This is a genomic window from Micromonospora globbae, from assembly GCF_003610785.1.
Lineage (GTDB): Bacteria > Actinomycetota > Actinomycetes > Mycobacteriales > Micromonosporaceae > Micromonospora > Micromonospora globbae.
Map to the genome: position 1 here is coordinate 1 of NZ_RAQQ01000008.1, position 228,787 is coordinate 228,787.

Here is a 228,787-nt window from a genome sequence, read left to right on the forward strand (position 1 = left end):
CCGCCCTCATCTGCCTTGCCCGACGCCGCTGCGACGTCCTATTCGCCATGCTCCGCCACAAGACCCCCTACCAACCACGCCCGACGGCCCCCGTCGCTGCTTGACGAAACCCATAGGGACACCCCCCCGTGCTCCCCAACGGTAAGGTCACGACCACTTGACCCGGTGTCGCAATCCCCGTACCGTCACGCTCCGTAGCGAATCGCTGGGAGAACCCCCGCAGCACTGGGAGTGTCCGAATGCCCTCTGAATACGCCAAGTCCCTGGGCGCCCGCCTGCGCTCGATCCGCCAGCAGCAGGGGCTGTCCCTGCAGGGGGTGGAGGAGAAGTCGAACGGGCGGTGGAAGGCCGTGGTGGTCGGCTCGTACGAGCGCGGCGACCGCGCCGTCACGGTGTCCCGCCTGGCCGAACTGGCCGACTTCTACCGCGTTCCCGTCTCGGAGCTGCTGCCCGACGGCAGTGGGGTGCGTCACGAGCCCACCAGCAAGATCGTCCTGGACCTGGAGCGGCTCTACGACGAGGCCTCCGAGGACCTGGCCTACGTCGCCCGGTACGCCCGCGCCATCCAGCAGCAGCGGGGCGACTACAACGGCCGGGTGCTGTCGATCCGCGCCGACGACCTGCGCGCCCTCGCGATCGTGTACGACGCCTCGCCGTCGGGTCTGATCGAGCGGCTCACCGAGCACGGCGTGCTCGTCGCCGACCCGCGGGCGTTCTTCGCCTCCTGAGGCCGAGTAGCCCGAGGAACCCGACCGAAGGGCCCGTGCCGTATGGCACGGGCCCTTCGTCGTAGGCGCCACCCGTCGCCAGCCCCGCCGGACCGCACCGTCGGCGCGCCCGGATCGCGCCAACAACATGGATGTGGTGGCCTCCCGGCACCCGGGAGGCCACCACATCATGGATCGAGTGTGATCTTCCGCGCCCGGCACGGCGCGGCGCGGGAACCCGTCAGCGGGTGGCGTACTCGGCGATCCGACCCAGCACCCCGTTGAGGAAGCGCGGCGAGTCGTCGGTCGACATCTGCCGGGCCAGCTCCACGGCCTCGCTGATCGCCACGGCGTCGTCGATCTCGTCGACGTAGAGCAACTCGTAGACGGCGATCCGGGCGAGGTTGCGGTCGACCGTGGGCATCCGGTCGAGCGTCCAGCCCTCGGCGTAGCTGGCGATCAGCTCGTCGATCCGGTCGAGGTGCGCGGCCACCCCCTCGACCAGCCCCACCGCGTAGCCCAGGTGCTCCGGGTGGGGCCGCTCGATCCGCTCCAGGTAGCCGGCCAGCACCTCGACGGGCGGACGGTCACGCAGGTCGGCCTCGAACAGCACGTCGAGCGCCCGCTTGCGCGCCTTGCGGCGCGCCGGCATCTGCTGCTTGGGACCCTCGGCCATCAGGCGCGGCCGAGGTAACGGCCGTCCCGGGTGTCGACCTTGATCTTCTCGCCGGTGGTGATGAACAGCGGCACCTGGACCGTCGCCCCGGTCTCGACGGTGGCCGGCTTGTTGCCCCCGGTGGAGCGGTCGCCCTGCAGGCCGGGCTCGGTGTACGTGACCTCGAGCACCACGCTGGTCGGCAGCTCGACGTAGAGCGGCACGCTCTCGTGCGTGGCGACGATCACCTCGGCCTCGGGAAGCAGGTAGTTGGCCGCCTCGCCGACCGTGCCGCCGGGGACGGTGATCTGGTCGTACGTCTCCAGGTCCATGAAGACGTAGTCCTCGCCGTCGGCGTAGAGGTACTGCATCGTGCGCTTGTCGACGGTCGCGGTGTCGACCTTGGTGCCCGCGTTGAAGGTCTTGTCGACCACCTTGCCGGAGAGCACGTTCTTCAGCGTGGTACGCACGAACGCACCACCCTTGCCGGGCTTGACGTGCTGGAACTCGACGACGGACCAGAGCTCCCCGTCGAGGTTGAGTACCAGGCCGTTCTTCAGGTCGTTGGTGGTGGCCATTTCCTGCCTTGATCATGAATTGGCGGACAGACCTGGAAAGTCTACAAGCTGCGCCCTCCCCCGCCGTGCGCCGACCGCCACCGCCCGCCGCCGACCGCCACCGCCGCGACCGCCACTCGCCCATCGCCGTCCCGCGTCGCCGACCGGGGCCCAGCCCGTCGGCCCGTACGCGCCGACCGCGCTCAGCCGGCGCGCGCGGCGAGGTGGTGCAGCGCGAGGCGGTAGCCGTCGACGCCGAGCCCGGCGATCACCCCGGTCGCCACCGCCGAGACCACCGAGTGGTGCCGGAACTCCTCCCGGGCGTGGATGTTGGAGATGTGCACCTCGACCAGCGGGCCGCGCAGCATCGCGCAGGCGTCCCGCACCGCGTACGAGTAGTGCGACCAGGCGGCCGGGTTGAGCACGACGGCGGCGCCCTCGTCGGCGGCGGCGTGCAGCCAGCCCAGCAGCTCGTGCTCGGCGTCGGTCTGCCGCACGGTGACGTCGAGCCCCAGCTCCCGCCCGGTCGACTCGCAGAGCGCCACCAGGTCCGCGTAGGTGGTCGCGCCGTACACGTCCGGTTCGCGGGTGCCCAGCCGGCCCAGGTTCGGCCCGTTCAGCACGTACACCTTCACGCCTGCGCCACCTCCCGGTAGGCCGCGTGCAGCAGCTCCTCGTCGGGGCCCTCCAGGATCGCGGGGCGGGCCAACCCGTCGAGCACCACGAACCGCAGCCGGCTGCCCCGGGCCTTCTTGTCGACCCGCATGGCGTCGAGCAGCCGCGGCCACGCGTCGGCGCGGTAGCCGGTGGGCAGCCCGAGCGCCGCGAGCACGCTGCGGTGCCGGCGGGCCGTCGGCTCGTCCAGCCGGCCGGCGAGTCGCCCCAGCGTGCCGGCGAACACCAGGCCGACCGCCACGGCGTGCCCGTGCCGCCAGCGGTACTCCTCCACCCTCTCGATGGCGTGCGCGAGCGTGTGCCCGTAGTTGAGGACCTCGCGCACCCCGGACTCGCGCAGGTCGCCGGAGACCACGTCGGCCTTCACCCGGATCGCCCGTTCGATCAGCTCGCGCGCCACGGGCCCGGTCGGGTCGGTGGCCGCCACCGGGTCCGCCTCGACGAGGTCCAGGATCGCCGGGTCGGCGATGAAGCCGCACTTGACGACCTCGGCCATCCCGGCGGCCAGCTCGGCCGCCGGCAGGCTGTCGAGCGTGGCGAGGTCGGCGAGCACCCCCACGGGCGGGTGGAAGGCACCCACGAGGTTCTTGCCGGCGGCGGTGTTGATGCCGGTCTTGCCGCCCACCGCGGCGTCGACCATGCCGAGCAGCGAGGTGGCCACCGGCACCCAGCGCACCCCGCGCAGCCAGCACGCGGCCACGAACCCGGCCAGGTCGGTGACCGCGCCGCCGCCCACGCCGACCACCGCGTCGGAGCGGGTGAAGCCGGCCGCGCCGAGGCGGTCCCAGCAGGCGGCCGCCACGTCGATGTGCTTGCCCGCCTCCGCGTCCGGCACCTCCACCGGCAGCGGGGTCGTGCCGGCGGCCCGCAGCCGTTCGCCGAGCGCGTCCGCCAGCTCCTTCAGCGGCGGAGCGTGCAGCAGCGCCACCCGGGTGGCGCCGGGCAGCAGGCCGGGCAGCGTGTCGAGCAGGTCGCGTCCCACCAGCACGTCGTACGGCCGCTCGCCGCCGACCGGGATCCGGGTCACCTCGTCCATCGCCGGCAGCCTAGTCCAGCGGGGCCGGTGCGGGCGGCGTCGTCCACCTGGTGGGTACCGGCGGTCAGCCCTTCAGCAGGGCGGCGATCTCGGCGGCGATCTCCTCCGGCGTGCGCCCGTCGGTCGCCACGGTCGCGGTGGCCACCTCCGCGTAGAGGGGCCGGCGCTGGTCCATGAGCTGCTTGAGCGTGGCCCGCGGATTGATCGCCAGCAGCGGCCGGCCCGCTCCCAGGCCGACCCGCTTCACCGCGTCCGACAGCTCGACGGACAGGTGCACCACGGTGTGCCCGACCAGGGCCGCGCGGGTCTCCTCGGCGAGCACGGCGCCGCCGCCGAGGGCGAGCACCCCCGGGCAGCCGGCGAGCGCGGCGGCCACGGCGGCCCGTTCGAGCGTACGGAAGTGCGCCTCGCCCTCGTCGATGAAGATCTCCGGGATCGGCTTGCCGGCCATCTGCTCGATGTCGGCGTCCGTGTCCCGGAACTCCACGCCGAGCGCCTCGGCGAGCGCCCGGCCGACCGTCGTCTTGCCCGAGCCGGGGGCTCCGACCAGCACGCACACCGGCCTGCTGCGGTCCGGGGCGCTCACCGGATCACCAGCGCGTCCAGGTAGCCGGCGAGGTTGCGGCGGATCTCGGCGACGGAGTCGCCGCCGAACTTCTCCATGGTCGCCTCCGCCAGCACGAGGGCGACCATCGCCTCGGCCACCACGGCGGCGGCGGGGACCGCGCAGACGTCCGAGCGCTGGTTGATGGCGGTGGCCGGCTCGCCGGTGGTGACGTCGACGGTGGCCAGGGCGCGGTTCAGCGACGAGATCGGTTTCATGGCGGCCCGCACCCGCAGCGGCTCGCCCGTGGTGATGCCGCCCTCCAGCCCGCCGGCCCGGTCGGTGACCCGCCGGACGCCGGTGGCCGAGGGGATGATCTCGTCGTGCGCCGCGGAGCCCCGCGAGCGGGCCTGCTGCCAGCCGTCGCCGATCTCGACGCCCTTGATGGCCTGGATGGACATGAGCGCGGCGGCCAGCCGGGCGTCGAGCTTGCGGTCCCACTGCACGTGGCTGCCCAGGCCCGGCGGCACCCCGTACGCCAGCACCTCGACCACTCCCCCGAGGGTGTCGGCGGCCTTCTTCGCCGCGTCGACCTCGGCGACCATCCGCGCGCTGGCCTCCGGGTCGAGGCACCGCAGCGGGTCGGCGTCGATCCGCGCGGCGTCCTCCGGGCGGGGCCGCAGCCCCGGCTTGGCCGCGACGGATCCCAGCTCCACCACGTGCGAGACGATCTCGACGCCGAGGGTCTGCCGCACGAGCGCCTTGGCCACCGTGCCGACGGCGACGCGGGCGGCGGTCTCCCGGGCGCTGGCGCGCTCCAGGATCGGCCGGGCGTCGGTGTGGCCGTACTTCTGCATGCCGGCGAGGTCGGCGTGGCCGGGCCGGGGACGGGTCAGCGGCGCGTTGCGGGCCTGCCCGGCCAGCTCCGCCGGGTCGACCGGGTCGGCGGCCATCACGGTGCGCCACTTGGGCCACTCGGAGTTGCCCACCCGGATGGCGACAGGACTGCCGATGGTGACCCCGTGCCGCAGGCCGCCGATGATCTCGATCTCGTCCTGCTCGAACGACATCCGCGCGCCACGGCCGTAGCCCAGCCGGCGGCGGGCCAGCTCGGCGGAGATGTCGCCGGTGGTCACCTCGACTCCGGCGGGAACCCCCTCGAGCATCGCGACGAGGGCGGGTCCGTGCGATTCCCCTGCGGTCAACCAGCGCAACACAGCGGCAAGTCTGTCACGCCCGGTGGCCGTGCCGGTGCGGTGCCCGCCCCGTCCCGCCCTGCGGACGTGCGGCGGCCGGTCAGGGCCGGCGGACCGCGATCAACGACTTGGTCAGGCCGAGCAGGCGCTCGCCGCGGATGGTGGCGTCCGGGAAGAGGTACCGCAGCTCGGCCCGGCCGATCAGTTCCGTGGTCAGCACCTGCCGCATGGCCGCCTCGTACGACTTGCCCGGCGTGTACGCCAGCGGCCACCTGCGCGCCACGAACACGCGCGCGGGCACCGGCAGGAACTGCATGCCGGGCGCCACCCAGTGCGGCTCGACCGGGAAGTACCGGTACGGCGTCTGCACCCAGTACGCGGGCGCCAACGCCCGGACCGCGTCGGCCATCCGCCGGCGGCGCTCGTGGCCGCCCACGTGCTCCAGCACGCTGTTGCTGAACACGAGGTCGTAGCGGCGGCGGAGGATCCCGGCGGGCAGCTCGCAGGCGTCCGCGTGGTCCGCCTCCGCCCAGGGTGGCAGCTCGGCGGGCAGGGGCTCCAGGTTGACGACGTGCACGTGCGCCGGGCGCACCGGCGCCCGCGACCAGCTCTCCACCCGGCCGCCGAGGTCGAGCACGGTCATGTCGGCGAGCGCGGGGAACGTGTCGGCCAGCCAGGCGGCGCGGCGCGCCCGCCGCCGCGCGCCCAGCGACGTCGGCGAGTCCACGAGGCGGAACCGGAGCGCGTGCAGGGTCATCTCACATCCTCATCGATCGGTCGGGCTCAGATCCCCCGGCCCCGCCGGTGCAGGGTGCGCAGCACGGCGTCGGCCCGCACCACCCGCCCGGCGACCGCCAGCGCCAGGTAGGCGCGGGGCTCCCGGGGGTTGCGCCGCAGCGTGCGACGGGCCCACCGCAGCGCCCCGCGCCGGTCCCCGCAGGCGGCCCGGGCGAACGCGATCTGCCCGGCCACCCGCGCCTCCCCCGCCGGCTGCCCGGCGAACTCGGGGTAGCGGCTCAGCAACCACTGCAACGCCGCCGAGATGGTGTCCCACCGCTGCGCGAAGTAGGACCGCTTGTGCCAGCGCACCAGCACGTACGGCGTGGGCAGGTTGACCAGCGGCGCGCTGCGCGCGGCCCGGAGCAGGAACTCGTAGTCCTCGGCGTAGCTGCCCGGGATCTCCTCGTCGACCAGCCCGAACCCGTCGCGCACCGCCGCCGCGCGGATGAGGAACGTCGACGGGTGCAGTTCGGTCATCCGGTCGCGCAGCAGGTCGGCCAGCGTGACCCGGGTCGCGCCGAGGACCCGGTCGACGGTGCGCCCGTCGTAGCTGACCCGGATGCCGCAGCTCGCGAACTCGGCGTCCGGCGCGGCGGCGAGCGCCGCGACCTGCGCGGCGAGCTTGCCGGGCAGCCACTCGTCGTCGTCGTCGCAGAACGCGATCAGGTCGCCCTCGGCGGCCAGGGTGCCCGAGTTGCGCGCCCCGGCGAGCCCCGGGGTCCGCTCGTTGCGGATCACCCGGACCCGCCGGTCGGGACGCGACAGCTCGGCGAGGGAGTGGTCCGGTTCCGACTGGTCGTGGACGACCACCACCTCGACGGCGCCGGGGTGGTCCTGGTCGAGGATGGCCCGTACGGCGGCGCGGAGCAGCTCCGGCCGGTCCCGGGTGGGCACCACGACGCTCACCGTGGGCGCCGCGCTCACCGGTGACCCCCCGCGTCACGCACCGGCCGGCCCCAGATCCGCCACCAGGCCCGCCGCCGGGCCGCCGTGGCGACGAGATCGTCGACGATCTGCCCGACCCGGGCCACCGCCGCCCGTTGCGCGTCGTGACCCCGCGCGTCCGCGGCCACGGCGAAGCGGGCGGGGTCGGCGAGCCCGGTGGCGAGCGATCGGCGCAGCTCCTCCCGGGACTCGCACAGGGCCACCATGCCGGCCGCGCCGAGCCGGCGGGCGAAGAGCTGCTGGTGGTCGTCGACGTGCTCGCCCCGGGACGGGTCGCGCGGGACCACGATCGGGAGGTGGCCGTGCCGCCGCGCCTCCAGGATCGTCGCCGGGCCGCCGTGGCACACCACCAGGTCGGCGTCGGCCATCGCGGCCTGGAGCGCGTCGTGCCCGAGGAAGGGCACCGCGCCGGGCACCGCGGGAGCCCGGGTGTGTCCGTGTTGGACGGTGAGGCCCACCCGGTCGCCGGTCTCGACGTGCCACTCCTCCAACCAGCCGAGCAGGCGGTCGAAGGGGTGCCGGTCGGTGCCGACGGCGACCAGCAGCTGGAGCCGGGCGGCCTCGGCACGGTCGCGCTGCCGGGGCACCCGTCCCGGATCCGGCCGGCCGACCGGGTGGGGCCCGTGGGGCGCGGAGCGGGCCGGCGCCGTGCCGGCGCTCGCCTCCCCGTTCACAGCAGCGTCCCCACGACGGTCGCCTCCGGGTAGTGGCGCCGCTGCTCGTCCCACTGCACGAGCATGGCCGAGAGGAACGGCCGGCAGAGCCGGGCGGACAGCGTCGGGGTGTCGATGCGGTCGTACACCTCGATGTAGACGGTCGGGATGCGACGCAGCCGGGCGAGGACGACGAACGGCACGGCGACGCCGGCGCCCGTGGTGACCACGGCGGCGACCCGCCGGCGGCGCAGCACCCGGAAGGCGAGCACCGTGTTGCGCAGCAGGTTCGGCAGGTTGCGGGTCGTCGGGTGGTGGGCCGGGGTCACGTCCTCGCCGTCGAGCAGCGACAGGGCCTCCGGTGTGTCGAAGGTGACCCAGCACCGGTGCCACTTCTCGAACCAGGGCCGCAGTGCCAGCAGTTGGGCCAGGTGGCCGCCGCTGGATCCGACCAGCAGCAGGACGGGAGGCCCGCCGTCCTCGATGTTCGCGTCCACGCGACTCCCCACACGTCGTCACACCGGGCGTTTGCCGGGACGTACCCCCGTCGTCACGAGCAGCAATTCTTCCGTCACTCTTCGGCGCGGGTCAACGCCTCTCGGCGTGCCGATTCGCCGGGATCAGCCAATGTGTCGTTTCTCGATCACATCGAGCAGTACGGGATGCAGGGCGGGGTTCCAACCGGCCCCGGCGTCGGCCAGCCGCCAGGTGCGCAGCCACATCTCCACCAGGTACGCGTCGGCCACCGCCCGGCGCTGCGCCGATCCCAGCCCGATCCGGTCGCCGTACCGGTCGAGCTGGGCGTCGACCTGCGCCGCGGCGGCCGCGGCCGGCTCGCCACGCAGCACGAGGGCCCGCTGGAACGCGTCGTGCGCCAGGTCGAACCCGACCGGGACGTCCCGTCCACTGTGCTCCCAGTCCCAGGCCACCAGCCCGCCGTCGTGCCGGCCGAGGTTCCACGGCACCCAGTCGCCGTGCCAGTGGCCGAACTCGACCGCCGTGGGACCGTGCCGCCGCTCGAGGGCGGCCACCGCGGCGACGGCCCGCCCGCGCACGCCGGTGGCGTCCGCCCGGGCCGCCTCGGCGGCCAGCCGGGCGAGGAACGGCGAGCCGGCCAGCGGCCGGGGCGGTGCCGGCGGGCGGCCCCGCCGCGCCACCGCGAGCAGCGCCGCGATCCGGGGCGGGTCGCTCGTCGGCACCCCCCGGACCCGGGGCGGCAGCGGCTCCACCACGGCGATCCGCTGCCCCGCCCAGTCCACCTCGGCCAACAGCCGGGGCGTCGCCGGATGGTCAGGCACCCCGGCCAGCCCCGCGAGGGCGCGCAGCGCCGCGGCCTCGACGGTGACCAGCGGCCGGGTGGCGCAGTTCCAGCCGATCTTCGCGTACCCGCGGGGCCGGCCGTCGGCGGTGAAGAGCTGGAGGGTCGGCTTGTGGTTCGGGTCCGGTGGCCGCACCCCGCAGCCGGCGTGCAGCGGCCCGCCGCCCAGCGCCTCGGCGAGCCGCGCGGTGAGCAGCAGCTCCGCCGCCGGGACGCCGGCCGGCACCGAGACGGTGAGCGTGGGGAACACTCGGCCGGCGGCCCCGATCCGGGACAGCCCGCCGAGCGCGGCCCGCACCGCGCGGACGGTCGGCGGCCGGAGCGCGTTGTAGGCCAGCAGCGACGCCGCGGTGGCCCGGTGCGCGCCCAGCGGCAGCAGGAACCGGGCCCGGGAGACCGACGGGACGACCGCGTACCGGGCCGCCACCCGGTGACCGGCCGGCGCCGCGCCGCCGACGGTCACCGCGACCCGGTCGTCGCCGAAGAGCGCCCGGGTCACCCAGCCGAGCCCGTCGGTACGGGAGCGCGGGTCACGCGACGCGGCAGCCGTCACGACACCCGGTCCGGCCAGTCGAGGTCCACGCCGAGCCGCCCCCGCAGCGCCTCGTTGAACGGCCGGTAGTACGCGGTCAGCTCGGCCCGCAGGGTCGGCTCCAGCGGCGCGGACCGGCGGTCGTTGTAGACCCGGAAGTCGGGCAGGTCGAACGGGGGCAGCCCGAGGAACTCCAGCGTCCGGCGGTAGGCCGCCCGGGCGTCGCGGTAGAGGTCCTCGCTGGGCAGGAAGAGGAAGCGGCTGCGGTCGAACCGCTCCAGCCACGGCTCCAGGTGCTCCAGGTAGCGGCCCCGGGCCCGGTAGCTGTACCAGTCGTACCGCTGGCTGTGGTACTCCGGCTCGGCGATCAGCCGGTCCCGCTCCCCCGCCGTCCGCGCCTCCTCGGCGGCCAGCGCCGCGGCGAAGTCCAGCGGCTCGACGCCGTGCGTACGCCGCTCCTTCCAGTGCGAGTACGCCCGTTCCACGGGGTCGCGCAGCAGCACGACGAGCCGCACCGACGGCATGAGCGCGGCGACCCGCTGCGCCGCCAGCGGGTGGAACATGTACAGCGGGGCGGCCTCGCCGACGCGCACCGGCCCGCCGAACCGGCTCTCCAACGCCGCCCGCTGCCGGACCGTCGGGAAGTGCGACCGGTACCACGCCTCGCCCCGCCGCCAGTTCTCCTCGAAGTAGTGCGTGGCCTTGGTGTTCCACGCCGGGAAGAGGCGGGGCACGAGCGGGTGCTGGATGAGGTAGTTCCACAGCGAGGTGGTGCCGCCCCGCTTGGTGCCGATGATGAGGAAGTCCGGCAGCGGCCGCCGGTCGCTGGTGCGCACCCCGTAGTCCACGAGCGACTCCCGCACCCGGCTGGTCACCTGGGTCGGCACGAACTGCTTCACGCGGTCCCGCATGGACGGCACCGGATCTCACCTGCCCTTCGTCGCGAGGGCCGGGGCGGCGTCCGCCGACGCCCCGTCCCGCCCGCGGATCTGACTCACGGTTGCCCGGACGCGCTGACGCACCCCGGGCAGCGCGGACGCGCCGAGGCAGCCGGCCGCCAGGACGGCGAGCGCCACCACGAGGCCGGGGATGCCCCGCCCTGCGGTGAGCAGCCCGGCCAGCGCGGCGACCCCGACGGCCGCGAGCGTCCCGGCGGCGGCGCGCCGCAGCGCCCCGTCGACCAACGGCTCGCCGACCACCGCCCGGGCGCAGGCGAAGGCGAGGAGGTTCTCCGTGGCGATGCCGGCCGCCCACGCCAGCGCCGCGCCGGTCACGCCGTGCCCGGGGATCAGCCACAGGCCCAGCGCGACGGTGACCAGCAGGCCGGCCAGCGTGGCCGCCAGGTGCAGCCCGCTGCGCCCGCCCATCAGCAGCAGGCTCTGCACGTTGCCCACGCCGGTGTTGACGAGCATGGCCAGCGCGAGCACCGTCATCGCCGTGGCGCCCGCGGCGAACTCGGGGCCGAAGAGCTGCAGAAACGCCGGCCCGAACACGGCCAGCAGCAGGTAGACCGGCCAGGACAGCACGAGCGCCCAGGCGGTGAGGCGCCGGTGCACCGCCGCCGCGGCCCCGCGCTCGCCGCGGCCCAGCAGCCGGGACAGCTGCGGCGAGACCGCCACCCGCAGCCCGTGCAGGGCGAGCTGCCCGGCGAGGATGTAGCGACCGACCGCCCCGAACACGCCGGCGTCGGCCTGCCCGGCCAGCACCGACGTGAGCAGCACGCCCACCCACACGACGCTGGCGTCGATGGCCGCGGAACCGGCCCGGGGCAGCGCGAACCGCCAGAACGCCGACCAGTCGGCGCGCACGGTGCGTACCGGCGTGTCCCGGCCGAGACCGAGCGGCCCGGCCACCAGCGCCACGCAGACGAGGACGGCGCAGGCCGCCGGCAGCAGCCAGCCGACCACGCCCGCCAGCACGCTGCCGCCGGCCAGGGCCACCGCGCCGACCAGCGCCGGACGGGCGGCCGGCAGCAGGACGGACTGCACGGCGACGTACGCGCGCATCGGGCGGACGCAGCGCAGCACGGCGAACAGGAGCGTCATCGCCACCACGAGCGGCACCGCGGCGAAGCTCACCGCGAGCAGGGCCGGGCCGTCGGCGCCGGGGTCGTCCAGCAGGCGCGGCGCCAGCGAGTCGGCGACGACGATCCCGGCGGTCCCGACGGCGGCGGCCACGGCCAGCGGCGGGAAGAGGGCCACCGGCAGCACCCGGGCGAGGTCTCCCTCGCTGCCCCCACGGCGCCGGGGAAGCGCCCAGATCAGACCGGTCTCCGCGCCCAGGGTGCAGAGGGCGGCGGTCATGGTGACCACGCCGACGGCGGCGAAGAACGCGCCGGCGCCGGCGGTGCCGTAGCCGCGGGTGATGACCACCACCAGCAGGAAGCCGAAGAGGCCGTTGCAGGCCGCGCCGAGCAGACCGGCGACGCCGCTGCGGGTGCTGTGCCGCGCCTCCGCCGTGCCCTCGGCCGGCGGCCGGGTCACCGTCATGCCGGCACCGCCCCCAGACGTCCGGTGCGGGGCGGCGCGGGGGCGGTCTCCCGTTCGGTGAGCGCCACCGCGAAGGCGACCGCGAAGAAGGCGACGGCCAGGTTCGGACTGGCCATGCCGTAGAACGGGATCTGCACCAGGCAGATGACGGGCACCACGGCCAGCCACTGCCCGGCCGCCGAGCGGGCCCGGCGACAGCGGACGGCGGCCACGACGAACCACGCCACGAAGCAGAGCAGCGCGGGGATCCCGTGGCTGAACAGGACCATCCAGAGTTGCCCCTGGGTGCCGACCGGGGCCTGCGCGGAGACGGTGTCCGCGTTGACCGGCGCGCCGTAGCCGAGCCACGGCGAGTCCCCGATGCGGCGCAGCACCTCCGCGTAGAGGGAGGCCCGATCACTGTTGGTGTCCGTGGTCCGCACCCGGTCGCCGATCAGCTCGGCCACCGGGATGAACAGCGCGGCGAGGCCGCCGATGACGAGCACGCCGACGACGGACGCGCCGACCCGCACGTTCCCCCGCAGCGCCGCCCGGACGCCGAGCACCGCGAGCCCCACGCCGAGGCTCGCGAACATCACCCGGTTGAGGGTGAGGAACGCGGGCGCCAGCGACAGCGGCAGGGACGCCAGCAGCACCCAGCGCAGGGCGCCGCGCCCGCGCAGCATCGTGTACGCGACCACGCACGGCAGGGTGATGGCGTACGCGCTGCCGTAGTTGTTGGTGTACGGGAACGGCGCCGCCGGCCGGAAGATCGGGTCGAGGGACCGTTGGCTGTACTCCGTCGTCGCGACGTGGACCAGGTCCTGCACGTAGGAGTCGGCGACCACACCGGCGGGCAGGAACAGCTCCGTCGGCGTGGTGAGCGCGAGCCGCGGCGCCAGCAGTCCCAGCCAGCCCAGCGCGACCAGTCCGAGCCAGAACGCGCACAGCGGCACGAGCACCGCCGCGGGATCGGCGCGTTCGCGGGCGAGGGCGTACACGTAGACGCCGACGACGATCGCGGTGACGTAGAAGCCCAGCCGCAGACCGAACGCCGGCACCGATCCGGACGACGTGAGCCGGGTGGCGCTGACCACGACCAGCGCCAGGAACAGCAGCCAGAGCCCGGTGGCCGGTGGCAGCGGCACCCGGCCGCGGACCACGAGCAGCGCGAACAGCAGCGCGCCGAGGAGCGACCAGCCGAGGTAGAACGCGCCCGCCAGCCACCAGAGCGGCACGAGGCCGAACATCACCGCCAGCGGCCACAGCGGCAGCAGCGGCGGCCGGTGCGGGACCGGCTCGGGCGGCCGGGGCGGGCGCTCCCCGGCCGGGTCGCAGGTGGCCGGGGCGCGGGTGGCGGGCACCGTCAGCCCCAGCCGTTGTGGGTCAGCACGAAGCCCAGCGGTGTGACGCCGGCCGTGCGGAGCCGGTCCACGAGCCGCCGCAGATCGCTCTGCCGGGTCCGGTCCCGCTCCACCACGACCACGGCGGTGCCCTGGCGGGCGATGACGACGCCGCGCGGGTCGGATTCCGCCGGCGGTGCGTTGTAGAGCACCAGGCCGTGGTCGGCGCCCTGCCGCCAGCTGCCGAACCGGACGCTGCCGAGGCCGACCACCACGGCCTCGACGCTCACCACCCGGCCGTTGCGACCGTCGCGCGCGGTCCCGAGCCGGGACAGGGTGAGTGTCGGGTCCACCTCCACCGAGGGGGCGGCGCCGGGCGGGCGCGGGGACGGCCGCCGTGACGTCACGGGCTCGGCCGTCGGGCCGCCGAGCACCGTCGCGCCCGACGGGCGTGGCCTCGGCACGGCGGGTCGGCTCCGGTCGACGACGGTGGGCACCCGCACCTCGTCGGCGAGCACGGCCGCCCGCAGCCGCTCGACGCGGCCGCTGTCGTCGGCCACGAACACCTCCCGCCCCTCGACGGCGAGCGCCGTCGCGAGGCCCGCCGCGAGCAGGGTCGGGTCCTCCCGGGCGGCGAGCAGGGTCACCCGGGCGGGCTGCCGGACGCGCTCGGCGATCGCCATGGCCACGTAGCGCAGGTCGGCCTCGACGGCCCGGTGCCCGCCGCGGGACCACTGGTGCCGGACGGTGCCCAGCAGCGGCAACCCGCTCACCTCGCGGCCGTCCGCCACCGACCGGACCCGGCGGTCCACCGACTCCCACGCGTACGCGAGCACCACCCCGATCAGCGCCCCACCGAGGAGGCCGGCGAACAGGTAGAGGGGGCGCTTCCCGCCGGAGGAGACCAGGGCGCGCTCGGCCGTCCGCGTGACCCAGCCGGGGTTCACGTCGACCGCGGCGATCTCCGTACGCGCCGAGTTGAGCTGGGTGAGCTGGCTGTTGACCCCGGCGAGTTCGGCGACCGCGGCGTCGAGGGCACCGTCGCGGGCGCCGGCGATCCGCCGCTGCAACGCGCCCTGCTGCGCCGTGACCCTGCCGATGCTGTCGTCGTACGAGCGCAGCATCTCCGCCCGCTGCTTCTCGTACATGCCGCGGCGTACGTCCAGGTAGGTCTGTGCCGCCAGGTTGACGCTCCGGACGGCCTGGTCGGCGGAGCGGGCGCGGTAGGCGAACCGCAGGATTTGCCCGCCGGTCGGCACCTCGACCGTGAGCGCGTCCCGCACGTCGCGCTGGTCGCCGCCGTTCGCGTCGGCCAGCCTCCGCACCACCTCCGTCCCGGTGGCGATGCCGCTCTCCACGTTCATGTTCACCGCCCGGTCGGCGGCCGCGCCGCTGGGTGTGAACGCGTCGGTGACGACCGGCCGCACGGCCACCACCGCGTTGGCGGTGACCATGCGCGGCGCCACCAGCACGTAGCCGACCGCGGCGAGCAGGCCCACCCCGGCCGCCGCGGCGATCAGGCGGAGCCGGTGCAGCGGGACGCGGAGCAGGTCGGCCAGGGTGACCGTGCGCGCCGGGGGGCCGCCGGAGGCGTCGGCGGGCCGGCCGTCGGATGCGTCAGTCATGGAGGATCCACCGTCTGTCGTCGATGTCTGCGACCAGGAGCACACTACCGAGGGGTGGTCACGGACGGTGAGACCGTCACTGCACGGAGAAGAACATCCGGGGGGTGGACCAGGTCAGGGCGGCGGTCGCGGGCGCGAGCGTCGTGGCGGCCGCCCCGTTCACCGCCGGCGCGCCCGCCGGGTCGAACGGCACGCTGCGCAGCGCGCCGTCGGTGGCCCCGTAGACGATCCGGCCTCCGACCCAGGCCATGCCCCGCACGGACGACCACGTCATGCCCGTGGTGGGCAGGGTGAACTCGGTGGCGCCGAGGTAGTTGCCGTCGACCTCGAAGTAGCGGTAGTAGAGGGCGTTGGCGCCGGCGCGGGTGTAGTACAGGCGGCCGTCCAGGAAGAACGCGCCGGTCATCGCCGCCGGGTTGAACCAGTCGTTGTAGCCGGACGACTCCCACGGCACGCCGATGGCGCCACCGTTGAACATCGAGATGTCGAGGCGGCTGCCGGTGGGCGTGCCGGGGACGAGGTGCGACCAGTAGATGCGGTCGCTCACCCGCCAGGTCGCTCCGGCCCCGGTGTAGGTGGGCTGGCTGACCGTGGTCGGCGCGCCGAGCGCCGCCCCGTCGAACGGCACCTTCGCGAGCTGCCCCTCGGCCGTGCCGAGGTAGAGGTGGCCGGTGGTCGCGGTCGGCGGGTTCTTGGGCGTGATGGTCCGCCCGCCGGCGAGCGGGAACATGCCGAGCCGGCCGTGGTACTCGCGGCCCATGCCGTCGGAGTTGTGCCCGAAGTAGAGGCCGTCGCTGCCCCGCCAGAGCACCGGCACCTGCGAACCCCAGGTGCTGGTGCCGGGAGGCATGGTGTCGCTGCCGCGACGTCCGGGGTTCCAGTTGACCGGCAGGCCGGTGGCGGGGGTGACGGCCGCGATGCCGAGGCGGTCGATCGCGCCGGGCCCGGCCGCGTCGCTCGCGTTCGGGTTGTTCAGCCAGCGGAAGTGCCCACCGAGGTAGATGATGTTGTCGGCCACCTCCACCGAGGTGATGGTGTCGTTGCCGGTGAAGTTCACCCAGGTGCCCAGCTGCCCGGCGCCCCGGGCGCCGGTCTCGAACCGGACCAGGGCGTCGCAGTACGCAGCGGGCCAGCCCGCGCCGCCGTTGGTGCCCACCACGAACCAGCTGCCGTCCGGGCCGAACTCCACGTCCTGCACGTAGTGGACGAACGTGGCGGGCGAGGCGCAGGGCGCCACGAACTTCTCGGTGCTCCAGTCGAGCACGGTCGGGGTGCCGGTCACGTCGACGAGCGCCATCTGGTTGCGCGGCAGGCCGTCCACGGAGGTGAAGTTGCCGCCGACGGCCAGGGTGCGGCCGTCGGGCGTGAGGTCGATGGTCCAGGCGTACGACCCGGTGCCGTGCCGGCCGACGGTGGCGTCGACGGTGAACGTCGGGTCGACGGCGCCGGTGGTGGCGTCGAGCCGGCCGAGCCCGGAGTGCGCGGCGCCGTTGAGCCAGTTGAAGGCCCCCGCCACGTAGAGCCAGTTGCCGTACAGGGCCATGTCGCGGATCATCCCGCCGTCGGAGCGGCCGACCCAGCCGGCGACGGTGGCCCCGGTGCCCGGGTGCAGTGCCACCAGGTTCTTGCGGGACACGCCGTTGACGTTCTTGAAGGCGCCGCCGACGATGAGCGTCCCGCCCGGGCCGGCGACCAGCGAGTTGACCGCACCGTCCAGCGCCGGGAGGAAGGTCGTGGAGATGGCCCCGGTGCGCCGGTCGTACGCGAAGAGGTAGGGCCGGGCGATCCACGCGGAAGCGGCGGTCTGTCGGATCTGCGTGAAGCTGCCGCCGACGAAGACCGTGTCCCCGATCTGCGCGAAGGCGCGCGTCTCCCCGTCCCTCGCGTGCGGCGTGGTGTCGGCCGGGTCCGCCGACACGAGGGTCCCGGGCTGCGGGGCGGGGACCGCGGCCGCGGCGGACGTCGCCGGCACGGTCAGCACCGCGGCGACGGTGGCCAGTGCGACCACCCCCGCCCGGATGCGAAGTCGTCCGGCGGGCCGCCGGGCGGACGGGAGTTCGGGCACGCTGCGCCTCCAAGGTGGATCCAGACCTCGCGTAGCGTGCCCCGTCGACCACGGTCCGCGATATCCGCCGATTGGCCGATCGACGAACGGAAGTCGGATGTCCGACTCTTCCGACGATCACGGACAGGCGACCACGGACCGGCGACCACGGACCGGCGACCACGGGCCGGCGGTCAGCGGCTCCCCGGCGTCGGCTGCCTCAGGTGGTCGTCCCGACCGGCGCGGATGAACCCGGCCAGCGCGGAGGCGTCGTGGTTCATCGTCATGTCGCAGGTCGCGGTGGTGGTCGTCATGCCGGCGGAGTTGAAGTAGACGGCGGCCTTGATCTTCGGGTGGGCCTTGAGGGCGGCCGGGAACTCCTCGAACCACCGCCGCTTGGCCGTGGGGTCCGCGGCGTCGACGTTGGTCCCGAACTCCGCGAGCATCCGCGGCTTGCCGGCCCCGATGCCGTGCTCGTCGAGCCAGCGGTAGAACGGGCCGATGGTCTCGCTCGGGCTCTTCCACACCCGGCTGCCGTTGCAGGCGTGGAAGTTGTACGGGTCGTAGGCCACCCAGTCGACGTACCGGTCGCCGGGGTACAGCCCGGCGTACCGGTCGTAGTGGCCGGACCAGCCCATCATCGTCCAGACCCAGACCGCGTTGTCCGCCCCGGCCGCGGCGAAGCGGTCGTGGACGTACCGCCAGGCGCGGACGAAGTCGGCGTCGCTGCCCTTGGCCGGCTCGTCCTCCGGCTCGTGGTCGAAGCCGAGGAACACGGGAACACCGGTGTCGCGGATCCGGGCCGCGACCGCGTCGATCGTCGCGTCGTACCGTCCGCCGTAGACGTCGGCCCAGGTCAGCACCGTGCCGCTGGAGAAGATGCGGGACTCCCACGCGAAGAAGAGCAGGCGACCCTCGCGCATCTGCCGGCGCTCGTACACGTCGGGGAAGGCCCCGTTGCTGCCGGTGTTGGAGAAGTCGTGGTAGCGGTGGACGATGTCGAACCGCCGCCCCACCTGCGCCTCCACGTCGTCGACGGCGCGGCCGTGGTCCCAGCCGATCGCCGCGCTGGCCGGCGCGTACATGCCCCACCAGGCGCCGCAGGAGGGGACGAGTTTCGCCGACACCTCGCCGCAGCCGGTCGGGCCGGCGGGCGGGCTCTGCGCGGGCCGTGGCGCGGCCGTGGTCGCCTCGACGGTGGGGGACGGTTCCAGCGCGGACCGTGCCGGGGCGGCGCTGGGCGACGGTGGCACGGCGGGGCGGGTCGTGGCCGCGGGCGACGGCGGGTCCCCCACGTCGTAGGTGACGAGCAGTCGAGGACGCAGGTCCGGGTCGCGGTTCTCCGTGGACGCCCAGTAGATCCGGGTCTCCAGGCCGGTCTGCGCCAGCGACACGGTGACCGTGCCGTTCCCCGTGACCAGGCCGGAGACGTCCCACTCGTTGAAGCCGGGCCGGACACCGGTCACGCGGTCCAGGGCGGGGCCCGGTGGCGCCGGGGCCGGGCGGGCCGCGGCGGCGTCGACCGGGGACGCGTGGGCGGTCACCGTGGCCGCGAACGCCCCCCAGGCGTACACCCGGAGAGTGGCGCGGACGTTGACGGCGGTGGCGGGCAGCGTGGTCACCGCGAACCGGATCACGGCGTCGCGGCCGCCCCGGGGGTTGCCGTCGCACCGGGCGGGGCAGGTGGCGAGGGTGGTCCGGACGGCGTTGTCCCCGTCCTCGGGCACGGTGGTGGCCGTGGTGTCCGCGACGGCCCGGATCGACACGTCGTCCGCGGCCACCAGCGGCAGCATCGTCGCCACGACGCCGGCGACCACCGCCGCGGCCAGTACGCCGAGCGCGGCGACCCGGCGCCGGCCGGCGCCGGTCCGGGGACGTCGGTGCAGTCCACGCCTGACCACGGGCAACTCCCTGTGTCCGCTGCGTCTACGCAGAGCAGCGTAACCACCTTCGCGGCGTGTCGCGGAGAGGGCACGGGCCGCCTAAGCGCGTCTTGAACCCCGGCTAAGGGAGCCCACAGTGGCCCGTCCCGGACGGCCGGGCGGTCAGCCCCGGCGGGCGGCGGCGAGCGCGGCGGCCATCGCGTCGCGCGGCGCCGGCACGCCGGTGAACTGCGCGAACTGGCCGAGCGCCTGGGCCAGCAGCAGGTCCAGCCCGGAGACGATCCGGCAGCCCGCGGCCGCCGCGGCGGTCGCCAGCGGCGTCGGCCACGGGTCGTAGAGCGCGTCGAAGAGCACCGTCTCCGGCCGCCAGGTCACGGCGTCGGCGAGCGGGTCGGCGGCCCCCTTCGGCACGGTCGAGACGACCACGTCGGCGTCGAGGTGCGCGGCGGCGTCCGCCCAGTCGGCGCCTCTCACCGGCACACCGACCGCGTCGGCCACGGGGCGCAGCCCGTCGACGGCGGCGGCCCGGCGGGCCACCACGGTCACCGTACGGGCGTCGAGGCGGGCCGCGGCGGCCAGCGCCGCCCGGGCGGTACCGCCGGCGCCGAGGACGGTCACCCTCGCGCCGGGCCGCACCCCCGCCCCGGCGAGCACCTCCACCATCCCGGTCACGTCGGTGTTGTCGGCGTACCACGAGCCGTCCGGCCGGCGTACCAGCGTGTTCGCCGCACCGACCGCGACCGCGACCGGCGAGGCGGCGTCGGCCACCGCGAGCGCCGCCTCCTTGCCGGGCATGGTCACCGACAGCCCGGCCCACTCCGGGCCCAGGCCGGCGACCAGCCCCGGCAGCTCCGACTCCGCGCACTCGATCCGGGTGTACGACCACCCGGCCAGCCCCGCCGCCGCGTAGCCGGCGTTGTGGATCACCGGGGAGAGGGAGTGCGCGATCGGCTTGCCGACCACCGCCGCCCGCCGTGGCCGCGTCATCAGATGATCCCGGCCTCCCGGGCCTTGGCCTCGTTGCGCTGGTGCTGCTCGTACGTCTCGGCGAAGGCGGAGTGCCCCTCCTTGTCGATCGCCACGAAGAACAGCCACTTGCCGGGCGGCGGGTCCATGGCCCCCGCCATGGCCTCCTTGCCCGGGTTGTTGATCGGGGTGGGCGGCAGACCGCGCAGCTTGCGGTTGTACGGGTTCTTCGGGTCGTCGAGTTCGGCGTCGGTCATGTCCTTGGACGCCTTGGTCGGCTTCCCGATCAGCTCCAGGTAGTAGTTGACCGTGACGTCCATCTCCAGACAGCCGCACGGGAACTCGCCGTACACCCGGTTGTAGGCCACCCGGGCGACCTTGCCGAGGTCGTCCTTGTTGCCGGCCTCGGCCTGCGCGAGCGACGCGACGACCAGCGCCTCGTACGGGGTGATGCCGCCGCGCTCCTTCTGCACCCGGTCGGCGAACTCCATCTGCCCCGTGACGGTGAGGAAGTTCTCCACCATGAGCTTGAGGATGCTCTCGGCCGTGGCCTTCGGCGGGATCTCGTAGGTGTCCGGGTAGAGGAAGCCCTCGATCGACGGCTTGACCTTCTTGCCGTCGCTGCGCTTGAACCACCAGTCCGGCACGCCGAGCCCGATGGGGTCCTTCGCGGCGGTCTCGAACTCCTTGACCGGGATCTTCGTCTTCTCCGAGAGCAGCTTGTACACGTTCTTGGCCGTGCGGCCCTCGGGGATGGTGACGCCGTTGACGATCCGGTTCTTCAGGTCGAGCAGCGCGTTGACCGCGTGCGCCCCGCTCATCTGCTTGCGCAGCTTGTAGGTGCCGGGCTGGATGTTCCGGCTGCGGGAGTTGTCCGCGGCCGCCTCGACGAACGCCTTGGCGCTCTTCACGACCCCGGCGGCGTAGAGGGTGTCCGCCATGTCGGCGATCAGCGCGCCCTGCTTGATCTCGACCGTGACCTCGACGGTCCCGGCGCCCTCGTAGTCGGGGGTGACGAAGTAGTTCTGGATCCGGTCGAAGCCGTAGAACGCGCCCCCGCCGATGCCGCCGAGCAGGACCAGGGCGAGCAGCAACGCGAGGACCGTCCGGCCCCGGCCGCCGCCCTTGCCGTTGCGTTTGCGGACGTAGCTGCGCCGGTGCCGCCCCTTCTCCCCCCGATCCGCCTCATCGAAGCCCAGGTCGAGATCGTCGATCATTACGTCCGCCTCCGCTGCGCGTCCAGCCAGCTCTGCAGGATCTCCACCGCGGCGGCCTGGTCGACCACCGCGCGTTGGCGTTTTCCTCGGACACCACGTTCGGCCAGCCTACGAGAAGCCACGACCGTCGACATCCTCTCGTCGGTAAGCGTTACCGGCACCGGCGCTATCACATCGGCCAGTCGCTCAGCGTACGCCTTCACCTGCACCGCCGCCGGTCCGTGACGACCGGCGAGGTCGACCGGGAGCCCCACGACGACCTCCACCGCCTCGTGCTCGGCGACCAGGGCGGCGAGCTCTGCCAGGTCGCTGGGGACCGCGTCCGGCGCCGCCGTGCGGTCGCGGGCGAGCGTCACCAGCGGGGTGGCCAGCACCCCGTGCGGATCGGAGCGGGCGACGCCCACCCGGACCTGCCCGACGTCCACGCCGAGGCGGACACCCCGCGACGGTCCGGTCACCGGACGTCCCGGGCGAGACGGGCCAGGGCGGACCGGGTGGTCCGCCCTGGTCGCAGATGACCGCGCATCACGCCTCGGCGATCGCCTTCTCGACGGTCACGAGCAGGTTCGGCGCCTCCGCGGCCGGCAGGCCGCCGCCCTGGGCCAGGTCGGGGCTGCCACCGCCCCGCCCGGAGAAGGCCGCCTTCACCAGATCCGAGGCGGCCAGGCCCCGGGAGCGGGCCGCCTGGTTCACGGCGACCACCAGCGACGCCTTGCCGTTGTTGCGGGCCGCCACGGCCACCACCGCCGGCCGCGCCGGGTCCATCTTGCCGCGGATCTCCTGGGCGAGGGTCCGCACGTCGTTGCCGGCCGCGCCCTCGGGCGCCTCGGTGCCGACGTACGCGACCCCGCGCACGTCCCGGGCCTGGGCCGCGAGCGCCCCGGCCCCGCCCAGCACCAGCTGGGCCCGCAGCTTCTCCAACTCCTTCTCGGCGTCGCGCAGCTGGGTGACGGTCTGCTCCACCCGGTCGGCCACCTGGTCGGACGGCACCCGGTAGAGCTCCGCGAGGCGGGAGACCAGCAGGTGCTCGCGGGCCAGGAAGTTGAACGCGTCCATCCCGACCAGCGCCTCGACCCGGCGTACGCCCGAGCCGATGGACGACTCGGAGAGGATCTTCACGAGACCCAGCTGCGCGGACCGGGCCACGTGGGTGCCGCCGCACAGCTCGCGGGCGTAGTCACCGACCTCGACGACCCGCACCTGCTCGCCATACTTCTCGCCGAACAGCGCCATCGCCCCGATCCGGCGCGCCTCCTCCAGCGAGGTGATGAAGGCGTGCACCTCCAGGTCGGCCAGGAGCACCTCGTTGACCTGCTGCTCCACGTCACGCAGGACGCTCGGCGCCACTCCGGTCGGGGTGTTGAAGTCGAAGCGCAGCCGGCCCGGCGCGTTCAGCGACCCGGCCTGCGTGGCCGACTCGCCGAGGAAGTTGCGCATGGTCTGGTGCACCAGGTGCGTGGCCGTGTGCGAGCGGGAGATGGCCCGCCGCCGGCTCGTGTCGATCTCGGCGAAGCCGGTCTCGCCGGGGCGCACCTCGCCCCGGACCACCCGCGCACGGTGCACGATGAGGCCGGGCACCGGCTGCTGGACGTCGAACACCTCCAGCTGGCCGCCGCCCACGGTGATGAGCCCCTGGTCGGGCTGCTGACCGCCGCCCTCCGCGTAGAACGGGGTGGTGTCGAGCACCAGCTCGACCGTCTCCCCCTCGACCGCGCCGCCCAGCGGGCCGGCCGCGCCGAGCAGCGCCCGGATCCGCGACTCGCGGGACACCTCGCTGTAGCCGGTGAACTCCACCGGGCCGCCCGCGTCGAGCACCGCCCGGTACGCGGACAGGTCCGTGTGCCCCGTCTTGCGCGCCTGCGCGTCCGCCTTCGCCCGGGCCCGCTGGTCGGCCATCAGCCGGCGGAAGCCCTCCGCGTCCACCTGGAGGCCCTGCTCGGCCGCGATCTCCAGGGTGAGGTCGATCGGGAAGCCGTACGTGTCGTGCAGCTGGAACGCCTTCTCGCCGGAGAGCGAGCTGCCCCCGGCGGTGCGGGTCTCGGCGATCGCCGCGTCGAGGATCGTGGTGCCCGCCCGCAGCGTGGACAGGAACGCGTCCTCCTCGGCGTACGCGTAGTCGGCGATCCGGTCGAAGTCGGCGGCCAGCTCCGGGTAGGACGGCGCCATGCAGTCCCGGGCCACCGGCAGCAGCTCGGGCAGCGCCCGGTCCTGCCAGCCGAGCAGCCGCACGGCGCGGATCGCGCGGCGCATGATGCGGCGCAGCACGTAGCCGCGCCCCTCGTTCGACGGGGTCACCCCGTCGCCGATGAGCATGAGCGCGGTGCGCACGTGGTCGGCCACGACCCGCAGCCGCACGTCGTCCGGGTGCGACTCGCTCGCGACGTGGCTCGGGTTGGCGCCGTACCGCTTGCCGGTCAGCTCGGCCGCCCGGTCCAGGATCGGCCGGACCTCGTCGATCTCGTAGAGGTTGTCGACGCCCTGCAGGATCGAGGCCATCCGCTCCAGGCCCATGCCGGTGTCGATGTTCTTCGCCGGCAGCTCGCCGAGGATCGGGTAGTCCTCCTTCGTGGTGCCCGGACCCCGCTCGTACTGCATGAAGACGAGGTTCCAGAACTCCATGTAGCGGTCCTCGTCGACCGCCGGGCCGCCCTCGCGCCCGTACTCCGGGCCGCGGTCGTAGAAGAGCTCCGAGCAGGGGCCGCACGGGCCGGGGATGCCCATCGACCAGAAGTTGTCCGCCTTGCCGCGGCGCACGATCCGCTCGGCCGGCACCCCCACCGAGCGCCAGATCTCGAAGGCCTCGTCGTCGTCGAGGTAGACCGTCGGCCAGATCCGCTCCGGGTCGAGGCCGAAACCTCCCTCGGACTGCGGCTTGGTGACCAGGTCCCAGGCGAGCGGGATCGCCCCGGCCTTGAAGTAGTCACCGAAGGAGAAGTTGCCGTTCATCTGGAAGAACGTGCCGTGCCGGCTGGTCTTGCCGACCTCGTCGATGTCCGGGGTGCGGATGCACTTCTGGACGCTGACCGCCCGCTTGTACGGCGGGGTCTGCTGACCCAGGAAGTACGGGACGAACTGCACCATGCCGGCGTTGACGAACAGCAGGTTCGGGTCGCTGATGGCGGGCAGCGGAGCGGACGGCACCACGGCATGGCCGTTGGCCTCGAAATGCGCGAGGTAGCGCCGCTTGATCTCCGCCGTCTTCATCGCTGGTGTTCCTCCGGAAAGATCTCTCGGTCGCCGATCCGCGGATCCTCCCGCAGGTCGGCGAACTGGTCGTCGAACGCCTCGCCCTGGGCGAACGCCTGGTGGATCTCCTGCTCGCGTTCGGCCATCCCGACCCGGACGTCCTCCACGAAGCTACGCAGCGACTCGACCAGACCGCCAGCAGATTGCGACAACGTGCTCGCGATGCCGGCCGGCGTGTACGACTGCGCCGTGCGGGTGGCCTTGCGGACCACCACGACACCGACGGCCAGCCCCACACCCAGCCAGAACAAGCGTCTCATGTTCCTCTGCACCTCCTGGTCGCGGCCGGCGGGTCAGCGGTCGCGGCGACGGGCGGCCCGCCGCTGCTGCTTCATGGCGTCGCGCACCTCACGCTCGGTCTCGGCGTGCCGGCGCGCCGCGGCCGCCCGGCGTACGCCGTAGCCGAACGCCGCCACCTTGACCAGCGGGTTCGCCGCCGCGGCCGAGACCACGGCGACGAGGTTGGCGACGTTGGCCGTGACGTTCTGGGCGTGACCGGTCATCGTGTCGACCTTCGCCAGCTGGAGGTTGACGCCGTCGAGGGAGGTCTGCACCTGCTCCAGCGTGGTGTTGACGTTCTTCACGGTGGTGTTCACGTCACCGAGCAGCGGACCCGTCCGGTCGTTCAGGTCGTTGATCATCCGGGTGGTGGCGTCCACGGTGTGCCGCAGCCGCAGGATGGGCAGGGTCAGGATCAACACCAGCATCGCGAACGCGATCGCCGCGATCAGCGCCGCGATCTCCAAAATGCCCACGCCTGTCCTCCTCAAGCAACCTTCAACCGAACCGGACGTTCCCGCCACCGCGCGACCGTCGTACCCACACCGCCGCTCGACGACCGTCACCGGTCAACGGGAGCAGGCGGGCCTGCCAGCCCCAGACCCTACCGTCCGTGATGGAAATCGGCTCACGACGGTGACGGTGTCGGGTCGCCCAGCGGGTCACCGGTCAGTGACGACAACGGATCGCCGGTGAGTGACGGATCAGTGCTGGGCAGTGGCCGGGTCCGCTCGTCGTCGATCGCGTTGCGGACCTTCACCGACACCAACGAGCCGGTGCACGTCCCCGCAGCGGCCGACGGATCGGGCGACGGCACGATGGCCGGTTCACCGTCGACCGGCGGCGGCACGCAGGCCGGCTCGCGTACCCACAGGTCGAGCGTCAGCTCGTCCTTGCGCCAGCAGGTGTAGCTGCCCTTCTGCTCCTCCTCCGGGCACCTCGCGACCTTCCACGACCGCCACCCGTCCTGTCGCAGCGCGTCCTGGAACACCTTCGCGGTCTCCTCCGGCGGCCGCTCCGACGTGATGGTGCGCTCGCGCAGCCGGCACTCGACGAGGCACCAGCGGCTGCCGCTGACGTCGTCGACGATCTTCACCTCCGCCCAGGCCGGCACCTCCAGCGCGTCGAGGGAGTCGAAGACCGGGTCGCGGCTGAGCGTACGGAAGCCGAAGTAGAGCGGGACGGCGCCGAGCAGGAGCAGGCTGACGAGCGCCAGCACGCCCATCCGCAGCCGGCGGCGCTCGCGCATCTGCCGGCGCAGCTCGGAGCGGGCACCCCGCAGGCCACCGGCGGAGGCGGCGGCCTTCCCGTCACTCCCGTCGCCCTCGTCGGCGGCCCGGCGCAGCGGCGGCGCCTCCGGCGGTTCGTGCGCCGGCGCGTCCGGTGCGGCCGGTGGTGCGACGGCAGCGGCGGCCCGGGCGACCACCGGCGGCTCCGCGGTGGGGATCGGCGACACACCGGACGGTTCGGGGCGGCCCGCGTCCCGCTGCGGCGGCAGCGCGCGGCCGGCGATCCGGTCCTCGGCGGGCGGGCGGGCGACGGCGCGTGCCGCCGCGACGGGGCCGGTCGGGGGCGGTCCGGCCACGGGCCGGCCCGGCTCGTCGGGTGCGGGCGGGCGGCCCACGCCGTCCGGGCCCCGCTCGGTGTCGGGGCGGGCCGCACCTCGGACCGGCGCGTCCGGCCGGGCGGCGCCCCGGGCGGGGCCGTCGACACCGGGCCGGGCCGCACCACGCGCGGGACCGGCCGGGATATCCGGGACGGGTCCGGTGCCGGGCTCGGCCGGCGGGCGGGCGGCGCCACGCGCCGGACCGGCCGGAACCTCCGGGCCGGGGCCCGTCACGGGATCCGCCGGCGGGCGGGCCGCACCACGCGCCGGACCGGCCGGAACCTCCGGGCCGGGGCCCGTCACGGGATCCGCTGACGGACGGGCCGCGCCACGCGCCGGACCGGCCGGAACCTCCGGGCCGGGGCCCGTCACGGGATCCGCCGGCGGGCGGGCCGCACCACGCGCCGGACCGGCCGGAACCTCCGGGCCGGGGCCCGTCACGGGATCCGCCGCCGGGCGGGCCGCACCACGCGCCGGACCGGCCGGCCCTGGGCGGACCGTCGGGTCGGGGCCGGGGCGGGCCGCGCCGCGCACCGGGCCGTCCGGCGAGGTGGGGCGGCGCGGCGCGCCGGTGGGATGGCCGCCGGTGGGGTCGGCCAGCCCGTGGTCGGGGACGGCGTGCGGGTCGTCGAGCGGCCGGTGCGGCCCCACGGGCCCGTGCCGGCCGGCCCGCTCGTCGCGGCCCGGCTCGGGGGCACCGTGGCGAGCGCCGGTCGGCGCCTCGGGCGCGGCGCGGCGTGGACCGGTCGTCTCTCCGGTCGGCTCCGGCCCGGCGGCGCGGGCGCCCCGGCGTCCCGTCGACCGCGGCGCGGCCTGCTCGGGAGCGGGTGGGACGAGCCCCGGGGCCGGACGCCGCCCGGTCGACCGGTTCGGCGGCGGCGCCGGCGTCTCCCTGTCCCGGTCGACGATCGGCAGTTTGGGGTCGGTGTGCGGCAGCCGGCCCGCCTGCCGCAGCCAGTCGGCCGGGCGCTCGGGTCGCTCGCCGCGGGACGCGCCACCCGCGTCGGTACGCCGGTGCGGGCCGGGCTCCGCCTCCTCCGCCGCCCGGCGGCGGCCCGGGACGGAACCCGCACCGTCCGGGATCGCGGGTGGAGCCTCCGCGCCGACGTGGCGGTGGGCCGCGGTGTCCTGCTCGTCCGGGGCCGCCCGTCGGCGGCGTCCACCGCCCGTGCCCCGGTCGGTCGTCTGGTCTGGCGAGGCCGGCACCGGCGGGGCGTTGCCGCTCGCCGGCACCGGCACGTCCGGCTCCGGTGCGCGTCGGCGCCCGCCCGCGGACGGGGTCGGGTCGGTGGCGCCGGGCAGAGCCGGATCGGCCGGCCCGCGCCGGCGCGGGTTCGCCCGGCGTCCCGGCTCGGCGGCCGGGTCGGGTCGCGGTGCGCCGGCGGGCGGCAGACCGGCCGGCGGCCGGTCCGGTCCGGCGATCGGCGCGCCGGGGACGGTCGGGTCGACCGGCTGCTCCTCACGCCCACGGCCGGTGGCTCGGGCGCGACCGCCGGGCCGGCCGCCGGGCGCGTCGGTGGGCGGGGTCGGTGCCGGCCCGGCACGCCGGCCGGTCGCCTCCGGCCCGGGCGGCGGCATCGGAGGTACCCCGGCGCCGGGCGCACGGGGGTGGTCGACCGGGGCGCCCGAGGTGGGCGGCGTGCCGTACGGGCCGGCGCGGTGGGGGCCCTCCGGGTCACCGCCGGCCGGCCGGGGGCCCGAGCGGGGCCGTGGACCGGCCGGGCCGCCGGAGGTCGGCCGGGCGCCGGGGACTGGACCGGCTGGCGCACCGGAGATCGGCGGGGCACCGGGCGGCACGGCGCCGGGGACCGGACCGGCCGGAGCACCGGAGGTCGGCCGGGCGCCGCGCGGCACCGGGCCGGCCGGGCCACCGGAGGTCGGCCGGGCACCGGGCGGCACGGCACCGGGAACCGGACCGGCCGGAGCACCCGAGGTCGGCCGGGCACCGGGCGGCACGGCACCGGGAACCGGACCGGCCGGAGCACCCGAGGTCGGCCGGGCCCCGCGCGGAACGGCCGCCGCGCCGGAGACCGGCGGCGCCGGCGGACCCGCGGGACCACCCGAGGTCGGCCGGGCGCCGGGCGGGGCCGTGTGCGGATCCACCGGGCCCGAGGGGGCCGGGCGGGGGCCCGGGGCCGGCGCGGCGGCGCGCCGGCCGGGAGCGGCCGGGGGCACGCCCGGGGCGGCCGGGGGCACGCCGGCAGCCGGTGGTCGCGGCTCCGGGCGGCGGCCCGCCGGGGGCGGCTCGGGCGCACCGGGCCACGGCCCCTCGACCGGGCGCGAGCGGGGCGGGTTCTCCGGGCCGGGGCGCACCGGAGGCGCGGCGGGCGGCAGCCCGGGGCCACCGGGGTGCGGCGGCGCGTCCGGGGCCGGCCGGGAGGCAGGCGTCGGGGCGCCGTGCGGCGCCGGTGGCGCGACGGGGTCCGGCGAGTCGGGCCCCAGTTCGACGCGCTGCTGCTTGGCGGTCCGCAGGTCGTCGATCCAGCCGAACTCCTCGCCGCCGGCCACGTCCTCCGGCTCGGCCTCCGCCCGGCCCCGACCCCAACGGCGGCCCTTGGCGCGGGGATCGCGCCGCTCGTCCGGGCCGTCCTCCGGTCGCTCACCACGCGATCTCACTGATGACCCTCTCCGGCGGCGTCCCTGCCGCCCTCCTCCGTCGCGCCGGCGTCACGCGAGCCCGCCGGTCGACCGCCGTTGCCCGCTGCCGGCCCCCGCCCCGCCGAGGCCATCGAGGGCTCACGCGCGACCCGCGTCCCGTCGGCCGGCGGGTCGTTCCGTGTCCGCGGCGCCTCGTCCGACCCTGTCGACGCCATCCCCTCGGCGGTCGGCGGACGGCTCGCCGCCGTCTCGGCCTCCTGCGGTCGGGTCGCCGGGGCGGGCAGGCCGCGCACGATCCGGCGCAGCAGGGGCAGCCGGGCGGCCACCGACCGCTCCGCGCCGTGCTGGGTGGGCTGGTAGTAGTCGGCACCCACCAGGTCGTCGGGCACGTACTGCTGGGTGACCACACCGCGCTGGTCGTCGTGGGGATAGCGGTACCCGGCCCCGTGGCCGAGCCCCCGCGCACCGGAGTAGTGGGCGTCGCGCAACGCGCGCGGCACGGGACCGCCGCGCCCGGCCCGCACGTCGGCGATCGCCGCCCCGATCGCGGTGGTCGCCGAGTTCGACTTGGGTGCCGTCGCCAGGTGGATCACCGCCTGGGCGAGGTTGAGCTGGGCCTCGGGCAGTCCCACGTACTCCACGGCGTGCGCCGCGGCGGTCGCCACGCTCAGCGCGCTCGGGTCGGCCATGCCGACGTCCTCGCTCGCGAAGATCACCAGCCGGCGGGCGATGAACCGGGCGTCCTCCCCGGCCACGAGCATCCGCGCCAGCCAGTGCAGCGCGGCGTCCACGTCCGAGCCGCGCATGCTCTTGATGAACGCGCTGACCACGTCGTAGTGCGCGTCGCCGTCGCGGTCGTAGCGCACCGCGGCCACGTCCACGGCCTGCTCGGCGGTGCTCAGGTCGATGCGCCCGGCGCCCAGCGCGGTGGCCGACGCCGCGGCGGCCTCCAGCGCGGTCAGCGCCTTGCGGACGTCGCCGGCGGCCAGCCGGACGAGGTGGTCCTCGGCGGCCGGGTCCAGGGTGAGGGCTCCGCCGAGACCCCGCTCGTCGGCGACCGCGCGGCGCAGCAGGCCGCGGACCGCCTCGTCGTCCAGCGGCTGGAGGGTGAGCAGCACGCACCGCGACAGCAGCGGCGAGATGACCGAGAAGTACGGGTTCTCCGTGGTGGCCGCCAGCAGGGTGACCGTGCGGTCCTCGACGGCGGCGAGCAGCGAGTCCTGCTGGGTCTTGCTGAACCGGTGCACCTCGTCGATGAAGAGCACCGTCTGCGGGCCGCCGCTGCGGCGCTGCCGGCGGGCCGTCTCGATCACCGCCCGGACGTCCTTGACGCCGGCGGAGAGGGCGGACATGGCGACGAACCGGCGGTCGGTGGCCCGGGCGACCAGGTGGGCGATGGTGGTCTTGCCGCTGCCCGGCGGCCCCCAGAGGATGACCGACAGGGGCGCCCCGCCGTCGACGAGCTGCCGCAGCGGCGCCCCCGGGGCGAGGAGGTGGTCCTGCCCCACCAGCTCGTCGAGGCTCGTGGGGCGCATCCGGACGGGCAGGGGCGAATCCGGCCCCACCGCCGTGAAGCCGTCGGCGCCGCCGGAACCCGCGGGGGCGCTGGGCGCCCCGGCGGGTTCGCCGAGGGTGAAGAGGGCGTCGGACTCCATCACGAGAACAGTACCGGGCCGGGCTCGCGGCGCCGGAATCGCGCCACGGCCCGACCCGTCGATGATCGGTTCCGGTCAGCCCCGCCCGGGGCGACGGCCGTAGTACCAGCGGCCGCGACCGCTGCCGCCCGGTCCCCGGCCGACCCCGGCCAGGTAGAGCGCGAGCGGCAGGAGGCCGATGAGCACGAGGGTGTTCCAGTTGAACAGGTCCGGTGCGCCGAAGTTGGTGTTCATCAGGTCGAGCAGCAGGGCGAAGCCGAAGACGATCGCCGCGAGGATGGCGAGCATGGTGGTCCTCCGGTGGGGGTGGCCAGTAGGTCGCCCGGGATGTACCCGATCGGTCCGATCGTCAATCTCCACGGTGGACGCCGAGGGCCGACCGGAGCACCCGCACGCGCGGCTCCTAGGCTGACGGCATGATCATCGCCGACCAGGTTCTGCACGGTCGGGACGCCGTCCTGGCCGCCACCGGCCGCCACCCGTACGCCCTGCACTCGCTGTGGCGCGACAGCGAGCCGCGCGCCTACCGGCGCGACGGCGCCGTGGTGTGGCTGTTGCCCCCGGGGCAGGGGCCGGCCGCGGCGGCGATCGGCGCCGCCGGACCCGCGCTGGAGGTCTGCGCGTCGCTGGTCGCCGACGGGGTGCTCACGTCCGGCGACCGGCTGAACCTGCCCCGGTTCGCGCCCGAGGAGGCGGCGGGCCGGCTGGCCGTCGCCGACCGCGCGGACTGGTACTTCCTCTGGACCACGACCCCGCCGCCCCGGCAGCCGGGCGAGGAGCGGGTGGTACGGCTCGGCGAGGCCGACCATCCGGCGCTCAGCGCGCTGATCGACGAGGCTTTCCCGACCACCACCTCCCGTCCCGGTGACCCGGGGATCGTCGACTGGTACGGCATCCGCGACGGGGACCGGCTGGTGGCCTGCGGGGCGGACCGCAGCCGGGGTGACGTCGGCTTCCTCGCCGGCCTGGCCGTCGCGCCGGCCGAGCGCGGGCGCGGCCTGGGCGCGGCGCTCACCGCCGGGATGGCCCGGGCGCTGTCCGCCCGCCACGGGCACGTCGCGCTCGGCGTCTACCCCACGAACGTCGGCGCGATCCGCCTCTACCGGCGGCTCGGCTTCACGAACACGCTGCACCGCACGTCCGTACGCCTCGCCTGAGCGCGCACGCGGGGCCCCTGCTCCGCCCGGAGCAGGGGCCCCGCCGCGCCTCGGTCCGGCTGCCTCAGCCGGCCGGCCCGCTCGGCTGCGCCGCCCCGGTCGGCAGCCCCACCTCCGGCCCGGTCGGCTGCGCCGCCTCGGTCGGCCTTCCCGCCTCCGGCCCGGTCGGCAGGGCCGCCCCCGTCGGCCCCGCCGGCTCCGCGACGGTGGGCTCCGATGTGGCCGCGGCGGGTCCGTCCGGCGCCACTGCGGCACGCCGGTCCGCCCGCCACGCGGGCAGGTAGAGCGGCGCGGCGAGGGCGAGCACCACCGCGCCGACCAGCATGGCGGCGGTGACGCTGACCGCCTCGGCCAGTGCGGTGAGGCCCACGGCGCCGATGGCGAACCCGGGCTGGCCCATCATCGAGTTGAGCGAGATGACGCTGGTGCGGTAGGGGCCGTCGACCTGCCGGTGCAGGAGCCCCATGTGCAGCGGGTTGGACGCCCCGTGCACGGTGTAGCAGGCGAGGTAGGCGACCAGCACGCCGACCGGGCCCGCGAACAGTCCCATGCCGACCACGGTGACTCCCTGGAGGACGCGCATCAGCGCGGCGCTCGGCGCGGCGCCGAGCCGGCGCAGCAGCAGCGGGGTGAGCGCGGCGCCCGCCGCCTGGGCCAGCCACGCCGCCGAACTCGCGGGCCCGAGCAGCGACGCCGCCCGCTCCGCGCCGCCGACCACCTCGGACAGGCGGATCGGCAGCAGGGACTCGAAGGTCACCATGCCGAAGCCCCAGAACAGCTCGACGGCCACCAGCGCGAGCAGCACCCGGGACCGGCGCAGCAGCCCGACGGCCTGCCCGACCATCCGGGGCGCCTCGACGACGGACGTCCGCAGCGCGCCGCGGCCCCGGGCGGGACGGACCTCGGACAGCAGCAGGAGCAGTGCCACGAGCGCCACCGCCTGGAGCGCCACGGCCACCAGGACCGGCACGGTGAGCGCGCTGACCGGCCCGATCGGACCGAGCGCCACCAGCCCGCCGCCGATCAGCGCGCCGGCGCCGATGGCCACGCCGATGACGGTGCCCGCGTACCCGAGGCCCGCCTCGTACTTCGCGTCCGGGTCGGCGGCGAGGGTCGCGTCGACGTACCAGGACTCCAGGGGACCGCTGTCGAGCGCCCGGAAGACGCCCTGCAGGGCCCAGACCACGAAGAAGAGCGCGAACGAGTCGGCCACGCTGAACAGCAGCAGCGAGGCCAGGTTGACGATCCAGGCCACCACCAGGACCGGCCGCCGGCCGAGGGCGTCGGCGAACCCGCCCGTCGGCAGTTCGAGGGCCAGGACGACGAGGCCCTGGGCCACGGACACCAGGCCGATCTGCGACAGCGAGAGGCCGCGCTCCTGCATCAGCAGGATCATGACGGGGACCATGAGACCGGTGGGCAGCCAGCGCAGCCCGTGCAGCACGAGGAACCGGCGCCGGACCTGGCGTACGGACAGGGTGCTCATCGCTTCTCCTCCACCCGCGGGAACGCGGCCACGAAGACGTGGACGCTCTGGACGTCCGGCTCGTCGGACACCGGCTCGTGGCGGTACCGCATGAGCACCTGCCACAGCTCGTCGTTGAGCGCCCGCAGCCTCGCCGGCCCGAGGGTGAGCACCATGTCGCTCATGCCGGCGGCTTCACGCCACTCGGCCGAGTGGCCGGTGGCGACGGTCATCCACCGCTCGGCGCCCTCGACCATCAGCCGCACCTGCTCGGTCTGGATCCACTCCACCGCCGCCCGGGCGTCCGGGTCGTCGTCGAAGTCGGTGGGCTCGAAGTTGCTGATGTCGTGCGCCGCCCGCCACCACCGCTGGCGGCCGGTGCCGAGGTCGGGATCCTCGGCGACCAGCCCCACCTCGGCGAGCTGCCGCAGGTGGTAGCTGGTCGCCCCGGTGTTGGTGTCGAGCTTCTCGGCGAGCATGGTCGCCGTGGCGGGCCCGTCGACCCGCAACGTGCCGAGCAGCCGCATGCGCAGCGGATGGGCGAGGGCGCGCACCTGCCGGGCGTCGAGATGGACCTCGCGCGGGGCGGGTTCGCGGGTGTCGGGAGCGTCATGCATGCATGCACAATATCTGTGCACATAAACTGTGCACAAGAGTTGTGCATAAAGTTTGTGCATCCGTGGCCGGCGTGGATGGCGCGGGATCCTGGATCTGGCGGCCTCGGCGGCAGTGGGAGGCCCGCGCACCCCGGAGCGCGCGCGGTCGTCCGGTCTGCGCCAGGGCCGGCGGTCAGGCGGCGAGGAGTTCGCGGACGCCGCGCAACCGCGTCCGCAGCAGGCCGGCGGCGCGGGTCACGTCGAGGCGTACGTCGGTGGGGCGCAGCAGGCCCGACGCGGCGCTGGTGGTCGTCTTCACGGCGCCCGGGTCGAGCCCCTCCCGGCGGGCCACCAGCAGGCCGATGTCGGCGCGGCTGACCGGGTCGGGACCGGCCACGTTGAGCGGGCCGGCGTAGTCGCTGGCGATGAGTTCGCGTACGGCGGCGGCGAGGTCGGTCACGTCGATCGGGCAGCGGATCTCGTCGGTGAACAGGGCGGCCCGCCCGGCGAGGGCGTCCCGGCAGAGCTGGATCTGCTTGCTGCCCTCTCCGAGGATCAGCGAGGTGCGCACCAGCACGGCGCCGGGGTCGACGGCCCGCACGGCCGTCTCGGCGGCCGCCTTCGCGGCACCGTACGGGTAGACCGGCGTCGGCGGCTCGTCGTCGGCGTACGGCTCGGGGCGTCCGGCGTGCAGCGCGTCGCTGGAGATGTGCACCAGCCGCGCCCCCACCTCGGCGGCGGCGTACGCGACGTGGGCGGCCCCGTCGGCGGTCACCGCCCAGTCCCCGTACCGGTAGGGGGTGCCGACGACCGCGGTGGGCCGCACCCGCGTGACCAGCTCGCGCACGGCGGCGCGGTCGGTGACGTCGAGCCGGTACGCCTCGACGCCGGGCACCCCGACGGCGCCCGAGTGGTACGTCCCGACGACCCGCTCCCCGGCCGCGACGGCCTGCCGGCACACCTCGCCGCCGAGGAACCCGCTGGCCCCCACCACGAGAATCGTCACGCCGCCCTCCGGTCACGACCGCCGCGAGCCCCGCGCCCGACGCCGTCGATCACGAGGTTAGCGGGCGGCCCGCCCGGGCGGCGCCTCGCCAACCTCGTGATCGACGCAGCGACACGGCACCACGACGCGACGGGAGCGGTCAGGTCGGGTCGGCGACCGGGGCGACCGGACCGGCCGTGCCCGTGTGCGGCGCCGCCTGCGGCTTCGGCTTCGCGTCGATGCCCGCCTCCGCGCGCTGCTGCGCGGTGATCGGCGTCGGCGCGCCGGTCAGCGGGTCGAAGCCGCCCCGCGTCTTCGGGAAGGCGATCACCTCGCGGATCGAGTCCGCCCCGGCGAGGAGCATGCAGACCCGGTCCCACCCGAAGGCGATGCCGCCGTGCGGCGGCGGGCCGTACTTGAACGCCTCCAGCAGGAACCCGAACTTGTCCTGCGCCTCCTCCGGCGTGATGCCGAGCAGGTCGAAGACCCGCCGCTGCACGTCACCCCGGTGGATACGGATCGAACCGCCGCCGATCTCGTTGCCGTTGCAGACGATGTCGTACGCGTAGGCGAGGGCCCGGTCCGGCGCCTCCTCGAACCGGTCCACCCACTCGGCGTTCGGGGAGGTGAACGGGTGGTGCACCGCCGTCCAGCCGCCCTCGTCGTCGCGCTCGAACATCGGCGCGTCGACCACCCAGCAGAACGCCCACGCGTTCTCGTCGACCAGCCCGGCCCGCTTGGCGATCTCCACACGGGCCGCGCCGAGCAGCTCCTGGGCCTCGCGGGTGTTCGTGCTCGCCGCGAAGAAGATGGCGTCGCCCGGGTTGGCGCCGACCGCGTCGGCGAGGCCGGCCAGGTGCGCCTCGGAGAGGTTCTTCGCCACGGGACCGCGCGGCTGGCCGGTCTCGGCGTCGAGCACCACGTACGCGAGCCCGCGCGCGCCGCGCGCCTTCGCCCAGTCCTGCCAGCCGTCCAGCTCCTTACGGGTCTGGCTGGCGCCGCCGGGCATGACGACCGCGCCCACGTACCCGCCCGCGTCGATGGCGCCGGCGAAGACCCGGAACTCGGTGCCGCGCAGGTAGTCGGTCAGCTCGGTCAGCTCGACGCCGTAGCGCAGGTCCGGCTTGTCGGAGCCGTACCGGGCCATCGCGTCGTGCCAGGTGATCCGCGGGATCGGCCGGGGGATCTCGTACCCGGCCAGGTCCGACCAGAGCTCCGACACGATCGCCTCGCCGAGGTCGATCACGTCGTCCTCGGTGACGAAGGACATCTCGATGTCGAGCTGGGTGAACTCCGGCTGCCGGTCGGCGCGGAAGTCCTCGTCCCGGTAGCAGCGGGCGAGCTGGTAGTAGCGCTCCATGCCGCCGACCATGAGCAGCTGCTTGAACAGCTGCGGCGACTGCGGCAGGGCGTACCAGCTGCCGGGCTGCAGGCGCACCGGCACCAGGAAGTCGCGGGCGCCCTCGGGCGTCGAGCGGGTCAGGGTCGGCGTCTCGATCTCCAGGAAGTCCCGCTCGTGCAGCACCTTCCGGGCCAGCTGGTTGGCCCGCGAACGCAGCCGCATGGCCTTCGCCGGCCCGCCGCGGCGCAGGTCCAGGTAGCGGTAGCGCAGGCGTACGTCGTCGCCGGCCTCCACCTGGTCGTCCACCGGCAGCGGCAGCGGCGCGGCCTCGGACAGCACCTCCAGCTCGGTGGCCGTGACCTCGACCTCGCCGGTGGGCAGGTCCGGGTTCTCGTTGCCCTCGGGGCGGCGGGTCACCTCGCCGGTGACCTTCACGCAGAACTCGTTGCGCAGCGCGTGGGCGTCCTCCTCGCGGAACACGACCTGGACCACGCCGGAGCCGTCGCGCAGGTCGACGAAGATGACGCCGCCGTGGTCACGCCGGCGGGCGACCCAGCCGGCGAGAGTCACCGTGGTGCCGGCGTCCGTCGCGCGCAGGCTGCCGGCGTCATGGGTACGGATCACGACTCGCGTCTCCTCATCTGCGGTACACGTCTGCTCCCCCGCATTCTGTCAGCCGCCCGGCGGGGACGGCCGGGGGGTGAGGAAGGCGCACGCGAGCGGGCCGCCGGAGGCGCTCCGGCGGCCCGCTCGTGGGTACGGATCAGAAGATGCTCACGCCGTAGGCGCTCAGCGCCTCGGTCACCGGCTGGAAGTAGGTGGTGCCGCCGGTGCGGCAGTTGCCGCTGCCGCCGGAGGTCAGGCCCAGGGCGGTGCTGCCGCTGAACAGGGAGCCGCCGCTGTCGCCGGGCTCGGCGCAGACCGTGGTGCGGATGAGGCCGGTGACGGTGCCCTCGGCGTAGTTGACCGTGGCGTTGAGCGCGGTCACCGAACCGCTGCGCAGGCCCGTGGTGCTGCCGGAGCGCTGCACGGACTGGCCGACGTACGCGTTGCCGGCGCCCGTGATGTCGCGGTAGCTGCCGTTGTAGAGGTAGACGTTGCCGGCCGCGTTGGCGGAGTTGCTGTGCCGGACGATGCCGTAGTCGTTGCCCGGGAAGCTGGACCCGGCGCGGGTGCCGAGCAGGTTCGTCTGGCTGGAGTTCGAGTACCAGCTCGAGGAGATGTTGGTGCAGTGCCCGGCGGTCAGGAAGTAGTAGGTGCTGCCGCTGCGGACGTTGAAGCCGAGCGAGCAGCGGCCGCCACCACCGGCGTAGATCGCCTGGCCACCGGAGATGCGGGTGCTCAGCACGCCGGCCTCGGACTCGATCCGCACGGCGCCGTTGGCCCGGGCCGCGGCCGCCTTGACCCGCTCCAGCTTGGCGCCGGTCACGGTGCTGTCGACGGAGACGACGACCTGGTTGGTGACCGGGTCGGTCCACCAGGCGGTGCCCGGGATGGTGACGCTGCGCTCCAGGTCGGCGGTGACCCGGGCCAGCTCGGCCGCGCCGCGCTGGACGATCTTGGGGGTCGCGCCGGCGGCACGGACCTGACGGGCGGCGGCCTCGTCGGTCACGGTCACGACCATCTTGCCGCTGGCGTCGGCGTACGCGCCGGCGGAGCGGTCGCCGAGCCGCTCGGAGAGGGTGGCGGCGGCGTCGGGGGAGGCGGCGGGGGCGGCCTGCGCCGGAGCGCCGATGAGCGAACCGGCGATCAGGGTTCCGGCCACGGCGACGGTGGCGGCGCGGCGGAGTGAGGACCTCGTGGGTCGCATGTAACAACCTCCAGGGAGGGGGCGACGGCCCGCACCAGGGGCGGCGGGGCCCGGGTACGCCCGGCCGAACTGGGGGAGTCGGCCGAACTCACTGAAGTATTCACATACATAAGATCCTAAGCAAGACTCCGCTTCGCCCTTTTCGCCCCGGCGACGGCGGTCACCGGCCGGAAACATTGTGGACACAGATGGCCGTCTATACCATCTGCTCACCGCACCTCTCCCCCACGGCAACCGCGACCCGGAGGCCACCATGTCCCCCATCCGGCACCTGCTCGCCCCGCTCGCCGCACTGACCGCCCTCACCCTGCTTCCCGCCGCCCCCGCCGTCGCCGACCCCGGCCCGCCGCCGAACGCGATGGCCAGCCTCGGCGACTCGATCACGCGCGGCTTCAACGCCTGCGGCTGGTACGTCGACTGCACCTCACGGTCGTTCAGCACCGGCGACAACTCCGCCGTCAACAGCCACTACCTGCGCATCCGCGCCGTCAACCCCGCCATCGGCGGCAACAACCACAACGACGCCCGCTCCGGCGCGAAGTCCGCCGACATGTACGGGCAGGCCGGCACCGCCGTCAGCCAGGGCGTCGGCTACGTGACCATGCTGATCGGCGCCAACGACGCCTGCACCAGCTCGGAGTCGAGCATGACCCCGGTGAGCACCTTCCGCGCGAACATCGACGCCGCGCTGAACCGGCTCCGGACCGGGCTGCCCGACGCCAAGGTACTGGTACTCAGCATCCCGGACGTCCACCGGCTCTGGTCGGTCGGCAAGGACAGCGCGAGCGCCCGCACCGCATGGTCGCTCTTCGGCATCTGCCAGTCGTTGCTGGCCAACCCGACCTCCACCGCCCAGGCCGACGTGGACCGCCGCAACCGCGTACGCCAGCGGGTCGTCGACTACAACACCCAGCTCGCCCAGGCGTGCGCCGCGTACGGGCCGAACTGCGACTTCGACGACAACGCCGTGTTCGGCTACCCGTTCACCCTGAACCAGCTCTCCGGCTGGGACTACTTCCACCCGAACGCCACCGGCCAGCAGGTGCTGGCAAACGTCTCGTACGCCGCCGGCTTCGGCTGGTGACCCGGCCCGGCGGGGCGGGCGTCTGAGCTCCGCCCCGCCGGCGCGGGGCGGGCGTGTCGGCCCGGTCCCGCCGGCCGACGACGATCGTCCCGCCGGCGCGGAGCGGGCGTGTCGGCCCGGTCCCGCCGGGCCAACGATCGCCCCTTGGCGTGGTCAGTCGACGCGGCGGCGGGCACCCGGGCCCGGCCGGGGCACCACGTCGCGCGGTGACGCCACCCGGTGCCCACGGTCGCAGTGCAGCTCGACGCGGACCTCGGCGCCGCAGTCCCGGTGCCCGACGCTCACCGGCGAGCCGTCCGGGTCGGCGAGGTAGCGGTCCCCCCAGCCCAGCACCGCCACGAGCACCGGCCAGAGGTCGAGGCCCTTCTCGGTCAGCCGGTACTCGTGCCGCACCCGGCTGCCCGGCTCCCGGTACGGCTCGCGGCGCAGCACCCCCTGCGCCACGAGCGACGCGAGCCGGTTGGTGAGGACCTGGCGCGGGATCCCGGTGCGTACGCGCATGTCGTCGAAGCGACGGATGCCGTTGAACACCTCGCGGAGCACCACGAGGGTCCACTTCTCGCCGAGGATCTCCATGGCCCGGGCGATGGTGCAGTTCTCCACCGACCAGTCCAGTGCCGTGGGTCTCATGGCCACCAGGCTAGGTCTCGTTGACAGACTCAGCAACGCGCTGCCAGGCTGAGTCCATGACGCAGACGCAGGACCCGACCCGCAGCCGCACGTTCTCCTGGTCCGACCCGACCGAGAACGCCGCACAACTCGGCCGGCGCAGTGGCCTGGAGCTGATCCGCGCGATGATCGCCGGGGAGCTCGCCGCGCCGCCGGTGATGCACCTGCTCGACATGTCCCGGATGACGGCGGACGAGGGTCGCGTCACCGTCGAGCTGGTGCCCCGGGAGTTCCACTACAACCCGCTCGGCACCGTCCACGGTGGCGTCATCTCCACGCTGCTGGACACCGCCGCGGGCTGCGCCGTGCACTCCACGCTGCCGGTGGGCGTCGGCTACACCTCGCTCGACCTGAACGTGAAGTTCCTCCGCCCGGTCACCGTCGACTCCGGCACCCTGCGCTGCGAGGGGACGGTGCTCCAGCGCGGCCGCCGTACGGCGCTGGCCGAGGCCCGCCTCACCGACGCGCGCGACCGCCTGGTCGCCCACGCCACAAGCAGCTGCCTCCTCTTCCCCATCCCCCCAGAGTCCTGACCCGCCCCGCCCCCGCCCCGCCCCGCCCCCCACCCCCGCGATCTTGCACTTTCGGCCCCTGTCTCGCGGCATATGCCCCGTTCGTCGGGGCACAAAGTGCAAGATCGCGGGGAGGGACGGGGGGTCAGCTCACGACGGGGTGTAGGTCCGTCGCGGGCGGGGTCCACGTCTCGGGGGTTGCCGGGGCCTGGTCGCCGGAGCGGATGTCCTTGACCTCGTCGGCCGCGCCGTCCGCACCCGGGAACCAGACGTACGGGATGCCCCGCCGCTCGGCGTACCGGATCTGCTTGCCGAACTTCGCGGCGCTCGGCGACACCTCCGTGGGGATCCCACGCCGGCGCAGCGCGTCCGCCACCCCGTTGCTGACCGCCCGCTGCTCCTCGTTGGTCACCGCCACGACGACGCAGGTCGGCACGTCCCGCGAGATCGACAGCCCGCCGGTGCCGAAGAGCAGACCGAGCAACCGGGTCACCCCGATCGAGATGCCCACCCCCGGGAACCGGACCGAGCCCGCGCTGGCCAGGTTGTCGTACCGGCCGCCGGAGCAGATCGAGCCGTACCGCTCGTAGCCGCGCAGCTGGGTCTCGTAGACCGTCCCCGTGTAGTAGTCCAGACCGCGCGCGATCCGCAGGTCGGCCACGCAGAGCCCGGGCGAGTGCGCGGCGGCGGTCTCCACGACCCGCACCAACTCCTCGATCCCCTCGTCCAGCAGCGGGTCGCTCACGCCCAGGGCGCGCACGGCGTCGGCGAACGAGGCGTCCGGGGCGGAGATCTCGGCGAGCGCCAGGCACGCCTTGGCCTGCGCCTCGCTCGCCCCGGCGGTCTGGGCGAGCAGCTCGGCCACCTTCGTCGGGCCGATCTTGTCGAGCTTGTCGACCGCGCGCAGGGCCGCCTCGGGGTCGCTGAGCCCGATGCCCCGGTAGAAGCCCTCGCAGATCTTTCGGTTGTTGACCTGGATCCGGACCTCGGGGATCGGCAGCGAGCGCAACGCGTCACCGATCACCAGCGGCATCTCCGCCTCGTGGTGCGCGGCGAGCGTGTCCCGGTCCACGATGTCGATGTCGGCCTGGACGAACTCGCGGTAACGGCCCTCCTGCGGCCGCTCCCCGCGCCACACCTTCTGGATCTGGTAGCGGCGGAACGGGAACTGCAGCCGGCCGGCGTTCTCCAGCACGTACCGGGCGAACGGCACGGTCAGGTCGAAGTGCAGGCCGAGCGCGTCGTCGCCGGCCGGCTCGTGCTCGTCGGCGTGCAGCCGCCGGATCACGTAGACCTCCTTGGAGGTCTCCCCCTTGCGCAGCAGCTGGTCCAGCGGCTCCACGGCGCGGGTCTCCAGCGGGGCGAAGCCGTACAGCTCGAAGGTGGCGCGGATGCGGTCGAGCACGAACTGCTCGATCATCCGCTGCGGCGGCGTCCACTCCGGAAAGCCGGAAATGGGCGTGGGCTTGCTCATGACGTACTCCTCGGGCGCCGCGCGGACCGCGCGGCGAGGTCGTGGGTCGCGGTCGTCACAGACCGCGGGTCGGTACGGCCGGGCTCGCGTCGCCGGACTCCGCCACCTCGATGAGGTACGGGTTGGTCGCGCGCTCACGGCCGATCGTGGTCGTGGGGCCGTGGCCGGGCAGGACGACGGTGTCGTCGGCCAGCGGGAGGATCTTGCCCCGCAGGCTGGCCAGCATGTCCCGCATGCTGCCGCCCGGCAGGTCGGTGCGTCCGATCGAGCCCGCGAAGAGCACGTCCCCGGAGAGGCAGATCTCGTCGGCCTCCCAGGGCGAGCCCGCGCCGGGCATCCGGAACAGCACCGACCCGCCGGTATGGCCCGGCGCGTGGTCGACGGTGATCTCCAGCCCGGCCAGCGTGAGGGTCGCGCCGTCGACGAGCTCGGCCACGTCCTCCGGCTCGGTGTACGGCAGCCGCCCGCCGAACAGCGCCGTGAGGTCGGCGGACAGCCCCTTGGCCGGGTCGGCCAGCATCTCCCGGTCGCCCGGGTGGATGTACGCCGTGATCCCCCGCGCCCCGCAGACCGGCGCCACCGAGAAGGTGTGGTCGAGGTGGCCGTGGGTGAGCAGGACGGCGGCCGGGTGCAGGCGGTGCTCGGCGAGCACGGCGTCGAGCCGGTCGAGCACGCCGATGCCGGGGTCGACGATCAGGCACTGTTCCCCCGGCGCCGGCGCCACCACGTAGCAGTTGGAGCCGAAGGCGTCGGCGGGAAAGCCGGCCACGAGCACGTCCGCTCCCCTTCCGTCGAGCTGCGGTGCGTCCCCCAGCAGCCTAACCGGCGCCGCGCGTCCCGTTCTGCGGACCATCCGTCCCGCGGTCCCCACGGGGCCCAGTGACGCGCTCCGATCGGGGGTGGCCGGACCTCGTACACCACATTCACAGCGTGTGGCCGTACACTCTGGCGGGCGTGTGGCGTGGCGCACTGGCCCGCACGGGCGCGAAGCGCCCCGCGACGCCGGTGACGACCAGGGTAGAGGAAGGGGAGCACGGGTGGCTTCCAGCAGGGACCGGCAGCGCAAACTCGCGCGGGCGAAGCTCGACCGGCAGATGGCCCGGCGGGCGGCCCGGGTCAGGCGCCGGCGGCAGATCCAGGCCGGCGTGGGCGTCGCCGTGGTGCTCGCGCTGATCGTGGTCGGGTCGGCCTGGGCGCTCGGCGCCTTCGACTCGGAGCCCGCGGAGGACACGGCCGCCGAGGACGTCTGCCTCTGGACCCCGCAGAACGCCTCCGCCAACACCAACCTCAAGGACGTGGGCACCCCGCCCACCACGGGGCTGCCGACCGACGGCACCCGGACGATGACCGTGACCACCAACCAGGGTGGGCCGATCACGGCCTCGCTCGACCTGGCCGCCGCCCCGTGCGCCGGGGCGAGCATCGCCCACCTGGCGAGCCGGTCGTTCTACGACAACACCAAGTGCCACGAGATCACGGCGGAGGGCGCGCTGCGCTGCGGCGACCCGAGCGGCACCGGCCTGGGCGGGCCGACGTACTCGTTCTACGACGAGAACGTGCCCGACGCCCCGGACCCGAGCCCGTCCCCCAGCCCGACCGGCAAGCGCCCGCCGGCGTACCCGAAGGGCACGGTCGCGATGATCGCCAACCCGCCGGGCGCCAACGGCAGCCAGTTCCTGCTCTTCTTCAAGGACTACGACCCGCCGCAGCCGACCTACCCGGTCATCGGGACCGTGACCGGCGGCCTGGACGTCCTGGAGAAGATCGGCACCCTGCCGACCGTGGACAATGGGTCGGGAGCCAAGGTCAAGCCCCAGACCGACGTGGTGATCCAGAGCCTCACGGTCGGCGAGCCGACCACCGGCGCGCCGGCCCCGACGCCGAGCGGCTCGGGCACCCCGTCGGGCGCCCCCTCGGCCAGCCCGAACGCCGGCTGACCCGACCATGGCACCCAGCGGCCCAGACAGACAGCCCCAGGAGGATCCAGGCGTGACGTCCACCAGAGAGCGGCAGCGCGCGGCGGCACGTGCCCGGCTCGAGAAGGAGATGGCCGAGCGCGCGGCCCGGGCCCGCAAGCGCCGGCAGACCCAGGCGATCGTCGGGGCGAGTCTCGCCCTCCTGCTCGTGGTGGCCGGCACCATCTGGCTCGCCACCAGCCTGGGCGGTGACGACGACACCACCGGCACCGACGCCGCGGCGCCGGGCATGTCCCAGTGCGCCTACGTGGAGATCCCCTCCGACCAGCGGATCAAGGAGATCAAGGACGTCGGGCTGCCGGCCAACCAGCAGTCGAACACCGGCACCCAGACGATGACGATCGACACCAACCTGGGGCAGATCACCGCGCACATCGACCGTTCCGAGGTGCCGTGCACGGCGGGCAGCTTCACCCACCTGGCCGAGAAGAACTTCTTCGACAACACCAAGTGCCACCGGCTGGTCACCGAAGGCATCAAGGTGCTCCAGTGCGGTGACCCGAGCGCGACCGGCAAGGGCTGGCGGGAGACCGACGGCACCGGCGGCCCGAGCTACCGGATGGCCGAGGAGAACCTGCCGACCGACAAGCGGCCCCCGTACCCGGAGGGCGTGATCGCCATGGCCAACTCGGGGCAGCCGGGCAGCACGGGCAGCCAGTTCTTCATCGTCTACGGCGACTCGCCGCTGGACCCGAACTACACGGTGCTCGGCACGATCACCGGCGGCCTGGACATCGTCAAGGACGTGGCCAAGGCCGGCGACGACGGGGCCTTCGCGCAGCAGGCCGGTGGCGGCCACCCGAAGAAGGAGATCGTCATCAACAAGCTGACGATGAGCGCTCCGCAGGGCGGCTGAGCCTCCCACGCACCACGTGAAGGCGCCCGCCGGCCCCCTGGACCGACGGGCGCCTTCACGTAAACCCCCCGGAAGTACCCCAGAACCGGAACCCCCTGGCCCCGTGGCCCCATGGGCTCCCCGCGATCTTGCACTTTGCGCCCCGGCAAAAGGGGCACATCTACCCAAGCCAGGGGCCAGAACTGCAAGATCGACGAGGCCGTAGCTCGCACGCGCGCGCGGGGGCACGCGCCCGCGACCCACAGACCTCCGCGATCTTGCACTTTGTGCCCCGACGAAAGGGGCATTTCCGCCCAAGCCAGGGGCCAGAAGTGCAAGATCGGCGGGGCTGTAGCGCGCTCGGGCACGCCTTCGTGGGGGCACTCGTGCCGGCACACCCCGGGCGCGGGGAGTGTCAGGCGCCGGAGGTCACTCGGTAGGCGTCGAAGACGCCGTCCACCTTGCGGACCGCGGCCAGCAGGTGGCCGAGGTGCTTCGGGTCGGCCATCTCGAAGCTGAACCGGCTCACCGCCACCCGGTCCCGGGTGGTGGTGACCGTGGCGGAGAGGATGTTGACCCGCTCGTCGGAGAGCACCCGGGTCACGTCGGCCAGCAGCTTGTGCCGGTCGAGCGCCTCGACCTGGATGGCCACGAGGAACGTCGAGGCGGACGTGAGCTTCCAGCTCACCTCGACCACCCGCTCGCTCTGCGCCTTCAGGTCCTCGGCGTTGGCGCAGTCGTCCCGGTGCACGCTCACCCCGCCGGAGCGGGTGACGAAGCCGAAGACCGCGTCCGGCGGGACCGGCGTGCAGCAGCGCGCCAGCTTGATCCAGACGTCGCTGACGCCGCGGACCACCACACCGGGATCGTGGCTGCTGGCCCGGCTGCGCGGCGGCCGGGTGGCGACGGCGGTCTCGGCGATGTCCTCCGCCGCGCCCTCCTCGCCGCCGTACGACGCCATGAGCTTCTGCACCACGGACTGCGCGCTGACCTGGCTGTCGCCGACCGCCGCGTAGAGCGAGGCGACGTCGGCGAGGTGCAGGTCCCGGGCGATCGCCATGAGCGCGTCGGAGGTGAGCATCCGCTGCAGCGGCATGCCCTGCTTGCGCATCGCCTTGACGATCGCGTCCTTGCCGGCCTCGATCGCCTCCTCGCGCCGCTCCTTGTTGAAGTACTGGCGGATCTTCGTACGGGCCCGCGGGCTCTTCACGAAGCCGAGCCAGTCCTGCGTGGGGCCGGCCGTGTCGGACTTCGACGTGAAGATCTCGATCACGTCGCCGTTGGACAGCGTCGACTCCAGGGGCACCAGCTTGCCGTTGACCCGCGCCCCGATGCACTTGTGCCCGACCTCGGTGTGCACCGCGTACGCGAAGTCCACCGGCGTCGACCCGGTCGGCAGCGGGATGACGTCACCCTTCGGGGTGAAGACGTACACCTCCTGGCTGGACAGGTCGAAGCGCAGCGCGTCGAGGAACTCGCTCGGGTCCGCCGCCTCCCGCTGCCAGTCCAGCAGCTGCCGCAGCCACGTCATCTCGTCGATGTGCGCGGGCGGGCCGACGATCTGGGCGCCCTTCTGCTCCTTGTACTTCCAGTGCGCGGCGATGCCGAACTCGGCCGTGCGGTGCATCGCGTACGTGCGGATCTGCATCTCCACCGGCTTGCCGGTGGGCCCGATGACCGTCGTGTGCAACGACTGGTACATGTTGAACTTGGGCATGGCGATGTAGTCCTTGAACCGCCCCGGCACCGGCTGCCAGTTCGCGTGGATCACGCCCAGCGCCGCGTAGCAGTCGCGCACCGTGTCGACCAGGATCCGCACCCCGACCAGGTCGTAGATGTCGTTGAAGTCGCGCCCCCGCACGATCATCTTCTGGTAGATCGAGTAGAGGTGCTTCGGCCGGCCGGTCACCTCGGCCTTGATCTTGGCGGCCTTCAGGTCCGTGCCGACCTTCTGGGTGACCTGGCGCAGCAGCGCCTCGCGCTGCGGCTGGTGCTCCCCGATGAGCCGGTTGATCTCCTCGTACCGCTTCGGGAACAGCGTCCCGAACGCCAGGTCCTCCAGCTCCCACTTGATCGTGTTCATACCGAGCCGGTGGGCCAGCGGAGCGAGGATCTCCAGCGTCTCCTTCGCCTTCTGCTCCTGCTTCGGCCGGGGCAGGAAGGTCAGGGTCCGCATGTTGTGCAGCCGGTCGGCGAGCTTGATGACCAGCACCCGCGGGTCCTTGGCCATGGCCACCACCATCTTGCGGATGGTCTCGGCCTTGGCCGCGTCGCCCAGCTTCACCTTGTCGAGCTTGGTGACCCCGTCGACGAGCAACGCCACCTCGCCGCCGAAGTCGGCGCGCATCTGGTCGAGCGTGTACTCCGTGTCCTCGATCGTGTCGTGCAGCAGCGCCGCGACCAGCGTGGTGGTGTCCATCCCGAGATTGGCCAGGATGGTCGCCACCGCGAGCGGGTGCGTGATGTACGGGTCGCCGGACTTGCGGTACTGCCCGGAGTGCCACCGCGCCGCCGTGTCGAACGCGCGCTGGAGCAGCCGCGCGTCGGCCTTCGGGTGGTTCTCCCGGTGCAGGGCGATGAGCGGTTCGAGCACCTCGCTCACCTGGGAGGTCTGCCAGGGCGCGTTGAAGCGGGCCAGACGTGCCCGCACCCGCCGCCCGGTGGGCGCGCTCGCGAGCGCGAACCCGGCGCTCGGCGCCGGCTCCCCCGCGCCGTCGCGCAGCGGGACCACGACGTCGGCGGTGGGACGGGTCGGGTGGGACCGGGCGCCGTCGGCGGTGCCGGCCGTGCCGTTGCCAGAGCCCTTCACCCGGGCCGTCGCGCCGCCGTTCCGGTCGGTCACCGAGCCGTTCGCGTCGCCTGTCGGGTGCACCGTGCCCTCCACCGGAGGGACGACATCGTGGGACACCGGCCTCCTCACCGCTCGCCGGAATCACGCCGACCGTCCGGTCGGCCTGGTCTCGCGCCGCCGCCGGACGGCTCACCGTCGGCGTCAGCAAAGGGCAATGCTACCCGCACGGACGGTGCCCTGCCGCTCCGCCGGACGGACCGGGCCGGGTCCGTCCGACGGTCGCCGGTGTCAAACGGTCAGCAGGGCATGGACCGGACGGGGCGCGAGCCGCTGCCGGCCGCCCAGGAAGCTCAGCTCCAGCAGCACCGTGAAGCCGGCGATCGTGCCGCCGGCCCGCTCGACGAGGTCCAGGGTGGCCGCCGCGGTGCCGCCGGTGGCGAGCACGTCGTCGACCACGAGCACCCGGTGGCCGGCGGTGAACGCGTCCTGGTGCACCTCCAGCGTCGCCTCGCCGTACTCCAGCTCGTAGGACGCCGCGTAGGCGGCGCGGGGCAGCTTGCCCGCCTTGCGGACCGGCACGACGCCGACCCCGGCGGCGTACGCGATCGCGGCCGCCACCACGAAGCCGCGCGCCTCGATGCCGACCACGGTGTCGAACGTGTCCCGCCCGTGGTACGCGACGATGCCGTCGATCACCTCGCGGAACGCCTCGCCGTCGGCGAAGAGCGGCATCAGGTCCTTGAACACCACCCCGGGCTTGGGGAAGTCGGGCACGTCCAGCACCCGGCTGGCCACCAGGCGGGCCGTGGCCTCGCCGCTGTCACCGCGCACCTCGGCGCTGTGGGTCTCCGTCACGGCAGCTCCCGTCTCCCTTCCGACGACGACGGCGTCCTGCGTGCTGCTCGCACAGCATGCAGGACGCCGTCAGGTCGTCTCCGACCGGGTCGGCCCCGGTCGACCGTCAGCGGCGCTTCCCGCCCGGCCGGTTCCCACCGCCGCCCGGACGCCCACCCCGGGTGCCGGTCGGCCGCTTGCCCGTGGGACGCGCGCCCACCTTCGGGGCGGCGCCGGCCAGCGCGGCGGCCTCCACGTCGGCGGGTTCGCGGCCGGCGGCCGGACGCGGGGTGCCCTTCGGGCTCAGCTCGCCACGGGCGATGGCGCCGCGCCGGGCCAGGACGCGCTTGGTGTGCGCCTGGATCCGCGGCTCGTAGTCCTTGAGCAGGGAGAGCACCGGCGTGGCGAAGAAGACCGACGAGCAGACCGCCACGAGCATGCCGACGAAGAGCACCAGGCCCAGGTCCTGCAGGGTGACGGCGCCGAGCGGGACGCCGATGAAGAGCAAACCACCGACCGGCAGCAGCGCCACGAGGCTCGTGTTGATCGACCGCATGAGGGTCTGGTTGATGGCCAGGTTCGCGGCCTCGCCGTACGTCTGGTTGTTGTTCGCCGTGATGCCCCGGGTGTTCTCCTGGACCTTGTCGAACACCACGACGACGTCGTAGAGGGCGAAGCCCAGGATGGTGAGGAACCCGATGATCGTCGACGGCGTGACCTCGAACCCGACCAGCGAGTAGACGCCCGCCGTGAGGACGAGGTTGAGCAGCAGCGAGGAGACCGCGCCGACCGCCATCCGCCACTCGAACCGGATGATCAGGTAGAGCATCACCAGCGCGATGAAGATGACCAGACCGAGCAGTGCGCGCTCGGTGTACTGGCCGCCCCAGGCCGCGCTGACCTGGTTCGCGCTGATCTGGTCCTCGTCGAGGTTGAACTCCTGGGCCAGCGCGGCCTTCACGGCGTTCGCCTGGTCGGAGGTGAGCACGGCGGTGCGGAACTCGTAGAACTCGCCGCCGGCGCCGCCGACCCGCTGGGCCGACTCCACGGCGGCCCCGCCGGCCTCGTCACCGAGGATCGTGTTGACCCGGTCCTCGGTCTGGTTCAGCGTGCCGACGCTGGCCGGCACCTGGAACGAGTTGCCGCCCTCGAACTCGATGCCGAGGGTGAAGCCCCGGAAGGCGAAGCTCAGCACCGCGACGAGCACGAGCAGGCCGGCCACCGAGAACCAGAGCTTGCGCTTGCCGATGATGTTGAGACCGGCCTCGCCCCGGTAGAGGCGGGTGGCCAGACCGCTGCGGGCCATGTCAGGCCTCCTTCACACGGGACGGGCGGGTGGTGGCCTGCTCGGTCTCGGCCGAGTGCAGGATGCGGCCGAGGCCGCTGACCCGCGGCGAGAGGAACGCGCGCGTCCGCGCGAACATCGTCATGATCGGGTGCCGGAAGAGGAACACCACGACCAGGTCGAGCACCGTGGCGAGGCCGAGGGCGAAGGCGAAGCCCTTCACCGTGCCGACCGACACGATGTAGAGCACCACGGCCGCGAGGATCGAGATCGCGTTGGCCGAGATGATCGTACGGCGGGCACGCGCCCAGGCCCGCGGAACCGCGCTACGCGGGCTGCGGCCCTCCCGGATCTCGTCCTTCAACCGCTCGAAGTAGATGACGAACGAGTCGGCGGCCACACCGAGCGAGACGATGAAGCCCGCGATACCGGCGAGCGTCAGCGTGAACCCGATGGTCCGCCCGAGCACCACGAGCGCGCCGAAGACCAGCAGCGCGGAGAGCAGCAGGCTCAGGAAGATCACCGAGCCGAGCAGGCGGTAGTAGAAGAACGCGTAGATGATGACCAGCAGCATGCCGATGCCGGCCGCGAGCAGACCGGCCCGCAGGTGGCTGGCGCCCAGGGTGGCGGAGACGTTCTGCTGCTCCTGCGCCTCGAAGGTCGCCGGCAGCGCGCCGTAGCGGAGCTGGCTGGCCAGCGTGCTGGCGTCCTTCTGGGTGAAGCTGCCGGTGATCTGCGAGTCGCCGGTGAGGACGCCCTGGATCTCCGGCGAGGAGATGATCTCGTTGTCGAGCACGACGGCCACGCGGCACTTGCCGTCCGGGCCGAGGGCGGCGGCCTCGCAGGCGTTGCCGTCGTTGTTGAACGACTCGCGGGTCAGGTCGGTCCACTTCTTCTGGCCGTCGCCGGTGAAGTTCAGGCTGACCACCCAGCTGTTGGTCGTGTCGAGCACCGCGCTGGCGTCGTCGACGTCGGTGCCCAGCACCTTCGCCTTGTCGAGCAGGTACTTCGCGGCGCCACCCTCACAGGCCACGACCTGCTGGTTGGGGTCCGAGATCGAGGCCGGCGGCCGGTCGTCGAGCTGGGCGCAGCTGATCGTCGGCACGTTGAACTGCATGGTCGCCGGCAGGACGGCGACCTCCTGCGGGCTCAGCGTGCTGAACGGCTTGAGCTTCTCGGCCGTCGCCGGGTCGGAGAGATCCGCGGGAGCCTGCAGGCCGCTGGCGGCCGTCCAGGCGGCCGCCCCCACCTTCTGCTCGACGGCCTTGCGCTGCTCCTCGATGCTCGCGGGCACCGGCGCCTCGCTGGCGCTCGCCGAGGGCGAGGCGGACGCGCTCGCCGACGCGGACGGGCTCGGGGTGGCGCTGGCGCTGGCGCTCGGCGCCGGCGCCATGCCGCCCTGCCCGCCGGACGGGGAGGCGGTGGCCTTCGCGGAGGCGCTGGCGCTCGGCGAGGCGGTGGCGCTCGGCGACGCGCTGCCCGACGGGGCCGGGCTCGCGCTGGCCGACGGCGTCGGCGCCGGCGCGGGCACCGCACCGCTGCCGTCGGCGGCCTTGAGCACCTTGCGGAAGCGCAGCTCGGCCGGGCTGCCCACGTCGGTCAGGTCCCGGTTCTCACCGGGCAGGGAGATCACGATGTTCCGGTTGCCCTCGGTGACCACCTCGGCCTCGGCCACACCGAACGCGTTGACCCGGTTCTCGATGATCTGGCGGGCCTCTTCGAGGTTCTCCGCCGTCGGGGCCTGGCCGTTGACGGTGTTCTTCGCCTCGAGCGTCAGCCGCGTGCCGCCGATCAGGTCCAGGCCGAGCCGGGGCTCGAGCCGGTCCTTGAAGCTGCCGCTGGCGCCGCCAGAGAAGAACACCAGAAGGTAGAGGACGACGAAGATGCCCGCCAGCACGGCCAACTGCCGTCCGGGGCGCATCTGTCCCTGAGGTGGTGCCACGGCTGTCCTGTCTCCCTGTAACGGTCGCGCCGCCGCCCCCGCGGCGACGGTGTCGGCCGGGGTCGCCGGCCGACGGGTCCACCCGGGCCCGACGCGGGACGCGGCACCGCGCTCCCGCGGACGGCACGGGTGCGCCGACCGGTCACGGAGGTGTGCCGACGCCCGGCGTCGACCCGACTATCCAGTTGTTGCGTCGCGCCCGCTGTCCCGCGCGGGCCCGGCGCGTCCGCTGCCCCGCCCCGGCGGACGACCGTCGGGGTGGGCGGCGGGTCACTCCTTGACGGTGTCCGCGTCCTCGTTCGCCGGGGTGGCCGGAAGCTCGGCCCGGGTGACCACCCGGGCGATGGCCGGCCGTGCGTACCGGGTCTGCACGCCGGGGGCGACCTCGAGCAGGACGGTTTCGTCGTCCACGCCGGTGACCGTGCCGTAGAGCCCGCCGATCGTGACCACCTCGTCGCCCGGGGAGAGCGCGGCCTGCATGGCCTCGGCCTCCCGGCGACGCTTCTGCTGCGGGCGGATCATCATGAAGTACATGACACCGAAGAGCAGCACGATCATCAGGATCGGCGTCAGACTGCCGGCCCCGCCTGCCGATTGTGCGTAATGCACGCTGTTAGACCTTCCCATTGGCCCCACACCGGGCGCGGGCGCGCCGGAGCGGAGGCGGATTCTCACGTCCTGTACAGACCGCGGCGAGTCTAATCCCTGCACCTGGGAACGCCGAATGCGGCGCAGATCACGTTCGGATCACGGCTCATCGGGCGCGGTCGAGAACAGATCGGGCGCGGAAGGGTTATCGGCACCAAATGTACCATTCGGGGGCGTACGGCCGAGGTGCCGCCAGGCGGCTTCGGTCGCCACCCGCCCCCGGGGCGTACGGGCCAGCAGCCCGGCCCGGACCAGGAACGGCTCGCACACCTCCTCCACCGTGTCCGGCTGCTCCCCCACGGCCACGGCGAGCGTGGACAGGCCGACCGGGCCGCCCCGGAACGAGTCGACCAGCGCCGTGAGCACGGCCCGGTCCAGCCGGTCGAGGCCGAGCGCGTCCACGTCGTACACCGTGAGAGCCGCCCGGGCGGTCTCCCGGGTGACCACGCCGTCGGCCCGGACCTCGGCGAAGTCGCGGACCCGGCGCAGCAGCCGGTTGGCGATCCGTGGGGTGCCCCGGGACCGGCCGGCGATCTCCGCGGCGCCGTCGTCGGTGATCGGCACACCGAGGATCCGCGCCGAACGGTGCAGCAACGCCTCGAGATCCTGCGGCGAGTAGAAGTCGAGGTGGGCCACGAAACCGAACCGGTCCCGCATCGGGCCGGTCAGCAGGCCGGACCGGGTGGTCGCGCCCACCAGGGTGAACGGCTCCACGTCGAGCGGGATCGCCGTGGCGCCCGGGCCCTTGCCGACCACCACGTCGACGCGGAAGTCCTCCATGGCGCTGTAGAGGAGTTCCTCCGCCGGCCGGGCGATCCGGTGGATCTCGTCGATGAACAGGACGTCGCCCTCGGCGAGGCTGGTCAGGATGGCGGCCAGGTCACCGGACCGCTCGATGGCCGGGCCGCTGGTCACGCGGATGCCCGAGCCCAGCTCGGCGGCGACGATGTTGGCGAGGCTGGTCTTGCCCAGCCCGGGCGGGCCCGACAGGAGGATGTGGTCGGGCGGGCTGCCGCGCCGCATCGCGCCCTTCAGCAGCAGGTCGAGCTGGTCGCGGACCCGGTCCTGCGCGATGAAGTCGGCCAGCCGCTTCGGGCGCACGCTGGCCTCGGCGTCCCGGTCCTCCTCGTTGACGTACGCCGAGACGAGGCCGTCGCCGGTCATCGGGTGCGGCCCAGCAGCCGGATGGCCTGCTTGAGCAGCACCGGCACGGGCGGGGTCGGCCCGTCGACGGTCTCGGCGACCGCCGCCACGGCCTGGTCGGCCTGCGCGGCCGTCCACCCGAGCCCGACGAGCGCCTGGCGCACCTGGTCGGGCCAGGAGCCGCCGGTGACACCGGCCGCGCCGTCGGCGCCCACCGGCACCGGGCCGATCCGGTCGCGCAGCTCCAGCACCAGACGCTCGGCGCCCTTCTTGCCGATGCCGGGCACCCGGGTCAGCGCGGCCGTGTCGGCGTTGGCGATGGCCTTGCGCACCGCGTCGGGCGTGTGCACGGCCAGCACCGCCTGCGCCAGCCGCGGCCCCACCCCGCTGGCGGTCTGCAGCAGCTCGAACAGCTGCTTGGCGTCGTCGTCGGCGAACCCGTAGAGGGTGAGCGAATCCTCCCGGACGACCAGGCTGGTGGCCAGCCGGGCCGGCTGGCCGACCCGCAGCTCGGCCAGGGTGGACGGCGCGCAGTGCACCGCCAGGCCCACCCCGCCGACCTCGATGACGGCCTGGTCGGGACCGGTCGCCGTCACCACGCCACGCACACTGGCGATCATCTGACTCCTCCTCGTCGGGCCCGGTCGGCCGCGGCGGCGAGCTTCGAACGCGTACCGCCGCGCCAGATGTGGCAGATGGCCAGGGCCAGCGCGTCCGCGGCGTCGGCCGGCCGGGGCGGCTCGGGGAGCCGCAGCAGCCGGGTGACCATGGCCGTCATCTGCGCCTTGTCGGCCTGACCCGAGCCGGTCACGGCCGCCTTCACCTCGCTCGGCGTGTACGTCTGCACGGGCAGCCCGGCGCGCGCCCCGGCGAGCACGGCGATCCCGCTGGCCTGGGCGGTGCCCATCACGGTGCGGACGTTGTGCTGGCTGAACACACGCTCCACCGCCACGCTCTCCGGCCGGTGCTCGGCCACCAGCTCGGTCAGCGAGCGGTCCAGGTGCAGCAGGCGGACCGGCAGCTCGTCGGCCGGGTCGGTGTAGACCACGTAGTACGCGACCAGGGTGCAGGCACGGCCGGGCACACCCTCGACCACGCCGACCCCACACCGGGTCAGCCCGGGGTCGATGCCGAGCACGCGCACGCCGCCTCCTCCCCCAACCGTCGGCAGTACGTGTGTTCGACACCCTACCGATGCCCGGTGACACCCTCCCCACGGGACACGCCGGGACGCCTCCGTCCACCGACATCGCCTCCCGCCGGCGGACCGGCCCGACGAAGTGCCGTGCTCCCACACACCCTGGGGGTCGAGTATGTGTCACCGCCCCATGTGCGCCCGGCCACACAGCTCGTAACTTTGTGCGCCATGACGGCAGAACCCGTGGCGGTCCCCCACGTCGTGAACGTCGACCTCACCGGTCGGACCGCCCTGGTCACCGGGGGTGGCGGTGGCATCGGCCGGGCCTGCGCCCTGCGGCTGGCGGCGGCCGGAGCGGCCGTCCTCGTGGTGGACCGCAACGTCGAGGCGGCCAAGGCGGTGGCCGCCGAGACCGGCGGCCGGGCCGAGGGCGTCGACCTGGCCGACGCCGAGGCGGTGGACCGGATCGACACGGACGTGGACATCGTGGTGAACAACGCCGGGTTGCAGCACGTCGCCGCGGTGCCGGACTTCCCCGCCGAACGGTTCGCCTACCTGCACCGGGTCATGGTGGAGGCGCCGTTCCTGATCATCCGGCGGGCACTGCCGCACATGTACGCCCGCGGCTGGGGCCGGATCGTCAACATCTCCTCGGTGCACGGGCTGCGCGCCTCGCCGTACAAGTCCGCGTACGTCTCCGCCAAGCACGCCCTCGAAGGGCTGTCGAAGGTGGTCGCGATGGAGGGCGCCGCCCACGGTGTCACCGCCAACTGCATCAACCCGGCGTACGTGCGCACCGCCCTCGTGGAGAGCCAGATCGCCGACCAGGCGGCGACCCACGGCATCGCGGAGTCCGAGGTCGTCGAGAAGATCATGCTGGCCCGCGCGGCCATCAAGCGGCTGATCGAGCCGGAGGAGGTCGCCGAGCTGATGGCGTACCTCTGCTCCCCGCCGGCGGACTTCATCACCGGCGCGTCGATCGCCCTCGACGGGGGCTGGACGGCGAGCTAGTGGCCCCGCGCACAATGGGCGTCGTGTCCTCGCCGGTGGAGTTCCTCGAACTGCTCGCCCGGGAGGCGGCCGCGGTCGAGTTCGAGGGACCGCTCGTCGCCGCCCGCGCCGCCGGCCTCCCCGCCGACCAGCTCGCCGAGCTGGAACAGGCGAAGACGGTGGCGCTGCGGGTCCGCGCGCTGCTGGAACGCCGGCGCCGCCGGGAGATCGAGCTGTCCGGGCTGTACGACACGGCCAGCGACCTGGCGGGCCTGCGCGACCTGGACGACGTGCTGCGGGCCATCGTGCACCGGGCGCGGAACCTGCTCGGCGCCGACGTGGCGTACATGACCCTCAACGACGACGAGCGCGGCGACACGTACATGCGCGTCACCGACGGCTCCGTCTCCGCCCGCTTCCAACGGCTGCGGCTGCCGATGGGCGCCGGGCTCGGCGGGCTCGTGGCCCAGTCCGGCGCGCCGTACGTGACGGCGAACTACGCCGAGGACGAGCGCTTCCACCACACCGGTGAGATCGACGCGGGCGTACGCGAGGAGGGGCTCGTCGCCATCCTCGGGGTGCCGCTGCGGCTCGGCTCCACGTCGATCGGCGTCCTCTACGCGGCCAACCGCTCCGCGCGGCCGTTCGCCCGGGAGGAGGTGGCCCTGCTGGTCTCGCTGGCCGCCCACGCGGCGGTGGCGATCGACACGGCGCGGCTGCTCACGGAGACCCGCTCGGCGCTGGCCGAGCTGTCGGCCGCCAACACCACGATCCGCGCCCACAGCAGCTCGGTGGAGCGGGCGGCGTCCGCCCACGACCGGATGACCGCCCTGGTGCTGCGGGGCGGCGGGGTGGAGGACGTGGCCGCCGCGGTGACCGACGTGCTCGGCGGGGCGCTGCTCGCGCTGGACGCCGAGGGGCGGTTGCTGGCCCGCGTCGGCGAGATAGAGGAGCCGGACCGGGCGGACATCGTCGAGGCGGTGGCCGCGTCCCGCACCGAGGGGCGCAGCGTGCGGCGGGGGTCGCTCTGGTACGCGGCCGTCGTGGCCGGCGCGGAGAACCTGGGCGCGCTGGTGCTGCGCCCCGACGAGGAGCTGGTTGACGCCGACCAGCGGATCCTGGAGCGGGCCGCCCTGGTGACGGCGCTGCTGCTGCTGTTCCGCCGTACGGTCGCCGAGGCCGAAGGGAGGGTACGCGGCGAGCTGCTCGACGACCTCATCGCCCGGCCGCTGCGCGACGCCGACGCCCTGCGCAGCCGCGCCCGCCGTCTCGGCGTGGACCTCGACGCACCGCACGTGCTCGTGGCGGTCGGCGACGACGCGATCGCCGCGACCGGCTCGGCCCGGCAGCGGGTGCTCTCCTGGGCCACCACGTACGCCTCGACCCGCGGCGGGCTCGCCGCGGCCCGCGACGGCCGCGTGGTGCTCATGCTCCCCGGCCAGGACGCCGGCGCCAGCGCCCGCGCGGTGGCCCGGGACCTGTCCCGGGTGACCGGCCGGCCGGTGACCGCCGGGGCGAGCGGCCCGTCGACCGGGCCCGCGTCGCTGGCGGTGGCGTTCCACGAGGCGAACCGCTGCCTCACGGCGCTCGGCGCGCTCGGCCGGGCCGGCGAGGGCGCCAGCACGGCCGAGCTGGGCTTCGTCGGGCTGCTGCTCGGCGCGGTCGGCGACGGCGGCGACCGGGACGTGGAGCGGTTCCTCACCACCACCGTCGGACCGGTGATCGACTACGACGCGCGGCGCGGTACCGCGCTGGTCCGGACGCTGGAGGCCTACTTCGGTGTGGGCGGCAGCCTGGCCCGCGCCGCCGAGCAGCTGCACGTCCACGTGAACACCGTGACGCAGCGGCTGGAGCGGGTCGGGCAGCTGCTCGGTGCCGACTGGCAGAAGCCCGAGCGGGCGCTGGAGGTACAGCTCGCGCTGCGCCTGCACCGCCTGCGCTCCCCCGCCCGCTGAGGGCCGCGACGGGCCGTCGCCGGGGCCCGCTGAGGGCCGCGAAGGGCCGTCGCCGGGCTCGCCGCCGCCCCGCCGGGTCAGCCGGACGCGGTCGGTCAGCGGGCTCGGATGCCCTCCAGGACCGCGTCGACCACTCGCTCCGGCAGCACCGTGTCGTCCAGTTCGGGATGCCAGCGCAGCACCCGCTGGATCAGCATCGGGCCGGTCAGCAACGCGAGGGCCAGCTCGATGTCGAGGTCGGCGCGAAGCTCGCCGGTGCGTACACCCCGGTGCAGCACCTCCCGCAGCCGCGCCCGCCGGGGCTCGATGACGCCCTGGTAGAGCTCGTAGCGGTCCCGCGTGCGGTTCACCTCGGGCAGCAGGCAGGGCATGATCTTCTCGGCGCGCGGGTCGGCGTTGCGGCCCACCGTGCCGAGGAGCAGCACCAGGTCGTCGCGGACGGAGCGGCCGGCCGGCTCCGGTGGGACGCCCTTGAGGATGCTCAGGGCGTCCCGCAGGAGGGCGTCCTTGCCCGGCCAGCGGCGGTAGATCGTCGCCTTGCCCACGCCGGCGCGGCTGGCGATCGCCTCGATCGAGAGCGCCTCGACGGTGGTGCCCTCGGCGAGCAGGTCGAGGGTGGCATCGATGATCGCCTCGTCGGCGCGGGTGCTCCGCGGCCGACCGGGCGACCGCGGAGCATCGGCGTGGGACGTCATGTCGGACATTGTCGCCGAACCTAAGCGGTGCCGGCCAACTCCGGCTCGGCCGTCGTGACCTCCCGCACCGAGGTGGTCGCCCGTCCCGGCAGCCAGCGCAGCGCCACGACGATGCCGAGCGCAGCGACCAGCGCGGACAGCGCCGCGGCCCAGTGCATGGCGGTGACGAAGGAGTCGTTGGCCGCCGCGAGCAGCTTCGGCGCCGCCGGCCCGAGCTGGCCGGCCACGGCGTACGCGCCGGAGATGGACTCGTTCGCCGTGTCCCGCGCTCCCGCCGGCAGGCCGGTCAGGGCCGACCCGACGTCGGAGCGGTAGACGGCCGAGAGCACCGAGCCGAGCACCGCCACGCCCAGCGCGCCCCCGACCTGCCGGATCGTGTTGCTGACCGCCGAGCCGACGCCGGCCTTCTCCCGGGGCAGCGCCGACATGATCGACTCCGTGGCCGGCGGCATGATGTTGGCCATGCCCACGCCCTGGATGAAGTAGAAGACCAGCACGATCCAGATCGGAGTCTGCGCGTCGACGAACGCGAACGCGCCGAGCGAGACCACGGTCAACGCCAGCCCGACCGCCGCCACCGCCTTGCCGCCGTACCGCCGGACCATCGCCGCGCTGCGCGGCGCGAAGATCAGCTGGGCGCCGGCGAACGGCAGGAAGAGCAGACCGGTCTCCAGCGGGCTGTAGCCGCGGACCAGTTGCAGGTAGAAGGAGCTGAAGAACAGCACGCCCATCGCCGCGAAGAAGATCAGGCCGACGATGGCCACCGGCGCGGCGAACTGCGGCACCTTGAACAGCCGGACGTCCAGCGACGGGTGGTCGCTGCGCCGCTCGACCGCCACGAACCAGGCCAGCACCGCCAGGCCGCCCACGATCGCCGCCCACACCACCGGGCGACCGAAACCGTGCTCGCCGCCGTCGATGATGCCGTACGTCAACGCGACGAGGCCGACCACCGACAGCACCACGCCGAACACGTCGACACGGCCCGGGTTCGGGTCCCGCGACTCGGGCACCAGCAGGGCCACCAGGATCACGCCGAGCGCGACGACCGGCACGTTGATGAGGAAGACCGAACCCCACCAGTAGCGCTCCAGCAGCGCACCACCGAGGACCGGGCCGATCGCCACGGCCAGGCCCACGGCGCCGGCCCAGACGCCGATCGCGCGCCCCCGCTCGCGCGGGTCGAAGACGTTCGAGATGATCGAGAGCGTCACCGGCATGATCGCCGCGCCGCCGATGCCCATGAGGGCGCGGGCGCCGATCAGCTGGGCCGGGCTCTGGGCGTACGCCGACAGCAGCGACGACAGGCCGAACAGCACGAGGCCGATCAGCAGGAACCGCTTGCGCCCGGCACGGTCGCCCAGCACGCCGAAGGTGAAGAGCAGTCCGGCGAAGACCAGGGTGTACGAGTTGATCGCCCACTCCAGCTCGCCCTGGCTGGCGCCCAGCCCGTGCACCGGGTCGGCGAGCGTCCGCAGCGCGACGTTCAGGATCGTGTTGTCGAGGACGACCACGAGGAGGCTGATCACCAGCACTCCCAGGATCGCCCACCTCCTCGGGTGGCCCGTGTTGTCGCGGATCTCCATGTCCGTCATTCCCCCCGGTTCCCCGACCGTGAAATACGATACGGGTCAGACTCGAAACTGCGGTCAGCCTACGACCGCGATTAACGATACGGAACAGGTCCGTATCGTTTGTGTCCGCCGTCACGCCTCCGCCCGGGGGAGGCAGCAGCCACGGCCGAACGGGCGCCATGGGCTTTCGCGGGTCCACGGGGGTCGCGATGGCGCGAATCACGGTCGCCCCCCGCCCCGGTGATCATGAAGTTATTGCCCTCGTCGACGGCGTGTCGCGGCAATAACTTCATGATCGACGGGGCTGGTGGACAGGGCCGTGTGGGCGGGGGCTGGCCGAAGACCGCGCGGAACGCGCGGAACGCGCGGAACGCGCCTGCGGGCGGCCGGGTGATGTCGTAGACGACTCAGCTCTGAAGGAGCCGGCCAGCGCCAACGGACCTCGCAGGCGACCGATCGCCTGGTGTCCGGTTCTGAGTGGTTTGCGGTGTCAGCCGGTGGCCCTCTGGGTGGTTTGGGGTGTGGTCGGTGGCACCCTGGGGCCGGAATCGTGGGCGGGCCGGGGTCGTTGAACACCCCTGACGGCCGAGGCAGCAGGCCCCCGGCCCCGGTGGCCCGCCGGCACAGGTGAGGTCCCGGGAATGATGGCCGGCCGCCGGCCGTTGAACACCGATCCACGGCCCCGGTAGGGCGTCGCGTCACCCGGCCTCGCGCCGGGAATGACGACCGGCCCCGGGTCGTTGGACACGGACCCGGCCCGGTGCGGCACCCCCGCCCACCACGCGCCGCGGAACCCCGAGACTTTCCCCCCTTCGAGCACCCCCGTGTGCTCGTCCCCCGAGATCCACGCCCCGATCCCCCGAACGGGCGTGGACCTTCACCCCCGAGGAGCTTTCATCATGAACACGATCCTGCGTAAGAGCGTGCTCGGTATCGCTGGTCTGGCGTTCGCCGGTGGCGTGGTCGGTGGCCCGATCGCGGCCCACACCAGCGGCCACCACGCGGTCGACGCGCGGCCGGTGGCGGTCGTGCAGGCGGACAAGCCGGGCGTGGACACGGCGAAGCTGATCCCGCACGGCACCCAGGGTGCGCAGTCGCGTATCGAGCTGAACGACGAGCAGGTCGCGAACGTCAAGGCGATCATCGCGGCGACGAAGAAGTCCGGTATGGACGAGCGGGCGGCGGTCATCGCGATCGCGACGAGCCTGCAGGAGTCGAAGCTGGAGAACCTGGGCCACCTGGGTGACGCCAACGACCACGACTCGCTGGGCCTGTTCCAGCAGCGCCCGAGTTCGGGTTGGGGTACGCCGGAGCAGATCACCGATCCGGAGTACTCGACGATGGCGTTCCTGAAGGGTCTGAAGCAGGTCGACGGCTGGCAGGACATGCCGCTGACCGACGCCGCGCAGACGGTGCAGGTGTCGGCCTACCCGGACGCCTACGCCCAGTGGGAGCAGCAGGCCGCCGACCTGGTCGCCCAGTACTGGAACAGCTGACAACGACACGATGGCCGGCACCCCTCGGGGTGCCGGCCATCGTCGTGTCCACCGACCGCCGCCAACCTCACCGTTTCCGGGACGTCCACCAGCGTCGGGCCAGCGCCTCGGCGCTGCCCCAGATGCCACGCCGGAACAGCAGCACGACGAGGACGAAGATCCCGCCGGTGACCAGGCCGATCGCCTCGAAGTTCGAGAACGACAGCCAGTCCTCCAGGCGTACGACGAGGGCCGCGCCGAGCACCCCGCCCCAGAGCGTGCCGATCCCGCCGAGCACCACGACGACGACGGCCTTGCCGGACGTGGTCCAGTGCAGCACGTCGAGGGAGACGAAGCGGTGCCCCACGGCGAACAGCCCGCCGCCGAGCCCGGCGATGAACCCGGACAGCACGAACGCGGTGAGCTTGTAGCGGTGGACCGGGTAGCCGAGCGCCCGGGCCCGCGCCGGGTTGTCGCGGATGCCGACGAGCACCCGCCCGAACGGCGAGTGCACGATCCGCCAGGCGGCGGCGAGGCCGAGCAGCACGATCGGCAGCATCGCGTAGTAGAAGTAGTAGTCGTCGGAGAGGTCCAGGCCGAAGAGGGACCGCGGCACGCCCTGCAGGCCGTTCTCGCCGCGGGTGACCGAGCGCCACTCGTTGGCCACGTAGTAGACCATCTGCGCGAACGCCAGCGTGACCATGGCGAAGTAGATGCCGGTGCGCTTCACGGCCAGGTAGCCGATCGGCACGGCGAGCACCGCGGCGGCGAGCGCCCCGGCCAGGACGGCCGCCGGGAACGGCAGGCCGGCGTGGATCGCGACGAGCCCGGTGACGTACGCCGAGGCGCCCCAGAAGGCGGCGTGGCCGAAGGACATCAGCCCGGTGAAGCCGAGCAGCAGGTCCACGGCGACGGCGAAGAGCGCCCAGCAGAGGATGTCCACGGCCACCGCCGGGTAGAGCCCGTTGGGCAGCCAGAGCGCGGCGATCAGGCCGGCGGCGAGCAGCGCGTACCGGACCCAGCCGGGCGCGCGGGCCACGGTGAGCAGGCCGGACGGCGGTGCCGGGCGGGTGGCGTCGGCCGGGGTGTCGACGGTGCTGGTCATGCCGGTGCCTCCTCACGGCCGAAGAGCCCGGCCGGGCGCCAGAGCAGCACGACGGCCATCACGACGAACACGACGGTCTGGGACACGATCGGAAAGTCCGAGAGGTACGCCTCGCCCCAGGCCTGCACGAGGCCGATGCCGAACCCGGCGGCCACCGAGCCGAAGATCGAGCCGAGCCCGCCGATGACGACCACCGCGAACACCACGATGATGAGGTCGGCGCCCATGAGCGGGTTGACGGCGCGCATGGGGGCGGCCAGCACCCCGGCCAGGCCGGCCAGGCCGATGCCGAAGCCGAAGACCGGGGTGACCCAGCGGCCCACGTTGATGCCGAACGCCCGGGTGAGTTCGGGCCGCTCGGTGGCGGCCCGCACCACCATGCCGAGCCGGGTGTGGCTGAGCAGCCACCACACCGCGACGCAGACCAGCACGGCGAAGCCGAGGATGAAGACCCGGTACGTCGGGAAGTCGAACAGCCCGAGGTTCACCGAGCCGCCGAGGGCCGACGGGGTGGCGTACGGGCTGGACTGGACGCCGTACCGCAGCTTCACGAGGTCCTGGAGGATGAGCGTCAGCCCGAACGTGAGCAGGAAGTTGTAGAGCGGGTCGAGCCGGGTGAGCCGGTGGATGAACGCCCGTTCCAGCGCCATGCCGAGCAGCCCCAGGCCGACCGGCACGATGACCAGCGCCGCCCAGAACGGCACGCCCGCCTCGGTGAGCAGGACGTACGCGCCGAACGCGCCGAGCATGTAGAAGGCGCCGTGGGCGAAGTTGACCACCCGCAGCATGCCGAAGATGACGGCGAGCCCGAGGGCGAGCAGGGCGTAGAACGCCCCGCTCACCAACCCGTTGAACGTGTTCTGCAGGAAGCCTGTCACAGCGTGCAGTCCGGGGACGGGGCGGCGAACGCCTCCGCCGCCGGGATGGTCTCGAGCACCTTCACGTAGTCCCACGGCTCGGTGACCTCGGACTGCGGCTTCACCTGGGCGAGGTACGCGTCGTGGATGACCCGGTGGTCCTCGGCGCGGATCTTGCCGTTGCGCAGGAAGACGTCGTTGACCTCCTTGCCCTCCAGTCCCTTGACGATCGTGTCCGCGTCGTCGGTGCCGGCGGCCTGCACGGCCTCCAGGTACTGCAGGGCGGCCGAGTAGTTGGCCGCGTGCGCGAACGACGGCCGGGTGCCGGTCTCGGACTGGAAGCGGTCGGCGAACGCCCGGTTCTGCTCGTCGAAGTTCCAGTACCACGCGTCGGTGTAGGTCGTGCCGGCCAGCGCGGCGGGGGTGAGCGAGTGGATGTCGGTGATGAACATGAGGCCGACGGCGAGGCCGACGCCCTTGTCCCGCAGCTTGAACTCGTTGTACTGCTTCACCACGTTCACCAGCTCGGCGCCGGCCTGCATGGTGCCGAGCACGTCCGGCTTCGGGTTCAGCGTGGGGGCCTTGAGCAGGAACGTGGAGAAGTCGCCGCTGGTGTTGGGGAACGGCGCCCCGTCCTTGCCGACGACCTTCCCGCCGGCGGCCGTGATGGCCGCGGAGAAGCTCTTCTCCATGTCCTGGCCGAAGGCGTAGTTCGGGTACAGGATGTACCAGTTCTTCCCCACCTGCTCGGTGGTCACCGTGCCCGTGCCGTTGGCCAGCATGTACGTGTCGTACGCGTAGTGGAACGTGTACTTGTTGCAGCTCTTGCCGGTCAGGTCGGTGGTGGCGGCGCCGATGTTGAAGTAGAGCTTCTTCTTCTCCTTGGCCACGTCGGCCACCTTGAGCGCCGCCGACGAGGTGGGCACGTCGAGGATGAGGTCGACGCCCTTGCGGTCGTACATCTCGGCGGCCTTGGTGTTGGCGATGTCGGGCTTGTTCTGGTGGTCGGCGGTCTCCACGGTGATGTTCTTCGTCACCGCCCTGTCGCCGTACTTCGCCTTGAAGTCGGCCACGGCCATCTCCACGGCCGTGACCGAGTTCCGGCCGGACAGCTCGGAGTACGCCCCGGACTGGTCGTTGAGCACGCCCAGCACGATCTTGTCGCCGGTCAGCTTCTGGTCCCCGCCCGACTGGGGCCCGCCGCCACCGCAGCCGGCGGCGAACACCACCACGGCCGACGCCGCGGCCACACCCACGGTCCTACGCATGCCATTCCCTCCATCCGCGCACCGTCGCGCGGTCAGCAGCCGTCATCAGATCCCGAGGTACGACAGCAGTTCGCGCTCCCGGGAGCGCACCTCGGAGTTGTCCATCGCCTCCACGACGCGTCCCTCGGCCAGCAGGTAGTGCCGGTCGGCGACGCCGGTGGCGAAGTGCAGGTTCTGTTCGACCAGCAGCACGGTGACCCCGTGCCGCTTGGCCTCGTGCAGCAGGTCGGCGACCTGCTGCACGAGCAGTGGGGAGAGCCCCTCGGTCGGTTCGTCGCAGAGCAGCAGCCGGGCGCCCATGCGCAGCACCCGCGCCAGGGCGAGCATCTGCTGCTCACCGCCGGACAGGGTGGTGGCCGGCGAGTCGCGCCGGGCGTACAGGGCGGGGAACGCCTCGTACACCCGCTCCAGCGACCACGGGTCGGGCCCGACGGTCGGCGGCAGCGTGAGGTTCTCGGCGACGCTCAGCGTCGCGTAGCTGCCCCGGTCGTCGGGCACCCAGCCGAGCCCGAGCCGGGCCCGGCGGTGCGCCGGCAGCCGGCCGATGTCCCGCCCGTCCAGCTCCACCGTGCCGCGCTGGCCGGCGTGCAGCCCCATGACGCACCGCAGGAGGGTGGACTTGCCGGCGCCGTTGCGGCCGACCAGGGTGACGACCTCGCCGGCGGCGACGTCGAGGCTGACGTCCCGCAGCACCTGCGCCTCCCCGTACCAGGCGGACAGGCTGTCAACGCGCAGCATCGGCGGCTCCCAGGTAGGCGGTGATCACGCGCTCGTCCGCGCGGACCTCGTCGTACGGGCCCTCGACGAGGACCTTGCCGGCCTGGAGCACGGTGACGGTGTCGGCGAGGCGGCCGACGACGCTCATGTTGTGCTCGACCATGACGACGGTGCGGCCCTGACGTACGCGGGCGATGAGTTCGACGGTGCGGTCGACGTCCTCCAGGCCCATGCCGGCGGTCGGCTCGTCGAGCAGCAGCACCTTCGGGTCCAGGGCGAGCGCGATGGCGAGTTCGAGGGCCCGCTTGCGTCCGTACGCCAGCGCCTCGGAGGGGGCGTGGGCGAGGTCGGCGAGCCCGACCATGTCGAGCAGCTCGGCCGCGCGGTCGTGGTAGCGGCGCATCAGCTTCGCCGAGCGCCAGAACCGCCAGCCCAGCCCGCTCGGCGACTGCAACGCCAACTCGACGTGCTCCTGCGCCGTGAGCTGCGGGAAGAGGCTGGTGATCTGGAAGGAGCGGGCGACGCCGAGGCGGGCCACCCGCTCCGGCGGCAGCCCGGTGACGTCCCGCCCGGCCAGCTCGATCCGCCCACCGGTGGGCCGCAGGAAGCCGGTGAGCAGGTTGAACAGCGTGGTCTTGCCGGCGCCGTTGGGGCCCACGAGCGCGTGGACGCTCTCCGGCGCGACGTCGAGGTCGACGCCGTCCACCGCCCGGAAGCCCCGGAAGTCGCGGGTCAGCCCGCGAGCCGACAGGAGCGCTTGCCCGGCCATCGCCATGTCCTCCGCCGTCTGAAGGCGACGACCGGATGGGTGACCGTGGTCACATGGCCGTCGCGTTCAGGAAACGTACGGCGGGGCCGGCGAGTCGAGCCATGTCGATGCCCCACGCATTCCCATGCATCGAAGCGTGATCCCGCACCACACCCTGCGGGGCGGGACGCCCACCGCGGGCCTCCGCCCGGGTGGGCCATCCACATCGATGAGTCGCCTCCGCGGGTGCGGCACGCACGCGGCGGGCCCGCTCAGCTCGTCAGCGCGTCCAGGGCGAGGTCGACGTCCTCCTGCGTGGAGTAGAGGTGGAACGAGGCGCGCACCCGACCGGCCCGCACCGCGGCCCGCACGCCCGCCCGTTCCACCTTCTCCTGCGCGCCGGGCACCTCGACGGTCACGATGGCGCTCTCCCCCGGCGGCTGGCCGAGCCCGGTGAGGAGCCGGTTGGCCAGCGCCACGTCGTGGTCGCGGATGGCCGGCAGGCCCACGTCGAGGAGCACGTCGAGCGCGGGCGCCATGCCGACCCAGCAGAACCAGGCCGGCGAGATGTCGAAACGGCGGGCCTCGTCGGCCAGCCGCAGCGGCGGGCCGTAGTAGGAGGCGTGCGGGTCGCGGCCCGCGTACCAGCCGGCGGCGTCCGGGCGCAGCCGCTCCCGAAGCTCGGGGGCCAGGTAGGCCAGCGCCGCGCCACGCGGACCCATCAACCACTTGTACGCCGAGACGACCACCGCGTCGGCAAGGGAGGCGTCGAACGGCAGCCAGCCGGCGGCCTGGGTGGCGTCCACCACGACCAGCGCGCCGTGCGCCCGGGCCGCGGCCACGACCTCGTCGTACGGGGCGAGTGCGCCGTCGGCGGACTGCACGAGGCTGAACGCGACCAGGTCGGTGCCGGCGTCGATGGCGTCGACGAGGCGCGCGAGCGGCACGGTGCGCACGCGCACGCCGCGCCCGGCCTGCGCCAGCCACGGGAAGAGGTTGGAGGTGAACTCCTAGCCCAAATTAAGGGCCAAAACCAATGGGAAGGAGTTGCCATGAAAGAAGAGGACCAGGAAAACAGGACATGTCTTGAAGTAGCTCTAGAACGGCTAGAAGAACGTTCTATCAAAGACTCTACCTACAAGAGTTACCTAAAGACTCTCCGGATTCTGGACCTAGAAGACTTTCCCTACAAAAAGTTGACCGCCCGGATTCTTAACCAACGGCTGTCCCGCGTGCTGACTGACAGCACCAGAAGGAAGCACGCAATCAACCTGCGTGCCGCGCTCGGAGTCAAAATCCCGGTAGCGAAAGCTCGGCAGAAAGAGTACGACCTGCCGAGCGTGCAAGAACTTCATCAGACCTTCGAAGATTCGGTTTACAGGATTCATGCCTTCACCATGCTGTATGCGGGTGCGAGGATCAGTGAAGCCCTGGTCAAGCAACCATGCAAGGGCAACGTGATTACCTTTGACCGACAAAGAGCCGATAAGACGTATGAGGTCATATCCCCGAAAACCTCTGGTCCGGTAGTTGTTCCCTCCTGGTTTGCGGCTGAATATGCCGCCACCCCAGCCAAGGATTTTGAGAAGGGACATCCGACAGTCTATAAGGGTATCCGGCGTAGGACTCTCAAAATGCTAGGCGTAGAAATGAATCCTCACCAACTACGCCACCGGTTCGCAATGGCGTTGGTGGAAATGGGAGCATCCCCGAGAGTCCTGCAAGCTCAAATGAGACACCATCACGTCAACGTGTCCCTTCAGTATTACGTGAGCCACAGGCAGCAGGACATCTCAGGCTTCATGGAAAGGATGGGGAACTGATGGCCCGGCATCATGTCGTCAGAATCAACCGTCCCATGTTGGAAGCCCTAAAGAAACTCATCCGGTCCAACGTCTGCCCGGTCTGCAATATCCGGTTGTACGAACACTCTTCGGTAACTCTCGACAGCAACGGCAAAGTTGTCGGATGCAGCATCCAGGAAGGGAACTAGTCCCGTGGCCATCAAGTGCAACACTCACAACCAGACCATTACCGGCTACGAGGTACGTACTCAGTTCACCGAAATCAACGGTCGGATGATGCGGGTTGTCGAGTCATACGTCTTTGACTGTGGCTGCCTCTTCGATGCCGCCAGCATCGATGCTGAAACGGTTGTAGGCCAGGACGTGACGAACGATGGTACGTATCTGGTGGAACTCACCATCCGGGATATGACCGGAGAGCCCATCATGTCATGGGTGGAGAGTCGATATGCTACCAACGTGTATTAGCGTTTAGCTCCATGAGAAGGCCCGGCATAGTTCCGGGCCTTTCTCTTTGCCTAGGTCACGATAGAAAGACTTTGCCCATAAACAGGGGTTTGGTGCCTGGGACACTCTCCCGGCTTTTTTTGTGGCTTCTCACACTAAGAGAAAGCCCGGACGGTTATGTCCGGGCAATCCCTTCTCCCTGGGATCGTCGCAGGAACACCCAAAGGGACCCTTCCCAAAGAGAAAATCTATTCGTCAGGCATCTTGCCGGTAATGAAGTAACCGACACCTTGCCGACCTTCTACGATGCCAGCAACCATCAAATGCTCTAGAGCACGGCGAACCGTACCGGTAGAACAATCGAACTGTTCCGTTAGCTCAGGCAGGGAAGGCAGCTTGTCACCGGCTTTCAGTTGACCGGTTTTCACGCTCTGCCGTATTGAGTTGATGATTACCCGGTAAGCGGGTACGTAGCCGGTCATAGCCCGATTAGATCACTCCTATTCCTATCCCTGTCCGCTATGTCGGTTCTGCTGACACTGCTCACTCTGTCAACACTGCTACTAGAGTGTGCCCCGTCAGGCACAGCACCACACGGGAGGGTGATCTTGTGAGGCACAGGCAGCCAGAGCAACCAGGGAGGCTCGCACGCCTCCTACAGAGGCTCAGGAAGCGGTCTGAGAGGCCCGTAGAGATGCTAGGGCCGGCAACCTGCTACCCGGCTAGGGCAGGAGCGTGGGTCAGTGTCGAGCACGCCAGGAGGCAGACACAGCACCAGGAGGCAGACCAGACCGTGATCCTGGATCGGCCCTTGTTCACACGGGCCGGCGCGTGGAGAGCTTCACACGCTCTGCGGAACAGGGGAGCGAACTACCGATGACCGATGACAGGTCGTACTCCACAGACGACATTCCCCTAGTCGTTGTAGCCAATCCTCCAAAGACATTCCTTCTTCACCATGAGGGAGAAACCCTGGGATGGTTGTTCGTCATGGAATCAGGGACGGTAGCCGTCCGGTCGGATGGGGCGGAAATTTTCCGCTGTGACTCCCTAGACGATTTCCAGAGGATCGCTCCAATGATCGGAGCGGATATCGCACAGGTAGTCTCCCTCTAGAGACAAAAAAAGACCCTCTCTCCGAGAACCTGAGGATTTGAACCTGGGATAAGCCCGGAATCCTTTGGAACTTAGAGAGAGGGTCTTTTTTGTTTACCTTCTAACGCTAGGAGAAGCGTTGGTTAGCAAGCCTGCGGCTTTAGAAACCGCTACGCGGTTTAGCAGACTCGAAGAGTCTTAGAAGCCCAGAGGGCTTAGCAAGCCTACGGCTTAGCTAGCTGCGGTTCCCTCGTTAAGAACGAGAGCGAACGGACTACGAGCACTAGTGGTGTTTAGCTGCGTCTGAGGGTTAGCGATTGCGAATCCAACACGCATAACAACACGCATGATCTTAGAGTCCTGCTGCATTGCGTTAAACACAACATTTCCAGACTCATCCGAGATAACCGCGTCGGTGTGGATAGTCGCGGTGATGTCCTGGCGGACACCAAACAGAGCCTTATCCCAGTCACCAGCAATTACCGACACGTCGTTATTCCATGCACCGTTACGGCTTTCAACAGCCGGTAGGTTGTAGATGGTCTCCGCAGGCATCCCATCGGTTCCCGCTAGCTGCTGGAATACCGGAGAGCCGTTCAGGTCACGCTGTCCTAGAAGTTCCCAACGTAGGCCAGGACGAACGGCAAAGCCTGAGACGCTGAAACCGTCAGAAGAAACAAGCTTTGCAGCGTTAGCGATATCCACGCCGTAATCCGGCGCATCAGAAGCCGGACGGTCAACATAGTTTCCGGCTGCAACGGCCGACCCATAAACAGAATCGGTCCATGAAGCGGGAGCGTTTAGACCCCATAGCGCGGCATCATCCAGCTTGCGACCAAAAGCTTCGGCAATGAGAGTCTTACACTCAGACCAAATTGGCACTCCCGAGTCATCAATAAACTCATCGGGAACAACAACGAGGGTTGCCATTGCCTCAGCAACCAGCGTGGTGTCGCCAAACTTGACGGTAGTATGGCCCTTAAGGCCCGTGTCACCGTTAACCCAGTACGCGGTCGGAAGACCTGAGATAACCGGCTGACGGTAGCTCTTGCTTCCCATGTTGATACGCCTTGCAAGGCGTGCCACTACGGAAGTGTTGGCGGTCGCCTTAACTACGTCTGACGCTACCTGCTCCGGTAGCTCGATTGCCTCGTTTTCACTACGAGAAATAATCTGTGAATCGTTTAGATATGCCATTACATATCTCCATTCTTTGAGAAATCGAATAAACACAAAACACGGGCACGTATAACCCGCGCCGATTTCTCACCAGGAGATTTCTCTACGGCGATTCTTCAAGAATCAGAGAGAACATGTTTTTGCCCTAGGACTCCCAGGAAACCGGAGGATCAGAAGGGTTGTTAGGAGTCCCGTATCGGGGGCATAAAAAAGGCAGGTTCCAGACCTGCCGTATCCCTCTCGACGGTAAGGAGAGGGAAGTCTAATTAATGGAAATAAGGGATTTCCATTCCAAATCATCAGGGTCAAGAAAAACGTCATCAGTTTCCGCGACTTGCACGCTCGAAACACCATCGAGCAGACCAGCCGCTCTGGCTCTCTTTAGCTGAGACTGGAGCGTGTCTACGTAAGAGTTTTCGTCAGCGATGAGGACCATGCTTACGAGAATCCCGGAATCAGCGTCACGAAAGGCTACGTATTTCATTAGTCATCCTCCATGAGTGCCTCGTAGTTCACGGGAGAGATAGCAGCCTCAGGGGTAGAAGGTTCCTGAGACTCAACAAACTTAATACGTCGTACCAGACGGTCAAAGTACGTTGCGCCGTAGCTGGCTTCACACTTTCTGATCTCTGCGTGAATAGCGACCTTGGATGACGGTTTAACGTCAGGGGACCAGAAAAGACCTACCAAAACCGCCACATTCTGAAGATGGAACCAGTCTGAAGGCTCAAGGATTGCGGCGATTTCTGAGCGTCGCCACATGTCATACCAGTCTCTAGCCTGCTGGTTCCATTCCTGGCAATCCGGTAGCTCAGGACCAACCATAGTCCCGTCTCTACGAGCTAAGAACGTGGTTTCAAATGCCGGCTTTCTGTGTGCATTGCCGGTGTCTTTTGCAGGTCTGGTCAGAGCCATATGGTTTCACCTCCTTTTTGTTGTGCATATTTATGCAGGAATCCCGTATGGGGCTGAATATCAAAAAACTTTCTAGACCGGGGGCATGGGGAATTCCAGCCCCTGTACCGGTCTACCCCAAATGATCATCGGGTATACCCCCTACCCCCTTCAAGATCACTGCATAATTATGCATTCGTACATTCAGGCAAGATCATCCATCGATCGCACGCATAAACAAATCCTTCTGAATCAGATCAGCACCAAAGAAGGTGCAACGATGGATGACGAAAGAATGCAACGAAAGAATAAGCACAGACAGACAGGCAAGAAATCCTGTGCATGTAAATCCATGATGGTTGTCTGTGCTACATGTCTGCTAATTCCTGCTGAGATAGTGTCAGACAGCCTAGAACCGCAAAGGGTGGACAGAGGTACCAACACGCTGTGATCTTGGCTCAGCGCGGCTCTGAGGCCGTTTGCTGTGGCAGGCTGCGTCCTGGTGGAGTCGGGACACCAGGAGGGCTGGGGGGTGCCTCCCTTTAGCTAATGATGTATGTTTTATACGACGAAATGTTGATCTGTCTTGCATAGGCTTTGTAGACGTCTAGAGACAGACCGACAAATCTGGATTCTGTCATCTTGACCGCAGCGCGGTTGGCGAGGTCTAAAAGCTGGCAGTATGCCCATTCCCATTCCGGAATGCCTGACTGCAATTCTGCCGGCAGGCGAGGATCAACAGCCGTTGGGTTGGCATCGAAACTCTGGGAAAGCCAGATGGCCTCGCAACCATCTTCGGTATAGACATACCGGTACATGGTCCCCTTGACATTATCGGTGTGCCCAATCTCAACAATTGTGTTTCCGAGATCGACAAGGTAAAGCACCTGATATCTCTCGTCTCTTTCCGAGAATAGAGACAGGTCTACTCGCTCTCTCATGGTGTTGTCTCCTTGGGGGTGTCGGATCAGACCGACTCAAGATGAGTCGTATTTAAGTAAAAGGGAGCGTCAGCGAAATAGCCCCATAACTCCGACGCTCCCAGCTAGATGCGACCGGTCACGGTCGGCTTAGGAAGGGTAATGGGAAAAGTCTGAGAAACGGAAAGGGGCCGGCCATGGAAAGAACCGGCCCTATCCCTGATCTTCTTGCAGGATTGGCAACACCAGACGACACGGAAAGGATGCATGGCCCAGCAGGCTCGAAGAGCCTTAGAAGCCCAGAGGGCTTAGTTACCATCCCCATCCGTTGGGCACTACTCCAACGGAAGGCATTAATCCGTGGGATGTATCAACCCGACGGAAAATTGGGAAGGGCAATCTGAGACTGCCCTTGAAACAAGAGAACATCGAAGATGGATATTGGTAGCTTCTCTTAAAACCCTGCCATTCGGCAGGGAAGCCCATAGGGTCTGCCATTCGGCAGGGAAGACTATGTTTTTGATGGGCTAGGAAGCAGGGCCGGCAACCAATCCGGCCCGCCTCATGAACTAGCCAACGAACAGAAAGCACGGGAACCAACCATGCCTCTACCTATATAAGACTCGACTATCGGCCGTTTCCGGCCGGTACGGCAAAGAAAGTTCAAACTTTTTTCCAGCCGTCGCACACGCGGTGTGCTCCTAGTACCGGTCAAAGATTTGGGGACAACCCAGGGGAAGCAGGGCTTCCCTATACCGGTCAAGAATGAGGGACGATACGGAACGGGCGTAGCCCTGAAGTATCGGTCAAGAATGAAAGACCTAGACCCCTGCGAAATCCTGACAAGGATTGAGCATAATTATCTAGCAATTCTTATCTTAGATAATCGTCCAGGGTGGGGGGTTGGGAATGCCGCTACCCCAACCCCCCGACAATACGAAGGGGGTTTTGAGTGCATCAGGAAATCCATCATCACTCTATTATTAATATCCTAGAACCGAAATAGGAGAGATGTAACCCGATGGGTTAGTCAAGCTCTCCCGCCATGCGGCGGATAGCTGGGATTGATACGTAATCCTCATAGGTACGGCAACCGCAATTCGTGGTTGCCTTGCCATAGTATATTAGCTTCATTTCGCGGGCGAAAATCTGCCCGCAACGGCACTTGAAGAGCCCAACACGGTTTGTTCCTGATGAGGAACCATTCTTGTGCTTCTTCGAAAATTCAAGCACAAAGATTGCATCATCAAACCTGGTTCCCGGCGTCGGCCGGGGCAGGATTCTTCTAGTTCTAGTTTCGGTATTAGTAGACATGGGTTTACTCCTATAGCCAAGAATCGAAGGGAACACGGCAGAACAATAAAGCCGTGTTCCATCCCCTCCCCTGTAAGGGAGGATTACCGGCGAAACCATTAGTGAAGCCGGTAGGAAGAGGCAGGCGTGTAGCCTGCATAACGTAAGTTAGCCTGCGCCGTGGGGCGCACTTTCCCCTAAAAGGATCTAGGTATTCTTACCGGCAGGAATGGATGGGAATGCCGGTAAGAAAAAGTAGGTAGATAGACCCTGCGCCACCGGGCGCACTATTAACCATAACTATTAACCATAACTATCTATCATCTTTATACCGTAATTTAAGCTATGGATTAAGTTAGTTACCTCGCCCGTAAGGCGAGGGATTAAGGAAGGTCGGGGTTTCAATAACCACCCCTCCCTTCCTTCGCCGAATATCTGCACAGCCGGAGGGCTGTGCCTATCAGAGTACTAATGGGGATGGTGATGATATCGACCGTAGGGAGATATATAGGAAGGGGGTCATCATCATCAACATCATCAACTCTACTCAGAGTCTTTCCTGTACCACTTGCCGTTACCGGCGTAGTGAACCCCATAGCCACCATCACCAAGTCGCTGTCTGATGGTTACTTCAGTCTGGTCAAGGTTTAGAGCTGTCTTCACCATCCGAGCAACCTCAGACTTGTTAGAAACTCCCTGACCATTAGCTAGAACCCAATCCCTTACCATGTCTCTAGTCGCTTCAAAATCCCTCTTCTTCTTCTCGGATTTCTTCTCATCCTTCTTCTCAGGCTTACCGGCAACCGGCTTCTCAGCCGGAGTAAACCCGTAATCTCGGTTGCTCCAATATTCCCAGTCCGTATGCCCCTGTCCCTTGCCAGTAAAGGCGAGGGTTTCTAGGTCTTTGCCACAACGCCACACATGCACGCTCCAACGTGTTCTGGCCGTGAGAGCGAAGCTAGCTGCCGGAGTCTTACCCTTCTCGCCACCAGGTGCGAACTTATCGGAGGAATGCGCAACAACGATTACCGGAATGCCGTAAAGGGTGAAGGGTCTAACAGCAGCATTCCACCAATCATTTACATCTTGAGTGTAGTTAGGATTTCCTTCAATAAGAGAAATGAAGTTGTCTAACACGACTAGATTACAGCCGTCAGAAATAACCCTGTCAGCAACGACCTGCCACTGTTCCGGGGTAAACGGCATACCAGGGTAGGTGAGTACGCTTGTATGGTGCTTTGATTCCAAGCCCATCGCTGCCATATCCCTGACTACTTCTCGTTCCGCTCCACCATCCGAGAGGATGAAACTTACCCGCCATTCCCTGTCGTGGTGGATTGGCTGTCCCATGAATTCGGAATCACCAGACACAAGAGCCTTAACCATCCCGCAAACCCAAACACTCTTACCGTGTTTCGGCTGTCCGTAGACAACCGTAGAAACGTTGTGGAGGATTCCGGGGATGATGAATGGTGGCTTCTGTAGATCCTCGCCATATTCATTCACCAAATCTGCCAGACTTCTAGGTCTGAAGAATTCAAGATCAGTCATGCGCGTAAACCTCATTCCATGCGGCACCAACTCTCAGCCGGTGATATGAACCTTTGACGGTTCCTTTTCCGTTGTAGGTAACACATGGTTCACCGGGACCAGCCTTGCAAGTTGGGCACGTTGCTTTGCCTGCCGGCTTTGGTCGTAGTGGTGGCTCACCCCAGCTAACCGCCTCTGGCGGATTAACCATCCGAACAATTTCATGGCTCCTCTTACAACCGGAACCACAACCCAGCTTGTTTAGCCGATCCTGAGTGATCGTGGCCCTTACGTAATCGTCATGCAGAGAAATCTCAACCTTCCCAGCACCAGGAAAGCCCCTGGGGACAGGACAGCTAAAAAGCGCGTACGGCCCTTCCCCGTAAATCCGGAGAATCTTACGGCCCTTCATGCACTTCATAAGCTCCAGGTACGTCTGATGCACCTTCTCGCACCGGTGATTCTTGTAGAACTTCATGAGTAGTCCTTCTCCTTAGATGATGATTTCATATCCGATAACTTCATCAGCCATGATCGTTAGTAGGGGGAAATAGACTTCTTCGCCGTCTTGAACAATGGATTCAAACTCGTAACATGGAACGCCCATCTCGGCAGTAAGCCTCGACTTTTCGTTCTGGACTACTTCCACCCGAACGCCACCCCTTAGGTGGATGGCAGAAACCTTGCCTAGATAGTCAGCTGAGATGATCATTAAAACTTCTCCTTCGATTTTTGGGTAAAAAGATCCCTGGGATTCCTGTGTTCCTTGTGTGTAAAGCCCTGAAATGTCGCTACCCCTCCTGGGATACCTCCTGGGGCACGTTCGGCCGTGTACGGCGATCTGAGGCTGGTTTCTGAGGCTGCGTACGCGGGCCAGCTAGCGCGCGGTCATACCTGCAACTTAGGCACACGCTAAAGTCACGTTCGGTCTTACTGCTGTCTGTATAGCCGTACTGGTAGACGTGAAGCGTCAACCCACACTCAGGGCACGTCCTGTAAGTGTTATCAAACTTTTCAGCCATTCTCTATCACCTCCAATTCACTCTAGGAATATTGTCCTCTAAGTGAGATGTCACCTGTGGAGGGTAAAAAGAAAGGCTTAGGGCAAAGAAGGGCCACCCAATCGGGCAGCCCTTCCGGCTATTTTGCTATTCGGTTAGAATGTGTCTGCTGGTCTGTGCTCAAACCATTCCAGCGCTACAGCGCCGGCCAGGCACCCACGGATCAACCCTATCGAGGTAAACCGGCAGGCTCCATAGCCTGTGACCTGCGGTCTTGCTAGATCAACTTGTCTTCATACTGTGTGGCACACAGCATCTAGGGGTACCTGCGAGTCTTTTCGGGAGTTGTCATCAAAGAAGGAGTAGTGATCTTAGGGTTATCTATCTTCCCTGTTCAGAGCCTATATCTTGGGCTCTGGTAGTCTTCTAGGGGAAGGAGTTGCCTCTGATCTTTCGGCCTGCGCCAGCCACGGGAAGAGGTTGGAGGTGAACTCGACCTCGGGTACCACGACCGTCGCGCCGGACGGAAGCGCCGCGGCCACCGGCGCGAGAAGCTGCGACGCGGTGCTGCCGATCGCCACGTCCGCCACGGGCACGCCGCCGACCAGCCGGGCGAACGCGGCGCGGCATCGGTTTGTCGACTCGTCCCAGCCCTCCCACGAGGTCCGGCCGACCCGCCAGTCGGCCAGGGCGTCCTGCAACGCCGTCCAGGCCGGTTCGGGCGGCAGCCCGTAGCTCGCGGTGTTCAACCAGCCGGGTTCCGGCTGCCACAGCTTCTGCGCCTCGATCAGCTCCACGTCTCGACGCTAACGCCGAGGTCCGCCCCGGCTGGACTGCCAATCGGGTTCTGGCGGCCTTCCCCTCACCGGCGGCCCGCGCCGCGGTCCTCGCGTCACCCGGGCGGTCAGGAGCCGACGTGCTCCGCGGCGCGGATGGCGGCGGCGACGCCGTCGAGGATCACGTCGAGGCCGAACTCGAAGTCGGCCAGCTCCGGGTCGCTGGGCGGCGGCGCCTCGAACAGCCCGGAGGCGAAGAGCGCGGCCGCCTCGGGGAAGCGTTCGGCGTCGACGAGGCCGGCGAGGGCCCGGCCGTACGCCTGCTCCACCTGGGGCTGTTCGAGGCCGCTTCCCCGGCGCCCTTCGGCCATGTCGAGGCTGAGTTGGGAGGAGCTGCGCACGTAGCCGGAGAGCAGGGTCATGATGCCGACCTTCTGCCCCCAGTCGAGCCCGGTGCCGCGCAGCGCGCACAGGCAGGCGTCCATCCAGCTCACGGCGTTGGGCCCGCTCGGCGGGCCGCTGATCGGCACGTGCGGCAGCCAGGTGTGTCGGGCGTGCCGGGCGCGGATGCCGTACGCCCACTGGCGCAGGCCGGCGCGCCACTGCGCGGGGCCGGCGGGAACGTCCGGGGCGGGGCCGGTGGCGGCGTCGCCCATGAGCACGAGCAGCTCCTCCTTGGAGCCGACGTGCCGATAGAGCGACATCGTCGTGTAGCCCAGCTCCTTGGCCACCTTGGCCAGCGTCACGCCGGCCAGCCCATCGCGGTCGGCCAGCTCCACGGCGGCGCGGACGACCTGCTCGACGTCCAGTTCGGCGGGCCGGCCGAGCCGGGACTCGGTCGGCAGTCGCCACAACCGGGCGAGCCCGACCGGAACCTTGTCGTCCATGATCGACCTCCGCCTCCGCGCCCGATGCGGATCCCATTCTGCCCAGCGCCCCTGCGCTGCCACGCCCCGGCAGGCTTTTGTTTACGCCATATAGTTTATGCCGTATGGTTAGCGCCTCGCGCCAACGAGGGGGAGGAACCATGACGATCGACGTGACGACGCCCGCCGGGCCGGGAGCGGTGGCACCGGTCTCCGGTGGGCGACGCATCCTCGCGCCCGACCTGGCCCGGGGCGCCATGCTGCTGCTCATCGCGCTGGCCAACGCCGCGGGGGTGTTCCTGGCCTCCGTACCCGGGGTGGATCCGACACCGCACGGCCTCGAACGGCTCTGGAACGTCCTGCTCGTCCTCTTCGTGCACGCCCGCGCCCTGCCGCTGTTCGCGATGATGGTCGGCTACGGGCTCGTCCAGTTCGCCCGCCACCAGGACGAGGCGGGCCGCCCACCGCGGACCGTCCGCACGCTGCTGCTCCGCCGCAACGCCTGGTTGTTCCTCTTCGGCCTGGCACACGGCCTGCTGCTGTACTCCGGCGACGTCCTGGGCGCGTACGGCCTCATCGGGATCGTGTTCACCCTCGTCCTGCTGCGCAGGGGCGACCGCGTCCACCGCCTCGCGCCCGCCTACCTGGTCCTCGCCGCAGCCTTCGTGCTCGTGCTCGGCGCGCTGGTGGTCCGCGGCCTGGCGGGCGGGACCGGCGACCCCGTCGGGGTGCCGACCGGCGACTTCCCGTCGGTGACGGAGACCAGTTACCTCGCGTCACTCGCGGCCCGTGCCGCCGAGTGGCCGGCGACCGTGCTCACCATGTTGCCGATGATCCTCTGGATCTGGATCGGCGCCTGGGCCGCCCGCCGCCGGCTGCTCGACGAGCCGGCGGCACACCACCGGCTGCTGCGCCGCGCCGCCCTGGTCGGCCTCACCGTGGCCGTCCTCGGTGGCCTGCCGATGGGCCTGCTCGCCGGTGGGTTCCTCCACGTCGACGCCGACACCGCGGGGTACGTGAAGCTGCTGTACGAGTCGGCCGGCCTGTTCGGCGGCATCGGCTACGCGGCACTCTTCGGCCTGCTCGCCCTCCGGGTGTCGGCGTGGCCGGCCGGGAGCCGACGGCACCTGCCGATCACGGCGCTCGCCGCCCTGGGCCGGCGCTCGCTCAGCGGCTACCTGGTGCAGTCCGTCGCCTGGCTGGTGCTGGCGTCCCCGTTCGCCCTCGCGCTCGGCGACCGGCTGGGCAGCCCCCTCTTCGTGGCCGCCGGCTGCGCCGTGCTCGTCTGGCTGGGCACGCTCGTCGGCGCGTACCTGATGCACGTCCGCGGCCGGCGCGGGCCCGCCGAGGTGCTGCTCCGGCGGCTGGCGTACGGAAGACGCTAGCCGCGTGACGATCGCGCTCGAACATGGATGTCGTGGCCTCCGTGCGACCCGGAGGCCACGACATCATGGATCGAGCGCGATCTCGGCCGCGCCGCGGCCGGCTCAGCTCACGTTCGCCGGGCCGAGCACGCTCTTCAGGTCGGCCATGAGCGCCGTGGTGGCGGCCACCCGGAACGGGCCCAGGCGCAGCGTGGTGGTCTTGCTGCCGTTGAGCAGTTTGACGTGCACCTCGGCGTCGCCGGGGTGCAGCACGAGGGTCTCCTTGAGCCGCTCGACCAGCGGCGGGGTGCACCGGGTCACCGGGATGGTGAGCGTCACCGGCTTGTTCGCGGCGCTGGCGCTGATGTCCGGCATCGACATGTCCATCGCCATGATCCGCGGCGTGTCGTCCCGGCGGTCCACCCGCCCCTTGACCACCACGATGGCGTCCTCGGCGATGTACTGCCCGATCACCTCGTACGTGTTGGGGAAGAACAGCGTCTCCACCCCGCCGGCGAGGTCCTCCAGGGTGGCCGACGCCCAGGCGCGGCCCTGCTTGGTGACCCGCCGCTGCACGCCGGAGAGGATCCCGGCGACGGTGACCACTGTCCCGTCCGGCACACCGCCCTCCTCCGCGAGCGCCGCGATGCTGGTGTCCGCGGCCGCGTTGAGGATGTGCTCCAGGCCGAACAGCGGGTGGTCGGAGACGTAGAGGCCGAGCATCTCCCGTTCGAACGCCAGCTTGTCGCGCTTGTCCCACTCGCTCTCGCCGATGACCGGCATGACGGTGCTGCTGGCCGTGGCCTCCACGTCGCCGAAACCGGCCCCGAACAGGTCGTACTGGCCGGTGGCCTCCTTGCGCTTGACGTCGGCGTACGCGTCGATGGCGTCGGCGTGCACCTGGAGCAGCCCCTTGCGGGTGTGCCCGAGCGAGTCGAACGCGCCGGCCTTGATGAGCGATTCGATGGTCTTCTTGTTGCAGACCACCGCGTCCACCTTCGACAGGAAGTCGTAGAAGTCGGTGTACTCGCCCTTCTCCTCCCGGCAGCGCATGATGGCCGCGACGACGTTCGCGCCGACGTTGCGGATGGCGGCCAGGCCGAAGCGGATGTCCCGGCCCACCGGGGTGAACGGCCCGGCGGAGGTGTTCACGTCCGGCGGCAGCACCTGGATGCCCATCCGGCGGCACTCCGACAGGTAGAGCGCCATCTTGTCCTTGTCGTCGCCGACCGAGGTGAGCAGCGCCGCCATGTACTCGGCCGGGTAGTTGGCCTTGAGGTACGCGGTCCAGTACGACACGAGGCCGTAGCCGGCGGTGTGCGCCTTGTTGAAGGCGTAGTCGGCGAACGGGACGAGGATGTCCCAGAGCGTCTGGATGGCCTCGTCGGAGTAGCCGTTGCGGCGCATGCCGTCGCGGAACGGCACGAACTCCTTGTCGAGGACCTCCTTCTTCTTCTTGCCCATCGCCCGGCGCAGCAGGTCGGCCTGGCCGAGGCTGTAGCCGGCGAGTTTCTGCGCGGCGCGCTGCACCTGCTCCTGGTAGACGATCAGGCCGTACGTCGGGCCGAGGATCTCCTCGAGCGGCTCGGCCAGCTCCGGGTGGATCGGGGTGATCTCCTGGAGGCCGTTCTTGCGCAGGGCGTAGTTCGTGTGCGAGTTCGCGCCCATCGGGCCGGGCCGGTAGAGCGCGAGGACCGCGGAGATGTCCTCGAAGTTGTCCGGCTTCATGAGCCGCAGCAGCGAGCGCATCGGCCCGCCGTCGAGCTGGAACACGCCGAGGGTGTCGCCCCGGGCCAGCAGCTCGTACGTCGGTTTGTCGTCGAGCGGGAGCTGGAGCAGGTCGACGGTGCGCCCGTGGTTGCTCTCGATGTTCTTCAGCGCGTCGTCGATGATCGTGAGGTTGCGCAGGCCGAGGAAGTCCATCTTCAGCAGCCCGAGCGACTCGCACGTCGGGTAGTCGAACTGCGTGATGATGGCCCCGTCGGCGTCGCGGCGCATGAGCGGGATGTGCTCGATGATCGGCTCGGCGGACATGATCACGCCGGCGGCGTGCACGCCGGTCTGCCGGATCAGGCCCTCGATGCCGCGGGCGGTGTCGATGACCTTCTTGACGTCCGGGTCGGACTCGTACAGGCCCCGGATCTCGCCGGCCTCGGCGTAACGCGGGTGCTTCGGGTCGAAGATGCCCGACAGCGGGATGTCCTTGCCCATCACCGCGGGCGGCATCGCCTTGGTGATCCGGTCGCCCACCGCGTACGGGTAGCCGAGCACCCGGGCCGAGTCCTTGATCGCGGCCTTCGCCTTGATCGTGCCGAACGTCGCGATCTGGGCGACCTTGTCCTCGCCCCACTTCTCGGTGACGTACTTGATGACCTCGCCGCGCCGACGCTCGTCGAAGTCGATGTCGACGTCCGGCATCGAGACGCGCTCGGGGTTCAGGAACCGCTCGAAGATCAGGCCGTGCGGCAGCGGGTCCAGGTCGGTGATGCCCAGGGCGTACGCCACGAGCGAGCCGGCGGCCGAGCCACGGCCCGGGCCCACGGCGATGCCCTGGCTCTTGGCCCACTGGATGAAGTCGGCGACCACGAGGAAGTACGACGGGAAGCCCATCTGGATGATGACGCCCAGCTCGTACTCGGCCTGCTTGAGGTGGGTCTCGGGGATCCCGTTCGGGAAGCGGCGCTGCAGGCCCTTGAAGGTCTCCTTGCGGAACCAGGACTCCTCGGTCTCCCCCTCCGGCACCGGGAAGCGCGGCATGAGGTTGCGGAACTCGAACATGCCGGCCGGGTCGACCTTCTCGGCCACCAGCAGCGTGTTGCGGCAGCCCTCCAGCCACACGTCGGACGAGTCGACGGCGCGCATCTCGTCGGCCGACTTGATGTAGTAGCCGCTGCCGTCGAACTTGAACCGGTTGGGGTCGGCCACGTTCGCCGCGGTCTGCACGCAGAGCAGCACGTCGTGCGCCTCGGCCTGCGACTCGTGCGTGTAGTGGGAGTCGTTCGTGACCACCGGCGGGATGTCGAGCTTCCGGCCGATCTCCAGCAGCTCCTGGCGGACCCGGCGCTCGATGTCGATGCCGTGGTCCATGATCTCCAGGAAGTAGTTCTCCTTGCCGAAGATGTCCTGGAACTTCGCGGCGGCCTTGAGCGCCTCGTCGTACTGGCCGAGGCGCAGCCGGGTCTGCACCTCGCCCGACGGGCAGCCGGTGGTCGCCATGAGCCCGTCGGCGTGCTCGGCGAGCAGCTCCGCGTCCATGCGCGGCCACTTGACGAAGAAGCCCTCGGTGTACGACCGGGTGGTGAGCTTGAACAGGTTGTGCAGGCCGACCTTGTTGCGGGCCCAGATCGTCATGTGGGTGTAGCCACCGCTACCGGAGACGTCGTCGCTCTTCTGCTCGGGCCGACCCCACCGCACCCGCTGCTTGTGGAAGCGCGACTCCGGCGCAACGTACGCCTCGATGCCGAGGATGGGCTTGACCCCGGCGGCCGTCGCCTGCTTGTAGAAGTCGTTGGCGCCGTGCATGTTGCCGTGGTCGGTCATCGCCACCGCCGGCATCCCCTGGCGGCTGACCTCGGCGAACAGGTCCTTGAGGCGGGCCGCTCCGTCGAGCATCGAGTACTCGGTGTGTACGTGCAGATGCGCGAACGAATCGCCCATGCGTGGCGCCCCCCAGCTATGGATCTTGCACGGTCGGAGCCGACCGGACCCCACCCTACCGAGGTCAACTCCGCGGCTCCACCGTCCGCGCCGAGGGTGGTCCGCGTCTCGTCCGGCGCCACCGCCGGGCCGCCCCCACATCATTGTCGCCAGCACGACGATATGGGGCTGGACATTAGTGTGTGGCACACAGTATGGTGTGACGCATGGTCAGCGACGAGACCCTCCGGACCCACCTCCAGGAGCTACGACGCGGCACGGTCGTGGTGGCGAGCCTGATCGCCCTGCGCCGTCCCGACTACGGCTACGCACTGCTGCAACGGCTCACCGGCCACGGCTTCCCGGTGGACGCCAACACGCTCTACCCGCTGCTGCGCCGCCTGGAGGAACAGGGGCTGCTGACCAGCGAGTGGAACACCGAGGAGAGCCGGCCGCGCAAGTTCTACCGGACCAGCGACGAGGGCGAGAGCGTGCTCCAGCGGCTCCTCGACGACCTGGCCGACGTCCAGACCTCTCTCACCGGCCTGATCGAAGGAGTGGAGCGATGAGCTCTCTGACCGACCGTTACCTTGCCGCCACCCTGCGGGCCGTGCCGGCCGCACGCCGCGAGGAGATCGCCACCGAGCTGCGCGGCTCGATCGAGGACATGATCGACGGCCGCCGCGCGGAGGGGCGCGACCCCGCGACCGCCGAGCGCGAGGTCCTCACCGAGCTGGGCAACCCGGCGCAGCTCGCCGCCCGCTACGCCGACCGGCGCCTCCAGCTCATCGGACCCACCTACTACCTGGCCTGGGAACGGCTCATGAAGCTGCTGCTCAGCTTCGTGCCGGCCACGGTCGGCATCGTCGTCGGCGTCCTGGAGGCCACCGACGGGGAGAACCCGGGTGGCGCGATCGGTGAGGGCATCGCCACCGGCCTCCAGACCGCCATCCACATCGCCTTCTGGGTCACCCTCGTCTTCGCGGTGCTCGAACGGACCAACACCAGCCTGAACCTCCCGGCCTGGACGGTCGACCAGCTCCCCGAGGACCACGTCAACCGGCAGATCACCCTGGTCGACGCCGCCGCCGCCATCGGCTGGCTGGTGCTGGTCATCGCGTACCTGCCGTTGCAGCACTTCCGCTCGTTCGTGCCCACCGACGACGGCGGCAACCTGCCGCTCCTCGACCCGGCGCTGTGGAGCTTCTGGCTGCCGTTCCTGATGGCCGTCCTGGCGGTGAACGTGGGCCTGGAGGTCGCCAAGTACCGGGCCGGGCGGTGGACGTGGCCGCTGGTCGCGGCCAACATCGTGGTGGACCTCGCGTTCGCGGTGCCGGTGGTGTGGTTGATGTGGACCGACCGCCTGCTCAACCCGGCCTTCGTGAACCGCTGGGAATGGCTCGGCCGTGAGGAGAACCTGAACACGATCGCCACGATCGTGATCGCCGGCACGGTCCTGGTCGTGCTCTGGGACATCGCCGACAGCGCGATCAAGGCGTACCGCAACCGGCACTGACCGCACCAGCGCCGCGGCCCGGCACCCCCTGGGGGTGCCGGGCCGCGGCCTGTGCAGGCGTCGGCCTCAGCGGCTCACCACGGTCTCCCGCTCCACGTGGGACAGCTTCTCCGGGTTGCGGACGGCGTAGAGCCCGGTGACGAGGCCGTCGTCGACGCGCACCGCCACGACGGTGTCGACCTCGCCGTGGACCCGGAGGATCAGCGCCGGGTGCCCGTTGACGTGCGCCGGGTGCAGCGACGCCCCGTCCGGTACCCGGGGCAGCCCGGCCGTGAGCAGGCGGGCCACCTTGTCGGCCCCCACGATCGGGCGCAGGACGGCCTGCTTGACGCCGCCGCCGTCACCCACGAGGACGACGTCCGGCGCGAGGATGTCCAGCAGGCTCTGCAGGTCACCCGTTTCGACGGCGCGCTGGAACGCCTCCAGCGCGCCCCGGGTCTGTTCCGCGGAGACCGTCCCGCGGGGCCGGCGCGCCGCGACGTGCGCCCGCGCCCGGTGGGCGATCTGGCGGACCGCCGCCGGGCTCTTGTCGACGGCGCCGGCGATCTCGTCGTAGTCCAGGTCGAACACCTCGCGCAGCACGAACACCGCCCGCTCGGTCGGCGTGAGCGTCTCCAGCACCAGCAGCATCGCCATCGAGACGCTGTCGGCCAACTCGACGTCCTCGGCCACGTCCGGCGTGGTCAACAGCGGCTCGGGCAACCAGGACCCCACGTAGGACTCCCTGCGGCGGCGCAGCGCCCGCAGCCGGATCAGCGCCTGCCGGGTCGTGATCCGCACCAGGTACGCCCGCCGGTCCCGCACCCCGTCGAGATCGACGCCCACCCACCGCAGCCAGGTCTCCTGGAGGACGTCCTCGGCGTCGGCGGCCGAGCCGAGCATCTCGTACGCGACGGTGAACAGCAGGTTGCGGTGGGCCAGGAACACCTCGGTGGCCGTGTCCGCCCGCTCCTCACGCGGCCCGGCGGTGTCCACTGATCGCTCGTCCATGGCCGGCTCCCGCCCTTCCCCGTCGACTCTGCCACCCACACGATGCCGCTCCCCGCCCCCGTGTGACAGCCGGCGACCGTGGCGTGGACCACACCGCAACGCCGTCACGGGGACCGGGGCGCCGGCATCTCCATGCCGACGGGCAGCCGCGCGGACCCCCGCGCGGACGGCCCCGGTAATCGAAGGAGACCCCGTGAACCTCACGCTGCACACCGCGCTGTGGATCGTCACCGGCCTGCTCGCCGCCGTCCTGCTGGTGAGCACCTCGAAGATGTTCGTGCCCCGGGAGAGGATCGCGTCGGTGGGCCACGCCGGCGAATGGGTCCTGGACTTCAGCCCCGGCGCCCTCCGGGTCATCGGCACCCTGGAACTCCTGGCGGCGGCCGGTCTCGTCCTGCCCGCCGTGCTCGACATCGCGCCGGTGCTGGTGCCCGTGACCGCCACCTGTGTGGCGGCGCTGTTCGTCGGCGCGGCCACCATGCGGCTGCGCCGGGGCGAGCGGGCCACGATCGTGCCCGACCTGGTCTACCTCGCCCTCGCCGTCTTCGTGGCCTGGGGCCGCTTCGGCCCCGAGCCGTTCACCGGCTGACCCGGGCGCGCCCGCAGGAGCGCGCGGCCGGAGCCCACGGGCTACCGGTCGGGCTACCGGTCGCCGCGCCGACGCAGCGCGCCGCTGGTGGCCGCGGCGAGGAAGCCGGTCCAGGCCGCGGGGCCGAAGGCCAGCACCGGCCCACCACGGTCCTTGCTGTCGCGTACGGCGACCACGCCGGCCAGGTTCGTGGCGACCTCGACGCAGGTGGACCCGCCGTTGCTGCTACGGGTGGACGTGCGCCACACGGCGCCGGTCAGGTCCACGACCGCGCCACCTCCTGGATCAGCTCTCGGGATGCCCGCCGGGGCAGCGCCTCGCCCCGCACCCGCTCCCATGCCCGTTGAAGGCTATCAACGTCATCGGGCCGATCCGTGACATGCGCTCGCAGTTGGTTGTCAAGATGGGCGATTTCGCTCCCATCCGTCGTGCGAGCCAGGATGAACGGTCCGGCAAGGCCAGGGTGCATGCCCGCGTCGGCGGGCACCACATGAATATCGACCTGCGGGAGATCGGCCAGTTCCAAAAGCCGGGCGAACTGCTCGGCCATCACCGCCGGGCTGCCGATCCGGCGACGCAGGGCCGCCTCGTCGACGACGAACACGGCCTCGGGCGGCGACTCCCGGGTCAGCACGGCCTGGCGGGACAGCCGCGACGTCACCCGCTGCTCCACCTCCGCGTCGCGCAGCATTCCGCCGCCGGTCAGCACCGCCCGCGCGTACGCCTCGGTCTGGAGCAGGCCGGGGATCAGCGACGGCTCGAACCAGCGGATCAGCGTCGCCTCCGCCTCGACGGAGATCCACTCCCGCAGCCACGGCGGCGCGGCGTCGACGCGGACGAGCGCGAGCAGCCGTTCGAAGAAGCCACCGGACTCCAGGGCGGCGTCCACCCGGCCCACGAAGTCCTGCGACGGGGTCCGGTGGCCGATCTCCACCATGCCGATGAGCGAGGACGAGTAGTTGATCCGCTGCGCCAGCTCCTCCTGGCTGAGCCCGCGGTCCCGGCGGGCCCGGCGCAGCTCGCCGCCCAGGAACTCCAGCGTCGACAGCGGCGCGTCGCCCATCACACCTCCACCACGGTTCCACCGGCGTCCGCCACCGGACCCCACCGGAGCGCGCCGCGACGGCACCACCGGATGGTGACCCGTCGATGCCTCCCGACGGTAGTCGCCCGGCCAGCAGAGTGTGAGCAGGCGCGACGAGGAGGAGGCCGGGATGGGCGGTCAGGTGGGGTGCGTACCCCGGAGGGCGCGGTGACCGGGACGCGCCGGCACGTGGCCGCGCGGCCGGCCTGGCGCTGCCGGGTCTGCGCCGCGCCGTGGCCGTGCCAGCCGGCGAAGCTGGCGCTGCGCGTCGAGTACGCCCACGACCCGGTCGGGTTGTCGGTCTACCTGTGCGTGCTGCTGCACGAGGCCGCCGGCGACTGGCTCCGGCTGCGTCCCCAGCCGCCCGACCCGGCGGAACTGTTCGCGCGTTTCGTGGCCTGGACACGGCCGGTCGGGGCGGACGCCGAGCGCGGCCGGGTGGACCGGCTGCTCGACCGGGCGGCCACCGCCGCTCCCCCACCTCGGTCCCGCGGCGTACGCCCTGGCCGGGCACCCGGACACCGACGGCCCGCGGGGTGAGAGTCTTTGTCAGGTGACCACCACGACCGGCGACCAGTGGCGCCGCCCCGGGCCGACCCCGGAGCAGCGCCGCCTCGACCTGTACGGCGGGCTGGCAGTGACGGTGCTGGCCCTGTTCAGCCTCACCCTGACCCGCAGCACCGGCGCGTTCCTGCTCGGGCCGCCGCCGTCGGGGCCGGAGCAGGTCTTCTGGACCGTCGCGGGGACGCTGCCACTGATCTGGCGGCGCCGCTGGCCGGCCGTCACGGCGCTGGTCGTGTCGGCCGTCTTCATCGCCGCCCAGGCCCGGTCCGCACCGGAGACGCAGCTCTCCTCCTGGGCCCTGTTCGCGGCGCTCTACACCCTCGGCGCGTGGGGTCCGAACCGCCGGCTGGCGCGCCGGCTGCGCGTGGGGATCATCGTGACGATGTTCGCCTGGCTGGGCGTCTACTACGCGGTCACGGTCGGCAGCATCCCGCCGGACGCGTTCGCCCGCGCGGTCGGCCCCGTGCCGCCGGTGCTGGCCGCCATCGTGAGCGGGGTGCTGATCAACGGGCTGTACTTCGGCGTCGCGTACTTCTTCGGCGAGACCGCGTGGCTCGCGGCCCGGCGCCAGCACGAGTTGGTGGAGCGGGCCGAGGAGCTGCGCCGGTCGCAGGCCGAGGCCCGCGGGCGGGCCGTGATCGGCGAACGCGTCCGCATCGCCCGCGAGCTGCACGACGTGGTGGCCCACCACGTGTCGGTGATGGGAGTCCAGGCGTCGGCCGCGCGGCGGGTCTTCGACAAGGACGCCACGAAGGCCCGGGCCGCGTTGACCGCCATCGAGGAGACCGCCCGCACCGCCGTCGACGAGCTGCGGCGGATGCTCGGCGTGCTGCGCGCCGGCGAGGGCACCCCGGAGCCCGTCGCGCCGCCCGCCGGCGTCGACCAGGTGGCCGCGGTGGTGGAACGGGCCCGCGACGCCGGGCTGCGCGCGACCCTCGGGGTGTACGGCGATCCGGTGCCGCTGCCGGAGTCGGTGTCCCAGGCGGTGCACCGGGTCGTCCAGGAGGCGGTCACCAACGTGATCAAGCACGCCAGCGGGGCCACGGTGCTCGACGTGCGGCTCCGGTACCTGGCCAAGGAGGTGGAGGTGGACGTGACCGACGACGGACGGCCGACCCGCCCGCCCAACCCGGACGGGCTGGGCCTGGTGGGGATGCGCGAGCGGGTCGCCACGCACGGCGGCACCCTGGAGGCCGGCCCCCGCACGGGCGGCGGCTGGCGGGTGCGCGCCCGCTTCCCGCTGGCGGTCGCCGTGGCGGAGGCGGCGTGAGCGCCCCTGACGCCCGCGGCCCGATCGCCGGCGGGACTCCCGGCGTGGACCGGCCCGTGCGGGTGCTGCTCGCCGACGACCAGCATCTGGTGCGCACCGGGTTCCGCGTCATCCTCGAGGTGGAGGACGACATCGAGGTGGTGGGCGAGGCGGCCGACGGCGAACGGGCGGTCGGCATGACCCGGGCGCTGCGCCCGGACGTCGTGCTCATGGACGTGGAGATGCCCGGGATGGACGGCCTGGAGGCCACCCGCCGGATCACCGCTCCCGACTCGGCCGACGGCACGGCCGTGCTCATCCTCACCACCTTCGACCGGGACGACTACCTGTTCGCCGCGCTGCGCGCGGGAGCCAGCGGCTTCCTGCTCAAGAACGGCACCCCCGAGGCCCTCGTGGAGGCGATCCGGGTGGTGGCCCGCGGCGACGGGCTGCTCGCCCCGGAACTCACCCGGCGGGTGATCGCCACGTTCGCCCGGCCCGGCGGCGAGACCGGCCCCGGCCTTTCGGTGGGCGAGGCCGCGCTCGCCGAGCTGACCCCTCGCGAGCGGGAGGTCCTGGTCCTGCTCGCCCGTGGCGCCAGCAACGCGGAGATCGCCGACGAGCTGCACCTGGGCGAGGCGACGGTGAAGACGCACGTGAGCCGGGTGCTCGCCAAGCTGGACCTGCGCGACCGGGTGCAGGCGGTGGTGTTCGCGTACGAGCACGGGGTGGTCCGCCCCGGCGGCTGACCCCGTGCCGGCCCCTCGGCGGCCGACCACGTGCCGGCCTCGCCCGGCGGCTGACCACCCTCCCGCCGGCCTCCCCCGCCGGACGGACCGTGGTCTCCGTCCGGCGGCGGACGGCAGGCGCGGGCGCGGCTTCTAGCGTGGTCGCCGTGACCAGTGTGCTCCGCCTGGACGGCGTCGACCGCAGCTTCGGCGACCGTCAGGCGCTCAAGAACGTGTCGTTCGAGGTGGCGGCCGGCCGGATGACCGGCTTCGTCGGCGGCAACGGCGCCGGCAAGACCACCACCATGCGGATCATCCTCGGCGTGCTCGCCGCGGACGCCGGCCAGGTGACCTGGCAGGGTGCGCCGGTGAGCCGGGAGGCCCGCCGCCGCTTCGGCTACATGCCCGAGGAACGCGGCCTCTACCCGAAGATGAGCGTGCGCGAGCAGGTGGTCCACCTGGGCCGGCTGCACGGCATGACGGCCGAGGCCGCCCGGCGGTCCACCGACGCGCTGCTGGAACGGGTCGGGCTCACCGAGCGCGCCGACGACCTGCTGGAGACGCTGTCGCTGGGCAACCAGCAGCGCGCCCAGATCGCCGCGGCGCTCGTCCACGACCCCGAGGTGCTGGTGCTCGACGAGCCGTTCTCCGGCCTCGACCCGCTGGCCGTGGACACCGTCGTCGGCGTGCTGCGGGAGCGGGCCGCCGCCGGCGTCCCGGTGCTCTTCTCCAGCCACCAGCTCGACGTCGTGGAGCGGCTCTGCGACGACCTGGTGATCATCGCGGGCGGGATGATCCGCGCCGCGGGCAGCCGGGAGCAGCTGCGCCGCACGTACACCTCGCCCCGCTTCGAGCTGGTGGTGGACACCGACGCCGGGTGGCTGCGCGACGAGCCCGGGGTGACCCTCGTCGACCTCGACGGCGCCCGCGCCGTCTTCGACCTCGCGCCCGGCGCCGACGAGCAGCCCGTGCTGCGGGCGGCGCTGGCCCGCGGGCCGGTACGCGCGTTCCGCCCGGTCACCCCCTCCCTCACCGAGATCTTCCGAGAGGTCGCCCAGTGAACACCGTGCAGGCCACGCGCCTGGTCGCCGCCCGGGAGATCCGGGTCAAGCTGCGCGACCGGACCTTCCTGTTCAGCACCCTGCTCTTCCTGCTGATCGCCGCGGCGGCGACCGTCCTGCCACCGCTGCTGTCCGGCGGACCGTCGTCCGTGGCCGTCACGGCGCAGGCCGCCGGCCCGCTGCGGGACGCCGGCCTCGAGGTGCGGACGGTGCCCGACGACCGGGCCGCCGAGCAGGCCGTCCGCGACGGGGAGGTGGACGCCGCGGTCGTCTCCGGCCCCACCGTCCTCGCCCTGGACGAGGCCCCGGACGACGTGGTGAACGCCCTGAGCACCCAACCCCCGGTGCGCCTGCTCGACCCGGACGCCGTGGACCCCGTGGCCGCGTTCCTGGTGCCGTTCGTCTTCGCGTTCATCTTCTTCATCACCTCGCAGGTGTTCGGCGTCCAGATCGCGCAGAGCATCGTCGAGGAGAAGCAGACCCGCATCGTCGAGATCCTGGTGGCCGCGGTGCCCGTCCGGGCGCTGCTGGCCGGCAAGCTGGTCGCCGGCACGGTGCTGGCCCTCGGTCAGATCGCCCTGGTCGCCCTGGTGGCGGTCGCCGGCATGGCCTTCTCCGACGCCGGGGGCCTGCTCCCGCTGCTCGGGCCGGCGATCGGCTGGTTCATCCCGTTCTTCCTGCTGGGCTTCGTGCTCGTGGCGGCCATGTGGGCGGCGGCCGGGGCGCTCGTGAACCGGCAGGAGGACATCGCCGGTGTCTCCACGCCGGTGCAGCTCGCCGTGATGCTGCCGTTCTTCGCGGTCGTCTTCCTCAACGACAACGCCACGGCCATGCGGTTCCTGTCCTACCTGCCGTTCTCCTCGCCGACCGCGATGCCGCTGCGGCTGTTCACCGGTGACGCGGCCGTCTGGGAGCCGGTGCTGGCGCTCGTCCTGCTGCTCGTCGCGGCCGCCGCGTTCCTGCTGGCCGGCGCGCGGGTGTACGAGGGCGCGCTGTTGCGCACCAACGGCCGCACCTCGATCCGGGCGGCGTGGCGGTCCCGGGAGACGGTCGGCTGAGCGCCGTGGCGACCGGTCGGCGCGGCGGAGGCTGAGCGCCGTGCCGACCGGTGGGCGTGCCGCGGGTGGCGCCCGGCTGCCCCCTCGGTGGCCGCGGACGGCGACGTGGCGGTGTCCCGCTTCGGGACACCGCCACGTCGGTTGTCAGAACCTTCCGCCGGTCAGCACGGGACGCTGTCCCAGCCGGCCGGCAGCCGCAGCACCCGGGCTCAGCCGACCGCCGCCATGATCTCGTCGGACACGTCGAAGTTCGCGTAGACGTTCTGCACGTCGTCGCAGTCCTCGAGCACGTCGATGAGCTTGAAGATCTTGCGAGCGCCCTCCTCGTCCAGCGGGACGTTGACGCTCGGGATCAGCGAGGACTCGGCCGACTCGTACTCGATGCCGGCGTCCTGGAGCGCGGTGCGCACCGCGATGAGGTCGCCCGGCTCGGAGACCACCTCGAACGCCTCACCGAGGTCGTTGACCTCCTCGGCGCCGGCGTCCAGGACCGCCATCATCACGTCGTCCTCAGTCGTGCCCGCCTTCGGGACGATCACCACGCCCTTTCGGGAGAAGAGGTACGACACCGAGCCGGCGTCGGCGAACGAGCCGCCGTTGCGGGTGAGCGCCGTCCGCACCTCGGTGGCCGCCCGGTTGCGGTTGTCGGTCAGGCACTCGATGAGCAGGGCCACGCCGTTCGGGCCGTAGCCCTCGTACATGATCGTCTGGTAGTCGGCGCCGCCGGCCTCCAGGCCGGAGCCGCGCTTGACCGCGCGCTCGATGTTGTCGTTGGGGACCGAGTTCTTCTTCGCCTTCTGGATGGCGTCGTAGAGCGTCGGGTTACCCGCCGGGTCACCGCCGCCGGTCCGCGCCGCCACCTCGACGTTCTTGATCAGCTTGGCGAACATCTTGCCGCGCTTGGCGTCGATGACGGCCTTCTTGTGCTTGGTGGTCGCCCACTTTGAGTGGCCGGACATCTGCTACCTCCGTCTGTCGTTCCACGCCTGCGTCGACTGCCACGCCGATCAAATGCCACTCCGATCCGGCGGCCGGTCGGCTCCCGCGGGAAACGCCACGCGGGCGGTTGGCGCTGCCGAACCGCGGCAATCCTACCGAGCCCGTGCCCGCGCGTGTCACACCCGGTCACCGCCGGGGACGTCGCCGGGGCCTGCGGGCGTACCCGCAGACACAACGCCCGGGAACCGGATTCCATGCCCGGCCCGGCGGCCCGGACGCGGTGACGGCGGGCGACGCGGACGCCCGCGCGGGCGGCACGGCGGCCGCGGAAGCCCAGGTCAGGCGGCCCGCACCAGGTCCACGAAGTAGCGGTGCAGCCGCCGGTCGCCGGTCAGCTCCGGGTGGAACGAGGTGGCCAGCAGGTTGCCCTGGCGCACCGCCACGATCCGCCCGGCCGCCGGGCCCTCGTCGACGCGGCCGAGCACCTCGACGCCGTCACCCACCCGCTCGACCCAGGGCGCCCGGATGAAGACCGCGTGGAACGGGTCGCCGTCGACGCCGCTGATCCGCACCGGCGCCTCGAACGAGTCGACCTGCCGGCCGAAGGCGTTGCGGCGGACGGTCATGGCGATCCCGTCGAACCCGCGCTGGTCCGGCCGGCCGTCCAGCACCTCGGTGGCCAGCATGATCATGCCGGCGCAGGAGCCGTAGACGGGCATCCCTCCGGCGATCCGCTTGTCGATCGGCTCGCGCAGGTCGAAGACGTCCACCAGCTTGCTGATCGTGGTCGACTCGCCGCCGGGGATCACCAGCCCGTCGACGGCGTCCAACTCCTGCCGGCGGCGGACCGGTCGCGCCTGCGCTCCCGCGGCGGCCAGCGCCGCGACGTGCTCGCGTACGTCGCCCTGGAGGGCGAGCACACCGATGACGGGTGCCTCGCTCATCGCACCGCTCCTTCCCACATCCACCCGTTGGAAGGGGCCCCCTCCCCGACCGGACACGTCGAAGAGGGGGCCCCTGGTCGCCGTTACCAGCCGCGCTCGGCCAGGCGGTGCGGCTGCGGGATCTCGTCGACGTTGATGCCGACCATCGCCTCGCCGAGGCCACGGGAGACCTTGGCCAGCACGTCGGGGTCGTCGTGGAAGGTCGTCGCCTTGACGATCGCGGCGGCGCGCTGGGCCGGGTTGCCGGACTTGAAGATGCCGGAGCCCACGAAGACACCCTCGGCGCCGAGCTGCATCATCATGGCGGCGTCGGCCGGGGTGGCGATGCCGCCGGCGGTGAAGAGCACCACGGGCAGCTTGCCGGTCTCGGCGACCTCCTTGACCAGCTCGTACGGCGCCTGGAGCTCCTTGGCCGCGACGTACAGCTCGTCGGCGGGCAGCGACTGGAGCCGGCGGATCTCCTGCCGGATCTTGCGCATGTGGGTGGTGGCGTTGGAGACGTCACCGGTGCCGGCCTCGCCCTTGGAGCGGATCATCGCGGCGCCCTCGGTGATCCGGCGCAGCGCCTCGCCCAGGTTGGTCGCGCCGCACACGAACGGGACGGTGAACGCCCACTTGTCGATGTGGTTGGCGTAGTCGGCGGGGGTCAGCACCTCGGACTCGTCGATGTAGTCGACGCCGAGGGCCTGGAGGATCTGCGCCTCCACGAAGTGGCCGATGCGGGCCTTGGCCATCACCGGGATGGAGACCGCGTTGATGATGCCCTCGATCATGTCGGGGTCGCTCATCCGGGCCACGCCGCCCTGGGCGCGGATGTCCGCGGGCACCCGCTCCAGCGCCATCACCGCGACGGCTCCCGCGTCTTCGGCGATCTTGGCCTGCTCGGCGTTGACCACGTCCATGATCACGCCGCCCTTGAGCATCTCCGCCATGCCGCGCTTCACTCGGGCGGTGCCGACGACGGGGCTGGTGCTGGTGTTCTCAGAGGTGGTGTCGGGCACGGGTTATCGCTCCTCGGACGTGCTCGGGGGGTGACAGCGGAAATGCTACGCCCGGGTCAACGCCGCTCCGACAGCCAATCAGACCCACGGTGGCCTGCACTGTGTCCGGTGTCACCGCCGCCCCTCCCCCCGCGATCTTGCACTTTCGGCCCCACGTTTGACCGTTATGCCCGGTATGTCGGGGCACAAAGTGCAAGATCGCGGGGAGGGTGGGGGTCAGGCCGTGGGGACGTCGGCGGGCACCGTCAGCGTCGGGTCGTCGATGTCGAAGTAGCGCGGCCACTCCCGGCCGCGCCCCATCCGCAACAGGCGTACGAGCGGGCGGCCCCGCGCCGCCCGGGCGTCACGGACGAGATCCGTGTGCACCTGCCGGGCCAGCGCGAGGCGGCGGCTCGCCGCGATGACGGCCTCGCAGTCCGGGTCGGCCGGGTCGAGCTGCACGGCCCGCAACTGGCGGGTCAGGTCGTTCTCGGCGGCCTCCCGCTCGTCCGGGTGGGCGTCGAGCGCGATCCGCGCCGCCGCGTACAGCTCCACGCCGTAGCGCCGCTCCGCCAGCACCGCGGCCGCCGCCGCCCGGCGCAGCAGGTGGGCGTCGAGCGCCCGCGCCGCCAGCTCCGCCCGGTCGTGCAGCCGCTCGACCCGTCCCGCGGTCCAGACGAGGTACGCCGACAGCAGCCCGACGGCCACGACCGCGCCCACCGCCCACCACATGCCCGGCATCGTAGTGCTGCTCCGTTCCCGTCCCGCCGGGCCGGGCCGGCGGCGGGGGATCCGGTCACCCACTCGCCTGGCGCGGTCCGGTCAGCCCAGCCCGACCCACTCCTCGTCGATGACCCGCCCGTCGGTGGCCTCGATCGCCGCCGCGTACACCTCCAGCACCCGCCGGGCCACCACGGGCCAGTCGAAGGTCGCCACCACCTGGTCGCCGCACGCGGTCAACTCCGCCCGCGCGCCCGGGTCGTCGAGCAGTTCGGCGAGCGCGTCCCGCAGCGCCGCCGGGTTCCCGGTCGGGAACAGCCGACCGGCGCGGCCGCCGTCGAGCACCCGGCGGAACGCGTCGAGGTCACTGGCGACCACCGTCGTACCGGCCGCCAGCGCCTCGGTGAGGATCATCCCGAAGGACTCCCCGCCTGTGTTCGGCGCCACGTAGAGGTGCACGCTGCGCAGCATCCGGGCCTTGTCCTCCTCGGACACCAACCCGAGGAACGTGACCCGGTCGTGCAGCGACGCCGGGAACTGGTCGTACAGGTCGTCGCGGTCCCCCGGACCGGCCACCAGCAGCCGCAGCCCGGGACGGCGCGGCGCCAGCTCGACGAACGCGTCGCGCAGCACCGGGAAGCCCTTGCGCGGCTCGGTGAACCGGCCGAGGAAGCCGAGCGCGCCCCCGGTGCCCGGACCGCACTCCCCCGGCCACCCCGGCAGCGGCTCGGCGTCGGCGAACTTGGCGACCGCCACACCGTTCGGGATCTCCACGGCGCCCCCGTCGAGGTGCTCCACCTGCACCTTCCGGGCCAGCGCGCTGACCGCGATGCGGGCCGTGATGCGTTCCAGCACGATCTGGAGCACGCCCTGGGCGGCCGCCAGCGCCCGGGACCGGGTGATCGCGGTGTGGAACGTCGCCACCACCGGCCCCCGGGCGGAGAGGACGGCGAGCAGCGACAGACTCAGCGTCAGCGGCTCGTGCACGTGCAGGACGTCGAACTCGCCGCGGGTGATCCACCGCCGCACCCGGGCCGTGGAGACCGGCCCGAACGCGATCCGCGCCACCGAGCCGTTGTACGGCAGCGGCACGGCCCGGCCCGCCGGCACCACGTACGGCGGCAGGGGCGAGTCCTCGTCGGCCGGCGCGAGCACGCTGACCTCGTGACCGAGCGCGATCAGCGCCTCGGCGAGGTCCATGACGTGGTTCTGCACCCCGCCCGGGACGTCGAAGGAGTACGGGCACACGATGCCGATCCGCACGTCATCGCCCTCTGTCCACGACTGCCGGGCTCCGCTGGTCGAGCCACATCCGTTGCAGCATGTGCCAGTCCTCCGGGTGCCGCGCGATGCCCGCGGCCAACTCGTCGGCGACGCGCTGGGTCAGCGTACGGACGCGCTGGTCGAGCGGCCCCTCCTCGGGGCCGGGCACCGGCAGCGGGCCCTCGATCGAGGCGCACGCCACGGTCGGCTCGTACCAGAGGGAGGCCACGTAGAGCGGCGCCCCGGTACGCAGCGCCAGCAGGGCCGGGCCGGCCGGCATCCGCGTACGGGCGCCGAAGAAGTCCACCTCGACGCCCCGGGCGGAGAGGTCCCGGTCGGCCAGCAGCGGCACCACCGCCCCGGCGCGCAGCCGGTCGACGAGCACGTCGAACGCGGGCCGCTCGCCGCCCTGGGTGGGCAGGATCTCCATGCCGAGGCGCTGCCGGAAGGCGAGGAAACGTTCGTAGACGCCCTCCGGCTTGAGTCGCTCGGCGACCGTGGTGATCGGCCAGCCGTTCGCGGCCACCCAGGCGCCGGCGGCGTCCCAGTTGCCCGCGTGCGGCAGGGCGATCACCACGCCCCGGCCGGCGGCCACGGCGGAGGAGAGCAGCTCCTCCTGGTCGAGCCGGAACGTGGCGAGGATCTGCTCGCGGCTCAGCGCGGGCAGCCGGAACGCCTCCATCCAGTACCGGGCGTACGAGCGCAGGCCGCGGCGGACCAGTTCGTCCAGCTCGGCCTCGGGCATCCCCGGCCCGACGACCCGGCGCAGGTTGGCGCGCAGCCGGGCCGTACCCCCACCGCCTCCCCGGCGGTGGACCCGGTCGGCGCCCGCCCGGAACGCGGCGGCGACCAGCGGGCGCGGCAGTGCGCGCACCAACCGCCAGCCGGCCACGTAGCCGAGCTCGGTGAGGTTCACCCGTTTCCACCCGCTGCCGGCAGCTTCTGCGCCTGCCGGTGGACGTGCACCATGCGCTGCCCGACCGTGAAGATCGACACGGCGGCGAGCAACCAGAGCGCGATCTGCAGCGCCGGGTCGACCCCCAGGCCGGTGAGCAGGCCACCGACCCCGACGATCAGCAGCCGCTCGGTGCGTTCGGCGACGCCCACGTTGGCGGTCATGCCGAGTCCCTCGGCGCGGGCCTTCACGTAGGAGACCAGGCCGCCGGCGGCCAGGCAGACCAGCGCGGCGGCCACGCCAGCGTGGTCACCCTGGGTGGCCAGCCAGTACGCGACCGCGCCGAAGACGGCGCTGTCGGCGATCCGGTCCATGCTCGAGTCGAGGAACGCGCCGAACCGGGTCGAGCCGCCGCTCATCCGGGCCATCGTGCCGTCGAGCAGGTCGGTGAGCGCGAAGACCGTGACGATCAGCGCGCCGGCCACGAGGTGGCCGCGGGCGCCGAAGCCCAGGGCGCCGACGAGCACGCCGACGGTCCCGGTCACGGTGACCGCGTTGGGGGTGACGCCCGCACGGAGCAGGCCGCGTGCGACGGGCTCGACGACGCGGGTCATCCCCGCTCGGGCCGACACTTGGAAGATCTTCGCCATGGCGGTCCCACGATAACGGTCCACCCAGGTGCGGCGATACGGCCGGTCGACCGGGCTGGCGCGGAGGAGGCTTGTGCCCGTCGGGCAACCGGTGTGAGATCGGGTCAGGAAGGTGACCCAGGTCACCCATCCGCCCGTCCGAGTCCCGCTGTGCAGCAGACCACCGGAGGATATCGCCGCGCACCCGCCCCGGGCCGCTGTCCCGTCACGCGCGGCGGTCGCCACCACCACCGGCTGAGGGAGGTGCGCCCCATGGCGCAGAAGAGTCAGGAGAAGGGGGTCACCGGCGGCGCGCCGGTGGTGACCGAGCCCGGCAGGGTCCGCAACGTCGTGCTCGTGGGGCACTCCGGAGCGGGCAAGACCACACTGGTCGAGGCGCTGCTCGCGGCCACCGGCACGATCGGGCGCGCCGGCGCCGTCACCGACGGCACCACCGTCTGCGACCACGACCCCGCCGCCGTACGCCAGCAGCGGTCGGTGAGTCTGGCCTGCGCGCCGCTGCTGCACGCCGGCGTCAAGGTGAACCTCCTGGACACGCCCGGCTACGCCGACTTCGTCGGCGAGCTGCGCGCCGGGCTGCGCGCCGCCGACGCGGCGCTCTTCGTCGTGTCCGCCGTCGACGGGATGGACGCGGCCACCGCCGCGCTGTGGGAGGAGTGCGCCGCCGTGGACATGCCCCGCGCGGTCGCCGTCTCCCGGCTGGACCACCCCCGGGCCGACTTCGACGAGGCCGTGGCGCTCTGCCAGCGCGTGTTCGGCGACAACGTGCTCCCGCTCTACCTGCCGATGCTCGGTGACGACGGTGTGTCGACCGTCGGTCTGCTCGGCCTCATCACCCGCCGCGTCTTCGACTACACGGGCGGGCTGCCCGCCCAGGTGCGGGAGCCGGACCCGGAGCACCTGCCCGCGATCGTGGAGTCCCGCAACGAGCTGATCGAGGGGATCATCGCCGAGAGCGAGGACGAGTCGTTGATGGACCGCTACCTCGAAGGCGAGGAGATCGGCACCGACGTGCTGATCGACGACCTGGAGAAGGCGGTCGCCCGGGGCCACTTCTACCCCGTGGTGCCGGTGTGCGCGGAGACCGGCGTCGGGCTGGACGCGCTGCTGGAGGTGCTCACCTCCGCCTTCCCGTCCCCCCTGGAGCACGACCTGCCGGCCGTGACCGGGGTCGACGGGACGCCGCGCCCGCCGCTGGCCTGTGACCCGGACGGGCCGCTGGTCGCCGAGGTCGTCAAGACCACCATCGACCGGCACGTGGGGCGGGTCTCCCTGGTCCGGGTCTTCTCCGGCACGCTGCGGCCGGAGCAGACGGTCCACGTCTCCGGGCACGGCCTGGCCGAACGCGGGCACCCCGACCACGACGCCGACGAGCGGGTGGGGCACATCTACACCCCGCTCGGCGCCGCCCTGCGCGAGGTGTCGGCCTGCGTCGCCGGTGACATCTGCGCGATCACGAAGTCCGGCAGCGCGGAGACCGGCGACACGATCTCCGCCAAGGACGAGCCGTTGCTCGTCGCGCCCTGGGAGATGCCCGAGCCGCTGCTGCCGGTGGCGATCGTGGCGCGGAGCCGGTCGGACGAGGACGCCCTCGCCCGCAACCTGGCCCGGCTGGTGGCCGGCGACCCGACCCTGCGGCTGGAGCGCAACGCGGAGACCCACCAGTTGGTGCTCTGGTGCATGGGCGAGGCGCACGCCGACGTGGTGCTGGACCGGCTGCGCGCCGGCGGCGTCGACCTGGACACCGAGCCGGTGCGGGTGGCCCTGCGGGAGACGTTCACCACCTCGGCGAAGGGGCACGGCCGGCACGTGAAGCAGTCCGGCGGCCACGGCCAGTACGCCGTCTGCGACATCGAGGTCGAGCCGCTGCCCCGGGGCGCCGGCTTCGAGTTCGTGGACCGGGTGGTCGGCGGCGCGGTGCCGCACAACTACATCCCGTCGGTCGAGAAGGGCGTCCGGGCCCAGATGGAGCGGGGCCTGGTGGCCGGCTACCCGGTGGTGGACCTGCGGGTGACGCTCTTCGACGGCAAGGCGCACAGCGTGGACTCCTCCGACGCGGCGTTCCAGACCGCCGGGGCACTCGCCCTGCGGGACGCGGCCGAGAAGGGGCAGCCGACGCTGCTGGAGCCGATCGACGAGGTGACGATCCGGGTGCCGGACCCGTCGGTGGGCGCCGTGATGGGTGACCTCTCCGGCCGGCGGGGGCGGGTGCTCGGCACCGAGCCGGACCCGGACGGCGAGGGACGCACCCTCGTCCGCGCCGAGGTGCCCGCCACCGAACTGCTCCGCTACGCGGTGGAGCTGCGCTCGATGACCTCCGGCACCGGCACGTTCCGCCGCAGCTTCGTCCGGTACGACCCCATGCCGCCGCACCTGGCCGACCAGGTCCGCAAGGAGCACCCCACCACCTGACCGCCGCCCGGGCCGCTCCCCGCCCCGTCCAGGTGGCGGGTCAGGGATGCGTGGCGGGGGCGGCCGGACTGGGGAAGCGGGGGTGGTCGGCGTCGCGCAGGGCGGCGCTGCGCAACGCGGCGAGCTGGCGCTCCACCTCGGCGAACTGGTCCGGGGCGAGCGGGCCGCGCTCCAGCGCGGCGGCGTTCTCCTCCACCTGCGCCACCGTGCGGCAGCCCGGGATCGGGACCGTCCGGCCGCTGCGCGCCCAGATCCAGCCGAGCGCGCCCTGCGCCAGCGTGCGCCCGTCGGCGGTCAGCGCGTCCCGCACGGCGGCCACCCGGCGCAGCCACTCCGGCGCCGGCCGCCCGCCCCGGAACCACTCCAACCAGCCGGGAGCCAGCCCGCGCACGTCGTCGCGGGGCAGCGTGGAGGCGGCCGTGTACTTGCCGGTGAGCAGCCCCATCCCGAGCGGCCCCCGGTTGACGCTGGCCAGGTCGTACTTGTCGCAGACGGCGAGCAGGTCGGGGGCGTCGCGGAGCACCGACAGGGCGTGCTGCACGGCGGTCGCGCCGGGGGCGGCCTGCCCGAACGCCTCGGCCCGGTCGGTGCGGTCGGTGCTCCAGCCGTACGCCCGGACGAGCCCCTCGGCCACGAGATCCTCCAGGGTGCCGACGAGCGCCTCGGCCCGGGGCACCGGCAGGTCGGCCAGGTGCAGCTGGTACAGGTCGATGCGGTCGGTGCCGAGCCGGCGCAGCGAGGCGACGACCGCCCGGCGCAGGTACGCGGGCGAGGCGTCCTCACCGGTGGCCTGCCGCGTCGCCTCGTCGAAGGTGTAGCCCCACTTGGTGGCGATCACCGCCTCGTCCCGCCGGCCCGCGAGCGCCCGCCCGAGGACGCGCTCGCCGTGCCCCGCGCCGTACGTGTCGGCGGTGTCGAAGAGGGTGACGCCGAGGTCGAGGGCGCGACGGATGGCCCGCACCGACTCCTCGTCGTCGACGGCGCCCCAGCCGAGGGGCTGGTCGCCCTCCGCCCACGGGCCGCCGATGGCCCAGCAGCCCATGCCGAGGGCGCTGACCGCGATGCCGCTGCGCCCCAACGTCCGTGTCATGTCCGCCACCCGCCGATCGTGCCACCTCGGGACCGGCACGACAGCCCGTCGCCACACCGCGCCACCCGCCGCGCGCGTAGGGCATGGTCGGCGCAGGCGGCGGGCGCGGGGCATCGGCGACGGGCCGGCGGCGCCCGCCCCCGGCCGGCCGCGTGACGTGGGTCAGGACGGCCAGGCGCGCGCGAGCAGCTCGCGGGTGTCGGCGAGCAGCTGCGGGAGGACCTTGGTCCGTCCGATGACCGGCATGAAGTTCGCGTCGCCGCCCCAGCGGGGCACCACGTGCTGGTGCAGGTGCGCGGCGATGCCGGCGCCGGCCACCCCGCCCTGGTTCATGCCGAGGTTGAAGCCGTGCGCGCTGCTGACCGCGCGGACGACCCGCATCGCGGTCTGCGTGAACGCCGCCAGCTCGACCGTCTCTGCCTCGTCCAGCTCGGTGTAGTCGGCCACGTGCCGGTACGGGCAGACCAGCAGATGGCCGGGGTTGTACGGGTACAGGTTGAGCACGGCGTAGACGTGCCTGCCGCGCGCCACGACGAGACTCTCCTCCGGCGGTGCCTGCGGCGCCCGGCAGAACGGGCAGCCGGTGGGCTTCTCGTAGCCCTCGGCCGGGCGCTCCTCGCCCGAGATGTAGGTCATCCGGTGCGGCGTCCAGAGCCGCTCCAGGCCGTCGGCCAATCCGTCGCTGTCCGTGTGCCGTTCCGCCCCAGTCACACCGGCGATCCTACGGACCGCCGACGGCCGCCGGCGGCTGCCACCCGGCGTACGTCCCGCGACCGGAATGTCGGCTGTGCAGGAACGCGGGAAATGGAAGTTGTTGACGACTCGATGCCCACGACTGAAACTTCCATTCATTCATGCACTTCCATGTACCGATGGAGGCTTTCCTGTGATCCGACGAATCGGCACGATCCTCGCGGCCCTCGCGCTGACCGCCGTCAGCACGGTGCTCGGTGTCACCGTCACCGCCGGCGCCGCCCACGCCGACGGCTGCTACACGTGGGGGCGCACCCTGTCGGAAGGGATGTCGGGCGAGGACGTCCGGCAGTTGCAGATCCGCGTGGCCGGCTACCCGGGCTACGGCGCCGTGCTCACCATCGACGGGGCGTACGGGCCGGCCACCCGGGCGGCCGTGGCGCGCTTCCAGCAGGCGTACGGCCTGGCGGCCGACGGCATCGCCGGCCCGCAGACCTTCAACCGGATCTACGCGTTGCAGGACGACGACTGCACACCGGTCAACTTCAGCTACGCCGAACTCAACGACTGCAACAGCGACTGGTCCGGCGGCGCGGTGTCGGCCAGCACCGCCCGGTACAACGCCCGGGTGGCCATGTGGAAGCTCCAGGCCATGCGCCACGCCCTGGGTGACCAGCAGATCGTCGTGACGAGCGCGTTCCGCAGCTACGCCTGCAACAGCGCGGTCGGCGGGTCGTCGACGAGCCGGCACCTCTACGGCGACGCCGTCGACCTGGGGGCCGGCCCGCACTCACTGTGCCGGCTCGCCCAGCAGGCCCGGTACCACGGCTTCAACGAGATCCTCGGCCCCGGCTACCCCGACCACAACGACCACACCCACGTCGCGCACAAGTCGACCCGGACCTGGTCCGCGCCGAACTGCGGCATCTGACCCCGCCGGGCGCTCGAACGCGGATGTGGTGGCCTCCCCGCCCTCGGGAGGCCACCACACCGTGGATCGTGCACGGTCAGGAGCGGTACGCCGGCGGGGCGCCGCTCACATCTGGGCCGACGGGCCGGTGTTCGTGCGGGACTTCACCACGTCGAGGACGTGGTTCACCGCCTCCGGGATCGGCACCCCGTTGCGCTGCGACCCGTCCCGGTAGCGGAACGACACCGTGCCGGCCGCCACGTCGTCGTCGCCGGCGATCACCATGAACGGGATCTTCTGCTGCTGCGCCGTACGGATCTTCTTCTGCATCCGGTCGTCGCCCGCGTCGACCTGGGCGCGGATCCCCTCGGCGCGCAGGGCCGCCACGAAGCCGTGCAGGTAGTCGGTGTGGTCGTCCCGGATCGGGATGCCGACCACCTGCACGGGCGCCAGCCAGGCCGGGAAGGCGCCCGCGTAGTGCTCGGTGAGCACGCCGAAGAACCGCTCGATCGAGCCGAACAGCGCCCGGTGGATCATCACCGGCTGCTGCCGGGTGCCGTCGGCGGCCTGGTACTCCAGCCCGAACCGCGCCGGCTGGTTGAAGTCGACCTGGATGGTGGACATCTGCCACGTCCGGCCGATGGCGTCCTTGGCCTGCACGGAGATCTTCGGACCGTAGAAGGCCGCGCCGCCCGGGTCCGGCACCAGTTCGAGGCCGGACTGCTCGGCCGCGACGCGCAGCGCCTCGGTGGCCTCGGCCCAGTCCTCGTCGCTGCCGATGAACTTTGGCGAGTCGTCCCGGGTGGACAGCTCCAGGTAGAAGTCGTCGAGGCCGTAGTCGCGCAGCAGGTCGAGCACGAAGGTCAGCAGCGCGCTCAGCTCGCCGGGCATCTGCTCCCGGGTGCAGTAGATGTGCGAGTCGTCCTGGGTCAGCCCGCGCACCCGGGTGAGGCCGTGCACCACACCGGACTTCTCGTACCGGTAGACCGTGCCGAACTCGAACAGCCGCAGCGGCAGCTCCCGGTACGACCGCCCGCGCGCCTTGAAGATCAGGTTGTGCATCGGGCAGTTCATGGCCTTGAGGTAGTAGTCCGCGCCCTCCAGCTGCATGGGCGGGAACATGGTGTCCGCGTAGTACGGCAGGTGGCCGGACGTCTCGAAGAGGTGCGCCTTGGTGATGTGCGGGGTGTTGACGAACTCGTAGCCCGCGTCCTCGTGCCGGCGGCGCGAGTAGTTCTCCATCTCCCGGCGGATGATGCCGCCCTTGGGGTGGAAGACGGCGAGACCGGAGCCGATCTCGTCGGGGAAGCTGAACAGGTCGAGGTCGGCGCCGAGCTTGCGGTGGTCGCGCCGGGCGGCCTCCTCCAGCAGCTTCAGGTACGCCTTGAGTTCGTCCCGCGTCGGCCAGGCGGTGCCGTACACCCGCTGGAGCTGCGGGTTCTTCTCCGATCCCCGCCAGTACGCCGCGGCGGACCGCATGAGCTTGAACGCCCCGATGAGCCGGGTGTTCGGCAGGTGCGGCCCCCGGCACAGGTCCGACCAGCAGACCTTGTCCTCGTTCGCCGCGAGGTTGTCGTAGATCGTCAGCTCGCCGCCGCCGACCTCCATCACCTCGGAGGAGTCCAGCCCCTCCCCCTTGATGTCGATCAGCTCCAGCTTGAACGGCTCGGCGGCCAGTTCCGCGCGCGCCTCGTCGAGGTTCGCGAACCGGCGCCGCCGGAACCGCTGGCCCGACTTGACGATCTCCTGCATCCGCTTCTCGAGCCGCGCCAGGTCGTCCGGCTGGAACGGCTTGTCGACGGCGAAGTCGTAGTAGAAGCCGTTCTCGATCGGCGGGCCGATGCCGAGCTTCGCCTCCGGGAAGACGTCCTGCACGGCCTGGGCGAGCACGTGGGCGGTCGAGTGGCGCAGCACGTTCAGCCCGTCCGGCGAGTCGATGCTGACCGGCTCGACCTCGGTGTCGGTGGCCGGCCGCCAGTCCAGGTCGTGCAACTGCCCCTCGGGGTCGCGGACCACGACGATCGCCTTCGGGCCGGTCATGGGCAGCTCCGCCGCGGCCACCGCGTCGGCCGCCGTCGTCCCGGCGGCGACGACGACGGGGTCGGCCACGGCGGGGGTACGGGGTGCGGACACGGTGACTCCTCGAAAGCAGACGGCACAGACCGGGCCGGTACGGCCCTCGCCGATGCTATCGGTCCGCCGTCGCACCCCGACCGCCGACGCCTCAAGCCGCGCGCGTGTGCCCTCGCCGACCGGCTCTCCCGACACGCGCCCGCCCGCGTTGAACCTTTCGCCGCCGGCGGCCGAACTACCGGGTGTGGCCGACTTCCGGTGTCGGCCGCCCAGGACACGGATGGGGACGCGACATGGCGACGACCCGAGGCGACCGTCGACGCGCGGCCGGGGCGGCGGCAACCCTGCTCGCCGTCGCGGTGCTCGGCTGGCCGGGCACCGCGTACGCGGCGCAGGTGACGACCACACCGAGCCAGGCCCGGCAGGGTGACGCCGTACGGCTGGAGTTCGTGGTGCCCGAGGAGCGCACCGGCACCCGGACCCGGCAGGTCGAGGTCCGGCTGCCCGCGGACACGCCGATCGCCGAGGTGTACCCCATGTCGGTGCCCGGCTGGGCGCCCCGCATCACCTCCCGCACGCTGGACGAGCCGGTGGCCGGCCTCCACGCGGGCGGGGTGAGCACGGTCACCACGGCGGTGACGTGGATCCGGGTGGGCGAGGCGGGCGCCGGCCCGGCCCGGCTGCCGCTGTCCATGGGGCCGCTGCCCCGCACCGGGCGGCTCACCTTCCCGGTGATCCAGACGTACGCCGACGGCACCGTGGTGCGCTGGGCCGACACGGACGGCGCCCACCGGGCACCGGTGCTCACGCTGCTCCCCGCCGACCCGGGCGGCGGCGCCGGGCACGCCGGCCACGGCGCGCCGGCCGGGGTGAACGGCAGCGGGCCGGACGGCGCGGGCGCGGCCGGCGGCAGCGGGCCGGGCGGCGGCAGAGCGCCGGGCGGCGCGGACGGCAGCGGGCCGGGCGGCGCGGGCACGGCCGCGCGACCCGATGACGGCGGCGGGGCGGTCGGCCGGACGGACCTGCTGCTCGCCACGGGCCTGCTCGCCGGGCTGGCCGGTGGCGCGGCGATCGGCTGGCTCGCCAGCCGGTGGCGCCGCCGCTCCTCGGTCGACGGGGCGGCGAGCACCGGATGGCGCCTGCCGAGCACCGACGGGTGACGGTCAGGGGAGCCACGTGGGGAGAGGCTCGCGCGCGGCGAGCCAGTCCCCCGGCACGCCCCCGGGGTCGCCCACACCGCCGTACGCGGCCACCACGCCGCCCGCGATCGCGGCGGTGGTGTCCACGTCCCCGCCCGCCTCGACGCAGGCCCCGACGGCAGCCGGGTAGTCGTCGAGGTGCGTGGCGGCGACCCAGAGGGTGAAGCCCACCGTGTCCTGCGCGGTGACCCGGGAGCCGTTGCCCAGCGCCGCCACCACCTGCGGCAGCGGCCGGCCGAGCAGGTCGGCGGCGCGGCGTACCCGGCGGTGGACCTCGGTGGCCGGGTCGAGCGCGGCGGCGACCCCGGCGAGCAGCCGGTCCGGCGCCGGACGGTACCCGTCCAACCGGCCCCGCGCGGCCAGCGCGGCGGCGACCGCCACGGCCACCGCTCCGGCGATCCCCTCCGGGTGGGCGTGCGTCACCTCGGCCGAGGCGCGGGCGTGCGCCGCGGCGCGCGTCGTGGAGTCGGCGAAGTACGCCCCGACCGGCCCCACCCGCATGGCCGCCCCGTTGCCGCAGGAGCCCTGCCCGTCGAACGCCGACGCGGCGGCCACCGGCCAGGGCGTGCCGGCGCGGATCAGCCGCAGGATGGTCACGGCTCCCGGGCCGTACCCACGGCGGGCTTCGGCCCGCTCGGCGAAGGCGAGTGCCAGCCGGTCCCGGTCGATCCCGCCCGACTCGACCAGTTCCGCGAGGACCGAGCAGGCCATCTCGGTGTCGTCGGTCCACTCCCACGGCGCGGGCGGGAGGCGTCCGGCCGCCAGGTCGGCGGCCGGGCGGCCCGGTACGAGGAACTGCGCGCCGAGGGCGTCGCCGACCGACAGGCCGGCGAGGCAGTCCCGGGCGAGCGCCGCGCGCGCGTCGGGAAAGAGCGTGAAGGACATCGTTGCCCAGCTTGCCGGGTTCGCCGGTACGCCGCAACGCGATCAACTTGCCACCACGAGTACCGTCTTGGCGTGGCCACCGTCCTCCTGGTCGAAGACGATCACGTCGTACGCGGCGCGATGCTGCGGTCCCTCGCCGACCGGGGGCACGCGGTGCACGCCGTCGGCACGGCGCTGGACGCGCTGCGCCGGGTCGCCGCCGAGACACCCGACCTCGTGGTGCTCGATCTCGGCCTGCCCGACCTGGACGGCTCGGACGCCCTGCGGATGCTGCGCGGCATCACCGACGTACCGATCATCATCGCGACCGCCCGCGACGACGAGCAGTCGGTGGTCCGGCTGCTGCGCGCCGGCGCCGACGACTACATGGTCAAACCGTTCACGGGGGCACACCTCGACGCCCGGATCACCACCGTGCTGCGACGGGTCGGCCGGGCCAGCCGTACGGTCCAGCCCGCCGTGCACGTCGTCGGCGGGCTGCGGGTGGACGTCGGCGAGCGCACCGCCCACCTCGACGGCGTGCCGCTGGCGCTGACCCGCAAGGAATTCGACCTGCTGGCGTATCTCGCCGCACGTCCCGGGCGGGTAGTGTCCCGCCGGGAGCTCTTGGAGGAGGTATGGCGGCAGCCGTCGGTCGGCGAGGACCAGACCATCGACGTTCACCTCTACTGGCTCCGTCGCAAGATGGGCGAGTCCGCGGCGAAGCCGCGCTACCTGCGCACCGTGCGGGGGGTCGGCTTCCGGCTGGTGGCGCCGGACTGAGGAGCACGCTGGCCCTGCTCACGGCCGGCTGCTGCGCCGTCGTGGCGCTGGCGTTCCTCGTCCCGCTCGCCCTCGTCCTCGGCGACCGGGCCCGGGACGAGGCGATCGCGGACGCGGCCCGGCGCAGCGCGCTCGTCACCGGGGCGCTCGCCGTCAGCACCGATCCGAAGGTGATCGAGCGGGCGGTGGCCGCCAGCGGGGGCGACCCGGCCACCCGTCCGGTCGTGCACGGCCTCGGCGACGGCACCGCCACCGGCCGTGCCGGCGCGGCCGACCTCGACCAGGCCCGCGCGGAGCGGCGTTCCCTCGTCGTCGACGTGGCCGGCGGCGCGGCCCGGCTCGACCCGGTGGTGCTCGGCGACCGGGTCGCCGTGGTCGAGGTCTTCGTGCCCGACGCCGCCCTGGGCGGCGGGAGCCGGTGGCTGCTCCTCGCGGGGGTCGCCGTCGTCCTCGTCGGCGCGGCGGTCCTGGTGGTCGACCGGGTCGCCACCCGCACGGTGGACGCCACCCGCGGCCTCGTCCACGGGGCTCTCGCGATCGGCGACGGGGACCTGGGCGCCCGGGTGGAGCCGAGCGGCCCGCGCGAGCTGGCCGAGGCCGGGCACGCGTTCAACCGGATGGCGGAGCGTCTCGTCGCCGCCCGCGCCGACGAGCGGGAACTCGTGGCCGACCTGTCGCACCGGCTGCGTACGCCGCTGACCGCGCTCCGCCTCGACGCGGAGGCGCTGGATCCGGACGACACCAGCATGGGGACGTTCAGCGAGGCCGAGCTGGACCGCCGGCGCGGGATCCGGCGCATCCGGCAGGCGATCGCCACCCTCGAGGGCGAGGTCGACGTCCTCATCAAGACCACCCGCAAGGCGGTCACCCACGACACCGGGCCGGCGATGTGCGACGTCAGCGAGGTGGTGCGGGACCGGATGGTGTTCTGGTCGGCGCTCGCCGGTGACCAGAACCGGCCGCACCGGGTCATCGGCGCGCACCTGCGCATCCCGGCGCCCGTGCCGCGCGCCGAACTGGCCGCCGCCCTGGACGCGGTCATCGGCAACGTCTTCCGGTACACCCCCCAGGGCACGGCGTTCGAGGTGGCCGTCTCCCGCCGCGACGGGTACGTGGCGATCCGCATCGACGACGCCGGCCCGGGCATCGCGAACCCCGACCGGGCGCTGCGCCGGGGCGCGAGCGACCAGGGCTCGACCGGGCTCGGCCTGGACATCGCCAAGCGGGTGGCGTTGCAGGCCAACGGCTCGGTGAGCATCGACCGGGCCCAGCTCGGCGGGGCCAGCGTGGTCATGCTGCTCGCCGACCCGGAGGCGACGCCCCGGCCGGTCAACCGGTTCGGGCTGGTCGGCCGGATGGCGCGCGAGGCCCGCGAGCAGAAGGGCGCCGGCCGCCGCTGGCCCCGGCAGCGCAACGGACGCTGACGCCGCCTGGCTGTGGCGGGACGCAAGTCTTCCTTAGATCCGGCTTAACGGCGGCGCCGGGCGGCTCGGCGGCTGACAGGATTCGGACACGAACCCATCAGTTCCACCGGCCAGCGCCCCGCGCACCCACCGACCGGTGGAGCACGTGCGCGCGGCGGGAGAACGGTCCCCCCACACCTGCTCCCGCCGCGCGCCCGTATCTCTTCCGCGCCTCAGGTCCGCCGCCGGGGCGGACACCGCCCGGCGGCCTGGCACCCGTCAGCCGCGGCCCGGCACCCGTCAGCCGCGGCCCGGCACCTGCTCCTCAGCGGGCGGTGGCCAGGTAGGCGTCGATCTCCGCGGTGATGCGCTGCTTGTCGGCCGGGGCCAGGAACGAGGCCGTCACCGCGTCCCGGGCCAGCCCGACGACGCCCTCCGGCCCGAGGTCGAGCAGGCGGGCGGCCACCGCGTACTCGTCGTTGAGGGTGGTGCCGAACATCGGCGGGTCGTCGGAGTTGACGGTGACGAGCAGGCCCGCCTCGACCAGGCGCGGCAGCGGGTGCTCGTCGAGGCTGGCGACGGCGCGGGTGCGGACGTTCGAGGTGGGGCACACCTCCATGGCGATGCGCCGCTCGGCCAGGTACGCCAGCAGCTCCGGGTCCTGCGCCGCGGCGATGCCGTGCCCGATCCGCTCGGCGCCCAGGTCGCGCAGCGCGTCCCAGATGGTCTCCGGGCCGGTGGTCTCCCCGGCGTGCGGCACGGAGCGCAGCCCGGCGGCGCGGGCCTGGTCGAAGTACGGCTTGAACTGCGGCCGGCGCACGCCGATCTCCGGCCCGCCCAGCCCGAAGCTGACCAGGCCGTCGGGGTGCTGCTCCAGCGCGATGCGCAGTGTCTCCTCCGCGGACGCGAGGCCCGCCTCGCCCGGGATGTCGAAGCACCAGCGCAGCTCGATGCCGAAGTCGGCCTCGGCGCGCTTGCGGGCGTCCTCGATCGCCTCGCAGAACGCGGGCGCCGGGATGCCCCGCCGGACGTGCGAGTACGGGGTGATGGTCAGCTCGGCGTACCGCACCTGCTGGCGGGCCAGCTCCCGGGCCACCTCGTGGGTGAGGAGCCAGACGTCCTCCTGGTCGCGGATCAGGTCGACCACGCTCAGGTAGACCTCGATGAAGTGGGCGAAGTCGCGGAACTCGAAGTAGTCGACCAGCGCGGCCGGGTCGGCCGGCACGGGGGTACGCCCCTCGTGGCGGGCGGCCAGCTCGGCGACGATCCGGGGGGAGGCGGAGCCCACGTGGTGGACGTGCAGCTCCACCTTGGGCAGGCCGGCGATGAAGGTGGGCAGGTCGGTCACAGGTTCTCCTCGGCACGGGCGCCGGTGCGGGCGACCACGAAGACACGGCGGAACGGGAAGGAGACCTGCCCCAGGTGGGCCGGGTACGCCTGCCCGAGGCGTACCTCCAGTTCGGCGCGGAAGTCGGCCCAGCGCGCGGCGTCGAGGGCCGCGCGGACCGGCCGCAACGCGGTCCCCTCCATCCAGGTGAGCACGGGGTGCGCGGCGGCGGCGCGGACCGGGAGCAGGTGCACGTAGGTAGTCTCCCAGGCGTCCACCGTGCACCCGGCACCGGTCAGGAGCGCCGCGTAGTCGGCCGGATCGTCGACCGGGGCCTCCCGCAGCAGGGGCAGCAGCTCCGCCCGCCAGGCCGGACGCGCGGCGACCTCGCGCAGCGCGCGGTGCGAGGGCGCGTCGAAGTTGCCCGGCACCTGCACGGCGAGCCAGGCGCCGGCCGGCAGCTCGGTGGCCCAGCGCCGCAGCAGCTCCCGGTGCCCCGGCACCCACTGGAGCACGGCGTTGGTCACCACCACGTCGACGTCCGGATCGGGCCGCCAGTCGCGGACGTCGCCCACCCGGAACTCGACGGGCGCGTCCAGCGCGACGGCCCGTTCGATCATCTCCGGTGACGAGTCGAGCCCGATCACGCGGCTGTCCGGCCACCGCGCGGCCAGGCTCGCGGTGAGTTGTCCGGGGCCGCAGCCGAGGTCGACCACCGTGCGGGGCCGGTCGGCCGGAACGCGGGCGAGCAGGTCGTGGAACGGACGTGACCGCTCGTCGTCGTAGCGCAGGTACGTTGCCGGATCCCACATGGCGTCGCCTCCCAAACCGTACGTACGTCTTGTTTACCGTACGGGGCCGTGCCCGGCCCGGCAACCCGGTCACTAGGCTCGACGGCATGGAGCAGCGCACCTTCCCCCGGCTCGGCCGGACCGTCGGCGTCGTCGGCCTCGGCGCCTGGCAGCTCGGCGCCGACTGGGGCACGGTCACCGAGGACGACGCGATGGCGATCCTCGCGGCGGCCGTCGACGCCGGAGTCACGTTCCTCGACACCGCCGACGTGTACGGCGACGGCCGCAGCGAGCAGCTGATCGGCCGGTTCCTGCGCTCCCGACCGAACGCCGGACTCACCGTGGCCACCAAGATGGGCCGCCGCGTCGCGCAGCGGCCGGAGGCGTACACCCTCGCGCACTTCCGGGAGTGGACCGACCGCTCCCGGGCCAACCTCGGGGTGGACACCCTGGACCTGGTGCAGCTGCACTGCCCGCCCACGGCCGTCTTCGCCGACGACGCGGTCTTCGACGCGCTGGACACGCTCGTCGCCGAGGAGGCCATCGCCGGCTACGGGGTGAGCGTCGAGACCTGCGACCAGGCCCTCACCGCGATCGCCCGCCCCGGCGTGGCGAGCGTGCAGATCATCCTCAACGCCCTGCGGCACAAGCCCCTCGACCGGGTGCTGCCCGCCGCCTCCGCCGCCGGGGTGGGCATCATCGCCCGGGTGCCGCTGGCCAGCGGCCTCCTCTCCGGGCGGTACGACGAGCACACCACGTTCGCCCCGGACGACCACCGCACGTTCAACCGCCACGGCGAGGCGTTCGACGTCGGCGAGACGTTCTCCGGCGTCGACTTCGCGCTCGGGCTGGCCGCCGTACGCCGGCTGGCGCCGCTGGTCGGACCGGACAGCACGATGGCGCAGTTCGCGCTGCGCTGGGTGCTGGACCAGCCGGGGGTCACCGTCGTCATCCCCGGCGCCCGCACCACCGAGCAGGCACGCCGCAACGTGGCGGCCGCGGAACTGCCGCCGCTCACCGACGAGCAGCTCGCCGGTGTCCGGACCGTCTACGACGAACTGATCCGCCCGCAGGTGCACGACCGGTGGTGACCCGCCCGCGTCCGGTCCTCGCACCGGGACTTTCGTCCAGGGATGCTGAAGACCCGGCACGCCGGGAAGGGGGTACGCCATGAGGGGCTGGTTCCTGCTCACGCTCGGCCTGCTGGCGGTCGTGATCGGTGCCGTCTGGACGGTGCAGGGCCTGGGATACGTGGAGGGCAGCGTGATGACCGGCGGGCGGATCTGGGTGGTGATCGGCCCGGTGGTGGCGCTGGCCGGTCTCGTGGCGATCGGGATCGGCCTGCGCGCGCGCCGCCGGCGCCCCTGACCCTCGGCGCTCACCCGACCTGCGGCGCGCGTCCGGCCGGCCCTGCCGGAACGGCCGTGGACGGCCGCGGAACGGCCCTGGCGGCCGCGGAACGGCGCTGGCGGCCGCGGAAACGGAAAACCCCGCGTCCCGGGCGGGACGCGGGGTTCCACTGTCGATCCGAGGGCGGATCAGCCCACTGGCCGGCGGGCGCCGGCCGGTACTGCTCAGATGGGGCGGACCTGCTCAGCCTGCGGGCCCTTCTGGCCCTGAGCGATCTCGAACTCCACCCGCTGGTTCTCCTCCAGAGTGCGGTAGCCGCTCGTCTGGATGGCCGAGAAGTGGACGAACACGTCAGCACCCCCGCCGTCGACGGTGATGAAGCCGAAGCCCTTGTCAGCGTTGAACCACTTCACGGTTCCCTGCGCCATGTGTATCTCCTTCTAAAACTGGCGGCCGAGCACGCCGTGCGGCCGGTTGGCCGTTTTCGAGCAGCGGCGCCTGAGGCGGCCCCCGGTGAAGGAGACTTCTCTCAACCCACGCCATCTCTCAACAGCGGGGATCAGCAAACCACGTACGCAAAAACTCTGCACAGTCTACCCGACGAAATTCTCCGACATGTGACCTGACGGATGCCCGAGATCCGCTGGGTGGGCGCTTACCGCCGTGCGAAAGGCCCCCTCCCCGTCGATACGGAGAGGGGGCCTCGCACGCCGCCAGCGGTCACTCCGGCCACCGGCCGGTGAGCCGCCGTACGCCCATCGCGCCGCCGCGGTCGACCGCCGCGCGCACGACCGCGAAGATGGCGCCCTGCAACGCCGCGGCCGCGAGGATCTCGCCCCAGTGGCGGTCCTCGTCGGTGGCGCTCGGCGCCTCGCCGTCGCCCGCGGTGACCTTCCAGACCTGCCGGAAGATCATCCCCGCGACCGTGCCGGCGGCGATACCGAGCAGCACGCCCACCGGTTTGTAGGCCGCCTTGCCGATGCCCCTGCTCACCTACGCCTCCCTCGGAGGACCAGCAGCACGACGACGGTGGCCACCGCGCCGGCCGCGACGACCGCCCACGGCGCCGGGTTGCGCCGTACCTGTTCGCCCTTGCGTTGTGCCTGTGTGCGGGCGTCCCCGGCGGTGCGGGCCGCCTGCCCCCGCATCCGGGCCACGGTCTGCCCGGCCCGCTCCCGCATCCGCTGCCGCGCCTGGTCGGCCGACTCCTTCAGCCGGGCCTTGACGTCGGCCTTGGCGGCCAGCGCCTCCATCGTCTCGCCCAGTTCGACCCGGGTCCGCCGGATCTCCTCGCGCAGCGCCTCGGTGTCGACGCGCCCGTTGCCCGTCATGACCGTCCCCTGTCCTTCACGGCGGCGGAGAGGACGTCCATGTCCGCCCGTACGCTGCGGACCGTCGCCGCCGGTACCGGCGGGACCGCGCGGCTGACCTGCTGCTTGCCGATCAGGGCCAGGATCCCGGCGAGCAGGAACAGGCCGACCGCGATGATCAGCGCGGCGGCCCAGGCCGGCAGCACCAGGTCCAGCAGCAGCACGGCGGTGACGACGAGGGCCCCGAGGCCGTAGAACGCCAGCGCCCCGCCGCCGCCGAACAGGCCGATGCCGATGCCGGCGTGCTTGCCCTTCTGGGTCAACTCCGCCCGGGCCAGCGCCAGCTCGTCCCGCACCAGGCGGGAGATCTGCTCGGTGGCCCGCTGCACCAGCTCGGCGGTGGAGGGCTCGCTCCCGTTGCGGGATGTGCGGGCGTTCGCCAGGTCAGCCATGCTGTCCTCCTTTCATCATCACCGCGCTGTATGCCCGGAGTCGCCGCTCGCCAATCCTGCGCGGGGGGCCGCCGGACCGCGACGACACGTCCGGCAGCACGTCCCCCGCAACGGCCGGGTCAAACCTCCCGGATCGGGCGACTCCTCGCAGCGGACGCCGCACGTACGCCCCGACACAGAGAACGCCGCGCCCCACGGGCAGGACGCGGCCCGACCCACGTGATCATGAGGTTGGCGGGGACGAACCGGGCAACCCGCCCCGTCAACCTCATGATCGACGCGGAGGATTCGGGGGTGGGAACACCGGCCGGGGCGGGTACGTTGTGCGGGGTGCCGGTGTGTCCAGTGTCCCCGGGCCTCACCTACAAACGCCTTCGCGGAATACCGTTCGGCTGGAGCCGCGTCGCGCCACTCGCCGAGAGGCGACCTGCACACCGGCACTCCACACGCCGCCCCCGACCACCACGGTCGGGGGCGGCGTCGTCTGCACGTCCGATCCGGCGCCGCGCGGGGCAGCCGGGACGCGGCCGGTCAGCGGCGGGACTCGGCCGGCTCGTCGGGGCCGACGAACGCCTCGCTGCGCGCGTCGCCGTCGTCGCTGCCGCCGAAGAGCCGCGCGTCGTCGGGCACGTCCCCCTCGGCCAGCCGGCGCTCGGGCCGGCGCGGCCGCACCCACTGCCAGGGCAGGTCGCTGCGCGCGTCGCCCAGCTCGGTGCGCACCCGGGGCATCGAGGTGGGGTGCCGGTCCCGCACCCAGGCGACCAGGTGTTCGCGTACGAGGCAGCGCAGGTCCCACAGGCTGCCGGCGTCGGCGGCGCTGACCAGCGCGCGGATGCGCACCGTGCCGCCGGTCGCGTCGGTCACCTGGAGCACGCAGACGCGGCCGTCCCACAGGTCGGTGCTCTCCACCAGTCGGCGCAGCTCCTCCCGCATGGCCTGCACCGGGACCGCCCAGTCCACGTCGAACTCGGCGGTGCCGAGCACCGCGGCCTCGGTGCGGGTCCAGTTCTGGAACGGTGTGCTGGTGAAGTACGACGTCGGGAGGATCAGCCGGCGGTCGTCCCAGATCTGCACCACCACGTAGCTGAGGGTCAACTCCTCGATCCGGCCCCACTCACCCTCGACGACCACCACGTCGTCGAGCCGCACCGCGTCGCTGAAGGCGAGCTGGAGCCCCGCGAAGACGTTGCCGAGCAGGCTCTGCGCCGCCAGCGCGGCGACCACACCGACGACACCGGCGCTGGTCAGCACGCCGGCGCCGATACCGCGCACGCTCGGGAAGGTCATCAGCATCACGCCGAGCGTGAGGATCACGATCACCGCGATCGTCACCCGGCGCAGCATGACCACCTGGGTCCGCACCCGCCGGGCGTGCCGGTTGTCGGGCACGTCGACCCGGAACCGGGCCAGCGCCGTGTCCTCGACCACCACGAGCAGCGCGGCGACCAGCCAGGCGGCGCTGGCGATGACGGCGAGCACGAGCAGGTGCAGCAGCGCCTGCCGCCACCCCGTCCCGACGGCGTAGCCGGTGGTGAAGCGGACGGCGAACTGGACCGCCAGCACCGTGGCGGCCACCTGGAACGGGCGGTGGGCGTGGTCGGTGAGCTCGGTCATGAACCGCGACCGGTGGCCCAGCCGTCGGGTCACCCGGTGCACCACCGCCGCGACGAACAGGGCGGTCGCCGCCGCGACGAGCACGACGGCGACCGTCTCGAGGTAGTTCTGCACGTGGTTCTCCCTCGGTCTCGGGCACGACGGATGTCCGGTACCGATGGTGCCGCGCCGCCGGCGGTGTCAGACGCGGCGGTAGCGGGACTGGAGGAAGCAGAAGACGCCGAAGGCGGCGATGCCGAGGGCCACGAGGGTCAGCAGGAGGCCGCCGTAGGACTGCTCCCGCAGCGTGTGCAGCGCGGCGTCCAGCCCGCGGGCCTTCTCCGGGTCGTACGTCACCGCGGCCACGATCACCAGCACGCCGGCGATGGCGTACGCCACGCCCTTGGCGGCGTAGCCCGCTACGCCGAGCCGGCGGGCCAGCCGGCGGGTGCGGTGGCTCATCTCCCCGAGCCTGAGGTGCTTCTCGAAGCGCTTGACCAGCCCGTACACCACGAGGCCGACGCCGATCGCGGCGAGCACCAGCCCGGCGAGGCCGACGAGCCACCGGCCGCCGGAGGACTCCATCGCCCGCCCGGTGAGGGCCTCCTGCTGGTCCGCGCTGTGGGACCCCGCGTCGGAGAAGACCTTGTACGCGGTCCACGCGAAGTAGAGGTAGACGACGGTGCGCCCGAGCGAGGCGAGGCGCTCCCACGTCCGTTCCCGGCCGCGTTCGGCGCGGTGCCCGGCGGCCGCCTCCAGCGCCTGCCAGATCGCCATGGCCAGCAGACCGACGCCCGTGGCGACGACGAGGACCTTGCCGAGCGGCTGGGCGGCCAGCGTACGCAGCGCCCCGGACTGGTCGCCGTCGTCGGCGGAGCGCCCGAACGCGATCTGCAGCGCCAGCCAGGCGAACAGCAGATGGACGAGCCCGTAGCCGATGAAGCCGGCCCGGGTGAGGACTTCCAGCCACCGGCTGTCTGCCGTACGGGAGGCGGTGGCTTCGGCGGTACGGGTCAGTGACATGGTGGCCACAATCTCCGCCCGCGCTGATCGTCAAACCTGACCGCCGCCTCCCGTGGCGGATCAGCTGCCGCCGCCCTGCGACACCCGGATCTTGATCTCCTGGTCGGTGACGCTGTCGAGCGTCACGGCGAAGCCGGCCACCTCGGCGGCCTGCTGGCCGGTGAGCAGCGTGACCTGCTCGCCGGCGACCTCGACGGTCACCTGCTCGTCCTGCACACCGACGAGCTTCGCCTCGACGCCGAGGATGCTGGCGCTCGCGTCGACGCCGCGCTGGAAGGTGATCGTGCAGGAGCCGGCGATGCTGCAGTCGGTGTCGGCGCCCTCGGAACTGCAGCCGGCCAGCAGGGCGACGCCGAGCGCCAGGCCGGCCAGCACGCCGGCGGCGCGACGGGTGGGGGTCAGCGGGAAGGTACCGGGTCGCTTCGTCACCCCGCCAAGGGTACGGCCCGCCCGCCAGGGGGCCCGGCGACGGCGCGGGCTAGGGTCGGCGGCATGCCGTTCGACGTCCACCGGATCCGTGCCGCCTACCCCGCCCTGGCCGAGGGTTTCGTCCACTTCGACGGTGCCGGAGGCACCCAGACCGCCGCGGCCGTGATCGACGCGGTGGCCGGGGCGATGCGCACCGCGGTCAGCAACCGCAGCAGCGCGTACCGGCCCGGTCAGCGGGCGCTGGAGCTGGTGGCGGACGCCCGGGCGGCGGTCGCCGACCTGGTCGGCGGCGATCCGGCGGGCGTGGTGCTCGGTCCGAGTGCCACGGCCCTTCTCTACACGCTGGCGCGCACGCTCGGCGCCGGCTGGCGGCCCGGCGACGAGGTGGTCCTCTCCCGGCTCGACCACGACGCGAACGTACGCCCGTGGGTGCAGGCCGCCGAGGCGGCCGGCGCGACGGTGCGCTGGGCCGAGTTCGACCGGGACACCGGTGAGCTGCCCGTCGACCAGTACGCCGACCTGGTCACCGAGCGGACCCGGCTGGTGGCGGTCACCGCCGGCAGCAACGCGATCGGCACCGCCCCCGACGTGGCGGCCATCGCCAAGATCGCCCACGCGGCCGGCGCGCTGGTGTGCGTGGACGGGGTGCACGCCGTGCCACACGCGCCGACGGACCTGGCCACGCTCGGCGCGGACGTGCTCGTGACCAGCGCGTACAAGTGGTCCGGGCCGCACCTCGCGGCCATGGTGGGCGACCCGCGGCGGTGGGCGACGCTGCGCCCGGCGAAGTTGATCCCCTCCTCGGACGCGGTGCCGGAACGCTTCGAGTACGGCACGCCGAGCTTCCCGCTGCTCGCCGGCGTGGCCGCGGCCGTCGACCACCTCGCCGGGCTGGACCCGGCGGCCACCGGCGACCGGCGCGCCCGCGTGCGGGCGGGACTGGCGGCCGCCCAGGCGCACGAGGAGGCGCTGCTGGACCGGCTGCTCGCCGGGCTCGCCGCGCTGCCCGGCGTCACCGTCTACGGCCTCCCGGCGCGGCGCTGGCCGACGGTCTCCTTCCGGGTCGCCGGGCTGTCCCCGGCGCAGACCCAGGCGGCCCTGGGCGCGGCCGGGTTCTGCCTCTCGGCCGGCGACTACTACGCCTACGAGTACTTCACGGCCATGGGGCTGCGGGACAGCGGGGGCGCGGTGCGGGCCAGCGTCTACCACTACAACACGGCCGACGAGGTGGACCGGTTGCTCGCCGAACTCGACCGGCTGGCCACCGCCGGGGGGACAATGGCCGGGTGAGCAGCCTGGTCGAGGACAACCCGGCCGAGCGCCGGTTCGAGATCCTGGTCGACGACGCGCTGGCGGGGTTCACCGCGTACGAGGCCCGGGGCGAGGTGCTGGTCTTCACGCGCACCGAGGTGGACCCCCGGTTCCAGGGCAAGGGCGTCGGCACGGCGCTCGTACGCGGCACGCTGGACCAGGTGCGGGAGCGGGGCGGCGCGGTGGTGCCGCAGTGCCGGTTCATGTCCGCCTTCATCGACCGCCACCCGGAGTACGCCGCCCTGGTCGTCGACGAGCCCTGACGCGGGCCCGCCCACCGGAGCCCGATCGCCGGGGAGCCCGACCGCCGACGGCCGCTCGGAGGACGGCCGCTCAGCCGACGGCCGCTAGCCGACGGCCGCTCAGCCGGCGAGCAGTTCGGCCGCGGCGCGCCCGGCGGCCCGCGTGGCGCCGTGGGTGGCGACGTGCACGGCGCCGGTGACCAGCTCCGGCACCCCGAGTTCCACGACCACCGCGTCCGGGCGCGCGGCCAGCGCCCGGGTCACGGCCGACCGCATCCACGGGTGGCGGTGCAGGTCGCGGACGACGAGCACCACGGGCCGGCCGTCGGCGCCGGCCGTCGGGTCGACCGGGACGTCGTCCTCGGCGTACCGGCGGGTGGCGGTGCCGGGCAGCATCTCGGCGAGCGGCGCGCCGACGCCCCAGGGGGTCTCCGCCCCGATCGCGATGTTGCGCGGCGGCTCGAACTCCACCACGTACGCGGGCACGGTCAGCGGCAGCGCGGCGGCGCCGCCGGGCGCCGCGGTGACCCGCAGCGCGCGCCGGGCGGCGGCCAGCCCGACCTCCGACGCGTCGGCCGGCAGGCCCCGCCGGGCGGGACCCCCGGACCGGGCGGCGACCGTCCACTCGGCCAGCTGCCCGACCCGCTTGGCGGCCTCGGCGAGCCGCTCCTCCGGCAGCTCGCCGGAGACGACCGCGGCCACGATGGCGTCCCGCAGCTCGCGGGCGTCCTCCTCGCCGGCCCGCTCCCCGCCGATGCAGATGGCGTCCGCGCCGGCCGCGAGGGCACGGACCGCCGCGCCGGCGAACCCGTACCGGTCGGCCACCGCCCGCATCTCCACCGCGTCCGTGACGACCACGCCGGAGAAGCCCAGCTCGTCGCGGAGCAGCCCGCCGAGGATCCGGGAGCTCAGCGTGGCGGGCAGCTCCGGGTCCAGCGCCGGCACCAGCAGGTGCCCGGTCATCACGGCCTGGGCGCCGGCGGCCACCGCGGCGCGGAACGGCGCCAGCTCGACGCTGTCCAGCCGGTCCCGGTCGCCGGTGATCAGCGGCAGGTCGTGGTGGGAGTCGACCCGGGTGTCCCCGTGGCCGGGGAAGTGCTTGGCGCAGGCGGCCACACCGCCGGCCTGGAGCCCGCGGACCCACGCGGCGGTGTGCCGGGCCACCAGCGCCGGGTCGGCGCCGAAGGCGCGTACGCCGATGACCGGGTTGGCGGGGTTGGAGTTCACGTCGGCGTCCGGGGCGTAGTCGAGGGTGACGCCGAGGCTCGCGAGATCCGCCCCCAGGTCACGCGCGACCCGCTCGGTCAGCTCCGGGTCGTCCACGGCGCCGAGGGCGAAGTTGCCCGGGCGGGAGCTGCCACGGCGCGACTCGATGCGGGTGACGTCCCCGGCCTCCTCGTCGATCGCCACGATGACGTCGGGACGCTCCGCGCGCAGCGCGGCGGTGAGCGCCGCGACCTGCGCGTGGTCGACCACGTTGCGGGCGAACAGCACCACCGACCCGAGGCCCTCGCCGAGCCAGCGGCAGACCCACGGCGGTGGGGTGACGCCGACGAAGCCGGGTTGCAGGACGGCGGCCGCGAGCGCGGCCAACGGACCGCCCGGTGCCCTCATGCCGACGCCCCCCGTCGCCCGGCGACGGCCCGGATCGCACCGTGCCCGAAGGTTCGCTCGCTCATGCGGCCCCCGTACCCCCACTTCCCCACCGTCCGGCGGCCCGCCCCGGCGGGCGGTGCTGCCATGGTCACACCCGGGCGATCAAATCGTCAAGAAACCTTACAGTTGCCGGGCGGGACGGCGGTCGGCAGAGTGCGGGCATGGATCCCACGCTGCTGGCCGACGCGACGAGCCCGGCCGACGTCCCCGGCGTACGCCTGCTCGGGGTGGTGGTAGGCGGCCTTCTGCTGCTCGCGGCCATCCGGGCGATGTTCCGCCGGCGCTGACGCCGGTCGCCGCCGGCGCGGGTCGGCGGCGGTTGCCGCCACCCGTGCCGGGGTAGGTGCTCCCTCGTTGACCCGGTGACGTCACGAGGGGGCACCATGAAGATCGGATACTTCCTGTCCACTGAGGAGTACAGCCCGGCCGAGCTGCTGGAGCAGGCGCGCGGCGCGGAGCGGGCCGGCTTCCAGGCGCTGTGGATCTCCGACCACTACCACCCCTGGGTGGACGCCCAGGGCCAGAGTCCCTTCGTCTGGTCGGTCATCGGCGCGCTCAGCCAGGTCTGCCGGCTGCCCGTGACCACCGCCGTCACCTGCCCGACCGTCCGGATCCACCCGGCGGTCGTCGCCCAGGCGGCGGCGACCAGCGCGGTGCTGCACTCCGGGCGGTTCGTGCTCGGCGTCGGCAGCGGCGAGGCGCTCAACGAGCACATCCTGGGCGACGCCTGGCCACAGGCCGACGTGCGGCTGCAGATGCTGGAGGAGGCCATCGAGGTGATGCGCGAGCTGTGGCGGGGCGGCTTCGTCAACCACTACGGCCGGCACTACACCGTCGAGCACGCCCGCGTCTACACGCTCCCCGACACCCCGCCGCCGGTCTACGTCTCCGGCTTCGGACCCAAGGCGGTGGACCTGGCCGCCCGCCTCGGCGACGGCTACATCAGCACGATGCCGGACGCCGACCTGGTCCGCCGGTTCCGCGAGGGTGGCGGCGGCGACAAGCCCTGCCAGGCCGGCTTCAAGGCGGCGTACGCGGACACGGAGGAGGAGGGCATGCGGATCGCGTACGAGAAGTGGCCGAACTCCGGCGTCCCCGGCGAGCTGTCCCAGGTGCTCCCCTCGCCCCGGCACTTCGAGCAGGCGGCGCAGCTCGTCAAGCCGGAGATGATGAAGGAGTCCTTCGTCTGCGGCAACAGCGCCGAGGCGCACGTGGAGATGATCGAGCAGTACGCGAAGGCCGGCTTCGACGAGGTCTACGTGGCCAACACCGGCCCCCACTACCAGGGCCTGTTCGACCTCTACGAGCGCGAGATCCTGCCCCGCTTCCGCTGACGTCGACGGGCCGGGCGCGGGGACGGCCGGCGGGTGTGTCCGGGACCGCCCCGCACCCGGTCCCGGGGCGGGTTTCGCCGGTGATCAGCTCGGGTACGTCCGGCCCTCGATGACACTCACCCGGCAGTCGACGACCCTGCGCCGCGCGGCCCGCAGCCTCTTCGGCTGGACCACGCTGCGGCCCCACCAACTGGCCGCCATGCGCGCCGTCATGAAGCGGCGCGACGCCCTCGTGGTGCTCCCCACCGGAGCCGGCAAGTCGGCGATCTACCAGATCCCCGCCAGCCTGATCCCCGGCCCGACCGTGGTGGTCTCCCCGCTGCTCGCCCTCCAGCAGGACCAGATCGCGGCGCTCAACGAGCGGCAGCGGCCGGAGCTGCGGGCGGTTCGCATCAGCTCCCACGAGAGCCCGGCGCAGCAGAGCGAGGCGATCGAGGAGATCCGCGCCGGCCGGGCGGAGTTCCTCTTCATCACGCCCGAGCAGCTCAGCAACCCGGAGCGGATGGCCGAGGTCCGGGCGCTGAAGCCGGCGCTCGTGGCGGTCGACGAGGCGCACTGCATCTCGGCGTGGGGCCACGACTTCCGCCCCGACTACCTGGCGCTCGGCCACCTCGTCGAGGAGATCGGCCGCCCACCCGTGGTGGCGCTGACCGCCACCGCCTCCCCGCCGGTCCGCGAGGACATCGTGTCGCGGTTGCGGCTGCGCGACCCCGAGGTGGTGGTCTCCGGGCTGGACCGGCCGAACCTCTTCCTGGAGGTCGCCCACTGCCCCACCGAGGACTACCGGTGGCGGCGACTGGTGGCGCTCCTGCGCTCCGACGAGCGGCCGGGCATCGTCTACGTGCCGACCCGCCGCGCGGCCGAGGACCTCGCCGCCCGCCTCACCGACGCCGGCTTCCCGTCCCGGTACTACCACGGCGGCATGCCGGCCGGGGCGCGCGGCGAGCTGCACGAGGCGTTCCTCGCCGACCAGGTGCCGATCATGGTCGCGACGTCCGCGTTCGGCATGGGCATCGACAAACCGAACATCGCGTGGGTGGTGCACATGGCGCTACCCGACTCGCCCGACAGCTACTTCCAGGAGATCGGCCGCGCCGGACGCGACGGCCAGCCCGCGCGGGTGCTGCTGCTCTGGCAGGCCGAGGACGTCGGCCTGCGGCGCTTCTTCACCGCCGGACTGCCGGACACCACCGAGCTGCGCGATCTCGCCGCGCTGCTGCGCGCGAGGGCCCGCAGCCGCAAGGAACTCCGCGAGCTGACCGGCCTCGGACCGCGCAAGCTCGGGCAGTACCTGTCGCTGCTGGAGCAGGTCGGCGCCGCGGAGCCGCGGTCGAAGGGGCGCGTCGGCTCGCCCCGCTACGCACCGACCCCGGTGGACGCCGCCGCGGCGGCCCTCGCCGAGGCGGAACGCCAGCAGACCGTCACCCGCTCCCGCACCGACATGATGCGCGCCTTCGCCGAGACGACCGGCTGCCGCGGGCAGGCCCTGCTGGCGTACTTCGGCGAGCAGATGACCGCGGTCTGCGGGCACTGCGACAACTGCCACGCGGGCACCAGCACCCCCGACGACGGCGCGATCGGGCCGTTCCCGGTGCACAGCCAGGTCCGCCACCCCGAGTGGGGGCCAGGTCTGGTGCTCAGCTACGACGAGGACCGGATGACGGTTCTCTTCGACGAGGTGGGGTACAAGACGCTGTCCGTACGCGTGGTGTCCGAACAGGAGTTGTTGACGCTGGACTAGCCTGATCCGGGCGCCGCGCGCCCACGACTTCGCACGAGCAGGACAGGCGGAAGGGACGTTGCCGTGATCGAACAGCCGGCGTACACCGGGTTCGGGTTCTCCGACGAGGAGTGGGGACTGCTGGTCGGGCTGCCGCAGTCGGTGCTGACCGCGGCGAGCGCCGCCGAGTCGGACGGCACGCGGCGCACCATGGCGGAGAACGCCGCCGGCCTGGAGACCATCGCGGCCGGCCGGGAGTCGGCGAGCCCGCTGGTCGCCGCCGTGGCCGGCGAGATCGTCACGCGGGTGGGCGACCCCGAGGCCGGGGAGGAGATGCCGGTCATCTCCCCCACCGACCCGCAGGCGCTCATCGGCGACGTGCTCAACCGGGCGCGGGAGGCCGCCGCCCTGCTCGCCGCCCGCGTCGACGAGGGCGAGGCCGGCGCGTACCGGCACTGGCTCGTGGAGATCGCCGAGCAGGTGGTCGGCGCGGCCTCCAGCGGCGGTGTGCTGGGGCTCGGCGGTGAGGTGGTCAGCGACTCCGAGCGCCGCTTCCGCGACCGCCTGGCCCAAGTCCTGAACGACTAACCCTCCCCTCCCCGTCCCCGCGCTCCCTGTCCCCTCCCCCCGCGATCTTGCACTTTCGGCCCGTGAGATGCGGCTTGTGTCCCTTTCGCCCGGGCACAAAGTGCAAGATCGCGGGGGAGGGTGGGCGGGGTCAGCGCGCGGGGGTGGGGGTTGGGGTTGGGGTTGGGGTGGGACTTGGGGTGGGGGTGCGTACTCCGCGTAGCGTGGCCACGGTGAGCACGGCGGCGAGCAGCATCAGCGCCCCGGCACCGGCCGCGGCCAGGTGCAGCCCGTCGGTGAACGCCGTCGTGGCGGCCTGCCGTACGGCGGCGGCCGCGTCGGCGGGCAGGTTCGCGGCGACCGCCACGGCGCCCCCCAGCGTCTCCCGCGCGGCGTCCGCGGCGTCGGCCGGCAGCCCGGCCGGAATACCATCGACCACCTCCCGCCGGTAGACGGCGCCGCCCACGCTGCCCAGCACCGCCATTCCGAGCGCACCGCCGAGTTCGCTGCTCGACTCGGTGAGCGCCGAGGCGACGCCGGCCCGCTCCGGCGGCGCGGCGCCGAGCACCAGCTCGGTGACCAGTGACATCACCACCACCAGGCCGGCCGCGTAGACGCTCGCGCCGACCAGCAGCGTGGCCAGTCCGTCCGTGACCGGCACCCGGGTCAGCACCACGAACCCGGCGGCCGCGACGACGAAGCCGGCCCCGATGAGGTACGCCCGGTCGATCCGCCGGGCCAGCGCCGCCGCGACCGGCGCGACCCCGCCCACGAGCACAGACGGCACGAGGCTCCACAGTGCCGCGCGCAGCGGGCTGAAGCCGAGCACCGACTGGAGGTGCTGGGTGGTGAAGATGGCGAAGCCGACCATCGCGAACATCGCGACCAGGTTGACCCCGAGCGCCGCGCCGACCGCCCGGCGGCGGACCAGCGCGAGGTCGACCATGGGGTACGCGAGCCGGCGCTGCCGCCGGACGAAGAACACCGCGACGAGCAGCCCGGCGGCGACGGCCGACGCGGGCACGGCCGACCAGCCCTCGCGGGCCAGTTCCTTGATGCCGTAGATCACCGGCAGCAGCGCGGCCAGTGAGAGCACCGAGCTGAGCAGGTCGAACCGGCCGGCCCGCGGGTTGCGGAACTCCGGCACCAGCAGCGGCGCCAGCAGGAGCAGCAGCACCATGGCCGGCAGGTTGATCAGGAAGATCGACCCCCACCAGAAGTGCTCGAGCAGGATGCCGCTGAGCACGGGGCCGATGGCGATGCCCCCGGTCAGCGCGGCGGTCCAGATGGCGATGGCGGTGCCGCGCTGCTTCTCGTCGTGGAACATGTTGCGGACCAGCGCCAGCGTGGAGGGCATCAGGGTGGCGCCGCCGACGCCGAGCACCGCCCGGGCGGCGATCAGCGTGCCGGCGCTGTCGGCGTACGCGGCGAGCACCGAGGCCGCGCCGAACGCCACCGCACCGGCGAGCAGCAGCCGGCGGCGGCCGATCCGGTCGCCGAGGGCACCCATGGTGATGAGCAGCCCGGCGAGGACGAAGCCGTAGATGTCGAAGATCCAGAGCTGCTCGGTGCTGGTCGGGCGCAGTTCGGCGCTCAGGAACGGGACGGCGAAGTAGAGCACCGAGACGTCCATGGAGACCAGGAGCAGCGGCAGCATCAGCACGCCGAAGCCGATCCACTCACGGCGTCCGGCGCGAGGTGTCGAGGGCATGGGAGACTCCTTCTGCGTATGTCATACGCGCTTCTGCGTAGACCATACGCAGAACTAGGATGGGCCGGCAAGGAGGAGCCGTGGAGCCGACAGCAGACGAGCCGACAATCCCCCCGGCCATCGCCGAGGCCTGGGGGCTGCGCGGACGCGCGCCCAAGGGGCCGCGACCGGGGCTCACCCTGGGCGGGATCGTCGCCGCCGCGGTGGCGCTCGCCGACGCCGAAGGGTTGCCGGCCGTGTCGATGAGCCGGGTGGCCAAGGAACTGGGCGCGGCCACCATGGCCCTCTACCGGTACGTCGGCGCCAAGGAGGAACTGCTGACGCTGATGGTCGACGCCGCGTACGGCGAACCACCCGCCCCGGCCGGATCCGGCCCGGACTGGCGGGTCGGGCTGTCGCGGTGGGCCTGGGCCGAACGCGAGGCCCTGCGCCGGCACCCCTGGATCGTCCGCGTCCCCATCGGCAGCCCGCCGCTCACGCCGCACCAGCTCGGTTGGCTGGACGCGGGGCTGCGCTGCCTGGACGGCACCGGCCTCACCGAGCCCGAGAAGATGTCGGTGATGCTGCTGCTCACCAGCTACGTGCGCAACGAGGCCCTGCTCACCGCCCAACTGCTCGACGCCGCACAGGCCGCCGGCCGCGAACCCGGCGCCGTCATGCCGGCGTACGCCCGGCTGGTCGCCCGACTGGCCGACCCGGCCCGCTTCCCGGCGCTGCACGCGGTGCTCGCCTCCGGCGCGCTCGATTCGGACGACGACCCGGACGACGAGTTCACCTTCGGCCTCGACCGGCTGCTGGACGGCGTCGAGACGCTGGTGCGCGCCCGGACGGCGGGGTGACGGTGGCGGGTCTGCGGGTCGAGACCGTGGACACCACGGTGGTGCCACCGGCCGACCGGTTCCCACTCTGGCTGGAGATGGCCGGGCGGGTGTCCGCGCCGGTCGCCTTCACGAGCGACCACGCCGACGACTTCCGGGGGCACGCCCGCATGGTCGACCTGGGCGGCATCGCGCTCACCCGGTTCCGCTACCAGTCGCTGGTCGGGCAGCGCACCCCGCGCCTGATCCGCCAGGCGGACCCCGAGGTCTACCAGATCGCGCTGGCCACGAGCGGCACGTGCGCTATCAGTGCCCGCCGCCGCGACACGGCCCTGCCGGTCGGCGACTTCACGCTGGTCGACTGGGGCCGGCCGCACGACCTGGAACACCTGGGCGACAACGCCCGGGACGTCCCCGCCGCCTCCGCGACCGCCGTCATCCCCCGGGCGCGGCTGCCGCTGAGCCCCGACAAGGTCGACCGCCTCACGGCCGCCCGGCTGTCCGGATCGGAGGGTCCGGGCGCCCTGCTGGCGCAGCACCTGCACCGGATCACCCGGCATCCCGAGGAGTTCCGCGACAGCGACGTGCCCTACCTGGCGGACGTCACGATCAGCCTGGTCTCCGCACTGCTCGCGCGCCACCTCGACGCCGAGGACGCGCTGCCGGTGGACGTCCGCGAGCGGACCCTGCTCGCCCGGATCAGCGACTTCATCGACCGGCACCTCGACGACCCGGCGTTGAGCCCGCAGGCCGTCGCGGACGCCCACCACGTGTCCCTCCGGACGCTGCACCGGCTCTTCCAGACCGAGGAGCAGACCGTGGCCGCGACGATCCGCCGGCGACGCCTGGAACGGTGCCGCCGCGACCTGGCCGATCCGCTGCTGCGGCACCGGCCCGTCCACCTCGTCGCCCGTCGCTGGGGCTTCACCGACAAGGCCCACTTCAGTCGCGCGTTCCGGTCGGCGTACGGGATGAGCCCGCAGGCGTACCGGGCCCGCTCCGGCTCCGGCCCGACCGGCTGACCGGCGCACCCGGCACCGGACGTCAACCGGTTGGCGCGCACGGTCAACTCCGGGTCGGCAGACTGTCCGCGACGCGGTCGCCGTCCCCCGACCCGTGCGGGGAACCGGCCGCCATCGGGGGCCGTGCGCGGCGCCCGCCGCCGACGCGGCGGGCGGCCGCCGGGCTCGACGTCCGGCGCTCCGGCTCCGCCACTTCCCCCAGGACGGTGGCGGGGCCGGTCAGGCCTCCTCGAGCAGTTCCAGCACGGCCCGTTCGGCCTTCTCCCGCGGGGTGTCCCCGTCGACCGGCACCACCACGCCGTCGTGGTAGAGGTCGACCACCCGGGGGTCCACGTAGGACGTGCGCGCCACGGTCGGCGTGTTCCCCAGCAGTTCGGCGACCTCGCGCATCACGGCGGCCACCGCCCGTTTCCGGGCCGTGGCCGACCGGGCGGGCCCCACGGCGGCCAGCTCGACGGCGGCCCGCACGGTGGCGTGCCAGGTGCGAAAGTCCTTCGCGGTCATCTCCCCGCCGCTGGCGTCGCGCAGGTACTCGTTGACCTCGTCGGCGCGCACGTCCCGCCAGTCCCGGCCGTCCCAGTAGCCGAACAGCCGCTCGGCCCGGCGGCGGCGCCGGCGCAGGTTGAGCAGCACCCGGCACAGCTCGGGGTCCTCGATCCGGCGCACCTGCTCGATGCCGCCCTTGGCGGGGAACTCGAACACCACGCAGCCGCCGCGGGAGCGGGCGTGCTCGGGGCGCAGCGTGGACACCCCGAACGTCGGGTCGTCGCCGGCCGCGTACTGGTCGCTGCCGACCCGGAACATGCCCATGTCCAGCAGCCGGGCGACCGTGGCGAGCACCCGGTCCCGGTTCAGCCCGCGCCCGCCGAGGTCCGCGCCGACCCGCTCGCGCAGGGCCGGCAACCGCCGGGCCACCTCCAGCACGTGGTCGAACTTCGCCTCGTCGCGCTTCTCCCGCCACACCGGGTGGTAGAGGTACTGCTTGCGGCCGGCCGCGTCGATCCCGGTGGCCTGGATGTGCCCGTTCGGGTACGGGCAGATCCACACGTCCCGCCACGCGGGCGGGATGACCAGCGCGCGGAGGCGGTCCAGTTCGTCCGGGTCGCGCACCGGTTCGCCGGCCGGGTCCAGGAAGAGCCAGCCCTTGCCACGCCGGCGACGCCGGTATCCCGGCCTGCCCGGATCGCTACGCCGCAACCGCACCGGAGTCCCGCACCACCCGTTCCACCTCGTCCACGGCCGCCGACACCTCGTCGACACCGAGAGCGGTCAATGACGGGTGGCTTCCTACCCCGTCCCAGCTGGGCCAATCCCTGTTCCCGGCCCAGATCACACGGTGCCGGGGCCGGTCCGGCGGCGGCCCCCAGCGGGCCGGGGACACCGGGCCGAACAGCACGACCGACGGCCTCCCGTAGCCGGTCGCCAGGTGGGCCACGCCCGTGTCCCCGCTCACCACCACCCGGGCGTACGCCACGAGCGCCGCCAGCTCGGCGAGGCCCGTCCGGCCGGCCCACACGGCCTCGGGGGGCAGGCCGGCGGCGGAGGCCACCCCGCCCGCCAGCTCCCGCTCGTCGGCGGAGCCGGTCAGCACCACCCGGTGTCCCCGCGCGGCGAGCCGGCGCGCCAGCACGGCGAACCGGTCGGCCGGCCAGCGCTTCGCGGCGATCTTCGACCCCGGGTGCAGGACGGTGGCCCCGGTCGGCACCCCGGTCGCCGCCGGCCGGCCCAGCGCCAGGTCGGTTCGGTCGGCGGGGATCCCGTACCACGCCAGCAGGCGGCACCAGCGGTCCACCTCGTGCTCGTCGGCGTCCCAGTCCGGCCCGTCGGTGAACCCGGCGTCCGGACTGGCGAAGGCGAGCAGCCGCCCCGGCCCGGTGGCCGCGAGCGCCCGGTGCGACTGCGGGCCGCGCCCGTGCAGGTTCACCGCGAGCCGCGGCGGCGGGTGGGGCCACCGGATCCGGCCCGGATCCGGGGTGTCCACCAGCAGGTCGACCCCGCCCACCAGGTCGACCAGCGGCGCGAGCCAGGCCGGCGCGGCGAGCGCGAGCCGCCGGTCGGGGTGGGCGGCCCGCAGCGCGCGCAGCGCGGGCACGGCGGTGGCCAGGTCGCCGACACCGAGCGCCCGCAGCACGAGGATCACGGGTACGACGACTCCTGCTCGGCGCAGACCACCATCTCCCGTACGGCGCAGCCGGGCGGCTGGGACAGCGCGTACATGACGGCCGCCGCCGTGTCGGCCGGGTCGTTGAGCACCGCGTCCGCCCCGGGGCGGTAGCGCTCGTCCCGTTCGTCGAAGAACGCCGTCCGCATGCCGCCGGGGATGAGCAGGGTCACGCCCACCGTGCCGGCGAGTTCGGCGGCGAGGGCCCGGGTGAAGCCGACCACCCCGAACTTCGCGGCGCAGTACGCGGTGGCGTCGCTCACGGCCTTGACGCCGAGCGTGGACGCCACGGTGACGATCGTGCCCCGGGACGCCTCCAGGTAGGGCAGCGCGGCCCGGATCACCGCGGCCGTGGCGAGCAGGTCGACGGCGACGATCCGCTCCCAGGTGTCCGCCGGCACGTCCGCCAGCCGCCCCGGGACGTCCATCCCGGCCGCCGTCACCACCGCGTCCAGGCCGCCGGAGCGCTCGGCGAGCTGCCGTGTGGCGTCCTCGGCGGCCCGGGTGTCGGCCAGGTCGCACTCCACCCACGGCACCCCGTCGCCGGGGGCCCGCCGGTCGATCACGAGCGGCCGGCCGCCGGAGCGGGCCACCGCGGCGACCACGGCCGCGCCCAGCCCGCTCGACCCGCCCGTCACCAGGACGGCGGATCCGCTCGGCACGCCGGCGGTCATCGGATCCGCTCCACGTCCGGCGCCGACGCGCCGACGGGACCGTCGCCGGGCGCCCGCGCGGCCTCGCAGCACGCCCCGGAGAGCTGGCCGCCGGACCGCGCGGCGGCGATCATGTCCGTCGTCGAGCGGCCGTCGAGGTACGGCACCACCACGGTGTGCCCGCCCCACCGCCGCAGGATCTCCGCCTCGGGCAGGGCCGAGGCGTCCCCGGCGCCGGTGGCGTAGTCGCCGCCCTTCACCCAGATGTCCGGGCGCAGCCAGGTCAGCGCCGCGTGCGGCGTCGGCTCGTCGAAGATCATCACCGCGTCCACGCAGCTCAGCGCCGCCAGCAGCCGGCTGCGGTCGCCCTGCGGGACCACCGGGCGGTCCGGCCCCTTCAGCCCGGCCACGCTGGCGTCGGAGTTCAGGCAGACGATGAGGCAGTCGCCCAGCTTCCGGGCCGCCTGCAACGTCGCCACGTGACCGGCGTGCAGCAGGTCGAAGCAGCCGCCGGTGGCCACCACCGTGCCGCCGGCCGCGCGCACCTGGGCGAGCACCGACGCCACGGCGGCCACGCCGACCCGCTCGCCGCCGGGCGCGGCCACCGCGCTCACCTCCGGCCGCGCCGGAGGCGGCAGCACGCTCGCCACTCCCCCGCCCGCCACGTACGCCGACGCCTCGGCCACCGCCTCCTGCACCGCCTCGGAGACCAGCGCGCCCCGGGCCAGGGCGAGGCTCGCGGTGGCCGCGAACCGGTCACCGGCGCCACAGGTGTCCCCCTCGGCGGTGGCCGGTGACGGCACCACCAGCGGTGTCGACCCGGCGTGGCAGAGCAGCGCCCCGTCGCCGCCGAGGGTCACGGCCACCGCGCCGGCCCGCCACCGCCGGCGCAGCCCCTGGGCGCCCCGCGACGCGGTGGCCAGCCGGGTCGCGCCCGGCAGCGCCGGCACCAGCTCGCGGACCTCGGACTCGTTGGGCGTGGCCAGATGCACGCCGGGAACGGCAGCCGGACCGCGTGGGTGCGGGTCCCACACCACCGGCGCCCGGGTCGCGGCGAGCGCCGCCCGCAGCGCCGACTTCCGGGCCACACCGCGGCCGTAGTCGCTGACGAGGACGGCGGACGCGTTCGCGATCATCCGGAGCATCGCCTCGGTCGGTTCGCCGGGCTCCCCGGGCGGGCCGCCGCGGTCGTGCCGCAGCAGGACGCGTCCGCGGGCCCGCAGCCGGATCTTCTCCGGCGTGGCCCCGGCCAGCGGCAGCGCGTACACCTGCACGCCGGCGGCGGCGAGCAGGGCGCTCAGCCGCGCGCCCCCGGCGTCGTCCGCGAGCGCCGTCACCAGCACCACCTCGGCGCCCTGTGCGGCGGCGAAGACGGCGGCCAGGCCGGCGCCGCCGGGGCGGTCGACGTACTCGGTCTCGTCGAGCACCGGCACCGGAGAGTCCGGACAGAGCCGGTTGACCACCCCCTCCACGTCCCGGTCGAGCAGGGTGTCACCGACCACCACCACGGGTCCCGTCACGCTTCCCCTCCTCATCCTCGGGCCTGCACCTGTTTCCCGCTGTCGCCGTCGAGTACCACCTCCACCCCGGCGTGCACACCGTCGGAGCGGAGCGGCTCCGACACGTCCGCCGACGCGGCCAGCGCGGCCGGCAGCGCCCGGTCGACGTACTCGCAGAGCACGTGCGCCGAGACGAGGTGCAGTTCCTGCACCACCTGGCTGTCCGGCGAGGCGATGGCGAGCGCCTCGTGGCAGGCGTCGGCGAGGGGGTTGGGTGCGGGGCCGGTGAAGGCCCAGCAGCGCAGGCCGGTGTCGTGGGCGGCCTGGGCGGCGGTGAGGAGGTTGGGGCTGGTGCCGCTGGTGGACAGGAGCAGGAGGATGTCGCCGGGTCGGCCGTGGGCGCGGACCTGGCGGGCGAAGACGTGGTCGTAGTCGTAGTCGTTGGCGATGGCGGTGAGGGCGGAGGTTTCGGCGTGCAGGGCGATGGCGGACAGGGGTTGGCGGTCGTCGCGGAGTTTGCCGACGAGTTCGGCGGTGAGGTGTTGGGCTTCGGCGGCGCTGCCGCCGTTGCCGGCGACGAGCAGCCGACCACCGGCCGCCAGCCGCCTCGCGAGGGTCTCACCCCACCGGGCGAGCAGGTGCTCGCACTCCCGGTACGGCAGCAGGGCCGCGGCCAGGTTCGCCAGGTGCGCGTCGAGCAGCCCCGCCATCAGGCCACCACCCGCGTCGGCCGGCGCGCCGCGGTCACCTCGCCGTAGACCTCCACCAGCCGCTCCGCGGTCGCCGCCCAGGAGTACCGCAGCCGGGCCCGTTCCTGCGCCGCCGTGGCGTACGCGAAACGGCGGATCCGGTCGTCGAGCAGGCCCTGGATCGCGGCGCCGAGCGCCCGCGGGTCCCGGGCCGGGACCAGGTCGCCGGTCACACCGTCGACGACCGTGTCCTTGATCCCGCCGACCGCGGTGCCGATCACCGGCACGCCGCAGGCCATCGCCTCCAGCGGGGTCAGCCCGAACGGTTCGTACCAGGGGGCCGCCACCAGGACGTCCGCGGACCGGTACCAGCGGCCCATCTCCTCGCGCGGCACCGCGCCGACCAGGCGGACCCGGTCGGCCACCCCGCACGTCCTCGCGAGCGCCCGCAGCCGCTGGGCGTACGGGTCGGTCTCCAGCAGTCCGGCGGGCGGGCCGCCCACCACCACGCACTCGGCGTCGGGCACCAGCGCCATCGCCCGGATCACCGTCTGGAAGCCCTTGCGTTCCACCAGCCGGCCGACGGTCAGGACGCGCGCCCGCCCGGGCTCGCGGTCGGCGGCCGGCCCGAGCGGGGCGAAGGTGCTGAGGTTGACCCCGGAGGGGACCACGGTCATCCGGGACCGGGGCACACCCATCCGGACCAGCTCGCCGACCTCGTCCTGGCACTGCGCGATCACGCGGTCCACGGACCGGCCCAGCTCCCGCTCGTACGCCACCCGGCGGGCCGGGCTGGTGTCCTGCACGCCCTGGTACCGCCGCTTCACCGTGCCGAGCGCGTGGTACGTCTGCACCACGGGGATCCCGGTCTGCCGGCTCGCGGCGAGCGCGGCGAGGCCGCTCATCCAGAAGTGCGCGTGGACCACCTCGGGCACCCAGTCCCCGCCCCGCCACCGCTCGACGAGCCAGCGGCTGAACTCCTTCATGTGCGGTAGCAGCGCGTCCTTCGCCACCGGCTCCGCCGGCCCGGCCGGCACGTGCACCACGTCGTACCCGTCCGGGCTGCGCACGGTGACCGGCAGGTCCACGGCGTCGCGCCGGGTGTAGACCCGTACGTCGTGGCCGGCGGCCGCGAGGGCGGCGGAGAGCTCCGCGACATGCGTGTTCTGGCCGCCGGCGTCCTCACCGCCGAGGATGGCGAGCGGGCTGGCGTGCTCCGAGATCATCGCGATGCGCATACTTCCTCCTCCAGCAGCCGGTCCCAGTCGGCGAGGAAACGGTCGAGGCCGTACCGGTCACGGGCGGCCGTCCGGGCCACCGCGCCGGCCTGCCGCGCGAGTTCCGGTTCGGCGATGAACCGCTCGGCGGCGTCCAACAGGGTCTGCGTCCGGGTGGCGAGGGCGCCCGCCCCCGGCGGTACGGCCATCACCGCCTCGGTGGTGGCGAGCGCGACGACCGGCATGCCGATCGCCATGGCCTCGATGAGGCTGAGGCCGAGGGAGGTCCAGCGGCACAGGTGCAGGTACGCCCGCCGCCGGGCCAGTTCCTCGTGCATGCGGGCCTGCGGCACGTCGTCGTGGCTGACCACCCGTTCGGGCGGGAGCCCGAGCGCGTCGGCGAGGCCGGCCACCTTCATCCCGAAGACGTCCAGCGGGGCGATTTCGGCGAACCGGGGCAGCAGGTCGGTGCCGGTGACACGCCAGCGGCGTACCGGCTCGTTGATGACCACGGCGAGCCGGTCCAGTTCGCCGCTGTAGTCGACCCGGGGTGGCACGATGCCGTGGTCGACGACGGTGGTGCGGGTCGATCCGGTGTCCCAGAACAGCTGGTTGAAGCCGGTGACGTGGGCGATGAGCAGGTCGTCGCGGTCGGCCATGGGGTGGCGGCTGTTGGGGACGTTGCCGTCCTTGGGGGTGTTGTGTTCGACGTAGATGGCGGGCAGGTCGTGGCCGGGTCGGCGGCGTAGCCACTGTTGGGCGAGGTCGAGTTCTTCGGGGCGTTGGAGGATGACGAGGTCGACGTCGGTGTGGGGGAGCTGGTCGGGGGTGATTTCGGTGACGGTGTCGGGCCAGGGGTAGGTGCGGGCGCGGCCGAGGCCGTAGGGGCCGCGGTCGGGGGTGACGGGGACGAGGTAGTGGTGTCGGCCGTGGACGAACGCGGTGGTCCAGGAGCCGTGCACGTGCCACAGCAGGATGTTCATCGGGCGCTCCCGCCCGAGGCGGTCACCGCCACGCCCGCCGTGGCCCGGTCCGGGGTCACGCCCAGCAGGCGCAACGCCGCGACCACGTCGGCGGGCTGGATGCCGGCGAGGCAGGGGTGGCCGGGGACGGGGCAGGTGGCGGCGCGGGTGTCGCGGCAGGGGGCGGTGGGGTCGCCGAGGCGGACGGTGGGGACGCGGTAGGGGGCCCACTGGCCGAACGGGACGGTGGGGGCGAAGAGGCTCACCACGGGGGTGCCGACGGCGGCGGCCAGGTGCGCGGGCCCCGTGTTGCCCACCACCACGGCCGCCGCGTCCGCGATCACCCCGGCCAGTTCCGCCAACCCGGTACGACCCCCCAGGTCCACGCCGCCGGCACCGGCCACGGCGGCGGTCAGCTCCCGCTCCGCCGGTGTGCCGGTCACCACGACCCGGTGCCCGGCGTCGACGAGTGCCCGTCCGATGCCGACCGCCACCTCCGGGGGGCAGGCACGGCTGGGCACCGACGAGCCGGGGTGCAGCACCACGTAGCCCGGCGGCCCGACCGGCGACGGCGGCACCGCCTCGGGTCGCAGGTGGAGGGTGGGCTCCTCGTCGGCGGGCAGCCCGTACCCGGCGGCCGCCGCCAGGGACAGGGCCCGCTCCGGCTCCGGCACACCCGGGGGCACCCGGTGCCGCACGTCCAGCAGGCTGCCCGGGTAGTCGTCGCTGATCGCCGCGACCCGCGGCACACCCGCCATGCGCAGCAGCAACGCCATCGGCAACGGCGACTGATGGAACGAGGTGAAGATGACCGCCTCGTCCGCACCCACCGCCGCCAACCGCCCGACGAGGCCGCGCATGTCAGCCGGATCCACAGGCGCCGGAACAGGATCGATCCACGGCAACGGATGCTCGATCACCTCATCCACACCCGGCAACAGATCAGCCGCCGCCCGCCCCCGCGGACCACACACCAACACCACCCGATCCGCACCCGCCGCGACCGCCCGGACCGCCGGACCCGTCACCAACACATCCCCCACCGAATCCGCACGCACCACCACCACCGTGCCCCGCCCACCACCCGACGACACCGGCCACGGCGCCACCGCAGCCGGCGTCACCGCCGCCTGCCGCCGCAAAATCTCCTCCACCGCCGCAGGCAGATCCACCGCCGTCCACGCAGCGGCCGCCACCTCCTCCGCCCGCGTCACCACCGTCGGCACCAACACCCCCGCCGCACCCGCCGCCGCAGCCGCCACGACATCCCGACCGATGTCACCCACCACCACACACCGGGCCGGCACCGTCCCCAAATCCGCCGCCGCCGCCCACACCAACCCCGGCGCCGGCTTACGACACCCACACCCATCCGCATCCTCGTGCGGACACACCCGCCACGTACCGAACGGCCCCAACAACTGCTCAACCCGCGCATGCACCGCCGCCATCTGCGACCCGCTGAACAAACCCCGCGCCACACCCGACTGGTTCGTCACCACCCCCAGCCGCAACCCCGCCGCCCGCAACCGATCCAACGCCGCCCGCACCCCCGGCAACGGCCGCACCTTCTCCGGATCACCGTTGAACGGCACGTCCTCCACCAACGTCCCGTCCCGATCCAGCAACACCGCGTCGAACAGGACCGGCCCGGCCGCGGCCCGGTCAGCACCGGAACAAGCCCCGGCTGACCTGCGCTGATCCGGCTCCACCTGGTCCTGTCGCACGGGCGGCGGGTTCCCGGCCCCCAGGGGAGTAAACGTCGTCCTCGGCGCGGCGACAGCGCCCACGCACGCCACGGCCGTCGCACGGCCGCCCGCGCAGGCCTTACCCGTCGCCCCGGAGAAGCTAACCCGCCCGGCCCGTTAGCCCCGCTCGCGGCCCGGGTATGGGGACCCAGTGGCGATTGTGGAGAAAGTGATCGACGCTCCCCCGCAGCGGGTCTTCGACGTGCTCGCCGACGGCTGGACGTACAGCGACTGGGTCGTCGGGACGGCGCACGTGCGGGACGTGGACGAGAACTGGCCCCAGGTCGGCAGCCAACTCCACCACCGGGCCGGGCCGTGGCCGTTCTCGTTGCAGGACGCCTCCACCGTGCTGCTCTGCGAGCCACCGCACCGGCTCGTCCTGCGGGCCGGCCTCTGGCCGGCCGGTGAGGCGATCGTGACGTTCACCCTCGATCCGGTGGACGGGGACGCCACCCGGGTGCGCATCGGCGAGGAGTTCGCGGCCGGCCCGCTGCGCTGGGTCCGCAACAAGCTCAACGACCTGGTACTGCACCTGCGCAACCGGGAGACCCTCAACCGGCTCTCCGACATCGCCACCCGCCAGAAGGACCAGCGATGACGCAGAGCGTGGTCGTCACCGGGGCGAGCGCGGGCGTGGGCCGCGCCGTCGCCCGCGCGTACGCCGCGCGGGGCGCCCGGGTCGCGCTGCTCGCCCGCGGCGAGGCCGGGCTGGCCGCCGCCGAACGGGACTGCCGCGAGCGGGGCGCCGCCGACGTGCGCACCTACCGGCTCGACGTGGCCGACGCCGCTGCCGTGCAGCACGCCGCGGACGACGTGGTGGCGCACTGGGGCGCGCTCGACGTCTGGGTGAACAACGCCATGGTCTCGGTCTTCGCCCCGACCTGGGAGGTCACCCCCGCCGAGTTCCGGCGCGTCACGGAGGTGAACTACCTGGGCACCGTGCACGGCACGCTCGCGGCGCTGCGTCACATGCGCGCGAGCGGGCGGGGCGCGATCGTGCAGGTCGGCTCGGCGCTGGCGTACCGGGGCATCCCGCTGCAGGCCGCGTACTGCGCGACCAAGCACGCCATCCAGGGCTTCAACGACTCGCTGCGCGCCGAACTGCTGCACGACTGTCCGGCCGTGCGGCTGTCCATGGTGCAGCTGCCCGCCGTGAACACCCCGCAGTTCTCCTGGGTGCGCACCCGGCTGCCGCGGCACCCGCAGCCGGTGCCGCCGATCTTCACGCCCGAGCTGGCGGCCCGCGCCATCCTCTGGGCGGCCGACCGCGGGGTCCGGGAGCTGAACGTCGGCGGTCCCACCTGGCGGGCCCGTCTCGGTGACATGCTCGTGCCCGGTCTGCTGGACCGGAAACTGGCCCGGGACGGGTACGGCAGCCAGCAGACCGGCACCCGGGTGGACCCGTCACGCTGGCGGGACAACCTCGACCGCCCACGGGACGACGAGCGGGACCACGGCGCGGACGGGGTCTTCACCGACCAGGCGCGGAACCGGTCGGCGGCGCTGTGGGTGGGCACCCACAAGCGGGCGGTCTCCGGCCTCGCCCTCGCCGGGCTCGCCCTGGCCCTCGCCGGCGCGGCCGCCCGGCGCCTCTGACCCGACACGGACAGCGGACAGGCACGTCGGCGCAACCCTCCGATCGGAGGAGCCTTTATGCCACCGATACGTCAACTGGCTACCCTCTGAGAGACTCCATGTCCGCAAACCGAGGATGTCCGTCATGATCGAACCCGTGCAGTTGCCCGCGCCGTGGCGGGACGCACGCCTGACCGTCGTGGTGCCTACCTACAACGAGGCGGGGAACCTGCCGGTCCTGGTCGAGCGGCTCCTCGCCCTGCCGCTGCCGGGCCTGCGCGTGCTCGTCGCCGACGACAACTCGCCCGACGGCACCGGTGAGGTGGCGGACAAGCTGGCCATCGAGCACCCCGACCGGATCGAGGTGGTGCACCGGCCGGGCAAGGAGGGTCTCGGCCGGGCGTACGTGGACGGGATGGGACGGGCCCTGGACGGGGGCGCCGACTACGTGGCGCAGATGGACGCCGACCTCTCGCACCCGCCGGAGGCGCTGCCGGGCATGCTCGGGGCGCTCCTGTCGACGCAGGCCGGCGTGGTGATCGGCTCCCGGTACGTGCCCGGTGGCGAACTCGACGAGAACTGGCCACTGTACCGGCGCGCGCTCAGCGGCTGGGCGAACCTCTACGTGCACACCCTGCTGCGCGTCCGCATCCGCGACCTCACGGCCGGCTTCAAGATCTGGCGGGCCGACGCGCTGCGCGACATCGGCCTCGAGCGGGTGCAGTCCAACGGCTACAGCTTCCAGGTCGAGATGCACTACCTCGCCACGAAGCTCGGGCACACCATCCTGGAGGTGCCGATCCGCTTCGAGGAACGCCGCGAGGGCGCCTCGAAGATGACGACCGCCACCAAGATCGAGAGCGCGCTCATGCCGTTCAAGCTGCGCAGCAAGCACCGCAACATCACCCGCTGAGCCCGGCCGTCGTCCGGCGCCCCCAGTCGGACGCGGCCCAGCCGGGCTTCCGCCGCCGCACGCCACCCCACGCCGCCGCACGCCACCCCACGCCGCCGCACGCCACCCCACGCCGCCGCACGCCGGAGCCGCCGGCCGGCGGGGACGTGCCGGCGGCGCGGGTCAGCGGTACACGGCGCGCTGGGCCGCGCCCACGGCGGCCGCGTACACGCCGCCGGTGAACGCGCGGTCGCGGGCCAGCGCGGCGCGGGCCGCGTTCGCGCCGGGCGCGCCGTGCACTCCCCCGCCGGGATGCGCGGACGCGCTGGCCAGGTACAGCCGGTCCACCGGCGTGTCCGCCCGACCGAGGCCGGGAATCGGGCGCAGGAAGAGCTGCTGGTACGCCGCCGACGTGCCGCCGCCCACCGCGCCACCGACCAGGTTCGCGTCGCCCTTCTCCAGCTCGACCGGGCCGGCCACGTGCCGGCCGACGATGAGGCCGCGGAAGCCCGGCGCGGCCTCCTCCAGCACCCGTTCCATCCGCTCGACGTGCTGGGCGATCTCGTCCGCCCGCCAGTCCCGCCGGAACGGCAGGTGGGTGTACGACCAGAGGGACTCGGTGCCGGGCGGCGAGTGGCTCGGATCGGCGACGGTCATCTGCCCCACCAGCAGGAACGGGTCCTCCGGCAGCTCGCCGCGGGCCAGCGCGGCCGAGTAGCTGGTGAGCCCGTTCAGGTCGGCGCGCAGGTGCACCGTGCCGGCGGTGGCGAGGGCCCGGTTCGTCCACGGGACGGGCGCGGAGAGCGCCCAGTCGACCTTGAGCGTCGAGCCGTCCCAGCGGAAGTGCGCCAGGTCCTCCACGAGGCGGGGTGGCAGTGCCGCCGGGCCGACCAGGTCGAGGTAGAGCGCCGGGGCCGGCACGTCGGCGAGCACGGCACGACGGGCCCGCCACAGCGCGCCGCCCACGGTGCGGACCCCCATGGCCCGGCCCCGCGCGGTCAGCACCCGGTCCACACGCGCGCCGTAGAGGATCCGGCCGCCCCGCTCGGTGAGCCGGGCCACCAGCGCGTCGGTGATCCGTTGCGAGCCGCCCTCCGGCACCGGCCACCCGACCTGCTGGCCGAGCATGGTCAGCAGCCAGCCGTACACCCCGGAGCCGGCCTCCTCCGGGGACAGGTCGGTGTGCAGGGCGCAGCCCGCCAGCAGCGCGGGCCCGCCCTCGCCGTCGAAGAGTTCGTCGGTGAGCTTGCGGACGGGCACCACCAGCCGCCGGGCCAGCCGCAGCGCGCCGGAGATCCGCATCCGGCGGAGCAGGGTGAGGCCGCCGCGTACCGGCGGGAACGGAGAGGTGATCGTCTCCAGCATCGGCTCGGCGACCTCGGTCCAGTCGCCGTACGCCGTCAGCCAGCGTTTGCCGTCGCCGGGCGCGAACGCGTCCAGCGACGCGGCCGTGACCTCGGGATCCCGGTTGAGCACGGCGGCGCGGCCGTCGGGCAGCAGGTGGGCCAGCACGTCGGGGGCGTGGCGCCAGGTGAGCCCGTACCGGCCGAGGTCGAGCCGGCGCAGCACCGGCGAGGCGTACGCCAGGGGGTAGAACGAGCTGTAGAGGTCGCTCAGGTAGCCGGGTGCCGTGACCTCGGCGGAGCGGACGGCGCCGCCGGGCGTGGCGCTCGCCTCCAGCACCACCACCTCCCAGCCGGCGTCCGCGAGCATGTTGGCGGCCACCAGACCGTTGTGGCCGGCCCCGACGACGACGGCGTCCGCGCTCTCCGCGCCGGTGGGAGTCATCCGATCCGCCTACCCGGCGTCGAACCGGGCGAAACGCGTTTGCGCCGCCGGGGCCGGGGCATCCACCGGCACATGTACACGGTTGCGCAGCTGATAGGTGGGGTCTGGGGCGCTGGCGGCGAGGAGGGCGAGCTGGTCGTGCACGACCCGGCGGACGGCTCTCCGGTCAGCTCGGCGCCGGTGGCGACGGCCGACGTGGTCGGCAAGGCGGTGGAGGCGGCCCGGGAGGTCGAGGCGGAGTGGGCCGGTACGGCGCCCGCGGAACGGGCGGCGGCGCTGCACCGCGCCGCCGACGCCGTCGAGGCCGTCACGGACGAGCTGGCCGCGGCGGTCACCGCCGAGATGGGCAAGCCGCTGGCGGACGCGCGCGGCGGCGTGGAGGCGGGCATCGGCACGCTGCGACAGTACGCCGAACTCGGTCCGGTGCGGGGCGGGCGGACCCTGCACGGCGGCCACCACGCGCTCGACTTCATGGTGCCGCAGCCCCGGGGCGTCGTCGCCGCGATCACCCCCTGGAACGACCCGGTGGCGGTCTCCTGCGGCCTGCTGGGCGCGGCGCTCGTCACCGGCAACGTGGTGGTCTACAAGCCGAGCGAGCGGACGCCGGCCGCCGGCTGGCTGCTGGCGCGGGCGCTGGACAGCGCCCTGCCGCCGGGCGTCCTCTCGCTGGTCACCGGCGGCGCGGAGACCGGGGCGGCACTCGCCGCTCAGCCGGTGGACGTGGTGGCGCACGTGGGCTCGACGGCGACCGGCCGGGCGATCGCCGCCTCGGCGGCCCGCACCGGCGCCAAGGTGCTGCTGGAGAACGGCGGAAGCGACCCGCTGATCGTCGACGCCGACGTCGACCCGATCTGGGCCGCCCGCGAGGCCGCGACGGGCGCCTTCGCCAACGCCGGCCAGATCTGCGTGGCGGTCGAGCGCATCTACGTCCACCGGGACGTCGCCGACGACTTCGTGGCGGCGTTGGTGAAGCGCGCCAGCGAGCTGCGGATGGGGCCGGGGCGGGACCCGGCGACCGAACTCGGCCCGCTGGTCGACCGGCGGCACCGGGACCACGTGCACGGCCAGGTCACGGCCGCCGTGGCCCAGGGCGCGCGGATCCTCACCGGCGGCACGCTGCCGGACGGGCCGGGCGCGTTCTACCCGGCCACGGTCGTGGCCGACTGCCGCCACGACATGCCGCTGGTGCGCGACGAGACGTTCGGGCCGGTCGCCCCGGTGGTGGTGGTCGACTCCTTCAGCGAGGCGCTGCGGTGCGCCGCCGACTCCCCGTACGGGCTGGCCGCCACCGTGCTCACCGGGTCGATGAGCCACGCCCACCGGGCCTGGCGGGAACTGCCGGTCGGCACCGTGAAGGTGAACGCGGTCTTCGGGGGCGCGCCGGGCGGCGCCGCCCACCCGCGCCGCGGCAGCGGCCAGGGCTTCGGGTACGGCCCGGAGCTGCTCGACGAGTTCACCGCCACGAAGGCCGTGCACATCGAGGCGCCGGGGCGCGGGCACTGGTGACGCGCAAGGGTGGCCGTCCCGTGGGACGGCCACCCTTTCCGACGGTCAGCGGCTCCGCGCCTTGGCGGTCTGCCGGTTGTTGGCCTTCTGGATGGCCTTGACCAGTTCCGGCTTGTTCATCCGGGACCGGCCGGGGACGTCCAGCTTGCGGGCGACCTTCATGAGGTGGTCCTTGGTCGCGTTCGCGTCCACCCCGCCGGCGGTCGGCGCGCGCCGCGCCGGCCCACCCCCGGCCGCCTGCCGGTCGCTGGGGCCCTTGCGGCCCTTCGGCTCCCAGTGGTCGCCGACCTTCTCGAACTGGTTCTTCACCGCGGCGAAGGCGGTTCGGTGCGCCCGCTCCCCCTCGCCGTACGTCTCCACCGCCGAGTCGTGCGTCTTCTCCCAGGTGCGCTGGGCCTTCGCCGGGGAGCGCCGCAGCGTGCTGGGCAGTACCTCGCGCCCGGGCATCTCGTCCTCCTCCGCGTCGATGGGTCTGCTTGGTCTGCATTGACCGTTCCCGCTGGCGAGGGGGCGCAAACCGGGGGCGCGCCACCGGCGGGCCGTCCGTTCGCCGGACCGGCCGGCGCGGTCGTACGACGGAACGCCCCTCGCCGGCGGAACCGGTCGTTTGCCGCCACCGGCCGCGGGGTACCGGCCGGGCCAACGAAGCGGACGGACGCCGCGACAGCCGGGCACAGGGGGCGGGACATGGCGACGACGGAACCCGGCGTGGCGCTCGACGGTCGGCGCGGGCTGCGCCTGCCCCGCCGGATCCGGCAGCTGAGCTGGCGGACCTGGCGGGGCGTGCTGGTGCGCAGCGCCCGCAACTTCGTCCGGGACAACTGCGCCGACTGGGCCGCCGCGCTCACCTACTACGGGGTGCTGGCGCTCTTCCCGTCCGCCATCGTGGTCGTCTCCCTGGTCGGGCTGGTCTCCGACGGCGAGCGGACCGTGGACACCGTGCTGGACCTGTTCCGGCAGGTGGGCGCCGGCTCGGTCGTCGCGAACGAGGGGTTCGTCGGCGCGGTGCGGGAGGTGGTCGAGCAGGAGAGCTCGGCGAAGGTGCTGTTGAGCTTCGGTCTGCTCGGCGCGCTGTGGTCGGCCTCCGGGTACATCGGCGCGTTCACCCGCGCCTCCAACGCGATCTACGGCGTGCGGGAGGGGCGGCCGTTCTGGAAGCTGCGGCCGTTGCAGATCGGGCTCGCCGGGCTCTCCCTGCTGCTCCTCGCCGTGGTCGCCACGGGGCTGATCGTCAGCGGCCCGGTCGCCGACGCCGTCGGTGACCTGGTGGGCGCGGGCGGTGTGGCCCGTACGGTGTGGCGCGTGTTCCGGTGGCCGGTGCTCGCCCTGATCATGATGGCGCTGTTGTCGCTGCTGTTCTGGATCGCCCCGAACGTGCGCCAACCCCGTTTCCGCTGGCTCACCCCCGGGGGCGCGGTGGCGCTCGCCGCCTGGGTGGTGGCCTCCTTCGGGTTCGGCCTGTACGTGGCCAACTTCGGCTCGTACGACGCCACGTACGGCAGCCTCGGGGCCGTCATCGCCTTCCTGGTCTGGCTCTACCTGTCCAACTCGGCACTCATGTTCGGCGTGCAGATCAACGCCGAACTGCAGCGTGGCCGGCGCCTGCAGGCCGGTGCGCCGGCGACCGAGGAGCCCGTGCTGCCGCCCCGGGCCCCGGCCGGTTCGTGACCGCCTGCCGGTTTGACGCCGGTGCCTCCGGGTAGCGCAGAAGGCATGGAGCGTGGCAACAGCAAGCACGGACCGAGGCTGGACGAACAGCTGAGCCAGGAGGTCCACGGCCTCGTGCAGGGGCCCGGGACCGGCGGCTCACGGGTCGACGAGGCCCGGGTGCCCGAACCCGCGGGCGAGGACCAGCCGGAGGCGACCACGGCGCCGGCCGGCGAGCTGCGGACCGGCGCCCCCAAGGGGATGAGTTCCCAGGACGTCGAGCAGCGGAGCCGGCTCGGGCGGTTCATCACGATGAGCGCGCTGCCGGGTGACCGGGAGACGTTGATCGCCAACGCCCGGGACAACGACGCGCCGGACGACATCATCGCCGCGCTGCAGACGCTGCCCGACGGCACCCGGTACCAGACCGTCTCCGAGGTCTGGGCCGCGCTCGGCAACAAGAACGAGACGACTCGCTGGTGAGTCGGGGCGATCCCGACCGGTCACCGGCGAAGACGAGGAGGATGCCCTGATGAGTGGCGTTACCGAACACGTGGACGTGGCCGTCCCGGTGCGGACCGCGTACGACCAGTGGACCCAGTTCGAGGAGTTCCCGAACTTCATGGAGGGCGTGCAGGAGGTCCGGCAGCTGTCGGACACGATGACCCACTGGACGGTCGAGATCGCCGGGGTGAAGCGCGAGTTCGACGCCGAGATCACCGAGCAGCTGCCCGACGAGCGGGTCGCCTGGCGGTCCACCGGCGGCACCCAGCAGGCCGGCGTGGTGACCTTCCACCGCCTGGACCCGGACCACACCCGCGTCACCCTCCAGCTCGAGTTCGAGCCGCAGGGCGTGGTCGAGCAGGCCGGCGACAAGCTGGGCATCGTGGACCGGCGCGCCAAGGGCGACCTGGAGCGCTTCAAGACGTTCATCGAGCGGCGCGGCCAGGAGACCGGTGCCTGGCGCGGCAAGGTGGACCGCCCCCAGCCGTGACATCCCCCGCGACGACGCTTCCGATGGCCGCCGGCAGGACCGGCGGCCATCGTCGTGCGCGCCGCCGCGGGCGTACGCGCCGGCGGCGTGCCGCTGTTTGCGATCACCACGCCCGGGTACCGCGAAGGTATGAGCGACGAGAAGAAGGTGTGGCGGGACGAGGAACGGACTCCGCTGGAGGAACTGGACCGTGCCGTCGCCCGGTCCACCCTCGACGGGCAGGCCGACGACGTCACCGCCAACGACGCCGGCGAGGAGGCGGCGTTCGGCCACGGGCCGGAGGCCGCGGACCGGGGCGGCCAGGCCGCCGGCGCCGGGCGGGAGCCGACCGACCGGGACCGGGCGTACCGCCCGTCGACGACCGGACGCACCGGCCCGGACACCCTCTAGAGCCGCCGCCCCTCGTGGGCGGTGGTGGCCGTCAGGCGCCGGTCCGGGCCCCCTGGACCGGCCGGCGGGTGGCCGCCGCGTGCAGGGCGATCAGCGCGACGGCGAGGACCAGGAGCGCCGGCCCCAGCGCCTCCACCGAGGTGTGCGAGATGAGGACCCCGATCCCGGACGGGACCAGCGCCGCACCCAGCGACGACGTGCCGATCTGCAGGCCGATGGTCCGGTCCGCGTGCGCCGCGCCGACCCGCTCGACGGTGGTGAGCGTCAGCAGCGGGAACACCGGTGCGGCGGCGAAGCCGACCACCACGATCCCCACCACCGCCACCCAGGCGGGCGCCGGGACGGCGATCAACGCGGCGCCGGCCGCCATGCCGAGCAGGCTGGCACGCAGCACCCGGGGCGCCCCCCACCGCTCGGCCACCACCCCCTGCACGACGCGCCCCACGAAGAGGCTCCCCCAGTAGGCCGAGACCCCGAGGCCGGCGACCGCCGCGGCGAGCCCTCGCCCCTCGGTGAGCAGCAGGAACGCCCAGAGGCCCGTGGCCACCTCGACGGCCACGTACACGGCGAAGGCGAGCATCCCCAGCCAGACGGCCGGCAGGCGCAGCGTCTCCCGCACCGGGACCGGCCGGGCCACCGGCGCGGCGGGCTCGACGGCGACCCCCACGGCGGCGGCCGGCGCGGCGGGTTCGACCGCCGGCCCGGCACCGTCCGCGGCGGCCGCGGACCCGGCAGCCGAGGGACCGACGCCGGCGGCCGGGCCCGAGGTCGCGGGATCGGCGGACGGGTCGACGACCGCGGGCGCGGCCTCCGGGCCGACCGGTGTCCGCTCCCGCCAGGCCCGTGCGCTGAGCGCGAACGCGGTGGCCAGCGCGAGCTGGGCGGCCGCCACGATCCCGTACCCCCAGCGCCAGCCCAGACCGGCGCCCAGCACGCCCGTCATGATGAGGGGGCCGATGGCCACGCCGAGGCCGAAGAACGCGTGCATCCAGTTCATGTGCCGCGGTCCGAACGCGCCGGCCGCGTACGCGTTGAGCCCGGAGTCGATCGCCCCGGAGCCGAGCCCGAGCACCAGCGCGGCGCCGACCACCACGGTCAGCCCGGGGCTCGTCCCGTACCCGGTCAGCGCGAGCGCGGCCAGCAGGGTGCTGCCGGCCAGTAGCCAGCCGACGCCGAGCCGGGCGAGCGTGAAGCCGGCTAGCACGCTCGAGGTCAGGTAGCCGGCCGTGCCGGCGGCGAGCACCAGGCCGACCGCCTCGGTCGGTACGCCGAAGTCGGCGCGGATCGACGGCCAGCCCACGCCGATCAGGCCGTCGGGCAGGCCGAGGCTGACGAAGGCGAGGTAGGCCAGCAGGAGCAGGGCGGCCCGGGGCCGAGCGGGGGTGGTCGACACGGAGCACCATCCTCCGCCCTCCCCCGCCGGTGGACCGGGGCGGGTCCCCCGTTACGACAGAAAGTGGCGTCCGGACGGTCCGGAAAACGGACGCTCCGCACAGAATCGGCCGAACGGGGGACGGCAATCGGCCCGTGTCGCGTAAGACTTTCGGGATGCAACAAGGCTCCGGCATCCTCACCACGCGTCAGCGTCGCCTGGCCTGGCTCGGCTTCGTGCTGGCCGCCCTCCAGGCGCCCGTCTCCGCCTGGCTCGTCTCCGATGACTCGTGGCTGTTCAGCCTCTGCGTCGCGTTGATGGTGGCCACGTTGATCATCGCCGACGACGCCGCCCGGCGGCGGCCGGCCGAGGCCCGCTCCGGCGACTAGTACGTGACGCCGGGGCGCGCCTCGTGTCCTGGGAGGCCCCGGGTACGCCGCCGCTCCTTCATCTCCGCCTCGTAGAGGTGCCGCCGGCCGCCGACCAGCCGTTCGCGTGCGTCACGGTCCACGTCACGGAAGAGCGCGTAGTAGCCGTCGTCGAAGTCCTCGACGATCTGGAACGTCCAGCGCCCGGCGATGACGTTGCGCCCCAGCAGCTCGGTGGCGATCCGCTCGGCGATGTCCGGGTGCCCGGCGGCGCGGAACATCTCGACCGCGTCGTCCAGCATCAGGTCGGCGTGCCCGACCAGTTGGTGCAGCGAGTAGAGGTGGCCGCGTACGCGCTCCACGCACTCCAGCGCCTCGCTGAGCTTGCCCAGCGCCGCCACGGTCTCGTCGCTGACCCCCGGCGGCCGGCGGTGCCGGTCGTCGGGCCCGTCCTGCTGCGCCATCGCACCCCTCCCTGCTGCCGCACCGGTGGCCGACCCCACACCGTCCGCGCGGCCGAGGCCGGCCGCGGAACGGGATGGCTAGCCTCCTTCCCCATGCGTGTGCCGTTCAACCGGGTCACCTCCGCCGTCGACTCGGCGCGGTCCACCCTCACCGCCCTCGCCGACGCCCTCGGCGCCGACGGGCTCGCCGCCGCGGCCCGGTGCCCCGGTCTGCTCGCCACCGTCGACCAGCACGCCGCCGCCGTACGGGACAGCCTCGAGGCCGACGACCGGCCGCTGACGCCGGCCGCCCTCGCCGGCTACGTCGAGGGCGTCAGCGCGGCGGCGCGCGACCACGGCTGGACGCCGCCGACCGGCCCGGTCGACTGGTCCGACCCCGACTGGCTGCTCACCCGGCTGCTCGCGGTGCACGCGCTGGCCCAGGACCTCGACGGCGCCGGGCACCCCGCCGACGCGGCCTGACCTCCGACGGCCCCGGGCACCCGCGACGCGCGCCCACCTCGGCCCCACGCCCTGCGCGACGCCGGCCGCTGCGTACCACAGCGGCGGGGCGGGTCACGTCACCGCCCGTACCACCGCGTCTCGTCCCCCACCTCGCGCGTCTCGTCGCCCACCGCGCCCGTCTCGTCGGCCACCGCGCCCGCCCGGTAGATCCGCCCGCCGGGCGCGGCGGACCCCCGCGCCGCCTGCGTCCCCTCGGTCGGCTCGGCCATCTGCCGCTCGACGTCGGCGCGCCCCGCCGCGGCGGCCCGCCTCCGCTCCCGCACCGCCCGGGACTCCGCGGCCGCGCGGTCGAGCCAGCGGTCCCAGCGGGCCTGCATCGGCTTCACGAGGCCACCGCCCACCCCGACGACGAGGATCCCCGACACCGTGGCGAGGAACGCGATCAGCACCGGGGTGGTGACCGTGGTCGCGATGCCCACCTGGTTGAGCGCCGCGATCACCCCCAGCGCGATCACGAAGACGGCCGTCAGGTCGGCCAGCACCCGCCCGTACGACAGGCCACCCAGGGCGCCGCGCACCAGGTCACGGACGGCGTTGGCGATAGCCGCGGCCACCACCACGATGACGATCGCCACGAACGCCCGGGGCAGCCACGCCACCACTCCCCGGATCAGGTCGCTGATTGGGTTCGGTCCCCAGACGCCGAACGCGAACTGCAACGTGAACAGCAGCACCGCGTAGTACGCGAGCTTCGCGAGGATGTCGCTCGCGTCGTACCGGGTGCGTTCGAGGGCGCGCCGCAGACCGCCCCGCTCCACCGCCCGGTCGAAGCCCACCCGTTCCAGCACGGTGTCCACGATCTTCAGGACGACCCGGGCCACGAGCCAGCCCACCACCAGGATCACCACGAACGCCACGGCCTTCGGGACGAACAGGAGCACCTCCCGCCACGCGTCCGACACGGCGTCGCCGATGTCGGCCTGCCGCAACGCGACGTTTCCCCCCATGACGGCCCTCCTGTCACGCGCCTCGCGCCGGGGGCTTACCCGGTCGCCGCGGCGGCACGCGGGCGGATGCGGGGATTTCCCGACACGCGCCGGGCATGATCGGAAACAGCGTTCGGGTCGTCCGGTTAGGCTGCGGGCATGCCAGGAACGGTCGGGCGCATCCCCACGCCGCCGGCGCCGGTGTCCGCGGCAGCCGCCCGGACCGACGCGGCGGCCACCGTCCTCGGCCACGACTGGGCCGGCACGTCCCTGGGCCCCCGGACGGCGTGGGACCCGGCCGTACGCGCGGTCGTCGACCTCATCCTCGCCTCGCCCGTGCCGATGGCCCTCGCGTACGGGGACGAGCTGGTCCTGCTCTACAACGACGCGTACGCCGACCTGATCGGGGACAAGCACCCCGCGGCGATCGGCCGCCCGGCCGCCGAGGTGTTCCCGGAACTGTGGCACCTGCCGGGCGTCGGCGACGTCATGGAACGCATCTACCGCGACGGCGGGACCTTCCTGGAGAAGGAGAGCAGCCTCCCGCTGGGCCGGGGCCACGGCGGGGTGGTCGAGCAGGCCGTCTTCACCCGCGGCTGCTCCCCCGTACGCGACAGCACCGGACGGATCGTCGGCGTGCTCACCGTGGCGGCCGAGACCACCCACGTCACCCAGCAGTTGCAGAGCGTCAGCGAGGTGGCGGCGGCCCTCGCCGGCACGCTCACCCTCGACGACGTGGCCCGGGTCACGCTGCGGTACGCGATCACCACCTTCGACGCCGACCGGGTCGCCTTCGCCGTCGACGAGGGCGGCGGAGGCTGGCGGATGGTCCGCCGGGTCCGGGGCGAGCTGATGGACGAGGCCGACGAGCGGCTCCCTCCGCTGTGGCGGCGGGTCGCCGCGGACTGGCCCGACCCCCTCGTGGAGGCGGCCCGCGCGGGCACCCCGTCGATCACCTCGAACGGTCAGCCGCTGCGCGACGCGGCCACCGACCGCCACGACCAGAAGATCGTCTCGCTGATCGCCGTGCCGCTGCGGGCCACGGTCGTCCGCGGTGGCCTGTCCATCGGCCACCAGGCCCCCCGCCTGTGGTCCGCCGCGGAGCGCGCGCTGCTGGCCGCGTCCGCCGAGCTGATCGGGCAGGCGGCCGAGCGGGCACGCCGGTTCGAGACCCAGCACGGCACCGCCCAGCTGCTGCAGCGCAGCATGCTGCCCGAGCACCTGCCGAACCTCCCCCGGCTGCGCATCGCCGCGCGCTACGACCCGGGGGTGGACGGCAACGCGGCCGGCGGGGACTTCTACGACGCGTTCCTGCTGCCCACCGGGCAGCTCGGCGTCGTCCTCGGCGACGTCGCCGGGCACGACGTGCAGGCGGCCGCGCGGATGGGGCAGGTACGCGCGGCGCTGCGCGCGCTCGCGCTGGCCGATCCGCGCCCGGACTCCGTGCTCACCGGTCTGGATCGGCTGGTCACCAGTCTCGGCGCCGAGGCCGGCACGTACGAGCTGTTCGTCACCGTGGTCTTCGGCGTCGTCGACGCCGAGCGGCGGGAACTCACCCTGGCCAGCGCGGGGCACCCCCCGCCGCTGATCCGTCGCTGCGCCCCCGACGACCGCCCGCACGCCGAGTACGTCGACCTGCCCGCCGGCGCGCCCCTCGGGCTCGGCGCCCGGCCGACCGTCACGACCGTCGCGTTCGCCCCGGGCGACACGCTGCTGCTGTTCAGCGACGGCGTCGTGGAACGGCGACGGCAGAGCCTGGGCGCCGGGCTCGACGTGCTCGCCGACGCGGTCGCCGCCGCCGGCAGCGGGGACCCTCGGGCGCTGTGCGCCGTGGCGAGCGGGGCCGTCGCCGGAGCCACGGAGGACGACGTGGCCGTCCTCGCCGTGGAGCACGCGCTGCGGCCGAGCCGGTCGGCGAGCATGGAGGTGCCCGCCGAGCCGACCGCGCCGAGCCGGGTCCGGCACTGGATGAGCGCCCAGCTCGGCGAGTGGCAGGTGCCGGAGTCCGTCATCGGCTCCGCCGTGCTGTGCACCAGCGAGCTGACGACCAACGCGTTGCTGCACGCCGGCACGGCCGCCCGCGTGGACATCGACCTCAGCGCCGAGCGGCTGCTGGTCTCGGTGGCCGACTCGGGCACGCGCGGCACCGTCACCCGGGCGCAGACCGACACGTTGAGCAGCCGGGGCCGTGGGCTGGGGCTGATCGAGGAACTCAGCGACGCGTGGGGCACGGACCCGACGGTGCGTGGCTCGACCGTGTGGTTCGAGATCCTCCTCCCCACCGAGTGAACCGCGCCGCCGGTGGCGTCAGCCCGCCGCGCCGCGGGTAGGAGGACGGCCATGCCTACCGACAACCCCGCCGGCGCGCTCTTCGACGTCGACGGCACCCTCGTCGACACCACCTACCTGCACACCGTGAGCTGGTGGGAGGCCCTGCGCCAGAACGACCAGCCGGTGCCCATGGCCACCGTCCACCGTGCCATCGGCATGGGGTCGGACAAGCTGCTCGACCACCTGCTCGGCCCCGAGCGCGACCGCGCCGCCGACAGCCGGCTGCGCGACGCGCACGACACGCTGTACGCCGAGTACTGGGAGCGGCTCACCCCGCTGCCCGGCGCGGCGGACCTGCTGCGCGCCTGCGCCGAGCGGGGCCTGCGGGTGGTGCTCGCCACCTCGGCCGCCGAGCACGAGGTGGCCGCGCTGCGCCGGGCCCTCGACGCCGACGACGTCATCGCCGCGGTCACCTCCTCGGCGGACGCGGAGCAGAGCAAGCCGGCGCCGGACATCCTCGTCGCCGCGCTCGACCAGTCCGGGCTGCCCGCCGAGCGGGTCGTCTTCGTCGGCGACTCGGTCTGGGACGTGGCCGCCGCCGGCAAGCTGGACATCCCCTGCGTCGGGCTGACCTGCGGCGGCACCAGCCGCGGGGAGCTGGCCGGGGCGGGCGCGGTGGCCGTGTACGACGACCCGGCCGCGCTGCTGGCGTCCCTCGACGAGTCGCCGCTGACCCGACGCCGGTGAGCACACCACTTTCCGGCCTTCCGGGCGCATAGCCGGCACCCCGGCGGGGCACAGTCCGTCACCACCGACCCGTACGGCGCGGGTGCGGCCGGGAGGTGGTGCGGTGGAACCGATGGACGTGGCGTTCGCGCTGGTGGGCGTCGGCGCGCTGCTCGCCGGCATCCTTCCCCGGGTGCTGGAGCGCCAGCCGCTCTCCATGCCGATCGCCTTCCTCGGCCTGGGCATGGCGGTGTTCCTGCTGCCGACCGGGCTGCCGGTTCCCGACCCGCTCGCCCATCCGGAGGTGGCCACCCACCTCACCGAGATCGGGGTGATCGTCGCCCTCATGGGCGCCGGACTCAAGATCGACCGACCGTTGAGCTGGTCCCGCTGGTCGTCCACCTGGCGGCTGCTCGCCGTCGCGATGCCGCTCTGCATCGCCGCCGTGGCGCTGCTCGGCTGGTGGTGGGCCGGACTGGTGCCGGCGACCGCTCTCCTGCTCGGCAGCGCGCTCGCCCCGACCGACCCCGTCCTCGCCTCCGACGTGCAGGTCGGCGAACCCACCGACGTGGAGGACTCCGAGGACGAGGTCCGGTTCGCCCTCACGTCCGAGGCCGGGCTGAACGACGGGCTGGCCTTCCCCTTCGTGTACGCGGCGATCGCCGTCGCCACGACGAGCCTCGCCCCCGGGGACTGGCTGGGCCGGTGGTTCGCCGTGGACGTGCTGTGGAAGATCGGCATCGGCGTCGGCGGCGGGCTGCTCGTGGGGTGGCTGCTCGGCAAGCTCTTCTTCCGCGCGCCCCGCCACCTGCGGCTGGCCCGGCACGCCGAGGGCTTCCTCGCGCTGGCCGCCACGTTCCTCGCGTACGGGTTGGTCGAGGTGGCCGGTGGGTACGGCTTCCTGGCCGTCTTCGTGGCCGCCCGGGCGATCCGCGCCGCCGAGCGGACCCACGAGTTCCACTCGGTGCTGCACGACTTCGCCGAGCAGGTCGAGCGGCTGCTGACCGTCCTGCTGCTGCTGCTCTTCGGCGGCGCCGTGGTGGGCGGCCTGCTGGCCCCGCTCACCTGGCCGGCCGCGGCCGTGGGGCTCGCGCTCGTCTTCGTGCTCCGACCCCTGATCGGCTGGCTGTCGCTGCGCGGGTCACCCGGCCGCCCCGCCGAACACTGGGTGATCGCGTTCTTCGGCATCCGCGGGGTCGGCTCGCTCTTCTACCTCGCGTACGCCACCACGAAGGCCGACTTCCCGCAGGCCGAGCTGGTCTGGGCCACCGTCGGGCTCGTGGTGATCGTCTCGGTGGTGGTGCACGGCGTCGCCGCGACCCCGGTGATGCGGCTGCTCGACCGTGCCGGGGAACGCACCGGCGAGCGCGCGCCCGCGCGGGCCGGCGCACCGGCGGCCAGCGGCGCGGGCACCTGAGTCGTACGCGCATGGACCGGCCACGCCAGGGGTATTGGTACGCCTGTTCGAAGGAGGGTGAGATCATGACGGACCGCAACAGCGACCCGGCGGACCCGCGGGGTGCGATCAAGGATCCCGACGAGTGGGTGACCGGTGAGGAGCCGCCGACCGCCGCGCAGGAGTCCTACCTCGCCACGCTGGCCCGCGAGGCGGACGCCGAGGTGCCCGAGGGGCTGACGAAGGCGGAGGCGTCCAAGCGGATCGACGAACTCCAGGAGGAGACGGGCCGCGGCCGGTGACGGCACGACCGGGTCGGGTCAGCGCGGCGGAAGGCGGTGCAGCTCGACCCGGTCCAGTGCCCCGGCCGTGACCCGGGCGGTCAGGTACGTGGCGTACGGCTGGGACCGCCGGTCCGTGGGCGAGCCGGGGTTGAGCAGCCGGAGCCCGCCCGGGGCGACGCTGTCCCACGGGATGTGGGAGTGCCCGAAGACCAGCAGATCGGTGTCGGGGAAGCGGGCGGCGCACCGCTCCTCCCGCCGCGTCCGCGGCCCGGTCTCGTGCACCACGGCGACCCGCAGCCCGTCCAGTTCGACCCGAGCGATCTCGGGCAGCCGGGCCCGCAGGGCCGGCCCGTCGTTGTTGCCGTACACCCCGACGAGCCGGCGCGAGCGGGCCTCCATGGCGTCCAGCAGCGACTCGTCGACCCAGTCCCCCGCGTGCAGCACCACGTCCGCCTCCTCGATGGCGGTCCACAGCGGCGCGGGGAGGTCCCGCGCCCGCTTCGGCACGTGGGTGTCGGCGGTGATCACCAGGCGCATCCACCCATTCTCCCCGCCGGGGGACGGCCCGCGACCCGGCACGGTCCGCGCGTCGCGGCGCACGCCCCGCCGGCGCTGTGCACGCCCCTGGGTGACGGCGCCCGCCGCGGTCGCGACGCGGCGTTACCGGCGGGCGGGGGCGGGAAATGAGTCAGCCGACGAGGGAGGAACTCATGACCAGTGCTACGGGACCGTCCGCCGGCTGGCGACCCGGCATGCCCGGCGGTGACCTGCTTCCGTCCGGCCCCGCGGGACGCCCCACGACGCCCGGTGACGGGCAGGGCCCCCAGACGGGCCCGCCGACCGTGACGATCGGCTCGTATCCGGACTACCCGTCCGCGCAGCGGGTCATCGACTACCTGGCGGACAACCGGTTCCCGGTCGAGCACACCGCCATCGTCGGGACGAACCTCACCCTGGTGGAGACCGTGCTCGGCCGCATGACCACCGCCCGGGCGGCGTTGATCGGCGCCGGTACGGGCGCCTGGTTCGGGCTCTTCATCGGCCTGCTCTTCGGCATCTTCACGGTCGGCAACTGGCTCGCCGTGATCATCGTGGGCCTGGTGGTCGGCGCCATCTGGGGCGCGGTCTTCGGCGCCGTGGCGCACGCCATGACCGGCGGGCAGCGTGACTTCACGTCCGCCAGCTCGTTGCGGGCCGGCCAGTACGCGGTCATCGTCGACGCGAACCTCGCCGACCAGGCGCGGCAGCTGCTCGGCCGGCTGAACCTCTCCACGTCCGCCCCGGACGTCCGCTGACGGCCACGTCGCGGCACCCCGGCGCGCCACGCCGGGGTGCCGCCGTGCGCGATCAGGTACCGCTGCCGTCCGGCCGGGTGTACGCCAGTTCGCCGGCGCGCAGCGCCACCTCGACCCGGTTCTCCTGCGGAGCGAGCGGGCAGGCCCAGCGGTCGTCGTAGGCGCAGGACGGGTTGTAGAGGTAGTTGGCGTCCAGCCGCACCCGGTCACCGGCCAGCACGGTCAGACCGCGCCCGTGCGTGCCCTTCACCGTGTCGGTGAGGTAGCGGCCGCCGCCGTAGCTCTCCCGCCCGCAGGTGGCGTCGCGCAACGGCACGAAGAGTCCGCCCCCGTACGCGGCGATCCACCAGAGCGTGAGCGGCCCCCACGGAGTGTCCGCCACGGCGACCCGCCGGTAGCGGATGACGCCGTCCGGACCGCCGGTGTCGATGTCGAGTTCCCCGTGGGCCGGGCGCAGCGGCGCCTCGACGACGGCCGACGGGTTCGGCGGGTGGTAACGCAGCCCGGTGAAGGCCGCCCGGTCCCGGGACGGGATGGGGCTCTGCGGGTGGCCGGCGAAGAGGCGGTCGCGCTCGGCCCGGAAACCGGCCAGGTCGAGGTCGGACAGGTAGAGCCGGGCGGTCCGTTCCCGCCAGTCGAGCAGGTCGAGGTCGTCCACCCGGCGAGCCTAGCGCCCGCCTCCTTCAAACCTGCACCACCTCTCGGCTGCACGGCTTGACGAGGCGGACCACACACGGATCGGCGGGGTTGTTGAATTTTGAAAGAGTGCTACCGTTGCGGGCGTGACCGAGGGTCTGGACACCGCTCGCCTCGCCGCCTGGCGCGCGTACGTCGAATCCAGCCAGCTGCTGCTCACGCAGCTGGAGGAGGAACTGCGCGACGCCAGCGGGCTGAGCTTCGCCGACTACCACGTGCTCGTCCTGCTGTCCGAGGTGCCGGGGCAGCGGCTACGCATGGGTGAGCTGGCCAACCGCCTGGTCTTCTCCCCCAGCCGGCTGACGTACCAGATCTCCTCGATGCAGCGCCGAGGTCTGGTCACCCGGCAGGCATGCCCGGAGGACCGGCGCGGCAGCGAGGCCGTGCTCACCGCCGCCGGGCTGCTGGCCCTGCGCGAGGCCGCGCCGCACCACCTCGCGTCGGTGCGCGCGCACCTCATGGACGACCTCGACGACGACGAGGTCGCCTGCCTCACCCGGGTCTTCGAGCGCCTCGGCCGCCGCCTGCGGGCGGCACGGGACGCCTCCACCGCCAACGCCTCACGTTAGGAGCCTCCCGATGCCCGCCATCACCGTCGACGACGTGCTCGTCCTGCCGCGCCTGCCGCGGCTTCCCGAGTCCACCACCTTCCGGCCGGTGCGCCGGGTCACCACCGCGCCCAGCGGCTACGAGGGCGAGGGCTTCCCGGTGCGTCGCGCCTTCGCCGGGGTGCCGCTGAGCCAGCTGGACCCGTTCATCCACCTCGACCAGATGGGCGAGGTCGACTACGCGCCGGGCGAGCCGAAGGGCACCTCCTGGCACCCCCACCGGGGCTTCGAGACCGTCACGTACATGATCGACGGGATCATCGACCACCAGGACTCGACCGGTGGCGGCGGCACCATCACCGACGGCGACACGCAGTGGATGACGGCCGGCAGCGGCCTGCTGCACATCGAGGCCCCGCCGGAGCACCTGGTGGTCAGCGGCGGGCTGTTCCACGGCCTGCAGCTGTGGGTCAACCTGCCGCGGGCGGCGAAGATGAACCCGCCCCGCTACCAGGACATCCGGGGTCGGGAGGCGGCGCTGCTCACCACCCCGGACGGCGGGGCGCTGATCCGCGTGATCGCCGGCTCCGTCGCCGGCCACCGGGGTCCGGGTTCCACCCACACCCCGATCACCATCGCGCACGTCACCGTCCAACCCGGAGCGCAGGTCGACATCCCCTGGCAGCCGGAGTTCAACGCCCTCGCGTACGTCCTGAGCGGTCGCGGCACGGTCGGCACCGACCGGCGGCCGCTGCACCTCGGGCAGCTCGCGGTGCACGGTCCGGGCGACGCGCTGCGCTTCACGGCGGACGCCAGCCAGGATTCGCACACCCCGGCGCTGGACCTCTACCTCATGGGAGGGCAGCCGATCCGCGAGCCGGTCGCGCACTACGGTCCGTTCGTCATGAACACCCGGGACGAGCTGATCCAGGCGTTCGAGGACTACCAGGCCGGCCGGCTGGGAGTCGTCCCGGCCGAGCGGCTGCCGCACACGGGCGGCGAGGGCACCCGGCCCTGAGTCCCGTCGTGCGGGTGGTGGGCGCGCACGCCTGCCACCCGCGCGGCGCGGGTCGGTGGTGCGGCTCAGGAGACGGCGAAGATCCCGGCGACCCCGAGGATCACCATGACCAACACCGCCACCAGCGCACCCCGTTCACCCTCCACCGCCGTCTCGTGATGCTGGGTCAGTGGATTGGTCGTCTCGCGGGGCATGGTCTGGTCCTCCCGGGTGTCGCGCGGCGGATACGGGCCGGCCGTGTCACCGGATGACGGCCGGCACTCACCCCACGGCGGGGGTCCTGCCGTGGGGACGGAGCCGGCTTCGGAGAGACCCGGTGCCGGGGTCTGGCACCGCGGCCGAACGCGCCGGCCCGGTCACACGGTTACCCGTCTGGACGGGCGGAAACCTGGTCCGGCCGGTGATTACCGGAAAGCGCGACGCGCTCCTACCCGGGTGTGCCCGCCGGCGCGGGCCCAGCGGACCCGACCGGCATGCGCCGGGTACCTGCCGGCACGGTGGGCCGGCAGGCACAGACGTCAGGCTCCTACCGGCGGACGGGCTCCACGAGCCGGCCGGCGCGCCGGGAGGCGGTGGCGAGTGCGACCCGGGCGCCCTGGCGTCCCGTCTCCTGGGGGTGCACGGTGAGGCCGCCCGGTGAGGCGAAGGAGGCGCGGGGCGCGTAGTAGCCGCAGACGATGGTGAGCGGGTTGGCCGGGCGCAGCGCGTACACCGGGTGGTCGGGTTCCAGGAACTCCACCGACTCGATCTCGAACGGCGTCACCGGCTCCGCCACGTACGCGTAGACGCAGCTGACCAGGTCGCCGTGGCACCGGCTGAGGTAGCGGTGGTGGCCGCTGCGGACGGCGTGCCCGGTCTCCCCCACGTGGCACCGGACCCGGACGACCGGCACGCCGTCCAGCTCGGTCTCGGCCACGAGCACGCCGCCGCGCACCTCGACGCTGGTCCGGCCGGGGTACGCGGGGGCGCCGCAGGCGCGGGACTGCGCGAGCATCCGTTCGTTGGAGGTGACGTGGTGGGTCCACCAGGCGCCCGCCCCGCCCGGGGTGGCGGCCCCGTCCAGCGCCACGGCGAGGTGGGTGAGGTCGTGCGCGCCGAGGCCCGAGGTCTGGGTCTCGTCGTCGACGACGCGCTGGTGGAGGACCACCGTCCGGTCCGGGTGGGGGCGCAGCCCGGCCGGCAGCATCGCGGCGACCGACGCCGGGTCCGCCGGCAGCCAGCCGATGTACAGCGCGCGACTGTTCAGGACGAGCTGGGGAGCGGCGAGGTCGACCACGGCGCCTCCATCTCCGACGACCACGTCACCGACGCTACGGCTGGTCCCATGTACGGGACAAGGACGGATTGGTGACAGGTACGGCTTGTCTGTCGGGTTCGCATCGGCCGCTCGGTGGAGCGCGGCGGCCGTCCGGTCGGCGGCCGGGGGATGTCCGGGTGACCCGGCGGGACCGGAAGAACCGACCGTAACGGCCCTCACAACCGCGCCGGGGATGGTCGATTTGCGACCGTTAACGGCGGTTAAATCACATAAGTACATCGTCCGTTCGGCTAGATTTTCTCCGGACGATCGGGTTAGGGTGACTTCCGAACGGCCCATTGGAAGCTAGCCAAAGCGTCACGTCTATATCCGCGGACGAGGTGCAGGGAGGACCACCCATGACCGCGCCAGCGATCAGCGAACAGACGACGAGCACCACGCCCGACACCGCGGGGAAGCTCGACCCGCGGGCCCTCGCCGACAGCGCCACCGATCTGCTCAACGCGATGGCCGCGCTGCCGGCCAACCATCCGTCGCGACCCGCGCTGCGCGACAAGGCGATCGAGGCCTGGCTGCCGCTCGCCAACCACCTCGCCCACCGCTACAGCGGCCGGGGCGAGCCCACCGACGACCTGGCGCAGACCGCCGCCGTCGGCCTCATCAAGGCCATCGACAAGTTCGACCCGTCGCGCGGCGTCGACTTCGCCGGCTACGCCATCCCCACCATCATCGGCGAGCTGAAGCGGCACTTCCGCGACCGCACCTGGGACATCCGGGTGCCGCGCCGCCTCCAGGAACTGCGCCTGGCGATCTCCGACGCCAACAGCTCGCTGCTGCAGACCCTCGGCCGCTCGCCGACGGTCGCCGACATCGCCGCCCACCTCAAGATCACCGAGGAGGAGGTCCTGGAGGGCCTGGAAGGCGCCCGCGCCTACAACGCGGTTTCGCTCTCCACCCCCACCGGCGACGGCGACCGGGCCACCGAGCTGGGCGACATGCTCGGCGGCGAGGACGGCGAGTTCGAGCTCGCCGAGCTGCGGGTCGCCCTCGGCCCGGCGTTGGCCACCCTCGACGAGCGCGAGCAGAAGATCCTCACCCTGCGGTTCTACGGCAACCTGACGCAGTCCCAGATCGCCGAGCAGATCGGCGTCTCGCAGATGCACGTCTCCCGGCTGCTGGCCCGGGCGCTGACGAAGCTGCGCGGGCAGCTCGACGGCACCTACTGACGCCGGGGGCGCGAAGGCACCTACCAGGGGGTGACGCCGATGGCCGGGTCCACGAGACCCGGCCATCGGCATGTCCGCGCCCTGCCCACGTCACGCACGCGTGACAGTCGGGGCGGCGGGGTGGGCCGGCCCGGGGACGCCGGTGCGAGACTGGGCCGTGCTCTCGGACGTCCGCCTCGACCTGCCCGTACGCGCCACGTTGCCGGCCGTCGTCGCGGCGCTGCGCACCGCCGGCACCGGCGTCCTGGTGGCCCCGCCGGGCACCGGCAAGACCACGCTCGCCCCGTTGGCCGTCGCCGACCAGGTCGAGGGGCGGGTGGTGATCGCCCAGCCGCGGCGGGTCGCCGCGCGGGCCGCGGCCCGGCGGATGGCGGAGCTGCTCGGCGAGCGCGTCGGCGACCGGATCGGGTACGCGGTACGCGGTGACCGGCGGCGCGGCCCACGGACCCGCGTCGAGGTGGTCACGACCGGCGTGTTGGTGCGTCGGCTGCTGCGCGACCCGGACCTGCCCGGCACCGGCGCCGTGCTGCTCGACGAGTGCCACGAACGCCACCTCGACGCCGACCTCGCGCTCGCGTTCGCCGTCGAGGCACGCGCCGCGCTCCGGCCCGACCTGTGGCTGCTGGCCATGTCGGCCACACCGGAGGCCGACCGGTTCGCGGCGCTGCTGGGCGGCGCCGACACCTCGGCGCCCGTGGTCCGGGCCGAGTCGGTGCTGCACCCCGTGACCCGGATCTGGGCGCCCCCGCCCCGGCCGGCACCGGCTCCCGGGGCCGGCCCCGTGGACCGGGCGCTGCTCGACCACGTGGCGGCCACCGTCCGGCGTGCGCTGCGCGAGCGGGACGGCGACGTGCTGGTCTTCCTGCCCGGAGCCGGGGAGATCGCCGCGGTGGCCCGCCGGCTGGCCGACCTCGGGGACTCCGTGGCGCTGCTGCCGCTGCACGGCCGGCAGCGCGCCGCCGAGCAGGACGCCGCGCTGCGCCCCGGCGACCGGCGACGGGTGGTGCTGGCCACGGCGGTGGCCGAGAGCAGCCTCACGGTGCCCGGGGTCCGGGTGGTGGTCGACGCCGGGCTGAGCCGGGTGGCCCGGCTGGACCGCGCCCGCGGTCTCGGTGCGCTGGTCACGGTCCCGGTGTCCCGGGCGGCCGCCACCCAACGGGCGGGCCGGGCGGGGCGGGAGGCGCCGGGCTTCGTCTACCGCTGCTGGTCCGAAGCCGTCCACGAGCACCTGCCCGCCCAGCCGGAACCGGAGATCGCCACGGCGGACCTCACCGGCTTCGCCCTGGACGTCGCCGCCTGGGGACGGCCGGACGCCGCCGGTCTGGCGTTGCCCGACCCGCCACCGCCGGCCGCCATGCAGGTCGCCCGCGACACGCTCGCCACCCTCGACGCCGTCGACGCCGAGGGTCGGGTCACCGCACGCGGGCGGGCGATCGCCGCCGTGGGCGCCCATCCACGGCTGGCCCGGGCGCTGCTCGACGGCGCCGGCCGGGTCGGCGCGGACCGGGCCGCCGAGGTGGTCGCCCTGCTCGCCGAGGACACCGCCGCCGGCGGGGTCGACGACCTCGCGATCGCCTGGCGCCGGTTGCGCGCCGGCGCCGACCCGGCGGCCACGGCCCGCTGGCGCGCCGAGGTGCGCCGCCTGCGCGCCCTCCTGCCGTCCGACGCCGCCGACGGTACGCGCGCCGGGGTGCCCCTCTCCGACGACCTCGCCGCGGGGCTGCTCGTCGGGCTCGCTCACCCCGAGCGGCTGGCCCGGGTCCGGCGACCGGGCGGGTCGTCGTACCTCATGACCGGCGGCACGGCCGCGGAGCTGGCGCCCGGGTCACCGCTCGCCGGCGCCGAGTGGCTCGCGGTGGCCGTGGCGGACCGCGCCCCGGGAGCGCCGGCCGCGCGGATCCGGCTCGCCGCCGCGCTCGACGAGGCCACCGCGCGGGAGGCGGCTACGGCGCTGCTGCGCACCGAACGGGAGGTCGGCTGGTCCGGCGCCGACGTGGTGGCCCGGGAGGTGGTCCGGCTCGGCGCGCTCGAACTGCGCGAACGGCCGTTGACCGATCCCGGTCCCGCCGAGGTCGCCGCGGCCCTGATCGCCGGCCTGCGGAGCACCGGCCTGGGGCTTCTGGAGTGGACCCCGGCCGCCCGCGCGCTGCGCGAACGGCTCGCGTTCTGCCGGCACGCGCTCGGCGACGAGTGGCCGGACGTCGGCGACGAGGCGCTGCTCGCCGCCGCGCCGGTCTGGCTCGGTCCGGAGCTGGCCACCGCCCGACGCCGGGCCGACCTGGCGCGGGTGGACGTGGCCGCCGCGCTGCGCCGGCTGCTGCCGTGGGCGCAGGCCGCCCGGTTGGACGAGGTGGCGCCGGAGCGCCTCACGGTCCCCAGCGGCTCCCGGATCCGCGTCGACTACGCCGACCCGGCGAAGCCGGTGCTGCCGGTGAAGCTCCAGGAGACCTTCGGTTGGCGGGACGCGCCCCGGATCGCCGGCGGCCGGGTGCCGGTGCTGCTGCACCTGCTCTCCCCGGCCGGCCGCCCCGTCGCGGTCACCGCCGACCTCGCCTCGTTCTGGCGGGTGGGCTATCCGCAGGTACGGGCGGAGCTGCGGGGCCGGTATCCCCGGCACCCGTGGCCGGAGGACCCGACGACGGCGACCCCCACCCGGCACGCCAGCCCGCGCCGGCGCTGACCGGCCGCACCGTGTCGCCGGGCGCGGGTACGCCCTCCCTACTCCTCGACGACGTCCGCCACGATGACCGTCACGTTGTCCGGGCCGCCCGCCCGCAACGCCAGGTCGATGAGCTTCTGCGCGCACTCGGCGCGGTCCGGGTAGCCCGCCAGCACCTCCGCGAGGGTGTCCGCGCGCACCACGTTGGAGAGACCGTCGCTGCACAGCAGCCACCGGTCGCCGGCCCAGGGCACCATCGTCGCGTACGCCGGGGAGACCTCGTCGCCCTGCAGGGCCTGGGTGACGACGGCCCGCCGCGGGTGGCTGCTCGCCTGGTCCGGGGTGATGACCCCCTGGTCGACCAGCATCTGCACGAAGGTGTCGTCCCGGGTGATCTGCTTGAGCACACCCTCGCGGAAGAGGTAGGCGCGGGAGTCGCCGACGTGGGCCAGCGCGAGGCAGCTGCCCGTCCGGGCGAAGAGCAGGGCGGTGAGGGTGGTGCCCATGCCCTGCCGCTCCGGATCCTCGCTGACCGCCTGGCGGATCCGCGCGGTGGCCTGCTCGATGCCGCTCTGCAGGGCGGCGACGAGAGCGTCCTCCGGTGTCTCCACGTCCAGCGGCGCCATCGCGCCGATGGCGATCGAGCTGGCGAGGTCGCCGGCCGCCATGCCGCCCATGCCGTCGGCCACGGCGATCAGCCAGGTGCCGGCGTGCATGGCGTCCTGGTTTCCGCTGCGGATCAGCCCACGGTCGCTCGTCCCCACGGAACGCAGCTTCAGGGTCATGGGAGGCAGCCTGCCAGGCGGAGGCCGCTGTTGTCTCTAGGAGATCCACGGCGACGGCGCGTGGCGCGGCGAATCTCACTGTCCGCAGCGCCGCGGACGCGCCGGACCCCGGGGCGGACCGGGTCGGCGACCCCGGTGGTTGACAGCGCCCGGCGGCCCTGTAAGCATCGACCAGCAGCTATGGGAGCGCTCCCGGAGCACGCACCGCACCCGCCACCGTCCCGGAAGGACACCCCGTGACGCCACCCCGACGCCGCCGCGCGCTGCTCGCCGCGGCGGCCGCCCTCGCCCTCGCCACCGTCGGCGCCGCCCCCGCACACGCCGAGCCACCGCCCGACGCGCCCGAGCAGATCGACAACGGCGACTTCAGCGCCGGCGTGGCGCCGTGGTTCTCCTACGGCACCGGCCCGCTCGGCGTGACCGACGGCCGCCTCTGCGCCACCGTGCCCGGTGGCCTCGCCAACCCCTGGGACGCCGGCATCGGCCAGGACGGCGTCCCGCTCGTCGCCGGCGCCGAGTACACCCTCGGCTTCGACGTGTCGGCCACCCCCGGCACCCCGGTCACGGCCGTGCTGCAGCTGGGCGCCCCGCCGTACACCGGGTACGCGAGCGTCACCGTCACCGCCGGCGGCACCGCCCAGCGGGTCGAGCGGACCTTCACCGCCACGGACGGCAACCCGTCCGCGCAGTTGATCTTCCAGGTCGGCGGGAGCGCCGACGAACAGACCGTCTGCCTCGACAACGTCTCGCTGCGCGGTGGCGAGCCGCCCGAGCCGTACGAGCCGGACACCGGCCCGCGCGTCCGCGTCAACCAGGTCGGCTACCTTCCGGGTGGACCGAAGAACGCCACGGTCGTGACCGAGGCGACCGAGCCCCTGCCCTGGCGGCTGCGCTCCGCCGACGGCGACGTGCTGGCCGAGGGCACCACCACCCCGCGCGGCGTGGACCCCGCCTCCGGGCAGAACGTGCAGACGGCCGACTTCTCCGCGTACCGCACCCCGGGCACCGGGCTGCGGCTGGAGATCGACGGGGAGGCGAGCCACCCGTTCGACATCTCCGGCGGCCTCTACGAGCGGCTGCGCGCCGACTCGCTCCAGTTCTTCTACGCCCAGCGCAGCGGCATCGCCATCGACGGCGCGCTGCTCGGCGAGGCGTACGCCCGCCCGGCCGGCCACCTCGGGGTGGCCCCCAACCAGGGCGACACGGACGTGCCCTGCCAGCCCGGGGTGTGCGACTACCGCCTCGACGTGCGCGGCGGCTGGTACGACGCGGGCGACCACGGCAAGTACGTGGTCAACGGCGGCATCGCCACCTACCAGCTGCTGAGCGCGTTCGAGCGGACCAAGACGGCCGCCACGGCGGGCGGCGGCGCCGCGCTCGGCGACGGCACCCTGCGGGTGCCCGAGCACGGCAACGGGGTGCCCGACATCCTCGATGAGGCCCGCTGGGAGCTGGAGTTCCTGCTGCGCATGCAGGTGCCGGCCGGCCAGCCGCTCGCCGGCATGGCACACCACAAGATCCACGACCGGAACTGGACGGGCCTGCCGCTCGCCCCGCACGACGACCCGCAACCGCGCGAGCTGCACCCGCCGTCCACGGCCGCCACCCTGAACCTCGCCGCCGTGGCGGCCCAGTGCGCCCGGCTCTACGCGCCGTACGACGCCGCGTTCGCGGGCCGCTGCCGGACGGCGGCGACCACGGCGTACGCGGCCGCGAAGGCCCACCCCGACCGGTACGCGAGCCCGGCCGACAGCACCGGCGGCGGCGCGTACGACGACACGCGGGTGACCGACGAGTTCTACTGGGCGGCCGTCGAGCTGTGGCTCACCACCGGCGCGCCGGCGTACCTCGCCGACCTGACCGCGTCGCCGCACCACACCCAGGACGTGTTCGAGCCGCGGGGCTTCGGCTGGCAGGGCGTCGCCGCGCTGGGCCGGCTCGACCTCGCCACCGTGCCGAACGCGCTGCCCGCCGCCGAGCTGGCCCGCGTCCGGGCCTCGGTCACCGACGCCGCCGACGGTTACCTCGCCGAGCTGCGGCGGCAGGCGTACGGGCTGCCGATGCCCGGCGACGCCGGCAGCTACTTCTGGGGCGGCAACAGCAACGTCCTCAACAACACCGTCGTGCTGGCCACGGCGTTCGACCTGACCGGCGACGCCCGCTACCGCGACGGCGCCGTGCAGGCCGTGGACTACCTCTTCGGCCGCAACGCGCTGAACATCTCGTACGTGACCGGCTGGGGCGAGCACGCCGCCCGGAACCAGCACAGCCGCATCTTCGCCCACCAGCTCGACCCGAGCCTGCCGCACCCGCCCGCGGGTTCCCTCGCCGGCGGGCCGAACGCCGCCCTCCAGGACCCGTTCGCCGCGCAACTGCTCGCCGGGTGCGCACCCATGTTCTGCTACGTCGACGACATCAACTCGTACTCGACCAACGAGGTGGCGATCAACTGGAACTCGGCCCTGGCCTGGGTCGCCTCCTTCCTCGCCGACCAGGGCGCGGCCGACCCGGTGGCGGCGCCGACCTGCGCCGCGACGTACACCCTCCACGGCAGCTGGCCGGGCGGCTTCACCAGCCAGGTGACCATCCGCAACACCGGCACGGCCCCGGTCGACGGTTGGACGGCGCGGTTCGCGTTCACCGGCGACCAGGCGGTGGACCGGGCGTGGCTCGCGAGGGTGAGCCAGTCCGGCGCCACGGTGACCGCGCGCAACGAACCGCACAACGCCCGGATCAACCCGGGCGCGACGGTGACGTTCGGGTTCACCGCGACCACCGGCGGCGGCGCCAATCCGCCACCCGGCCTGGTCACGCTCAACGGCGTCCCCTGCACGTCGGCCTGACCGTTCCCGCCCCGGCGCGGCCGCACGGTCGCGCCGGGGCGGGCACCACCCGCCCGACGGGAACGCCCGCTCGCGGCCCTTCATCGCCGGACGCCGGTGTAGCACGATGTCGGCGTGACCGACACCCTGACCGTCCGGCCCGGCGAGCCCGCGGACGCGCCCACGATCCTGCGCCTGCTCGACGGCGCGACCGCCTGGCTCGTCGCCCGTGGCCGCAGCGGCCAGTGGGGCACCGAGCCGGCCTCGGCCGATCCGCGCCGCATCGCCCAGGCACAGGAGTGGGCCACCGGCGGCGGGCTCTGGCTCGCGATGCTCGGTGACCAGCCGGTCGGCGCCCTGGTCGTGGGCGCCGCCACCGAGTACGTGCCGGCGGCCACCGAACCCGAGCTGTACGTCAACCTGCTGGTCACCGACCGGGCGTACGCCGGACGGGCCATCGGGGGCCGGCTGCTGGCGCACGCCGCGGAGCTGGCCCGCGAGCGGGGCCTGGGCCTGCTGCGGGTGGACTGCTACGCCGGCGCCGACGGCGCCCTGGTGCGCTGGTACGAGCGGCAGGGCTTCACCCGCACCGACACGTTCACGGTGCGGCGGCCCGGACGGGAGCCCTGGCCCGGCCAGGTCCTCGCCCGGCGGCTGCCCTGACGGCGGTACGGCTCAGCCGATCTCCTCGTCCACGTAGCACCACCGCCAGGACTCCCCCGGCTGGATCGAGCGCATCACCGGGTGCCCGCTCTCCTCGAAGTGTGCGCTCGCGTGCCGGTACGGGGACGAGTCGCAGCAGCCCACGTACCCGCAGGTGAGGCAGGCGCGCAGGTGCACCCAGTCGGCGTTGCCGATCGCCACGCAGGCCGGGCACTCGTCGGTGGCCCGCGGCTCGGCCGTGCCCGCCTCGGTCAGGTGTACGCAGCTCACCGCTCGCTCTCCCGTCGCAGCAACGATTCCTCCAGGTCCAGGTCACGATAGGCCCGCACCAGCACCTCCTCCGGGATCCGGCCGCTGTCCCGGGCCAGGCGGAACACCTCACGCTCCGCGTCGATCATCTCCTGCCGCAACCGCCCGTACGCCTGCGACGGCGTCTCCCGCTCGGTGCCGCCGAGCTGCTCCCACGCCAGGTTGGTGCGCTCCTCCACGACCCGGCGCAGCCGCTCCACCACCGGCCCCGGCGCGCTGTCCGCCAGCTCGTTCAACCGGTCCCGCGCCGCGCGGCTGGCCTGCTGCTGCACGCCGGCGGCGGAGAGGGCGTCCTGCACGGGGTCGTCCGGCGGCAGTTTGAGCCACCGGGCCACGGCCGGCAGGGTGGCGCCCTGGCCGACGAGGGTGACCACGATAACCGCGAAGGCCAGCCAGATGAACAGCGCCCGGGGATACTCCTCGCCGCCGGACACGGTGAACGGCAGGGCCAGCGCGCCGGCGAGCGTCACCACGCCCCGCATCCCCGCCCAGCCGATCACCAGCGGGTACTTCACCGGCTTCCGCTCCCCGCCGCGGCGCCGGACGCCCGGCACCAGCCGGGTCAGGTAGGTGAGGGGGAACAGCCAGGCGAAGCGGGCCAGGAACAGGGTGCCGATCACCGCGGCCGTGACACCGACGAGCCGCCCCATCGGCTCGTCGAGGTCCTGGAGCACGTCCGGGAGCTGCAACCCGACGAGCAGGAAGACCAGGCCCTCCAGCAGGAACCGCACCAGCCGCCACACGGCGCCGACCTGGAGCCGGGACGCCGCCGACATCAGCACCGGCAGCCGGTGGCCCAGCGCGAGCCCGGTGACCACCACGGCGACCACGCCCGACGCGTGGATCTCCTCGGCCACGAAGACCACCGCGAACGGGATGATCAACGAGAGCGCGTTGTCCAGCAGCGGGTCGGTGATCCGCCGGTGCACGAACCCGAAGACCACCGCCCCGAGGGCGCCGACCAGCACCCCGCCCCCGGCGGACCGGAGCACCTCGATGCTCACCTCACCCGGGCCGACCGCCGAGCCGACGGCCGCCAGCGCGGCCACCCGGAACAGCACCAGGGCGGTGGCGTCGTTGAGCAGGCTCTCCCCCTCCAGGATCGTGACCACCCGTCGGGGTAGGCCGATCCGCCGCGCCACCGCCGTCGCCGCCACGGCGTCCGGCGGGGCGAGCACCGCGCCGAGGGCGAGGCAGATGGCGTAGGGCACCGCCGGCAGCAGCGCGTGCAGGACGAACCCGACGGCCACCGCCGTGAAGATCACCAGGCCGATGGCCAGCCACAGGATCGGGCGCAGGTTGTGCCGGAACGCCGGCACCGAGGTCTCCAGGGCGGCCACGTAGAGCAGCGGCGGCAGGATCCCCACGAGCACCAGGTCCGGGTCGAGCCGGACGTGCGGGAAGCCGGGTACGAAGGAGAGCACGAGCCCCGCCACCACCAGCACGATCGGTGCCAGCAGCCCGAGCTTGCGGGCCAGCGCCGCACCGACCGTCGCGATCGCCAGGAACACGACGACCTCGAAGAGTCCGTCCATGGATCACGAGCCTAGGCAACGCCACCCGGCCGGTCCGCCACCGGCCGGTCGGTCGTCGGTCACACCGTCACCGGGCGCCCAGCTTCGGCAGCACCTCGGCGCCGAACGCGTCGAGGAACGCCCGCTGCTCCTGCCCGACGTGGTGCAGCGCGATCTGGTCGAAGCCCAGCGCCACGTACTCCTCCAGCCAGCCGACGTGCCGGCCCAGGTCCGCCGAGACGTTGACCACACGGGCCACCCGCTCCATGGGCACGTCGGCCGACACCACGTCGAAGTGCTCGGCGGTCTCCAGGTCCCAGCAGACCGGCGGCGCGAAGACGTTGCTGCGCCACTGGTCGTACGCGACGGCCTCCGCCTCGGCCTGGTCCGGCGCCCAGCTGAGGTGCACCTGAAGGTGCAGCGGCCCGCGGCCACCGGCGTCGCGGTAGGCGTCGATCATCCGGCGCAGGTGCTCCACCGGCGCGTTCACCGTGATGAGCCCGTCCGCCCACCCCGCGCACCAGCGGGCCGTGGGCACGCTCACGGCCGCGCCGAGCAGCGCCGGGGGCCGCTCGGGCCGGGTCCACAGCCGTGCCCGGTCCACCCGGACCAGGCCGTCGTGGCTGACCTCCTCCCCCGCCAGCAGCGCCCGGATCACGTCGACGCACTCGCGCAGCCGGGCGGCGCGGACCGACTTGCGGGGCCAGCCGTCGCCGGTGACGTGCTCGTTGCTGGCCTCCCCCGTGCCCAGGGCCGCCCAGAACCGGCCCGGGTACATCGCCGCGAGCGTGCCGATCGCCTGGGCCACGACCGCCGGGTGGTACCGCTGGCCGGGGGCGTTCACCACGCCGAACGGCAGCCCGGTGGCCTGGAGCGCGGCCCCGAGCCAGGACCACGCGAACCCCGAGTGGCCCTGCCGGGCGCTCCACGGCGAGAAGTGGTCCGAACACATGGCGGCGTCGAAGCCGACCCGCTCGGCGTGGACCACCGCGTCCAACAGGGCGCGGGGGTGGATCTGCTCGTGGGACGCGTGGAAGCCGAACACCGTCATGGGTGCGTTCCCTACCCAGGACGGTGTCCGGCTAAAGCTGGGCGCGTCGCGCGGGACTACTCGGCGTGCGCGCCCGCCGGTCCGACGGAGCCGGCGCCCTCGCCCACCCAGACCGTCTTGGTGTTGCAGAACTCCCGCATGCCCAGCGCGGACAGCTCCCGGCCGTACCCGGAGTTCTTCACCCCGCCGAAGGGCAGTTCGGGGAACGAGGTGGTCATCCCGTTGATGAACACGTTGCCGGCGTCCAGGTCGGTCGCGAAGCGCGCCTGCTCGTCCTCGTCCCGGGTCCAGGCGTTCGACCCGAGCCCGAAGGTGGTGCCGTTGGCCACCTCGATCGCCTCGTCGTACGACGACACCCGGAACAGGCCGGCGACCGGACCGAACACCTCCTCGTGCCACATCCGCATCTCCGGGGTGAGGCCGGTGACCACGGTCGGCGGGTACCACCAGCCGTCACCGGCGGGCGGCTCGCCGCCGACCAGCACCGTGGCGCCCTTCTCGACCGCGTCCCGGACCTGGGCGTGCACCTCGTCGCGACCGCGCTCGCTCGCGAGGGGCCCCACGTCGGTCTGCTCGTCCATCGGGTCGCCGACCCGCAGCGCCGCCATGTTGGCCGCGAACTTCTCGGCGAAGGCGTCGAAGACGTCGGCGTGCACGATGAACCGCTTCGCCGCGATACAGGACTGGCCGTTGTTCTGGCAGCGCGCCGTCGTGGCCACCTCGGCGGCCTTGTCGAGGTCGGCCGACGGCATCACCACGAACGGGTCGCTGCCGCCCAGTTCCAGCACGGTCTTCTTCAGCTCCCGGCCGGCGATCTGCGCGATCGAGCGGCCGGCGCCCTCGCTGCCGGTCAGCGTGGCGGCGCGGACACGCGGATCGCTGAGGATCTGGTCGACGGCCTCCGACCCCACGAGCAGCGTGGTGAACGCCCCCTCCGGGAAGCCGGCGCGACGGAACAGGTCCTCCAGCAGCAGCGCCGTCTGCGGCACGTTCGAGGCGTGCTTGAGCAGCCCGGTGTTGCCGGCCATCAACGCCGGCGCGGCGAACCGCATCACCTGCCACAGCGGGAAGTTCCACGGCATCACGGCGAGCACCGGGCCGATCGGCTGGTAGCGGACGAACGCGCGGGCCGCGCTCACCGCGGCGGCGTCGGCCGGCTCGTCGGCGAGGAACTCGGCCGCGTGGGCGGCGTAGAAGCGCGCCGCCGTGGCGCACTTGGTCACCTCGGCCTTCGCCGAGGCGTACGTCTTGCCCATCTCGGTCGTCATGATCCGGGCGATCTCGTCCCGCTCGGCGTCCAGCAGGTCCGCCGCCGCGTTCATCCAGCCGGCCCGCTGGTCGAGCGTGGTGCGGCCCAGCTGCCGGTACGCCAGGTCGGCCCGCTCGATGGCGGCGTCGATCTGTTCGGCGGACATGGGGTCGTACGTCTTGAGCACCTGTCCGGTGGCGGGGTTGGTCGTGGCGATGGGCATCTCGTCCTCCTGTCACTCGAACAGCGAGTGCCGTGCGCCCGGCTCCTCGCGACGGCGGGCGGCGCGGCGGCGCTGGATGATGACCAGGTCGACGACGGCGACCACCGCGAAGAACGCGCAGACCGCGCCCAGCCACGCCAGGTCCGCCAGGAACGCCAGCACCGCGAAGATCGCCATGATCACAAGGCCGAAGCCGGCGAGCGCGAGCCGGAGGTTCAGCGCGCTGTAGGCGTGCCCGACCGTGCCGCGGGCACGCCGGGGCTGCGATCTCGTCATTCCCCCGACCTACCCCGCGACGGCCGGGCCTAACCGGTGTGGTCGACCCGTGGGGCCGGCTCAGCCGATCTCGGCGAGCCGCGGCACGATCCGCTCGCCGACCTGCTCGGCGAACTCGGCGGGGTGCCGGTCCGGGGTCACCTGGATCTCGGTAACGCCGAGCGCGGCGTACTCCCGGACCGCGGTGAGGAACGCCTCCGGCTCGTCCAGGGGCGGCACCCGCATGACCAGGGTCTTCTCGATGCTGTCGTAGTCGCGTCCCTCGGCCGCGCAGTGCGCGCGGAGCACGTCGAGCTTGTGGCGGACCTCGTCGGCGCCGGTGTCGAAGAGGTTGCACGAGTCGGCGTACCGGGCGACCAGCAGGAGGGTCTTCTTCTCCCCGCCGCCGCCGATCATGACGGGCGGGTGGGGCCGCCGGAGCGGAGCGGGCACGCAGAGGGTCTCGGCCAACCGGTAGTGCCGCCCCTCGTAGGGGCCGTTGTTCCCGCTCCACATCTGCAGGCAGATCTGGATGGTCTCCTCCAGCCGCTCGAACCGCTCACCCACCGGCACCACGGGCACCCCGAGACCCCGCTGCTCCCGCTCGTACCACGAGGCGCCGATGCCCAGGCGGGCACGGCCGCCGGACAGCACGTCCAGGGTCGTGACGATCTTCGCGAGCAGGCCCGGGTACCGGTACATCACGCCGGTGACCAGCACGCCGAGCGTCATCCGCTCCGTGTGGGCGGCCACGAAGCCGAGCGTCGTGTACGCCTCCAGCATCGGCTCGTCGGCGGGCGCCGTCGCCTCCATCTGGAAGTAGTGGTCCATGACGGTGAACGAGGCGAACCCGGCGTCCTCGGCGATCCGCGCGGTGCGCGCGAGGGTCGGGGCGATCATCTCCGGTTCGGACGGGATTGTGAAGGTCCAGTAGTGCAGGCCGATCCTCACCGTCACCCTCCCTCGCCCCCGGCCGGCGTCCGCGGCACACCCCACAATTCCATCCGGGTACGCGGGGTGTCGAGCCTCGGCGCGGCGTCACCCGGACGGCCGACCGCGGTGGCTAGCACATCGGCGGCCACCCTGGACACCGATGTGCCGCATAGCCGACAGCAGCCACCCACCGCTACCTCGTCAGCGCGTACAGTGACCGCGCTGCCGCCAGGAGTCGCCGGACGGGGAAGGACATGCCTCGACGCTGGGTCACCGCGGTCGCCTGCCTCGCGGCGCTCGTGGCGCTGGCCTGCGAGGGCGCCGGCGACGGTCCGTCCCGCCCGCCGCGCACCACGCCACCCGCCGGCTCCGGAGGGATCGCCGCCCTCGGCGACTCGGTCAGCACGGGGTTCGGCTCCTGCCTGGTGCTCACCTCGTGCGAGCGCAACTCCTGGTCGACCGGGGACGGGCTGCGGGTGCGCAGCCTCTACCGGCGGCTGCTCGACCGCGACCCGGGCGTCCGCGGGAAGGCCTACAACCACGCGCGGCCGGGTGCCCGGGCGGCGGCGCTGCAGGGCCAGGCCCGCGCGGCGGTACGCGACCGCGTCGACCACGTGACCGTGCTGGTCGGCGCGAACGACGCCTGCCGGGGCCGGGTCGAGGAGATGACGCCGGTGGCGCAGTTCCGGGCGGACGTGGACCGGGGGCTGCGGGTCCTGCGCACCGGCCGCCCCCGGGCGCGGGTGCTGGTGGTGAGCATCCCCGACCTGTACCGCCTCTGGGAGGTCGGGCACACCGATTCGCGGGCGGTCCGCGCCTGGCGGCGGGGTGTCTGCCCGGCACTGCTGGCCGACCCGACCTCGACGGCGCCCGCCGACCGGGCCCGCCGGCTCGCCGTGCGCGAGCGCATCGACGCCTACAACGCGCAGTTGCGGGCGGCGTGCCGGGCGTACGGGTCGCGCTGCCGGTACGACGGCGGGGCCGTGCACCGGGTGCGCTTCACCCTCGACCTGGTCAACCGGCTGGACTGGTTCCACCCGAACGCGGCCGGTCAGGACCGGCTCGCCGAGGTGGCCTGGCGGGCCTCGGGCCTCGCCGACTGACGTTCCGGCCGTCGGCGCGACCGGCGGTCCGGCGCAACCGGGCGACCGGCGCGACCGGCGGCCCGGCGCGACCCGCCGGCCGGGCGCGAGGGCTAGCGGCGCGGGTCGGGGACGGCCCGCCCCCGGTAGAGCGCCCGGGAACGCTCGGCGAGGTCCGTGGTGGCCGAGGAGTTGGCCCAGGTGCCGAGGATGATCGCCGCCCCGGGTACGACCTTCGCGAAGACCCGCTTGGCCGCCCGCACACCGGCCATCTGGGCCAGCCGGACGCCCAGGCGCAGCATCGCCCGCCCCAGGTGGCCCTGCCCGCCCATGCCGAACAGCGCGCCCGCGCGTTCCCGCCCGGCCGCCACCCCGAGGGCCAGCCGGGCGCTCTCGGCCACCTTGTGCACCCGTTGGAGGACCAGCAGGTCGGTGGCGCGGTCGCTGTGCAGCGGGTCGACGCCGTACGCGGCGGCGATGTGCAGCACCATCCGGGCCTGGGTCCAGGCGAGCACGCCCACGTCGATCACCGCGCCGGGCAGGCCCGCCGCGCCGGAGACGGCGCCCGACAGCCGCGCCCGGTTGACGAACCTGCGGGCGGCCTGCTCGGCCAGGTCCTCGGCCGTCGCGTCCGGCTGCTCCGCCCGGGCGCGCCGCGCCCACTGGGCCGCCTCCGGGCCGAGCCGGCGCACCGCCTCCAGGGCGAGGTGCTCCGGCGCGTACTGCGGGTCGGCCCGCATCCGGTCCCAAAGGGTGACCGGTGGCGCCTCGGGGGCCTCCTGGGCGGCGGTCCCGGCCGCCGCGGGCTGCGGCGTGGGAGCGGGCGGCTGGCCGTCGGCGGGCACGGGATCGGTCACAGGTACTCCCGAGGGGTGAGCGGGCGGGTACGACGCGCGGTGGGGTCAGCGACGGTTCGACAACTTCGCCGCCAGCCCGCGCAGCCTCCGCTGGGTCTCGGGCTTGGCCAGTTCGCGGCGGCCGCGCGCGACGAGCTGCTGACCTCGGGGTGAGCGCAGGAAGGTGCTGATCCGCTGGAGCAGAGACATCTCGGTCCTCCTGTGTCCGGTGAGCCCTCACTCATGTGTACCCGGAACCGACAACCGATGCGCCCGGGACGCCCCGACCGCTTCCGTCCACTGTGGTCCGAAGACTACCGCTCCGGGGGCACGATGGCGTCGACGACCCGGGTCGCCCGCCACTCGTGCTTCGCGTAGTGCTCGGGGTACGCCGACACCTGCACCGCCTGCGCCGCGTCGGTGAGCCGCATCTGCTGCCAGCCCGGCACCTGCTCCAGGGCGCTGAGGAACCGCCGGGTGGCGAACTCCGGGTCCATCAGCCGGTCGACGGGCCCCCAGCCGCTGCTCGGCCGCTGCTGGAAGAGCCCGACGGAGTCGTGGTCCCACCCGATGGCCTGGTGCGGGTACTTCTGGGACTCCGGCAGCACGCCACTGGCGTAGTTGTAGAGGTTGCTCTCCTGCATGGCGGTGGCCACCGCGATCACCAGGGCCCGGCGGGGGACGCCCATCTCCCGGCCGGTCCGCACGATGGCCTCGGCGTTCTCCATCTGCGCCTCGGTCAGCCCCGCCACCGGCGCCGGCTCCTCCGGCGCGTCCCGATCGGTGTCCGGGTCGGTCGAGGCGGGCGCGGCCTTCGCGGGGCGGGACGGGGCCGACGTCGCGGCGGGCGTCCGGTCCTGCCCACGGGAGGCGGTCTCCTGCTGGGCGCGCTGCGCCAGGTCGGACCGTGCCGCCACGGCGGCCGTGTCGTCGCCGGTCTGCGCGTACGCGGCGAGGCCGAGGCAGCACACCACGCCGGCGGCGAGCGCGACCCCGGCCCGGCCCGGGGCGGCGGCGAGCACGGTCCGGGCCCGGGCGGGGGCGGTGGCGAGCACGGTCCGCGCCCGGGCGGGCGCGGCGGCGAGGCGCCGGCGGTAGGCACGGGCGGCCGCGAGGCCCGACCTCATCCGTTCGGGTGAGGATGTGTCATCCGTACGGACATCGGGGTCGAGGGGAGCGTTCGAGTCGTCGAGGGTGCGGTCGTCACGCATCAGCCGAGGCTAGGCATGCGGATCCCATGATTACCGTGGGTGATCTCGTGGCCCTGACCACAGAATCCGGGCCGTCGGGGGGACAGGGCGGGAGGTCCGGCGCCGCGCTCGGACGGACCTCGCGACCGGGACGCAACGGTCACCGGGCGCGGGCCGGTCGCGCGTCACCCGGAACGGGACACCTCGCCGGGCGGCGGTCCACGATCACTAAACTCGGTCGTCCGGCCCAGGCAGCGTCCACCGATCGGGGGGCAGCCCCTCGCCGCCCGGCGGAATGCGGCAATTCGCCCCATCCAGATCACTCATTGAGAACGAACCGCCCGGCGAAGGAATGCACCAGGATGGCGGGTACGTTGCCGGAACCGGGCGCCGCGCCACGCGGCGGCGCTTCGCAGGCACATCCCAGGGAGGTCCGCACCGGTGCTCGACCCACACGAGCTCTACGAGCTCACCGACGATCTGCCCGACCTCGGACAGCCGGTCCTGATCCAGGCCCTCACGGGCTTCGTCGACGCCGGGAGCGCCAGCCGGCTGGCCCGCGAGCAGCTGTTCAGCTCGCTGGAGTCCCGCCCGATCGCGACCTTCGACCTCGACCAGCTCTTCGACTACCGCTCCCGGCGGCCGGTGATGACCTTCGTCGAGGACCACTGGGAGTCGTACGACACCCCGAAGCTCGAGCTGCACCTGCTGCGCGACGACGACGACACCCCGTTCCTGCTGCTCACCGGACCCGAGCCGGACCTGCAGTGGGAGCGCTTCGTGGCCGCGGTGGCGGGACTCTCCGCGCGGCTGGACGTCCGGCTCACCGTCGGGCTCAACTCGATCCCGATGGCCGTGCCGCACACCCGGCCCACCGGGGTGACCGCCCACGCGACGCGCCGCGAGCTGATCGCCGGGCACGAGCCGTGGTTGCAGCGGGTGCAGGTGCCGGGGAGCGTCGGCCACCTCCTCGAGTACCGCCTCGGCGAGATGGGCCGCGACGCCGTCGGCTTCGCCGCCCACGTGCCGCACTACGTGGCCCAGACCGAGTACCCGGCCGCCGCGGAGGTGCTGCTCGCCTCGGTGTCCCGCAGCACCGGCCTGCTGCTGCCCAGCGACGGGCTGCGCTCGGCCGCCGAGGTGGTCCGCGTCGAGATCGACCGCCAGGTCGCCCAGAGCGAGGACGCCGCGGCGCTCGTGCAGGCACTCGAGGAGCAGTACGACGCGTTCGCCCGGGGCCGGGGCGGAAAGAACCTGCTCGCCCCCGAGTCGGGGTCGCTGCCGACCGCCGAGGAACTCGCCGCCGAGCTGGAGCGGTTCCTGGCCGAGCAGAGCCGCCCGAACGACACCCCGGGCAGCTGACGCGGCGCACCGGCCGCGGATGCGGCAGGCTGGAGGCATGCGCCTGGCGACCTGGAACGTGAACTCGGTGAAGGCCCGCCTCCCCCGGCTGCTCGACTGGCTCGCCGGCACGAAGCCGGACGTGGTCTGCCTCCAGGAGACGAAGTGCCCGGACGGGGCCTTCCCCGTGGCGGAGGTCGGCGAGCTGGGCTACACCGTGGCCAGCCACAGCGACGGCCGGTGGAACGGGGTGGCGCTGCTGTCGCGCGTCGGCCTGGCGGACGTGACGGTCGGCTTCCCCGGCGAGCCGGGCTTCCCGCAGCCGGAGGCACGCGCCATCTCCGCCACCTGCGACGGACTGCGGGTCTGGTCGGTGTACGTGCCGAACGGCCGCACGCCCGACGACCCGCACTACACGTACAAGCTGGCCTGGCTCGCCGCGCTGCGCGACGCGCTGGACCAGGAGCTCACCGGCGGGTTGCCGCTGGCGGTCTGCGGCGACTTCAACGTGGCCCCGACCGACGCCGACGTCTGGGATCCGGCGGTGTTCACCCACTCCACGCACGTCACGCCGGCCGAACGCGCCGCCCTGGCCGCGCTGCGCGACCTGGGGCTCTCCGACATCGTGCCGACGCCCATGAAGGGGCCCCACCCGTTCACGTACTGGGACTACCGGGCCGGGATGTTCCACCAGAACAAGGGCATGCGCATCGACCTCGTGTACGCCTCGGCGCCGTTCGCCCGGGCGGTCCGCTCCGCGTACGTCGACCGGGAGGCCCGCAAGGGCAAGGGGCCCTCCGACCACGCGCCGATCGTCGTCGACGCCGACCTGGTGCCGGCCGTCGAGACGTTCTGACCTGGTTAGGGTGGGGGCATGGCAGTCGTGAAGATCAACGCTATCGACGTCCCTCCCGGCGCGGGCGAGGAGCTGGAGAAGCGCTTCGCGGCGCGGGCCGGCGCCGTGGAGAACTCCCCCGGCTTCCTCGGGTTCGAGCTGCTCCGACCGGTCGGCGGGGAGACCCGCTACTTCGTCTACACGAAGTGGGAGTCGGAGGAGGCGTACCAGGCCTGGGCCGCCGGCCCGTCCCGGGCGGCGCACGGCGGGCAGCAGCAGCAGCGCCCGGTCGCGACCGGCGCCACCCTGCTCGAGTTCGAGGTGGTCCAGCAGGTCCCGTGACGCCGGCTTCCGGGTTCCGCGCGGCCCGCGGGCCGGTCAGGTGGCCCGGGTGTCCGCCAGGGAGGCGAACGCGATGACGTTGTCGGCGTAGCCCGTGCGGCCGCCGACGAAGTCCCCGCCGCAGGTGATGAGCACCAGCTGAGGTGGCCCGTCGCGGCCGTACACCCGGTCGGCCGGCAGCCGGTCCTTCGGGAACCGCTCCACCGAGTCGATCCGGAACGTCAGCACCGACCGATCGGCCCGGGTCACCTCGACGGTGTCGCCCGCCTTCAGCTTGCCCAGGTCGTAGAAAACTGACGGGCCCTCCCGGGTGTCGACGTGCCCGACGATCACCGCGGGGCCCGGCTCGCCCGGCGTCGGCCCCCGGTCGTACCAGCCGGTCTCGTTGTGCCGCTCCAGCGGAGGTACGGCGATCGAGCCGTCGCGGGCCTGCCCGACCGGCGCCACCGGCGCGGACACCTCGATCGCCGGCACCACGAGGCGTACCGGCCGGCTGGCCCGCAGGGCGTCGCCTTCCTCCCGCGACGACCGGTCCCCGCTGCTCGACGCCCACTCCAGCGGGACCGTGCGACCCAGGCCCGCTCCCGTGGCGAAGACCCCGGCCAGCACGAACACGATCGCCAACGGCACCGTCCACGGGCTGCGCCCGCGCGGCCGGCCGGCGGAGGACGGCCGGCGGGCGGGCAGGCGGCCGACGGGCGGCCGACCCTCGACGGGCGGTCGGGCGGGGCGCTGGGTGACCATGGCGGACCTCAGCGGCGGACGCGGACGGTACGGGGGCGGCGCAACGCCGCCACGGCGAGGATCGCGCCGACGATGGTCAGCGCCACGCCGCCGGGGAGCAGCAGGCCACCGGGAAGGCCACCGGCCGTGCCGCCGAACCCGGTGGCCGGGCCACGGCTGGGCGGCGGCGTACCCTTCACCACCTGCAGCATCGTCGAGGCGGTCGCGCCGTCCCGGCACTCGAGCTTGACCCGGTAGTTGCCCGGACGGACGCGCTCCCGCACCATCGGCGCGGCGGTGAGCAGCCCCCGCTGCGGCTGCACCTGCACCCGGCCGAACGCGTCGGACGCGACGATCGCGGGCACCGAGTTGTCGTGGCAGCTGGCCTTGATACCGACGAGGAATCCCGGCTGGACGGTGCTGGGGCTGACCTCCACGAACACGTCCACGATCGGGCTGGGCTGGGGCGCGGCGACCGGGTCGGCCTCCACCTCGGCGTCCGCGCCGCCGTCCTCCGGCCAGCGCGGCGCGGGCGCGGTGTGCTCCGGGGGGCCCGGCGTCGGCGCGGCCTGCGCCAGCGCGGCGGGCGACGCGTCGACGTACGCGGGGGCCGCACCCTCCCGGGGCGCCTCCTGGTTGGCGGCGACGGCCATCACGAGGCCGGCGATCACGGCCGACAGGGCGAACTCACCGCGGGTCATGCCGATGCCCCCTCCCGACGCCGTTCACCCGTGCCGGGCAGCGGAGAAGCCCGGTCTGCCGTACGAGATGGATCCTCTCATCCCTGGTCGTACATCACATCCGATCCGGCGGGACGGTCGCGTACGCTCGGGTCGCTGTGACCTCCACCGACCACGACCCCACCGCCGCCGTGCCGCGCCCGCCGCTGCGGACGATCCGTACCTTCCATCCCCGCCGGGGCCGGATGACGGGTCGGCAGGCGGACGCGCTGGACCGGCTCTTCACGGCGTACGGCCTTCCGGTGCCGGACGGACCCGGCGCCCCGATCGACCCGGCCGAGCTGTTCGGGCGCGCGGCCCCGGTGGTGCTGGAGATCGGTTCGGGTATGGGCGAGACCACCGCGGCGATGGCCGGCGCCGATCCGGATCGAGATTATCTGGCGGTAGAGGTGCACACGCCCGGAATCGCCAACCTCCTCGACCTCGTGGAGCGGCACGGCCTGCGCAACGTCCGGGTGGCCCGCGGCGACGCCCTGGAGCTGGTGCGCCGGCTGCCGGCCGGGTCGCTCGACGCCGTGCACGTCTTCTTCCCGGACCCGTGGCCCAAGGCCCGGCACCACAAGCGGCGGCTCATCCAGCCGGCGCACGTGGCGCTGCTGCGCAGCCGGTTGGCGCCGGGCGGGACGATCCACTGCGCCACCGACTGGGCCGAGTACGCCGAGGCGATGCGGGAGACGCTCGACGCCGACCCCGAGCTCGTGAACACCCACGACGGCTTCGCCCCACGCCCGGCCCACCGCCCCGTCACGAAGTTCGAGCGGCGGGCGCTGCTCGCCGGCCGCCCGGTGGCCGACCTGATCTACCGCCGCCGCACACCCGCCGGTCAGCCGGCGGGGCCCGCGTCTCAGGCGGGGCCGCCCTCCACCGCCTGAGGGCCCCTGCCGACACCCGCCACCACCCGGTTGGCGCGGGTGGCCATGATCCAGGCACCATTGACGGGCTATGACGCTCACCGCCGCGCTACCCGCCACCGCCGACCCCGACACCCTCTTCGACACGTTCGCCGGCTGGGCCAAGGAACGCGGCCTCGACCTCTACCCCCACCAGGAGGAGGCGGTCATCGAGATCGTCTCCGGCGCCAACGTCATCATGAACACGCCGACCGGCTCGGGGAAGAGCCTGGTCGCCGCCGCGGCGCACTTCGCGGCCCTCGCCGACGACCGCACCACCTTCTACACGGCCCCGATCAAGGCCCTCGTGTCGGAGAAGTTCTTCGCCCTGTGCGAGATCTTCGGCGCCGAGAACGTCGGCATGCTCACCGGCGACGCCAGCGTCAACGCCGACGCGCCGGTCATCTGCTGCACCGCCGAGATCCTCGCCAACCTGGCCCTGCGGGAGGGCGCCCGCGCCGACGTCGGCCAGGTCGTCATGGACGAGTTCCACTTCTACGCCGAGCCGGACCGCGGCTGGGCCTGGCAGGTGCCGCTCATCGAGCTGCCGCAGGCACAGTTCATCCTCATGTCCGCGACGCTCGGCGACACCACCCGCTTCGTCGACGACCTCACGCGGCGCACCGGGCGGCCGACCGCCGTCGTCCGCTCGGCCGAGCGGCCCGTCCCGCTCCTCTTCTCGTACGCCATGACGCCGCTGCACGAGACCCTGGAGGAGCTGCTGGAGACGAAGCAGGCCCCGGTCTACGTCGTGCACTTCACCCAGGCCGCCGCCCTGGAGCGCGCCCAGGCCCTGATGAGCGTCAACGTCTGCACCCGGGCCGAGAAGGACATGATCGCGCAGGCGATCGGGAACTTCCGCTTCACCTCCGGCTTCGGCAGGACGCTGTCCCGGCTGGTCCGGCACGGCATCGGCGTGCACCACGCCGGCATGCTGCCCAAGTACCGCCGCCTCGTGGAGACCCTCGCCCAGGCCGGGCTGCTCAAGGTCATCTGCGGCACCGACACGCTGGGCGTCGGCATCAACGTGCCGATCCGCACCGTGCTGTTCACCGGCCTGTCGAAGTTCGACGGCACCCGTACCCGGCTGCTCAAGGCCCGCGAGTTCCACCAGATCGCCGGCCGCGCCGGCCGGGCCGGCTTCGACACCATCGGCCGGGTGGTGGTGCAGGCGCCGGAGCACGTCATCGAGAACGAGAAGGCCCTCGCCAAGGCCGGTGACGACCCGAAGAAGCGGCGCAAGGTGGTCAGGAAGAAGCCGCCCGAGGGGTCGATCGGCTGGGGGAAGCCCACCTTCGAACGGCTCGTCGAGGCCGAGCCGGAACCGCTCACCTCCAGCTTCCAGGTCAGCCACTCGATGCTGCTCAACGTCATCGGCCGGCCCGGTGACGCGTTCGCCGCCATGCGGCACCTGCTCACCGACAACCACGAGGACCGGGCCGCCCAGCGCCGGCACATCCGCCGGGCCATCGCGATCTACCGGGCGCTGAAGGCCGGCGGCGTCGTCGAGGAGCTGCCCGAGCCGGACGAGACCGGGCGGCGGGTACGGCTCACCGTCGACCTCCAGCTCGACTTCGCGCTCAACCAGCCGCTCTCCCCGCTCGCGCTGGCCGCCATCGAACTGCTCGACCGGGAGTCCCCGTCGTACGCCCTCGACGTGCTCTCGGTCATCGAGTCGATCCTCGACGACCCGCGGCAGGTGCTCTCGGCGCAGCAGTTCAAGGCGCGCGGCGAGGCGGTCGCCGCCATGAAGGCCGAGGGCATCGAGTACGAGGCACGCCTCGAACTGCTCGACGAGGTGACCTGGCCCAAGCCGCTCGCCGAGCTGCTCGAGTCGGCGTACGAGATGTACCGGCAGGGGCACCCGTGGGTGGCCGACCACCAGCTCTCCCCCAAGTCCGTCGTCCGGGACATGTACGAGCGGGCCATGACCTTCCCCGAGTACGTGCAGTTCTACGGGCTGTCCCGCTCCGAGGGGCTGGTGCTGCGCTACCTCGCCGACGCGTACAAGACGCTGCGGCAGACCGTCCCCGAGGACGCCAAGACCGAGGAACTCATCGACCTCATCGAGTGGCTCGGCGAACTCGTGCGGCAGGTGGACTCCAGCCTCATCGACGAGTGGGAGCGGCTGCGCAACCCGTCCGACGTCGAGGAGGTCGCCGCCTCGCTCGACGACCGGCCCGCCGCGGTGACGCGGAACACCCGCGCGTTCCGGGTGCTGGTGCGCAACGCGCTGTTCCGGCGGGTCGAGCTGGCCGCCCTGCGCCGGTGGGATCTCCTCGGGGAACTCGACGCCGGCGACGGGTGGGACGCCGACGCCTGGGCGGACGCGCTCGAGCCGTACTTCGAGACGTACGACTCGATCGGCACCGGCCCGGACGCGCGCGGCCCGGCGCTGCTCATGATCGAGCAGGGCCGCTCGACCTGGACGGTGCGGCAGATCCTCGACGACCCCGAGGGCGACCACGACTGGGGCATCAGCGCCGAGGTCGACCTCGCCGCGTCGGACGAGGCCGGCGAGGCGGTCGTCCGGATCACGTCCGTCGGGCAGCTCTGAGGTCCGTCGCCCGCGGGGTCGCTCCCGCCTCGCGCCCGAAGCGGCATGGACGAACCGAGAGGCCCCTCCTCCGCACCGGAGGGGCCTCTCCGTAGCTCACGCGGGCTGCCTCACCACGAACTCGCGATCTTGGACCCGAAGCTCGCCCCGGTGGACAGGTCGCACTCGGCGCTGTAGGCCTCGCGGCGGCAGTGGTCGGCCCGGCCGTCGCCGTCGGCGTCCACCCAGCCGTGGAAACCGGCGGAGGTCGCCGCGGTGGCGAAGGTGCTTCCGAACGACGTCCCGTTCGAGAGCGTGCACTGCGCGAACGTGCCGCCGATCACGCGGCAGTAGTCGTCGCGGCCGTCACCGTTGACGTCGCCCCAGCCCTGGGTTTCCGGGTAGCCGGCGTCCATGGTGGGAGAGGTGAAGCTGGCGCCGAAGGCGGTGCCCGCCGACAGCGTGCACCGGACGGTGGTGGAGGCGTAGACCGCTGAGCCGACGATGCGGCAGTAGTCCGCACGGCTGTCGCCGTTGACGTCGGCCCACCTGCGGCTGTCGTCGTAGCCGGCGTCGAGCGCCGCCGAGGTGAACGTCTGCCCGAACGAGTTGCCGTTCGACAGGGTGCACTGCAGGGACGTGCTCCCGACGACCCGGCAGTAGTCGGCGCGGTTGTCGCCGTTGACGTCCACCCAGCTCCGCCCCGCGTCCCAGCCGGGGTCCAGCGCGGCGGACGTGATCGTGCTGCCGTAGCCGGTGCCGGTCGACAGGGTGCACTGTGCCCTCTTGTCCCACCCTCCGACGATCCGGCAGAAGTCCGACCGGCCGTCACCGTTGAAGTCGGCCCAGGCCCGCCCGGCGTCGTAGCCCGGATCGACGGCACCGGACGTGAAGTCGCCGCCGTAGCGCGTACCCATCGAGACGGTGCACCGGAGGTTCTTGTATCCGCTGCCCACGACCCGGCAGTAATCGGCGCGGGCGTCACCGTTGAAGTCGGCCCACGCCCGGCCCGCGCCGTAACCGGGATCGACCACCATCGTCACGGCTCCGGTGAAACCGGTGCCGGTCGAGCGGACGCAGGAGAGCATGGTGCCGCCGACGATCTGGCACGTGTCGGCACGACCGTCGCCGTCGAAGTCGACCCAGCCGTTCGCGCTCTGGACCGCCCGGAAACCGGTCATCGCCGCCTGCACGGGCGACGACGGGAGGGCGACGACCGTCCCGGCGAGCGTCACGGTCACCGCGACGACACGAAGAGCACTTCTCACGAGGGCATTGAATGGCCGCATCGATCCTCACACGTGGTGTTGGCAGAAGGGGTCGGCACCGCGTCCGGCGGCGCCACCACGAAGATCCCATCGACCATGATCATCCGTTGTCACAATCCTGACCGACGCCCGGTCGGCATCCGGACCAGCACCGTCGACCGGCGTCCGTGTCCGGTGCCGCGCGGGCCAGCCGCGGTCGGCCGGTCCGACCGGGGTCGATGGAGCCGACCCTCGCGGAGTTGGCCCTCGCGGAGCTGGCCCTCACGGGGGCGGGGTCGAGCGGGGCGGACCGGCTCTCGGGGAGCCCTCTCGGGCGCTGGGCGATGTCATACCCGCCGATTAGAATGTATGTACTAATCGCGCTCCTGACCTGGGAGGACGACCGTGACCGCGCCCGCCTCCGCCCCCCTCACGCCCTACGCCACCCTCCTCGGCTTCACCCGCTACGTCGACCGCACCGGCCCCACGAAGGCCACCTTCGTGGGTGGCCTCCGCAAGCAGCGGGCCAGCCGTTCCGGCTTCAACCCGCACGGCCAGTTCGTGAAGGCGCTCAAGGCCGACATCGCCTTCCACACCGGCGGCACCCACCTCGACCAGGTGGCCGAGCAGGTCAAGCCCCGCTGGCGCCCGCTCTACCAGGCGCTGGTGCCCGGCGCGACGGCCTGGCTCCGCTCCCTCGGCGAGCCGACCTCGGTCGACCTGGCCCAGACCCGCGACGCCCTCGCGATGCTCGGCGACCTGCCCGTCAAGATCAACCCCCACTTCGGCGTACGCTACGCCGACGGGCGCGCCGAGGCGGTCCGACTGCACTTCGACGAGACCCCGCCGAGCGAGGAGGCGGTGCTCGCCACCCTGCACCTCATGGCCCGCCACATGGACGCGGTGCTCCCGCACGCCGAGCCGGTCCTCGTGGACGTCCGGCGCGGCCAGGCGCACCGGATGCCCGAGGGCGTCAAGGCCGACCAGGTCGAACGCTGGCTCGCCGGCGAGGCGGCCGCCTTCCGCGCCCTCTGGAGCACCGCCGCCTGACGAACGCCGAGCCGGCCCGACCGCCGCCGACCGCCGCCGGGCGGCGCCCGCCGGCGGGCGGCCGGGCCGCGGACCGCCGGGCGGCCGCGCCCGCCGCCGCCCTGCAAGATCACGCTTGATGCGGGAAGTAGTGGCCTCCCGCAGCTCGGGAGGCCACTACTTTCGTGTTGCAGCGCGATCTTGAGGGGTTGTCCACAGGGGCAGCGGGGCGGCCCGGTCATCCGCCAGCCTGTACGGCATGCCGAAGTCCCCTCGCCGTCCACCCCAGCTGCGCGGCCGGATCTTCCGCGGCTCCGCCGCCGTATCCCGGGGGCTGCTGAGCCGCAACGATCTGCGCAGCTCGGCCTGGCGGCCGCTCTTTCGCGACGTCTACGCCGACACGCAGGTCACCGTCACGCACCGGACGAGGTGCCTCGCGGTCGGGCGTTGGCTGACCCCACCCGGCACGGCGATCGCCGGCCGGTCCGCGGCGGCCCTCCACGGGGTGGGGACCGTACCGCCGGATCAGCCGATCGACGTGCTCGTGCCGATCGACACGGTCACCGGCCCCGGATCGCCCCAACACCCGTCGGGGCGGCCCGACAGCACCCGTCCAGGCTCCCGCAGGGGCCCGATGGCGGGGCTGCGCGTGCACCACGGTGTGCTCGACCCGGAGGACGTCGTCGACCGCGCCGGGCTCCTCGTCACCTCACCGGCCCGTACGTGCTGGGACGTCGCCCGCTGGCTCGACCCCGTGGAGGCGGTGGTCGTCGTCGACGGCCTGCTCGCCCGTCGACTCACCGACGTCACGGCACTGCGGGAGTACGCCCTGGCACGGGCGGGGCGGCGGGGCTGGCGTGCGCTGCTCCGCGCCGTGGACCTGGCCGACGCCGGGGCGGAGTCGCCGCAGGAGTCGCGCACCCGCGTCCGGCTGGTGCTCGCCGGGCTGCCCCGGCCGGTCACCCAGTTCGTGGTCGAGCGTGACGGCAGGTTCGTGGCACGCCTCGACCTCGCGTGGCCCGAGTTCAAGGTCGCCGTCGAGTACGACGGGTTCTGGCACGACGACCCGGAGCAGTTCCACCGGGACCGCCGGCGCCTCAACCGGCTCCTCGGCGAGGACTGGATCGTCCTGCACCTGACCGCCCGACGCCTCCGGGACGACTTTCCCGGCTTCGTGGCGGAGGTCCGGGCCGCCCTGCGCGCCCGCGGCCCGCGTGGCCGGGCCTGAGGGGCCACGATCGCGCCCCAACACGGAAGTAGTGGCCTCCCGATCGTCGGGAGGCCACTACGTCACGGATCCAGCGCGATCATCGCGCGACCCGAGTCGGGCCCGCGCGTCGCGACGGCACGCGCGTCGCGTGCGGCCGCGCGTCGCGGCGGCACGGCCGTCGCGGCGGCACGGCCGTCGCGGCGGCACGGCCGTTGCGGCGGCACTGGCTTACGCGGACAGGTACTTCTCCAGGTCGTCGAGGATCTTGTTGGCGGCGCCGACGCCGATGCCGGTCATCCAGACCTCGTCGGACACGACGTGCGCCTTGTTCGCCTTCACCGCCGACAGGTTCTTCCAGAGGCTGCCCGCCGTCACCTTGGCCTGCTCGGCGGCGGCCTTCTCGCCGTACGCCGTCACGAAGATGACGTCACCGTCGACCTCGCCGACCCGCTCGGGGCTCACCAGGTCGAAGCGCTTGTCGTCCTTGTTGGCGAGCATCTGGCGCTCGGGGCGGCCCAGCCCGGTGTCCCCGATGACGATCCCGGAGAAGGACTCCGGGCCGTAGACGCGGATGTTGCCGGGCATGAACCGGACGATCGACACCTTGCGGGAGGCGGCGTCGCCGAGCTTGGCGCCGAACTCCTTGGCCCGAGCCTCGTACGCGGCGAGCAGGTCCTTCGCCTCCTGCTCCTTGCCGAGCGCCTTGCCGTCGAGGAGGAAGTTCTCCTTCCAGGTGATCCCGACCTTCTCCGTGAAGACCGTCGGCGCGATGGCGGACAGCTCGTCGTAGAACTTCTCCTGGCGGAACTTGCTGCCCAGGATCAGGTCGGGCTTCAGCGCGTTGATCGCCTCCAGGTCGGGCTCGGTGAGCACCCCGACCTCCTTGATGCCGGCGAGCTTGTCCTCGCCGAAGTACGTCGGCCAGCTCCGGGCCTCGCCGGCCACGGCGGCGCCGACCGGGGTGACACCGAGCGACAGCGCGGTGTCGATCTTGTCCGTGTCCAGCACGACGACGCGCTGGGGGTGGGCGGGCACCTTGGTGGTGCCCATGGCGTGGGTGATCTCCACGGTGTCCCCACCGGTGGTGCCGGCGACCGGGTCGCTCTCACCGCAGGCGGTGAGCCCGACGCCGAGGGCGACGGCCGCGGTGAGGACCGCGACGAGACGACGACGCATCAGATTCCTTCCGAAGGGTACGAGCCGGCGAGCGCGGTGTCGCCCGCGGCCGGAGTGGCGCCGGCGGACCCGGCGGTTGACGTGGTGCCGGAGCCGACGGCGGCGCCGGACGGACCCCCGACCGACGCACCAGCGGCCGGCGTGGCGGCGGACCCACCGCCGACCGACGCGGCGCCGGCGGCACCGGGCCCACCGCCGGAGGCGGCGGACGCGGCAGACCCGCCGGGGGCGGCAGACCCGCCGGAGGCGGCAGACCCGCCGGACGCGCGGGACGGACCGGCCAGGGTGGGGCTGGTCAGGGCGGGCACCACGAGCGGAGCGCCGGTGACCGGGCAGGGCACGACCACACAGTCGAGCCCGAACACCTCGCGGACCAGGTCCGCGGTGAGGATCTCGCGCGGCGGCCCGGCGGCCACCACGGCGCCGGCCCGCATCGCGACGAGGTGGTCGGCGTACCGCGCGGCCTGGTTGAGGTCGTGCAGCACGGCGACGACCGTGCGGCCCCGCTCGGCGCGCAGCCGGTGCAGCAGGTCCAGCACCTCCACCTGGTGGGCCAGGTCGAGGAACGTGGTCGGTTCGTCCAGCAGCAGCGCCTCGGTGTCCTGGGCGAGGGTCATGGCGATCCACACCCGCTGCCGCTGGCCGCCGGAGAGGGTGTCCACCGGCCGGTCGGCGAGCCCCGCGACGTCGGCCAGCGTCATGGCGCGCTCCACGGCGGCGCTGTCCTGCTCCGACCACTGCCGCCACCAGCGCTGGTACGGCTGGCGTCCCCGCCCGACCAGGTCGGCCACGGTGACGCCCTCGGGCACCAGCGGGCTCTGCGGAAGCACCGCGAGTCGGCGGGCCACCTCCCGGGTGGGCAGTTCCCGGATGGCCGTGCCGTCCAGCAGCACCGTGCCGCGGCGGGGGGCGAGGAGCCGGGCCAGCGTGCGCAGCAGGGTCGACTTGCCGCACGCGTTCGGCCCGACGATCACGGTGAACGCGTCGGCGGGCAGCTCCAGGTCCAGCCCGTCCAGCACGGTCCGCTCGTCGTAGCCGGCGACCAGGTCGCGGGTGGAGAGCATCATGCCTCCCGAAGGGTGGTCGGCGAACAGGGGCGGGTACGGGTGGTCACGACGACCTCCGGCGGCCCCGCAACAGCAGGTACATGAGGTACGGGCCGCCGATGGCCGCGGTCAGCACACCGGCCGGCAGTTGGGTCGGCGCGAACAGCCGCCGCCCGGCGAGATCGGCCAGCACCAGCAGCAGGGCGCCGAGCAGCGCGGCGCAGACCATCGGCGGCCGTTCGGCCCGGACCAGCCGGCGGGCCACCTGCGGTGCCACGAGCGCCACGAAGTCGACCGCGCCGACCTGGGCGGTGACCATCGCGGCGACGAGCACGCCGGTGCCGGCGAGCCCGATCCGGCGCGCCACCGGGCGCAGGCCGATGCCCCTCGCGGTGTCGTCGTCGAGCGCGCTGCTGTTCAGCGCCCACCCCGCCCAGGCCAGCACCGGCAGGAGCACGAGCAGCGTCCCGGCGATCCAGGCCGTCTCGCCCCAGCCCTTGCCGGCCAGGGTGCCGATCAGCCAGATCTGCGCGCGCAGGCCGTCGATCGGGTCGGCGGTGAGCATCACGATCTCGGTGAGCGCGCGGAACGCGAACGCCACCGCCACGCCGGCCAGCACGAACCGCTGCGCGGCCAGCCCGTGCCGGGCGCCGAGGGCGAGCACGACGGCCGCGGCGAGCAGCCCGCCGGCCAGTGCCGCCGGGCCCACCAGCACGGCGGCCGCGCCACCGGTGAGCGCCACGGTCGCGGCGAGTCCCGCGCCCTGGGTGATGCCGATGACGTCCGGGCTCGCGAGGGGGTTGCGCGCCACGCTCTGGATGAGCGTGCCGGCCACGCCGAACGCCGCGCCGGCCACCGCCGCGAGCACCAGCCGCGGCATCCGCAGGTCGAAGACGACCAGGTCGTACGGGGTGCCGGCGCCGGAGAGCGCGTGCAGCACGTCGGCCGGGGCGACGTACGGGGTGCCGAGGGAGAGGCTGAGCACACCGGCGACCGCCAGCAGCACGACGAGTACGGCGGCGACCAGCACCGAGCGGCGGCGGACCTGCACGCTCGCTCCGCCGACGCGCAGCAGCGTGCGGCCCGGCAGGCGGGCGGCGACGCCCGACGCGGCGGCCGGCCCGGTGACCGTGTCGGGGGCGCTCACGCGGTCACCACCTTCGCGCGGCGCACCAGGACGGCGAGCAGGGGCGCGCCGATCAGCGCGGTGATGATGCCGGCCGGTATCTCGCCGGGCGGATCGACCAGCCGGCCGACGATGTCGGCGCCGAGCAGCAGCGCCGGGCCGAGCAGCGCCGACACGGCGAGCGTCCACCGGTGGTCGGCGCCGACGAGGGCCCGGGCCAGGTGCGGCACCGCGAGTCCGACGAAGGCGATGGGGCCGGCGGCGGCCACGGCCGCCCCGGTGAGCAGCACCGCGGCCGCCCCGCCGCCGAGACGGACCAGCCCGATCCGGTGGCCGAGGCCGCGCGCCACGTCGTCGCCGAGCGCGAGCGCGTCGAGGCCGCGGGCGACCAGGGCGGCCAGCACGAGGCCGGCGAGCACGAACGGCAGCACCTGCACGGCCACCGACACGTCGCGCCCGGTGAGCCCGCCGACCACCCAGAAGCGGTACTCCTCGAAGGTGCGGGCGTCGATGCTGAGCAGCGCGTACACCACGGAGGCGAGACTGGCGTCGAGCGCGGCGCCGACCAGCGCGAGCGTGACGGGGCTCGCGCCCTCCCGGGCGCGGGCGGCCACGGCGAAGACCAGCAGCCCGGCGAGGACGGCGCCGCCGATGCCGAACCAGACGTAGCCGGCGAGCGTGCCGACGCCGAAGACGGAGATGGCCAGCACCACGCCGAACGACGCGCCGGCGCTGATGCCGAGGATGCGCGGCTCGGCCAGCGGGTTGCGGGTGAGGGCCTGGAGGAGCACGCCGGCCACGGCGAGCGCCACACCGACGGCGAGCCCCAGAGCGGTACGCGGCAGCCGCAGTTCCCGCACGATCGTGCTCGCCTCGCCGCCGTCGGGGGCGACGATCGCGTGCCACACCTGGTCGACGGGGAGCGACCGGCTGCCGAGGGCGAAGCTCGCCAGCACGGTGAGCAGCAGCACCAGCGCTGCCGCGAGGGTGACCGCGAGCCGGCGGCCACCGCGGGCGCTGGTGCGGGGACCGGCGAGGGCCGGCCGGCTGACGAGGGTGGTCACGAATCTTCCCCGGGTACGCGCTTAGGTTCGCCTTACCTTATCCGACCCGCCGGGGCGGACCTGCGCGGCGGCCGTCCATCGACCCGGCCCTCCTCGTCGCGGTCGCGAACGCCGTACCGGCGGCGACCCGCGACCCTAGGGTGGGGGCATGCGATTCGACCAGCACACGGTCGTCCTCCTGGCCCGGCCGTCGAACGCCCCGGAGCTGCCCCGGGACGCGGCCGACCGGCTGCGGGACGCGCACCTCGCCCACCAGGCGGGGCTGGTCGAGCAGGGTCTGGTCCTCGCCGCGGGGCCGTTCGTGGACACCGACGACGCCCGGCTGCGCGGTCTCGTCGTGCTCTCCGTGCACCGCGACATGGCCCGCGAGCTTTATCACAACGATCCCGCCGTGCGTGCCGGCCAGCTCGAGGTGCACGTGGTGAGCTGGATGGTGCCCGAGGGGAACGTCCGCTACGAGGGCGTGCCGGTTCCGCGGTCGTTGCTGGAGGCGGCGGCCGGCGACTGACCGGCGGGGTGCGGGGCACCGTTATCGTCCCGGTCATGGGTGGGCACACGAACGGCCGGCGGTACGCCGCGGCCGCGCTGCTGGCCGGGGCGGCGGCGCTGGCGCTGGTGGCGCTCGGCTGGTGGGCGCGCGACTGGGAGTACCGCGCCGACCGGGGCCGCTTCCTCGACCCCGAATGGTGGGCCGGGACCGCCGTGAGCGCCCTCGGTCACCTCGCCCTCGGCACGGTGGGCTTCAAGATCGCGCTCGGGGCGGTCGGCCTCGCGGTCGCCGCGGGCGTCGGCCTGCGACGGCGCCGCTCGTCGCGGCCGGACGACCAGCTACCGGGGGCGCGCCCCGACGGGCCGGTGGGCGGCCCCGAGGACTGACCTGCGCCGCGCCGCGGCGGAGCCGGCCGGCCGGACCGCGCCGGCCGACAGCGCGGCTCGGACAACGGCGTCCCGGACGGCAGGGCCCCCGGACGGCAGTCGCCCCCGGACGACAGCCGCCCCCGGACCACCGCGGCCGAAGGGCAGAAGCCGCCCCGGACGACGGCGGGATCGCCAGCGCAGGTCAGTCGGCGGGCCGGGGCGTGGGCACGGGCCCGGGCGTGGGCTCGATCTGGTGATCCGCCCAGACGTACGTCTCGGGGAGCAGGTCGTCGATCCCGACGACCCGCAACGCGTCCATGGGGCCGACGATCACCCGGATCGAGGGGAAGTACTCCCGCAGCACCTGCCGGCAGCGCCCGCACGGCGGGATCACCCCGCGGCCCCGGTCGCCCACCGCCACGATGGTCTCCAGCTCGCCCGCGCCCTGGGTGGCGGCGGCGCCGATGACCACCAGTTCGGCGCAGGGCCCGCCGGTGAAGTGGTAGACGTTCACGCCGGTGAAGACCCGGCCGTCGGCGGTCCGGGCGGCGGCGGCGACCGTGTGGTTGTCGCCGCGGCAGCGCAGCTTCGCGACGGCCGTCGCGGCCTGCACGAGCGCCCGGTCGGTGTCCCGCATGGTCATCCGCTCTCCCGTGGTCGGCCCGGTCGGCCGCCACTCTAGCCGGGGCCGCCCGCGCGACGTCCCGGGACGTCGGGGCGCCGGGTCGGGGCGCCGCGGTGAGTCGATCGGCCGCGGCGGTAACCCGGGGGCGCTCCGGCCGGCGCCTGCCTATCCTTGGCCACGACATGCAGAATCCAGCCGCACCTGCCGCGCCCGACGCCGTCCGGGAGCTGCACCGCCGCCTCTCCTCCCTGATGTTCCGCGATCAGCGCCGGCTCCAGCGGCGGCTGGACGGCGTCCGCAAGGTGCGCGACCCGGAGCGGCGGGCGGCGGCGCTCACCGAGATCGCCGCCGAGGTCGACCGGGCCGAGCTGCGGCTGGCGCAACGGCGGGCCGCGGTGCCGGAGATCACCTATCCGGCCGGCCTGCCGGTGAGCGAACGCAAGGACGACCTCGCCGCCGCCATCCGCGACCACCAGGTGGTCATCGTGGCCGGGGAGACCGGCTCCGGCAAGACCACCCAGCTGCCGAAGATCTGCCTGGAGCTGGGCCGCGGCGTGCACGGGCTCATCGGGCACACCCAGCCCCGCCGGCTGGCCGCGCGTACGGTGGCCGACCGGATCGCCCAGGAGCTCGGCACCGAGCTGGGCGACGTCGTCGGCTACAAGGTCCGCTTCACCGACCAGGTGAGCGAGCGCAGCCTCGTGAAGCTGATGACCGACGGCATCCTGCTCGCCGAGCTGCAGACCGACCGGATGCTGCGCCAGTACGACACGCTGATCGTCGACGAGGCCCACGAGCGCAGCCTCAACATCGACTTCATCCTCGGCTACCTGAAGCAGCTCCTCCCCCGCCGTCCCGACCTCAAGGTGATCATCACCTCGGCGACCATCGAGACCGACCGGTTCGCCCGGCACTTCGCCGACGCCGAGGGCAACCCCGCGCCGGTGGTCGAGGTGTCCGGCCGGACCTACCCGGTGGAGGTGCGTTACCGGCCGCTGGTCGAGGTCACCGGGTCGGAGGAGGACGACGGGGACGAGGAGAACGTCCGCGACCAGATCCAGGCGATCGGCGACGCCGTCGAGGAGCTGGCCGCCGAGGGCCCCGGCGACATCCTGGTCTTCCTCAGCGGCGAGCGGGAGATCCGCGACACCGCCGAGGCGCTGGGCCGGCTGGTGGAGAAGAAGCCGGCGCTGCGTGGCACCGAGATCCTGCCGCTGTACGCCCGCCTCTCCACCGCCGAACAGCACCGGGTGTTCGCCCCGCACCGCGGGCGGCGGGTCGTGCTGGCGACCAACGTGGCGGAGACGTCGCTGACCGTTCCCGGCATCAAGTACGTGGTGGACGCGGGCACCGCCCGCATCTCCCGCTACAGCAACCGGCTGAAGGTGCAGCGGCTGCCGATCGAGCCGATCTCGCAGGCGTCGGCCAACCAGCGCAAGGGACGCTGTGGCCGCACCTCCGACGGCATCTGCATCCGCCTCTACGACGAGCAGGACTTCCTCTCCCGTCCGGAGTTCACCGACCCGGAGATCCTGCGGACGAACCTCGCGTCGGTGATCCTCCAGATGACCGCGATCGGGCTCGGCGACATCGCGGCGTTCCCGTTCATCGACCCGCCGGACCGGCGGAACATCACCGACGGCGTCAACCTGCTGCACGAGCTGGGCGCCCTCGACCCGACCGAGACCGACCCGGCGAAGCGCCTCACCTCGCTGGGGCGGCGGCTGGCGCAGCTTCCGGTCGACCCCCGGCTGGCCCGGATGGTGGTCGAGGGCGAGCGCAACGGCTGCGCCACCGAGGTCATGGTCATCGCCGCGGCGCTGTCGATCCAGGATCCGCGGGAGCGGCCGGCCGACCGGCAGGCCCAGGCCGACCAGGCGCACGCCCGGTTCACCGACCGCGAGTCGGACTTCGTGGCGCTGCTCAACCTGTGGCGCTACCTGCGCGAGCAGCAACGGGCCCTGTCCTCCAGCGCCTTCCGACGCATGTGCAAGGCCGAGTACCTCAACTACCTGCGGGTGCGCGAGTGGCAGGACATCGTGAGCCAGCTGCGCCAGGTGCTGCGTACGCCCGAACCGGCCGGCGGCGGGCGACCGGGCCGCGGGGAGGGCCGGCGCGGCGCCGACGGTGACGGCCGGCCCGGCGGTGACGGCCGGCGCGGGGTCGGCGCGGACCTGCCGGAGGAGATCGACACCGCGCGGGTGCACCAGTCGCTGCTGGCCGGCCTGCTCTCCCACGTGGGGCTCAAGGACCCGCAGAAGAACGAGTACCTGGGTGCCCGCGGCGCGAAGTTCGCGCTCTTCCCCGGCTCGGCGCTGTTCCGCAAGCCGCCCCGCTGGGTGATGGCCGCCGAGCTGGTGGAGACCTCCCGGCTGTGGGGCCGGATCGCCGGCCGGGTCGAGCCGGAGTGGGTCGAGCCGCTCGCCCAGCACCTCGTCAAGCGCAGCTACAGCGAGCCGCACTGGGAGAAGAAGCAGGCGGCCGTGATGGCGTACGAGAAGGTCACGCTCTACGGCATCCCGCTGGTCACCTCGCGCAAGGTGAACTTCGGGCGCATCGACCCGGCGTTGAGCCGCGAGCTGTTCATCCGGCACGCGCTGGTCGAGGGCGACTGGCAGACCCACCACCAGTTCTGGCAGGACAACCAGCGGCTGCTGGCCGAGATCGAGGAGCTGGAGAACCGCGCCCGCCGCCGGGACATCCTCGTCGACGACCAGACCATCTTCGACTTCTACGACGCCCGCATCCCGGCCGACGTGGTCTCCGGACGCCACTTCGACGCCTGGTGGAAGAAGGCCCGCCGCGACCGACCCGACCTGCTCACCTTCACCCGGGAGCTGCTGGTCAACGCGGGTCGGGGCGGGGTCGACGAGGCCGACTACCCGGACGAGTGGCGGGCCGACGGCGTGGCGCTGCCGCTCACGTACCGGTTCGAGCCGGGCACCCCGACCGACGGCGTCACGGTGGACATCCCGCTGCCGCTGCTCAACCAGGTGCCGGCGGAGAGCTTCGACTGGCAGGTGCCGGGGCTGCGCGAGGAACTGGTGATCGCGCTGATCCGCTCGCTACCCAAGGCGCTGCGCCGCAACTTCGTGCCGGTGCCCGACTACGCGCGGGCGGCGCTCGCCGCGATGCCGGCCGGCGAGGAGCCGCTGCTGGACGCGCTGACCCGGCAACTGCGCCGGATGACCGGGGTCACCGTGCCGCGCGACGCCTGGGACCTCACGAAGCTCCCGGCGCACCTGCGGGTGACGTTCCGGGTGCTCGGGGAGGACGACCGGCCGGTCGCCGAGGGCAAGGACCTGCCGGCGCTGCAACGGCAGCTCAAGGCGGAGGTACGCCAGGTGGTGGCGGCCGCCGCGCCGGACGTGGCCCGCACCGGGCTGCGCGAGTGGAGCATCGGCACGCTCCCCCGGACCATCGAGCAGGTCCGCGCGGGGTACGCGGTGACCGCGTACCCGGCGCTGGTCGACGAGGGCGCCACGGTCGGCGTACGGGTCTTCGACTCGGCGGAGGAGGCGGAGGCGGCCCACTGGGCGGGCACGCGGCGGCTGCTGCGGCTCACTGTCCCGTCCCCGGCGACGTTCCTGCAGGGGCGGCTGTCGAACGAGGCGAAGCTGGCGCTGTCGCGCAACCCGCACGGCGGGGTGCAGGCGCTCATCGAGGACGCGACCGGCGCGGCCATCGACAAGCTGATCGCCGACGCGGGCGGCCCGGCCTGGGACGCCGACGGTTTCGCCGCCCTGCGGGAGCGGGTCCGCGCCGACCTGGTCGACACCGTGGTCGAGGTGATGGAGCGGGTACGCCGGGTGCTCGCCGCGGCGTACGCGGTGGAGCAGCGGCTCGGCGCCACGAAGAACCTGGCCGTGGTGGCCGCCCTGGCCGACATCCGCAACCAGCTCACCGGCCTCGTGCACGCCGGGTTCGTCACCGAGGCCGGGTACGCCCGCCTGCCGGACCTGCTGCGCTACCTCACCGCGATCGAGCGGCGCCTGGACCGGCTGCCCGGCAACCCGCAGCGCGACAAGCAGCAGCAGGACCGCATCGCCGTGGTGCAGAAGGAGTACCAGGAGATGCTCGCGGCGCTGCCACCGGCGCGGCGGCGGTCGGCGACGGCCCGGCAGATCCGCTGGATGATCGAGGAGCTGCGGGTGAACGTGTTCGCCCAGGCGCTCGGCACCCCGTACCCCGTGTCGGAGCAGCGCATCTACCGGGCGATGGACGAGGCCGAGGGTCGCTGACCGGTCAGAGTGGTTCGACGCCGGGCGGCAGCTCGCCGTCGGCGGTGGCGTCGCGCACGTACTCCAGGAGGATCCGGCGCAGCTCCCGGCCGGCGTTGGTGGGCACGACGTCCCTGCGCCGGGCGACCGCGATGGTCCGGGTCACGCCGGGCGGGGCCAGCCGGGTGACGCGGACGCGCGGGCGGCGCGCGACCACGATGCCGGGCACCAGCGCGACGCCCAGCCCGGCCTCGACGAAGCTCAGCACGGCGTCCATCTCGCCGCCGTCGACGGCGAACGTCGGCTCGAAGCCCGCGGCGCGGCAGGCCTGGATCGTCGCGTCGCGTAGGTCGTAGCCCTCCCGGAACATCACCATGGGCCGGTCCCGCAGGTCGGTGATGCGCAGTTCCCCGCCGGGGGTGGTGGCCGGTAGCTCCTCCAGCGAGGCGACCACGAGGCTCTCCCGCAGGATCGGGTCGGCGCGCAGCCCGGGGTCGGGCCCCTGCGCCGGCATGATGATCAGCGCCAGGTCCAGGTCGCCCCGGAGCAGGTCGCGCACCAGGTCCTGCGAGCCGCCCTCCTCCACCCGCAGGTCGACGGCGGGATGGGCGTCGCGGAACCGGCGCAGCACCGGCGGGGCGAGGGAGGTGGCGAGGCTCGGGGTGGCGCCCAGGCGGACCCGCCCGCGGCGCAGGCCGACCAGCTCCTGCACCTCGCGGGTGGCCGTGTCGACGTCGGCGAGGATCCGCTTGGCCAACGGCAGCAGCACCTCGCCGGCGGCCGTGAGGGCGATGTTGCCCCTTACCCGTTCGAAGAGCGGGGCGCCGAGGTCGGCCTCCAGAGCGTGAATTTGCTTACTCAACGAGGGCTGGGTTATGCCGACGATGTCGGCGGCTTGGGTGAAATGTCGTACTTCTGCGACCGCCACGAAGTACCTCAGCTGATGCAGCTGCATCCTCATAGCTTACGGCTATCAAGGCTGCGAGGTCGATGCATTGGACGACTGATCAATCTGCTCCTAGCGTCGGCCGTGTGGTAGTCACGACGAGAACACGGTCGCCCATCCGCTCCAACGTCGGCCTCAAGGCCGTCATGGCGGTGACGGGCATCATCCTGGTGCTGTTCCTCATCGCGCACATGCTCGGCAACCTCAAGGTCTTCACGGGGGCGACCTCGTTCGACCACTACGCGCACTGGTTGCGGGACATCGGCAAGCCGGTGCTGCCGGGCGTCTGGTTCCTCTGGATCCAGCGCGGCGTGCTGACGGTCGCCGTCCTGGCGCACATCGCCGCCGCCACCGTGCTCGCGCGCCGCTCGCGCGCCGCCCGCCCCGTCCGGTACGCGCACCGCCCGAAGGTCCAGGGCAGCTACGCGGCCCGCACGATGCGCTGGGGCGGGGTCATCATCCTGCTCTTCGTGATCTACCACCTCCTGGACCTGACCACCGGTCACCTGAACCCGGTCGGCGACCCGAGCAAGCCCTACAGCAACGTCGTCGCCGACTTCGCGCCGGAGCGCTGGTACGTCACGCTCTTCTACACGCTGGCGATCGTCGCCCTCGGGTTCCACCTGCGGCACGGCGCGTTCAGCGCGTTCCGCAGCCTCGGCCAGCAGACCCCGCGGGGCGAGGCCCGGGCGCGGGCCGCCGCGCTGGTCTTCGCCGTCGCGCTCAGCGCCGGCTTCCTGGTGGTCCCGTTCGCCGTACTCACCGGATTGGTGTCCTGACATGGATCTCTACATCGAGGGCGACCCGATCGCCGACACCAAGGCTCCCGACGGCCCGATCGAGACCCGCTGGGAACGTCGCCGCTTCGAGGCCAAGCTCGTCAACCCGGCCAACCGCCGGAAGATGACCGTGATCGTGGTCGGCACCGGCCTGGCCGGCGGCTCGGCCGCCGCCACGCTCGCCGAGCAGGGCTACAAGGTCAAGTCCTACTGCTACCAGGACAGCCCACGCCGGGCGCACTCGATCGCCGCCCAGGGCGGCATCAACGCCGCCAAGAACTACCGCAACGACGGCGACTCGGTGCACCGGCTCTTCTACGACACCGTCAAGGGCGGCGACTTCCGCTCCCGGGAATCGAACGTGCACCGGCTCGCCGAGGTGTCCGTCAACATCATCGACCAGTGCGTGGCCCAGGGCGTGCCGTTCGCCCGCGAGTACGGCGGCCTGCTCGACACCCGCTCCTTCGGCGGCGCGCAGGTGCAGCGCACCTTCTACGCGCGGGGTCAGACGGGTCAGCAGCTGCTGCTCGGCGCGTACCAGGCCCTGGAGCGGCAGGTCGGCCTCGGCAACGTGGAGATGAACGCCCGCCACGAGATGCTGGAGCTCATCGTCGTCGACGGGCGGGCCCGCGGCATCGTGGTCCGCGACCTGGTCACCGGTGAGATCACGACCGAGTTCGCCGACGCGGTGGTGCTCGCCTCCGGCGGCTACGGCAACGTCTTCTACCTCTCGACCAACGCCAAGGGCTGCAACGTCACCGCCACCTGGCGGGCGCACCGCAAGGGCGCGTACTTCGCCAACCCCTGCTTCACCCAGATCCACCCGACCTGCATCCCGGTCTCCGGCGACCACCAGTCGAAGCTGACCCTGATGAGCGAGTCGCTGCGCAACGACGGCCGGGTGTGGGTGCCGAAGGCCAAGGGCGACGACCGCGCCCCGCGGGACATCCCCGAGGACGAGCGGGACTACTACCTCGAGCGCATCTACCCCTCCTTCGGCAACCTGGTGCCCCGCGACATCGCCTCCCGCGCTGCGAAGGCCGTCTGCGACCAGGGTCGAGGCGTGGGCCCGGGTGGCCTCGGCGTCTACCTCGACTTCGCCGACGCCATCTCCCGGCTGGGCCGCAAGGCCATCGAGGCCAAGTACGGCAACCTCTTCGAGATGTACGAGCGGATCACCGGCGAGGACCCGTACGAGGTGCCGATGCGGATCTACCCCGCGGTGCACTACACGATGGGCGGGCTCTGGGTCGACTACGACCTCCAGTCGACCATCCCCGGGCTGTTCGTGATCGGCGAGGCGAACTTCTCCGACCACGGCGCCAACCGGCTCGGCGCGTCCGCGCTCATGCAGGGCCTGGCCGACGGCTACTTCGTGCTGCCGAACACCATCGCCAACTACCTGGCCGCCGGCCCGTTCGAGAAGCTCGACGCGAGCCACCCGGCGGCCGTCGAGGCCCGCCGTGACGTGGAGGACCGCATCCAGCGGCTGCTCGCCGTCAACGGTGACCGCACCGTCGACTCGTTCCACCGCGAGCTGGGCCAGATCATGTGGGACCACTGCGGCATGGAGCGCAGCGAAGCCGGCCTGCGCAAGGCGATCGACGAGATCCGCGCGCTGCGCGACCAGTTCTGGCAGCGCGTCCGCGTGCTCGGCGACGGCGACGGGCTCAACCAGTCGCTGGAGAAGGCCGGCCGGGTGGCCGACTTCTTCGAGCTGGCCGAGCTGATGTGCATCGACGCCCTGCACCGCGAGGAGTCCTGCGGCGGCCACTTCCGGGCCGAGCACCAGACGGAGGACGGTGAGGCCCAGCGCGACGACGAGAACTTCTCGTACGTGGCGGCCTGGGAGTTCACCGGCACCGGGAAGCCGTCGGTGCTGCACAAGGAAGACCTGAAGTTCGAATACGTCCACCCCACGCAGCGGAGCTACAAGTGAACCTGACCCTGCGCATCTGGCGCCAGTCCGGCCCCGAGGACAAGGGTCGGATGGTGACCTACCAGGTCGACGACGTGTCCCCGGACATGTCGTTCCTGGAGATGCTCGACGTGCTCAACGAGCGCCTCATCCTCGCCGGAGAGGAGCCGGTGGCGTTCGACCACGACTGCCGCGAGGGCATCTGCGGCATGTGCGGCATGATGATCAACGGCGTGGCGCACGGTCCCCAGCGCGGCACCACCACCTGCCAGCTGCACATGCGGCAGTTCTCCGACGGCGACACCATCGACATCGAGCCGTGGCGGGCGCAGGCCTTCCCGGTCATCAAGGACCTGGTGGTCAACCGGAGCGCCTTCGACAAGATCATCGCCGCCGGCGGCTACATCACCGCGCCGACCGGCAGCGCCCCGGAGGCACACTCGGTGCCGGTCGCCAAGGCCAACGCGGACGCCGCCTTCGAGGCGGCGGCCTGCATCGGCTGCGGCGCCTGCGTGGCCGCCTGCCCCAACGGCTCCGGCATGCTCTTCACCGCCGCGAAGGTCACCCAGCTCTCGCTGCTGCCGCAGGGCCAGCCGGAGCGCTACACCCGGGTGATCGGCATGGTGGAGGCGCACGACGAGGCCGGCTTCGGCGGCTGCACCAACGCCGGCGAGTGCACGGTGGCCTGCCCGAAGGGCATCCCGCTGAACACCATCGGCCGCCTCAACCGCGACTACCTGAAGGCCACCACGAAGCAGGCCGACAACACGCCCGGCTCCTGACGCCGGCACGCGCGACGGGCCGCCGCACCCTTAAGGTGCGGCGGCCCGATCGTCTTCCCCGTCGCCGGAGATGACGACCGCTCCCGGCTCCCGCGCGAGCAGCTCGAAGAGCCCGAACGCGCCGGCGAGGCGCCGACCGCGCGGGAGCCGGCCGCGATGTCCGACCGGACCCGCCGCGCCCGAACCGGCCCACCGCCTCCACGTGCCGCCGGTAGAAGGCCTCGAAGGCCGCGGGGTCGACGCCGACGCGGAGGAGATCAGGCGCCGGAGCGCGGCCGTTACCGAACCCGGGCGGACCACCGGCCTCGGGCTGGGTCCATTTCCGGTTCAACTCCCCACACCCGGGTAGCTGTGCGGAGGCGGACTCCCGGAGGGAACGGACATGAAGGCAGTGACCTGGCAGGGCAAGCGGGACGTACGCGTCGAGGAGGTGCCCGACCCGCGCATCGAGGAGCCGACTGACGCCGTCGTGCGCGTCACGTCGACCGCCGTCTGCGGCTCCGACCTGCACCTGTACGAGGTGCTCGGCCCGTACCTCGCGCCGGGCGACATCCTCGGCCACGAGCCGATGGGCGTCGTCGAGGAGGTCGGGCCCGGGGTGACCCGGCTCAAGCCGGGTGACCGGGTGGTGGTGCCGTTCAACATCGCCTGCGGCACGTGCTGGATGTGCCAGCGGCAGCTCTACGCCCAGTGCGAGACCACCCAGGTCCGCGCCGAGGGCAAGGGCGCCGCCCTGTTCGGCTACACCTGCCTCTACGGCTCCGTGCCCGGCGGCCAGGCCGAGTACCTGCGGGTGCCGCACGCGCAGTTCGGCCCGATCACCGTGCCCGACACCGGCCCCGACGAGCGCTGGCTCTACCTCTCCGACATCCTCCCCACCGCCTGGCAGGCCGTGAAGTACGCCGACACCCCGCCCGGCGGCACCCTCGCCGTGTTCGGGCTCGGCCCGGTCGGCCAGTTCTGCGCCCGCGTCGGGCTGCACCTCGGCGCCGGCCGGGTCATCGGCCTCGACCTGGTGCCCGAGCGGCTGGAGATGGCCCGCCGGTACGGCGTGGAGGTGCTCGACGTCCGGGACCTCGACGACGTGCCGGGCACGCTCGTCGACATGGTGGACGGCCGCGGCCCGGACGCGGTGATCGACGCGGTCGGCATGGAGGCGCACGGCTCCCCCGCCGGCAAGCTCGCCCAGGCCGCCGCCGGCCTGCTCCCCGACCGGCTCGCCCAGGCGATGACCGACCGGGTCGGCGTGGACCGGCTCAGCGTGCTGCACGCCGCCCTGAAGTCCGTCCGCCGCGGCGGCACCGTCTCGCTCTCCGGCGTGTACGGCGGCGAGCTGGACCCCCTGCCGCTCATGGAGATGTTCGACCGGGGCGTGCAGCTGCGCATGGGCCAGTGCCACGTGCGTCGTTGGGTCGACGAGATCATGCCGCTGCTGAGCGGCGACGACGACCCGCTGGGCGTGGAGGACCTCCGCACGCACCGGCTGCCGTTGCAGCGGGCGCCGGAGGCGTACGAGATGTTCCAGCAGAAGCGGGACGGCTGCGTGAAGGTCGTGCTCGAACCGTGAGCCGGGTCGTGGTGGTCGTCGGCGCCACCAGCGGGATCGGTCGGGTGGCCGCCCGGGAGTTCGCCCGGCGCGGCGACCGGCTGGTGCTCGCCGCCCGCGCGCCGCAGACCCTCGAGGACGTACGCGCGGAGTGCGCCGCCGAGGGCGCCGAGGTGCTCGTCGTACCGACCGACGTGACCGCTCCCGGGGCGCTGGCGGCGCTCGCCGACGCGGCCGTCGCGCGGTTCGGCCGGATCGACGCCTGGGTGCACACGGCCGCCGTCACCGCGTACGGGCGCTTCGACGAGGTGCCCGGGCGGATCTTCGACCAGGTCGTGCGCACCGACCTGCTGGCCGCCGCCGAGGCGGCCCGGGTGGCGCTGCGGCACTTCCGGTCCACCGGCTCGGGCACCCTCGTCCTCACCGGGTCCGTGCTGGGCCACATCACGGCGCCGTACCTGAGCGGGTACGTGGCCGCGAAGTGGGGGCTGACCGGGCTCGTGCGCACCCTCCAGCAGGAGCTGCGGGACCTGCCGGACGTCCACGTCTGCCTGGTCAGCCCCGGCAGCGTGGACACACCCATCTACCAGCGGGCGGCCAACCACCTGGGACTCGTCGGGCGGCCACCGCCGCCGGTCGCGACACCGGAGCGGGTCGCCCGGGCCGTGGTCGACTGCGTCGCGCGGCCCCGCCGCGAGGTGTCGGTGGGACGGCTGAACCCGCTGATGCGGGCCGGCTTCACCGTGCTCCCCGGCCTGTACGACGCCCTCGTCGGCCCGCTCATGCGGCGGCTCGGGCTGGCCGACGAACCGGCGCCCGCGCACGACGGGGTCCTCTTCGCCGCCGACCCGGCCAGCGAGGCGGTGCGCGGCGGCTGGCTGCCGGACGTCGGGCACCTGCTGCGCACCGCCGCGGCGCTGCCCGCGTCGGCCGGCACGCGCCTCCTGAGACGGGTGCGGTGAGGCGTCAGCGGGATCACGCCCGTCGATCGGTTCGCCTAGTGTGGTGGGCCGGAGATCATTCCGGTGCGCCACGACGGGAGAGACAATTGACGATCAGGGTGAACCGCAGGACCGCGCTCGGGCTCGGCACGATCGCCACCGCCGGCACCGTGCTGGGCGCCGCCGCCCCGGCGTCCGCCGCGGACGCCGACGCCGACCCGGGCCTCACCGCCGAGGCCGCCGCGACCCCGGGCCGGGTCGCCGCCCGGGTGGCGGAGGCGTACGAGCGGGAGACGACCCGCGCGGGCGGCAACTGGCAGGCCTACATCAGCGTGGCCGACGCGGCCGGCGCCCCCGTGGTGGCCGTCGCCGACGACCCCGACCAGCGGCTCGAGGCGTACAGCGTCAACAAGATCGCGGTGGCCACGGCGGTGCTCGACAAGGTCGACCGGGGCCTGCTCACGCTCGACCAGCGCGTCGACGTGACCGCCGCCATCGTGGTGCCCGGCGGGGACGGGATCTTCAGCCTCGACAACGCCTACCCCAGTTCGGTGACGCTCGGCCACGCCCTCGCCGCGCTGCTGACCGTCTCCGACGACACCGCCGTACGCCTCTGCGGCCTCGTCTGCCCGGCCGCCGAGCTGAACAGCATCCTCGTGGCCAAGGGCTTCCCGAACACGCAGGTGGAGCCGGTCGCCAACCCCAACCGCTTCTTCCTCGGCACGAGCACCCCCCGGGAGACCCACGAGCTGCTGCGGGCGCTGGTGGCCGGCACCCTGCTCTCGCCGGCGTCCACGGCGTTCCTGCTCAACCTGCTGCGCTCCCCCATCGCGTTCACCGACGGCATCCGGCGCACCATGTCCTCGGAGGAACGGGCGCGGGTCGCCACCAAGGCGGGCTGGTTCGGCTCGGCCCGACACGAGGCCGGTGTGATCTTCGACGCGGCCGGCGCCGCCGTGCTGACGTACGCGATCTTCGCCGACGGCCAGGCGGACGCGGACAACTTCGGCTCCACCCACCCGGCGGTGCAGGCCCGGGCCCGCCTCGGCCGGGTCATGATGAACGCGACGGCCCGGCTCACCGGCACGGGGCGGCGGCACCGGCCGAGCCCTCGCCGGCCGAGCAACGGCGGCTGATCCCCCCGTCGCGCCGCCGTGCCCCGGGGTTCCCCGGAGCGCGGCGGCGCTCGGTGACTACCGTGTAGTACGGGAGAGCCGGAGGGACGAGCATGCGTGCACCAGCGGAACGACCGGAACCCGACCGCGCCCTCGGCCGGCGGCTGGGCGGCCTGGCCGGCGTTGCCGCGCTGGCGGGCCTGGCCTGGATCGCCCGCGACGTGCCGCTGGCGCTGGGCGGCCGGCTGACCGGCGCACGGGCAGAGCGGGCGGCACGATCCCCGCAGTTCCGCGACGGCACCTTCCACAACCCGACCGGCGCCCGGTCCACGCTCGCCGAGCCGGGGCGCAACCTCCTCTGGGAACTGCTCTTCGGCAAGCAGAAGCGCCGCCCGGGCGCGCCGGTGCCGCTGCTGCGGCCGGCCGCCGCGCCGGCCGCCGACGCGAGCCGCGAACTCAACGTGATCTGGTACGGCCACGCCTCCGCGCTGATCGAGATCGAGGGCCACCGGGTGCTGCTCGACCCGGTCTGGAGCGACCGCTGCTCGCCGTCGGCGCTGGTGGGCCCGCGCCGGCTGCACGAGCCGCCCGTCCGCCTCGACGAGCTGCCCGCGCTGGACGCGATCCTGATCTCCCACGACCACTACGACCACCTCGACCTGCCGACCGTACGCGGGCTGCTGGCCCACCAGAGCGCCCCGTTCGTGGTGCCGCTCGGCGTCGGGGCGCACCTGGACCGGTGGGGGGTGCCGCCGGAGCGGATCGTCGAGCTGGACTGGTCGGAGAGCCACCGGGTGGGCGGCCTCACGCTCACCGCCACCGCCGCCCAGCACTTCTCGGGGCGGGGGCTGCGCCGCGACGGCACGCTCTGGAGTTCCTGGGTGATCGCCGGCGCGCACCGCCGGGTCTTCTACACCGGCGACTCGGGCTACTTCGCCGGCTACTCCGCCATCGGCGCCGAGCACGGCCCCTTCGACGTGACGCTCATGCAGATCGGCGCGTACGACCGGGCGTGGCCGAGCATCCACATGTACCCGGAGGAGGCCGTCACCGCGCACCTCGACCTGCGGGGCGGGCTGTTCATCCCGGTGCACTGGGCCACCTTCAACCTCGCCCTGCACGACTGGGCCGAGCCGGTGGACCGGCTGTGGGCCGAGGCCAAGGCCCGGGACGTGCGCATCGCCGTACCCCGGCCGGGTGAGCGCGTGGTGGTGGACGACCCGCCGCCGGTCGACGGCTGGTGGCAGTCCGTCGCCTGAGCGCCCCTGGTGCCGCCCCCGTGCGGTCGGCCGCCCGGCCCGGGCGACGCGCGTGCCGGTCAGAGGACGAACGCGTCGGTCCAGAGGGCGCCGGAGCGGCCGGAGAGCGCGTCCTGCATCGCCACCGCCTGGTTGTCGGTCAACTGCGCCACGAAGTCGACGATGGCCCGACCCCGGGCGCGGCCGATCCGGTCCGGGGTCCGCGGGTGCAGCTCCGCCTCGGCCAGCTCGACGAGGTCGTGCAGGCGACGCGGCAGGCGCGACTCCTCCTCGGGGTCGACCAGCCACTCCCACAGCGCCTGCACCAGGGTGCCCAGCAGCCGCGCCTGCCCCCGCTGGTGCAACGCCAGGTCGGGCCGGGCCAGCACGAACCGGTGGTGCACGAACTTGAGCACCTGCACCTCGTGCCACTGCGCTGGCGCGAGGAGCACGTGGCCGGAGCGCACCGCCGGCTGCTCGGTCACGTCGACCGCCTCGACGAAGCGCGTGGACCACCGGGCGGAGAAGCGGGCGACGTACTGCTCGGCCTCGATCGAGCCGTCGAACGGCAGGGCCAGCAGGCCGTCCACCAGTTCCTCCCGGACGTGCTCGACCGCGGCGGCGAACGCGTCGTCGTCGGCGATCCAGGCGTCCTTGCGGTGCAGCTGCCGGCGCAGCCGCTCGATCGCCGCGCCGGGGCGGCGGGCCGAGGCGGCCAGGGCGCCGTCGGTGATCGCCCGGAAGTGCCCGCCCTCCCGCTGCCAGGCCATCAGCTCGGCGGCCACCGCGCCCTGCTGGAGCACACCGACGCGGTAGAAGTCCTCCACGTCGTGGATGGCGTACGCGATGTCGTCGGCGGTGTCCATCACGGACGCCTCCACGGTCTGCTGCCAGTCCGGGATCCGCCCCGCGAAGGGCTCCCGGGCCTGCCGCAGGTCGTCGATCTCGGTCCGGTACGCGCCGAACTTCGACGAGCCGCTCTCCGGGTCGTCGGGCGGCGGGGTGGCCCCCCGCGGCGGCGGGTCCATGAACCGGGGGTGCGGGTCGGGGTGGTCCAGCCGCGTCCAGGGGTACTTGAGCATCGCGGCGCGTACGGCGGCCGTCAGGTCCAGGCCGGTCGTCGCCGCACCGCGGATCTCGGTGCTCGTGACGATCCGGTACGACTGCGCGTTGCCCTCGAAACCGTCGGGGAGGCCGAGCCGTTCCCGGGCCAGCCGGTCCAGCACCCGCTCCCCCAGGTGCCCGAAGGGCGGGTGACCGAGGTCGTGGGCGAGCGCCGCCGCCTCCACCACGTCCGGGTCGCAGCCGCCCAGCTTGTCGAGCAGGTCGCGCCGCTGCTCGTCGGCGAGGAGCCGCTCGGCGATCGCCCGGGCCACCTGCGCGACCTTGAGACTGTGGGTGAGCCGGTTGTGCACCAGCAGGCCGGAGCCCACCGGACTGATCACCTGCGTGACCCCGCCCAGCCGGGCGAAGAACGGCGAGCCCACGATCCGGTCGCGGTCGGCCCGGAACGGGCTGGCCGCGAGGTCGCCGAGGGCCCGTGCGCTGCCGCCGAACAGGCGGCGCGCCCGAGGCTCCACAGGTGCTTCCATGATCGCCACGCTAGCGCGGCACAATGCTGGGCGGAAACCACACCCGAAGGCGGATCGAGATCGTGACCCTCTCTGTTCATCAGCGGATCGCCGAGGAGCTCGGCGTGGCCGAGCGGCAGGTACGGGCGGCCGTGGAGCTGCTCGACGGCGGCGCCACCGTGCCGTTCATCGCCCGCTACCGGAAGGAGGCCACCGGCCTGCTCGACGACACCCAGCTGCGTACGCTCGAGGAGCGGCTGCGCTACCTGCGCGAGCTGGACGAGCGGCGGGCGGCGGTGCTGGAGTCGATCCGCAGCCAGGGCAAGCTGGACGAGGCGCTCGAAGCGCAGATCATGGCCGCCGACTCGAAGTCCCGGCTCGAGGACATCTACCTGCCGTACAAGCCGAAGCGGCGGACCAGGGCCCAGATCGCCCGCGAGGCCGGGCTGGAACCGCTCGCCGACATGCTGCTGGCCGACCCCACGCAGGACCCCCGCACCGTGGCCGCCGGCTACCTCGACCCGGACAAGGGCGTCGCCGACGCCGCGGCCGCCCTCGACGGGGCCCGCGCCATCCTCATCGAGCGCTTCGCCGAGGACGCCGACCTCATCGGCACGCTGCGCGAGCAGATGTGGTCGCGGGGCCGGCTGGTCTCCCGGGTACGGGAGGGCCAGGAGTCGGCCGGTGCGAAGTTCGCCGACTACTTCGACTTCGCCGAGGCGTACACCACGCTGCCGTCGCACCGGATCCTCGCGATGTTCCGGGGCGAGAAGGAGGGCGTGCTCGACCTCACCATGGAACCGGAGGAGGCCGGGGAGGCCGACGCCGCGCCGGCCGGCCCGAGCCGGTACGAGGCGGCGATCGCCGCCCGCTTCGGCGTCAGCGACGCCGGCCGCCCCGCGGACCGGTGGCTGGCCGACACGGTGCGCTGGGCCTGGCGTACCCGGATCCTCATCCACCTCGGCGCGGACCTGCGGATGCGGCTCTGGCAGGCGGCCGAGGAGGAGGCCGTGCGGGTCTTCGCCACCAACCTGCGCGACCTGCTGCTCGCCGCCCCGGCGGGCGCCCGGCCGACCATGGGCCTCGACCCGGGCCTGCGGACCGGTGTGAAGGTCGCCGTCGTGGACGCCACCGGCAAGGTCGTGGCCACCGACACCATCTACCCCCACGAGCCGCGCCGGCAGTGGGACGCCTCCATCGAGACGCTCGCGCGGCTCGCCGCGGCGCACCGGGTGGAACTGGTCGCCATCGGCAACGGCACCGCGTCCCGCGAGACCGACAAGCTCGCCGGCGACCTCATCAAGCGGCACCCGCAGCTCAACCTCACGAAGGTGATGGTCTCCGAGGCCGGCGCCTCGGTCTACTCCGCCTCCGCGTACGCCGCTCAGGAGCTGCCGGGCCTCGACGTGTCGCTGCGCGGCGCGGTCTCGATCGCGCGACGCCTGCAGGACCCGCTCGCCGAACTCGTGAAGATCGACCCGCGCTCGATCGGGGTCGGCCAGTACCAGCACGACCTGTCCGAGGTGAAGCTCTCCCGGTCGCTGGACGCGGTCGTCGAGGACTGCGTCAACGCGGTCGGGGTCGACGTGAACACCGCGTCGGCGCCGTTGCTGACCCGGGTGTCCGGCATCGGCGCCGGGCTGGCCGAGAACATCGTGCTGCACCGGGACGCCAACGGCCCGTTCCGCACCCGGGCCGACCTGCGGAAGGTGCCGAGGCTCGGCCCGAAGGCGTTCGAGCAGTGCGCCGGCTTCCTGCGGATCCCCGACGGCGACGACCCGCTGGACTCCTCGAGCGTGCACCCGGAGGCGTACCCGGTGGTGCGCCGCATCCTCGCCCACACCGGTCAGGACCTGCGGTCGCTCATCGGGAAGTCGTCGATCCTGCGGGGGCTGAAGGCCACCGACTTCGTCGACGACACGTTCGGCCTGCCGACGGTGACCGACATCCTCGCCGAGTTGGAGAAGCCGGGACGGGACCCGCGTCCCGAGTTCCGGACGGCGGCGTTCGCGGAGGGCGTGGAGACGATCGGCGACCTGAAGCCGGGCATGGTGCTGGAGGGCGTCGTCACGAACGTGGCCGCCTTCGGCGCCTTCGTGGACGTCGGTGTGCACCAGGACGGGCTGGTCCACGTGTCGGCGATGTCCCGGACGTTCGTCAAGGATCCCCGCGAGGTGGTCAAGTCCGGCGACGTGGTCAAGGTCAAGGTGCTCGACGTCGACGTGGCACGTAAGCGGATCTCGCTGACCCTGCGGCTCGAGGACGAGCCCGGCGCCGACGCGGACCGGCGCGGTCCGGGCCGGGGCGGCCGGGGTGACGGAGGCGGCCCCCGCGGCGGGGGCGGCCGGCCCCAGGGCGGTCGCGACGCCCAGGGTGGCGCCCAGGGTGGCGGCGGCCGGGGCGGCAGCGGCGGGCGGGGTGGCCAGGGCGGCAGCGGCGGCGGGCCTCGCGGCGGTGAGGGCGGCGGCTCCCGCGGCGGTGAGGGCGGCTCCCGCGGTGGCGGACGGGGTGGCCAGGGCGCCGGGCGGCAGGGCCGCGGCGCGGCGGCCCCGGCGAACAGCGCCATGGCGGACGCCCTGCGCCGCGCCGGCCTGGCCTGAGTGACCCGAGGGGCGACCTTCTCGACAACGCGCGACGTCACGCGGCGAGGCCGACAGCTACGCCGCGCAACAACACGGAAGTAGTGGCCTCCCGGCTCCCGGGAGGCCACTACTTCCAGGATCGGGCGTGATCTCCCGGGACGCCCTCCCAGCCGGCGCCCGTCGGCGCGGCCGGCGCGGTCGCGCGGCGGTGGGGGCGGTGGGGCGGCACGGAACGGCGGGGCGGTGGGGCGGCACGGAACGGCGGGGCGGTGGGGCGGCACGGACGGTGGGGCGCGGGTGGGGCGTACGGTCGGGGCGTGGATGGCGTCGACCGGACGGACTGGGCGGAGCGGCAGCGGCGGGCGGCGCGGGCGCACGCGGAGGCCGACGCCCGCCGCCGGGCGGCCGAGCACGCGAAGGCGGCGGAGATCGTGGCCTGGTTCGTGGCGGAGGCTGCCCGGCGGGGGCTGCGGCCGACCCGGCTCACGGCCCGCTCCTACGACGGGCGGGGGCGGTACCGGACCCGGCTCACCGGCTGGTACGTGGACCGGGCGCGCACCCGGGCGGTCGACGTGGACGGCCGCTGGCACCTGCTGACCGTGCCGGGCGGGCTGCGCGCCCGCCTGTTCGGCGCCGAGCCGGAACCCAGCCCTCCCCCGCTGGTCGTCGGGGAGGGCGGGCGCGACGGGGAGTCGATCCCCCTCCGGACCCTGCTCACGCGACGGCTCGACGCCGGAAACGACTGACCTGGGTCCACGCGAGCCACGACCAGCGGAGACGACCGACCGGGATCCACGCGAACCACGACCAGCGGAGAAGACGACCGACCGGGATCCGCGCGACCGCTGGCCGCGGAGACGACCGACCGGGATCCGCGGGAACGAGTAGCCCCGCGTCCGGAGGGACCGCCCGAGCGGGCCGGTCTCCTCGCCCGTCCGGCCGAGCCCGCCTCTACCGCCCGGCCCCCTGACGCGGGCATGCACGGGCGGTCTCCGTCACAGGCCGTGTCCACCTGGGCACTTCTGGGGTTGATCGGGGCGAAGCAGCCCCGGTATCACGATTCGCATCTGCTGCGTCGTATTTGCCTGATAGAACCAGTTTGCCCGGTTTAAGACTGGATCCCTTGGAGGCCGAGCGGTGCCCGTACCCCATGCAGTGATCGCTCCCCCGCGTCCGGCACCCACCAGACCGTACGACCGCGTCAAGCGGCTGCTGGACGTCGTCGGCGCGGCCGTCCTGCTCGTGCTGACCGCGCCGCTGATGGCCGTGGTGGCGCTGCTGGTGGCCACCTCCCTCGGGCGGCCGGTGCTGTTCCGGCAGTGCCGGGCCGGCCGCTACGGCGCACCCTTCGTGCTGGTGAAGTTCCGGACGATGCTCCCGCCCGCTCCCGACCGGGCGGGCGACGGCGACCGGCTCACCCCGCTGGGACGGTGGCTCCGCGCCAGCAGCCTCGACGAACTGCCCACGCTCTGGAACGTGCTCCGCGGTGAGATGAGCCTCGTGGGGCCGCGACCGCTGCTCACCGAGTACCTGGAGCGCTACTCCCCCACGCAGGCCCGCCGTCACGAGGTGCGGCCGGGCGTCACCGGGCTGGCCCAGGTACGCGGGCGCAACAGCCTGAGCTGGGAGGACAAGCTCGACCTCGACGTGCGGTACGTGGACACCCGGAGCCTCCGTGCCGACCTGTCGATCCTCGCCGCGACCGTGCGCACCGTGCTCCGGCGCGAGGGGATCAGCGCGCAGGGAAGCGCCACCGCCCACGAGTTCCTCGGCACGGCCCACCGCCCCGCGCCGGCGCAGCGGGATCGGACACCGGTATGACGGCCCGGACAGACGGCCCTCCGGGCCCGACGGTGCTCCTGTCCCCGCCGGACGTCGGGCCGCTGGAGGAGTCGTACCTCATCGAGGCCCTGCGTTCCGGCTGGGTGGCGCCCGCCGGCCCGGACCTGCAGGCATTCGAACGCGAGGTCGCCACGCGGGTCGGCACGGCCGGCGCGGTGGCTGTCAGCTCCGGGACGGCGGCCCTGCACCTGGCGCTGCTCGGGGTCGGTGTCGGCCCCGGCGACGTGGTCGTCGTGCCCACCCTGACCTTCATCGCCACGGCCAACGCGGTCCGGTACACGGGGGCCCGTCCGGTCTTCGTGGACTGCGACCCGCAGACCGGCAACGTGGACGTCGACCTCGTCGCCGACCTGATCCCGCGGCTGCGGGCGCGTGGCGAACGGGTCGGGGCGGTCGTCCCCGTCGACATGTTCGGCAGCTGCGCCGACTACACGGCGCTGGTCCCGCTGTGCGCGGACGCCGGCGTGCCACTCGTCGAGGACGCCGCCGAAGCGCTCGGCGCGACCCACGCAGGGGCCGCCGCCGGCTCCTTCGGCCAGGTCGGCGCACTCTCCTTCAACGGCAACAAGATCATGACCACCTCCGGTGGCGGGATGCTGCTCTCCGACGACACCGAATTGCTCACGCGGGCCCGGCACCTCGCGACCCAGGCCCGTGAGCCGTTGCCGCACTACGAGCACCGGGAACTCGGCTACAACTACCGGCTGAGCAACCTGCTGGCCGCGCTGGGCCGGGCCCAGCTCGTCCGGCTGGACGGGATGATCGCCCGACGCCGCCAGCTGCGCGACCGGTACGCGAAGCTCTTCGCGCCGGTGCCCGGCGTCCGGCTGCTCGGCGCGGAGGACAGCGGCGCGAACTGCTGGCTGACCGTCGCCGTCGTGGACGAGGACCGGTCGGGCTGGCGGGCCGCGGACCTGGCCGCCCACCTGGCGCGGCGTGGCATCGAGACGCGCCCGGTGTGGAAGCCGATGCACCTGCAACCGGTCCACGTCGGCGCGGAGAGCCTGGTGACCGGCGCGGCCGAGCGGCTCTTCGCCCGGGGGATCACGCTGCCCAGCGGCAGCGCCCTGCGGGAGCCGCAGATCGCCCGGGTGTTCGCGGCGATCGAGGAGTTCCTCACCGTACGCACGGGAGGGTCGGCCGCGTGACGGTGGATCTCGTGGTGGTCGGCTGCGGCGGCCACGGTCGGGAGGTCGCCACCATCGTCCGGGCCGTCAACGAGGCGGCCGGACGACCGGTGTGGCGCCTGCGGGGCGTCGTCGACGACCGGCCCGGCGAGGTGAACCTCAAGCGCCTCCAGCGGCTCGACGTGCCGTTCCTCGGCGGCGTGGACCACCTGCGCGACGCGCCGACCGACGTCCACCACGTCATCGGCATCGGTGACCCACGGGTCCGGCGCGCGGTGGGACGCCGGCTCGACGCGTACGCCACGCCGGCGGCGAGCCTCGTCCACCCGGACGCCACGATCGGCCCGGACACGCGCTACGGGCCCGGATTCGTGGCCTTCGCGGGGGCGCGGGTCACGACCAACGTCGTCATCGGCCGGCACGTGCACCTCAACCAGAACGCCGCGGTCGGCCACGACAGCACGCTCGCCGACTACGTGTCCGTGAACCCGCTCGCCGCCGTGTCCGGGGACTGCCACCTGGCGGAGGGTGTGCTGATCGGCACCACCGCCGCCGTGCTCCAGGGGCTGCGGGTCGGGCGGGACAGCACCGTGGGCGCCGGCGCCTGCGTGGTGCGGGACGTGCCCGACCAGGTCGTGGTGAAGGGCGTACCGGCCCGCTGACCAGAACATGATGAACGGGACGTTCGTCGCTGCAAACGTGAAAACGCCCAAACGGACACGGGCGGCATGTAACAAGGACGATGAGCGCAAACAACCCCTTCCGCCTGCCCGGCGGAAGCGGTCGGGAGACGGGACAGGGAGCCACCAGATGCCGCAGGACACAGCGAGCAGCGAACGCACCGAGCAGCGGTCGCGGCGGGCAAGGGCCCGGCGTCGTACCGCGGGTTTCCTCGCCACCGACGCCACCGCCTGGGTGGGAGGGTTCGTCGCGGCCGTCTGGACCCGGTACGAGTTCCAGCTCCCCCCGGGTCAACTCAGCCGCGCGACGATCATCGGCGTGGGAGCCGCCGTCATGTACGTGGCGGTGGCGGCGCTGCGCCGGCTCTACACCGGACGGCACCCGCTCGGCAGCCTCCAGGAGGTGCAGGGGGTCGCCGGCACCACGGTCACGACCGCCGGCATCGTGCTGCTCGGCCTGCTGCCCTCCGCCGACCGGCCCGTCCCGGCGAGCACCCCGCTGGTGGGCGGCGCGCTGGCCCTGCTGTTCATGCTCGGCGCGCGGTTCGCCTACCGGCACCGGCGGGACCTGGCCATGCGGCCGGACGTCCGGTTCTCGACGCCGGTGCTCCTGTTCGGTCTGGGCGACGCCGGGCAGGGCCTGCTGCGCGCCATGCTGAGCGACCCGCGCGGCCGGTACCTGCCGGTCGGGGCGCTCGACGACGACCCGGACAAGCGCGACCTGCGCATCGGTGGTGTCCGCGTGCTCGGCGGCCGGGGTGACATCGCCGCGGCGGTCCGGCGTACGGGCGCGACCACCGTCATCTTCTCGGTGGCCAACGCCGACGCCGCGCTCATCCGCGAGATCCGCGAGGCCACCCTCCAGACCGGCGCGGCGTTCAAGGTGCTGCCTCCCGTACGGGACCTGGTCGACCACCGGATCACCGTCACCGACGTACGCGACGTGCAGATCAGCGACCTGCTCGGCCGCCGCCAGGTGGTCGGCGACCTGTCGCTGCGGACGAACGGCCTCACCGGCCGGCGCATCCTCGTGACCGGCGCCGGCGGCTCGATCGGCTCGGAGCTGTGCCGCCAGGTGATGAAGGCCGACCCCGGCGAGCTGATGATGCTGGACCGGGACGAGTCCGCCCTGCACGGCCTCCAGATGTCGCTCGCCGGGCGGGCCCTGCTCGACGGCCCGGAGCTGATCCTCGCCGACCTGCGCGACGACGAGGGCATCCGGCGGATCATCCGGGAGCGGCGTCCGGAGATCATCTTCCACGCCGCCGCGCTCAAGCACCTGACCCTGCTCCAGCGACACCCCGGCGAGGCCGTCAAGACCAACGTCTGGGGCACCCTGTCGGTGCTGGACGCCTGCGCGGACGTGGCGAAGTTCGTGAACATCTCCACCGACAAGGCGGCCGACCCGATCAGCGTGCTGGGCTACTCGAAGCGCATCACCGAACGGCTCACGGCGCACGCCGCCACCCGCTTCCCGGGGACCTTCCTCAGCGTCCGGTTCGGCAACGTGCTGAGCAGCCGCGGGTCGGTGGTGACCGCGTTCCAGCGGCAGATCGAGGCCGGCAAGCCGCTGACCGTTACCCACCCCGAGGTGACCCGCTACCTCATGACCGTCCAGGAGGCCGTCCACCTGGTGCTCCAGGCCGCCGAGATCGGCCGGGACGGGGAGGCCCTGGTGCTGGACATGGGCGAGCCCGTCCGCATCGCCGACCTGGCGCGCCAGATGGCCGAGCAGGCCGACAGCTCGGTGCCGATCGTCTACACCGGACTGCGTCCCGGCGAGAAGCTGCACGAGGACCTGCTCGGCACCGGTGAGATCGACACCCGGCCGTTCCACCCGCTGGTGTCGCACGTGGCGGTGCCGCCGCTGGACCCCATGGAGGTGAGCGGCCTCGACCCGTACGCCGACCCGGCCGTCGTGGTCGAACAGCTCGCCCTGCTCTGCGCCCAGCCGGTCACCCCGCTGGTCGACGGCGCGCTCGACGTACGGCTGTCGTCGCACTAGTCGGCCGGCGCCTGACCGGGGGCGACGCCACCACGTGGTGGCGTCGCCCCCGTCGCGCTGCGCCGGGGGCAGGCGACGGACGACCGCCCCCGCCCGGCGGCGCGGTACCCGGATGGCGCCTCCGTCCAAGGCGCGGTACCCGGATGCCGCTGTGGCCCGGCGCCCGGTCCCCGGCCGGCGCCACAACGCCTCTGCCCAGGGCACAGCCCCCCACACACGCCTCGGGGCCGGTCACCGCGCGACATCGCGGTGACCGGCCCCGGCGTGCGGGATCAGCGGCGGATGCCCGCCCAGTCGTGGTGCCGCCGCACCGTGGAGAGGATGAAGCCGACGACCCGACGCGAGGTGTCGGGGATCTGGTAGTCGACCGGGCACGGCACACCCTGCGCGGCGACCTGGTCCACGGTGACCTGCACCGCCTCGACCACGCCGGCCGGATCCAGGCCGGTCATGATGATGCCGCCGGCGTCGAGCGCCTCCGGACGCTCGATCGACTCGCGCAGCGTGACCGCCGGGAAGCCCAGGATGGCCGCCTCCTCGCTGATCGTCCCGCTGTCCGACAGGGTGCAGTACGCGTGCGTCTGCAGGTGCACGTAGTCGATCAGGCCGAAGGGCTCGTGGAACGCGATGCCCTCCAGCGCCGTGGCGTCCGGCGCCAGCGCCTCCAGCCGCTTGCGGGTACGCGGGTGCGTGGACACCAGCACGGGGTGACCCCAGCGGTCGTGGACGGCCCGCAGGCAGTCGAGCAGCCGCTGGAGCCGGGCCGGCTGGTCGACGTTCTCCTCCCGGTGCGCGCTCACCACGAAGTAGCGGCCCGGTTCGAGTTCGAGCTGGCGCAGGATCGTGGAGGCCGCGATCTGCGGGCGGTAGTGCTCCAGCACCTCCCGCATGGGGGAGCCGGTGAGCAGGATCCGCCGCGGGTGCAGCCCCTCGGCGAGCAGGTTGCGCCGGGCGTGCTCGGTGTAGACCAGGTTGAAGTCGGCGACGTGGTCGACGAGCCGGCGGTTGGTCTCCTCCGGCACGTTCAGGTCGAAGCACCGGTTGCCGGCCTCCATGTGGTAGACCGGCACGCGCATCCGCCGCGCCATGAGCGCGGCGATGCAGCTGTTGGTGTCGCCGAGCACGAGCAGCGCGTCCGGCCGGTACTCGGCGATGGCCGCCTCCACACCCACGAGCACCCCGCCCAGCACCCGGCCGAGCGAGGACGTGTCGACGCGCAGGAACCGGTCGGGCTCGCGCAGCCGCAGTTCGGTGAAGAAGACGTCGGAGAGCGTGCTGTCCCAGTTCTGTCCGGTGTGCACCAGCACGTGGTCGAGTGTGTCGTCGAGCCGGGCGATCACCCGGGACAGCCTGATGATCTCGGGTCGGGTGCCGACCACCGTCATGATCCGCGTCATGTCCGTCCTCCCTGTCCTGCCGCCTTCGTGAGGATGTCCTCGAACTGGTCGACGCCGACCCGCAGCGACATCCGCTCCCGGTAGACCCGCCGGGCCCGGTGCGCCATGTCCCGCCAGGAGGCGGCCGGCAGGTCCGCGGCCTGCGCGAGCCGCGCGGCGAGCGCCTGCCAGTCCTCCGGCGGGCAGACGAGCCCGACACCGGTCGACCGGACCAGCTCCGCGCCGTCGCCGGCCAGGGCGGCGATGACGGGGGCGCCGCAGGCCAGGGCGGCCTGGAGCTTCGACGGGACGGCGGCCCGCAGGGCGGGCACGTCGCGCAGGCAGACGAGCTGCCAGTCCGCGGCCGCGTACAGCTCGGCCATCTGCTCCGCGGGACGCCGGCCGACGAACCGCACGTTGTCGGCGCCGAGGTCCGCCGCGAGCCGGCGGGCGGCGTCCTCGTCGGCACCGGAGCCGACCAGCACGAGGTCGACGCGGTCCCGCACGGCCGCCGCCGCACGGATGGCCGTGTCGAGGCCCTGCATCAGGCCGAGGTTGCCGGCGAACATCACCGTGCAGCGTCCGCGGTGCCCCAGCACGGCACGGGCGTCGTCGGTGGCGGGCACCGGCCGGAACAGCGCATCGTCGGTCCAGTTCCACACCACCCGTACGCGGGCGGGGTCGGCGCCCCGCGCCACCACCCGCTCGGCCATCGTCGGCGAGATCGCCACCACCGTGTGGGCCAACCGGTACGTGCGGCGCATCAGCCCGCCGAGCGCCCGCTCCAGGGCGCGCCCGCCCCGGCCGGTCGGGGCCATGCCGGACTGCACCACGGACTCGGGCCACAGATCCTGCACGTGCAGCACGACCGGCGTCCGCCGCAGGGCGCGCAGCAGGGCCGCGGCGGCGACCGACGTGGGCGGCGGATGGTAGACGTACGTGACGTCGACGCCGGCGAGCCACCCCACCCCGGCGGCCGCGCTCGTGGCGCCGAAGGAGAGGTGGCTCAGCGCCCGGCGGGCGGCCGACGTGTCGTGGCTCGGGTAGGCGGGGACGCGCCGCACGGCGACCGGCCCGTCGTCCTCCCGGTGCCGCCAGCGCTGCCGCCAGCCGGGGAAGATCCGGCCGTACGGGTAGCTCGGGAACGTGGTGAGCACCCGCACCTCGTGGCCGCGCGCGCCGAGTTCCCGCGCCAGGTTGCCCGGGATGAACACCCCCTCGGGCGGGTACCACTGGCTGATCAGGCCGATCTTCACGCGCCGACCGCCACGGGCGCCGTCGAGGTCTCCTCGACCGGTTCGGGCCAGGTGTCCGGCCGGTCCGGGTCGAAGAGTTCGTTCGTCCAGAACAGGGTCAGCAGCTCGTCGGCGCCGGTGTTCACGAGCTTGTGGACCCACATGGTCGGCATGTCGATCACCACCGGCTCGTCGCCGCGCACCGGGAAACGCAGCACCTCGGTGTCCCCGACGCGGCGCAGGCTGATCTCGGCCGAGCCGCGCAGCACCACGAACCGCTCCACCTTGGCCAGGTGGAAGTGCTCGCCGCGGGTGACGCCCGGCCGGGTGCTGGAGCAGAACGTCTGCCCCGCGCCGCCGTGCGCCTTCACGGTCTCGACAAGTTCGCCGCGCGCGTCGGCCCGCCGGGGCAGCGCGATCGGGTAGTGCGCGGGGAAGCAGTGCGACCGGTAGGTGTTGAACAGCCGCACCTCGTGCCGGTCCCGCAGCGGCGGGATCTCCCCCGTCCGGTACGTGTCGGCCATCGCGGCGAGCCGCCCGGCCAGGTCGCGTACGCCGACGCGCAGCGGCGGCATGGTCGGATCCCACGACCCGCCCGCGGGGACGCCGGCGAGCCGGGCCGCCGCGTCGGTGACGTGCACCAGGTCGAGCTGACGGTCGGCGTGCACCTCCGGCTGCCCGCCCTCGGCGAGCACTCGGCAGAAGGTGGCCACCGCCGAGTTGTAGTACGGGCGGCCGTGCTCGCCGTACAGGTTGGGCAGGAGCACGTCGTCGAAGGGCAGGCCGGTGTCGGCGAGGAGGCTCGCCGCCGTGGCCTTCGAGTCGCCGTACGGGGTGCCGTTGCCGGCCTGCACGCTGTTGGCGAAGACCAGCGACCCCGGCGGCGTGGCGGCGCGCCGCAGCCCCTCGACGAGCTGGGCGGCGAGCTGCACGTTGCCGGCAGCCACGTCGGCGGGCTCCCCCCGGTTGACGCCCGCCACGTGCAGGACGCGGTCGACGCCGGCGACCTTGGCGGCCACCACCGCGGGATCGGCGAGGTCCGCGCGCGTGACGACGGTCGGCTCCGGCCAGCCCAGCGCGCGCAGCAGCACCCGGACGTGCCAGCCGAGGAAGCCGCCGGCCCCGGTGACGGCCAGCCTCAGCACGCCAGCACCGGATCCCGCAGCGCCAGCTCCGCACGGACCTCGGGCAGCGTCTTCAGCAGCTCGACGATCTCGGGTACGCCGAGCCGCGGCGCGTTGGCCGAGTTGAAGTCCTCTCTCGGCCCGCCGCCGAGTTCGCCCTCGGAGACGTAGAGGGCGTAGTTCAGGTCACGGGCGTCCAGCGGCACCCGCAGGAACTGGCCGAAGTCCTCGGCGCGGGTCAGCTCCTCACGGCTGGCGAGGGTCTCGTCCAGCTTCTCGCCGTGCCGTACGCCGATCACGTCCAGCTTGAACGGCACGTCGAAGAGCTGGCAGACCGCCTCGGCGAGGTCGCTGATGGTGCAGGCCGCCGCCTTGCGGATGAAGATGTCGCCGGGCCGGGCGTGCGCGAAGGCGTGCTCGACCAGTTCGACCGAGTCGGCCAGCGACATGAGGAAGCGGGTCATGCCCGGGTCGGTGACCGTGAGGGCCCGGCCCGCCTTGATCTGCTCGATGAACAGCGGGATCACCGAGCCCCGCGAGTACATGACGTTGCCGTACCGGACACACGAGACGGTGGTGGCGCTGTTCGGGTTGTTGCGGGCGTGCGCCTGGGCGACCTTCTCCATGAGCGCCTTGCTCATGCCCATGGCGTTCACCGGGTGCACCGCCTTGTCGGTGCTGAGCACCACCACCGAGCCCACCCCGTTGCGCTCGGCGGCCTCGACGACGTTGGCGCTGCCCAGCACGTTGGTACGCACCGCCTCCAGCGGGAAGAACTCACAGGACGGCACCTGCTTGAGGGCGGCCGCGTGGAAGATGAAGTCGATGCCCCGGCTGGCCCGCAGCACCGAGTCGTAGTCGCGCACGTCGCCGACGTGGTAGCGGACCCGCTCGTCGCCGAGCACCCGGCGCATGGCGTCCTGCTTGGCCTCGTCGCGGCTGAACACCCGGACCTCACCGACGCCGCGGTCGAGGAGGCGCCGCACCATCGTCTGGCCGAACGAGCCCGTGCCGCCCGTGATGAGCACCCGGCCTCCGTGGGGCAATTGCGTCACTGGAACCCCGTCCCTCGTTAGCTGAACAACAGGGCTCGCGCCCCGGTGACGGGCCCGACCCGCACACCTCGCGCAACGAACCGAACACAAAGCCGGAAACGCCTCAATCGGGACGAAACTTCGACCCGATCGGGCGAAGCTGTCTGATCGGCAGCAAGTACGTGAAACCCGGGACGGGTGGTTCATCCCTTGCTATAACGGCGAGGGCACGCCAACCAGCAGGGCCTTCTCGCCCGCGGCGACAGCCCCCCGGCCGTCACCCCGACGCAAGGGTCCCGGCCGTTCCATGAGAAAGGACCCATCGTGGCCATTGCCTACGCCGGCCCCACCGCTGCCGAGGCCCGACCGGCCGGCGTCCACCGCACCGCCTGGAGCGCGTACGGACCCTTGAAGCTGGCGACGGCGTATCTCGTCGGGACCTACCTGGTGTTCCTGTTCTTCGGCCAGTCGGCCCAGGTTCCGGACCTGACGGTGCTGACCGGCTACGTGCTCGCCGGGGTCGCGGCCCTCGCCCTGGGGTACGCGCTCAACGTCCGGCGCCGCGTCGTCCACCGACCGGCGCCGGCGGAGGGGCGTGGTGGCTACCCCCGCGTGCTCATCACCATCTGCGCCACGTACTACCTGGCGTTCGGCCTGTTCCTGCTCAGCGTCCGTGGCTTCCCCACGCCCCGCGCACTCCTGGACGCCTTCACCAACCCCGGCGACTCCTACTTCGAACGGATCCGCTCCACCACCGAGTCGATGCCGGCGGCGGTGCACCTCTTCACGCTCACCTCCGTCTTCTACGCGATGCTCATCCCGCTCGCCGTGCTCTGGTGGCGGAACATGGGGTGGCTGCTGCGCCTGTACGTGCTCGCCGGACTCGTGGCGTACGGGACGTACTACCTCTCGGTGGGGACGCTCAAGGGCCTGGGAGACATGCTCATCTTCTGGGGCGCGAGCTACCTCGCGGTGCGCAGCCGACGCCCGGTCGCACGACGCGCGGCGAGGAAGCGACGCTCGGGCCTGCTCATCGCGCTCCTCGTCGGCCTGCTCTTCGCCGGCTACATGTCGTTCAACCAGAGCGACCGGCTGCGCCACAGCGAGGCGACGAGCCTCTTCCCGCCGAACCCCGCGGTCGCCGCCGTCGTCGGCGATGAACTGGCCTCCGGCATCTCCGCCACCGTGTTCTACCCGACGCACGGATACCTCGGGCTCGCCTACAACCTGCAGTCGCCCTTCCAGTGGACGTACGGCCTCGGCGGGGCGAAGGCCGTCACCGAGCTGTACGAGGACCTCACCGGGGACGACAGCCCCGCGCGGGACCGCTACACCGCCCGCACGGAGATGCTGACCGGCTGGCCCGACGGGATGTACTGGTCGACCATCTATCCGTGGCTGGCGTCGGACCTCACCTACCTCGGAGCGCTGGTCTTCATGGCCGTCGTCGGATGGTTCCTGGCCAAGTTCTGGCGGGAGGTGCGGCAGGGCCGCACACTGTCGCTGATGCTGCTGGCGCAGCTCGCTCTGCTGATCGCGTTCGTCCCGGCCAACAACCAGATCGGCCAGCAGGCATTCTCACTCATCGGGTTCGCGTCGCTGGCGCTGCTGTCGTTCCTCGACCGCCTGTACCGGCAACCCTCCGAGCCGGAGGAGCGCGCCCCGACCCGCCGCCCGGCACGACCCGCGGCGCCGCAGCTCGTCTGAGGCGCAACCCGCGACAGCGACCGGCCTCCACCTCTGGAAGGGGGTGGAGGCCGGTGACTCGTACGCCGGCTAGGTGAGCCGGCCCGCGTGGTCGAGGTCGCGGGCCGCCGGGCGGTCGACCGACGCCACGGAGCGCCACAGCCGTACGACGGCGGCCACGACCTCGTCGATGCGGTACTCGCCCAGGGCCTTGGCCCGTGCCCGTTCGCCCGTGGCCCGGCGTAGCGCCTCGTCGCGCATCACCGCGTCCAGCGCCCCGGCGAGGTCGGCTGGCCGGCGCGGCGGCACCACGGCGCCGCAGCCGTCGGCGAGCATGTCCGCCACCGCGCCCACGTCCGTGGCGACCACCGCGCGTCCGAGGGCCATCGCCTCGACCACCACGTTCGGGAAGCCCTCGGTGTGGCTGGGCAGGACGAAGACGTCACACGCGGCCATCTCCCGCAGGAGCGCGGAGTGGGTCAGCTCGCCGGTGAAGACCACCGCGTCGTCGCCGTACCGCTCCCGCAGCGTCCGCCGGTACTCGTCGTCGCACGACCCCGACAGCTGCAGGGTCCACCCGTCGGTGTCGAGCGTCCGCCAGGCGTCGAGCAGGTCCTCGACGCCCTTCTCGGGAATCACCCAGCCCGCGTAGAGCACCCGCCGGCCCGGGCCGGTCGGCGCCGGTGCGGGGGGCAGGACGGCCGGGTCGAAGCCGTTGGGAAGGCGGACCGTCCGCACGTGCGGCAGCGCCTCGACGATCGCGCGCTCCGTGTGCCGGTCGATGGCCACGACGACCGCTGCCCGCGCGAGCGCCGCCCGCATCACCCGCCACTCGCCGGTGCGCCGCGCCGCGATGTCCGGCACCCGCCCGAAGTGCAGCTGGTAGATGACCGGCACGCGGAACGTCCGGGCGATCAGGACGAGCACCAGGTCCCGGACGGCGCCCAGCCCACCGGACGACCGCAGGTGCACCACGTCGGGCGCGCCGCGCAGACACCGCCAGGTCAGGACGGCGGCGCTGCGGAGCAGTTGGCGGACACCGTCGAGCAGGCGTGCCGCCGTGGACGTCTGGTGGATCGAGCGCCACCGCAGCCCCGTGTCGACGATCCGCAGGTCCACCTCGGCGCGTACCTGCGGCGCGCGGCGGAGCATCTCGACGCCGCGGGCGATCCCGCCCATCGGCGGCGGCAACGGACCGACGAGCACCACGCGCAGCCGGTCGTCCATGTCAACTCCTCCCCGTCGGCACGGGCGTCTGCGCGGGGCGGCCCTCCAGGCGGGTGAGCAGGTCGTCCAGCGCTGCGGCGTGCGCGCGCACGTCGAACGAGGCGACGGCGCGCTCGTACGCCGCCCGGCGCATCGCCGCGCGGGCCTCGGCGGACAGGTCGGCGGCACGGTGCAGCGCCCGGCGCAGCGAGGTGGCGGTGTGGTCGGGCAGGACGAGCCCTTCGACACCGTCGTGAAGGTGGTCGCGCAGGTCGCTGGTGAGGTTCGCGATGACGGGCGTGCCGTTCGCGAGGCTCTCGCAGAACTTCGTCGGGAAGCCGGCCTGCGCGAAGCGCGCCGGTTCGCGCATGAGGATGCTGAAGTCGGCCCCGCGAAGCAGTCCCGCCACCTCCTGCTGCGGCACCCGGCCCCGGACGCGTACCGAGGGGGGCGGTGGTGCGCCGAGTTCGCGGGTCACCTCGTCCGGCGACGGGCCGATCACGTCCAGCGAGACGTCGCAGCCGTCCAGGGCCGCGAGGTCGACACCGCGGATGGTCTCCGCGAGCAGGTCCTTGCGGCCGGGAGAGCCCGCGTACACCAGCCGGACCCGCCGGCCGGGCGCCGGGGCCGGCGGCGTCACGGGCGCCGCGCCCAAGGCCCGGACGTCGAGGGTCGGCGGTACGCGGACGACCGCGCACCCCCGGTCGCGGTAGTACGACTCCAGGAACGAGCTGATCGCGATCACACCGTGGCACCGCGGGTAGTGGTAGCGGAGCGCGACCTTCGCGCTCAGGTGGAGGGGGCCGAAACGACCGCCCAGCAACTGCTTCGGGCTGTACCACTCCACGACGTCGGTGAGGACGGGCACGCCGTTCCGGCGGCACCACCGTCGCAGGTGGACCATGTACGGCATGCCCCCGCCGTAGACGATGACGTGCGACGGCCGGGTCGGCTGGGCGTCGAGCCAGTCGGCCGTCCGCCGGCCCGCACGCACCAGCCACTGCAGCGACTTCGCGAGCAGCGGCTCGTCCGGCCGTGGCAGCTCGCCCACCCCGACGTGTCGGATCGAGACGCCGGCCTCGACGCCGGGCAGTTCCTCAGGCGTCTCCGGGCCGTGTTCCCCACTGAGTACGACGACACGCCGCCCGCTGAGCGCCAGCGACTGCGCGTTCCCCCAGACCCTGCGGGACCCGGCTTCCCCCCAGGGGAAGCGGAAGGGTCCGGCGTAGGCCACCCACGGGGCGGTCGCTTCTTCGTCGATGGACATGGCACTCCTCTTCGGACGGATCAGGTTGCGGCCGGTGCGGCCAGGGAGCGTTCGGCCGTCGACCCGGCCGGTGGGCGGGTGTGCCGGGCCAGCGCGGACCGGAACCCGTGCAGCGCGGCCGGTACGACGGTCGCCAGGTACGTGACCAGCCCGATCCACGGCACGGACGCCGAGCCGAACTGCCGCACTCCGTACCACTTGGCGGGCAGTGAGACGACGACGTACAGCGACCAGCCGAGCAGCTGGGGGCGTACCACCCCGGCGGCGTTCTGCACCATGAACCGGGGGGAGATCGTGGCGAGGAGCAGCCACCACGCGAGCAGGCCCGCGAGCAGGGTCACGTCCGGTGTCACGGCGAGGCCCAGGACGGTGGGCACCAGGCTGACGACGAGGACGAGCAGCCCACCGAGAGCCAGCACGAGGGCCGCGGAGACGATCGTCATCCGACGGGTCATCCGGCGCACCCACGCCAGGTCACCGCGGGCGAGCGCGTCGCCGTTGGCCGGCCACAGGGGTGCGCTGACGAGCGCGACGACGAACCCGAGCTGGGCGAAGAGCCGCATCGGCACGGCGTAGGCGGCCGCCTCGTGCAGCCCGAGAGCGTGGGTGACGATGACCAGGTCGACGTTGGTGGCGATGCCGGTGAGCACGGTCACCGCGAGGAAGAGCCCGCCGAGCCGGAGCAGCCGTGCCGCCACGGCGGTGTCGGCGACGGTCAACCCGGGTCGGAGGTCCGGTCGCCGCCGGCCGAAGAACCACAGGCTGTTGACGAGGTTCACCAGCGGTGGGCCCACCACGGTCGCGGCCACCACGAGGACGGGTGAGAGGCCGGCCGCCACGGCACCCACCGCGAGGGGCAGCGTCACGAGGTTGCCGCACCCCTGCCACAGGTTGGCCGCCGAGATGCGCTGGTAGGCCAGCTGCACCCGGGTGATCAACGAGAGCGGGACGTTGACGACGAACGCCGTCAGGCAGACGAGGGTCATCCGGCGGGCGTCGTCCGGGGTGGCCGAGTCGGTGGTGTGGAAGAGCCGGGCCCACGGCACCGCCGCGGAGAGGCTCCAGAGCAGGCCGACCAGCACGGCGGCCAGCAGGGACAGGCACAGGTAGGCGCTGGAGATGTAGCGGCGGGCCTCGGCGGTCGCGCCGCTGGCGTAGCACGGTGCCAGCTTCGTCATGAGGCCGTTGCCCAGGCCGAGGTCCGCGAACGCCGCCATGCCGACGAGCGCGGTCACGGTCATCCAGAGGCCGTACAGGTCCGGGCCGAGGTACCGGAGGGTGACCGGGATGAGCGCGATCGGCACCAGACCCGCCACGCCGCGGCTGACGGCGCCGGTGAGGATCCCGCTGACCACCCGCCTTCCGCGGGACCGCCCGGCGGTTGCCGCGTGATCGGATCCCCCCGGCGGCGTCTCGGCGACGTCCCGGGGCCGGCGGGCCTCCGTCGGTGCGTCCGCCCTACCGTCCCGCGGGTACACGGGTCGACATCCACGCCACCGTGGCCTCCAGGCCCTGCCGCAGGGTGTGGCGGGTGACGCCTGGGAAGAGCGCGCGCAGCGCGCCGTTGTCCGCCTGGGAGTCCCGGACGTCGCCGGCGCGGGGCGGCCGGTGGACGACGTCCAGCCGGCGCCCGAGGACGTCCTCGAGTTCGCCGACGAGGCGCCGGACGGAGGTGCGCGAGCCGAAGGCGAGGTTGACCGGGTCCACCGACGAGACCTGCCGCAGGACGGCGTCGACGATCACCGCGGCGACGTCGCCCACGAAGGTGAAGTCCCGGGTCTGCTCCCCGTCACCGTCGATGGTCAGCGGTCGTCCGTCGAGGGCCGCCGACACGAAGGACGGCACGACCGCGGCGTACGCGTGGCCGGCGGACTGGCCCGGCCCGAAGACGTTGAAGAACCGGAACGGCAGCACCGCCAGGTCGAAGCAGGACGCGTAGGCGATGGCGTACGCCTCGGTGGCCAGCTTGGAGACCGCGTACGGGCTCAGCGGCACCGGCCGGAGATCCTCCCGTTTGGGCAGCGTCGGGTTGCGCCCGTACACCGAGGAGGAGGACGCCAGGATCACCTGTCCCACCCGGTGGCGTCGCGCGGCCTCCAGCACCATGAGGGTGCCGGTGGCGTTGGCGTGGTGGCTGCGTAGCGGGTCCCGGAGGGATCGGGGCACCGAGGGCACCGCCGCGAGGTGCACGACGCTCGCCGCGTCGGAGAACGCGTCGTCGAGCATCGCCGGGTCGAGGATGCTGCCGTGCACGAAACGGGCGTCCAGGTCGCGCAGGTTCTCCTCGGAGCCGGTGGAGAGGTCGTCCAGGATGACGATCTCGTCGATCCCCGGGACGCCACGGAACGCACGCACCAGGTTGGAGCCGATGAAGCCGGCTCCGCCGGTGACGACAATCTTCACGGGATTCTCTTTCTACGACGGTCGGACGGTCAGCGGGCGGTCGCGCCGGCCCGGTCGACGGCTCGGTTGGGCGGCGGCGACGGAGCGGCGGTTCCCGCCTGCTGCGGGCGGGAGGAGTAGGACTTGAGCCGGAGCGCGGGCTTCTCCACGAGGTGCCAGGACAGCAGGGCGCAGCAGGCGGTGAGGGCGACGACGACGAGCACGGCGGCGGTGCCGGGCAGGGCGAGCCCGTCGAGGCCCGCCCAGAGGAGCAGGTTGATCACGGGCATGTGCCAGATGTAGACCCCGAAGCTCAGGTCACCGAGGCGATCGGTGACCCGCCGCAGGGCGCCGCCGCCGTGGTAGGCGAGCCAGTAGACGAGGTACGACAGGGGCAGCCCGCCGAGCAGGGCGACGGCCACCTCGGCGCCGTCCCCGGTGTGCCGGCGCACGACCGCGGTCGCCACGTAACCGGCGAGGGCCGCGAGCGCCACCCACGGGGACTGCGGGGCCCGGTCCCACACGCGGTGCCACCAGATGCCGAGGAGGAAGAACCCGAGCCAGGGCAGGACGCTCACGGCGAGCAGGCGGCCGCCGAGGCCGTCGCCGCCGTGCTCGGCGGCCGCGGCCAGCAGGGCCACCCCGGCCACGGCGACCACCCCCGCGCCGGCCAGCATGGCCGCGAACGACCAGCGCGCGGCGGCCAGCACCAGGACGGGCACGAGCAGGTAGAAGCCCACCTCGACCGGGATGGTCCACAGGCTTCCGTTGACCACTCCCGTGCCGAACTCGGCCAGCAGCGGCGGATGGTAGACCGGCACGAGGAGCAGGGTGCTGCCCAGCCAGCCGAGGAACTGCGTTCCGACCAGGGCGCGTCCGGCCACGATCCCCGAGAGCACCAGGAAGGCCGCCATGACGGCGGCGTAGGCGTAGAGCGCGGGAGCGATGCGCAGCAGCCGGTTCCGCAGGTAGTCCCGCCAGGGGCGGCCCTGCTCCCGGCAGCGCCGCGCCGACGCGTAGACCATGCCGCCGCTGATGATGAAGAACATCGGCACACCGTCGCCGAACCACCGACCGCTGCCTGGCGCGAACCAGAGGAAGGGCGCCGCCAGGTGCTCGACGGCGTGCTGGACGACGACGCCGAGTGCGGCGACGAGCCGTAGGAGGTCGAAGCAGTTGTCGCGGCGACGGTCGGGGGTCGAGGGTTTCGCGGGTGGCCGGGACACCACCCGATTGGCGTGCCGCCCCGCGTCGGGTGTCCCGCTCAGCACGCGCACAACTGGTCGTCCCTCCTCTCGGCCCGCCGGGGGGATCAACGACGCCCCCGCCAAGTGGACACGACATTTCTCCCCCAATTCGCCCTTCCGTCCGGTTCTGTGGCGGCGGGACGGTCGACTTCGGCAGCCCGACGGACGACCCGGGGCAACGGTTACGGGCGGCCCGGGAGGGCACACGGCCGGACCGGCCGTGCGCGATAGACGGGGCGCGCCGGGGGCCGGTGTGATGAGGTGTACGTATGGACCGCACCCTGCTCGGGCTTGTGCTGCACCCGACACGGGACGCTTCCGAGATCATCAGGATCATCGTCGACTGGGCGGCCCGGCACGGTAAGGGCCTCGCCGTACGCGACCAGGACCGGCACCGCGTCCCGCCGAGCGTCGAGACGTACCCCGAGGACGAGCTGGTGCGACGGGTGAGCGCGCTGATCAGCATCGGCGGGGACGGCACCATGCTCGGCGCGCTCCGCTCGGCGGTGGGCAACCCGAAGCCGGTCCTCGGCGTGCACCTGGGCCGGCTGGGGTTCCTCGTGGAGGTCGAGCCGCCGGAGCTGCCGGAGGCGCTGGACCGCCTGATCAGCAAGGACTTCACGGTGGAGGCGCACAGCTGCCTGGTCTGTGACGTGTGCGGCGACGACGTGGTGGCGTTCAACGACATCGCGCTGGTGCGCCAGCCCGGCACCGGGTTCGTCGTCGCCACGCTCGCCGTGGACGGGCAGCGCTACGGCTACTACCGCGCCGACGCGCTCGTGGTCAGCA

Annotated in this window: 209 protein-coding genes and 4 pseudogenes (1 of these 213 cut by a window edge); 82 read left to right on the top strand and 131 right to left on the bottom strand. The window is 73.2% G+C overall.

Annotation, left to right across the window (positions count from 1 at the left end; all coding sequences use genetic code 11):
• Nucleotides 1–239: 239 nt before the first annotated feature.
• Complete coding sequence (gene bldD / locus D7I43_RS12610; protein WP_013285505.1) at nt 240–728, top strand: transcriptional regulator BldD; 489 nt, start codon at nt 240–242, stop codon at nt 726–728.
• Between the two features lie 220 nt (nt 729–948).
• Here the strand turns inward: bldD and nusB are convergent, their stop codons facing one another.
• From nusB to D7I43_RS12740, 26 genes are all read right to left on the bottom strand, one after another.
• Nucleotides 949–1,359 carry a transcription antitermination factor NusB gene (nusB, locus tag D7I43_RS12615; protein WP_192902146.1) on the bottom strand — a complete coding sequence of 137 codons (411 nt, stop codon included), beginning with the start codon at nt 1,357–1,359 and terminating at the stop codon, nt 949–951.
• Nucleotides 1,360–1,382: 23 nt separating this feature from the next.
• Nucleotides 1,383–1,940 carry an elongation factor P gene (gene efp / locus D7I43_RS12620; RefSeq protein ID WP_120328665.1) on the bottom strand — a complete coding sequence of 186 codons (558 nt, stop codon included), beginning with the start codon at nt 1,938–1,940 and terminating at the stop codon, nt 1,383–1,385.
• Between the two features lie 182 nt (nt 1,941–2,122).
• Nucleotides 2,123–2,554 (bottom strand): type II 3-dehydroquinate dehydratase, encoded by a 432-nt coding sequence (gene aroQ / locus D7I43_RS12625; protein ID WP_120328666.1) that lies wholly within the window; start codon nt 2,552–2,554, stop codon nt 2,123–2,125.
• Nucleotides 2,551–3,630 (bottom strand): 3-dehydroquinate synthase, encoded by a 1,080-nt coding sequence (gene aroB / locus D7I43_RS12630; protein ID WP_120328667.1) that lies wholly within the window; start codon nt 3,628–3,630, stop codon nt 2,551–2,553. The genes aroQ and aroB overlap by 4 nt, the downstream gene beginning before the upstream one ends.
• A 64-nt stretch (nt 3,631–3,694) precedes the next feature.
• The gene (locus D7I43_RS12635; protein WP_120328668.1) at nt 3,695–4,216 is read right to left on the bottom strand and encodes a shikimate kinase; all 522 of its coding nucleotides are present in this window, start codon (nt 4,214–4,216) and stop codon (nt 3,695–3,697) included.
• Nucleotides 4,213–5,391, bottom strand: a complete 1,179-nt coding sequence (gene aroC, locus D7I43_RS12640) for a chorismate synthase (RefSeq protein WP_120328669.1) — start codon at nt 5,389–5,391, stop codon at nt 4,213–4,215. Before aroC ends, D7I43_RS12635 begins: the two co-directional genes overlap by 4 nt.
• Before the next feature lie 79 nt (nt 5,392–5,470).
• Nucleotides 5,471–6,127, bottom strand: coding sequence for a class I SAM-dependent methyltransferase (locus D7I43_RS12645; protein WP_120328670.1), 657 nt, complete (start codon nt 6,125–6,127; stop codon nt 5,471–5,473).
• A gap of 26 nt (nt 6,128–6,153) precedes the next feature.
• A complete protein-coding gene (locus D7I43_RS12650) occupies nt 6,154–7,074 on the bottom strand; it encodes a glycosyltransferase family 2 protein (RefSeq protein WP_120328671.1) in 921 nt (306 codons plus the stop codon).
• Nucleotides 7,071–7,682 (bottom strand): glycosyltransferase, encoded by a 612-nt coding sequence (locus D7I43_RS12655; RefSeq protein ID WP_240032945.1) that lies wholly within the window; start codon nt 7,680–7,682, stop codon nt 7,071–7,073. The genes D7I43_RS12650 and D7I43_RS12655 overlap by 4 nt, the downstream gene beginning before the upstream one ends.
• Before the next feature lie 83 nt (nt 7,683–7,765).
• Nucleotides 7,766–8,245 carry a UDP-N-acetylglucosamine--LPS N-acetylglucosamine transferase gene (locus tag D7I43_RS12660; RefSeq protein ID WP_120328673.1) on the bottom strand — a complete coding sequence of 160 codons (480 nt, stop codon included), beginning with the start codon at nt 8,243–8,245 and terminating at the stop codon, nt 7,766–7,768.
• A gap of 123 nt (nt 8,246–8,368) precedes the next feature.
• The gene (locus tag D7I43_RS12665) at nt 8,369–9,619 is read right to left on the bottom strand and encodes a hypothetical protein (RefSeq protein ID WP_120328674.1); all 1,251 of its coding nucleotides are present in this window, start codon (nt 9,617–9,619) and stop codon (nt 8,369–8,371) included.
• On the bottom strand, nt 9,616–10,518 hold the full coding sequence (locus D7I43_RS12670) for a sulfotransferase domain-containing protein (RefSeq protein ID WP_192902138.1): 903 nt from the start codon (nt 10,516–10,518) through the stop codon (nt 9,616–9,618). The genes D7I43_RS12665 and D7I43_RS12670 overlap by 4 nt, the downstream gene beginning before the upstream one ends.
• A gap of 6 nt (nt 10,519–10,524) precedes the next feature.
• Nucleotides 10,525–12,087: a lipopolysaccharide biosynthesis protein gene (locus tag D7I43_RS12675; protein ID WP_120328676.1), complete on the bottom strand. Its 1,563-nt coding sequence runs from the start codon at nt 12,085–12,087 to the stop codon at nt 10,525–10,527.
• The gene (locus tag D7I43_RS12680) at nt 12,084–13,430 is read right to left on the bottom strand and encodes an O-antigen ligase family protein (RefSeq protein WP_120328677.1); all 1,347 of its coding nucleotides are present in this window, start codon (nt 13,428–13,430) and stop codon (nt 12,084–12,086) included. The genes D7I43_RS12675 and D7I43_RS12680 overlap by 4 nt, the downstream gene beginning before the upstream one ends.
• Nucleotides 13,431–13,432: 2 nt before the next feature.
• Entirely contained in the window at nt 13,433–15,034 is a 1,602-nt protein-coding gene (locus tag D7I43_RS12685; protein ID WP_120328678.1) for a GumC domain-containing protein, read from the bottom strand.
• 76 nt (nt 15,035–15,110) lie between these two features.
• Nucleotides 15,111–17,054: a hypothetical protein gene (locus D7I43_RS12690; protein ID WP_120328890.1), complete on the bottom strand. Its 1,944-nt coding sequence runs from the start codon at nt 17,052–17,054 to the stop codon at nt 15,111–15,113.
• Between the two features lie 218 nt (nt 17,055–17,272).
• Entirely contained in the window at nt 17,273–18,979 is a 1,707-nt protein-coding gene (locus D7I43_RS12695) for a glycosyl hydrolase (RefSeq protein ID WP_120328679.1), read from the bottom strand.
• 144 nt (nt 18,980–19,123) lie between these two features.
• Nucleotides 19,124–19,948, bottom strand: a complete 825-nt coding sequence (locus D7I43_RS12700) for a shikimate dehydrogenase (RefSeq protein WP_120328680.1) — start codon at nt 19,946–19,948, stop codon at nt 19,124–19,126.
• Nucleotides 19,948–21,144 (bottom strand): endolytic transglycosylase MltG, encoded by a 1,197-nt coding sequence (gene mltG, locus D7I43_RS12705; RefSeq protein WP_120328681.1) that lies wholly within the window; start codon nt 21,142–21,144, stop codon nt 19,948–19,950. Before mltG ends, D7I43_RS12700 begins: the two co-directional genes overlap by 1 nt.
• A complete protein-coding gene (gene ruvX / locus D7I43_RS12710; protein WP_120328682.1) occupies nt 21,144–21,602 on the bottom strand; it encodes a Holliday junction resolvase RuvX in 459 nt (152 codons plus the stop codon). Before ruvX ends, mltG begins: the two co-directional genes overlap by 1 nt.
• A 67-nt stretch (nt 21,603–21,669) precedes the next feature.
• Complete coding sequence (gene alaS / locus D7I43_RS12715; protein ID WP_120328683.1) at nt 21,670–24,348, bottom strand: alanine--tRNA ligase; 2,679 nt, start codon at nt 24,346–24,348, stop codon at nt 21,670–21,672.
• Entirely contained in the window at nt 24,345–24,650 is a 306-nt protein-coding gene (locus D7I43_RS12720) for a hypothetical protein (protein ID WP_120328684.1), read from the bottom strand. The genes alaS and D7I43_RS12720 overlap by 4 nt, the downstream gene beginning before the upstream one ends.
• A gap of 33 nt (nt 24,651–24,683) precedes the next feature.
• Nucleotides 24,684–25,145: a DUF948 domain-containing protein gene (locus D7I43_RS12725; RefSeq protein WP_120328685.1), complete on the bottom strand. Its 462-nt coding sequence runs from the start codon at nt 25,143–25,145 to the stop codon at nt 24,684–24,686.
• A 152-nt stretch (nt 25,146–25,297) separates the two neighbouring features.
• Nucleotides 25,298–25,918, bottom strand: coding sequence for a hypothetical protein (locus D7I43_RS34260; protein WP_120328891.1), 621 nt, complete (start codon nt 25,916–25,918; stop codon nt 25,298–25,300).
• Nucleotides 25,919–28,887: 2,969 nt separating this feature from the next.
• A complete protein-coding gene (locus D7I43_RS12735) occupies nt 28,888–30,528 on the bottom strand; it encodes a replication-associated recombination protein A (RefSeq protein WP_240032935.1) in 1,641 nt (546 codons plus the stop codon).
• A 75-nt stretch (nt 30,529–30,603) separates the two neighbouring features.
• Entirely contained in the window at nt 30,604–30,816 is a 213-nt protein-coding gene (locus D7I43_RS12740; protein ID WP_120328686.1) for a hypothetical protein, read from the bottom strand.
• A gap of 128 nt (nt 30,817–30,944) precedes the next feature.
• On the opposite strand from D7I43_RS12740, the gene D7I43_RS12745 reads away from it, so the two are divergent.
• Complete coding sequence (locus tag D7I43_RS12745) at nt 30,945–31,685, top strand: GNAT family N-acetyltransferase (protein ID WP_120328687.1); 741 nt, start codon at nt 30,945–30,947, stop codon at nt 31,683–31,685.
• A gap of 64 nt (nt 31,686–31,749) precedes the next feature.
• Here D7I43_RS12745 and D7I43_RS12750 read toward each other — a convergent pair whose 3' ends face one another.
• The 5 genes from D7I43_RS12750 to D7I43_RS12770 all read right to left on the bottom strand — a co-directional run bounded on the left by D7I43_RS12750 (nt 31,750) and on the right by D7I43_RS12770 (nt 37,883).
• The gene (locus tag D7I43_RS12750; RefSeq protein WP_120328688.1) at nt 31,750–33,171 is read right to left on the bottom strand and encodes an MFS transporter; all 1,422 of its coding nucleotides are present in this window, start codon (nt 33,169–33,171) and stop codon (nt 31,750–31,752) included.
• Entirely contained in the window at nt 33,168–33,767 is a 600-nt protein-coding gene (locus tag D7I43_RS12755) for an ArsR/SmtB family transcription factor (protein ID WP_120328689.1), read from the bottom strand. Before D7I43_RS12755 ends, D7I43_RS12750 begins: the two co-directional genes overlap by 4 nt.
• A 172-nt stretch (nt 33,768–33,939) precedes the next feature.
• Complete coding sequence (locus D7I43_RS12760) at nt 33,940–34,752, bottom strand: SDR family oxidoreductase (protein ID WP_120328690.1); 813 nt, start codon at nt 34,750–34,752, stop codon at nt 33,940–33,942.
• 139 nt (nt 34,753–34,891) lie between these two features.
• Entirely contained in the window at nt 34,892–36,697 is a 1,806-nt protein-coding gene (gene aspS / locus D7I43_RS12765; RefSeq protein WP_120328691.1) for an aspartate--tRNA ligase, read from the bottom strand.
• Nucleotides 36,698–36,836: 139 nt separating this feature from the next.
• Nucleotides 36,837–37,883: a S1 family peptidase gene (locus D7I43_RS12770; protein ID WP_120328692.1), complete on the bottom strand. Its 1,047-nt coding sequence runs from the start codon at nt 37,881–37,883 to the stop codon at nt 36,837–36,839.
• 253 nt (nt 37,884–38,136) lie between these two features.
• Between D7I43_RS12770 and D7I43_RS12775 the strand changes: the two genes are divergently transcribed.
• Nucleotides 38,137–38,967, top strand: coding sequence for a GDSL-type esterase/lipase family protein (locus D7I43_RS12775; protein WP_120328693.1), 831 nt, complete (start codon nt 38,137–38,139; stop codon nt 38,965–38,967).
• Between the two features lie 153 nt (nt 38,968–39,120).
• On the opposite strand, the gene D7I43_RS12780 is transcribed toward D7I43_RS12775, so the two are convergent.
• A complete protein-coding gene (locus D7I43_RS12780; protein ID WP_120328694.1) occupies nt 39,121–39,597 on the bottom strand; it encodes a winged helix-turn-helix transcriptional regulator in 477 nt (158 codons plus the stop codon).
• Between the two features lie 56 nt (nt 39,598–39,653).
• Between D7I43_RS12780 and D7I43_RS12785 the strand changes: the two genes are divergently transcribed.
• Nucleotides 39,654–40,169 (top strand): PaaI family thioesterase, encoded by a 516-nt coding sequence (locus tag D7I43_RS12785; protein ID WP_120328695.1) that lies wholly within the window; start codon nt 39,654–39,656, stop codon nt 40,167–40,169.
• Between the two features lie 124 nt (nt 40,170–40,293).
• Here D7I43_RS12785 and hisS read toward each other — a convergent pair whose 3' ends face one another.
• Both hisS and D7I43_RS12795 read right to left on the bottom strand, forming a co-directional pair.
• Nucleotides 40,294–41,622 (bottom strand): histidine--tRNA ligase, encoded by a 1,329-nt coding sequence (hisS, locus tag D7I43_RS12790; RefSeq protein ID WP_120328696.1) that lies wholly within the window; start codon nt 41,620–41,622, stop codon nt 40,294–40,296.
• A gap of 55 nt (nt 41,623–41,677) precedes the next feature.
• Nucleotides 41,678–42,397 carry an MBL fold metallo-hydrolase gene (locus D7I43_RS12795; RefSeq protein ID WP_120328697.1) on the bottom strand — a complete coding sequence of 240 codons (720 nt, stop codon included), beginning with the start codon at nt 42,395–42,397 and terminating at the stop codon, nt 41,678–41,680.
• Nucleotides 42,398–42,659: 262 nt separating this feature from the next.
• Here D7I43_RS12795 and D7I43_RS12800 point away from each other — a divergent pair, with 262 nt between their 5' ends.
• Both D7I43_RS12800 and D7I43_RS12805 read left to right on the top strand, forming a co-directional pair.
• On the top strand, nt 42,660–43,559 hold the full coding sequence (locus D7I43_RS12800) for a peptidylprolyl isomerase (RefSeq protein WP_120328698.1): 900 nt from the start codon (nt 42,660–42,662) through the stop codon (nt 43,557–43,559).
• Between the two features lie 7 nt (nt 43,560–43,566).
• A complete protein-coding gene (locus D7I43_RS12805; RefSeq protein WP_120328699.1) occupies nt 43,567–44,454 on the top strand; it encodes a peptidylprolyl isomerase in 888 nt (295 codons plus the stop codon).
• Between the two features lie 394 nt (nt 44,455–44,848).
• Here D7I43_RS12805 and D7I43_RS12810 read toward each other — a convergent pair whose 3' ends face one another.
• From D7I43_RS12810 to ruvC, 8 genes are all read right to left on the bottom strand, one after another.
• Nucleotides 44,849–47,317 carry a RelA/SpoT family protein gene (locus D7I43_RS12810; protein ID WP_192902147.1) on the bottom strand — a complete coding sequence of 823 codons (2,469 nt, stop codon included), beginning with the start codon at nt 47,315–47,317 and terminating at the stop codon, nt 44,849–44,851.
• Between the two features lie 195 nt (nt 47,318–47,512).
• Entirely contained in the window at nt 47,513–48,079 is a 567-nt protein-coding gene (locus D7I43_RS12815; protein ID WP_120328701.1) for an adenine phosphoribosyltransferase, read from the bottom strand.
• 106 nt (nt 48,080–48,185) lie between these two features.
• Nucleotides 48,186–49,364: a protein translocase subunit SecF gene (gene secF, locus D7I43_RS12820; protein WP_120328702.1), complete on the bottom strand. Its 1,179-nt coding sequence runs from the start codon at nt 49,362–49,364 to the stop codon at nt 48,186–48,188.
• Between the two features lies 1 nt (nt 49,365).
• On the bottom strand, nt 49,366–51,285 hold the full coding sequence (secD, locus tag D7I43_RS12825; RefSeq protein ID WP_192902139.1) for a protein translocase subunit SecD: 1,920 nt from the start codon (nt 51,283–51,285) through the stop codon (nt 49,366–49,368).
• Nucleotides 51,286–51,555: 270 nt separating this feature from the next.
• Nucleotides 51,556–51,894 (bottom strand): preprotein translocase subunit YajC, encoded by a 339-nt coding sequence (gene yajC / locus D7I43_RS12830; RefSeq protein ID WP_240032936.1) that lies wholly within the window; start codon nt 51,892–51,894, stop codon nt 51,556–51,558.
• A 138-nt stretch (nt 51,895–52,032) separates the two neighbouring features.
• Nucleotides 52,033–53,097 (bottom strand): Holliday junction branch migration DNA helicase RuvB, encoded by a 1,065-nt coding sequence (gene ruvB, locus D7I43_RS12835; protein WP_120328705.1) that lies wholly within the window; start codon nt 53,095–53,097, stop codon nt 52,033–52,035.
• On the bottom strand, nt 53,094–53,696 hold the full coding sequence (gene ruvA, locus D7I43_RS12840; protein ID WP_120328706.1) for a Holliday junction branch migration protein RuvA: 603 nt from the start codon (nt 53,694–53,696) through the stop codon (nt 53,094–53,096). Before ruvA ends, ruvB begins: the two co-directional genes overlap by 4 nt.
• Complete coding sequence (gene ruvC, locus D7I43_RS12845; protein WP_120328707.1) at nt 53,693–54,220, bottom strand: crossover junction endodeoxyribonuclease RuvC; 528 nt, start codon at nt 54,218–54,220, stop codon at nt 53,693–53,695. The genes ruvA and ruvC overlap by 4 nt, the downstream gene beginning before the upstream one ends.
• Nucleotides 54,221–54,442: 222 nt before the next feature.
• On the opposite strand from ruvC, the gene D7I43_RS12850 reads away from it, so the two are divergent.
• Both D7I43_RS12850 and D7I43_RS12855 read left to right on the top strand, forming a co-directional pair.
• A complete protein-coding gene (locus D7I43_RS12850; protein WP_120328708.1) occupies nt 54,443–55,225 on the top strand; it encodes a 3-hydroxybutyrate dehydrogenase in 783 nt (260 codons plus the stop codon).
• A gap of 14 nt (nt 55,226–55,239) precedes the next feature.
• Entirely contained in the window at nt 55,240–57,159 is a 1,920-nt protein-coding gene (locus D7I43_RS12855; protein WP_120328709.1) for a helix-turn-helix domain-containing protein, read from the top strand.
• Nucleotides 57,160–57,254: 95 nt separating this feature from the next.
• On the opposite strand, the gene D7I43_RS12860 is transcribed toward D7I43_RS12855, so the two are convergent.
• The gene (locus tag D7I43_RS12860; protein ID WP_120328710.1) at nt 57,255–57,863 is read right to left on the bottom strand and encodes a TetR/AcrR family transcriptional regulator; all 609 of its coding nucleotides are present in this window, start codon (nt 57,861–57,863) and stop codon (nt 57,255–57,257) included.
• An 11-nt stretch (nt 57,864–57,874) separates the two neighbouring features.
• On the bottom strand, nt 57,875–59,440 hold the full coding sequence (locus tag D7I43_RS12865) for an MFS transporter (RefSeq protein WP_120328711.1): 1,566 nt from the start codon (nt 59,438–59,440) through the stop codon (nt 57,875–57,877).
• Between the two features lie 887 nt (nt 59,441–60,327).
• Between D7I43_RS12865 and D7I43_RS12870 the strand changes: the two genes are divergently transcribed.
• Nucleotides 60,328–60,924: a hypothetical protein gene (locus D7I43_RS12870; protein ID WP_120328712.1), complete on the top strand. Its 597-nt coding sequence runs from the start codon at nt 60,328–60,330 to the stop codon at nt 60,922–60,924.
• A gap of 67 nt (nt 60,925–60,991) precedes the next feature.
• On the opposite strand, the gene D7I43_RS12875 is transcribed toward D7I43_RS12870, so the two are convergent.
• From D7I43_RS12875 to D7I43_RS12900, 6 genes and pseudogenes are all read right to left on the bottom strand, one after another.
• Complete coding sequence (locus D7I43_RS12875; protein WP_120328713.1) at nt 60,992–62,008, bottom strand: branched-chain amino acid ABC transporter permease; 1,017 nt, start codon at nt 62,006–62,008, stop codon at nt 60,992–60,994.
• Entirely contained in the window at nt 62,005–62,886 is an 882-nt protein-coding gene (locus tag D7I43_RS12880; RefSeq protein ID WP_120328714.1) for a branched-chain amino acid ABC transporter permease, read from the bottom strand. Before D7I43_RS12880 ends, D7I43_RS12875 begins: the two co-directional genes overlap by 4 nt.
• Entirely contained in the window at nt 62,883–64,133 is a 1,251-nt protein-coding gene (locus tag D7I43_RS12885; protein WP_120328715.1) for an ABC transporter substrate-binding protein, read from the bottom strand. The genes D7I43_RS12880 and D7I43_RS12885 overlap by 4 nt, the downstream gene beginning before the upstream one ends.
• Nucleotides 64,134–64,178: 45 nt before the next feature.
• A complete protein-coding gene (locus D7I43_RS12890; protein WP_120328716.1) occupies nt 64,179–64,871 on the bottom strand; it encodes an ABC transporter ATP-binding protein in 693 nt (230 codons plus the stop codon).
• On the bottom strand, nt 64,858–65,619 hold the full coding sequence (locus D7I43_RS12895; protein WP_120328717.1) for an ABC transporter ATP-binding protein: 762 nt from the start codon (nt 65,617–65,619) through the stop codon (nt 64,858–64,860). Before D7I43_RS12895 ends, D7I43_RS12890 begins: the two co-directional genes overlap by 14 nt.
• Nucleotides 65,620–65,870: 251 nt before the next feature.
• Nucleotides 65,871–66,608: pseudogene (locus D7I43_RS12900) on the bottom strand (aminotransferase class V-fold PLP-dependent enzyme); the annotation flags it as partial.
• Between the two features lie 42 nt (nt 66,609–66,650).
• Here D7I43_RS12900 and D7I43_RS12905 point away from each other — a divergent pair.
• Together D7I43_RS12905 and D7I43_RS12910 are read left to right on the top strand one after the other, a co-directional pair.
• A complete protein-coding gene (locus tag D7I43_RS12905) occupies nt 66,651–67,421 on the top strand; it encodes a tyrosine-type recombinase/integrase (protein WP_120328718.1) in 771 nt (256 codons plus the stop codon).
• 174 nt (nt 67,422–67,595) lie between these two features.
• Nucleotides 67,596–67,871 carry a hypothetical protein gene (locus D7I43_RS12910; protein WP_120328719.1) on the top strand — a complete coding sequence of 92 codons (276 nt, stop codon included), beginning with the start codon at nt 67,596–67,598 and terminating at the stop codon, nt 67,869–67,871.
• Nucleotides 67,872–68,098: 227 nt separating this feature from the next.
• Here D7I43_RS12910 and D7I43_RS12915 read toward each other — a convergent pair whose 3' ends face one another.
• The 9 genes and pseudogenes from D7I43_RS12915 to D7I43_RS12935 all read right to left on the bottom strand — a co-directional run bounded on the left by D7I43_RS12915 (nt 68,099) and on the right by D7I43_RS12935 (nt 77,425).
• Nucleotides 68,099–68,332 (bottom strand): winged helix-turn-helix domain-containing protein, encoded by a 234-nt coding sequence (locus D7I43_RS12915; protein ID WP_120328720.1) that lies wholly within the window; start codon nt 68,330–68,332, stop codon nt 68,099–68,101.
• Between the two features lie 844 nt (nt 68,333–69,176).
• The gene (locus D7I43_RS12920; RefSeq protein WP_120328721.1) at nt 69,177–70,142 is read right to left on the bottom strand and encodes a phage major capsid protein; all 966 of its coding nucleotides are present in this window, start codon (nt 70,140–70,142) and stop codon (nt 69,177–69,179) included.
• A gap of 465 nt (nt 70,143–70,607) precedes the next feature.
• Entirely contained in the window at nt 70,608–71,039 is a 432-nt protein-coding gene (locus tag D7I43_RS32470; RefSeq protein ID WP_147427244.1) for a phage terminase small subunit, read from the bottom strand.
• A gap of 521 nt (nt 71,040–71,560) precedes the next feature.
• Nucleotides 71,561–71,959: a hypothetical protein gene (locus tag D7I43_RS32475; protein ID WP_147427245.1), complete on the bottom strand. Its 399-nt coding sequence runs from the start codon at nt 71,957–71,959 to the stop codon at nt 71,561–71,563.
• A gap of 1,815 nt (nt 71,960–73,774) precedes the next feature.
• Nucleotides 73,775–74,782 (bottom strand): AAA family ATPase, encoded by a 1,008-nt coding sequence (locus tag D7I43_RS12925; RefSeq protein ID WP_158610096.1) that lies wholly within the window; start codon nt 74,780–74,782, stop codon nt 73,775–73,777.
• Entirely contained in the window at nt 74,775–75,239 is a 465-nt protein-coding gene (locus tag D7I43_RS34355) for a zinc finger domain-containing protein (protein ID WP_420870199.1), read from the bottom strand. The genes D7I43_RS12925 and D7I43_RS34355 overlap by 8 nt, the downstream gene beginning before the upstream one ends.
• 15 nt (nt 75,240–75,254) lie before the next feature.
• A complete protein-coding gene (locus tag D7I43_RS32480; protein ID WP_147427246.1) occupies nt 75,255–75,473 on the bottom strand; it encodes a hypothetical protein in 219 nt (72 codons plus the stop codon).
• 738 nt (nt 75,474–76,211) lie between these two features.
• Nucleotides 76,212–76,559, bottom strand: a pseudogene (locus tag D7I43_RS12930) (aminotransferase class V-fold PLP-dependent enzyme); the annotation flags it as partial.
• A gap of 107 nt (nt 76,560–76,666) precedes the next feature.
• Complete coding sequence (locus tag D7I43_RS12935) at nt 76,667–77,425, bottom strand: TetR/AcrR family transcriptional regulator (protein WP_120328723.1); 759 nt, start codon at nt 77,423–77,425, stop codon at nt 76,667–76,669.
• Between the two features lie 140 nt (nt 77,426–77,565).
• On the opposite strand from D7I43_RS12935, the gene D7I43_RS12940 reads away from it, so the two are divergent.
• Complete coding sequence (locus D7I43_RS12940) at nt 77,566–78,789, top strand: DUF418 domain-containing protein (protein ID WP_120328724.1); 1,224 nt, start codon at nt 77,566–77,568, stop codon at nt 78,787–78,789.
• 102 nt (nt 78,790–78,891) lie between these two features.
• Here the strand turns inward: D7I43_RS12940 and dnaE are convergent, their stop codons facing one another.
• Entirely contained in the window at nt 78,892–82,425 is a 3,534-nt protein-coding gene (dnaE, locus tag D7I43_RS12945) for a DNA polymerase III subunit alpha (RefSeq protein ID WP_120328725.1), read from the bottom strand.
• A 206-nt stretch (nt 82,426–82,631) separates the two neighbouring features.
• Here dnaE and D7I43_RS12950 point away from each other — a divergent pair, with 206 nt between their 5' ends.
• Together D7I43_RS12950 and D7I43_RS34075 are read left to right on the top strand one after the other, a co-directional pair.
• Entirely contained in the window at nt 82,632–82,973 is a 342-nt protein-coding gene (locus D7I43_RS12950) for a PadR family transcriptional regulator (protein ID WP_120328726.1), read from the top strand.
• Nucleotides 82,970–83,920 carry a permease prefix domain 1-containing protein gene (locus tag D7I43_RS34075; RefSeq protein WP_120328727.1) on the top strand — a complete coding sequence of 317 codons (951 nt, stop codon included), beginning with the start codon at nt 82,970–82,972 and terminating at the stop codon, nt 83,918–83,920. Before D7I43_RS12950 ends, D7I43_RS34075 begins: the two co-directional genes overlap by 4 nt.
• 66 nt (nt 83,921–83,986) lie before the next feature.
• Here the strand turns inward: D7I43_RS34075 and D7I43_RS12960 are convergent, their stop codons facing one another.
• Nucleotides 83,987–84,910 (bottom strand): RNA polymerase sigma-70 factor, encoded by a 924-nt coding sequence (locus D7I43_RS12960; RefSeq protein ID WP_120328728.1) that lies wholly within the window; start codon nt 84,908–84,910, stop codon nt 83,987–83,989.
• A 193-nt stretch (nt 84,911–85,103) separates the two neighbouring features.
• On the opposite strand from D7I43_RS12960, the gene D7I43_RS12965 reads away from it, so the two are divergent.
• Entirely contained in the window at nt 85,104–85,499 is a 396-nt protein-coding gene (locus D7I43_RS12965) for a DoxX family protein (RefSeq protein WP_240032937.1), read from the top strand.
• Between the two features lie 53 nt (nt 85,500–85,552).
• On the opposite strand, the gene D7I43_RS12970 is transcribed toward D7I43_RS12965, so the two are convergent.
• Both D7I43_RS12970 and D7I43_RS12975 read right to left on the bottom strand, forming a co-directional pair.
• Nucleotides 85,553–85,765, bottom strand: a complete 213-nt coding sequence (locus D7I43_RS12970) for a DUF397 domain-containing protein (protein ID WP_240032938.1) — start codon at nt 85,763–85,765, stop codon at nt 85,553–85,555.
• A complete protein-coding gene (locus tag D7I43_RS12975; RefSeq protein WP_120328730.1) occupies nt 85,756–86,562 on the bottom strand; it encodes a helix-turn-helix domain-containing protein in 807 nt (268 codons plus the stop codon). The genes D7I43_RS12970 and D7I43_RS12975 overlap by 10 nt, the downstream gene beginning before the upstream one ends.
• Before the next feature lie 168 nt (nt 86,563–86,730).
• Between D7I43_RS12975 and D7I43_RS34360 the strand changes: the two genes are divergently transcribed.
• The 5 genes from D7I43_RS34360 to D7I43_RS13000 all read left to right on the top strand — a co-directional run bounded on the left by D7I43_RS34360 (nt 86,731) and on the right by D7I43_RS13000 (nt 91,243).
• The gene (locus D7I43_RS34360) at nt 86,731–87,123 is read left to right on the top strand and encodes a hypothetical protein (RefSeq protein ID WP_420870200.1); all 393 of its coding nucleotides are present in this window, start codon (nt 86,731–86,733) and stop codon (nt 87,121–87,123) included.
• A 13-nt stretch (nt 87,124–87,136) separates the two neighbouring features.
• Complete coding sequence (locus D7I43_RS12985; RefSeq protein WP_120328731.1) at nt 87,137–88,417, top strand: sensor histidine kinase; 1,281 nt, start codon at nt 87,137–87,139, stop codon at nt 88,415–88,417.
• Nucleotides 88,418–88,461: 44 nt separating this feature from the next.
• On the top strand, nt 88,462–89,145 hold the full coding sequence (locus tag D7I43_RS12990; protein WP_120328893.1) for a response regulator: 684 nt from the start codon (nt 88,462–88,464) through the stop codon (nt 89,143–89,145).
• Nucleotides 89,146–89,291: 146 nt separating this feature from the next.
• Nucleotides 89,292–90,185, top strand: coding sequence for an ABC transporter ATP-binding protein (locus D7I43_RS12995; protein ID WP_120328894.1), 894 nt, complete (start codon nt 89,292–89,294; stop codon nt 90,183–90,185).
• Entirely contained in the window at nt 90,182–91,243 is a 1,062-nt protein-coding gene (locus D7I43_RS13000) for an ABC transporter permease (protein WP_120328732.1), read from the top strand. The genes D7I43_RS12995 and D7I43_RS13000 overlap by 4 nt, the downstream gene beginning before the upstream one ends.
• A gap of 209 nt (nt 91,244–91,452) precedes the next feature.
• Here D7I43_RS13000 and D7I43_RS13005 read toward each other — a convergent pair whose 3' ends face one another.
• The 7 genes from D7I43_RS13005 to pgsA all read right to left on the bottom strand — a co-directional run bounded on the left by D7I43_RS13005 (nt 91,453) and on the right by pgsA (nt 97,634).
• Nucleotides 91,453–92,202 carry a YebC/PmpR family DNA-binding transcriptional regulator gene (locus tag D7I43_RS13005; RefSeq protein ID WP_120328733.1) on the bottom strand — a complete coding sequence of 250 codons (750 nt, stop codon included), beginning with the start codon at nt 92,200–92,202 and terminating at the stop codon, nt 91,453–91,455.
• Nucleotides 92,203–92,520: 318 nt separating this feature from the next.
• Entirely contained in the window at nt 92,521–93,126 is a 606-nt protein-coding gene (pdxT, locus tag D7I43_RS13010; RefSeq protein WP_120328734.1) for a pyridoxal 5'-phosphate synthase glutaminase subunit PdxT, read from the bottom strand.
• Nucleotides 93,127–93,209: 83 nt separating this feature from the next.
• Complete coding sequence (gene pdxS / locus D7I43_RS13015) at nt 93,210–94,127, bottom strand: pyridoxal 5'-phosphate synthase lyase subunit PdxS (protein ID WP_120328735.1); 918 nt, start codon at nt 94,125–94,127, stop codon at nt 93,210–93,212.
• A gap of 216 nt (nt 94,128–94,343) precedes the next feature.
• Nucleotides 94,344–94,847, bottom strand: coding sequence for a hypothetical protein (locus D7I43_RS13020; protein WP_120328736.1), 504 nt, complete (start codon nt 94,845–94,847; stop codon nt 94,344–94,346).
• An 81-nt stretch (nt 94,848–94,928) separates the two neighbouring features.
• Complete coding sequence (locus tag D7I43_RS13025; protein WP_120328737.1) at nt 94,929–96,089, bottom strand: glycosyltransferase family 4 protein; 1,161 nt, start codon at nt 96,087–96,089, stop codon at nt 94,929–94,931.
• 1 nt (nt 96,090) lies between these two features.
• On the bottom strand, nt 96,091–97,005 hold the full coding sequence (locus tag D7I43_RS13030) for a phosphatidylinositol mannoside acyltransferase (RefSeq protein ID WP_120328738.1): 915 nt from the start codon (nt 97,003–97,005) through the stop codon (nt 96,091–96,093).
• Complete coding sequence (gene pgsA, locus D7I43_RS13035) at nt 97,002–97,634, bottom strand: phosphatidylinositol phosphate synthase (protein WP_120328739.1); 633 nt, start codon at nt 97,632–97,634, stop codon at nt 97,002–97,004. The genes D7I43_RS13030 and pgsA overlap by 4 nt, the downstream gene beginning before the upstream one ends.
• Nucleotides 97,635–97,886: 252 nt before the next feature.
• On the opposite strand from pgsA, the gene D7I43_RS13040 reads away from it, so the two are divergent.
• The gene (locus D7I43_RS13040) at nt 97,887–100,046 is read left to right on the top strand and encodes an elongation factor G-like protein EF-G2 (RefSeq protein ID WP_120328740.1); all 2,160 of its coding nucleotides are present in this window, start codon (nt 97,887–97,889) and stop codon (nt 100,044–100,046) included.
• 40 nt (nt 100,047–100,086) lie between these two features.
• Here the strand turns inward: D7I43_RS13040 and D7I43_RS13045 are convergent, their stop codons facing one another.
• Together D7I43_RS13045 and D7I43_RS13050 are read right to left on the bottom strand one after the other, a co-directional pair.
• Nucleotides 100,087–101,136: an aldo/keto reductase gene (locus D7I43_RS13045; protein ID WP_192902140.1), complete on the bottom strand. Its 1,050-nt coding sequence runs from the start codon at nt 101,134–101,136 to the stop codon at nt 100,087–100,089.
• Nucleotides 101,137–101,298: 162 nt separating this feature from the next.
• On the bottom strand, nt 101,299–101,847 hold the full coding sequence (locus D7I43_RS13050) for an HIT family protein (protein WP_120328742.1): 549 nt from the start codon (nt 101,845–101,847) through the stop codon (nt 101,299–101,301).
• A 175-nt stretch (nt 101,848–102,022) separates the two neighbouring features.
• Here D7I43_RS13050 and D7I43_RS13055 point away from each other — a divergent pair, with 175 nt between their 5' ends.
• On the top strand, nt 102,023–102,760 hold the full coding sequence (locus tag D7I43_RS13055; protein ID WP_240032939.1) for a D-Ala-D-Ala carboxypeptidase family metallohydrolase: 738 nt from the start codon (nt 102,023–102,025) through the stop codon (nt 102,758–102,760).
• A gap of 105 nt (nt 102,761–102,865) precedes the next feature.
• On the opposite strand, the gene thrS is transcribed toward D7I43_RS13055, so the two are convergent.
• Nucleotides 102,866–104,872, bottom strand: a complete 2,007-nt coding sequence (gene thrS / locus D7I43_RS13060) for a threonine--tRNA ligase (RefSeq protein ID WP_120328744.1) — start codon at nt 104,870–104,872, stop codon at nt 102,866–102,868.
• Between the two features lie 233 nt (nt 104,873–105,105).
• On the opposite strand from thrS, the gene D7I43_RS13065 reads away from it, so the two are divergent.
• Nucleotides 105,106–105,972 carry a YcnI family protein gene (locus D7I43_RS13065; RefSeq protein WP_120328745.1) on the top strand — a complete coding sequence of 289 codons (867 nt, stop codon included), beginning with the start codon at nt 105,106–105,108 and terminating at the stop codon, nt 105,970–105,972.
• A 3-nt stretch (nt 105,973–105,975) separates the two neighbouring features.
• On the opposite strand, the gene D7I43_RS13070 is transcribed toward D7I43_RS13065, so the two are convergent.
• Nucleotides 105,976–106,896: an ADP-ribosylglycohydrolase family protein gene (locus tag D7I43_RS13070; RefSeq protein WP_120328746.1), complete on the bottom strand. Its 921-nt coding sequence runs from the start codon at nt 106,894–106,896 to the stop codon at nt 105,976–105,978.
• A gap of 72 nt (nt 106,897–106,968) precedes the next feature.
• Here D7I43_RS13070 and D7I43_RS13075 point away from each other — a divergent pair, with 72 nt between their 5' ends.
• Together D7I43_RS13075 and D7I43_RS13080 are read left to right on the top strand one after the other, a co-directional pair.
• Complete coding sequence (locus tag D7I43_RS13075; protein ID WP_120328747.1) at nt 106,969–107,658, top strand: response regulator transcription factor; 690 nt, start codon at nt 106,969–106,971, stop codon at nt 107,656–107,658.
• Between the two features lie 14 nt (nt 107,659–107,672).
• Nucleotides 107,673–109,082: a HAMP domain-containing sensor histidine kinase gene (locus D7I43_RS13080; RefSeq protein ID WP_120328895.1), complete on the top strand. Its 1,410-nt coding sequence runs from the start codon at nt 107,673–107,675 to the stop codon at nt 109,080–109,082.
• Between the two features lie 304 nt (nt 109,083–109,386).
• On the opposite strand, the gene D7I43_RS13085 is transcribed toward D7I43_RS13080, so the two are convergent.
• Nucleotides 109,387–110,409 (bottom strand): adenosine deaminase, encoded by a 1,023-nt coding sequence (locus D7I43_RS13085; RefSeq protein ID WP_120328748.1) that lies wholly within the window; start codon nt 110,407–110,409, stop codon nt 109,387–109,389.
• Nucleotides 110,406–111,200, bottom strand: coding sequence for a trans-aconitate 2-methyltransferase (locus D7I43_RS13090; protein WP_120328749.1), 795 nt, complete (start codon nt 111,198–111,200; stop codon nt 110,406–110,408). Before D7I43_RS13090 ends, D7I43_RS13085 begins: the two co-directional genes overlap by 4 nt.
• An 86-nt stretch (nt 111,201–111,286) precedes the next feature.
• Here D7I43_RS13090 and D7I43_RS13095 point away from each other — a divergent pair, with 86 nt between their 5' ends.
• Together D7I43_RS13095 and D7I43_RS13100 are read left to right on the top strand one after the other, a co-directional pair.
• Nucleotides 111,287–112,270, top strand: coding sequence for an aldo/keto reductase (locus tag D7I43_RS13095; protein ID WP_120328750.1), 984 nt, complete (start codon nt 111,287–111,289; stop codon nt 112,268–112,270).
• 79 nt (nt 112,271–112,349) lie between these two features.
• On the top strand, nt 112,350–112,547 hold the full coding sequence (locus D7I43_RS13100; protein ID WP_120328751.1) for a hypothetical protein: 198 nt from the start codon (nt 112,350–112,352) through the stop codon (nt 112,545–112,547).
• A gap of 206 nt (nt 112,548–112,753) precedes the next feature.
• On the opposite strand, the gene D7I43_RS13105 is transcribed toward D7I43_RS13100, so the two are convergent.
• From D7I43_RS13105 to D7I43_RS13135, 7 genes are all read right to left on the bottom strand, one after another.
• The gene (locus tag D7I43_RS13105) at nt 112,754–112,957 is read right to left on the bottom strand and encodes a cold-shock protein (RefSeq protein WP_007075740.1); all 204 of its coding nucleotides are present in this window, start codon (nt 112,955–112,957) and stop codon (nt 112,754–112,756) included.
• A 292-nt stretch (nt 112,958–113,249) separates the two neighbouring features.
• Nucleotides 113,250–113,522 carry a DUF4235 domain-containing protein gene (locus D7I43_RS13110; RefSeq protein ID WP_120328752.1) on the bottom strand — a complete coding sequence of 91 codons (273 nt, stop codon included), beginning with the start codon at nt 113,520–113,522 and terminating at the stop codon, nt 113,250–113,252.
• Nucleotides 113,519–113,860, bottom strand: a complete 342-nt coding sequence (locus D7I43_RS13115) for a DUF3618 domain-containing protein (protein ID WP_120328753.1) — start codon at nt 113,858–113,860, stop codon at nt 113,519–113,521. Before D7I43_RS13115 ends, D7I43_RS13110 begins: the two co-directional genes overlap by 4 nt.
• Complete coding sequence (locus tag D7I43_RS13120; protein WP_120328754.1) at nt 113,857–114,291, bottom strand: phage holin family protein; 435 nt, start codon at nt 114,289–114,291, stop codon at nt 113,857–113,859. Before D7I43_RS13120 ends, D7I43_RS13115 begins: the two co-directional genes overlap by 4 nt.
• A 531-nt stretch (nt 114,292–114,822) precedes the next feature.
• A complete protein-coding gene (locus D7I43_RS13125; protein WP_120328755.1) occupies nt 114,823–116,019 on the bottom strand; it encodes a mechanosensitive ion channel family protein in 1,197 nt (398 codons plus the stop codon).
• Nucleotides 116,020–116,085: 66 nt separating this feature from the next.
• Nucleotides 116,086–116,907: a DUF1206 domain-containing protein gene (locus D7I43_RS13130; RefSeq protein WP_120328896.1), complete on the bottom strand. Its 822-nt coding sequence runs from the start codon at nt 116,905–116,907 to the stop codon at nt 116,086–116,088.
• Nucleotides 116,908–116,967: 60 nt separating this feature from the next.
• A complete protein-coding gene (locus D7I43_RS13135) occupies nt 116,968–117,336 on the bottom strand; it encodes a hypothetical protein (RefSeq protein ID WP_120328756.1) in 369 nt (122 codons plus the stop codon).
• A 63-nt stretch (nt 117,337–117,399) separates the two neighbouring features.
• On the opposite strand from D7I43_RS13135, the gene D7I43_RS13140 reads away from it, so the two are divergent.
• Both D7I43_RS13140 and D7I43_RS13145 read left to right on the top strand, forming a co-directional pair.
• A complete protein-coding gene (locus tag D7I43_RS13140) occupies nt 117,400–118,626 on the top strand; it encodes a cysteine desulfurase-like protein (RefSeq protein ID WP_120328757.1) in 1,227 nt (408 codons plus the stop codon).
• Nucleotides 118,623–118,910 (top strand): GNAT family N-acetyltransferase, encoded by a 288-nt coding sequence (locus D7I43_RS13145; RefSeq protein WP_120328758.1) that lies wholly within the window; start codon nt 118,623–118,625, stop codon nt 118,908–118,910. Before D7I43_RS13140 ends, D7I43_RS13145 begins: the two co-directional genes overlap by 4 nt.
• Nucleotides 118,911–119,009: 99 nt before the next feature.
• Here the strand turns inward: D7I43_RS13145 and D7I43_RS13150 are convergent, their stop codons facing one another.
• Nucleotides 119,010–120,503 (bottom strand): glycoside hydrolase family 3 protein, encoded by a 1,494-nt coding sequence (locus D7I43_RS13150; protein WP_120328759.1) that lies wholly within the window; start codon nt 120,501–120,503, stop codon nt 119,010–119,012.
• A 203-nt stretch (nt 120,504–120,706) separates the two neighbouring features.
• Between D7I43_RS13150 and D7I43_RS34080 the strand changes: the two genes are divergently transcribed.
• From D7I43_RS34080 to D7I43_RS13165, 4 genes are all read left to right on the top strand, one after another.
• Nucleotides 120,707–120,832 (top strand): hypothetical protein, encoded by a 126-nt coding sequence (locus tag D7I43_RS34080; protein ID WP_256371327.1) that lies wholly within the window; start codon nt 120,707–120,709, stop codon nt 120,830–120,832.
• A 96-nt stretch (nt 120,833–120,928) separates the two neighbouring features.
• Nucleotides 120,929–121,879 (top strand): TIGR03557 family F420-dependent LLM class oxidoreductase, encoded by a 951-nt coding sequence (locus D7I43_RS13155; protein WP_120328760.1) that lies wholly within the window; start codon nt 120,929–120,931, stop codon nt 121,877–121,879.
• 109 nt (nt 121,880–121,988) lie between these two features.
• Complete coding sequence (locus D7I43_RS13160) at nt 121,989–123,620, top strand: RecQ family ATP-dependent DNA helicase (RefSeq protein WP_120328761.1); 1,632 nt, start codon at nt 121,989–121,991, stop codon at nt 123,618–123,620.
• Nucleotides 123,621–123,683: 63 nt separating this feature from the next.
• The gene (locus D7I43_RS13165) at nt 123,684–124,187 is read left to right on the top strand and encodes a hypothetical protein (RefSeq protein WP_120328762.1); all 504 of its coding nucleotides are present in this window, start codon (nt 123,684–123,686) and stop codon (nt 124,185–124,187) included.
• Between the two features lie 130 nt (nt 124,188–124,317).
• On the opposite strand, the gene D7I43_RS13170 is transcribed toward D7I43_RS13165, so the two are convergent.
• Nucleotides 124,318–125,877 (bottom strand): MFS transporter, encoded by a 1,560-nt coding sequence (locus tag D7I43_RS13170; protein WP_120328763.1) that lies wholly within the window; start codon nt 125,875–125,877, stop codon nt 124,318–124,320.
• Nucleotides 125,878–125,957: 80 nt separating this feature from the next.
• Between D7I43_RS13170 and D7I43_RS13175 the strand changes: the two genes are divergently transcribed.
• Both D7I43_RS13175 and D7I43_RS13180 read left to right on the top strand, forming a co-directional pair.
• Nucleotides 125,958–126,716, top strand: coding sequence for a TetR/AcrR family transcriptional regulator (locus D7I43_RS13175; protein ID WP_240032940.1), 759 nt, complete (start codon nt 125,958–125,960; stop codon nt 126,714–126,716).
• Nucleotides 126,713–127,717, top strand: a complete 1,005-nt coding sequence (locus D7I43_RS13180; protein ID WP_120328765.1) for an AraC-like ligand-binding domain-containing protein — start codon at nt 126,713–126,715, stop codon at nt 127,715–127,717. Before D7I43_RS13175 ends, D7I43_RS13180 begins: the two co-directional genes overlap by 4 nt.
• Nucleotides 127,718–127,936: 219 nt before the next feature.
• On the opposite strand, the gene D7I43_RS13185 is transcribed toward D7I43_RS13180, so the two are convergent.
• The 8 genes from D7I43_RS13185 to D7I43_RS13220 are packed head-to-tail and all read right to left on the bottom strand — an operon-like array spanning nt 127,937 to nt 136,529.
• Nucleotides 127,937–128,920, bottom strand: a complete 984-nt coding sequence (locus D7I43_RS13185) for a DNA topoisomerase IB (protein ID WP_120328766.1) — start codon at nt 128,918–128,920, stop codon at nt 127,937–127,939.
• Complete coding sequence (locus D7I43_RS13190) at nt 128,904–129,857, bottom strand: glycosyltransferase family 9 protein (RefSeq protein ID WP_120328767.1); 954 nt, start codon at nt 129,855–129,857, stop codon at nt 128,904–128,906. The genes D7I43_RS13185 and D7I43_RS13190 overlap by 17 nt, the downstream gene beginning before the upstream one ends.
• Nucleotides 129,854–130,540, bottom strand: a complete 687-nt coding sequence (locus D7I43_RS13195) for an SDR family oxidoreductase (protein ID WP_192902150.1) — start codon at nt 130,538–130,540, stop codon at nt 129,854–129,856. Before D7I43_RS13195 ends, D7I43_RS13190 begins: the two co-directional genes overlap by 4 nt.
• An 8-nt stretch (nt 130,541–130,548) precedes the next feature.
• Complete coding sequence (locus D7I43_RS13200; RefSeq protein WP_396844612.1) at nt 130,549–132,051, bottom strand: PfkB family carbohydrate kinase; 1,503 nt, start codon at nt 132,049–132,051, stop codon at nt 130,549–130,551.
• Nucleotides 132,052–132,062: 11 nt separating this feature from the next.
• The gene (locus tag D7I43_RS13205) at nt 132,063–132,740 is read right to left on the bottom strand and encodes a D-sedoheptulose-7-phosphate isomerase (RefSeq protein WP_120328770.1); all 678 of its coding nucleotides are present in this window, start codon (nt 132,738–132,740) and stop codon (nt 132,063–132,065) included.
• Nucleotides 132,740–133,957 carry a glycosyltransferase gene (locus D7I43_RS13210; protein WP_120328771.1) on the bottom strand — a complete coding sequence of 406 codons (1,218 nt, stop codon included), beginning with the start codon at nt 133,955–133,957 and terminating at the stop codon, nt 132,740–132,742. The genes D7I43_RS13205 and D7I43_RS13210 overlap by 1 nt, the downstream gene beginning before the upstream one ends.
• Nucleotides 133,942–134,919 carry a glycosyltransferase gene (locus D7I43_RS13215; RefSeq protein ID WP_120328772.1) on the bottom strand — a complete coding sequence of 326 codons (978 nt, stop codon included), beginning with the start codon at nt 134,917–134,919 and terminating at the stop codon, nt 133,942–133,944. Before D7I43_RS13215 ends, D7I43_RS13210 begins: the two co-directional genes overlap by 16 nt.
• On the bottom strand, nt 134,916–136,529 hold the full coding sequence (locus D7I43_RS13220; RefSeq protein WP_192902151.1) for an HAD-IIIA family hydrolase: 1,614 nt from the start codon (nt 136,527–136,529) through the stop codon (nt 134,916–134,918). The genes D7I43_RS13215 and D7I43_RS13220 overlap by 4 nt, the downstream gene beginning before the upstream one ends.
• A gap of 286 nt (nt 136,530–136,815) precedes the next feature.
• On the opposite strand from D7I43_RS13220, the gene D7I43_RS13225 reads away from it, so the two are divergent.
• From D7I43_RS13225 to D7I43_RS13235, 3 genes are all read left to right on the top strand, one after another.
• Nucleotides 136,816–137,244, top strand: coding sequence for an SRPBCC family protein (locus tag D7I43_RS13225; protein ID WP_338041998.1), 429 nt, complete (start codon nt 136,816–136,818; stop codon nt 137,242–137,244).
• On the top strand, nt 137,241–138,242 hold the full coding sequence (locus tag D7I43_RS13230; protein ID WP_120328775.1) for an SDR family oxidoreductase: 1,002 nt from the start codon (nt 137,241–137,243) through the stop codon (nt 138,240–138,242). The genes D7I43_RS13225 and D7I43_RS13230 overlap by 4 nt, the downstream gene beginning before the upstream one ends.
• A gap of 124 nt (nt 138,243–138,366) precedes the next feature.
• Complete coding sequence (locus tag D7I43_RS13235; protein WP_120328776.1) at nt 138,367–139,134, top strand: polyprenol monophosphomannose synthase; 768 nt, start codon at nt 138,367–138,369, stop codon at nt 139,132–139,134.
• A gap of 162 nt (nt 139,135–139,296) precedes the next feature.
• Here the strand turns inward: D7I43_RS13235 and D7I43_RS13240 are convergent, their stop codons facing one another.
• A complete protein-coding gene (locus D7I43_RS13240) occupies nt 139,297–140,901 on the bottom strand; it encodes a phytoene desaturase family protein (protein WP_120328777.1) in 1,605 nt (534 codons plus the stop codon).
• A 72-nt stretch (nt 140,902–140,973) separates the two neighbouring features.
• Here D7I43_RS13240 and D7I43_RS13245 point away from each other — a divergent pair, with 72 nt between their 5' ends.
• Nucleotides 140,974–142,407 (top strand): aldehyde dehydrogenase family protein, encoded by a 1,434-nt coding sequence (locus D7I43_RS13245; RefSeq protein WP_120328897.1) that lies wholly within the window; start codon nt 140,974–140,976, stop codon nt 142,405–142,407.
• A 45-nt stretch (nt 142,408–142,452) separates the two neighbouring features.
• On the opposite strand, the gene D7I43_RS13250 is transcribed toward D7I43_RS13245, so the two are convergent.
• Nucleotides 142,453–142,854 carry a ChaB family protein gene (locus tag D7I43_RS13250; protein WP_120328778.1) on the bottom strand — a complete coding sequence of 134 codons (402 nt, stop codon included), beginning with the start codon at nt 142,852–142,854 and terminating at the stop codon, nt 142,453–142,455.
• A gap of 240 nt (nt 142,855–143,094) precedes the next feature.
• Between D7I43_RS13250 and D7I43_RS13255 the strand changes: the two genes are divergently transcribed.
• The 4 genes from D7I43_RS13255 (at nt 143,095) to D7I43_RS13270 (ending at nt 145,438) form a co-directional block, all read left to right on the top strand.
• On the top strand, nt 143,095–144,075 hold the full coding sequence (locus D7I43_RS13255) for a YihY/virulence factor BrkB family protein (RefSeq protein WP_120328779.1): 981 nt from the start codon (nt 143,095–143,097) through the stop codon (nt 144,073–144,075).
• A 45-nt stretch (nt 144,076–144,120) separates the two neighbouring features.
• Complete coding sequence (locus tag D7I43_RS13260; protein ID WP_120328780.1) at nt 144,121–144,537, top strand: DUF2795 domain-containing protein; 417 nt, start codon at nt 144,121–144,123, stop codon at nt 144,535–144,537.
• 49 nt (nt 144,538–144,586) lie between these two features.
• Nucleotides 144,587–145,048: an SRPBCC family protein gene (locus D7I43_RS13265; protein WP_120328781.1), complete on the top strand. Its 462-nt coding sequence runs from the start codon at nt 144,587–144,589 to the stop codon at nt 145,046–145,048.
• A gap of 129 nt (nt 145,049–145,177) precedes the next feature.
• Nucleotides 145,178–145,438 carry a hypothetical protein gene (locus D7I43_RS13270; protein ID WP_120328898.1) on the top strand — a complete coding sequence of 87 codons (261 nt, stop codon included), beginning with the start codon at nt 145,178–145,180 and terminating at the stop codon, nt 145,436–145,438.
• A gap of 31 nt (nt 145,439–145,469) precedes the next feature.
• On the opposite strand, the gene D7I43_RS13275 is transcribed toward D7I43_RS13270, so the two are convergent.
• On the bottom strand, nt 145,470–146,831 hold the full coding sequence (locus D7I43_RS13275; RefSeq protein WP_120328782.1) for an MFS transporter: 1,362 nt from the start codon (nt 146,829–146,831) through the stop codon (nt 145,470–145,472).
• Between the two features lie 155 nt (nt 146,832–146,986).
• On the opposite strand from D7I43_RS13275, the gene D7I43_RS13280 reads away from it, so the two are divergent.
• Nucleotides 146,987–147,199 carry a hypothetical protein gene (locus tag D7I43_RS13280; RefSeq protein WP_120328783.1) on the top strand — a complete coding sequence of 71 codons (213 nt, stop codon included), beginning with the start codon at nt 146,987–146,989 and terminating at the stop codon, nt 147,197–147,199.
• Here the strand turns inward: D7I43_RS13280 and D7I43_RS13285 are convergent.
• On the bottom strand, nt 147,196–147,642 hold the full coding sequence (locus D7I43_RS13285; protein ID WP_120328784.1) for a hypothetical protein: 447 nt from the start codon (nt 147,640–147,642) through the stop codon (nt 147,196–147,198). The two genes, D7I43_RS13280 and D7I43_RS13285, sit on opposite strands and share 4 nt — an antisense overlap.
• 93 nt (nt 147,643–147,735) lie before the next feature.
• Here D7I43_RS13285 and D7I43_RS13290 point away from each other — a divergent pair, with 93 nt between their 5' ends.
• The gene (locus D7I43_RS13290; protein ID WP_120328785.1) at nt 147,736–148,104 is read left to right on the top strand and encodes a DUF6401 family natural product biosynthesis protein; all 369 of its coding nucleotides are present in this window, start codon (nt 147,736–147,738) and stop codon (nt 148,102–148,104) included.
• Nucleotides 148,105–148,202: 98 nt separating this feature from the next.
• Here D7I43_RS13290 and D7I43_RS13295 read toward each other — a convergent pair whose 3' ends face one another.
• Nucleotides 148,203–149,093, bottom strand: coding sequence for a mechanosensitive ion channel family protein (locus tag D7I43_RS13295; RefSeq protein WP_120328786.1), 891 nt, complete (start codon nt 149,091–149,093; stop codon nt 148,203–148,205).
• Nucleotides 149,094–149,231: 138 nt separating this feature from the next.
• On the opposite strand from D7I43_RS13295, the gene D7I43_RS13300 reads away from it, so the two are divergent.
• From D7I43_RS13300 to D7I43_RS13315, 4 genes are all read left to right on the top strand, one after another.
• Nucleotides 149,232–151,361 (top strand): ATP-binding SpoIIE family protein phosphatase, encoded by a 2,130-nt coding sequence (locus D7I43_RS13300; protein ID WP_120328787.1) that lies wholly within the window; start codon nt 149,232–149,234, stop codon nt 151,359–151,361.
• Nucleotides 151,362–151,412: 51 nt separating this feature from the next.
• A complete protein-coding gene (locus D7I43_RS13305) occupies nt 151,413–152,090 on the top strand; it encodes an HAD family hydrolase (protein ID WP_120328788.1) in 678 nt (225 codons plus the stop codon).
• 103 nt (nt 152,091–152,193) lie between these two features.
• Nucleotides 152,194–153,486, top strand: coding sequence for a cation:proton antiporter (locus tag D7I43_RS13310; protein WP_120328789.1), 1,293 nt, complete (start codon nt 152,194–152,196; stop codon nt 153,484–153,486).
• Nucleotides 153,487–153,551: 65 nt separating this feature from the next.
• Nucleotides 153,552–153,767 carry a DUF3072 domain-containing protein gene (locus D7I43_RS13315; RefSeq protein WP_120328790.1) on the top strand — a complete coding sequence of 72 codons (216 nt, stop codon included), beginning with the start codon at nt 153,552–153,554 and terminating at the stop codon, nt 153,765–153,767.
• Nucleotides 153,768–153,785: 18 nt separating this feature from the next.
• On the opposite strand, the gene D7I43_RS13320 is transcribed toward D7I43_RS13315, so the two are convergent.
• Complete coding sequence (locus tag D7I43_RS13320) at nt 153,786–154,286, bottom strand: metallophosphoesterase family protein (protein WP_120328791.1); 501 nt, start codon at nt 154,284–154,286, stop codon at nt 153,786–153,788.
• 173 nt (nt 154,287–154,459) lie between these two features.
• Here D7I43_RS13320 and D7I43_RS13325 point away from each other — a divergent pair, with 173 nt between their 5' ends.
• Nucleotides 154,460–155,044 (top strand): general stress protein, encoded by a 585-nt coding sequence (locus D7I43_RS13325; protein WP_120328792.1) that lies wholly within the window; start codon nt 154,460–154,462, stop codon nt 155,042–155,044.
• Between the two features lie 52 nt (nt 155,045–155,096).
• On the opposite strand, the gene D7I43_RS13330 is transcribed toward D7I43_RS13325, so the two are convergent.
• The gene (locus D7I43_RS13330) at nt 155,097–155,702 is read right to left on the bottom strand and encodes a DUF1684 domain-containing protein (RefSeq protein WP_120328793.1); all 606 of its coding nucleotides are present in this window, start codon (nt 155,700–155,702) and stop codon (nt 155,097–155,099) included.
• A 124-nt stretch (nt 155,703–155,826) separates the two neighbouring features.
• On the opposite strand from D7I43_RS13330, the gene D7I43_RS13335 reads away from it, so the two are divergent.
• Together D7I43_RS13335 and D7I43_RS13340 are read left to right on the top strand one after the other, a co-directional pair.
• On the top strand, nt 155,827–156,309 hold the full coding sequence (locus D7I43_RS13335; RefSeq protein WP_120328794.1) for a MarR family winged helix-turn-helix transcriptional regulator: 483 nt from the start codon (nt 155,827–155,829) through the stop codon (nt 156,307–156,309).
• A gap of 10 nt (nt 156,310–156,319) precedes the next feature.
• Entirely contained in the window at nt 156,320–157,306 is a 987-nt protein-coding gene (locus D7I43_RS13340; protein WP_120328795.1) for a pirin family protein, read from the top strand.
• 65 nt (nt 157,307–157,371) lie between these two features.
• On the opposite strand, the gene D7I43_RS34085 is transcribed toward D7I43_RS13340, so the two are convergent.
• The gene (locus D7I43_RS34085; RefSeq protein WP_275670836.1) at nt 157,372–157,500 is read right to left on the bottom strand and encodes a hypothetical protein; all 129 of its coding nucleotides are present in this window, start codon (nt 157,498–157,500) and stop codon (nt 157,372–157,374) included.
• 332 nt (nt 157,501–157,832) lie between these two features.
• The gene (locus tag D7I43_RS13345; protein WP_192902141.1) at nt 157,833–158,606 is read right to left on the bottom strand and encodes a hypothetical protein; all 774 of its coding nucleotides are present in this window, start codon (nt 158,604–158,606) and stop codon (nt 157,833–157,835) included.
• 356 nt (nt 158,607–158,962) lie between these two features.
• Here D7I43_RS13345 and D7I43_RS13350 point away from each other — a divergent pair, with 356 nt between their 5' ends.
• Entirely contained in the window at nt 158,963–159,790 is an 828-nt protein-coding gene (locus tag D7I43_RS13350) for a SigB/SigF/SigG family RNA polymerase sigma factor (RefSeq protein WP_120328796.1), read from the top strand.
• A gap of 157 nt (nt 159,791–159,947) precedes the next feature.
• Entirely contained in the window at nt 159,948–162,470 is a 2,523-nt protein-coding gene (gene hrpB, locus D7I43_RS13355) for an ATP-dependent helicase HrpB (RefSeq protein ID WP_120328899.1), read from the top strand.
• Between the two features lie 38 nt (nt 162,471–162,508).
• Here the strand turns inward: hrpB and D7I43_RS13360 are convergent, their stop codons facing one another.
• Nucleotides 162,509–163,234 carry a PP2C family protein-serine/threonine phosphatase gene (locus D7I43_RS13360; protein ID WP_120328797.1) on the bottom strand — a complete coding sequence of 242 codons (726 nt, stop codon included), beginning with the start codon at nt 163,232–163,234 and terminating at the stop codon, nt 162,509–162,511.
• A gap of 236 nt (nt 163,235–163,470) precedes the next feature.
• Here D7I43_RS13360 and D7I43_RS13365 point away from each other — a divergent pair, with 236 nt between their 5' ends.
• Together D7I43_RS13365 and D7I43_RS13370 are read left to right on the top strand one after the other, a co-directional pair.
• On the top strand, nt 163,471–166,077 hold the full coding sequence (locus D7I43_RS13365; protein ID WP_120328798.1) for a glycoside hydrolase family 9 protein: 2,607 nt from the start codon (nt 163,471–163,473) through the stop codon (nt 166,075–166,077).
• Nucleotides 166,078–166,191: 114 nt separating this feature from the next.
• A complete protein-coding gene (locus D7I43_RS13370) occupies nt 166,192–166,719 on the top strand; it encodes a GNAT family N-acetyltransferase (protein ID WP_120328799.1) in 528 nt (175 codons plus the stop codon).
• 12 nt (nt 166,720–166,731) lie between these two features.
• On the opposite strand, the gene D7I43_RS13375 is transcribed toward D7I43_RS13370, so the two are convergent.
• From D7I43_RS13375 to D7I43_RS13400, 6 genes are all read right to left on the bottom strand, one after another.
• Entirely contained in the window at nt 166,732–166,989 is a 258-nt protein-coding gene (locus tag D7I43_RS13375; protein ID WP_120328800.1) for a UBP-type zinc finger domain-containing protein, read from the bottom strand.
• A complete protein-coding gene (locus D7I43_RS13380; RefSeq protein WP_120328801.1) occupies nt 166,986–168,563 on the bottom strand; it encodes a Na+/H+ antiporter in 1,578 nt (525 codons plus the stop codon). The genes D7I43_RS13375 and D7I43_RS13380 overlap by 4 nt, the downstream gene beginning before the upstream one ends.
• A 67-nt stretch (nt 168,564–168,630) precedes the next feature.
• Nucleotides 168,631–169,593 carry a TIGR03885 family FMN-dependent LLM class oxidoreductase gene (locus D7I43_RS13385; protein ID WP_120328802.1) on the bottom strand — a complete coding sequence of 321 codons (963 nt, stop codon included), beginning with the start codon at nt 169,591–169,593 and terminating at the stop codon, nt 168,631–168,633.
• A gap of 56 nt (nt 169,594–169,649) precedes the next feature.
• The gene (locus D7I43_RS13390) at nt 169,650–171,065 is read right to left on the bottom strand and encodes an NADP-dependent succinic semialdehyde dehydrogenase (RefSeq protein ID WP_120328803.1); all 1,416 of its coding nucleotides are present in this window, start codon (nt 171,063–171,065) and stop codon (nt 169,650–169,652) included.
• A gap of 12 nt (nt 171,066–171,077) precedes the next feature.
• The gene (locus D7I43_RS13395) at nt 171,078–171,341 is read right to left on the bottom strand and encodes a DUF6343 family protein (protein WP_120328804.1); all 264 of its coding nucleotides are present in this window, start codon (nt 171,339–171,341) and stop codon (nt 171,078–171,080) included.
• Nucleotides 171,342–171,401: 60 nt separating this feature from the next.
• The gene (locus D7I43_RS13400) at nt 171,402–172,271 is read right to left on the bottom strand and encodes an LLM class F420-dependent oxidoreductase (protein WP_120328900.1); all 870 of its coding nucleotides are present in this window, start codon (nt 172,269–172,271) and stop codon (nt 171,402–171,404) included.
• Between the two features lie 236 nt (nt 172,272–172,507).
• Here D7I43_RS13400 and D7I43_RS13405 point away from each other — a divergent pair, with 236 nt between their 5' ends.
• On the top strand, nt 172,508–173,356 hold the full coding sequence (locus tag D7I43_RS13405) for an SGNH/GDSL hydrolase family protein (protein ID WP_120328805.1): 849 nt from the start codon (nt 172,508–172,510) through the stop codon (nt 173,354–173,356).
• Between the two features lie 92 nt (nt 173,357–173,448).
• On the opposite strand, the gene D7I43_RS13410 is transcribed toward D7I43_RS13405, so the two are convergent.
• The 3 genes from D7I43_RS13410 to D7I43_RS13415 form a co-directional block, all read right to left on the bottom strand.
• Nucleotides 173,449–174,192, bottom strand: coding sequence for an EcsC family protein (locus tag D7I43_RS13410; protein WP_120328806.1), 744 nt, complete (start codon nt 174,190–174,192; stop codon nt 173,449–173,451).
• A gap of 45 nt (nt 174,193–174,237) precedes the next feature.
• Nucleotides 174,238–174,381, bottom strand: a complete 144-nt coding sequence (locus D7I43_RS33030) for a hypothetical protein (RefSeq protein WP_192902142.1) — start codon at nt 174,379–174,381, stop codon at nt 174,238–174,240.
• A 104-nt stretch (nt 174,382–174,485) separates the two neighbouring features.
• Complete coding sequence (locus D7I43_RS13415) at nt 174,486–175,382, bottom strand: peptidase M23 (RefSeq protein ID WP_120328807.1); 897 nt, start codon at nt 175,380–175,382, stop codon at nt 174,486–174,488.
• 420 nt (nt 175,383–175,802) lie between these two features.
• Between D7I43_RS13415 and D7I43_RS13420 the strand changes: the two genes are divergently transcribed.
• The 3 genes from D7I43_RS13420 to D7I43_RS13430 are packed head-to-tail and all read left to right on the top strand — an operon-like array spanning nt 175,803 to nt 177,879.
• Entirely contained in the window at nt 175,803–176,723 is a 921-nt protein-coding gene (locus tag D7I43_RS13420) for a proteasome assembly chaperone family protein (RefSeq protein WP_120328808.1), read from the top strand.
• A 37-nt stretch (nt 176,724–176,760) separates the two neighbouring features.
• Complete coding sequence (locus D7I43_RS13425) at nt 176,761–177,558, top strand: exodeoxyribonuclease III (RefSeq protein ID WP_120328809.1); 798 nt, start codon at nt 176,761–176,763, stop codon at nt 177,556–177,558.
• An 18-nt stretch (nt 177,559–177,576) separates the two neighbouring features.
• Entirely contained in the window at nt 177,577–177,879 is a 303-nt protein-coding gene (locus tag D7I43_RS13430; protein ID WP_120328810.1) for an antibiotic biosynthesis monooxygenase family protein, read from the top strand.
• 36 nt (nt 177,880–177,915) lie between these two features.
• Here D7I43_RS13430 and D7I43_RS13435 read toward each other — a convergent pair whose 3' ends face one another.
• Nucleotides 177,916–178,623 carry a class F sortase gene (locus D7I43_RS13435; RefSeq protein ID WP_120328811.1) on the bottom strand — a complete coding sequence of 236 codons (708 nt, stop codon included), beginning with the start codon at nt 178,621–178,623 and terminating at the stop codon, nt 177,916–177,918.
• Nucleotides 178,624–178,631: 8 nt separating this feature from the next.
• A complete protein-coding gene (locus tag D7I43_RS13440; RefSeq protein ID WP_120328812.1) occupies nt 178,632–179,303 on the bottom strand; it encodes a hypothetical protein in 672 nt (223 codons plus the stop codon).
• Nucleotides 179,304–179,440: 137 nt separating this feature from the next.
• On the opposite strand from D7I43_RS13440, the pseudogene trmB reads away from it, so the two are divergent.
• A pseudogene (gene trmB, locus D7I43_RS13445) lies at nt 179,441–180,151 on the top strand (tRNA (guanosine(46)-N7)-methyltransferase TrmB); the annotation flags it as partial.
• 133 nt (nt 180,152–180,284) lie between these two features.
• A complete protein-coding gene (locus tag D7I43_RS13450) occupies nt 180,285–182,789 on the top strand; it encodes a DEAD/DEAH box helicase (RefSeq protein ID WP_120328813.1) in 2,505 nt (834 codons plus the stop codon).
• A gap of 110 nt (nt 182,790–182,899) precedes the next feature.
• Here D7I43_RS13450 and D7I43_RS13455 read toward each other — a convergent pair whose 3' ends face one another.
• Nucleotides 182,900–184,036, bottom strand: coding sequence for a hypothetical protein (locus D7I43_RS13455; RefSeq protein WP_147427247.1), 1,137 nt, complete (start codon nt 184,034–184,036; stop codon nt 182,900–182,902).
• Between the two features lie 384 nt (nt 184,037–184,420).
• On the opposite strand from D7I43_RS13455, the gene D7I43_RS13460 reads away from it, so the two are divergent.
• Together D7I43_RS13460 and D7I43_RS13465 are read left to right on the top strand one after the other, a co-directional pair.
• Complete coding sequence (locus D7I43_RS13460) at nt 184,421–185,065, top strand: hypothetical protein (RefSeq protein WP_120328815.1); 645 nt, start codon at nt 184,421–184,423, stop codon at nt 185,063–185,065.
• A gap of 238 nt (nt 185,066–185,303) precedes the next feature.
• A complete protein-coding gene (locus D7I43_RS13465; protein ID WP_120328816.1) occupies nt 185,304–186,272 on the top strand; it encodes a hypothetical protein in 969 nt (322 codons plus the stop codon).
• Between the two features lie 210 nt (nt 186,273–186,482).
• On the opposite strand, the gene D7I43_RS13470 is transcribed toward D7I43_RS13465, so the two are convergent.
• From D7I43_RS13470 to D7I43_RS13485, 4 genes and pseudogenes are all read right to left on the bottom strand, one after another.
• The gene (locus D7I43_RS13470; RefSeq protein WP_120328817.1) at nt 186,483–187,430 is read right to left on the bottom strand and encodes an ABC transporter substrate-binding protein; all 948 of its coding nucleotides are present in this window, start codon (nt 187,428–187,430) and stop codon (nt 186,483–186,485) included.
• A 185-nt stretch (nt 187,431–187,615) separates the two neighbouring features.
• Nucleotides 187,616–188,497 (bottom strand): annotated as a pseudogene (locus D7I43_RS13475) (ABC transporter ATP-binding protein); the annotation flags it as partial.
• 43 nt (nt 188,498–188,540) lie between these two features.
• Nucleotides 188,541–189,623 carry a FecCD family ABC transporter permease gene (locus D7I43_RS13480; protein ID WP_240032941.1) on the bottom strand — a complete coding sequence of 361 codons (1,083 nt, stop codon included), beginning with the start codon at nt 189,621–189,623 and terminating at the stop codon, nt 188,541–188,543.
• Nucleotides 189,620–190,666 carry a FecCD family ABC transporter permease gene (locus D7I43_RS13485; protein WP_120328818.1) on the bottom strand — a complete coding sequence of 349 codons (1,047 nt, stop codon included), beginning with the start codon at nt 190,664–190,666 and terminating at the stop codon, nt 189,620–189,622. Before D7I43_RS13485 ends, D7I43_RS13480 begins: the two co-directional genes overlap by 4 nt.
• 148 nt (nt 190,667–190,814) lie before the next feature.
• Here D7I43_RS13485 and D7I43_RS13490 point away from each other — a divergent pair, with 148 nt between their 5' ends.
• Both D7I43_RS13490 and D7I43_RS13495 read left to right on the top strand, forming a co-directional pair.
• On the top strand, nt 190,815–191,174 hold the full coding sequence (locus D7I43_RS13490; RefSeq protein WP_120328819.1) for a YciI family protein: 360 nt from the start codon (nt 190,815–190,817) through the stop codon (nt 191,172–191,174).
• 35 nt (nt 191,175–191,209) lie between these two features.
• Nucleotides 191,210–191,542: a hypothetical protein gene (locus tag D7I43_RS13495; protein ID WP_120328820.1), complete on the top strand. Its 333-nt coding sequence runs from the start codon at nt 191,210–191,212 to the stop codon at nt 191,540–191,542.
• Nucleotides 191,543–191,726: 184 nt separating this feature from the next.
• Here the strand turns inward: D7I43_RS13495 and D7I43_RS13500 are convergent, their stop codons facing one another.
• Entirely contained in the window at nt 191,727–192,167 is a 441-nt protein-coding gene (locus D7I43_RS13500; RefSeq protein ID WP_120328821.1) for a cytidine deaminase family protein, read from the bottom strand.
• A 164-nt stretch (nt 192,168–192,331) separates the two neighbouring features.
• Here D7I43_RS13500 and hrpA point away from each other — a divergent pair, with 164 nt between their 5' ends.
• A complete protein-coding gene (gene hrpA / locus D7I43_RS13505) occupies nt 192,332–196,390 on the top strand; it encodes an ATP-dependent RNA helicase HrpA (RefSeq protein ID WP_120328822.1) in 4,059 nt (1,352 codons plus the stop codon).
• 4 nt (nt 196,391–196,394) lie between these two features.
• Here hrpA and D7I43_RS13510 read toward each other — a convergent pair whose 3' ends face one another.
• Nucleotides 196,395–197,330, bottom strand: a complete 936-nt coding sequence (locus D7I43_RS13510) for a LysR family transcriptional regulator (protein ID WP_120328823.1) — start codon at nt 197,328–197,330, stop codon at nt 196,395–196,397.
• 71 nt (nt 197,331–197,401) lie between these two features.
• Between D7I43_RS13510 and D7I43_RS13515 the strand changes: the two genes are divergently transcribed.
• From D7I43_RS13515 to D7I43_RS13545, 7 genes are all read left to right on the top strand, one after another.
• A complete protein-coding gene (locus D7I43_RS13515) occupies nt 197,402–198,094 on the top strand; it encodes a succinate dehydrogenase cytochrome b subunit (protein ID WP_275670837.1) in 693 nt (230 codons plus the stop codon).
• A 1-nt stretch (nt 198,095) separates the two neighbouring features.
• On the top strand, nt 198,096–200,033 hold the full coding sequence (locus D7I43_RS13520) for a fumarate reductase/succinate dehydrogenase flavoprotein subunit (RefSeq protein ID WP_120328825.1): 1,938 nt from the start codon (nt 198,096–198,098) through the stop codon (nt 200,031–200,033).
• Nucleotides 200,030–200,794, top strand: coding sequence for a succinate dehydrogenase/fumarate reductase iron-sulfur subunit (locus D7I43_RS13525; RefSeq protein ID WP_120328826.1), 765 nt, complete (start codon nt 200,030–200,032; stop codon nt 200,792–200,794). Before D7I43_RS13520 ends, D7I43_RS13525 begins: the two co-directional genes overlap by 4 nt.
• A 382-nt stretch (nt 200,795–201,176) precedes the next feature.
• Nucleotides 201,177–202,361: a zinc-dependent alcohol dehydrogenase gene (locus D7I43_RS13530; protein WP_120328827.1), complete on the top strand. Its 1,185-nt coding sequence runs from the start codon at nt 201,177–201,179 to the stop codon at nt 202,359–202,361.
• On the top strand, nt 202,358–203,302 hold the full coding sequence (locus tag D7I43_RS13535; protein ID WP_120328828.1) for an SDR family NAD(P)-dependent oxidoreductase: 945 nt from the start codon (nt 202,358–202,360) through the stop codon (nt 203,300–203,302). Before D7I43_RS13530 ends, D7I43_RS13535 begins: the two co-directional genes overlap by 4 nt.
• An 86-nt stretch (nt 203,303–203,388) precedes the next feature.
• Nucleotides 203,389–204,417 (top strand): serine hydrolase, encoded by a 1,029-nt coding sequence (locus D7I43_RS13540; RefSeq protein WP_120328829.1) that lies wholly within the window; start codon nt 203,389–203,391, stop codon nt 204,415–204,417.
• A 92-nt stretch (nt 204,418–204,509) separates the two neighbouring features.
• Complete coding sequence (locus tag D7I43_RS13545) at nt 204,510–205,655, top strand: MBL fold metallo-hydrolase (protein WP_120328830.1); 1,146 nt, start codon at nt 204,510–204,512, stop codon at nt 205,653–205,655.
• A gap of 59 nt (nt 205,656–205,714) precedes the next feature.
• Here the strand turns inward: D7I43_RS13545 and D7I43_RS13550 are convergent, their stop codons facing one another.
• Nucleotides 205,715–207,226 carry a deoxyguanosinetriphosphate triphosphohydrolase family protein gene (locus D7I43_RS13550; RefSeq protein ID WP_120328903.1) on the bottom strand — a complete coding sequence of 504 codons (1,512 nt, stop codon included), beginning with the start codon at nt 207,224–207,226 and terminating at the stop codon, nt 205,715–205,717.
• Between the two features lie 62 nt (nt 207,227–207,288).
• Between D7I43_RS13550 and D7I43_RS13555 the strand changes: the two genes are divergently transcribed.
• From D7I43_RS13555 to D7I43_RS13580, 6 genes are all read left to right on the top strand, one after another.
• Nucleotides 207,289–209,805 (top strand): Tex family protein, encoded by a 2,517-nt coding sequence (locus tag D7I43_RS13555; RefSeq protein WP_120328904.1) that lies wholly within the window; start codon nt 207,289–207,291, stop codon nt 209,803–209,805.
• A gap of 299 nt (nt 209,806–210,104) precedes the next feature.
• Nucleotides 210,105–210,533, top strand: a complete 429-nt coding sequence (locus D7I43_RS13560; protein ID WP_120328831.1) for a hypothetical protein — start codon at nt 210,105–210,107, stop codon at nt 210,531–210,533.
• Nucleotides 210,534–210,924: 391 nt separating this feature from the next.
• Nucleotides 210,925–211,608, top strand: coding sequence for a sugar transferase (locus D7I43_RS13565; protein ID WP_275670839.1), 684 nt, complete (start codon nt 210,925–210,927; stop codon nt 211,606–211,608).
• On the top strand, nt 211,605–212,777 hold the full coding sequence (locus D7I43_RS13570; RefSeq protein WP_120328832.1) for a DegT/DnrJ/EryC1/StrS family aminotransferase: 1,173 nt from the start codon (nt 211,605–211,607) through the stop codon (nt 212,775–212,777). Before D7I43_RS13565 ends, D7I43_RS13570 begins: the two co-directional genes overlap by 4 nt.
• Nucleotides 212,774–213,418 carry a NeuD/PglB/VioB family sugar acetyltransferase gene (locus D7I43_RS13575; RefSeq protein ID WP_120328833.1) on the top strand — a complete coding sequence of 215 codons (645 nt, stop codon included), beginning with the start codon at nt 212,774–212,776 and terminating at the stop codon, nt 213,416–213,418. Before D7I43_RS13570 ends, D7I43_RS13575 begins: the two co-directional genes overlap by 4 nt.
• 148 nt (nt 213,419–213,566) lie before the next feature.
• The gene (locus tag D7I43_RS13580) at nt 213,567–215,441 is read left to right on the top strand and encodes a polysaccharide biosynthesis protein (RefSeq protein WP_120328834.1); all 1,875 of its coding nucleotides are present in this window, start codon (nt 213,567–213,569) and stop codon (nt 215,439–215,441) included.
• Between the two features lie 272 nt (nt 215,442–215,713).
• On the opposite strand, the gene wecB is transcribed toward D7I43_RS13580, so the two are convergent.
• From wecB to D7I43_RS13600, 4 genes are read right to left on the bottom strand one after another with little or no spacing between them, the layout of a single operon-like run.
• On the bottom strand, nt 215,714–216,838 hold the full coding sequence (wecB, locus tag D7I43_RS13585) for a non-hydrolyzing UDP-N-acetylglucosamine 2-epimerase (RefSeq protein WP_120328835.1): 1,125 nt from the start codon (nt 216,836–216,838) through the stop codon (nt 215,714–215,716).
• On the bottom strand, nt 216,835–218,073 hold the full coding sequence (locus D7I43_RS13590; protein WP_120328836.1) for a glycosyltransferase family 4 protein: 1,239 nt from the start codon (nt 218,071–218,073) through the stop codon (nt 216,835–216,837). Before D7I43_RS13590 ends, wecB begins: the two co-directional genes overlap by 4 nt.
• Entirely contained in the window at nt 218,070–219,197 is a 1,128-nt protein-coding gene (locus D7I43_RS13595) for a polysaccharide biosynthesis C-terminal domain-containing protein (RefSeq protein ID WP_120328837.1), read from the bottom strand. The genes D7I43_RS13590 and D7I43_RS13595 overlap by 4 nt, the downstream gene beginning before the upstream one ends.
• The gene (locus tag D7I43_RS13600) at nt 219,191–220,204 is read right to left on the bottom strand and encodes a polysaccharide biosynthesis protein (protein WP_275670840.1); all 1,014 of its coding nucleotides are present in this window, start codon (nt 220,202–220,204) and stop codon (nt 219,191–219,193) included. The genes D7I43_RS13595 and D7I43_RS13600 overlap by 7 nt, the downstream gene beginning before the upstream one ends.
• Nucleotides 220,205–220,534: 330 nt before the next feature.
• Here D7I43_RS13600 and D7I43_RS13605 point away from each other — a divergent pair, with 330 nt between their 5' ends.
• A complete protein-coding gene (locus D7I43_RS13605) occupies nt 220,535–221,917 on the top strand; it encodes a hypothetical protein (RefSeq protein ID WP_120328839.1) in 1,383 nt (460 codons plus the stop codon).
• Between the two features lie 69 nt (nt 221,918–221,986).
• Here the strand turns inward: D7I43_RS13605 and D7I43_RS13610 are convergent, their stop codons facing one another.
• From D7I43_RS13610 to D7I43_RS13630, 5 genes are all read right to left on the bottom strand, one after another.
• Nucleotides 221,987–223,123, bottom strand: a complete 1,137-nt coding sequence (locus tag D7I43_RS13610) for a glycosyltransferase family 4 protein (protein WP_120328840.1) — start codon at nt 223,121–223,123, stop codon at nt 221,987–221,989.
• Between the two features lies 1 nt (nt 223,124).
• Complete coding sequence (locus D7I43_RS13615; protein WP_120328841.1) at nt 223,125–224,369, bottom strand: glycosyltransferase; 1,245 nt, start codon at nt 224,367–224,369, stop codon at nt 223,125–223,127.
• 20 nt (nt 224,370–224,389) lie between these two features.
• Complete coding sequence (locus D7I43_RS13620) at nt 224,390–225,724, bottom strand: lipopolysaccharide biosynthesis protein (protein ID WP_240032942.1); 1,335 nt, start codon at nt 225,722–225,724, stop codon at nt 224,390–224,392.
• 103 nt (nt 225,725–225,827) lie between these two features.
• Nucleotides 225,828–226,772: an NAD-dependent epimerase/dehydratase family protein gene (locus tag D7I43_RS13625; RefSeq protein WP_120328842.1), complete on the bottom strand. Its 945-nt coding sequence runs from the start codon at nt 226,770–226,772 to the stop codon at nt 225,828–225,830.
• Nucleotides 226,773–226,801: 29 nt separating this feature from the next.
• The gene (locus D7I43_RS13630; RefSeq protein ID WP_158610097.1) at nt 226,802–227,977 is read right to left on the bottom strand and encodes an acyltransferase family protein; all 1,176 of its coding nucleotides are present in this window, start codon (nt 227,975–227,977) and stop codon (nt 226,802–226,804) included.
• A gap of 290 nt (nt 227,978–228,267) precedes the next feature.
• On the opposite strand from D7I43_RS13630, the gene D7I43_RS13635 reads away from it, so the two are divergent.
• Nucleotides 228,268–228,787: the 5' portion of an NAD(+)/NADH kinase gene (locus D7I43_RS13635; RefSeq protein ID WP_120328843.1), read on the top strand. It continues 410 nt past the right edge of the window; 520 of the gene's 930 nt are visible here — the first part of the coding sequence; it begins with the start codon at nt 228,268–228,270; its stop codon lies beyond the right edge, outside the window.

Coding starts and splice junctions, on each gene's coding strand:
- D7I43_RS13610 (WP_120328840.1), bottom strand. CDS start 223,123: ATGGACGACCGGCTGCGCGTGGTGCTCGTCGGTCCGTTGCCGCCGCCG.
- D7I43_RS13150 (WP_120328759.1), bottom strand. CDS start 120,503: ATGAGGGCACCGGGCGGTCCGTTGGCCGCGCTCGCGGCCGCCGTCCTG.
- D7I43_RS12740 (WP_120328686.1), bottom strand. CDS start 30,816: ATGCTCGCCATCCTCGCGGCGATCGTCTTCGGCTTCGCCCTGCTGCTC.
- D7I43_RS13070 (WP_120328746.1), bottom strand. CDS start 106,896: ATGTCCTTCACGCTCTTTCCCGACGCGCGCGCGGCGCTCGCCCGGGAC.
- D7I43_RS13090 (WP_120328749.1), bottom strand. CDS start 111,200: ATGTGGGATCCGGCAACGTACCTGCGCTACGACGACGAGCGGTCACGT.
- D7I43_RS12870 (WP_120328712.1), top strand. CDS start 60,328: ATGAACACGATCCTGCGTAAGAGCGTGCTCGGTATCGCTGGTCTGGCG.
- D7I43_RS12890 (WP_120328716.1), bottom strand. CDS start 64,871: ATGCTGCGCGTTGACAGCCTGTCCGCCTGGTACGGGGAGGCGCAGGTG.
- D7I43_RS12720 (WP_120328684.1), bottom strand. CDS start 24,650: ATGAGACGCTTGTTCTGGCTGGGTGTGGGGCTGGCCGTCGGTGTCGTG.
- D7I43_RS12885 (WP_120328715.1), bottom strand. CDS start 64,133: ATGCGTAGGACCGTGGGTGTGGCCGCGGCGTCGGCCGTGGTGGTGTTC.
- D7I43_RS13215 (WP_120328772.1), bottom strand. CDS start 134,919: ATGAACATCCTGCTGTGGCACGTGCACGGCTCCTGGACCACCGCGTTC.
- D7I43_RS32480 (WP_147427246.1), bottom strand. CDS start 75,473: ATGATCATCTCAGCTGACTATCTAGGCAAGGTTTCTGCCATCCACCTA.
- D7I43_RS13265 (WP_120328781.1), top strand. CDS start 144,587: ATGAGTGGCGTTACCGAACACGTGGACGTGGCCGTCCCGGTGCGGACC.
- D7I43_RS13465 (WP_120328816.1), top strand. CDS start 185,304: ATGCCGAAGTCCCCTCGCCGTCCACCCCAGCTGCGCGGCCGGATCTTC.
- D7I43_RS13105 (WP_007075740.1), bottom strand. CDS start 112,957: ATGGCGCAGGGAACCGTGAAGTGGTTCAACGCTGACAAGGGCTTCGGC.
- D7I43_RS13255 (WP_120328779.1), top strand. CDS start 143,095: ATGGCGACGACGGAACCCGGCGTGGCGCTCGACGGTCGGCGCGGGCTG.
- D7I43_RS13405 (WP_120328805.1), top strand. CDS start 172,508: ATGCCTCGACGCTGGGTCACCGCGGTCGCCTGCCTCGCGGCGCTCGTG.
- pdxT (WP_120328734.1), bottom strand. CDS start 93,126: ATGAGCGAGGCACCCGTCATCGGTGTGCTCGCCCTCCAGGGCGACGTA.
- D7I43_RS13350 (WP_120328796.1), top strand. CDS start 158,963: ATGACCGCGCCAGCGATCAGCGAACAGACGACGAGCACCACGCCCGAC.
- D7I43_RS13495 (WP_120328820.1), top strand. CDS start 191,210: ATGGGTGGGCACACGAACGGCCGGCGGTACGCCGCGGCCGCGCTGCTG.
- nusB (WP_192902146.1), bottom strand. CDS start 1,359: ATGCCGGCGCGCCGCAAGGCGCGCAAGCGGGCGCTCGACGTGCTGTTC.
- D7I43_RS13380 (WP_120328801.1), bottom strand. CDS start 168,563: ATGGACGGACTCTTCGAGGTCGTCGTGTTCCTGGCGATCGCGACGGTC.
- D7I43_RS13160 (WP_120328761.1), top strand. CDS start 121,989: ATGACACTCACCCGGCAGTCGACGACCCTGCGCCGCGCGGCCCGCAGC.
- D7I43_RS13260 (WP_120328780.1), top strand. CDS start 144,121: ATGGAGCGTGGCAACAGCAAGCACGGACCGAGGCTGGACGAACAGCTG.
- D7I43_RS13295 (WP_120328786.1), bottom strand. CDS start 149,093: ATGGGGGGAAACGTCGCGTTGCGGCAGGCCGACATCGGCGACGCCGTG.
- D7I43_RS13270 (WP_120328898.1), top strand. CDS start 145,178: ATGAGCGACGAGAAGAAGGTGTGGCGGGACGAGGAACGGACTCCGCTG.
- efp (WP_120328665.1), bottom strand. CDS start 1,940: ATGGCCACCACCAACGACCTGAAGAACGGCCTGGTACTCAACCTCGAC.
- D7I43_RS13240 (WP_120328777.1), bottom strand. CDS start 140,901: ATGACTCCCACCGGCGCGGAGAGCGCGGACGCCGTCGTCGTCGGGGCC.
- D7I43_RS13245 (WP_120328897.1), top strand. CDS start 140,974: ATGTACACGGTTGCGCAGCTGATAGGTGGGGTCTGGGGCGCTGGCGGC.
- D7I43_RS34355 (WP_420870199.1), bottom strand. CDS start 75,239: ATGAAGTTCTACAAGAATCACCGGTGCGAGAAGGTGCATCAGACGTAC.
- D7I43_RS13250 (WP_120328778.1), bottom strand. CDS start 142,854: ATGCCCGGGCGCGAGGTACTGCCCAGCACGCTGCGGCGCTCCCCGGCG.
- D7I43_RS12960 (WP_120328728.1), bottom strand. CDS start 84,910: ATGGACGAGCGATCAGTGGACACCGCCGGGCCGCGTGAGGAGCGGGCG.
- D7I43_RS13315 (WP_120328790.1), top strand. CDS start 153,552: ATGACGGACCGCAACAGCGACCCGGCGGACCCGCGGGGTGCGATCAAG.
- D7I43_RS13115 (WP_120328753.1), bottom strand. CDS start 113,860: ATGACGGGCAACGGGCGCGTCGACACCGAGGCGCTGCGCGAGGAGATC.
- D7I43_RS13305 (WP_120328788.1), top strand. CDS start 151,413: ATGCCTACCGACAACCCCGCCGGCGCGCTCTTCGACGTCGACGGCACC.
- D7I43_RS33030 (WP_192902142.1), bottom strand. CDS start 174,381: ATGTCTCTGCTCCAGCGGATCAGCACCTTCCTGCGCTCACCCCGAGGT.
- D7I43_RS12770 (WP_120328692.1), bottom strand. CDS start 37,883: ATGCGACCCACGAGGTCCTCACTCCGCCGCGCCGCCACCGTCGCCGTG.
- D7I43_RS12975 (WP_120328730.1), bottom strand. CDS start 86,562: ATGGGCGACGCGCCGCTGTCGACGCTGGAGTTCCTGGGCGGCGAGCTG.
- D7I43_RS13450 (WP_120328813.1), top strand. CDS start 180,285: ATGACGCTCACCGCCGCGCTACCCGCCACCGCCGACCCCGACACCCTC.
- D7I43_RS13520 (WP_120328825.1), top strand. CDS start 198,096: ATGGATCTCTACATCGAGGGCGACCCGATCGCCGACACCAAGGCTCCC.
- D7I43_RS12775 (WP_120328693.1), top strand. CDS start 38,137: ATGTCCCCCATCCGGCACCTGCTCGCCCCGCTCGCCGCACTGACCGCC.
- D7I43_RS12905 (WP_120328718.1), top strand. CDS start 66,651: ATGAAAGAAGAGGACCAGGAAAACAGGACATGTCTTGAAGTAGCTCTA.
- D7I43_RS13385 (WP_120328802.1), bottom strand. CDS start 169,593: ATGACGGTGTTCGGCTTCCACGCGTCCCACGAGCAGATCCACCCCCGC.
- D7I43_RS13550 (WP_120328903.1), bottom strand. CDS start 207,226: ATGGAAGCACCTGTGGAGCCTCGGGCGCGCCGCCTGTTCGGCGGCAGC.
- D7I43_RS13425 (WP_120328809.1), top strand. CDS start 176,761: ATGCGCCTGGCGACCTGGAACGTGAACTCGGTGAAGGCCCGCCTCCCC.
- D7I43_RS13415 (WP_120328807.1), bottom strand. CDS start 175,382: ATGCGTGACGACCGCACCCTCGACGACTCGAACGCTCCCCTCGACCCC.
- D7I43_RS13570 (WP_120328832.1), top strand. CDS start 211,605: ATGACGGCCCGGACAGACGGCCCTCCGGGCCCGACGGTGCTCCTGTCC.
- D7I43_RS13100 (WP_120328751.1), top strand. CDS start 112,350: ATGAGGGGCTGGTTCCTGCTCACGCTCGGCCTGCTGGCGGTCGTGATC.
- D7I43_RS13325 (WP_120328792.1), top strand. CDS start 154,460: ATGACCAGTGCTACGGGACCGTCCGCCGGCTGGCGACCCGGCATGCCC.
- D7I43_RS13130 (WP_120328896.1), bottom strand. CDS start 116,907: ATGTCACTGACCCGTACCGCCGAAGCCACCGCCTCCCGTACGGCAGAC.
- D7I43_RS12805 (WP_120328699.1), top strand. CDS start 43,567: ATGGCACCCAGCGGCCCAGACAGACAGCCCCAGGAGGATCCAGGCGTG.
- D7I43_RS13500 (WP_120328821.1), bottom strand. CDS start 192,167: ATGACCATGCGGGACACCGACCGGGCGCTCGTGCAGGCCGCGACGGCC.
- D7I43_RS12950 (WP_120328726.1), top strand. CDS start 82,632: ATGGTCAGCGACGAGACCCTCCGGACCCACCTCCAGGAGCTACGACGC.
- aroB (WP_120328667.1), bottom strand. CDS start 3,630: ATGGACGAGGTGACCCGGATCCCGGTCGGCGGCGAGCGGCCGTACGAC.
- D7I43_RS12745 (WP_120328687.1), top strand. CDS start 30,945: ATGATCATCGCCGACCAGGTTCTGCACGGTCGGGACGCCGTCCTGGCC.
- D7I43_RS13615 (WP_120328841.1), bottom strand. CDS start 224,369: ATGTCCATCGACGAAGAAGCGACCGCCCCGTGGGTGGCCTACGCCGGA.
- D7I43_RS13340 (WP_120328795.1), top strand. CDS start 156,320: ATGCCCGCCATCACCGTCGACGACGTGCTCGTCCTGCCGCGCCTGCCG.
- D7I43_RS12785 (WP_120328695.1), top strand. CDS start 39,654: ATGACGCAGACGCAGGACCCGACCCGCAGCCGCACGTTCTCCTGGTCC.
- D7I43_RS12850 (WP_120328708.1), top strand. CDS start 54,443: ATGACGGCAGAACCCGTGGCGGTCCCCCACGTCGTGAACGTCGACCTC.
- D7I43_RS13490 (WP_120328819.1), top strand. CDS start 190,815: ATGCGATTCGACCAGCACACGGTCGTCCTCCTGGCCCGGCCGTCGAAC.
- D7I43_RS12700 (WP_120328680.1), bottom strand. CDS start 19,948: ATGACGCGGCCACGGCGGGCGGCGGTGGTCGGCAAGCCGATCGCGCAC.
- D7I43_RS13320 (WP_120328791.1), bottom strand. CDS start 154,286: ATGCGCCTGGTGATCACCGCCGACACCCACGTGCCGAAGCGGGCGCGG.
- D7I43_RS13580 (WP_120328834.1), top strand. CDS start 213,567: ATGCCGCAGGACACAGCGAGCAGCGAACGCACCGAGCAGCGGTCGCGG.
- D7I43_RS12755 (WP_120328689.1), bottom strand. CDS start 33,767: ATGCATGACGCTCCCGACACCCGCGAACCCGCCCCGCGCGAGGTCCAT.
- D7I43_RS13360 (WP_120328797.1), bottom strand. CDS start 163,234: ATGACCCTGAAGCTGCGTTCCGTGGGGACGAGCGACCGTGGGCTGATC.
- D7I43_RS13235 (WP_120328776.1), top strand. CDS start 138,367: ATGATCGAACCCGTGCAGTTGCCCGCGCCGTGGCGGGACGCACGCCTG.
- D7I43_RS12895 (WP_120328717.1), bottom strand. CDS start 65,619: ATGGCCGGGCAAGCGCTCCTGTCGGCTCGCGGGCTGACCCGCGACTTC.
- D7I43_RS34080 (WP_256371327.1), top strand. CDS start 120,707: ATGGATCCCACGCTGCTGGCCGACGCGACGAGCCCGGCCGACGTCCCC.
- D7I43_RS13045 (WP_192902140.1), bottom strand. CDS start 101,136: ATGACACGGACGTTGGGGCGCAGCGGCATCGCGGTCAGCGCCCTCGGC.
- D7I43_RS13510 (WP_120328823.1), bottom strand. CDS start 197,330: ATGAGGATGCAGCTGCATCAGCTGAGGTACTTCGTGGCGGTCGCAGAA.
- wecB (WP_120328835.1), bottom strand. CDS start 216,838: ATGACGCGGATCATGACGGTGGTCGGCACCCGACCCGAGATCATCAGG.
- D7I43_RS12855 (WP_120328709.1), top strand. CDS start 55,240: ATGGGCGTCGTGTCCTCGCCGGTGGAGTTCCTCGAACTGCTCGCCCGG.
- D7I43_RS34075 (WP_120328727.1), top strand. CDS start 82,970: ATGAGCTCTCTGACCGACCGTTACCTTGCCGCCACCCTGCGGGCCGTG.
- D7I43_RS13300 (WP_120328787.1), top strand. CDS start 149,232: ATGCCAGGAACGGTCGGGCGCATCCCCACGCCGCCGGCGCCGGTGTCC.
- ruvB (WP_120328705.1), bottom strand. CDS start 53,097: ATGACCGGCGACGGCCTCGTCTCGGCGTACGTCAACGAGGAGGACCGG.
- pgsA (WP_120328739.1), bottom strand. CDS start 97,634: ATGGCGAAGATCTTCCAAGTGTCGGCCCGAGCGGGGATGACCCGCGTC.
- D7I43_RS12865 (WP_120328711.1), bottom strand. CDS start 59,440: ATGGAGATCCGCGACAACACGGGCCACCCGAGGAGGTGGGCGATCCTG.
- D7I43_RS12935 (WP_120328723.1), bottom strand. CDS start 77,425: ATGGACGACAAGGTTCCGGTCGGGCTCGCCCGGTTGTGGCGACTGCCG.
- D7I43_RS13205 (WP_120328770.1), bottom strand. CDS start 132,740: ATGGCGGGGCTGCTCGACGCGCACCTGGCGAACCTGGCCGCGGCCCTG.
- D7I43_RS12875 (WP_120328713.1), bottom strand. CDS start 62,008: ATGACCAGCACCGTCGACACCCCGGCCGACGCCACCCGCCCGGCACCG.
- D7I43_RS12920 (WP_120328721.1), bottom strand. CDS start 70,142: ATGGCATATCTAAACGATTCACAGATTATTTCTCGTAGTGAAAACGAG.
- D7I43_RS13440 (WP_120328812.1), bottom strand. CDS start 179,303: ATGACCCGCGGTGAGTTCGCCCTGTCGGCCGTGATCGCCGGCCTCGTG.
- D7I43_RS13170 (WP_120328763.1), bottom strand. CDS start 125,877: ATGCCCTCGACACCTCGCGCCGGACGCCGTGAGTGGATCGGCTTCGGC.
- D7I43_RS13280 (WP_120328783.1), top strand. CDS start 146,987: ATGCAACAAGGCTCCGGCATCCTCACCACGCGTCAGCGTCGCCTGGCC.
- D7I43_RS12940 (WP_120328724.1), top strand. CDS start 77,566: ATGACGATCGACGTGACGACGCCCGCCGGGCCGGGAGCGGTGGCACCG.
- D7I43_RS13290 (WP_120328785.1), top strand. CDS start 147,736: ATGCGTGTGCCGTTCAACCGGGTCACCTCCGCCGTCGACTCGGCGCGG.
- D7I43_RS13040 (WP_120328740.1), top strand. CDS start 97,887: ATGGCGCAGAAGAGTCAGGAGAAGGGGGTCACCGGCGGCGCGCCGGTG.
- D7I43_RS13435 (WP_120328811.1), bottom strand. CDS start 178,623: ATGGTCACCCAGCGCCCCGCCCGACCGCCCGTCGAGGGTCGGCCGCCC.
- D7I43_RS13395 (WP_120328804.1), bottom strand. CDS start 171,341: ATGACGAGATCGCAGCCCCGGCGTGCCCGCGGCACGGTCGGGCACGCC.
- D7I43_RS12675 (WP_120328676.1), bottom strand. CDS start 12,087: ATGACGGTGACCCGGCCGCCGGCCGAGGGCACGGCGGAGGCGCGGCAC.
- D7I43_RS13430 (WP_120328810.1), top strand. CDS start 177,577: ATGGCAGTCGTGAAGATCAACGCTATCGACGTCCCTCCCGGCGCGGGC.
- D7I43_RS13470 (WP_120328817.1), bottom strand. CDS start 187,430: ATGCGTCGTCGTCTCGTCGCGGTCCTCACCGCGGCCGTCGCCCTCGGC.
- D7I43_RS13545 (WP_120328830.1), top strand. CDS start 204,510: ATGCGTGCACCAGCGGAACGACCGGAACCCGACCGCGCCCTCGGCCGG.
- D7I43_RS12915 (WP_120328720.1), bottom strand. CDS start 68,332: ATGACCGGCTACGTACCCGCTTACCGGGTAATCATCAACTCAATACGG.
- D7I43_RS12780 (WP_120328694.1), bottom strand. CDS start 39,597: ATGAGACCCACGGCACTGGACTGGTCGGTGGAGAACTGCACCATCGCC.
- D7I43_RS13020 (WP_120328736.1), bottom strand. CDS start 94,847: ATGCCGGGCATGTGGTGGGCGGTGGGCGCGGTCGTGGCCGTCGGGCTG.
- hrpA (WP_120328822.1), top strand. CDS start 192,332: ATGCAGAATCCAGCCGCACCTGCCGCGCCCGACGCCGTCCGGGAGCTG.
- bldD (WP_013285505.1), top strand. CDS start 240: ATGCCCTCTGAATACGCCAAGTCCCTGGGCGCCCGCCTGCGCTCGATC.
- D7I43_RS13285 (WP_120328784.1), bottom strand. CDS start 147,642: ATGGCGCAGCAGGACGGGCCCGACGACCGGCACCGCCGGCCGCCGGGG.
- D7I43_RS13140 (WP_120328757.1), top strand. CDS start 117,400: ATGCCGTTCGACGTCCACCGGATCCGTGCCGCCTACCCCGCCCTGGCC.
- D7I43_RS13005 (WP_120328733.1), bottom strand. CDS start 92,202: ATGTCCGGCCACTCAAAGTGGGCGACCACCAAGCACAAGAAGGCCGTC.
- dnaE (WP_120328725.1), bottom strand. CDS start 82,425: ATGGGCGATTCGTTCGCGCATCTGCACGTACACACCGAGTACTCGATG.
- D7I43_RS12645 (WP_120328670.1), bottom strand. CDS start 6,127: ATGACCCTGCACGCGCTCCGGTTCCGCCTCGTGGACTCGCCGACGTCG.
- secF (WP_120328702.1), bottom strand. CDS start 49,364: ATGGCCCGCAGCGGTCTGGCCACCCGCCTCTACCGGGGCGAGGCCGGT.
- D7I43_RS32470 (WP_147427244.1), bottom strand. CDS start 71,039: ATGGCTCTGACCAGACCTGCAAAAGACACCGGCAATGCACACAGAAAG.
- D7I43_RS32475 (WP_147427245.1), bottom strand. CDS start 71,959: ATGAGAGAGCGAGTAGACCTGTCTCTATTCTCGGAAAGAGACGAGAGA.
- D7I43_RS13390 (WP_120328803.1), bottom strand. CDS start 171,065: ATGCCCATCGCCACGACCAACCCCGCCACCGGACAGGTGCTCAAGACG.
- D7I43_RS13530 (WP_120328827.1), top strand. CDS start 201,177: ATGAAGGCAGTGACCTGGCAGGGCAAGCGGGACGTACGCGTCGAGGAG.
- D7I43_RS13120 (WP_120328754.1), bottom strand. CDS start 114,291: ATGGCTGACCTGGCGAACGCCCGCACATCCCGCAACGGGAGCGAGCCC.
- ruvA (WP_120328706.1), bottom strand. CDS start 53,696: ATGATCGCCAGTGTGCGTGGCGTGGTGACGGCGACCGGTCCCGACCAG.
- D7I43_RS13210 (WP_120328771.1), bottom strand. CDS start 133,957: ATGCGCATCGCGATGATCTCGGAGCACGCCAGCCCGCTCGCCATCCTC.
- hisS (WP_120328696.1), bottom strand. CDS start 41,622: ATGAGCAAGCCCACGCCCATTTCCGGCTTTCCGGAGTGGACGCCGCCG.
- D7I43_RS34085 (WP_275670836.1), bottom strand. CDS start 157,500: ATGCCCCGCGAGACGACCAATCCACTGACCCAGCATCACGAGACGGCG.
- D7I43_RS12925 (WP_158610096.1), bottom strand. CDS start 74,782: ATGACTGATCTTGAATTCTTCAGACCTAGAAGTCTGGCAGATTTGGTG.
- D7I43_RS12735 (WP_240032935.1), bottom strand. CDS start 30,528: ATGGAGTCCGACGCCCTCTTCACCCTCGGCGAACCCGCCGGGGCGCCC.
- D7I43_RS12685 (WP_120328678.1), bottom strand. CDS start 15,034: ATGACTGACGCATCCGACGGCCGGCCCGCCGACGCCTCCGGCGGCCCC.
- D7I43_RS13095 (WP_120328750.1), top strand. CDS start 111,287: ATGGAGCAGCGCACCTTCCCCCGGCTCGGCCGGACCGTCGGCGTCGTC.
- D7I43_RS12750 (WP_120328688.1), bottom strand. CDS start 33,171: ATGAGCACCCTGTCCGTACGCCAGGTCCGGCGCCGGTTCCTCGTGCTG.
- mltG (WP_120328681.1), bottom strand. CDS start 21,144: ATGATCGACGATCTCGACCTGGGCTTCGATGAGGCGGATCGGGGGGAG.
- D7I43_RS13065 (WP_120328745.1), top strand. CDS start 105,106: ATGGCGACGACCCGAGGCGACCGTCGACGCGCGGCCGGGGCGGCGGCA.
- D7I43_RS13230 (WP_120328775.1), top strand. CDS start 137,241: ATGACGCAGAGCGTGGTCGTCACCGGGGCGAGCGCGGGCGTGGGCCGC.
- alaS (WP_120328683.1), bottom strand. CDS start 24,348: ATGAAGACGGCGGAGATCAAGCGGCGCTACCTCGCGCATTTCGAGGCC.
- D7I43_RS13155 (WP_120328760.1), top strand. CDS start 120,929: ATGAAGATCGGATACTTCCTGTCCACTGAGGAGTACAGCCCGGCCGAG.
- D7I43_RS34260 (WP_120328891.1), bottom strand. CDS start 25,918: ATGCGCGAGCGCCGCCGGCTGCGGATGGGCGTGCTGGCGCTCGTCAGC.
- D7I43_RS12860 (WP_120328710.1), bottom strand. CDS start 57,863: ATGTCCGACATGACGTCCCACGCCGATGCTCCGCGGTCGCCCGGTCGG.